General features: G+C 67.7%; 206 protein-coding genes, 4 pseudogenes and 3 riboswitches (2 of these 213 running past the window's edge). Of the genes and pseudogenes, 120 read left to right on the top strand and 90 right to left on the bottom strand.

Annotation, left to right across the window (positions count from 1 at the left end; all coding sequences use genetic code 11):
• The 14 genes from ispG to BAMB_RS08750 all read left to right on the top strand — a co-directional run.
• Positions 1–788 carry the 3' portion of a flavodoxin-dependent (E)-4-hydroxy-3-methylbut-2-enyl-diphosphate synthase gene (gene ispG, locus BAMB_RS08815; protein ID WP_012363994.1) on the top strand. It extends 517 nt beyond the left edge of the window, so only the last 788 of its 1,305 coding nucleotides appear in the window; the start codon falls outside the window, past its left edge; it ends in the stop codon at positions 786–788.
• A gap of 16 nt (positions 789–804) precedes the next feature.
• Positions 805–2,145: a histidine--tRNA ligase gene (gene hisS / locus BAMB_RS08810; protein WP_006754903.1), complete on the top strand. Its 1,341-nt coding sequence runs from the start codon at positions 805–807 to the stop codon at positions 2,143–2,145.
• 56 nt (positions 2,146–2,201) lie between these two features.
• Positions 2,202–2,831, top strand: a complete 630-nt coding sequence (locus tag BAMB_RS08805; protein WP_011657020.1) for a tetratricopeptide repeat protein — start codon at positions 2,202–2,204, stop codon at positions 2,829–2,831.
• 40 nt (positions 2,832–2,871) lie between these two features.
• A complete protein-coding gene (gene bamB, locus BAMB_RS08800) occupies positions 2,872–4,017 on the top strand; it encodes an outer membrane protein assembly factor BamB (protein WP_011657019.1) in 1,146 nt (381 codons plus the stop codon).
• A gap of 247 nt (positions 4,018–4,264) precedes the next feature.
• On the top strand, positions 4,265–5,602 hold the full coding sequence (gene der, locus BAMB_RS08795) for a ribosome biogenesis GTPase Der (RefSeq protein WP_006754898.1): 1,338 nt from the start codon (positions 4,265–4,267) through the stop codon (positions 5,600–5,602).
• A gap of 154 nt (positions 5,603–5,756) precedes the next feature.
• On the top strand, positions 5,757–5,999 hold the full coding sequence (gene hfq, locus BAMB_RS08790; RefSeq protein WP_006754897.1) for an RNA chaperone Hfq: 243 nt from the start codon (positions 5,757–5,759) through the stop codon (positions 5,997–5,999).
• Between the two features lie 72 nt (positions 6,000–6,071).
• The gene (gene hflX, locus BAMB_RS08785; protein WP_175656188.1) at positions 6,072–7,247 is read left to right on the top strand and encodes a GTPase HflX; all 1,176 of its coding nucleotides are present in this window, start codon (positions 6,072–6,074) and stop codon (positions 7,245–7,247) included.
• A 47-nt stretch (positions 7,248–7,294) separates the two neighbouring features.
• Positions 7,295–8,656 (top strand): FtsH protease activity modulator HflK, encoded by a 1,362-nt coding sequence (gene hflK / locus BAMB_RS08780; RefSeq protein ID WP_011657017.1) that lies wholly within the window; start codon positions 7,295–7,297, stop codon positions 8,654–8,656.
• 14 nt (positions 8,657–8,670) lie between these two features.
• Positions 8,671–9,570, top strand: coding sequence for a protease modulator HflC (hflC, locus tag BAMB_RS08775; protein WP_011657016.1), 900 nt, complete (start codon positions 8,671–8,673; stop codon positions 9,568–9,570).
• Positions 9,571–9,606: 36 nt separating this feature from the next.
• Positions 9,607–9,798 (top strand): DUF2065 domain-containing protein, encoded by a 192-nt coding sequence (locus tag BAMB_RS08770; protein ID WP_006755322.1) that lies wholly within the window; start codon positions 9,607–9,609, stop codon positions 9,796–9,798.
• Between the two features lie 113 nt (positions 9,799–9,911).
• The gene (locus BAMB_RS08765) at positions 9,912–11,060 is read left to right on the top strand and encodes an ATP phosphoribosyltransferase regulatory subunit (protein WP_006755321.1); all 1,149 of its coding nucleotides are present in this window, start codon (positions 9,912–9,914) and stop codon (positions 11,058–11,060) included.
• Between the two features lie 113 nt (positions 11,061–11,173).
• Positions 11,174–12,520, top strand: a complete 1,347-nt coding sequence (locus tag BAMB_RS08760; RefSeq protein WP_006760651.1) for an adenylosuccinate synthase — start codon at positions 11,174–11,176, stop codon at positions 12,518–12,520.
• Positions 12,521–12,528: 8 nt separating this feature from the next.
• A complete protein-coding gene (locus BAMB_RS08755; protein ID WP_006755319.1) occupies positions 12,529–13,125 on the top strand; it encodes a phosphoribosyltransferase in 597 nt (198 codons plus the stop codon).
• Positions 13,126–13,398: 273 nt separating this feature from the next.
• Positions 13,399–15,312 (top strand): potassium transporter Kup, encoded by a 1,914-nt coding sequence (locus BAMB_RS08750; RefSeq protein WP_011657015.1) that lies wholly within the window; start codon positions 13,399–13,401, stop codon positions 15,310–15,312.
• Positions 15,313–15,423: 111 nt separating this feature from the next.
• Here BAMB_RS08750 and BAMB_RS08745 read toward each other — a convergent pair whose 3' ends face one another.
• Positions 15,424–17,748: a Tex family protein gene (locus tag BAMB_RS08745; protein ID WP_011657014.1), complete on the bottom strand. Its 2,325-nt coding sequence runs from the start codon at positions 17,746–17,748 to the stop codon at positions 15,424–15,426.
• 158 nt (positions 17,749–17,906) lie between these two features.
• Here BAMB_RS08745 and BAMB_RS08740 point away from each other — a divergent pair, with 158 nt between their 5' ends.
• The 3 genes from BAMB_RS08740 (at position 17,907) to yoaA (ending at position 21,251) form a co-directional block, all read left to right on the top strand.
• Entirely contained in the window at positions 17,907–18,659 is a 753-nt protein-coding gene (locus tag BAMB_RS08740) for a hypothetical protein (RefSeq protein ID WP_011657013.1), read from the top strand.
• Positions 18,660–18,736: 77 nt separating this feature from the next.
• The gene (locus tag BAMB_RS08735) at positions 18,737–18,952 is read left to right on the top strand and encodes a YdcH family protein (protein ID WP_006755091.1); all 216 of its coding nucleotides are present in this window, start codon (positions 18,737–18,739) and stop codon (positions 18,950–18,952) included.
• 55 nt (positions 18,953–19,007) lie between these two features.
• Positions 19,008–21,251 (top strand): DNA repair helicase YoaA, encoded by a 2,244-nt coding sequence (gene yoaA, locus BAMB_RS08730; protein ID WP_011657012.1) that lies wholly within the window; start codon positions 19,008–19,010, stop codon positions 21,249–21,251.
• 78 nt (positions 21,252–21,329) lie between these two features.
• Here the strand turns inward: yoaA and BAMB_RS08725 are convergent, their stop codons facing one another.
• A complete protein-coding gene (locus BAMB_RS08725) occupies positions 21,330–22,154 on the bottom strand; it encodes an outer membrane protein assembly factor BamD (protein WP_006755093.1) in 825 nt (274 codons plus the stop codon).
• A 41-nt stretch (positions 22,155–22,195) separates the two neighbouring features.
• Here BAMB_RS08725 and BAMB_RS08720 point away from each other — a divergent pair, with 41 nt between their 5' ends.
• The 7 genes from BAMB_RS08720 to phaR all read left to right on the top strand — a co-directional run bounded on the left by BAMB_RS08720 (position 22,196) and on the right by phaR (position 29,325).
• The gene (locus BAMB_RS08720; RefSeq protein WP_011657011.1) at positions 22,196–23,413 is read left to right on the top strand and encodes an RluA family pseudouridine synthase; all 1,218 of its coding nucleotides are present in this window, start codon (positions 22,196–22,198) and stop codon (positions 23,411–23,413) included.
• Positions 23,414–23,419: 6 nt separating this feature from the next.
• Complete coding sequence (pgeF, locus tag BAMB_RS08715) at positions 23,420–24,259, top strand: peptidoglycan editing factor PgeF (RefSeq protein ID WP_011657010.1); 840 nt, start codon at positions 23,420–23,422, stop codon at positions 24,257–24,259.
• A gap of 95 nt (positions 24,260–24,354) precedes the next feature.
• Positions 24,355–24,492 (top strand): hypothetical protein, encoded by a 138-nt coding sequence (locus BAMB_RS35265; protein ID WP_158380532.1) that lies wholly within the window; start codon positions 24,355–24,357, stop codon positions 24,490–24,492.
• Between the two features lie 132 nt (positions 24,493–24,624).
• Entirely contained in the window at positions 24,625–26,499 is a 1,875-nt protein-coding gene (phaC, locus tag BAMB_RS08710; protein WP_011657009.1) for a class I poly(R)-hydroxyalkanoic acid synthase, read from the top strand.
• Between the two features lie 99 nt (positions 26,500–26,598).
• Positions 26,599–27,780, top strand: a complete 1,182-nt coding sequence (locus BAMB_RS08705; protein WP_011657008.1) for an acetyl-CoA C-acetyltransferase — start codon at positions 26,599–26,601, stop codon at positions 27,778–27,780.
• A 119-nt stretch (positions 27,781–27,899) separates the two neighbouring features.
• On the top strand, positions 27,900–28,640 hold the full coding sequence (locus tag BAMB_RS08700) for a 3-ketoacyl-ACP reductase (RefSeq protein WP_011657007.1): 741 nt from the start codon (positions 27,900–27,902) through the stop codon (positions 28,638–28,640).
• A gap of 118 nt (positions 28,641–28,758) precedes the next feature.
• A complete protein-coding gene (gene phaR / locus BAMB_RS08695) occupies positions 28,759–29,325 on the top strand; it encodes a polyhydroxyalkanoate synthesis repressor PhaR (protein ID WP_011657006.1) in 567 nt (188 codons plus the stop codon).
• Positions 29,326–29,577: 252 nt separating this feature from the next.
• On the opposite strand, the gene BAMB_RS08690 is transcribed toward phaR, so the two are convergent.
• Together BAMB_RS08690 and BAMB_RS08680 are read right to left on the bottom strand one after the other, a co-directional pair.
• Complete coding sequence (locus tag BAMB_RS08690; protein ID WP_011657005.1) at positions 29,578–29,853, bottom strand: hypothetical protein; 276 nt, start codon at positions 29,851–29,853, stop codon at positions 29,578–29,580.
• Positions 29,854–30,683: 830 nt separating this feature from the next.
• On the bottom strand, positions 30,684–30,938 hold the full coding sequence (locus BAMB_RS08680) for a hypothetical protein (RefSeq protein WP_011657003.1): 255 nt from the start codon (positions 30,936–30,938) through the stop codon (positions 30,684–30,686).
• A 388-nt stretch (positions 30,939–31,326) separates the two neighbouring features.
• Between BAMB_RS08680 and rimO the strand changes: the two genes are divergently transcribed.
• From rimO to BAMB_RS08660, 4 genes are all read left to right on the top strand, one after another.
• Entirely contained in the window at positions 31,327–32,688 is a 1,362-nt protein-coding gene (gene rimO, locus BAMB_RS08675) for a 30S ribosomal protein S12 methylthiotransferase RimO (protein WP_011657002.1), read from the top strand.
• A gap of 3 nt (positions 32,689–32,691) precedes the next feature.
• A complete protein-coding gene (locus BAMB_RS08670; RefSeq protein WP_011657001.1) occupies positions 32,692–33,618 on the top strand; it encodes a sugar kinase in 927 nt (308 codons plus the stop codon).
• Positions 33,619–33,807: 189 nt separating this feature from the next.
• Positions 33,808–34,350 (top strand): hypothetical protein, encoded by a 543-nt coding sequence (locus BAMB_RS08665; protein WP_011657000.1) that lies wholly within the window; start codon positions 33,808–33,810, stop codon positions 34,348–34,350.
• A 111-nt stretch (positions 34,351–34,461) separates the two neighbouring features.
• Positions 34,462–35,646, top strand: a complete 1,185-nt coding sequence (locus BAMB_RS08660; RefSeq protein WP_011656999.1) for a cystathionine beta-lyase — start codon at positions 34,462–34,464, stop codon at positions 35,644–35,646.
• A 77-nt stretch (positions 35,647–35,723) separates the two neighbouring features.
• Here the strand turns inward: BAMB_RS08660 and serB are convergent, their stop codons facing one another.
• Both serB and BAMB_RS08650 read right to left on the bottom strand, forming a co-directional pair.
• Positions 35,724–36,569, bottom strand: coding sequence for a phosphoserine phosphatase SerB (gene serB, locus BAMB_RS08655; RefSeq protein ID WP_041491189.1), 846 nt, complete (start codon positions 36,567–36,569; stop codon positions 35,724–35,726).
• A 189-nt stretch (positions 36,570–36,758) separates the two neighbouring features.
• Positions 36,759–37,700, bottom strand: a complete 942-nt coding sequence (locus BAMB_RS08650; RefSeq protein ID WP_011656997.1) for a LysR family transcriptional regulator — start codon at positions 37,698–37,700, stop codon at positions 36,759–36,761.
• 124 nt (positions 37,701–37,824) lie between these two features.
• On the opposite strand from BAMB_RS08650, the gene BAMB_RS08645 reads away from it, so the two are divergent.
• From BAMB_RS08645 to BAMB_RS08635, 3 genes are all read left to right on the top strand, one after another.
• Positions 37,825–38,841: a zinc-binding alcohol dehydrogenase family protein gene (locus tag BAMB_RS08645; protein WP_041491362.1), complete on the top strand. Its 1,017-nt coding sequence runs from the start codon at positions 37,825–37,827 to the stop codon at positions 38,839–38,841.
• Between the two features lie 160 nt (positions 38,842–39,001).
• On the top strand, positions 39,002–39,553 hold the full coding sequence (locus tag BAMB_RS08640; protein WP_041491361.1) for a DUF6013 family protein: 552 nt from the start codon (positions 39,002–39,004) through the stop codon (positions 39,551–39,553).
• Between the two features lie 204 nt (positions 39,554–39,757).
• On the top strand, positions 39,758–40,231 hold the full coding sequence (locus tag BAMB_RS08635; RefSeq protein ID WP_011656994.1) for a PliI family lysozyme inhibitor of I-type lysozyme: 474 nt from the start codon (positions 39,758–39,760) through the stop codon (positions 40,229–40,231).
• 55 nt (positions 40,232–40,286) lie between these two features.
• Here BAMB_RS08635 and BAMB_RS08630 read toward each other — a convergent pair whose 3' ends face one another.
• Together BAMB_RS08630 and BAMB_RS08625 are read right to left on the bottom strand one after the other, a co-directional pair.
• Positions 40,287–41,090 carry an ABC transporter permease gene (locus BAMB_RS08630; RefSeq protein WP_011656993.1) on the bottom strand — a complete coding sequence of 268 codons (804 nt, stop codon included), beginning with the start codon at positions 41,088–41,090 and terminating at the stop codon, positions 40,287–40,289.
• On the bottom strand, positions 41,087–41,788 hold the full coding sequence (locus BAMB_RS08625; RefSeq protein ID WP_041491188.1) for an ABC transporter ATP-binding protein: 702 nt from the start codon (positions 41,786–41,788) through the stop codon (positions 41,087–41,089). Before BAMB_RS08625 ends, BAMB_RS08630 begins: the two co-directional genes overlap by 4 nt.
• A gap of 151 nt (positions 41,789–41,939) precedes the next feature.
• On the opposite strand from BAMB_RS08625, the gene BAMB_RS08620 reads away from it, so the two are divergent.
• Entirely contained in the window at positions 41,940–44,237 is a 2,298-nt protein-coding gene (locus tag BAMB_RS08620) for an AsmA family protein (protein ID WP_011656991.1), read from the top strand.
• Positions 44,238–44,366: 129 nt separating this feature from the next.
• On the opposite strand, the gene BAMB_RS08615 is transcribed toward BAMB_RS08620, so the two are convergent.
• Complete coding sequence (locus tag BAMB_RS08615; RefSeq protein ID WP_011656990.1) at positions 44,367–44,819, bottom strand: lipocalin-like domain-containing protein; 453 nt, start codon at positions 44,817–44,819, stop codon at positions 44,367–44,369.
• A gap of 167 nt (positions 44,820–44,986) precedes the next feature.
• On the opposite strand from BAMB_RS08615, the gene BAMB_RS08610 reads away from it, so the two are divergent.
• The 12 genes and pseudogenes from BAMB_RS08610 to BAMB_RS08565 all read left to right on the top strand — a co-directional run bounded on the left by BAMB_RS08610 (position 44,987) and on the right by BAMB_RS08565 (position 54,648).
• Positions 44,987–46,579, top strand: a complete 1,593-nt coding sequence (locus BAMB_RS08610) for an ABC-F family ATPase (protein ID WP_011656989.1) — start codon at positions 44,987–44,989, stop codon at positions 46,577–46,579.
• A 259-nt stretch (positions 46,580–46,838) separates the two neighbouring features.
• Positions 46,839–47,150: a hypothetical protein gene (locus BAMB_RS35260; RefSeq protein ID WP_127456335.1), complete on the top strand. Its 312-nt coding sequence runs from the start codon at positions 46,839–46,841 to the stop codon at positions 47,148–47,150.
• Positions 47,151–47,158: 8 nt separating this feature from the next.
• The gene (locus BAMB_RS36255) at positions 47,159–47,701 is read left to right on the top strand and encodes a zinc ribbon domain-containing protein (protein WP_011656988.1); all 543 of its coding nucleotides are present in this window, start codon (positions 47,159–47,161) and stop codon (positions 47,699–47,701) included.
• 99 nt (positions 47,702–47,800) lie between these two features.
• The gene (locus BAMB_RS35250; RefSeq protein ID WP_127456337.1) at positions 47,801–48,289 is read left to right on the top strand and encodes a hypothetical protein; all 489 of its coding nucleotides are present in this window, start codon (positions 47,801–47,803) and stop codon (positions 48,287–48,289) included.
• A 188-nt stretch (positions 48,290–48,477) separates the two neighbouring features.
• Positions 48,478–48,768 (top strand): recombinase family protein, encoded by a 291-nt coding sequence (locus BAMB_RS08600; protein ID WP_050812309.1) that lies wholly within the window; start codon positions 48,478–48,480, stop codon positions 48,766–48,768.
• A complete protein-coding gene (locus BAMB_RS08595) occupies positions 48,734–49,243 on the top strand; it encodes a hypothetical protein (RefSeq protein WP_011656987.1) in 510 nt (169 codons plus the stop codon). The genes BAMB_RS08600 and BAMB_RS08595 overlap by 35 nt, the downstream gene beginning before the upstream one ends.
• A gap of 137 nt (positions 49,244–49,380) precedes the next feature.
• Positions 49,381–49,506: pseudogene (locus BAMB_RS36080) on the top strand (hypothetical protein); the annotation flags it as partial.
• 242 nt (positions 49,507–49,748) lie between these two features.
• A complete protein-coding gene (locus BAMB_RS08585) occupies positions 49,749–50,498 on the top strand; it encodes a class I SAM-dependent methyltransferase (RefSeq protein WP_011656985.1) in 750 nt (249 codons plus the stop codon).
• Positions 50,499–51,491 (top strand): phosphotransferase enzyme family protein, encoded by a 993-nt coding sequence (locus BAMB_RS08580; protein ID WP_011656984.1) that lies wholly within the window; start codon positions 50,499–50,501, stop codon positions 51,489–51,491.
• Position 51,492: 1 nt separating this feature from the next.
• A complete protein-coding gene (locus tag BAMB_RS08575) occupies positions 51,493–52,371 on the top strand; it encodes a radical SAM protein (RefSeq protein WP_011656983.1) in 879 nt (292 codons plus the stop codon).
• Positions 52,368–53,435 (top strand): asparagine synthase-related protein, encoded by a 1,068-nt coding sequence (locus tag BAMB_RS08570; RefSeq protein WP_011656982.1) that lies wholly within the window; start codon positions 52,368–52,370, stop codon positions 53,433–53,435. Before BAMB_RS08575 ends, BAMB_RS08570 begins: the two co-directional genes overlap by 4 nt.
• A gap of 7 nt (positions 53,436–53,442) precedes the next feature.
• Complete coding sequence (locus BAMB_RS08565) at positions 53,443–54,648, top strand: glycosyltransferase (RefSeq protein ID WP_041491186.1); 1,206 nt, start codon at positions 53,443–53,445, stop codon at positions 54,646–54,648.
• Here the strand turns inward: BAMB_RS08565 and BAMB_RS08560 are convergent.
• Entirely contained in the window at positions 54,605–55,294 is a 690-nt protein-coding gene (locus BAMB_RS08560) for a cephalosporin hydroxylase family protein (RefSeq protein ID WP_041491185.1), read from the bottom strand. The two genes, BAMB_RS08565 and BAMB_RS08560, sit on opposite strands and share 44 nt — an antisense overlap.
• On the opposite strand from BAMB_RS08560, the gene BAMB_RS08555 reads away from it, so the two are divergent.
• Positions 55,293–56,285, top strand: coding sequence for a phosphotransferase (locus tag BAMB_RS08555; RefSeq protein ID WP_175783445.1), 993 nt, complete (start codon positions 55,293–55,295; stop codon positions 56,283–56,285). The two genes, BAMB_RS08560 and BAMB_RS08555, sit on opposite strands and share 2 nt — an antisense overlap.
• A 12-nt stretch (positions 56,286–56,297) precedes the next feature.
• On the opposite strand, the gene BAMB_RS08550 is transcribed toward BAMB_RS08555, so the two are convergent.
• From BAMB_RS08550 to BAMB_RS08530, 5 genes are all read right to left on the bottom strand, one after another.
• Complete coding sequence (locus BAMB_RS08550; RefSeq protein ID WP_011656978.1) at positions 56,298–56,873, bottom strand: polysaccharide deacetylase family protein; 576 nt, start codon at positions 56,871–56,873, stop codon at positions 56,298–56,300.
• Between the two features lie 125 nt (positions 56,874–56,998).
• Positions 56,999–57,808, bottom strand: coding sequence for an ABC transporter ATP-binding protein (locus BAMB_RS08545; RefSeq protein WP_011656977.1), 810 nt, complete (start codon positions 57,806–57,808; stop codon positions 56,999–57,001).
• On the bottom strand, positions 57,801–58,865 hold the full coding sequence (locus tag BAMB_RS08540; RefSeq protein ID WP_011656976.1) for a FecCD family ABC transporter permease: 1,065 nt from the start codon (positions 58,863–58,865) through the stop codon (positions 57,801–57,803). Before BAMB_RS08540 ends, BAMB_RS08545 begins: the two co-directional genes overlap by 8 nt.
• Entirely contained in the window at positions 58,862–59,797 is a 936-nt protein-coding gene (locus BAMB_RS08535; RefSeq protein ID WP_227739433.1) for an alpha/beta hydrolase, read from the bottom strand. The genes BAMB_RS08540 and BAMB_RS08535 overlap by 4 nt, the downstream gene beginning before the upstream one ends.
• A gap of 7 nt (positions 59,798–59,804) precedes the next feature.
• Positions 59,805–60,926 (bottom strand): ABC transporter substrate-binding protein, encoded by a 1,122-nt coding sequence (locus tag BAMB_RS08530; RefSeq protein ID WP_041491184.1) that lies wholly within the window; start codon positions 60,924–60,926, stop codon positions 59,805–59,807.
• 162 nt (positions 60,927–61,088) lie between these two features.
• On the opposite strand from BAMB_RS08530, the gene BAMB_RS08525 reads away from it, so the two are divergent.
• The 9 genes from BAMB_RS08525 (at position 61,089) to BAMB_RS08485 (ending at position 74,508) form a co-directional block, all read left to right on the top strand.
• Positions 61,089–62,060, top strand: a complete 972-nt coding sequence (locus BAMB_RS08525; RefSeq protein ID WP_011656973.1) for a helix-turn-helix transcriptional regulator — start codon at positions 61,089–61,091, stop codon at positions 62,058–62,060.
• Positions 62,061–62,177: 117 nt separating this feature from the next.
• A complete protein-coding gene (locus BAMB_RS08520; protein WP_011656972.1) occupies positions 62,178–64,376 on the top strand; it encodes a TonB-dependent receptor domain-containing protein in 2,199 nt (732 codons plus the stop codon).
• Between the two features lie 98 nt (positions 64,377–64,474).
• Entirely contained in the window at positions 64,475–65,605 is a 1,131-nt protein-coding gene (locus BAMB_RS08515) for an isochorismate synthase (RefSeq protein WP_227739435.1), read from the top strand.
• Positions 65,602–67,218, top strand: coding sequence for a (2,3-dihydroxybenzoyl)adenylate synthase (locus BAMB_RS08510; RefSeq protein WP_011656970.1), 1,617 nt, complete (start codon positions 65,602–65,604; stop codon positions 67,216–67,218). The genes BAMB_RS08515 and BAMB_RS08510 overlap by 4 nt, the downstream gene beginning before the upstream one ends.
• Before the next feature lie 48 nt (positions 67,219–67,266).
• Positions 67,267–68,142 carry an isochorismatase gene (locus BAMB_RS08505; protein WP_011656969.1) on the top strand — a complete coding sequence of 292 codons (876 nt, stop codon included), beginning with the start codon at positions 67,267–67,269 and terminating at the stop codon, positions 68,140–68,142.
• Entirely contained in the window at positions 68,139–68,465 is a 327-nt protein-coding gene (locus BAMB_RS08500) for a DUF2218 domain-containing protein (RefSeq protein WP_011656968.1), read from the top strand. The genes BAMB_RS08505 and BAMB_RS08500 overlap by 4 nt, the downstream gene beginning before the upstream one ends.
• 44 nt (positions 68,466–68,509) lie before the next feature.
• On the top strand, positions 68,510–72,424 hold the full coding sequence (locus BAMB_RS08495) for a non-ribosomal peptide synthetase (RefSeq protein WP_011656967.1): 3,915 nt from the start codon (positions 68,510–68,512) through the stop codon (positions 72,422–72,424).
• Entirely contained in the window at positions 72,421–73,215 is a 795-nt protein-coding gene (locus BAMB_RS08490; protein WP_011656966.1) for a 2,3-dihydro-2,3-dihydroxybenzoate dehydrogenase, read from the top strand. The genes BAMB_RS08495 and BAMB_RS08490 overlap by 4 nt, the downstream gene beginning before the upstream one ends.
• A gap of 54 nt (positions 73,216–73,269) precedes the next feature.
• Complete coding sequence (locus BAMB_RS08485) at positions 73,270–74,508, top strand: MFS transporter (RefSeq protein ID WP_011656965.1); 1,239 nt, start codon at positions 73,270–73,272, stop codon at positions 74,506–74,508.
• Positions 74,509–74,657: 149 nt separating this feature from the next.
• Here the strand turns inward: BAMB_RS08485 and BAMB_RS08480 are convergent, their stop codons facing one another.
• Entirely contained in the window at positions 74,658–75,023 is a 366-nt protein-coding gene (locus BAMB_RS08480; RefSeq protein WP_011656964.1) for a hypothetical protein, read from the bottom strand.
• Between the two features lie 267 nt (positions 75,024–75,290).
• Here BAMB_RS08480 and BAMB_RS08475 point away from each other — a divergent pair, with 267 nt between their 5' ends.
• From BAMB_RS08475 to BAMB_RS08465, 3 genes are all read left to right on the top strand, one after another.
• Positions 75,291–76,727, top strand: a complete 1,437-nt coding sequence (locus BAMB_RS08475; protein WP_041491182.1) for an aldehyde dehydrogenase family protein — start codon at positions 75,291–75,293, stop codon at positions 76,725–76,727.
• A gap of 128 nt (positions 76,728–76,855) precedes the next feature.
• A complete protein-coding gene (locus BAMB_RS08470; RefSeq protein WP_011656962.1) occupies positions 76,856–78,046 on the top strand; it encodes an NAD(P)H-dependent flavin oxidoreductase in 1,191 nt (396 codons plus the stop codon).
• Positions 78,047–78,111: 65 nt separating this feature from the next.
• Positions 78,112–78,753 carry an OmpW/AlkL family protein gene (locus tag BAMB_RS08465; protein ID WP_041491181.1) on the top strand — a complete coding sequence of 214 codons (642 nt, stop codon included), beginning with the start codon at positions 78,112–78,114 and terminating at the stop codon, positions 78,751–78,753.
• Here the strand turns inward: BAMB_RS08465 and BAMB_RS08460 are convergent.
• The 4 genes from BAMB_RS08460 to BAMB_RS08445 form a co-directional block, all read right to left on the bottom strand.
• Positions 78,750–81,293: a fimbria/pilus outer membrane usher protein gene (locus tag BAMB_RS08460; RefSeq protein WP_011656960.1), complete on the bottom strand. Its 2,544-nt coding sequence runs from the start codon at positions 81,291–81,293 to the stop codon at positions 78,750–78,752. The two genes, BAMB_RS08465 and BAMB_RS08460, sit on opposite strands and share 4 nt — an antisense overlap.
• 28 nt (positions 81,294–81,321) lie before the next feature.
• Positions 81,322–82,059, bottom strand: a complete 738-nt coding sequence (locus BAMB_RS08455; RefSeq protein ID WP_011656959.1) for a fimbria/pilus chaperone family protein — start codon at positions 82,057–82,059, stop codon at positions 81,322–81,324.
• Between the two features lie 114 nt (positions 82,060–82,173).
• Positions 82,174–82,812 carry a DUF1120 domain-containing protein gene (locus tag BAMB_RS08450; RefSeq protein WP_227739437.1) on the bottom strand — a complete coding sequence of 213 codons (639 nt, stop codon included), beginning with the start codon at positions 82,810–82,812 and terminating at the stop codon, positions 82,174–82,176.
• Between the two features lie 636 nt (positions 82,813–83,448).
• On the bottom strand, positions 83,449–83,652 hold the full coding sequence (locus BAMB_RS08445; protein ID WP_006493160.1) for a DUF1289 domain-containing protein: 204 nt from the start codon (positions 83,650–83,652) through the stop codon (positions 83,449–83,451).
• A gap of 355 nt (positions 83,653–84,007) precedes the next feature.
• On the opposite strand from BAMB_RS08445, the gene BAMB_RS08440 reads away from it, so the two are divergent.
• From BAMB_RS08440 to BAMB_RS08425, 4 genes are all read left to right on the top strand, one after another.
• Positions 84,008–85,102 (top strand): polyamine ABC transporter substrate-binding protein, encoded by a 1,095-nt coding sequence (locus tag BAMB_RS08440; protein WP_011656957.1) that lies wholly within the window; start codon positions 84,008–84,010, stop codon positions 85,100–85,102.
• Between the two features lie 86 nt (positions 85,103–85,188).
• A complete protein-coding gene (locus BAMB_RS08435) occupies positions 85,189–86,349 on the top strand; it encodes an ABC transporter ATP-binding protein (protein ID WP_011656956.1) in 1,161 nt (386 codons plus the stop codon).
• The gene (locus BAMB_RS08430) at positions 86,346–87,275 is read left to right on the top strand and encodes an ABC transporter permease subunit (protein ID WP_011656955.1); all 930 of its coding nucleotides are present in this window, start codon (positions 86,346–86,348) and stop codon (positions 87,273–87,275) included. Before BAMB_RS08435 ends, BAMB_RS08430 begins: the two co-directional genes overlap by 4 nt.
• Entirely contained in the window at positions 87,272–88,093 is an 822-nt protein-coding gene (locus BAMB_RS08425; protein ID WP_011656954.1) for an ABC transporter permease subunit, read from the top strand. The genes BAMB_RS08430 and BAMB_RS08425 overlap by 4 nt, the downstream gene beginning before the upstream one ends.
• 104 nt (positions 88,094–88,197) lie before the next feature.
• Here the strand turns inward: BAMB_RS08425 and BAMB_RS08420 are convergent, their stop codons facing one another.
• From BAMB_RS08420 to BAMB_RS08410, 3 genes are read right to left on the bottom strand one after another with little or no spacing between them, the layout of a single operon-like run.
• Positions 88,198–89,004 carry a sulfite exporter TauE/SafE family protein gene (locus BAMB_RS08420; protein ID WP_011656953.1) on the bottom strand — a complete coding sequence of 269 codons (807 nt, stop codon included), beginning with the start codon at positions 89,002–89,004 and terminating at the stop codon, positions 88,198–88,200.
• 18 nt (positions 89,005–89,022) lie between these two features.
• A complete protein-coding gene (locus BAMB_RS08415; RefSeq protein WP_011656952.1) occupies positions 89,023–90,702 on the bottom strand; it encodes a bifunctional protein tyrosine phosphatase family protein/NAD(P)/FAD-dependent oxidoreductase in 1,680 nt (559 codons plus the stop codon).
• Positions 90,703–90,730: 28 nt separating this feature from the next.
• Positions 90,731–91,600, bottom strand: a complete 870-nt coding sequence (locus tag BAMB_RS08410) for an MBL fold metallo-hydrolase (protein WP_011656951.1) — start codon at positions 91,598–91,600, stop codon at positions 90,731–90,733.
• Between the two features lie 264 nt (positions 91,601–91,864).
• Between BAMB_RS08410 and BAMB_RS08405 the strand changes: the two genes are divergently transcribed.
• The 5 genes from BAMB_RS08405 (at position 91,865) to BAMB_RS08385 (ending at position 95,496) form a co-directional block, all read left to right on the top strand.
• Positions 91,865–93,262, top strand: coding sequence for a sigma-54 interaction domain-containing protein (locus tag BAMB_RS08405; RefSeq protein WP_011656950.1), 1,398 nt, complete (start codon positions 91,865–91,867; stop codon positions 93,260–93,262).
• Positions 93,263–93,334: 72 nt separating this feature from the next.
• Positions 93,335–93,862, top strand: coding sequence for a M949_RS01915 family surface polysaccharide biosynthesis protein (locus tag BAMB_RS08400; protein ID WP_041491356.1), 528 nt, complete (start codon positions 93,335–93,337; stop codon positions 93,860–93,862).
• Positions 93,863–94,020: 158 nt separating this feature from the next.
• Entirely contained in the window at positions 94,021–94,581 is a 561-nt protein-coding gene (locus BAMB_RS08395) for a DUF2975 domain-containing protein (RefSeq protein ID WP_011656948.1), read from the top strand.
• An 8-nt stretch (positions 94,582–94,589) separates the two neighbouring features.
• Positions 94,590–94,814 (top strand): helix-turn-helix domain-containing protein, encoded by a 225-nt coding sequence (locus tag BAMB_RS08390; RefSeq protein ID WP_011656947.1) that lies wholly within the window; start codon positions 94,590–94,592, stop codon positions 94,812–94,814.
• Positions 94,789–95,496, top strand: a complete 708-nt coding sequence (locus tag BAMB_RS08385; protein ID WP_011656946.1) for a hypothetical protein — start codon at positions 94,789–94,791, stop codon at positions 95,494–95,496. The genes BAMB_RS08390 and BAMB_RS08385 overlap by 26 nt, the downstream gene beginning before the upstream one ends.
• A gap of 57 nt (positions 95,497–95,553) precedes the next feature.
• Here BAMB_RS08385 and BAMB_RS08380 read toward each other — a convergent pair whose 3' ends face one another.
• The 4 genes from BAMB_RS08380 to BAMB_RS08365 all read right to left on the bottom strand — a co-directional run bounded on the left by BAMB_RS08380 (position 95,554) and on the right by BAMB_RS08365 (position 102,572).
• Positions 95,554–96,585 (bottom strand): MerR family transcriptional regulator, encoded by a 1,032-nt coding sequence (locus BAMB_RS08380; RefSeq protein ID WP_011656945.1) that lies wholly within the window; start codon positions 96,583–96,585, stop codon positions 95,554–95,556.
• Between the two features lie 124 nt (positions 96,586–96,709).
• Positions 96,710–98,320 (bottom strand): efflux transporter outer membrane subunit, encoded by a 1,611-nt coding sequence (locus tag BAMB_RS08375; protein ID WP_011656944.1) that lies wholly within the window; start codon positions 98,318–98,320, stop codon positions 96,710–96,712.
• A 2-nt stretch (positions 98,321–98,322) separates the two neighbouring features.
• Entirely contained in the window at positions 98,323–101,466 is a 3,144-nt protein-coding gene (locus BAMB_RS08370; RefSeq protein ID WP_011656943.1) for an efflux RND transporter permease subunit, read from the bottom strand.
• Positions 101,463–102,572 carry an efflux RND transporter periplasmic adaptor subunit gene (locus BAMB_RS08365; RefSeq protein WP_011656942.1) on the bottom strand — a complete coding sequence of 370 codons (1,110 nt, stop codon included), beginning with the start codon at positions 102,570–102,572 and terminating at the stop codon, positions 101,463–101,465. The genes BAMB_RS08370 and BAMB_RS08365 overlap by 4 nt, the downstream gene beginning before the upstream one ends.
• A gap of 191 nt (positions 102,573–102,763) precedes the next feature.
• Here BAMB_RS08365 and BAMB_RS08360 point away from each other — a divergent pair, with 191 nt between their 5' ends.
• Positions 102,764–103,384 carry a TetR/AcrR family transcriptional regulator gene (locus tag BAMB_RS08360; RefSeq protein WP_011656941.1) on the top strand — a complete coding sequence of 207 codons (621 nt, stop codon included), beginning with the start codon at positions 102,764–102,766 and terminating at the stop codon, positions 103,382–103,384.
• 61 nt (positions 103,385–103,445) lie between these two features.
• Here the strand turns inward: BAMB_RS08360 and BAMB_RS08355 are convergent, their stop codons facing one another.
• Together BAMB_RS08355 and BAMB_RS08350 are read right to left on the bottom strand one after the other, a co-directional pair.
• Positions 103,446–105,179 carry a ClcB-like voltage-gated chloride channel protein gene (locus tag BAMB_RS08355; RefSeq protein WP_041491179.1) on the bottom strand — a complete coding sequence of 578 codons (1,734 nt, stop codon included), beginning with the start codon at positions 105,177–105,179 and terminating at the stop codon, positions 103,446–103,448.
• Between the two features lie 115 nt (positions 105,180–105,294).
• Positions 105,295–106,371: a YeiH family protein gene (locus BAMB_RS08350; RefSeq protein ID WP_011656939.1), complete on the bottom strand. Its 1,077-nt coding sequence runs from the start codon at positions 106,369–106,371 to the stop codon at positions 105,295–105,297.
• A 113-nt stretch (positions 106,372–106,484) separates the two neighbouring features.
• On the opposite strand from BAMB_RS08350, the gene BAMB_RS08345 reads away from it, so the two are divergent.
• The 8 genes from BAMB_RS08345 to BAMB_RS08310 all read left to right on the top strand — a co-directional run bounded on the left by BAMB_RS08345 (position 106,485) and on the right by BAMB_RS08310 (position 114,324).
• Entirely contained in the window at positions 106,485–107,378 is an 894-nt protein-coding gene (locus BAMB_RS08345) for a LysR family transcriptional regulator (RefSeq protein ID WP_011656938.1), read from the top strand.
• A gap of 164 nt (positions 107,379–107,542) precedes the next feature.
• Positions 107,543–108,307 carry a sugar phosphate isomerase/epimerase family protein gene (locus tag BAMB_RS08340; RefSeq protein ID WP_011656937.1) on the top strand — a complete coding sequence of 255 codons (765 nt, stop codon included), beginning with the start codon at positions 107,543–107,545 and terminating at the stop codon, positions 108,305–108,307.
• A gap of 28 nt (positions 108,308–108,335) precedes the next feature.
• Positions 108,336–109,328 (top strand): sugar kinase, encoded by a 993-nt coding sequence (locus tag BAMB_RS08335; protein WP_011656936.1) that lies wholly within the window; start codon positions 108,336–108,338, stop codon positions 109,326–109,328.
• 160 nt (positions 109,329–109,488) lie between these two features.
• Positions 109,489–110,769, top strand: a complete 1,281-nt coding sequence (locus tag BAMB_RS08330) for an MFS transporter (RefSeq protein ID WP_011656935.1) — start codon at positions 109,489–109,491, stop codon at positions 110,767–110,769.
• Between the two features lie 5 nt (positions 110,770–110,774).
• Positions 110,775–111,740, top strand: a complete 966-nt coding sequence (locus tag BAMB_RS08325) for a bifunctional glyoxylate/hydroxypyruvate reductase B (protein WP_011656934.1) — start codon at positions 110,775–110,777, stop codon at positions 111,738–111,740.
• A 322-nt stretch (positions 111,741–112,062) separates the two neighbouring features.
• Entirely contained in the window at positions 112,063–113,106 is a 1,044-nt protein-coding gene (locus BAMB_RS08320) for a LacI family DNA-binding transcriptional regulator (protein ID WP_011656933.1), read from the top strand.
• 54 nt (positions 113,107–113,160) lie between these two features.
• Positions 113,161–113,949 carry a YhfC family intramembrane metalloprotease gene (locus tag BAMB_RS08315; protein ID WP_011656932.1) on the top strand — a complete coding sequence of 263 codons (789 nt, stop codon included), beginning with the start codon at positions 113,161–113,163 and terminating at the stop codon, positions 113,947–113,949.
• 12 nt (positions 113,950–113,961) lie between these two features.
• The gene (locus BAMB_RS08310) at positions 113,962–114,324 is read left to right on the top strand and encodes a DUF3022 domain-containing protein (protein ID WP_011656931.1); all 363 of its coding nucleotides are present in this window, start codon (positions 113,962–113,964) and stop codon (positions 114,322–114,324) included.
• A gap of 100 nt (positions 114,325–114,424) precedes the next feature.
• Here BAMB_RS08310 and BAMB_RS08305 read toward each other — a convergent pair whose 3' ends face one another.
• Both BAMB_RS08305 and BAMB_RS08300 read right to left on the bottom strand, forming a co-directional pair.
• Positions 114,425–114,856 (bottom strand): PGDYG domain-containing protein, encoded by a 432-nt coding sequence (locus BAMB_RS08305; RefSeq protein WP_011656930.1) that lies wholly within the window; start codon positions 114,854–114,856, stop codon positions 114,425–114,427.
• Positions 114,857–114,984: 128 nt separating this feature from the next.
• Complete coding sequence (locus BAMB_RS08300; protein WP_011656929.1) at positions 114,985–115,527, bottom strand: Spy/CpxP family protein refolding chaperone; 543 nt, start codon at positions 115,525–115,527, stop codon at positions 114,985–114,987.
• Positions 115,528–115,881: 354 nt separating this feature from the next.
• Here BAMB_RS08300 and BAMB_RS08295 point away from each other — a divergent pair, with 354 nt between their 5' ends.
• Together BAMB_RS08295 and BAMB_RS08290 are read left to right on the top strand one after the other, a co-directional pair.
• Positions 115,882–116,346 carry an Lrp/AsnC family transcriptional regulator gene (locus tag BAMB_RS08295; RefSeq protein WP_011656928.1) on the top strand — a complete coding sequence of 155 codons (465 nt, stop codon included), beginning with the start codon at positions 115,882–115,884 and terminating at the stop codon, positions 116,344–116,346.
• Positions 116,347–116,861: 515 nt separating this feature from the next.
• Positions 116,862–117,962, top strand: a complete 1,101-nt coding sequence (locus BAMB_RS08290) for a saccharopine dehydrogenase family protein (protein ID WP_006755042.1) — start codon at positions 116,862–116,864, stop codon at positions 117,960–117,962.
• A 107-nt stretch (positions 117,963–118,069) separates the two neighbouring features.
• Here the strand turns inward: BAMB_RS08290 and BAMB_RS08285 are convergent, their stop codons facing one another.
• Complete coding sequence (locus BAMB_RS08285; RefSeq protein WP_041491177.1) at positions 118,070–118,687, bottom strand: P-loop nucleotide/nucleoside kinase family protein; 618 nt, start codon at positions 118,685–118,687, stop codon at positions 118,070–118,072.
• Positions 118,684–118,830, bottom strand: a complete 147-nt coding sequence (gene cydX, locus BAMB_RS33135) for a cytochrome bd-I oxidase subunit CydX (protein WP_041491176.1) — start codon at positions 118,828–118,830, stop codon at positions 118,684–118,686. Before cydX ends, BAMB_RS08285 begins: the two co-directional genes overlap by 4 nt.
• Before the next feature lie 179 nt (positions 118,831–119,009).
• On the opposite strand from cydX, the gene corA reads away from it, so the two are divergent.
• The gene (gene corA / locus BAMB_RS08275) at positions 119,010–119,987 is read left to right on the top strand and encodes a magnesium/cobalt transporter CorA (RefSeq protein ID WP_011656926.1); all 978 of its coding nucleotides are present in this window, start codon (positions 119,010–119,012) and stop codon (positions 119,985–119,987) included.
• Positions 119,988–119,996: 9 nt separating this feature from the next.
• Here corA and BAMB_RS08270 read toward each other — a convergent pair whose 3' ends face one another.
• Entirely contained in the window at positions 119,997–120,284 is a 288-nt protein-coding gene (locus tag BAMB_RS08270; protein WP_011656925.1) for a YciI-like protein, read from the bottom strand.
• Positions 120,285–120,748: 464 nt separating this feature from the next.
• Here BAMB_RS08270 and BAMB_RS08260 point away from each other — a divergent pair, with 464 nt between their 5' ends.
• Positions 120,749–121,237 carry an aminoacyl-tRNA deacylase gene (locus BAMB_RS08260; RefSeq protein WP_006755037.1) on the top strand — a complete coding sequence of 163 codons (489 nt, stop codon included), beginning with the start codon at positions 120,749–120,751 and terminating at the stop codon, positions 121,235–121,237.
• A gap of 415 nt (positions 121,238–121,652) precedes the next feature.
• Here BAMB_RS08260 and BAMB_RS08255 read toward each other — a convergent pair whose 3' ends face one another.
• Together BAMB_RS08255 and BAMB_RS08250 are read right to left on the bottom strand one after the other, a co-directional pair.
• The gene (locus tag BAMB_RS08255) at positions 121,653–122,993 is read right to left on the bottom strand and encodes an APC family permease (RefSeq protein WP_011656923.1); all 1,341 of its coding nucleotides are present in this window, start codon (positions 122,991–122,993) and stop codon (positions 121,653–121,655) included.
• 129 nt (positions 122,994–123,122) lie between these two features.
• Positions 123,123–123,968 carry a carbon-nitrogen hydrolase family protein gene (locus BAMB_RS08250; RefSeq protein ID WP_011656922.1) on the bottom strand — a complete coding sequence of 282 codons (846 nt, stop codon included), beginning with the start codon at positions 123,966–123,968 and terminating at the stop codon, positions 123,123–123,125.
• Positions 123,969–124,127: 159 nt separating this feature from the next.
• Here BAMB_RS08250 and BAMB_RS08245 point away from each other — a divergent pair, with 159 nt between their 5' ends.
• Together BAMB_RS08245 and BAMB_RS35245 are read left to right on the top strand one after the other, a co-directional pair.
• Positions 124,128–124,946: a response regulator transcription factor gene (locus tag BAMB_RS08245; RefSeq protein WP_011656921.1), complete on the top strand. Its 819-nt coding sequence runs from the start codon at positions 124,128–124,130 to the stop codon at positions 124,944–124,946.
• A complete protein-coding gene (locus tag BAMB_RS35245) occupies positions 124,933–125,535 on the top strand; it encodes a hypothetical protein (RefSeq protein ID WP_045554933.1) in 603 nt (200 codons plus the stop codon). The genes BAMB_RS08245 and BAMB_RS35245 overlap by 14 nt, the downstream gene beginning before the upstream one ends.
• Here BAMB_RS35245 and BAMB_RS08240 read toward each other — a convergent pair.
• From BAMB_RS08240 to BAMB_RS08230, 3 genes are read right to left on the bottom strand one after another with little or no spacing between them, the layout of a single operon-like run.
• Complete coding sequence (locus BAMB_RS08240; RefSeq protein WP_011656920.1) at positions 125,463–127,001, bottom strand: DHA2 family efflux MFS transporter permease subunit; 1,539 nt, start codon at positions 126,999–127,001, stop codon at positions 125,463–125,465. The two genes, BAMB_RS35245 and BAMB_RS08240, sit on opposite strands and share 73 nt — an antisense overlap.
• Entirely contained in the window at positions 126,998–128,359 is a 1,362-nt protein-coding gene (locus BAMB_RS08235; protein ID WP_011656919.1) for an HlyD/EmrA/EmrK family protein, read from the bottom strand. The genes BAMB_RS08240 and BAMB_RS08235 overlap by 4 nt, the downstream gene beginning before the upstream one ends.
• A 9-nt stretch (positions 128,360–128,368) precedes the next feature.
• A complete protein-coding gene (locus BAMB_RS08230; protein ID WP_011656918.1) occupies positions 128,369–129,868 on the bottom strand; it encodes an efflux transporter outer membrane subunit in 1,500 nt (499 codons plus the stop codon).
• 103 nt (positions 129,869–129,971) lie between these two features.
• Here BAMB_RS08230 and BAMB_RS08225 point away from each other — a divergent pair, with 103 nt between their 5' ends.
• Positions 129,972–130,808 (top strand): AraC family transcriptional regulator, encoded by an 837-nt coding sequence (locus tag BAMB_RS08225; RefSeq protein ID WP_011656917.1) that lies wholly within the window; start codon positions 129,972–129,974, stop codon positions 130,806–130,808.
• Positions 130,809–131,020: 212 nt separating this feature from the next.
• A pseudogene (locus BAMB_RS08220) lies at positions 131,021–131,266 on the top strand (hypothetical protein); the annotation flags it as partial.
• A gap of 244 nt (positions 131,267–131,510) precedes the next feature.
• Here the strand turns inward: BAMB_RS08220 and BAMB_RS35005 are convergent.
• Positions 131,511–131,649, bottom strand: a pseudogene (locus BAMB_RS35005) (arsenical-resistance protein); the annotation flags it as partial.
• 318 nt (positions 131,650–131,967) lie between these two features.
• Here BAMB_RS35005 and BAMB_RS08215 point away from each other — a divergent pair.
• The 8 genes from BAMB_RS08215 (at position 131,968) to BAMB_RS08180 (ending at position 141,023) form a co-directional block, all read left to right on the top strand.
• On the top strand, positions 131,968–132,612 hold the full coding sequence (locus tag BAMB_RS08215; RefSeq protein WP_011656914.1) for a GTP cyclohydrolase II: 645 nt from the start codon (positions 131,968–131,970) through the stop codon (positions 132,610–132,612).
• Complete coding sequence (locus BAMB_RS08210) at positions 132,609–134,306, top strand: WD40 repeat domain-containing protein (protein WP_011656913.1); 1,698 nt, start codon at positions 132,609–132,611, stop codon at positions 134,304–134,306. The genes BAMB_RS08215 and BAMB_RS08210 overlap by 4 nt, the downstream gene beginning before the upstream one ends.
• Positions 134,303–134,995: a 1,6-didemethyltoxoflavin N1-methyltransferase gene (locus tag BAMB_RS08205; RefSeq protein ID WP_011656912.1), complete on the top strand. Its 693-nt coding sequence runs from the start codon at positions 134,303–134,305 to the stop codon at positions 134,993–134,995. The genes BAMB_RS08210 and BAMB_RS08205 overlap by 4 nt, the downstream gene beginning before the upstream one ends.
• A 15-nt stretch (positions 134,996–135,010) precedes the next feature.
• Positions 135,011–135,994, top strand: a complete 984-nt coding sequence (locus BAMB_RS08200; protein ID WP_041491172.1) for a formylglycine-generating enzyme family protein — start codon at positions 135,011–135,013, stop codon at positions 135,992–135,994.
• Positions 135,995–136,068: 74 nt separating this feature from the next.
• Positions 136,069–137,127 carry a methyltransferase gene (locus BAMB_RS08195; protein WP_041491171.1) on the top strand — a complete coding sequence of 353 codons (1,059 nt, stop codon included), beginning with the start codon at positions 136,069–136,071 and terminating at the stop codon, positions 137,125–137,127.
• A 2-nt stretch (positions 137,128–137,129) separates the two neighbouring features.
• A complete protein-coding gene (locus BAMB_RS08190) occupies positions 137,130–137,987 on the top strand; it encodes a VOC family protein (RefSeq protein ID WP_011656909.1) in 858 nt (285 codons plus the stop codon).
• 38 nt (positions 137,988–138,025) lie between these two features.
• Complete coding sequence (locus BAMB_RS08185) at positions 138,026–139,429, top strand: MFS transporter (RefSeq protein WP_011656908.1); 1,404 nt, start codon at positions 138,026–138,028, stop codon at positions 139,427–139,429.
• 217 nt (positions 139,430–139,646) lie between these two features.
• Positions 139,647–141,023 (top strand): DUF6687 family protein, encoded by a 1,377-nt coding sequence (locus tag BAMB_RS08180; protein WP_011656907.1) that lies wholly within the window; start codon positions 139,647–139,649, stop codon positions 141,021–141,023.
• Here BAMB_RS08180 and BAMB_RS08175 read toward each other — a convergent pair.
• The 3 genes from BAMB_RS08175 to BAMB_RS08170 form a co-directional block, all read right to left on the bottom strand.
• Positions 141,002–141,814 (bottom strand): helix-turn-helix transcriptional regulator, encoded by an 813-nt coding sequence (locus BAMB_RS08175; protein ID WP_011656906.1) that lies wholly within the window; start codon positions 141,812–141,814, stop codon positions 141,002–141,004. The two genes, BAMB_RS08180 and BAMB_RS08175, sit on opposite strands and share 22 nt — an antisense overlap.
• Positions 141,815–141,995: 181 nt before the next feature.
• Complete coding sequence (locus tag BAMB_RS35240) at positions 141,996–142,193, bottom strand: hypothetical protein (RefSeq protein WP_127456339.1); 198 nt, start codon at positions 142,191–142,193, stop codon at positions 141,996–141,998.
• Between the two features lie 26 nt (positions 142,194–142,219).
• A complete protein-coding gene (locus tag BAMB_RS08170) occupies positions 142,220–143,158 on the bottom strand; it encodes a LysR family transcriptional regulator (RefSeq protein WP_011656905.1) in 939 nt (312 codons plus the stop codon).
• A 232-nt stretch (positions 143,159–143,390) separates the two neighbouring features.
• Between BAMB_RS08170 and BAMB_RS08165 the strand changes: the two genes are divergently transcribed.
• The 3 genes and pseudogenes from BAMB_RS08165 (at position 143,391) to BAMB_RS08155 (ending at position 146,916) form a co-directional block, all read left to right on the top strand.
• Positions 143,391–144,710, top strand: a complete 1,320-nt coding sequence (locus BAMB_RS08165) for an MFS transporter (protein ID WP_011656904.1) — start codon at positions 143,391–143,393, stop codon at positions 144,708–144,710.
• A gap of 507 nt (positions 144,711–145,217) precedes the next feature.
• Positions 145,218–145,604, top strand: a pseudogene (locus BAMB_RS08160) (phophatidylserine decarboxylase associated domain-containing protein); the annotation flags it as partial.
• 604 nt (positions 145,605–146,208) lie between these two features.
• Positions 146,209–146,916 carry an SDR family NAD(P)-dependent oxidoreductase gene (locus BAMB_RS08155; RefSeq protein ID WP_011656900.1) on the top strand — a complete coding sequence of 236 codons (708 nt, stop codon included), beginning with the start codon at positions 146,209–146,211 and terminating at the stop codon, positions 146,914–146,916.
• Between the two features lie 91 nt (positions 146,917–147,007).
• On the opposite strand, the gene BAMB_RS08150 is transcribed toward BAMB_RS08155, so the two are convergent.
• Positions 147,008–147,940 carry a LysR family transcriptional regulator gene (locus tag BAMB_RS08150; RefSeq protein WP_011656899.1) on the bottom strand — a complete coding sequence of 311 codons (933 nt, stop codon included), beginning with the start codon at positions 147,938–147,940 and terminating at the stop codon, positions 147,008–147,010.
• A gap of 263 nt (positions 147,941–148,203) precedes the next feature.
• Here BAMB_RS08150 and BAMB_RS08145 point away from each other — a divergent pair, with 263 nt between their 5' ends.
• The 5 genes from BAMB_RS08145 to BAMB_RS08125 all read left to right on the top strand — a co-directional run bounded on the left by BAMB_RS08145 (position 148,204) and on the right by BAMB_RS08125 (position 151,041).
• Complete coding sequence (locus BAMB_RS08145) at positions 148,204–148,668, top strand: RidA family protein (RefSeq protein ID WP_011656898.1); 465 nt, start codon at positions 148,204–148,206, stop codon at positions 148,666–148,668.
• 273 nt (positions 148,669–148,941) lie between these two features.
• Entirely contained in the window at positions 148,942–149,361 is a 420-nt protein-coding gene (locus BAMB_RS08140) for an organic hydroperoxide resistance protein (RefSeq protein ID WP_006754192.1), read from the top strand.
• Between the two features lie 67 nt (positions 149,362–149,428).
• Complete coding sequence (locus tag BAMB_RS08135) at positions 149,429–149,755, top strand: DUF4148 domain-containing protein (RefSeq protein WP_011656897.1); 327 nt, start codon at positions 149,429–149,431, stop codon at positions 149,753–149,755.
• Positions 149,756–149,827: 72 nt separating this feature from the next.
• A complete protein-coding gene (locus BAMB_RS08130) occupies positions 149,828–150,157 on the top strand; it encodes a DUF4148 domain-containing protein (protein ID WP_011656896.1) in 330 nt (109 codons plus the stop codon).
• A gap of 140 nt (positions 150,158–150,297) precedes the next feature.
• A complete protein-coding gene (locus tag BAMB_RS08125; RefSeq protein ID WP_011656895.1) occupies positions 150,298–151,041 on the top strand; it encodes a GNAT family N-acetyltransferase in 744 nt (247 codons plus the stop codon).
• A 103-nt stretch (positions 151,042–151,144) separates the two neighbouring features.
• Here BAMB_RS08125 and BAMB_RS08120 read toward each other — a convergent pair whose 3' ends face one another.
• From BAMB_RS08120 to BAMB_RS08110, 4 genes are all read right to left on the bottom strand, one after another.
• Complete coding sequence (locus tag BAMB_RS08120; protein WP_011656894.1) at positions 151,145–151,600, bottom strand: MarR family winged helix-turn-helix transcriptional regulator; 456 nt, start codon at positions 151,598–151,600, stop codon at positions 151,145–151,147.
• Positions 151,601–151,727: 127 nt separating this feature from the next.
• On the bottom strand, positions 151,728–151,868 hold the full coding sequence (locus BAMB_RS35235) for a hypothetical protein (protein WP_164714822.1): 141 nt from the start codon (positions 151,866–151,868) through the stop codon (positions 151,728–151,730).
• The gene (locus tag BAMB_RS08115) at positions 151,865–152,236 is read right to left on the bottom strand and encodes a GFA family protein (protein WP_011656893.1); all 372 of its coding nucleotides are present in this window, start codon (positions 152,234–152,236) and stop codon (positions 151,865–151,867) included. The genes BAMB_RS35235 and BAMB_RS08115 overlap by 4 nt, the downstream gene beginning before the upstream one ends.
• A 193-nt stretch (positions 152,237–152,429) precedes the next feature.
• Positions 152,430–153,530, bottom strand: a complete 1,101-nt coding sequence (locus tag BAMB_RS08110; RefSeq protein ID WP_011656892.1) for an NAD(P)H-dependent flavin oxidoreductase — start codon at positions 153,528–153,530, stop codon at positions 152,430–152,432.
• A 213-nt stretch (positions 153,531–153,743) separates the two neighbouring features.
• Between BAMB_RS08110 and BAMB_RS08105 the strand changes: the two genes are divergently transcribed.
• The gene (locus BAMB_RS08105) at positions 153,744–154,937 is read left to right on the top strand and encodes a hypothetical protein (protein WP_227739441.1); all 1,194 of its coding nucleotides are present in this window, start codon (positions 153,744–153,746) and stop codon (positions 154,935–154,937) included.
• Positions 154,938–155,391: 454 nt separating this feature from the next.
• Entirely contained in the window at positions 155,392–156,849 is a 1,458-nt protein-coding gene (locus BAMB_RS08100) for an MFS transporter (protein ID WP_011656890.1), read from the top strand.
• A 67-nt stretch (positions 156,850–156,916) separates the two neighbouring features.
• Here BAMB_RS08100 and BAMB_RS08095 read toward each other — a convergent pair whose 3' ends face one another.
• The 5 genes from BAMB_RS08095 to BAMB_RS08075 form a co-directional block, all read right to left on the bottom strand.
• Positions 156,917–157,810 carry a LysR family transcriptional regulator gene (locus BAMB_RS08095; RefSeq protein ID WP_011656889.1) on the bottom strand — a complete coding sequence of 298 codons (894 nt, stop codon included), beginning with the start codon at positions 157,808–157,810 and terminating at the stop codon, positions 156,917–156,919.
• A gap of 159 nt (positions 157,811–157,969) precedes the next feature.
• Entirely contained in the window at positions 157,970–158,797 is an 828-nt protein-coding gene (locus BAMB_RS08090; RefSeq protein ID WP_041491169.1) for an alpha/beta hydrolase, read from the bottom strand.
• Between the two features lie 373 nt (positions 158,798–159,170).
• Positions 159,171–159,554: a VOC family protein gene (locus BAMB_RS08085; protein WP_011656887.1), complete on the bottom strand. Its 384-nt coding sequence runs from the start codon at positions 159,552–159,554 to the stop codon at positions 159,171–159,173.
• Positions 159,555–159,579: 25 nt separating this feature from the next.
• Complete coding sequence (locus BAMB_RS08080; RefSeq protein ID WP_011656886.1) at positions 159,580–160,542, bottom strand: hydroxymethylglutaryl-CoA lyase; 963 nt, start codon at positions 160,540–160,542, stop codon at positions 159,580–159,582.
• A 21-nt stretch (positions 160,543–160,563) separates the two neighbouring features.
• The gene (locus BAMB_RS08075) at positions 160,564–161,754 is read right to left on the bottom strand and encodes a CaiB/BaiF CoA transferase family protein (RefSeq protein ID WP_011656885.1); all 1,191 of its coding nucleotides are present in this window, start codon (positions 161,752–161,754) and stop codon (positions 160,564–160,566) included.
• On the opposite strand from BAMB_RS08075, the gene BAMB_RS35230 reads away from it, so the two are divergent.
• A complete protein-coding gene (locus BAMB_RS35230) occupies positions 161,753–162,187 on the top strand; it encodes a hypothetical protein (RefSeq protein ID WP_127456343.1) in 435 nt (144 codons plus the stop codon). The genes BAMB_RS08075 and BAMB_RS35230 overlap by 2 nt on opposite strands.
• A 334-nt stretch (positions 162,188–162,521) precedes the next feature.
• On the opposite strand, the gene BAMB_RS08070 is transcribed toward BAMB_RS35230, so the two are convergent.
• The 15 genes from BAMB_RS08070 to BAMB_RS08000 form a co-directional block, all read right to left on the bottom strand.
• Complete coding sequence (locus BAMB_RS08070) at positions 162,522–162,734, bottom strand: hypothetical protein (RefSeq protein ID WP_006753449.1); 213 nt, start codon at positions 162,732–162,734, stop codon at positions 162,522–162,524.
• Positions 162,735–162,856: 122 nt separating this feature from the next.
• Positions 162,857–165,439, bottom strand: coding sequence for an EAL domain-containing protein (locus BAMB_RS08065; protein ID WP_011656884.1), 2,583 nt, complete (start codon positions 165,437–165,439; stop codon positions 162,857–162,859).
• 63 nt (positions 165,440–165,502) lie between these two features.
• Positions 165,503–169,228 carry a hybrid sensor histidine kinase/response regulator gene (locus BAMB_RS08060; RefSeq protein ID WP_041491168.1) on the bottom strand — a complete coding sequence of 1,242 codons (3,726 nt, stop codon included), beginning with the start codon at positions 169,226–169,228 and terminating at the stop codon, positions 165,503–165,505.
• 57 nt (positions 169,229–169,285) lie between these two features.
• On the bottom strand, positions 169,286–170,362 hold the full coding sequence (locus BAMB_RS08055) for an ABC transporter substrate-binding protein (protein WP_227739443.1): 1,077 nt from the start codon (positions 170,360–170,362) through the stop codon (positions 169,286–169,288).
• 491 nt (positions 170,363–170,853) lie between these two features.
• The gene (locus BAMB_RS08050) at positions 170,854–171,291 is read right to left on the bottom strand and encodes a hypothetical protein (RefSeq protein ID WP_011656881.1); all 438 of its coding nucleotides are present in this window, start codon (positions 171,289–171,291) and stop codon (positions 170,854–170,856) included.
• A 190-nt stretch (positions 171,292–171,481) separates the two neighbouring features.
• On the bottom strand, positions 171,482–172,405 hold the full coding sequence (locus BAMB_RS08045) for an ABC transporter permease (RefSeq protein WP_011656880.1): 924 nt from the start codon (positions 172,403–172,405) through the stop codon (positions 171,482–171,484).
• Positions 172,405–173,277: an ABC transporter permease gene (locus tag BAMB_RS08040; protein WP_011656879.1), complete on the bottom strand. Its 873-nt coding sequence runs from the start codon at positions 173,275–173,277 to the stop codon at positions 172,405–172,407. Before BAMB_RS08040 ends, BAMB_RS08045 begins: the two co-directional genes overlap by 1 nt.
• Before the next feature lie 46 nt (positions 173,278–173,323).
• Positions 173,324–174,403, bottom strand: coding sequence for an ABC transporter ATP-binding protein (locus BAMB_RS08035; RefSeq protein WP_011656878.1), 1,080 nt, complete (start codon positions 174,401–174,403; stop codon positions 173,324–173,326).
• 49 nt (positions 174,404–174,452) lie between these two features.
• On the bottom strand, positions 174,453–175,619 hold the full coding sequence (locus tag BAMB_RS08030; protein ID WP_011656877.1) for an ABC transporter substrate-binding protein: 1,167 nt from the start codon (positions 175,617–175,619) through the stop codon (positions 174,453–174,455).
• 294 nt (positions 175,620–175,913) lie between these two features.
• Entirely contained in the window at positions 175,914–176,489 is a 576-nt protein-coding gene (locus BAMB_RS08025) for an RBBP9/YdeN family alpha/beta hydrolase (protein WP_011656876.1), read from the bottom strand.
• A 32-nt stretch (positions 176,490–176,521) separates the two neighbouring features.
• On the bottom strand, positions 176,522–177,850 hold the full coding sequence (locus BAMB_RS08020; protein WP_011656875.1) for an MFS transporter: 1,329 nt from the start codon (positions 177,848–177,850) through the stop codon (positions 176,522–176,524).
• Positions 177,851–178,012: 162 nt separating this feature from the next.
• Positions 178,013–179,068, bottom strand: coding sequence for a beta-keto acid cleavage family enzyme (locus BAMB_RS08015; protein ID WP_011656874.1), 1,056 nt, complete (start codon positions 179,066–179,068; stop codon positions 178,013–178,015).
• Positions 179,069–179,184: 116 nt separating this feature from the next.
• Positions 179,185–180,033, bottom strand: a complete 849-nt coding sequence (locus tag BAMB_RS08010) for a TauD/TfdA dioxygenase family protein (protein WP_011656873.1) — start codon at positions 180,031–180,033, stop codon at positions 179,185–179,187.
• A gap of 10 nt (positions 180,034–180,043) precedes the next feature.
• Positions 180,044–181,024 (bottom strand): quinone oxidoreductase family protein, encoded by a 981-nt coding sequence (locus BAMB_RS08005; protein ID WP_011656872.1) that lies wholly within the window; start codon positions 181,022–181,024, stop codon positions 180,044–180,046.
• A gap of 33 nt (positions 181,025–181,057) precedes the next feature.
• Positions 181,058–181,999, bottom strand: coding sequence for a universal stress protein (locus BAMB_RS08000; protein ID WP_011656871.1), 942 nt, complete (start codon positions 181,997–181,999; stop codon positions 181,058–181,060).
• A 281-nt stretch (positions 182,000–182,280) separates the two neighbouring features.
• On the opposite strand from BAMB_RS08000, the gene BAMB_RS07995 reads away from it, so the two are divergent.
• From BAMB_RS07995 to BAMB_RS07985, 3 genes are all read left to right on the top strand, one after another.
• Complete coding sequence (locus BAMB_RS07995; protein WP_041491166.1) at positions 182,281–184,974, top strand: winged helix-turn-helix domain-containing protein; 2,694 nt, start codon at positions 182,281–182,283, stop codon at positions 184,972–184,974.
• A gap of 264 nt (positions 184,975–185,238) precedes the next feature.
• Positions 185,239–186,363: a porin gene (locus tag BAMB_RS07990; protein ID WP_011656869.1), complete on the top strand. Its 1,125-nt coding sequence runs from the start codon at positions 185,239–185,241 to the stop codon at positions 186,361–186,363.
• A gap of 206 nt (positions 186,364–186,569) precedes the next feature.
• A complete protein-coding gene (locus tag BAMB_RS07985; protein WP_011656868.1) occupies positions 186,570–187,274 on the top strand; it encodes a glutathione S-transferase N-terminal domain-containing protein in 705 nt (234 codons plus the stop codon).
• 241 nt (positions 187,275–187,515) lie between these two features.
• On the opposite strand, the gene BAMB_RS07980 is transcribed toward BAMB_RS07985, so the two are convergent.
• Complete coding sequence (locus BAMB_RS07980) at positions 187,516–188,049, bottom strand: MarR family winged helix-turn-helix transcriptional regulator (protein ID WP_011656867.1); 534 nt, start codon at positions 188,047–188,049, stop codon at positions 187,516–187,518.
• Positions 188,050–188,177: 128 nt separating this feature from the next.
• On the opposite strand from BAMB_RS07980, the gene BAMB_RS07975 reads away from it, so the two are divergent.
• Complete coding sequence (locus BAMB_RS07975) at positions 188,178–189,374, top strand: MFS transporter (protein ID WP_041491354.1); 1,197 nt, start codon at positions 188,178–188,180, stop codon at positions 189,372–189,374.
• Between the two features lie 41 nt (positions 189,375–189,415).
• Here the strand turns inward: BAMB_RS07975 and cobM are convergent, their stop codons facing one another.
• From cobM to BAMB_RS07955, 4 genes are read right to left on the bottom strand one after another with little or no spacing between them, the layout of a single operon-like run.
• A complete protein-coding gene (gene cobM / locus BAMB_RS07970) occupies positions 189,416–190,144 on the bottom strand; it encodes a precorrin-4 C(11)-methyltransferase (protein ID WP_011656865.1) in 729 nt (242 codons plus the stop codon).
• A gap of 43 nt (positions 190,145–190,187) precedes the next feature.
• Positions 190,188–190,928, bottom strand: a complete 741-nt coding sequence (locus BAMB_RS07965; protein ID WP_011656864.1) for a cobalt-precorrin-6A reductase — start codon at positions 190,926–190,928, stop codon at positions 190,188–190,190.
• Positions 190,925–192,013, bottom strand: coding sequence for a cobalt-precorrin-5B (C(1))-methyltransferase (locus BAMB_RS07960; protein WP_041491165.1), 1,089 nt, complete (start codon positions 192,011–192,013; stop codon positions 190,925–190,927). Before BAMB_RS07960 ends, BAMB_RS07965 begins: the two co-directional genes overlap by 4 nt.
• A complete protein-coding gene (locus BAMB_RS07955) occupies positions 192,013–193,248 on the bottom strand; it encodes a bifunctional cobalt-precorrin-7 (C(5))-methyltransferase/cobalt-precorrin-6B (C(15))-methyltransferase (RefSeq protein ID WP_011656862.1) in 1,236 nt (411 codons plus the stop codon). Before BAMB_RS07955 ends, BAMB_RS07960 begins: the two co-directional genes overlap by 1 nt.
• A 204-nt stretch (positions 193,249–193,452) precedes the next feature.
• Positions 193,453–193,644: riboswitch (cobalamin riboswitch) on the top strand.
• A 106-nt stretch (positions 193,645–193,750) separates the two neighbouring features.
• On the opposite strand from BAMB_RS07955, the gene cobG reads away from it, so the two are divergent.
• The 5 genes from cobG to BAMB_RS07930 all read left to right on the top strand — a co-directional run bounded on the left by cobG (position 193,751) and on the right by BAMB_RS07930 (position 199,968).
• Positions 193,751–195,142 carry a precorrin-3B synthase gene (gene cobG / locus BAMB_RS07950; RefSeq protein WP_011656861.1) on the top strand — a complete coding sequence of 464 codons (1,392 nt, stop codon included), beginning with the start codon at positions 193,751–193,753 and terminating at the stop codon, positions 195,140–195,142.
• Positions 195,135–195,761, top strand: coding sequence for a precorrin-8X methylmutase (locus BAMB_RS07945; RefSeq protein WP_011656860.1), 627 nt, complete (start codon positions 195,135–195,137; stop codon positions 195,759–195,761). Before cobG ends, BAMB_RS07945 begins: the two co-directional genes overlap by 8 nt.
• Positions 195,758–196,492, top strand: coding sequence for a precorrin-2 C(20)-methyltransferase (locus tag BAMB_RS07940; protein WP_011656859.1), 735 nt, complete (start codon positions 195,758–195,760; stop codon positions 196,490–196,492). Before BAMB_RS07945 ends, BAMB_RS07940 begins: the two co-directional genes overlap by 4 nt.
• Positions 196,489–198,276, top strand: coding sequence for a precorrin-3B C(17)-methyltransferase (cobJ, locus tag BAMB_RS07935; RefSeq protein WP_011656858.1), 1,788 nt, complete (start codon positions 196,489–196,491; stop codon positions 198,274–198,276). The genes BAMB_RS07940 and cobJ overlap by 4 nt, the downstream gene beginning before the upstream one ends.
• Positions 198,277–198,612: 336 nt before the next feature.
• Positions 198,613–199,968, top strand: coding sequence for a chitinase (locus BAMB_RS07930; protein ID WP_011656856.1), 1,356 nt, complete (start codon positions 198,613–198,615; stop codon positions 199,966–199,968).
• 130 nt (positions 199,969–200,098) lie between these two features.
• Here the strand turns inward: BAMB_RS07930 and BAMB_RS07925 are convergent, their stop codons facing one another.
• From BAMB_RS07925 to BAMB_RS07910, 4 genes are all read right to left on the bottom strand, one after another.
• Complete coding sequence (locus BAMB_RS07925) at positions 200,099–200,842, bottom strand: IclR family transcriptional regulator (protein ID WP_011656855.1); 744 nt, start codon at positions 200,840–200,842, stop codon at positions 200,099–200,101.
• Between the two features lie 60 nt (positions 200,843–200,902).
• Entirely contained in the window at positions 200,903–202,069 is a 1,167-nt protein-coding gene (locus BAMB_RS07920) for an acyl-CoA dehydrogenase family protein (protein ID WP_011656854.1), read from the bottom strand.
• Between the two features lie 141 nt (positions 202,070–202,210).
• On the bottom strand, positions 202,211–203,512 hold the full coding sequence (locus BAMB_RS07915) for a CitMHS family transporter (protein ID WP_011656853.1): 1,302 nt from the start codon (positions 203,510–203,512) through the stop codon (positions 202,211–202,213).
• Between the two features lie 118 nt (positions 203,513–203,630).
• Positions 203,631–204,797, bottom strand: a complete 1,167-nt coding sequence (locus tag BAMB_RS07910; protein ID WP_011656852.1) for a CaiB/BaiF CoA transferase family protein — start codon at positions 204,795–204,797, stop codon at positions 203,631–203,633.
• 271 nt (positions 204,798–205,068) lie between these two features.
• Here BAMB_RS07910 and BAMB_RS07905 point away from each other — a divergent pair, with 271 nt between their 5' ends.
• Together BAMB_RS07905 and BAMB_RS07900 are read left to right on the top strand one after the other, a co-directional pair.
• Entirely contained in the window at positions 205,069–205,308 is a 240-nt protein-coding gene (locus BAMB_RS07905; RefSeq protein ID WP_011656851.1) for a hypothetical protein, read from the top strand.
• A 162-nt stretch (positions 205,309–205,470) separates the two neighbouring features.
• Complete coding sequence (locus BAMB_RS07900) at positions 205,471–205,899, top strand: NUDIX hydrolase (protein ID WP_011656850.1); 429 nt, start codon at positions 205,471–205,473, stop codon at positions 205,897–205,899.
• A 27-nt stretch (positions 205,900–205,926) separates the two neighbouring features.
• On the opposite strand, the gene BAMB_RS07895 is transcribed toward BAMB_RS07900, so the two are convergent.
• The 7 genes from BAMB_RS07895 to cobW all read right to left on the bottom strand — a co-directional run bounded on the left by BAMB_RS07895 (position 205,927) and on the right by cobW (position 214,256).
• Positions 205,927–206,253 carry a low molecular weight protein tyrosine phosphatase family protein gene (locus BAMB_RS07895; RefSeq protein ID WP_011656849.1) on the bottom strand — a complete coding sequence of 109 codons (327 nt, stop codon included), beginning with the start codon at positions 206,251–206,253 and terminating at the stop codon, positions 205,927–205,929.
• Positions 206,254–206,289: 36 nt separating this feature from the next.
• A complete protein-coding gene (locus BAMB_RS07890) occupies positions 206,290–206,862 on the bottom strand; it encodes a DUF1993 domain-containing protein (RefSeq protein ID WP_011656848.1) in 573 nt (190 codons plus the stop codon).
• A gap of 133 nt (positions 206,863–206,995) precedes the next feature.
• On the bottom strand, positions 206,996–207,448 hold the full coding sequence (locus tag BAMB_RS07885) for a YaiI/YqxD family protein (RefSeq protein WP_011656847.1): 453 nt from the start codon (positions 207,446–207,448) through the stop codon (positions 206,996–206,998).
• Between the two features lie 132 nt (positions 207,449–207,580).
• Positions 207,581–208,189, bottom strand: coding sequence for a vWA domain-containing protein (locus BAMB_RS07880; protein ID WP_011656846.1), 609 nt, complete (start codon positions 208,187–208,189; stop codon positions 207,581–207,583).
• A gap of 68 nt (positions 208,190–208,257) precedes the next feature.
• Positions 208,258–209,352 (bottom strand): magnesium chelatase ATPase subunit I, encoded by a 1,095-nt coding sequence (locus BAMB_RS07875; RefSeq protein ID WP_011656845.1) that lies wholly within the window; start codon positions 209,350–209,352, stop codon positions 208,258–208,260.
• Complete coding sequence (gene cobN, locus BAMB_RS07870; RefSeq protein WP_011656844.1) at positions 209,349–213,161, bottom strand: cobaltochelatase subunit CobN; 3,813 nt, start codon at positions 213,159–213,161, stop codon at positions 209,349–209,351. Before cobN ends, BAMB_RS07875 begins: the two co-directional genes overlap by 4 nt.
• A gap of 6 nt (positions 213,162–213,167) precedes the next feature.
• Positions 213,168–214,256 carry a cobalamin biosynthesis protein CobW gene (gene cobW / locus BAMB_RS07865; RefSeq protein WP_011656843.1) on the bottom strand — a complete coding sequence of 363 codons (1,089 nt, stop codon included), beginning with the start codon at positions 214,254–214,256 and terminating at the stop codon, positions 213,168–213,170.
• A gap of 333 nt (positions 214,257–214,589) precedes the next feature.
• Positions 214,590–214,852: riboswitch (cobalamin riboswitch) on the bottom strand.
• A gap of 137 nt (positions 214,853–214,989) precedes the next feature.
• Positions 214,990–215,226: riboswitch (cobalamin riboswitch) on the top strand.
• Between the two features lie 170 nt (positions 215,227–215,396).
• Here cobW and cobA point away from each other — a divergent pair.
• From cobA to BAMB_RS07845, 4 genes are read left to right on the top strand one after another with little or no spacing between them, the layout of a single operon-like run.
• Positions 215,397–216,146, top strand: a complete 750-nt coding sequence (gene cobA, locus BAMB_RS07860) for a uroporphyrinogen-III C-methyltransferase (protein WP_041491353.1) — start codon at positions 215,397–215,399, stop codon at positions 216,144–216,146.
• Positions 216,143–216,520: a cobalamin biosynthesis protein gene (locus BAMB_RS07855; protein ID WP_011656840.1), complete on the top strand. Its 378-nt coding sequence runs from the start codon at positions 216,143–216,145 to the stop codon at positions 216,518–216,520. Before cobA ends, BAMB_RS07855 begins: the two co-directional genes overlap by 4 nt.
• 34 nt (positions 216,521–216,554) lie before the next feature.
• Positions 216,555–217,157 (top strand): cob(I)yrinic acid a,c-diamide adenosyltransferase, encoded by a 603-nt coding sequence (gene cobO, locus BAMB_RS07850; RefSeq protein WP_011656839.1) that lies wholly within the window; start codon positions 216,555–216,557, stop codon positions 217,155–217,157.
• Between the two features lie 3 nt (positions 217,158–217,160).
• Positions 217,161–218,468, top strand: a complete 1,308-nt coding sequence (locus BAMB_RS07845; RefSeq protein ID WP_011656838.1) for a cobyrinic acid a,c-diamide synthase CobB — start codon at positions 217,161–217,163, stop codon at positions 218,466–218,468.
• 42 nt (positions 218,469–218,510) lie between these two features.
• Here BAMB_RS07845 and BAMB_RS07840 read toward each other — a convergent pair whose 3' ends face one another.
• Positions 218,511–219,674 carry a M20 aminoacylase family protein gene (locus BAMB_RS07840; RefSeq protein ID WP_011656837.1) on the bottom strand — a complete coding sequence of 388 codons (1,164 nt, stop codon included), beginning with the start codon at positions 219,672–219,674 and terminating at the stop codon, positions 218,511–218,513.
• A 354-nt stretch (positions 219,675–220,028) separates the two neighbouring features.
• On the opposite strand from BAMB_RS07840, the gene BAMB_RS07835 reads away from it, so the two are divergent.
• Positions 220,029–221,099, top strand: coding sequence for a type IV toxin-antitoxin system AbiEi family antitoxin (locus BAMB_RS07835; RefSeq protein WP_011656836.1), 1,071 nt, complete (start codon positions 220,029–220,031; stop codon positions 221,097–221,099).
• Complete coding sequence (locus BAMB_RS07830; protein ID WP_011656835.1) at positions 221,068–221,973, top strand: nucleotidyl transferase AbiEii/AbiGii toxin family protein; 906 nt, start codon at positions 221,068–221,070, stop codon at positions 221,971–221,973. The genes BAMB_RS07835 and BAMB_RS07830 overlap by 32 nt, the downstream gene beginning before the upstream one ends.
• Before the next feature lie 287 nt (positions 221,974–222,260).
• On the opposite strand, the gene BAMB_RS07825 is transcribed toward BAMB_RS07830, so the two are convergent.
• A complete protein-coding gene (locus BAMB_RS07825; protein ID WP_011656834.1) occupies positions 222,261–223,313 on the bottom strand; it encodes an RNA-guided endonuclease InsQ/TnpB family protein in 1,053 nt (350 codons plus the stop codon).
• Positions 223,314–223,405: 92 nt separating this feature from the next.
• On the opposite strand from BAMB_RS07825, the gene BAMB_RS07820 reads away from it, so the two are divergent.
• Positions 223,406–223,846: a MaoC family dehydratase gene (locus tag BAMB_RS07820; RefSeq protein ID WP_011656833.1), complete on the top strand. Its 441-nt coding sequence runs from the start codon at positions 223,406–223,408 to the stop codon at positions 223,844–223,846.
• Positions 223,847–223,926: 80 nt separating this feature from the next.
• Here BAMB_RS07820 and BAMB_RS07815 read toward each other — a convergent pair whose 3' ends face one another.
• From BAMB_RS07815 to BAMB_RS07800, 4 genes are all read right to left on the bottom strand, one after another.
• Positions 223,927–224,349: a type II toxin-antitoxin system VapC family toxin gene (locus tag BAMB_RS07815; protein ID WP_011656832.1), complete on the bottom strand. Its 423-nt coding sequence runs from the start codon at positions 224,347–224,349 to the stop codon at positions 223,927–223,929.
• Positions 224,346–224,612: a type II toxin-antitoxin system VapB family antitoxin gene (gene vapB / locus BAMB_RS07810; protein ID WP_011656831.1), complete on the bottom strand. Its 267-nt coding sequence runs from the start codon at positions 224,610–224,612 to the stop codon at positions 224,346–224,348. The genes BAMB_RS07815 and vapB overlap by 4 nt, the downstream gene beginning before the upstream one ends.
• 277 nt (positions 224,613–224,889) lie before the next feature.
• A complete protein-coding gene (locus tag BAMB_RS07805; protein ID WP_011656830.1) occupies positions 224,890–225,906 on the bottom strand; it encodes a GNAT family N-acetyltransferase in 1,017 nt (338 codons plus the stop codon).
• Positions 225,906–226,293 carry the 3' end of a formyltransferase family protein gene (locus BAMB_RS07800; RefSeq protein ID WP_006755049.1) on the bottom strand. Its footprint extends 452 nt past the window's final position, so only the last 388 of its 840 coding nucleotides appear in the window; its start codon lies off the right edge, out of view; it ends in the stop codon at positions 225,906–225,908. The genes BAMB_RS07805 and BAMB_RS07800 overlap by 1 nt, the downstream gene beginning before the upstream one ends.

Genomic DNA, 226,293 nt, shown 5'->3' with positions numbered 1-226,293 from the left:
GCCTCGACCAGGACCTGCTCGCGCGCATGATGGACGAGAACGGCGCGCGTGCGCAGCCGTGGGGCGCGCAAAGCGTGATGTACGAGGCGCTGATCCAGTCGGCGATCGGCTCGGCCGAGCGTGCGGTCGAACTCGGTCTCGGCCGTGATCGCATCGTGCTGTCGTGCAAGGTCAGCGGCGTGCAGGACCTGATCGCCGTGTACCGCGAACTCGGCCGCCGCTGCGGCTTCGCGCTGCACCTCGGTCTGACCGAGGCCGGCATGGGCTCGAAGGGCATCGTCGCGTCGACGGCCGCGCTCGGCGTGCTGCTGCAGGAAGGGATCGGCGACACGATCCGCATCTCGCTGACGCCGGAGCCGGGCGCGCCGCGCACGGGCGAGGTGATCGTCGGCCAGGAAATCCTGCAGACGATGGGCCTGCGCTCGTTCGCGCCGATGGTGATCGCGTGCCCGGGCTGCGGCCGCACGACGAGCACGCTGTTCCAGGAGCTCGCGATGCAGATCCAGACCTACCTGCGCGAGCAGATGCCCGTATGGCGCAAGGAGTATCCGGGCGTCGAGAAGATGAACGTCGCGGTGATGGGCTGCATCGTCAACGGCCCGGGCGAATCGAAGCACGCGAACATCGGCATCAGCCTGCCGGGTTCGGGCGAGAACCCGGCCGCGCCCGTCTTCATCGACGGCGAGAAGGTCAAGACGCTGCGCGGCGAGCGGATCGCCGAGGAATTCCAGCAGATCGTCAGCGACTACGTCGCACGCAACTACGGCCGCACCGAGGCCCTGAATTAATTCGTCCACACACACGATGACTGAACAGAAACGCAAGATCGAGAAGCTCACCGGCGTCAAAGGCATGAACGACATCCTTCCGCAGGATGCCGGCCTGTGGGAATTCTTCGAAGCCACCGTGAAATCGTTGCTGCGCGCGTACGGCTACCAGAACATCCGCACGCCGATCGTCGAACACACGCAGCTCTTCACGCGCGGCATCGGCGAAGTCACGGACATCGTCGAGAAGGAAATGTACAGCTTCACCGACGCGCTGAACGGCGAGAACCTGACGATGCGCCCGGAGAACACCGCGGCCGTCGTGCGCGCGTCGATCGAGCACAACATGCTGTACGACGGCCCGAAGCGCCTGTGGTACATCGGCCCGATGTTCCGTCACGAGCGTCCGCAGCGCGGCCGTTACCGCCAGTTCCACCAGGTCGGCGTCGAGGCGCTCGGCTTCGCGGGCCCGGATGCGGACGCCGAGATCATCATGATGTGCCAGCGCCTGTGGGACGACCTCGGGCTGACCGGCATCAAGCTCGAGATCAACTCGCTCGGCCTCGCGGAAGAGCGGGCCGCGCACCGCGTCGAACTGATCAAGTACCTCGAGCAGTTCGCCGACGTACTGGATGAGGACGCGAAGCGCCGCCTGTATACGAACCCGCTGCGCGTGCTCGACACGAAGAATCCCGCGCTGCAGGAAATCGCGCAGAACGCGCCGAAGCTGATCGACTTCCTCGGCGACGAATCGCGCGCGCACTTCGAAGGGCTGCAGCGCCTGCTGCTCGCGAACAACATTCCGTTCAAGATCAACCCGCGTCTCGTGCGCGGCCTCGACTACTACAACCTGACCGTGTTCGAGTGGGTGACCGACAAGCTCGGCGCGCAGGGCACGGTCGCGGCCGGCGGCCGCTACGATCCGCTGATCGAGCAGCTCGGCGGCAAGCCGACCGCCGCATGCGGCTGGGCGATGGGCATCGAGCGCATTCTCGAACTGCTGAAGGAAGAGGATCTCGCGCCCGAGCAGGAAGGTGTCGACGTGTACGTGGTGCACCAGGGCGAGACGGCGCGCGAACAGGCGTTCATCGCGGCCGAGCGTCTGCGCGACACGGGCCTCGACGTGATTTTCCACTGCAGCGCCGACGGCGCGCCGGCAAGCTTCAAGTCGCAGATGAAGCGGGCCGATGCAAGCGGTGCCGCGTTCGCGGTGATCTTCGGCGAAGAAGAGGTCGCGAACGGCACGGTGGGCGTGAAAGCGCTGCGCGGTGCGGGCGAGGAAGGGGAAAAGAACGTTCAGCAGACCGTACCGGTCGAAAGCTTGACCGAATTCCTAATCAATGCGATGGTTGCATCCGCCGAAGACGGCGACGACTGATCGCGCTCGCATTCGCTCGACAAGAAAAAGCCTGAACAGGAAGGAATCGCTCGCCGATGAGTTATCACGACGAACAAGAATCGATTGAAAGTGTCAAGGCGTGGTGGGCCCGCTGGGGCAACCTCACCACGTGGATCGTGCTCGCGGCGCTGGTCGTCGCGGCCGGTTTCAACGGCTGGAATTACTGGCAGCGCCGTCAGGCCGCCGAGGCTTCCGGGTTGTACGAGCAGGTCCAGAAGGCCGCCGCCGCGAACGACAAGGCGACGATGGCCCGCGCGGCCGCCGACATGGAAGACAAGTTCGCCCGCACGCCGTATGCGCAGATGACGGCCCTGTCGGCCGCGAAGACGCTCTACGCGGCAGGCGACGCCGCTGGCGCGAAAGCCCAGTTGCAGTGGGCTGTCGATCACGCCAGGGATGACGAGTACAAGCAGATCGCGAAGCTGCGTCTCGCGTCGCTGCTGCTCGACGAGAAGGCGTACGATGCGGGCCTCGCGCTGCTGTCCGGCACGCCGGTCGATGCATTCAAGGGCGTCGTGGCGGATCGCCGCGGCGATCTGCTGGCCGCGCAAGGCAAGACCGACGACGCGCGCGCTGCGTACAAGCTCGCGCTCGACGGCCTGTCGAAGGACGACCAGTCCGCGCGCCAGCTCGTGCAGTTCAAGCTCGACGCGCTCGGCGGCTGATTCCGGCCCCCTCAACCTCTTAACTCTGCTTCGCTAACCGATGAATTTGCTGAAACGTTACGCTGTGCCCGTAGCCTGCGCGGCGGCTGTCCTGGCATTGGCGGCCTGCTCGTCGTCGAAGGACGCGCGCCGCGTGCCGACGCCGCTCACCGAGTTCAAGCCCGTCATGGACGTGCAACAGGTCTGGAAGGCGAGCGTCGGCAAGGGCGGGCGCTACCTGTTCACGCCGGTGGCCGTGGGCGACGCCGTCTATGCCGCGGGTGAGAACGGTTCGGTCGAGAAGATCGACGCGAAGACGGGCCAGACGCTGTGGCGCTCGAAGGTCGGTTCGGACCTGTCGGCCGGTGTCGGCAGCGACGGCAACCTGACCGCGGTCGGCGCGCTCAAGGGCGGCGTGTTCGTCCTCGGCCCCGACGGCAAGCTGCTGTGGAAGACGAGCGTGCAGGGCGAGATCTTCTCGCCGCCGCTGGTCGGCAACGGCCTCGTGATCGTGCGCACGATCGACGGCCAGGTGATCGCGTTCAACGCGCAGACGGGCGAGCAGAAGTGGAACTACCGCAACCGCGCGGTGCCGCTGAACCTGCGCGTGTCGGCCGGCATGACGTTCGCGGGCGATGCTGCCGTGCTGGCGGGCTTCCCCGGCGGTGGTCTGGTAGCGATCAACCTGCAGACGGGCGAACCGTTCTGGCAGACGCCGGTGTCGTTCCCGAAGGGTGTGACCGAAGTGGAGCGCATCAACGACGTCAGCGGTCCGCCGACGCTCGTCGGTGCCGAAGCATGTGCGGTCACGTTCCAGGGGCAGATCGGCTGCTTCGACGCCAACTCTGGCCGTCCGCTGTGGGAAAAGGCGTTCTCGAGCCGCAGCGGCCTTGCGCAGGACGATTCGGTCGTCGCCGGCGGCGACGACTGGTCGGTCGTGACGGCTTACGACTCGGCGAGCGGCAACCAGCTCTGGCGCAACGACAAGCTGAAGAGCCGCGACGTCGGCGTGCCTTACCTGCTTGGCCATGCGGTCGTGATGGGCGACTACAAGGGCTTCGTGCACTTCCTGTCGCGCGAGGACGGCAGCTTCATCGCGCGGATGAAGACGGACGGCAGCGCGATTACCGCGGCGCCGGTCCTGGCGGGCAATACGCTCGTCGTGCAGACGAAGGACGGCGGCCTGTACGGGTTCCGTCCGCGCTGACGCGCACGCAACAGGCGCGATCGCGGCGCGGCGGGCTCGTCCCGCGCGCCGCGGTCGTGCGACACGAAGGCGGCCGGTGTTCCCGGCCGCTCGGTATTTGAAAGGCAGTTCGAAACGAAAGACCACGGCGTGCAACGCGCGCCCGGCGCGCGCATCCGGCGCGGCGCGAATTCGTGATATTTTCATTCAGCGCAGCCGCCCGCAGCAGCGGGCCTCCCGCTGCTGCGCATCACCGTAGAAAACACAGATGAAACCGGTCATTGCCCTTGTTGGGCGCCCCAATGTGGGGAAATCCACGCTGTTCAACCGGCTCACGCGCTCGCGTGATGCGCTGGTCGCCGATTTGCCCGGCCTCACGCGCGATCGCCATTACGGCGAAGGGCGGGTCGGCGAACGGCCGTACCTGGTCGTCGATACCGGCGGCTTCGAACCCGTCGCGAAGGACGGCATCCTGCACCAGATGGCGCGCCAGACGCGGCAGGCCGTCGAGGAAGCCGACGTCGTCGTGTTCATCGTCGACGGCCGTAACGGGCTCGCGCCGCAGGACAAGTCGATCGCCGACTACCTGCGCAAGACCGGCCGGCCGATCTTCCTGGTCGTCAACAAGGCCGAGGGGATGAAGTACACGGCGGTCGCGACGGACTTCTACGAGCTCGGCCTCGGCGATCCGCGCGCGATCTCGGCCGCGCACGGCGACGGCGTGACCGACATGATCAACGAGGCGCTGGAAGTCGCGTACGCGGGCCAGCCCGAGGAAGCGGACGAAGACGATCCGTCGCGCGGCATCAAGATCGCGATCGTGGGCCGCCCGAACGTCGGCAAGTCGACGCTCGTGAACGCGCTGATCGGCGAGGACCGCGTGATCGCGTTCGACATGCCGGGTACGACGCGCGATTCGATCTACGTCGACTTCGAGCGTAACGGCAAGAAATACACGTTGATCGACACCGCAGGCCTGCGGCGCCGCGGCAAGGTGTTCGAGGCGATCGAGAAATTCTCGGTCGTGAAGACGCTGCAATCGATCTCCGACGCGAATGTCGTCATTCTTCTGCTGGATGCGCAGCAGGACATTTCCGACCAGGACGCGCACATCGCCGGCTTCGTCGTCGAACAGGGCCGCGCGCTCGTGATCGGCGTCAACAAGTGGGACGGTCTCGACGACCACGCGCGCGATCGCGCGAAAGCGGATTTGACCCGCAAGCTGAAATTCCTCGACTTCGCGAAATCGCACTACATTTCGGCCGCGAAGAAGACGGGCATCGGCGCGCTGATGCGCTCGGTCGACGATGCATACGCGGCGGCCATGGCGAAACTGCCGACGCCGAAGCTCACGCGCGCGCTGATCGAGGCCGTCGAGTTCCAGCAGCCGCGCCGTCGCGGCCCGGTGCGTCCGAAGCTGCGCTACGCGCACCAGGGCGGACAGAATCCGCCGCTGATCGTGATCCACGGCAACGCGCTCGACGCGGTGACCGAAACGTACAAACGCTACCTCGAAAACCGATTCCGCGAAACTTTCTCCCTGACCGGGACTCCATTGCGCATAGAGTTCCGTTCGTCGAACAATCCGTACGCGGACAAGGGCTGAACATGCCTGCCACGCACGTCCCGCAAGGGCTAGGCCGCATGGCCTGCTGCCGGGCGGGGCAGGCAAAATCAGCTATAGTGTAGCGATTGGCGCCGGATCTCTTTTTCTTCGGCGCCAAATTCAGATCAACCTGCAAAAAAAGATGGAGTACGCCATGAGCAACAAAGGGCAATTGTTACAAGACCCGTTTTTGAACGCACTGCGCAAAGAGCACGTTCCCGTTTCGATCTATCTCGTCAACGGCATCAAGCTCCAAGGGAACATCGAATCGTTCGACCAGTACGTCGTGTTGCTCCGTAATACGGTGACCCAGATGGTCTACAAGCACGCCATCTCGACGGTCGTGCCGGCGCGCCCGGTGAATTTCCACCCGGACGCGGAAGCGACCACGTCCTAACCTATCGCAGCGGCCGGCATCCGGTCGCCGCGAGCGACCGATGCCAGCCGCCTTATCTTGACACCCGATAATTTGATCAACGCAGCGCTCGTCGGCATCGACTTCGGCAAGACCGATTTCGAAGCCAGTCTGGAAGAACTCAGTCTTCTCGCCTCCAGTGCGGGGGCCCGTCCCGCCGTCACCCTCACCGGTCGTCGCGCCAGTCCCGATGCCAAGATGTTCATCGGCAGCGGCAAAGCCGAAGAACTCCGGCTCGCCTGCGACGCACACAACGTCGAAATCGTCATCTTCAACCACGCACTGGCACCGGCCCAGCAACGCAACCTGGAGCAGGCGCTGAACAGGCGGGTGGTCGATCGCACGAGCCTCATCCTCGATATCTTCGCGCAGCGCGCCCGCAGCCACGAAGGCAAGCTGCAGGTCGAGCTTGCGCAGCTGCAATACCTGTCGACCCGGCTGATTCGCGCATGGACCCACCTGGAGCGGCAAAAGGGTGGTATCGGCCTGCGCGGCCCCGGCGAAACCCAGCTCGAAACCGACCGCCGGCTGATTGGCGAGCGCATCAAGATGCTGAAGTCGCGGCTCGACCGGCTGCGCCGGCAACACAGCACGCAGCGTCGCCAGCGCGCGCGCAGCGGCACGATGTCGGTGTCGCTCGTCGGCTATACGAACGCGGGCAAGTCGACGCTGTTCAATGCGCTGACGAAGGCGCAGGCCTATGCGGCCGACCAGCTGTTCGCCACGCTCGACACGACGTCGCGGCGCGTGTACCTGGGTGACGAGGTCGGCCAGATCGTCGTGTCCGATACGGTCGGGTTCATCCGCGAACTGCCTCACCAGCTGGTTGCCGCATTCCGCGCGACCCTCGAGGAAACGATCCATGCGGATTTGCTGCTGCACGTGGTCGATGCGTCGAGCGCGGTGCGGCTCGAACAGATCGAGCAGGTGAACGGCGTGCTGCACGAAATCGGCGCCGACACGATCCGGCAGGTGCTGGTGTTCAACAAGATCGACGCCGTGCCCGAGCTGGCGGCCCGCGGCGACGCGGTCGAGCGAGACGAGTATGGTAATATTTCGCGCGTCTTTTTGAGCGCGCGCACCGGTCAGGGTCTCGACACGTTGCGTGCCGCCATCGCCGAAATCGCCTCCGCGGAACACCTTACCGGCGCGACGTTACCCAACGGCGCGCTCGACGGCGCTCCCGCAGAACCACACGAAGACCACACGATTTCCGAACACGGGCGCTAACCGGCCCCGGCCGGTTCGCTGACGTCCCATCTGGTGAACAAACTCTGGTGAACGAATACAACGAGCGGAGTACCTGGCGGCGGATGCGCGCCTTGCTGTCGATCAACGATCCCCGCTGGGGACGCGGCGAAGGCAAGGGCAACGACGCATCCCGTCCGCGTGCGAACGAATCGAAGCGTCCGCCCGGTGGCGACGGTGACGGTCCGCCCGATCTCGACGAGATGTGGCGCAACTTCAACCGGCGTCTGAGCGGCCTGTTCGGCGGCAAGGGCGGCAAGGGCTTCCGGCCCGACAACGGCCGGGCCGCGCGCGTCGGCGTCGGCATCGTGATCGGCGTGCTGGTCGCGGTCTACGCGGGCAGCGGGCTGTTCGTCGTGCAGGACGGCCAGACGGGCGTCGTGCTGCAGTTCGGCAAATTGTCCGGCACGGTCGGTCAGGGCGTGCACTGGCGCGCGCCGTATCCGTTCGCGTCGCACGAGATCGTCGACACGTCGCAGGTCCGCTCGATCGAGATCGGCCGCAACAACGTCGTGCGTCTCGCGAACGTGAAGGAGGCGGCGATGCTGACGCGCGACGCCGACATCGTCGACGTGCGCTTCGTCGTCCAGTACCGGATCCGTTCGGCAACCGATTACCTGTTCCGCAGCGTCGACCCCGAGCGCGGCGTGTCGGAGGCCGCGCAGGCCGCGGTGCGCGCGATCGTCGGCACGCGCAGCGCGGCCGACATGCTGAATCAGGACCGCGACGCGCTGCGCGAGCAGCTGTCCGCCGCGATCCAGCGCGATCTCGATCGCTACCAGTCGGGGCTCGAGGTCACGGCCGTCACGATGCAGAGCGTCGCGGCGCCGGAGCAGACGCAAGCCGCGTACGCCGAAGTCGCGAAGGCGCGCGATGAGCGCGAGGCCGCCAAGCGTACCGCGCAGGCCTATGCGAACGACCTGCTGCCGAAGGCGCAGGGCAATGCCGCGAAACTCGTCGACGAAGCGAAGGCGTATGCCGATCGCGTGGTCACCGAGGCCGAAGGCGACGCCGACCGCTTCAAGCAGGTCTATGCGCAGTATTCGAAGGCGCCCGCGGTGATTCGCGAGCGGATGTACCTCGAGACGATGCAGGAAATCTATTCGAACGCGACGAAGGTGTTCGTCGGCAACAAGGGCAGCAACGTCGTGTACCTGCCGCTCGACAAGCTCGTCGAGCAGGGGCGACAAAACGCCGCGAGCGCCACGAATGCCGCGACGCCCGCCGGCGCATCCGCGCCCGACGCAGCGTCGGCGCCGGCCGGCGCGGTGGCGAGCGTGCCCGCGAGCGCGGCCTCGGCTTCGGCCGCGGCGGCGCCCGCACCGGGCAGCGACGTGCTGCGGTCGCGCGAAGCGTTCCGCAGCCGCTCGCGCGAAGACGATACGAAGTAACGGGAGCGCAGAACATGAACCGAATCATTGCGCTCGTCGTCGCAATCGTGATCGTCGCCTTCGCGGCGTCGTCGACCGTGCTGACCGTCGATCCGCGCCACACGGCCGTGCTGTCGGGCCGCGACGGCACGCAGCCCGAACTCGCGGGCCCCGGCATCCATTTCAAGCTGCCGCCGCCGCTGCAGACGGCGACGCTGATCGACACGCGCCTGCAATCGCTCGAATCGTCGGATCCGCTGCAACTGGCGACCGAAGACAAGCACGATCTGCTCGTCACGTATGCGGTCAAGTACCGGATCAGCGATCCGATGAAGTACTTCACGGCGACGAGCGGCGACTCGGCCACCGCCGCCGAGCGTCTGGCCGGCGCGCTGAAGGGCGCGCTCGGTGACGCGTTCGGCAAGCGTGCGCTCGACGACGCGCTCGGCGGACAGCGCGACATCGCCAATGCGGCTCGCGATGCGGTGCGCGCGCAGGCATCCGGCTTCGGCGTCGACGTGGTCGACGTCCAGTTGACGCGCGTCGACTTGCCGGCCGCGCAGGCCGACGCCGTCTATCAGCGGATGATTGCCGCGCTGCGCGCGCAGGCCGCGCAGGTGCGCGCGGATGGCGCTGCGGATGTCGAACAGATCAAGGCCGATGCGGAGCGCGAACAGCAGGCGGTGCTCGCGAATGCGTACAAGTCCGCGCAGACGATCAAGGGTGAGGGCGATGCGAAGGCCGCGTCGATCGCCGCCGACGCGTTCGGCCAGGATCCGCAGTTCTACCAGTTCTACGCGAGCCTGCAGGCTTACCGGAACACCTTCAAGCGCAACGACATCATCGTGGTCGATCCCGACAGCGAGTTTTTCCGTTTCATGCGCAGCCCGACGGGCGGTGCCGCACCGGCGGCACCTGCTCCCCGCAAACACTGACCTTGGGGCGCCGCGTCGAGCGGCGCCGTCGTTCGCATGGATCTGGCTGGTTCGTTGTTGCTCGCGGTAGCACTGATGCTGATCATCGAGGGGGCGTTTCCCTTCGTGTTTCCCGTCGCCTGGCGCGACACGTTTCGTAGAATTGCGGAGCGGCCGCCGCATCATATCCGGATCGGCGGGCTCATCGTGATGGCGCTGGGGCTCATCCTGCTGCTGCTCGCCACCTGAACGGAGACCTGAACGAGACGGCCAATCCGCCGTCCGTTCCGCACGATTCCGATTTCCGATTTCATCTCGTGGCGCGCGCGTCGCGCCCTGTTTCCCGTCGTAGGACCGTACCGATGTCGACCTGGTTACTTCCCGAGAATATCGCCGACGTACTGCCGTCGGAAGCGCGCAAGATCGAGGAGCTGCGCCGCAGGCTGCTCGACCGCTTCCGTTCGTACGGCTACGAAATGGTGATGCCGCCGCTGCTCGAATACCTCGAGTCGCTGCTGACGAGCGGCGGCGCCGACCTGCGCCTGCGCACCTTCAAGCTGGTCGACCAGCTGTCGGGCCGCACGCTCGGCCTGCGCGCGGACATCACGCCGCAGGTCGCGCGCATCGACGCGCACCTGCTGAACCGCCAGGGCGTCACGCGCCTTTGCTATGCGGGGCATGTGATGCATACGCGTCCGCGCGGCCTGCACGCGACGCGCGAACAGATCCAGATCGGCGCCGAAATCTACGGGCATGCCGGGCTGGAAGCCGATCTCGAGATCCAGCAATTGATGCTCGACGCGCTGCACCTCGCGGGGCTGTCGCGAATCCGTCTGGACCTGTGCCATGCAGGCGTGCTCGCGGCGCTGCTCGCGCGCGACGCGCAGGCTGCCGAGCGCGGCGAGTCGCTGTACGACGCGCTGTCGGGCAAGGACGTGCCGCTGCTGAACGAACTCACCGACGATCTCGGCGCCGACACGCGCGCGGCGCTGCGTGCGTTGCCGCATCTGTACGGCGACGCGAGCGTGCTCGACGAGGCGCGCGCGCGGCTGCCGGTGCTGCCCGAGATCACGCGCGCGCTCGACGATCTCGCGCAGCTCGCGGCCCAGGCGAAGGGCGTCGAGGTGGCGATCGATCTGGCTGACCTGCGCGGCTACGCGTACCACAGCGGCGCAATGTTTACGGCGTACATCGACGGCGTGCCGAACGCGATCGCGCGCGGCGGCCGTTACGACCACGTGGGGCAGGCTTACGGTCGCGCCCGCCCGGCGACGGGCTTCTCGCTCGATCTGCGCGAGCTCGCGCGGATTTCGCCGATCGAGGCGCGCGGTACCGCGATTCTTGCGCCGTGGGCGCAGGACGATGCGCTGGGCGCGGCCGTCGCGGCGCTGCGCGATGCGGGCGAGGTCGTGATCCAGGCATTGCCCGGGCACGACCACGTGCTCGACGAATTCGCGTGCGACCGATCGCTCGTCGAGCGCAACGGCGCATGGGTGGTCGAACCCCGTTAAAGAGGGGTTCGCGGGCCGTCGTTCGGCGTGCATATCGTTGAAGCGAAACGGAAAAATTCGGAATCGCCCGCGAACCTAGGTAGAATACGTTTTTAACCAGCTAACGAATCAACATGTCTGCCAGCGCAGTGAACGTGACTCCCGGGCGCAATGTCGTCGTCGTGGGAACGCAATGGGGTGATGAAGGCAAGGGCAAGATCGTCGACTGGCTGACGGACCACGCTCAGGGCGTCGTGCGTTTCCAGGGCGGTCACAACGCCGGCCACACCCTCATCATCGGCGGCAAGAAAACCATCTTGCGCCTCATTCCGTCGGGCATCATGCGTGAAGGCGTCGCCTGCTACATCGGCAACGGCGTCGTCCTGTCCCCCGAGGCACTGTTCAAGGAAATCGGCGAGCTGGAAGAAGCCGGCGTGAACGTTCGCGATCGCCTGTTCATTTCCGAAGCCACGACGCTGATCCTGCCGTACCATATCGCGATCGACCAGGCGCGCGAAGCGCGCAAGGGCGCGGGCAAGATCGGTACGACCGGCCGCGGCATCGGCCCCGCGTACGAAGACAAGGTCGGCCGCCGCGCGCTGCGCGTGCAGGACCTGTTCGACGCAAAGACCTTCGCCGACCGCCTGCGCGAAAACCTCGATTTCCACAACTTCGTGCTGACCCAGTACCTGGGCGGCGCAGCCGTCGATTTCCAGGCCACGCTCGACACGATGCTCGGCTATGCCGATCGCCTGAAGCCGATGGTGGCCGACGTGTCGCGCCGCCTGTACGACGCGAACAACGCCGGTCAGAACCTGCTGTTCGAAGGCGCGCAAGGCACGCTGCTCGACATCGACCACGGCACTTATCCGTTCGTCACGTCGAGCAACTGCGTCGCGGGTGCGGCATCGGCCGGCGCCGGCGTCGGTCCGCAGCAGCTGAACTACATCCTCGGCATCACGAAGGCGTATTGCACGCGCGTCGGCGCCGGCCCGTTCCCGAGCGAGCTGTACGATGCGGACAACCCGCAGCGTCAGGACCAGGTGGGCGTCACGCTGGCGAACGTCGGCAAGGAATTCGGCTCGGTCACCGGCCGTCCGCGCCGCACCGGCTGGCTCGACGCAGCCGCACTGCGCCGCTCGATCCAGATCAACGGCGTGTCGGGCCTCTGCATGACGAAGCTCGACGTGCTCGACGGCCTCGATGAAGTCAAGCTGTGCGTCGGCTACAAGATCGACGGCAAGGACGTGGACATCCTGCCGCGCGGTGCGGCCGATGTCGCGCGTTGCGAGCCCGTGTACGAAACCTTCGCCGGCTGGAAGGAAAGCACCGTCGGCATCAAGACGTGGGACGCGCTGCCGGCGAATGCGCAGGCCTACCTGACCCGTGTCCAGGAAGTGGCCGGCGTGCCGGTCGACATGGTTTCGACCGGCCCGGATCGCGACGAAACGATCCTGCTCCGCCATCCGTTCAAGGTGTAATTTTCAGCATGACGCAGCAAATCACGATGACGGCGGCAGACTTGATGACCGATCCGCGCAACGACGACAAGAACCTGTGGGTAGGCTGGGACGAATACCATCGTCTGATCGAGCTGCTCGCGCTCCAGGTGCATGCATCGGGCTGGAAGTTCGACCAGATCCTGTGCCTCGCGCGCGGCGGTCTGCGTGTCGGCGATCAGCTCTCGCGCATCTATGACGTCCCGCTCGCGATCCTCGCGACGAGTTCGTACCGCGAAGCGGCCGGCACCGAGCAGGGTGAGCTCGACATCGCGCAGTACATCACGATGACGCGCGGCCAGCTCGCGGGCAACGTGCTGCTGGTCGACGATCTCGTCGATTCGGGCGTCACGCTCGCGCGCGTGCAGGAGCATCTCAAGGAGCGCTATCCGGCCGTCACGGCCGTGCGTTCGGCCGTACTCTGGTACAAGGGTTGCTCGAAGGTGAAGCCCGACTATCACACGCAGTATCTGCCGACGAACCCGTGGATTCATCAGCCGTTCGAAGAGTGGGACACCGTTCGTCCGCACAACCTCGAGGCGTGGATCAAGCGTGGTCGCGCGCAGCGCGACGGTTCGGGCGCGTAAGCGCCCCGCCGATCGAACGAAAGCCTTGTACGGCGCCGCTTGCGGCGCCGTTTTTCATTGGCGCGGAAGGCCGGCGGTCGCGTCGATCGGCCGTTCGCGGTAGGCAGACGGCGCGGGCCCGGCTATGATGGCAGCCCTGCCACAGCTTGCGCGGGATTGCATGCGCGGCGTGGATCACGTGGTGTCAGGGCAACACGGCAGGGCGGTGTTTCAGGGGGGCGCGAGTAGAATAGCGCTCGTTTTGTCCGACCGGACCCGATTATTACGCTTCATATGAACGACACGATCCAGGCGACCGACGCAGCCCATGCGCATTCGACGCACCAACACTCGATGCGGGCGCTTGCGATAGCGGCCATCGGCGTGGTGTTCGGCGACATCGGGACGAGCCCGCTGTATGCGCTGAAGGAGGCGTTCAGCCCCGCACACGGCATCCCGCTGACCGAAAGCTCGATCCTGGGGGTGATCTCGCTGCTGTTCTGGGCGATCATCCTCGTGGTCGGCATCAAATATCTGCTGTTCGTGATGCGGGCCGACAACAACGGCGAGGGCGGCGTGCTCGCGCTGATGGCCCTGTCGCTGCGGCCGCTCGACCCGAAGACCCGCGTCGCGGGCGCGCTGATGGCGCTCGGGATATTCGGCGCGTGCATGTTCTACGGGGACGCGGTGATCACACCGGCGATCTCGGTGATGTCGGCGGTCGAAGGTCTCGAAATCGCGACACCGCACTTGTCCCACCTCGTGCTGCCGATCACGATCGTGATCCTGATCGCGCTGTTCTGGATCCAGCGCCACGGCACCGCGCTGGTCGGCAAGCTGTTCGGCCCGATCATGGTCGTGTGGTTCATCGTGATCGCGGCACTCGGCGTGTACCACATCGCGCGCGTGCCGGGCATCATCGCGGCGATCAATCCGTACTACGCGGCATCGTTCATGGCCGACCACCTGTTGCAGGCCTATGTCGTGCTGGGTTCGGTCGTGCTGGTGCTGACCGGTGCGGAAGCGCTCTACGCGGACATGGGCCACTTTGGCGCGAAGCCGATCCGCCTCGCCGCGTACGGGCTCGTGATGCCGTCGCTCGTGCTGAACTACTTCGGCCAGGGCGCGCTGCTGATCCAGAACCCGAAAGCGATCGAAAACCCGTTCTTCCTGCTGGCGCCCGAATGGGGGTTGCTGCCGCTCGTCGTGCTGTCGACGGTCGCGACCGTGATCGCGTCGCAGGCCGTGATCTCGGGCGCGTATTCGCTGACGTCGCAGGCGATCCAGCTCGGCTACGTGCCGCGCATGAAGGTGCTGCATACGTCCGAGCTGGCGATCGGCCAGATCTACGTGCCGGTCGTGAACTGGCTGCTGCTGTTCGTGATCCTCTGCATCGTGATCGGCTTCAAGAGCTCCGACAACCTGGCGGCCGCGTACGGTATCGCGGTGACGGCGACGATGGTCATCACCACCGTGCTGGCGTGCGTCGTGATGGTGAAGGTGTGGAACTGGAACCGGCTGCTCGTCGGCGCGATCATCGCGGTGTTCCTCGCGATCGACCTCGGCTTCTTCGGCGCAAACCTGCTGAAGGTCGCGCAGGGCGGCTGGCTGCCGCTCGGCATCGGCGCGCTGCTGTTCTTCCTGCTGATGACCTGGTACAAGGGCCGCCACATCGTCAAGGAGCGCACGGCCGCGGACGGTATCCCGCTCGAGCCGTTCCTGCAAGGGCTGCTCGCGCATCCGCCGCACCGCGTGTCGGGCACCGCGATCTACCTGACCGGCAACGACAAGCTCGTGCCCGTGAGCCTGCTGCACAACCTGAAGCACAACAAGGTCCTCCACGAGCGGACCATCTTCCTGACGTTCGTCACGCGCGACATTCCGTACGTGCGCGACGACACGCGCCTGAGTTCGCGCGATGCGGGTGGCGGCCTGTACATCGTCAAGGCCCAGTACGGCTTCAACGAGACGCCGGACGTGAAGGCCGTGCTCGAGGAATTCGGCCGCTCGCACGACATGACGTTCGAGCTGATGGACACGTCGTTTTTCCTCGCGCGCGAAACGGTCGTGCCGACGCATCTGCCCGGCATGTCGATCTGGCGCGAGCGTGTGTTCGCGTGGATGCATCAGAACGCGGCGAAGCCGACCGACTTCTTCTCGATTCCGGCGAACCGCGTCGTCGAGCTCGGCACCAAGATCGAGATCTGACCGGAGCGCGCGGGCCGCGAATGCGGCCCAATTCGGCAGTGCGCTTGCCGCGCCATGAAAAAGCCCGCCTGTCGGCGGGCTTTTTTTCGTGCGTGGACGACCTTCGCGCGTTCAGCGCTTCAGCTTCGCGAACGCCGCGGCCATCGCACCGGCCGGTTCCGGCTCGCGCGAACGCTGCGGGCGGGCCGCGCCGCGGCCGGCATTGCCGCGCTCCTGACTGCTGCGCGACGCCATGCCGGGCGCGGCCGCTTCGTCGTCGAGGCGCATCGTCAGCGCAATGCGCTGACGCTTCACGTCGACGTCGAGCACCTTGACCTTGACGACCTGGCCGGCCTTCACGACTTCGTGCGGATCCTTGATGAACTTCGTCGACATCGCCGACACGTGGACGAGGCCGTCCTGGTGCACGCCGATATCCACGAACGCGCCGAACGCCGCGACGTTCGTCACGACCCCTTCGAGGAGCATGCCGGGCATCAGATCGGACACCTTCTCGACGCCGTCGCGGAACGTGGCGGTCTTGAATTCGGGCCGCGGGTCGCGACCCGGTTTTTCGAGTTCGGACAGGATGTCGCGCACGGTCGGCAGGCCGAAACGTTCGTCAACAAATTCCGTCGGCGACAGTCCGGACAGCGCGTCGCGGCTGCCGAGCACGTCATCGATGCGCTTGTTGATCTTCGCGAGGATCCGTTCGACGACCGGGTAGGCCTCCGGGTGGACCGACGACCGGTCGAGCGGATTCTCGCCGCCGTTGATGCGCAGGAAGCCGGCGGCCTGTTCGAAGGTCTTGTCGCCGAGGCGCGGCACCTTGCGCAGATGGTCGCGCGACGGGAACGGCCCATTCGCGTCGCGATAGTCGACGATGTTGCGCGCGAGCGTCGCATTCAGGCCCGATACGCGTGCCAGCAGCGCGACCGACGCGGTATTCGCGTCAACGCCGACCGCGTTCACGCAATCCTCGACGACCGCGTCGAGCGAGCGGGCGAGTTCGCGCTGGTTCACGTCGTGCTGGTACTGGCCGACGCCGATCGCCTTCGGCTCGATCTTCACGAGCTCGGCGAGCGGATCCTGCAGACGGCGCGCGATCGACACGGCGCCGCGCAGCGACACGTCGAGTTCCGGGAATTCCTTCGCGGCCAGCTCGGACGCCGAGTAGACCGACGCGCCGGCTTCCGACACGACGATCTTCTGCAGCCGCAGTTCGGGGTGCTTCGAGATCAGCTCGCTCGCGAGCTTGTCGGTTTCACGGGACGCGGTGCCGTTGCCGATGCTGATCAGCTCGGCCTGCGTCTGCGCGGCGATGCGCGCGAGCTTCGCGAGCGAGCCGTCCCAGTCGCGGCGCGGCTCGTGCGGGTAGATCGTGTCGGTCGCGAGCAGCTTGCCGGTGCGGTCGACCACGGCGACCTTCACGCCCGTGCGCAGGCCGGGGTCGAGACCGATCACGGCCTTCGGGCCGGCCGGCGCGGCCAGCAGCAGGTCCTTCAGGTTGCGCGCGAACACGCGGATCGCCTCGGCTTCCGCCGTTTCACGCAGTTGCGTGAGCAGTTCGTTCTCGATGTGCGGCTGCACCTTCACGCGCCAGCACCAGCGGCACACGTCGGACAGCCACTTGTCGGCGGGACGGTTCTGGTTCGCGATCCCGAAATGGCGCGCGATCATCGCTTCGCCGGGATGCGGAACCTGCGCGTCGAGCTCCTCGCCGAGGCCCAGCTTGACGGTCAGCACACCGGCGTTGCGGCCGCGGAACAGCGCGAGCGCGCGGTGCGACGGCACGGTCCGGATCGTCTCAGCGTAGTCGTAGTAGTCGCGGAATTTCTCGCCTTCCTCGTTTTCCTTGCCTTCGACCACGGCCGACGACACGACGCCCTGGCTGTGCAGATAGTCGCGCAGCTTGCCGAGCAGCTCGGCCGTTTCGCCGAACTGTTCGGACAGGATGTCGCGCGCGCCGTCGAGCGCGGCCTTCACGTCGGCGACACCCTTGTCGGCATCGACGTACGCGGCGGCTTCGGCCTGCGGGTCGAGCAGCGGATTCGCGAGCAGCGCCTGCGCGAGCGGCTCGAGGCCGGCTTCGCGGGCGATCTGCGCGCGCGTGCGGCGCTTCGGCTTGTACGGCAGATAAAGGTCTTCGAGCACCTGCTTGCTGTCGGCCGCGTCGATCGCGGCGCGCAGTTCGTCGGTCAGCTTGCCCTGTTCGTCGATGCTCGACAGGATCGTCGCGCGGCGATCCTCGAGTTCGCGCAGATACAGGAGGCGCTCCTCGAGCTGGCGCAGCTGCGTGTCGTCCAGGTTGCCCGTCACTTCCTTGCGGTACCGGGCAATGAACGGAACGGTCGAGCCTTCGTCGAGGAGTTGCACGGCCGCCGCGACCTGGCGCGGCTGGACGGACAGTTCGGTGGCGATGCGCTGTACGATCTTGAGTGCTACGGTTTCCGTCATGTCGTGGATGATGTGCCTGCTGAAATCGCGGCGCGGGCCGGCAGACCGCGCGGCGGGCTGCGAGACGGGCCCGCCGGACCAGATGCCGCGGGTGGGTGAAGCGGGGCATTTTGCCATAAATGGCGGAGCGTCCAGCCGGGGGTGATAGAATTTGACACATGTCCCGCAGCTTTCCTACGACATTGCCAACTTCCCGCATTTCTCTCGTCGCGCTCGGCGCAGCGCTTGCCGCGGCTTTGTCCGCCGGGTCCACCGTCGCGTACGCACAGGCATCGGGCGCAAGCGCGCCTGACGCCGCTGCCGCCGTGCCCGTCGCAGCCTCCGCCACGCAGGATTTTGACGCCCGTCAAAAAGTGCTCAATCAACGCTCAGCGGAAAACGATTATCGTTATGCGGTGGCGGAGCACGATTGCTACAGCAAGTTCTTCGTCAATCACTGTCTCGGCAATGCGCGCGACCGGATGCGCGAGGAGCGGGCGAGCATCCGCCAGGAGCAGCTCGCGCTCGACGACGAGCAGCGTGCGGTGCGGGCGCAGCAGCGCGACCAGCAGCAGGCGCTGAAGCAGGCGCAGAATGCGGCGGAAGCGCCGCAGCGCGCGGCGAACGACGCGGCCAACGCGGCTGCGTTCCGCGACAAGCAGGAGCAGAATGCACTGAAGCGGGCGCAGCGCGGCGCGGAAGCACCGCAGCATGCCGCGAGCAAGCAGGCCTACGACCAGAAGCAGGCCGACTTCCAGCGCAAGCTCGACCAGGCGCACCAGCAGGCTGCGCAGAAGGCGCAGGAGCGGGCGGACAACGCCACGCGCTACGAGCAGAAGCAGAAGGAAGCCGCGCAGCACAAGGCCGATGTCGAGCGGCGTCAGCAGGAAGCGGCCCAAAAGGCCAAGCAGCAGCAACAGCAGGGGCAGTAACGTATCGGATTGATCCGGACTCAGTCTCATGCGTGCCGGCACGCCAGTCGGCGCGCTGCTTCGATGAGGAGGCGCATATGCAAAACCGTCCCACGGAACAGCAGCAGGAATTGCACAACCGTTTGGCAGCATTGCAGGAGCAGCACCAGCAGCTCGCTCGAGAGATCGAGCTGAAGGAAGGACACTCCGACATCGACGACATTACGCTGCACCGGCTGAAGAAGGAAAAGCTGGCAGCCAAGGACAAAATCATTTTGCTGCAATCGCAGCTGGAACCGGATAAGCGCGCCTGAGCGCGGCCTGGCAAGCGCCGGCGCCGCCTCGGCGCTGGACACAGGAACGCTTGCCTTGAATTCACCGCTTGAAGCCAACCCCGATGCCCGGCCTGACGCGTCGTCTGCCGGGCGCGTTCGTGCGCCCGAAGGCACGTTCGAGCTGAGCCGCAAGCGCGTCGACGAACTCGACACGATCTTCGGTGAAGGCGGACTGCTTGCGCGCGCGCTCGACGGCTATCATCCGCGTCAGTCGCAGATCGAGATGGCGCGCGCGGTCGCGTCCGCGATGGAGGCGTCCGCGCGCCGGTTGCCCGAACCCGAAATCTTCGAAACCCGCAAGCGGCCCGCGCGCCGCCTCGGCGAAGGCGACAAGGCGGCCGAATCCGTGGCGGACGCTGCGGCGGCCGACACCGACAGCGACGCCGGCGACAACACGCTGATCGTCGAGGCCGGCACCGGTACCGGCAAGACCTATGCATACCTGGTGCCCGCGATGCTGTGGGGCGGAAAGGTGATCGTGTCGACCGGCACGAAGCACTTGCAGGACCAGCTGTTCCAGCGCGACATCCCGACCGTGCGCAACGCGCTCGCGGTGCCGGTGACGGTCGCGATGCTCAAGGGCCGCTCGAACTACCTGTGCCATTACTATCTGCAGCGCACGGCCGACAACGGCCGCCTGCCGTCGCGACAGGACACCGCCTACCTGCAGGAAATCGTCCGGTTCGCGAAGATCACGAAAAGCGGCGACAAGGCCGAGCTCGCGAGCGTGCCGGAGACGGCGCCGGTGTGGTCGATGGTCACGTCGACGCGCGACAACTGCCTCGGCCAGGAGTGCCCGCATTACAAGGAGTGCTTCGTGATGCAGGCGCGGCGCGAGGCGCAGCAGGCCGACGTCGTCGTCGTCAACCATCACCTGTTCTTCGCGGACATCATGCTGCGCGACACCGGGATGGCCGAGCTGCTGCCGAACGCGAACACGGTGATCTTCGACGAAGCGCACCAGCTGCCGGAGACGGCGACGCTGTTCTTCGGCGAGACGCTGTCGACCACGCAGATCCTCGAACTCGCACGCGACACGGTCGCCGAAGGCCTGAGCCATGCGCGCGATGCGGTCGAGTGGGTGAAGCTCGGCGGCGATCTCGAACGCGCGGCGCGCGATCTGCGCCTCGCGTTCGCGAACGACCAGATCGTGCGCATGTCGCTCGCGCAACTGGGCGACGATCACCCGATGTTCGGCGCGCTCGACGCGCTCGAAGCGGCGCTCGATGCGCTCGCATCGGCGCTCGCGAGCCAGGCCGAGCGGGCGGAATCGCTCGGTGCGTGCCTGCGGCGCGCGCGCGAGCTGCAGGACCTGCTCGCGGGCTGGGTCGCGCCCGGCGCGGCGCAAGCGGCCGCGCAGGCCGATGCCGCGGCAGCCGGCGACAAGGCGGCTGCCGACGACCCGAACGAGAAGGTGCGCTGGGTCGAAGTATTCGCGCATACCGTCCAGCTGCACGAGACGCCGTTGTCGGTCGCGCCGATCTTCGCGAAGCAGCGCGCCGGCGTGCCGCGCGCGTGGGTCTTCACGTCGGCGACGCTGTCGGTGCGCGGCGACTTCACGCACTACGCGGCCCAGATGGGCCTCAGCTCGCGGCGCTCGATGACGCTCGCGAGCCCGTTCGACTATCAGACGCAGGGCCTGCTGTACGTGCCGCGCAACCTGCCGCAGCCGTCGTCGCCGGCGTTTACCGACGCCGTATTCGATGCGGCGCTGCCGGCGATCGAGGCGTCGGGCGGCGGCGTCTTCATGCTATGCACGACGCTGCGCGCGGTCGACCGGATCGCGTCAAAGCTGCGCGACGTGATCGAGTCGCGCGGCTGGAACACGCCGCTGCTGGTGCAGGGCGATGCCAGCCGCACCGAGCTGCTCGACCGCTTCCGTTCGTACGGCAATGCGATCCTCGTCGGCAGCCAGAGCTTCTGGGAAGGTGTCGACGTGCGCGGCGACGCGCTGTCGCTCGTCGTGATCGACAAGCTGCCGTTCGCGCCGCCCGACGATCCGGTGCTCGCCGCGCGACTCGATGCGCTAACGAAGAAGGGCTTGAGCCCGTTCGCGGTTCACCAGTTGCCGCAGGCCGTGATCACGCTGAAGCAGGGCGCGGGCCGCCTGATTCGCGCGGAGACAGATCGCGGCGTGCTGATGATCTGCGACACGCGGCTGGTCGACAAGCCGTACGGCCGCCGGATCTGGCAGAGCCTGCCGCCGTTCAAGCGCACGCGCGAGATCGCGGTCGTGCAGGACTTCTTCGACGAACATCGCGCGCAAAAGCGCGCGTGACGCACCGCCGCCCGCTACGGGCGGCGCCAATAAAAAACCCGGCTCGATGGCCGGGTTTTTTTGTGCAGCGAGCGTCGCTCAGAACTGCCACCACGACTTCTTCGTGCCGGGGCGCGAATGGCCGGTGATGTACGGGCTGTCCGGGAAGGTGCCCGCGAGCACGCGCTTCGTGTCTTCCGCGAGTTGCGGCTGGTTCAGCTTGCCGTACGACAGGATCATGATGTGCAGCGCGTCCTCGATCGCCGGCGCGCCCTTGTAGTCCTTGATCGCGAGCTGCGCGCGGTTGATTGCCGCGACGTAGGCGCCGCGCCGATAGTAGTAGTCGGCCGCGTGGACTTCGTGCGACGCGAGCGCGTTGACGATGTAGCGCATCCGCGCCGCGGCGTCGGGCGCATACTTGCTCTTCGGGTAGCGGTCGACGACGACCTTGAACGCGTCGTACGATTCGCGCAGTGCCTGCGGATCGCGCTCGCTCATGTCCTGGCCCGAGAAGCGGCCGAACAGGCCGAGATCGTCGTTGAAGTGGATCATCCCCTTCAGGTAGTACGCGTACGGGATATCCGGGTGATCCGGGTGCAGCTGGATGAAGCGGTCGACGGCCTGGTCGGCGGCTGCCGCTTCGTTGTCCTTCCAGTTGCAGTACGCGACGTTGATCTGCGCCTGTTGCGCGAAATGGCCGAACGGATCGCGGCCTTGCAGCGATTCGAAATATTTCGCGCACTTGCCCCAGTCGCCGCCGGACAGTGCATCCTGGGCCTCTGAGTATAATTTGTTGTTCGACCAGGTAGCCGTCTCGTCCTGCTTCTGCGGTAAGCCGTGGCAGCCGGCGATGAGGGCCGCGGCCGCTACCGCCGCAGCTCGGGCGGCGACGGTTTTGGCCGTACGTTTGGTCGAATTCATCATGCTCGCATGTCCTAGCTTCAAGTCTCGGTGACCCAGTCTAAATGACCCGTTCAAGTTCGCAGAATGCCCCGCGGGGCAAGTCAAATCGCGAAGATTATAGCCCAAGCGATCGGCCCGCCGACGCCGCATCGGGGGATTCTCCCGATGACGGCCTGGCCGCAGGCGCGATGCAACCGCCTGTCGTGCCGTCCGCGGCGGCCGATGAGACGCCGCGCGTCGTCGAAGTGCCGCTGTCGCTCGCGGGCGAACGCCTGGACAAGGCGCTTGCCCAGCTATTCCCCGAATTCTCCCGCAGCCGCCTGCAGAGCTGGATCGAGGCGCAGCGCGTGCTGATCGACGGCGCGCCGGCGAAGATCCGCCAGCCGGTGCCGCTCGGCGCCAGGATCGAGCTCGTGCCCGACCTGCTGCCGGAGCAGCTGGCGTTCACGCCGGAGCCGGTGCCGCTCGACGTGATCTACGAGGACGACGCGCTCCTCGTCATCAACAAGCCGGCCGGCGTCGTCGTCCATCCCGCCGCCGGCAACTGGAGCGGCACGATCCTCAACGGGCTGCTGCATCGCTATGGCGACGCCGCGGCCGGCCTGCCGCGTGCCGGGATCGTGCACCGGCTCGACAAGGAAACGTCCGGCCTGATGGTGGTCGCACGCACGCTTGCCGCGCAGACCGACCTCGTGCGCCAGCTGCAGGCGCGCACGGTGAAGCGCCGCTATTTCGCGCTCGTGTGGGGCACGATGCCCGAAGACGGCACGATCGACGCGCCGATCGGCCGCGATCCGCGCGAGCGCACGCGCATGGCCGTCGTCACCGGTGCGTCGGGCAAGCCCGCGCGCACGCATTTCCGTACGGTTGACACATGCCTGTGGCAACGTCAGCCGGTGTCCGCGATCCAGTGCGACCTCGAAACCGGCCGCACGCACCAGATCCGCGTGCACTGCGCGCATGTCGGGCATCCGCTGCTCGGCGATCCGGTGTACGGCCGCGCGCGCGGCAAGCGCTCGGTCGCGCCGCTGCCGGACGGGTTCGCGCGGCAGGCGCTGCATGCGTGGCGGCTCGGCCTCGTGCATCCGCTCACGGGCAAGACGATGCAGTGGCGCTGCCCGTTGCCGGACGACATGAACGCGCTCATCGCGGCGCTCGGTTTCGGGCAGGCCAGCGAGGAATTCGACGATGACGAAGGCGTCTACGACGATGACGATTTCGCCGGCGAATATCAGGATTACGACGACGAGTCGGATCCGGACGACGACGAGGAGGAGTGAGTGCCGATGACGAACCTGGCGCCGTTGACGTGGCAGGACTGCGTACAGCCCGACTGGCAGGTGTCACCACGCGTTCGCGCGCTGATCACGACGCGCGACGGCGGTGTGAGCGAAGGCCCGTACGGGCGCTGGCGGGACGGCGCCGCGTTGCCGGGCGGGATGAATCTCGGCTTGCATACCGGTGACGATCCGGCCCATGTCGCCGCGAATCGCGCGCGCTTGCTCGCGCTGGCCGGCCAGTCGCGCGCGGCGTGGCTCGAGCAGGTTCACGGCGCGCGGATCGTGCGCGCGGACGAGGTGATCGACGCCGCGCCGGATGCCGCGGCGCCCGTCCAGGCCGACGCGAGCGTGACGGACCGCGTGGGCGCGGTGTGTGTCGTGATGGTCGCGGATTGCCTGCCGGTGCTGCTGTGCGACGCGCAGGGCCGCGCGGTCGGCGCCGCGCACGCCGGCTGGCGCGGGCTCGCGGCCGGCATCATCGAACAGACCGCGGCTCGCGTTGCGGCGCTCGCCGGCGGCGCGACGGATGAAATCCATGCGTACCTCGGGCCCGCGATCGGCCCGCAGGCGTTCGAAGTCGGCGCCGACGTGCGCGACGCGTTTCTCGACACGGCTGCGCAGTCGGAGCATGATGGGACGCGGCAAGCGTTCGTCGCGATCGACGGCGCGCCCGGCAAGTTCCTCGCCGACCTGTACGCGCTCGCGCGCCTGCGCCTCGCGCGTGCAGGTGTTGCGCACGTGAGCGGCCGGTCCGCCTGCACGGTCACCGAACGCACGCGCTTCTATTCATATCGGCGCGACCGCGTGACCGGCCGCATGGCGGCGGCGATCTGGCTGGCCGATTGACGACGGATCGCGCGCTTGCGCGCGTGGTTTGTTGCGCTGCAAAATCGGTTTATCTCGATATTGGCGCGGCAATGCGGCGTTGCATGGACAACCGAATGAATAATCCCGAAGTCAAGTCAACCAAAATATTTGAGGGTTCGCCGGAAGCCTTGTCCCGCCTGTTGCGCGCGGATTATCTCCGGGCAGAAACGTTCAGTGGTTTGACCCAGGCCTTCACATGGGGAAAACGATAATGATAAAAATACCGCACTGCGGCAGAATCTGGAGACGCCTCTCCAGAGCATGACGGCCCGGCTCGCAGCCGGCACGCCGCGCGCGAGCAGGATTTCACGATTGACGCTCACGAATCACCGGTAAGGCAGGTAATGACAGCATCGAAAAATTCGTCGACGTCCGCTCAGGCGGGCACTTCCGCAGGCAGCGCCGGATTCGGCCAGGCGGTCCAGCCGATGCAGCAGATGTTCGAAGCATGGCTGAATGCCTGGCGTGGTTTCGCCGATCCGGCACGGGCCGCCACGGCCGCGACCACCGCGAACCCGTTCGCCGCATTCCAGTTCCCGACATCGCTTCCGTTCCAGATGCCGTCGATGCCCGATCTGAGCAGCTTCGGCGGCATGGCGTCTCCGTTTGCGGGGCTGAAGCTGCCGGCAGCCGCGATCTCGCCCGAACGGCTCCAGAAGTTGCAGGCCGACTATGCGCGCGACTGCGTGACGCTGATGCAGCAGGCGGCCGCCGCGAAGCTCGAGTCGCCCGAACTGAAGGACCGCCGCTTCAGCTCGGATGCGTGGAAGGCCTCGCCCGCGCATGCGTTCGCGGCGGCGTGGTATCTGCTCAACGCGCGCTACCTGCAGGAACTGGCCGACGCGCTCGAGACCGATCCGAAGACGCGCGAACGCATTCGTTTCTCCGTCCAGCAATGGACGGCCGCCGCCGCGCCGAGCAACTTCCTCGCGCTCAATCCCGATGCCCAGAAGTCGATCCTCGAGACGCAGGGCGAAAGCCTGCGGCAGGGGATGATGAACCTGCTCGGCGACATGCAGCGCGGCAAGATTTCGCAGACCGACGAATCGCAATTCGTGGTCGGCAAGAACCTCGGGTGCACCGAAGGCGCGGTCGTCTACGAGAACGACCTGATCCAGCTGATCCAGTACTCGCCGAAGACGGACAAGGTGTTCGAGCGGCCGCTGCTGATCGTGCCGCCGTGCATCAACAAGTTCTACATCCTCGACCTGCAGCCCGAGAATTCGCTCGTCGCGCATGCGCTGTCGAGCGGCCATCAGGTGTTCCTCGTGTCGTGGCGCAACGCCGATGCATCGGTCGCGCACAAGACGTGGGACGACTACATGAACGAAGGGCTGCTCGCCGCGATCGACGCGGTGCAGCAGGTCAGCGGCCGCGAGCAGATCAACACGCTCGGCTTCTGCGTCGGCGGCACGATGCTCGCGACCGCGCTGGCGGTGCTCGCCGCGCGCGGCGAACATCCGGCCGCGTCGATGACGCTGCTGACCGCGATGCTCGACTTCACCGACACCGGCATCCTCGACGTGTTCGTCGACGAGGCGCACGTGCAGATGCGCGAGCAGACCATCGGCGGCAAGAACGGCACGGCGCCGGGGCTGATGCGCGGCGTCGAGTTCGCGAACACGTTCTCGTTCCTGCGGCCGAACGACCTCGTGTGGAACTACGTCGTCGACAACTATCTGAAGGGCCGCACGCCCGCGCCGTTCGACCTGCTGTACTGGAACAGCGACTCGACGAGCCTGCCCGGTCCGATGTACGCGTGGTACCTGCGCAATACCTATCTCGAGAACAAGCTCCGCGTGCCGGGCGCGCTGACCGTGTGCGGCGAATCCGTCGACCTGTCGCGCATCGACGTGCCGACCTTCATCTACGGGTCGCGCGAGGATCACATCGTGCCGTGGCAGACGGCCTACGCGTCGACGTCGATCCTGACGGGCCCGCTGAAGTTCGTGCTGGGCGCGTCGGGTCACATCGCGGGCGTGATCAATCCGCCGGCGAAGAAGAAGCGCAGCTTCTGGGTCAACGAAGGCGACCTGCCCGAATCCGCGGACGACTGGCTTGCCGGCGCGACCGAGCAGCCGGGCAGTTGGTGGACGACCTGGGTCGAATGGCTCGATCAGTACGGCGGCCGCAAGGTGGCGCCGCCTGCCCAGCCCGGTTCCGCGCAGTTCCCGGTGATCGAGCCGGCGCCGGGCCGTTACGTGTTGCAGCGCGATTGACGAAAGCCGGACGGCAGCGCACGCTGTCCGGTGCACCGCAGTTTTTTTAACAGGGCCGGTAACGATGCGCCGTGTCGTGCGGGCCTGGAGGAAAGGGAAATGACGGACGTAGTGATCGTATCGGCCGCGCGGACCGCGGTCGGCAAATTCGGCGGCTCGCTCGCGAAGATCGCGGCACCGGAACTGGGCGCGACGGTGATTCGCGCGGTGCTGGAGCGCTCGGGCGTGAAGCCCGAGCAGGTGAGCGAAGTGATCATGGGGCAGGTGCTGGCGGCCGGCTCGGGGCAGAACCCGGCGCGTCAGTCGCTGATCAAGGCCGGCCTGCCGAGCGCGGTGCCGGGCATGACGATCAACAAGGTGTGCGGCTCAGGCCTGAAGGCCGTGATGCTGGCGGCGAACGCGATCGCGGCGGGCGACGCGGAGATCGTGATCGCGGGCGGCCAGGAAAACATGAGCGCGGCGCCGCACGTGCTGCCGGGCTCGCGCGACGGGTTCCGGATGGGTGACGCGAAGCTGGTCGACACGATGATCGTCGACGGCCTGTGGGACGTGTACAACCAGTACCACATGGGCATCACGGCGGAGAACGTCGCGAAGGAATACGGGATCACGCGCGAAGAGCAGGATGCGTTCGCGGCGCTGTCGCAGAACAAGGCGGAAGCCGCGCAGAAGGCCGGCCGCTTCAACGACGAGATCGTGCCGGTGTCGATTCCGCAGCGCAAGGGCGAGCCGCTGCAGTTCGCGACCGACGAGTTCGTGCGTCACGGCGTGACGGCGGAATCGCTGGCGGGCCTGAAGCCGGCGTTCGCGAAGGAAGGCACGGTGACGGCGGCGAACGCGTCGGGGCTGAACGACGGCGCGGCGGCGGTGCTGGTGATGTCGGCGCAGAAGGCGGCGGCGCTGGGTCTGACGCCGCTGGCGCGGATCAAGGCGTACGCGAATGCGGGCGTGGATCCGAGCGTGATGGGCATGGGGCCGGTGCCGGCCTCGCGCCGCGCGCTGGAGCGTGCGGGCTGGACGCCGGGCGACCTGGACCTGATGGAAATCAACGAAGCATTCGCGGCGCAGGCGCTGGCCGTGCACAAGCAGATGGGCTGGGACACGTCGAAGGTGAACGTGAACGGCGGGGCGATCGCGATCGGTCACCCGATCGGCGCGTCGGGCTGCCGGATCCTGGTGACGCTGCTGCACGAGATGGTCAAGCGCGATGCGAAGCGCGGTCTGGCGTCGCTGTGCATCGGCGGCGGGATGGGTGTCGCACTCGCGGTCGAACGTCCGTAACCGGTCGTCCGTCAACGCCAAACCAATCCGTGCGCCGGCCGATTGCGGCTTCGGCCGGCACCACGTGAAGTCAGAGGGGCCTCCGGCGGGTCTCGAAACCAAAAAATGGAGTGAGATTTATGTCTCAGCGAATTGCGTACGTAACGGGCGGGATGGGCGGCATCGGCACCAGCATCTGCCAGCGTCTGTTGAAAGACGGCTTCAAGGTGGTCGCGGGTTGCGGCCCGAACTCGCCGCGCCGTGTGAAATGGCTCGAGGACCAGAAGGCGCTCGGCTACGATTTCATCGCGTCGGAAGGCAACGTCGGCGACTGGGACTCGACCAAGGCAGCGTTCGACAAGGTCAAGGCCGAAGTCGGCGAGATCGACGTGCTGGTCAACAACGCGGGCATCACGCGCGACGTCGTGTTCCGCAAGATGACGCACGAAGACTGGACGGCCGTGATCGACACCAACCTGACGAGCCTGTTCAACGTGACGAAGCAGGTGATCGACGGCATGGTCGAGCGCGGCTGGGGCCGGATCATCAACATTTCGTCGGTGAATGGCCAGAAGGGGCAATTCGGGCAGACGAACTACTCGACCGCGAAGGCCGGCATCCATGGTTTCACGATGTCGCTCGCGCAGGAAGTCGCAACGAAGGGCGTGACGGTCAACACCGTTTCGCCCGGCTACATCGGCACCGACATGGTGAAGGCGATCCGTCCGGACGTGCTCGAGAAGATCGTCGCGACGATCCCGGTGCGTCGTCTTGGCGCGCCGGAGGAAATCGGTTCGATCGTCGCGTGGCTCGCGTCGAACGAATCCGGTTTCTCGACGGGCGCCGACTTCTCGCTGAACGGCGGCCTGCACATGGGCTGAACGTCGGGCTGCCCGGGCCCGGTTGGCCGCGCAGCCTGGCGTTTCCGAAAGCCCCCGCCTCCCGGATCCGGGCGGCGGGGATTTGTCACTTGCGCTACGCTGCACTCAAAGGCGTTACATGACTACTACAAAGAAAACGGCCGAGCGGCTCATCAAGAAGTACCCGAACCGCCGGCTCTACGATACCGAGACGAGCACGTACATCACGCTGACCGACGTCAAGCAACTCGTGCTGGAACAAGAGGACTTCAAGGTCGTCGATGCGAAATCCAACGAAGACCTGACGCGCAGCATCCTGCTGCAGATCATCCTCGAGGAGGAGAGTGGCGGCGTGCCGATGTTCTCGTCGTCGATGCTGTCGCAGATCATCCGTTTCTACGGTCATGCGATGCAGGGCATGATGGGCACGTACCTGGAAAAGAACATCCAGGCGTTCATCGACATCCAGAACAAGCTGACGGATCAGTCGAAGAACCTGTACGAAGGCAACGCGATGAATCCGGAAGTCTGGTCGCAGTTCATGAACATGCAGGCGCCGATGATGCAAGGGATGATGACGAGCTACATCGAGCAGTCGAAGAACATGTTCGTGCAGATGCAGGAGCAGATGCAGAACCAGGCGAAGTCGATGTTCAACACGTTCCCGTTCAAGCAACCGGGCGCGACGGAGCCGGAGAAGAAGTAAGCGGCGATCCGGTGTGGACGCGCAAAGTGTCGCGCCGGCATCGCGCGGGACGGCTCGTGCGGGACGGTAACGGGGCGCGTCGCGGAATGATTGTCCGCCCGGTGGCATTGCCCGCGAGTGCATGGGCGTTGTCGTACCGTAGCACATCAGTGCAGATTAAAACGCACAAGGCCGACCGGCAAAGCCCGGTCGGTCGAATATCAGATAAAGCGCTGATTGTAAAAGATGCCGATGGCCGGATTTTCGGCCGGCTTATCGAATCGCGAAGCGGCTTGCCGCCGATCCGTTCGCGCAGTTATTTCCGTAAATAAAGAGATTTCTATTTTCGGAAAATGCCGAGTAGATGATCGGAAAAACTTCCTTGGCACTGAACGAGTAAATGCCGTCGTTGATGGATACGAGGAGGTTGCCGCTCGTATCGGTTTCGATCTTGTCGATCTTACCTGCCTTGCAAAGCGATTCCGCGGAGGCGTGCGAGGATGCGGCAAGCATCATGGCGAAAACGAGGGTGGCCGCGAGTTTTCTCATGGTCTTTCCTTGGTGAATGAGTGGATTGCTTGGGTTGTGATGCAGGTAATGCACGGTTCAGTATTGGCTGGTCGAACAGGCGCCGATGTCTGATCGACGTGAAATATATCTGAGATTAATTGGGTGTTGAATGGGAGTGGCGGATTTGGCAATGGTTTTTGTGGATTGTTGAGTGTTTTAAAATATTCTGGTGAATTGTGTGTTGTGCGGTCCGGCAAAGGCTGGGGTTAATGATGGTTGGAGCAAAATAAATCTACCGATCATTGTTGTTTTATGATTTTTGGTTGTGGCGCGGTTTGTGTTTTTATTTTATTTTTATTTGCTCGGCCGATTTTTTTTGAATAATTGCCTTAGGTATTGAGGCTGGCAGCCGCCACCGACGAAGTGCGCAAGGCCATCGACGAGCGTGCCGCCGGGCGCAACCGTTTCATAGGCGTGTTTCGGTGTGGTACTCGTGCAGGATCGTGCACGTGTCGGCAGCCGGAGCGAGGATTGGGTCGCCGGTGCGGTTTGTCAGTACCGCGCGGTGAGTGCGGTCGATGGTGGGAAGCTTCGCCCGGTGGCGTTCTGCGAGGCGCTGGCGGAGGCACGCGATAACGGCGGCGCGCAGGCTGCGTGCGTTCGGGTACGGTGGATAGCGATAGTCACGCGGCTGCGCCGACAACCGGCCGGCCGCAACTCGATGCGGCGCGGTGGCTGGTCGGCGATGGCGACGAGGCGATCTGGTTCAACCGGTGCCTGACGGCCGCGACGTATCCGAAGTGAGCATCGGATCGAGTACGGGCCTGCTTCGGTGGACTTTTTGCGATTTCGTCACGGGACTGGATGCGTCACGACGCCGGATCGAATCCGTCTTCGCCATCCGACGGCGGTAGATCGAGAACGAGCTTGACCGCGCTGTAGTTGGCCTTGAGCGAAAACACGCGGCCGATCACGAAAAACGTCTGCCGGGAATTTTCGAGCTCGACGAAATCGCCGGGCTGCGGCACGTGGGCACCCTGGTCGTAGGAGAAGCTGGTGCTGGTTTGCTCACCGATGGCTTCTGCCGCGTGCTCGGTGAATTCGATCGTGATGTGGGTGGTCATGCGAGGCCCGTTGAGTGGATGGAAGAGAGCGATGGCTTCGATTTTCGCATGGCAGCGCCGCGAATCCGCGGCGATTGTTGCGCGACCGCAAGCTGGTGTCGACGACGCAGCCGCCCTCCATCAGCGAGAGGCCGGACCGGCCGGCGCCGATGCCGGCGAATGCGCGCAGGAACACGCCGAGCGCGCGTTGCCGGACGTGGCGCTGGTGGTATGCGGACAGCCCTCCCCGAAATGAAAGGGTCGTATCAAACTCACGATTCGTGACACGTCGCCCATCATGTCGCGTATTCGAGCGGGCGGTCCATGCCGTCGCCAGCCGCTCATTTTGGCTCGCCGCCCATAAATAGCTGTAAACTCACGCTTTTGCCGCCACGCCCCCACATTCCAGATGTCTCAGTCCCCCAAAGTAGGCTTCGTATCGCTCGGGTGCCCGAAAGCCCTCGTCGACTCCGAACAAATCATCACGCAGCTGCGCGCCGAAGGTTATGAAATCTCCGGCACGTACGACGGCGCCGACCTCGTCGTCGTCAACACCTGCGGTTTCATCGACGAAGCGGTGCAGGAAAGCCTCGATGCGATCGGCGAAGCACTGACCGAGAACGGCAAGGTGATCGTCACCGGCTGCCTCGGCGCGAAGTCGAGCGCGAGCGGCTCGAACCTCATCGAGGAAGTCCATCCGAAGGTGCTCGCCGTCACCGGCCCGCACGCGGTGGGCGAAGTGATGCAGGCCGTGCATTCGCACCTGCCGAAGCCGCACGACCCGTTCGTCGATCTCGTGCCGGCCGCCGGCATCAAGCTCACGCCGCGCCACTACGCATACCTGAAGATCTCCGAAGGCTGCAACCACCGCTGCACGTTTTGCATCATCCCGTCGATGCGCGGCGACCTCGTGTCGCGCCCGGTCGCCGAAGTGATGCTCGAGGCGGAGAACCTGTTCAAGTCGGGCGTGAAGGAACTGCTCGTGATTTCGCAGGACACGAGCGCGTACGGCGTCGACGTGAAGTACCGCACGGGCTTCTGGAACGGCAAGCCGATCAAGACTCGCATGACGGATCTGGTCGCCGCGCTCGGCGAACTCGCCGCGCAGTACGGCGCATGGGTGCGCCTGCACTACGTGTATCCGTATCCGAGCGTCGACGAAGTCATTCCGCTGATGGCCGACGGCCCGTTCAAGGGCCACGTGCTGCCGTATCTGGACGTGCCGTTCCAGCACGCGCATCCGGAAGTGCTGAAGCGCATGAAGCGCCCGGCCAACGCGGAGAAAGTGCTCGAGCGCGTGCAGAAGTGGCGCGAGATCTGCCCGGACCTGACGATCCGCAGCACCTTCATCGCCGGCTTCCCGGGCGAGACGGAAGAGCAGTTCGAAACGCTGCTCGACTTCATCCGCGAGGCGGAACTCGATCGCGTCGGCTGCTTTGCGTATTCGCCGGTCGAAGGCGCGAGCGCGAACGAACTGGACGGCGCGCTGCCGGACGACGTTCGCGAAGAGCGCCGCGCGCGCTTCATGGAAGTCGCCGAGGAAGTGTCGGCGCAGCGCATCCAGCGCAAGGTCGGCAAGACCCTCAAGGTGCTGATCGACGAAGTCAGCGCGGAAGGCGGCATCGGCCGCACGGCGGCGGATGCGCCGGAGATCGACGGCGTCGTCTATGTCGAGCCGGCGACGAAGGCGTCGAAGCGCTACAAGGTCGGCGATTTCGTGTCGGTGAAGATCACGGGCGCGGACGGCCACGACCTGTGGGGCGAGGTGTAAGCGATGACCGCCGCATTTCCGGAGATCCTCGCGCTCGGCGAGGCGATGATCGAATTCAACCAGTCGCAACCGGGCCGTCCTGAGTTCCTACAGGGCTTCGGCGGCGACACGTCGAACTTCTGCATCGCCGCGGCGCGCCAGGGCGCGTCGACGGGCTTCGTGTCGGCGATCGGTGACGATCCGTTCGGCCGCTTGCTGACCGGCATGTGGGCGGCGGAACACGTCGACACGACCTACGTGCGGATCGACCGCGCGGCGCCGACCGGCGTGTATTTCGTCACGCACGGCGCCGACGGCCATCAGTTCGACTATCTGCGCGCGGGCTCCGCGGCGAGCCGCTACACGGTGGCCGACCTGCCGCTCGACGCGCTGGCCGCGGCGAAGGCCGTGCACCTGTCGGGCATCAGCCTCGCGATCAGCGCGGCCGCGTGCGACGCCGCGTTCGCGGCGATCGACCATGCGCGCAGCAACGGCGCGCAGATCAGCTTCGACACGAACCTGCGCCTGAAGCTGTGGCCGCTGCCGCGCGCCCGCGCGGTGATGCGCGAGGCGCTGCGCCAGACGGACATCTGCCTGCCGAGCTGGGACGACGTCACGGCGCTCACGGGCGCGAACGATCGCGACGCGATCGTCGATGCGATGCTCGAGCACGGGCCGCAGGTTGTCGCGCTGAAGCTCGGCAAGGAAGGCGCGTATGTCGCGACCCCGAACGAACGGCGCGTGGTGCCGGGCTTCGCGGTCGAGGCCGTCGACGCGACGGGCGCGGGCGACTGCTTCGGCGGCGCGTTCGTCGCGCGGATCGTCGCCGGCGACGATCCGTTCACGGCCGCACGTTATGCGAACGCGGCGGCAGCGCTGTCGACGACGGGCTACGGTGCGGTCGCGCCGATTCCGCACCGCGATGCGGTGGAACGTCTGATGCACGGCTGACGCGGATCCCGCACGCCGGCCATGCGCTGCGCTCATTCGAACCTTCGGATGGCGCGCGCGACCTGAACGGGGGCGGGCGGCACGCATACCGCATCGGCGGCGGCTATACGCTCGTGACGATGTACATCGGCGACGAGCAACTCATCGCCGCGTTTTTCGAGCGAATCTGAAGCAAGGGAGCAACACAAGGTGGGTCGATATCTGGAATGGCAACGGGCGCTGTTGATCGCCGGCGCGCTGGCGGCGGGCCTCGCGATGCCCGGCATGGTCGCGGCTCAGCCCGTCGCGCCGGGCGCGCAGCAGGATGAAGCGGCGCCCGTACGGCCGCTGCGGCCGAACCCGGAATTCGCCCGCCTGCCGCGCTACGAGGGCACGCTCGGCGACCGGCCGATCGTCGCGCATCTCGGCCCGAAGACGGACGAGGAAGGCGTGCACGGCGAATACCAGTTCACCGATACGGGCGAGGTGATCCTGCTCGCCGGCGATCGCGACGGCGACACACTCGAAATCGAGGAATCGAACGACGGCACGAACATCACGGGCGTGTGGATCGGGCGCTTCGATTCGACGGGCGAGCTGAAGGCCGACCGGATGAACTCGGACGAATCGGATCCGCAACCGGTCGTGCTGCGCGCGGCGCCGGGCAAGCGCGCGGCGCTGCAGGTACGCGACGGCCGCGTGCAGGAAATCGAGACGGTCAGCGGCATCGTCAACCTGCGCACCGACGACTGAGCGCGCTGGCTCGGTGCGCGCGGCGCGCATTGTACCGGGCCAACCGCGCCGAATTTGGCTAATCTAGCGACACATTCCGCAACCGAACGGCCTTTCCCCGGGCCTCCTGCCATGACTGCATCCACTCCGAAGCGCGCACTCCAGACCCGCATCGTTCAACCCGACGACGTCATTCCGGACGGCTTCCGTTCGTTCGTGCCGCCGGTTGCGCGTGCATCGACGGTCGTGTTCCCCGATCTCGCGACGATGCGCGCGCTGGTCTGGCACAACGACAACCAGTGGCGCTACGGCCTGCACGCGACCCCGACGTCGCTGGCGCTCGCGCAGCGGCTGGCCGAGATCGAGGGCGGCACGCATGCGCTGCTGCAGCCGTCGGGCCTCGCGGCGATCATGAACGTCTATTTCGGGATCGTGAAGGCGGGCGACGACGTGCTGATCCCGCACAACGTCTACGGGCCGAACGCCGATTTCGGTAACTGGCTCGCGAAGGATTTCGGCATCACCGTACGCTTCTACGATCCGCTCGTCGGCGCTGGAATTGCCGAGCTGATCCAGCCGAACACGCGCTTGATCTGGATCGAGGCGCCGGGTTCGGTGACGATGGAAGTGCCCGACGTGCGCGCGATCACGACGGTCGCGCAGGCGCGCGGCATCGTCACCGCGATCGACAACACGTATTCGGCCGGGCTCGCGTTCAAGCCGTTCGAGCATGGCGTCGACATCTCGGTGCAGGCGCTGACCAAGTATCAATCGGGCGGCAGCGACGTGCTGATGGGCGCGACGATCACCGCGAACGCCGAGCTGCACGCGCAACTGAAGCTCGCGCGGATGCGCTGCGGGATCGGCGTTTCGGTCGACGATTGCTCGCTCGTGCTGCGCAGCCTGCCGAGCATGCAGGTGCGCTTCGATGCACACAGCAAGAGCGCGCTGGCGCTCGCGCAGTGGCTGAAGGCGCGGCCGGAGATCGCGGCCGTGCTCCATCCGCAGTTGGCCGATTGCCCGGGACACGCGTCGTTCGTGCGCGACTTCACCGGCGCGGGCGGGCTGTTCTCTGTGGTATTCGACGAACGCTACAGCAGCGAGCAGATCGATCGTTTCGTCGAGGCGCTCGAGCTGTTCGCGATCGGCTGGAGCTGGGGCGGCGCATGCAGCCTCGCGATGCCTTACGACGTCGCGTCGATGCGTGCAGACTGGCCGCATCGCGGCACGCTGGTGCGCTTCTACGTCGGTCTCGAGGACGAAGCCGACCTGCGCGCGGACATCGAGCGTGCGATGCAGGCTACGCTCGGCCGATAACGAAACTGCGGCAAAAAAACACGACGCCGGCGTGAGGCAACCTCGCGCCGGCGTTTTTCATGGGTGGCTTGCGCGGATCAGAACAGCCGCAGCAGCCCGTCGAGGCCGACATGGTCGAATGCGACGGTGGCCGCACCGCGCACGACGGGCTTCGCGTGGAACGCGACCGACAGCCCGGCTTCGGCCATCATCTTCATGTCGTTCGACCCGTCGCCCATTGCGATCGCGCGGGTAGGCTCGATGCCGAGCGAAGCGCAGGTCTCGCGCAGCAGGCGCGCCTTCACGTCCGCATTGACGATTTCGCCGAGCACCTTGCCGGTCAGCTTGCCGTCGACGATCTCGAGCGTGTTCGCATGCGCGAAGTCGATGCCGAGACGTGCCTTCAGGCGCTCGGTGAAGAACGTGAAGCCGCCCGATACGAGCAGCGTCTTCAGGCCCGCGGCCTTCACGCCGGCGAGCATCTTCTCGGCGCCCGGCGACAACTGCAGCCGTTCCTCGTACACGCGCTCGAGCGCGTGCGCGTCGAGCCCCGCGAGCAGCGCGACGCGGCGCGTGAGGCTTTCGTTGAAGTCGCGGATCTCGCCGCGCATCGCCGCGTCGGTGATCTCCGCGACCTGCGTCTTCAGCCCGCAGAAATCGGCGATCTCGTCGATGCATTCGATCGTGATCAGCGTCGAATCCATGTCCATCACGGCGAGCCCGAAGTCGCCGAGCGTGCGGCCGGCTTCGACGAAGCCGAAGTCGAGCGCATGCGTGCCGCAGTACGCGTCGATGTCGAGACGCTGCGCGGGGTTCGCGTTTTCGATGCGCAGCGCATGTTCGTCGGTCTGCACGATGCGGGTGCCGCGCGACAGCGCGAGCAGCGGTTTGTGATGCGCGTCCGACAGCGGCGCGAGACTCTGGATGACGAGGTTGTGGGTCATGGCGGAATGATTGAAAGCGAATGAAACGCGTGCGCGGCCGGCATGCGGCCGCCTGCGAACGCGGGCCCTGTCCGGCGTCGGGCCGCTGCGTCGCGAACGCGCCATTGTAGCCGGTTGGTATCCGCTCGCGGCCGGATCGCCGCGGATGGCCGGCCAGCGCCGCCGCCAGCGCCGCTCGCCGGACGGCGTTCAGCGTTCGTCCGCGCGATCCCAGTAGGGTGGATCGCCGAAGTGTTCGGCCAGGAACGCGATGAACGCGAGCGTCTTCAGCGGCACGTGCGCGCGGCTCGGGTAGACGGCCCAGATCGCGACGTCCTGCGCGAACGGGTAGTCGTCGAGCACGGTGACGAGCGTGCCGTCCGCGAGCAGCGGGCCGACGTCCCAGGTCGACTTGATCGCGATGCCGAAGCCGTCGACGAGCGCTTCGCGGATCGCCTCGCCGTTGCTCGCGACGAGCCGGCCGCCGACCCGCACGGTGAGCGGGCCCTGCGGCGTGACGAACGACCAGTCGCGCTGGTCGCCGAGGATCACGCATTCGTGCTGCGCGAGGTCGGCAGGATGGCGCGGCGTCCCGTGTTCGGCGAGATACGCGGGCGAGCAACACAGCACGCGCCGGTTCGCGGCGAGCTTGCGCGCGACCAGCGTCGAATCCTTCAGCGCGCCGAGGCGGATCGCGACGTCGTAGCCGTCGTCGACGAGATCGACGATCTCGTCGGAGAGCCGCAGGTCCAGCGACACGGACGGGTAGCGGCGCAGGAACGCGGGAATCACGGGCGCGACGTGCTGGCGGCCGAACGACGACGACATCGACACCTTCAGCCGTCCATACGGCTCGCTGCGGCCGTGGCCGACCGACGCCCGCGCGGCGTCGGCGGCCGACAGCAGCGCCTCGGCCCGGGCCATGAAGACCTCGCCGTCCTGCGTGAGGCTGATGCGGCGGGTGGTGCGGTGCAGCAATCGCGCGCCGAGCTGGCGCTCGAGCTGCGCGATGCGCGCGCTGGCGACCGCGGCCGACACGCCGAACTCGCGCCCGGCGGCCGTCACGTTCGCGAGCAGCGCGGCGCGCACGAACAGGCCGACGTCGAGCAGGTCGAGCGGCTTGTCGGGGGCCGGAATCGGATCGGCACTCATTGTTCTGAAATTCCTGAAAATGTTTCAGGAAATATAGCGGTTTTCTCGAAGGATCGGGCGGCCTACGATGGCATGCATGGGGGCTGCGCCGCGGCCCGCCGGATTTCCCTGAAGGAGCTTCATGATGAAAGCCGTTGGACTGACCCGTTACCTGCCGATCGACGACCCGCAGGCGCTGCTCGACGTGGAACTGCCGCAACCGGTGCCGGGCCCGCGCGACCTGCTCGTGAAGGTCGAGGCGATTTCCGTGAACCCGGTCGACACCAAGGTGCGCGCGCCGAAGGCGCAGATCGAGGAAGTACCGCGCGTGCTCGGCTGGGACGCGGCGGGCACGGTCGTCGCGGTCGGTGCCGAGGTCACGCTGTTTCGGCCCGGCGACGAGGTGTTCTACGCGGGCAGCATCACGCGCGCCGGCGCGAACAGCGAATTCCACACGGTCGACGAGCGCATCGTCGCACGCAAGCCGCGCACGCTCGATTTCGCGGCGTCGGCCGCGCTGCCGCTCACCGCGCTGACCGCGTGGGAGGCGCTGTTCGACCGGCTGCGCGTGTCGCCGCAGGGCGCGGACGCGGGCAAGTCGGTGCTGATCATCGGCGGCGCGGGCGGCGTGGGGTCGATCGCGATCCAGCTCGCGAAGACGCTCGGCAAGCTGCGCGTGATCGCGACCGCGTCGCGCCCGGCGTCGACCGAATGGGTGCGCTCGCTCGGCGCGGACGACGTGGTCGACCATTTCGGCGATCTGCCCGCGCAGTTGCATGACATCGGCCATCCGGAGGTCGACTACGTGCTGATCTTCAACGACACGGACCATCATTTCCCGGCCGCGGCGGAAGTCATCCGGCCGCAGGGCGGCATCTGCACGATCGTCGAGAACGCCAAGCCGGTGCCGGTCGAACTGCTGAAGGCGAAGAGCGCGGCGTTTCACTGGGAGTTCATGTTCACGCGCGCGATGTTCGAGACGCCGGACATGATCGAGCAGCACAAGATCCTGAGCGAGGTCGCGCGGCTCGTCGACGGCGGCACGCTGCGCACGACCGTCGGCGAGCAGCTCGGCACGATCAACGCGGCGAACGTGCGGCGCGCGCATCAATTGCTCGAGGGCGGGCGCGCGATCGGCAAGCTGGTGCTGAGCGGCTTCTGAGCCGGCGTCGCGCGTAAGGTCGGCTGCGTCGCGAACGCAAGCGGGGTAACACCCGATGCGTTTGCGGCGCATTGCATCCCGCTTGGCGGTAGACTGGCAACGCATCATGCATCGAAAACCGCGCGGCACGCGCGTGCCGCCGCATTACAAGGAGGTCAGCATGAGCCAACGCAGCTTGTCAGTCGCCGCATCGTGGTCGGCCGTGTTCGTGGCGGCGTGCGTCAGCGCGAGCGTATTCGCGGCGCCGCCGGTCAAGGGCAGCCTGAAGGGCGGCGGGACAGGGCAGCTCGAATACACCGTCAAGGTCGACTCGAAGACCTTCGGCAATACGCAGGAGACCCGCAAGATCCGCTCGGGCGAAACGGACGACTTCAACTGGAAGTCGGTGCCGCCGAGCGGCGCGGTCGCGATGCCGGACGGTTGCCCGAACGCCGACAACCTGCCGCGCGACGCGAACGGCGCGATGGTGCGCCAGACCCAGGTGCGGCTCGCGCCGTCGGTCGACGCGAAGGGGAACGCGAACGTCCAGATGAGCTTCCAGGCGGCCGCGCCGAAAGGCACGCGCAACGCGAGCGCGGGCGGCAAGTCGCTGCAATGCCCGGACGTCGTGTCGGTGAGCCAGGTCAAGTGGGTGTCGCTTTCGACCAATGGCGGTTCGAAGACGGTCACGATGAGCGACGGCACCAGGGTGACGGTGTCGATCAAGCACTGAGTGCAGTGCGCGGGCCGGCCGCGGCCGGTGCGCGCGCAACCAATCGCGGTGCGTTGCACGGCCGCGCGTGACGGTTTCGTGGCGCGCGGCTTCGGGCTTTTCATCGTTTGAAGTTCGACTTCGTCGAGCCCGGCGTGCGTGACGTCACACAGGTGTCACGCTATCCTCGCGACATCCGCCACCTCCTTCCCCGAACGACATTCCATGAAACATCGCATGCGCGCGCTGCTGTCGGCCGCTGCGTTCGTCGCCGCCCATGCGCAGGCGGCCGACGATTGCAGCTTCGTGAAAAAAGTCGAGCTGCCGTCACGGCAGCAGACGGCCGTCGTGTCGAGCGGCGCGCTCGAACCGTGCTCGACGGGCAGCTATGCGGTGCGCGTGTATTCGACCGCGCATGCGGCGCCCGGCTTCGATACGGACGACTACGTGACGGGCGTGCTGCATGCGCGCGACGGCACCGTCGCCGATGCGTTTACCGCGGATCTCGGCGCACGTGCGCCGCAGGCGCTCGTCGTCACGACGCGCTCGGCCGGCAGCGGCGGTTATGTCGGTGCGCAGGCCTATGTGACGACGCCGCGTGCGGTGCGGCTCGTCGCGTCGGTCGACGGGCTGGCGCCCGATGCCGATGTGACGGCCGCGTTGCGTCAGGCGCTCGGAAAGCGCCGCGCGGCGCGCTGACCGCACGCCGCGCGAAGGCCGCGTGCGTGTCGGCAGGCGCGCGTCACGGCGCGCGTCACGGCGTGCGCTCCTCTAGCCGCGACGCGAGAAAGCGGTGATCGGCCGAGAACAGCCGGCGATACGTCATCAGCACCGCGCCGACGGTACCGAGCGCGGATGCCGCGGCGATCAGGAACATGATCACGATCTGATAGCGCACGGCCTGCAGCGGCGACTGGCCGGCCAGCACCTGACCCGTCATCATCCCCGGCAGGCTCACGACGCCGACCACGGCCATCTGGTTGAGCGTCGGCAGCATGCCTGCGCGCACGGCCTGGCGCGCGGCGTCCTGCGCGGCTTCCCAGCGCGTTGCGCCGAGCGCGAGTGCGGTCTCGACGCGGTCGCGCCGCGCGGTCAGTTCCTCCATCATCCGCTCGACGCCGAGCGACACGCCCGTCAGCGTATTGCCGAGGATCATCCCGAGGATCGGGATCACATATTGCGGCGTGTACCACGGATGAATGCGGATCACGACGAACAGGCCGATCGCCGCGACGAACCAGCTGCTGAACCAGATCGACGCGATGCTGTCGACGCGTTGTCCGCGATACGCATGCTTGCCGCGACCGGCGCCCGCAAAGCCGGCGATCAACGTCATCAGCGCGGTGATCGGCAGCACGACGCTCCAGTGCGGATGGCCGAACACCCAGCCGAGCACGTAGCCGATCGCGAGCAGCTGCACGACGGTGCGCACGGCAGCGAGCGCGAGCTTGCGCCCGAGGCCGAGCGACAGCGCGGCCGAAATCGCGCCGTTGACCGCGACGAGGCCGGCGGCGATGCCGACGTCGACGAGACTCAGCTCCTGCAACGACGGGCTCATTGCGCCGCCTGCGTCGCGCGCGCGGCGTGCAGTACGCCGGCCTGCATCACGAGCAGCATCGTGCCGATTCGTGCGGCCTGCGCCGGATCGTGCGAGATCCACATGTACGCGCGCGCGTCGGGCGCCGCGTCGAACCACGCGCCGACGAGCGCTTCGATCGCGCGCGTCGACTCGGGGTCGAGCGCGGACGTCGGCTCGTCGAGCAGCAGCACGTCGGGATCGAGCTGCAGCACGCGCAGCAGCGCGGCGATCTGCGCTTCGCCGCCCGACAGTTCGCTCGCACGCTTGTCGAGGAAGTCGGCGCCGCGACCGGCGCGCGCCGCGAGCGCTTCGGCGCGCGCACGGTCGAACGTCGCGTCGCGATAGATCGCGAGCGAGTACGGGTAGCGCAATTGCGCTTCGACGGTCCTGTCCATTTGCGCGGGCCGCTGGCGCACGTACGCGACACGGCGCCGGTAGCCCGGAATCGCGCCGCGCCGGATGCGCTTGCCGCGCCACAGGATGTGACCGCCATCGAGCGGATCGAGCAACGCGAGCGCGCGCAGCAGCACGCTCTTGCCGGAACCCGACGCTCCCGTGATAGCAATTCGCGATCCCGCGGCGAGGCTGAAGTCGGTCGGCGTCAGCAACGTCTTGCCGCTGCTGGCGTCGCGGCGCGTGATCTGTTGCGCATCGATGAGGCCGGTAGGGACGGTCATGTCACAAATGAAAAAAAGCGTTAACGGCGCCGAAGCATTGGCGCAGCGTGCGCCATAATACCGATTGAAAGCCGCCGGTGTCGTGTTCGATTCACTCACAGGAGGGGCCCGACATGGCGCGCAAACTCTGCAGAACAACAACGGAACCGCCATGACGCTAGCTCGAGCCATTGGCAAGTCGGCTGCATGGATTGTCGGTATCGTCGCACTGGTCATTGTGGCAACCGGCATCTTCATTTTCACGTTCGACTGGAACCACGCGAAACCGTGGGTCAACGAACATGTGAGCACCGCACTTGGCCGTTCGTTTGCGATCCACGGCGATCTCAGGGTCGACTGGCACCGCCCGCAAGGCGAGACCGGCTGGCGGGCATGGGTGCCCTGGCCGCGCTTCTCGGCCACGCAGCTCGAGATCGGCAACCCCGACTGGGCGAAGGGCCCGAAGTTCGTCACGCTCGACGCCGCCCACTTCGATCTCGCGATTCTCCCGCTCTTCACGCATCAGATCGTCATTCCGTCGATCGACGCCGTCAATCCCGCAGTCGACCTCGAGCGCCTCGCCGATGGCCGCAACACGTGGACCTTCGAATTCAAGCAATCGGGCAAGCCGACGCGGTGGAACCTGCGGCTCGACAGCTTCGCGTTCGCGAAGGGGACCATCGTCTATCGCGATGCGATCACCAAGGCCGATCTCACGATCGCGGTGGATACGCTCGGCCATCCGATTCCGATCGGCGACGTGCTGAAGGAGCAGGAACAGACCTCGCTCGCGGCGTCCGCCCAGCATGTCGGCAAGCAGGGGGCCGCGCAGATGGCCGCAAAGGCGCATGCGGAGGCCGCGTCCGCCGGGTCGGGTGCATCCGCGGCACAGGGCGCAAGCGCGGCGTCGACGCCCGTGGTCGCATCGGGGGCGGCGTCTGCCTCCGCGGCCAGGCCGGTCTCGTCAGCATCGACGGCCGTGCCGGCATCCGCCGCGAGCGGCGCATCCGGGGCCGCGGTACCCGCGAAGTCGGAGCCGACGTACGCGTTCGGCCTCAAGGTCGACGGCCGCTACAAGAACGTGCCGGTGACCGGCACCGGCAAGGTGGGCGGCGTGCTGGCGGTCGAGAGCGCGACGCAGCCGTTCCCGCTGCAGGCCGACGTGAAGGCCGGCGATACGCGGCTCGCGATCGTCGGCACGCTGACCGATCCGCGGCATCTCGCGGCACTGAACCTGCGGCTGTGGCTGCAGGGCACGTCGATGTCGCACCTCTATCAGCTCACCGGCATCACGCTGCCCGACACGCCGCCGTATGCGACCGACGGACGGCTGATCGGCAACTTCAATCCGCCCACGAGCACGTTCCGCTACGAGAACTTCAAGGGCCGCGTCGGCGGCAGCGATCTGCACGGCACGCTCACCTGGGCGCAGCGCAAGCCGCGGCCGAAGCTGTCGGGCGAAGTCGTGTCGAACCTGCTGCAGTTCTCCGACCTCGCGCCGGTGATCGGCGCCGATTCTCCCGCGAGCAAGGCGAAGCGCGGCGACACGACGCGCCAGCCGCCGGACCGCGTGCTGCCGGTCGCGGCGTTCCGCACCGAGCGCTGGAGCGCGATCGACGCGGACGTGAAATTCACCGGCCGCAGGCTGATCAAGAGCCCGCAGTTGCCGATCACCAACCTGTACACGCACATCCTGCTGCAGGACGGCGTGCTGACGCTCGAGCCGCTGCAATTCGGCGTCGCTGGCGGCACGCTCGCGACGAATGCGCATCTCGACGGCAGCCGCACGCCGCTCAAGGGCCGTTTCACGCTGAGCGCGCGCCATCTGAAGCTCAAGCAGCTGTTCCCGACGCAGAAGGTGATGCAGACCGCGCTCGGCGAGATCAACGGCGACGCGTCGCTGTCGGCGACCGGCAACTCGCCGGCCGCGCTCGCCGCGACGTCGACCGGCGAGGTGAAGGCGCTCATCACCGACGGCCGCATCAGCCTGCTGCTGATGGAGGCGGCGGGCCTGAACGTCGCGAACGTCGTCTACGAGAAGCTGTTCGGCACCCGCGACGTGAAGATCAATTGCGCGGCGTTCGATTTCGTCGCGAATGACGGCATCCTCGACCCGAAGGTCTTCGCGCTCGATACGGACGACGCGCTGATCAACGTCGACGGCCCGGTCAACCTGCGCGACGAATCGGTCGACCTGAAGATCCATCCGCACACGAAGGGTTTCCGGATCTTCTCGCTGCGCTCGCCGCTGTACGCGAAGGGCACGTTCAAGAACCCGAAGGTCGGCGTCGAGGCGGGCGCGCTCGCGCTGCGCGCCGGCGCGGCGGTCGGGCTCGGGCTGATCAACCCGTTCGCGGCGCTGATTCCGCTGATCGCGCCGAGCAACAACCGCGACGTGCCGTGTTCGCAGCTGTTCGCGCAGATGAAGGCCAAGGCGGCGGAGAAAGAAGCGGCGAAAGCCGGCAAGTGACCGGCGACGGCGGTGGGGCAGGCGGGACGGCACGGTGCCGCGCTGACCGGCCGCGCTCGTTGGGGCGCCGCTCCCGGTTGCCGCCTCTAGGTCCCGCCGCCGTCGCGCGGTAGCTCCAGCGGCCGCTGCTCAGCGGCGGGCGCGCACCCAGACGAGTACCGCGTCAACCTCCCGGCCGTTGATGACGACGGGCCCGGCGGTGCCGAGTTGCATCCGGTCGCCGTCGATACTGACAACCCGCTGCTGGACGTTGCCGATCCAGTTCGGATACAGGCTCACGTCCATTTCATGGGTCAGCGTGCCGTCGTCGTCGACGTTAAAAGGGCCTGAATATGCGATGTAGCCGTGGGCGGCGGCGGCGCGTTCCTCGACGCTGCCGCCCTGCAGGTCGCCGTCCGCATAAGGCGGGCGGCCGGGCGCCATCAACTGCGCGGACATGTAGCCGTCCGGCGTGTACAGGATCCAGCCGCGCGCGTCGCGGCCGAGCGGGTAGGTGACGGTGCCGCCGTCGCGCGGGCGGATTTCGTAGGAAACGAGGCGCCATGCGCCGACGAGTTGTTCTCGAAGCTGGCTGGTTGGCATGCGGGGTTCCGGTGTGACGGCGATGGCGCGTATGCCGTCGTGTTGACGGGGCAGCGGGCACCGGGCAACGACCGTAGCGCGGGTGCCGCGGCGGCGTGGTCGGCAGTTTCTCCGACACCTGCTAAAATACACGGTTTTCCGTCGATTTCTCTCTTACGGGACCTGCCGTGCTTTCTACTGCCAACATCACGATGCAATTCGGGCCGAAGCCCTTGTTCGAGAATATCTCGGTCAAATTCGGCGAGGGCAACCGCTATGGTCTGATCGGCGCGAACGGCTGTGGCAAGTCGACCTTCATGAAGATCCTCGGCGGCGACCTCGAGCCGAGCGGCGGCAACGTCGCGCTGGAGCCGAACGTGCGTCTGGGCAAGCTGCGCCAGGACCAGTTCGCGTATGAAGACGTGCGCGTGCTCGACGTCGTGATGATGGGTCACACCGAGATGTGGGCCGCGATGACCGAGCGCGACGCGATCTACGCGAACCCGGAAGCCACCGACGACGACTACATGCACGCGGCCGAGCTCGAAGGCAAGTTCGCCGAATACGGCGGCTACGACGCCGAGGCGCGCGCGGGCGCGCTGCTGCTCGGCATCGGCATCGAGGAGAAGTTCCACACCGGCACGATGGCCGACGTCGCGCCGGGCTGGAAGCTGCGCGTGCTGCTCGCGCAGGCGCTGTTCTCGAAGCCGGACGTGCTGCTGCTCGACGAACCGACCAACAACCTCGACATCAACTCGATCCGTTGGCTCGAGCAAACGCTCAACGAGTACAACTCGACGATGATCATCATCTCGCACGATCGTCACTTCCTGAACTCGGTGTGCACGCACATGGCCGACATGGACTTCGGCACGCTGAAGGTCTGGCCGGGCAACTACGACGACTACATGCTCGCATCGGCACAGGCGCGCGAGCGCCAGGCCGCGGCGAACACGCGGGCGAAGGAACGCGTGGCCGAGCTGCAGGACTTCGTGCGCCGCTTCTCGGCGAACAAGTCGAAGGCTCGCCAGGCAACGAGCCGGGCGAAGCAGATCGACAAGATCAAGATCGAGGAATTCAAGCCGTCGTCGCGTCAGAACCCGTTCATCCGCTTCGAGTTCGAGAAGAAGCTGCACAACGTCGCGGTGGTTGCCGAAGACATCACGAAGAAGTACGAGCGCACGATCTTCCAGAACTTCAACCTGTCGGTGCAGCCGGGCGAGCGCATTGCGATCATCGGCGAGAACGGCGCGGGGAAGACGACGCTGCTGCGTTCGCTGCTCGGCGCGCTGCCGCTCGATCACGGCACGGTGAAGTGGTCCGAGAACGCGAATGTCGGCTACATGCCGCAGGATACGTACGAGGAGTTCCCGAACGACATCACGCTGATGGACTGGATCGACCAGTACCGCAAGGATGGCGATGACGAGACGATGGTGCGCGGCACGCTGGGCCGCCTGCTGTTTTCGTCGGACGACATCAAGAAGTCGGTGAAGGTGCTGTCGGGCGGCGAGAAGGGCCGCATGATCTGGGGCAAGCTGATGCTCGGCCGCCACAACGTGCTGCTGATGGACGAGCCGACCAACCACATGGACATGGAGTCGATCGAGTCGCTGCAGATCGCGCTCGAGCAGTTCGAAGGCACGCTGATCTTCGTGTCGCACGATCGTGAGTTCGTGAGCGGGCTGGCGAACCGGATCATCGAAGTGCGCACGGACGGTACGCTGTACGACTTCGGTGGCAATTACGAGGAGTTCCTGACGAGTCAGGGGCAGGAGTAAAACCGCCGGTTTGTTCCAAGACAGCCCTTCATGTGTCCCGGGTTGTCCTACGGAATTGTCCCGTTGGGACAACGGCAGGGGCTCTCTAGAGGACACTAGGCGGAGCGCGTAAGGCGTACCGCCAGAAATACGAAAGGCCCACATCGGCAGTTTGTCGGTGTGGGCCTTCTCGTTTATGCGCACTTAGCCAGTTTGCGCGCAATGGTGCTAGTATCAACTTCGATTTTTCTTACAGAACTGATAACAGCACGGGGTGCGTATGGTTACTTATCCAGTATCCGTTAGGAGAGACGGCTATCGGGGCAAGGATGCGCGGAAAAAGCGTAAGGCGGCTGACTTTAATGAGATTGCCGCAGCCGTGGAAAATTACGTCAACGGGCTTCTATACGAGCAGCAAGAGCCTGTTCGCTCGTATGGCTATAACGAGATAGCAAGCGCGCTGGGATATGACGTTAAGGCCGTGCGCGATGTGGGCTTCTCTATTGATGGAGGACATAACGGCTTTACTGCCTACAAACGCGGAATGACAGCCACGCAAGCCCTTGATGCTATTCGACCTGAAGGTCTGTAGGGGCTGGGATGGCGCTCATCAACTGTCCTGAATGCGGTCACGACGTATCTACAAGCGCGAAGGCATGTCCGAGTTGTGGGTTTCCGGTCGCGCGCAAAGAGCTGTTTAGGAAGGCTGCGACATCAATCAAGCATGTGTTTCAGCGTCGCCAACTTCCTCCCGCTCAGCCTGGAACCGTGCATCTAATCGACGCGGCGACCACTCATGAGTTGACTGGGGGAATGGTCAAGACCAGAGGGCCGTTTAATCTCTACCGCATCAATGGTTGCGGAATGGGTATGGCGGGGTTTGTTCCAATAGTTATGATAGACGGTCGGGTCATCGGATTATCGCTGTCATCGTTCTGTTTTTTGTTCATCCCGCTCATCCCGTGTGCGTGGTATATGGTCGAGCGGAACGGCAATAGATATATCTTTTACGGAAGAGTGCCGCTTCGCGTTTGCTCGTCTGTTTTCGGTTCAGGGTTTGTCTGGAAGAGTTACTTGATAGAAATAGCCAAGCCTAGCGCCATCGTCGCGCTTCTGGTGGCTGCGCTCGTGGCATTCGGCTAGGGCTAATATCGCCAGCACGAGATGCTCTCACGGGCCTCAAATGGGCCCGCTGGGGGCATTTGACCGCACCGTTCACATTGGTTAACGCGTTCGATAGCAATGGATAAAATTCTTCAGTCTTTATCATCTGGTGAGTGGTGGTTCAGCGTGGTTGCTGCCGGCCTCATCGTCGGAGTGGCGGGGACCTATCTTGTTCGAGTTCTTGACTCGTGCTCTGGTAAGCTCACGGGGATTTGGGCAAATCGCTCCGTACGCGTGCAAGAGGCGCGAACCAAGCAGGTTGACGAACTTGTGCGTTTCCGCCATCGAATTCCCTTCGTCTTGGCCGAGCGAAATAACCTGCAACTTGACGCTGTATGGAATCTACTGCTTTCGGGAGTGGCTTTAATACTAAGTGCGCTGACCTTGATTCAAGTCCAACGCCCATTATCGTGGTCGGACTACGGGGCGCAAGCTGCTACCGGGATGGCGGCAATCATTCTGGGGGTGCTGGCGTTCAAGAAGCAGCTAAAGTCGCTCGAATTAACGCTGACATTAATCGAACTCCGTTGTCGACTTGATGTCGAGCAAATCCGAAGTGGGCAATAGTTTCCAAAACCGTTCCCTTTCGAATATCGGCAGTCAGGGGCGTACGAAAGTTCGTTTGTAAGCTGTTCGGGCATGGCATAAGACTCGGACGCTTATTGCGTACAGGTGTACGTTTACTGCCGTATCTCCCCCCATGACCATCCACCGAGAACCAACGTCCAGAGATTGAACGGGTTCGCTATCGAAAAATGGCGCATGTGGACGAATTAATTAGCAGTTCCGTCACTGCCTCCGAGCGTCTCGGCTTCGCACGCTTGGTGGACCGTATGGAGTTAGGCGATGTCGTGGACGTTACCAAGCAGGACCGACTGGGCAACGCGATGGACGTGAGTGCTACGGAAGAGGCGCTGGCAGGTCTGGGGGTGAAGGATTCCCGCCTTTTCTTTTTGCCCATCTTCGGCCTATCATCGCGATTTACCGGTAATCGTCATGAGATGAGCGACTATGGAGCAGAGTTTTCCGGCGGAGGGCTTCTTTGATCTTTCTGCAAGTGATTTATTCGGCCTCGCATGTGAGCAGTACACGGCGTTCTACGCAGCGCAAACGCCCGTGAACGCGTTTCTTGTTTCCGTGACCCTGTTCCACTTACTTGATTGGCTGGTCAAGAACGGGACAAAGGAAAATGTCAGAGAAAAACTTGCCGCCAAGGATGAGGCTGGGCGCTCGGCGGAGGAAGCGCTGGTTCTCAAAATCCACGGGCTCGAGGCGTTTCGAGCAGTCATCAGCGCGGCAAACAATGCTAAGCATCATACGCTCGATGGTAAAACGAGGCCGGCATACGGGAAAAGAATCAAGCGGGGTTTCTTCACTGGGGTGTCGCGCGTTGGAGACTCCCTAGGGACGGAATACCTCATCCTCGATGTTGATGATAAGCCCGTGTGGCTCCGTGATGCTTTCTGGGCCGTGCTTGATACATACCGGGAGTACTTCCAGAAAGAGCGCAGCCCTGAATGATTTGCTCTCTCGCTGCGTATGATAGCGATTGGGATTCCTTGCGCCAGGTTCCTCATCGCGACGCGTAACGGATCCCTTGCTGGCGAAGGTTGCGGACAGGCAGGGAAGGGATTGATTAAAAACATGAACGGGATCGGGTGTCGCACGACCGCGAGTTCGTGAGCGGGCTGGCGAACCGGATCATCGAAGTGCGCACGGACGGTACGCTGTACGACTTCGGTGGCAATTACGAGGAATTCCTGACAAGTCAGGGGCAGGAGTAAGTGCCCGGAGGTTTCCTCCGCGCATGAGTTCCGGTGCGGCACCGACCAGAACGCCCGGAGCGAACCGTCACAAGCGCATCAAGCCCGCATCGACAGCAGTGTCGATGCGGGTTTTTTCATTTCCGCTCGCGGCCGGGGCCGGCCGCATCGCGAATTCCGGTTTCCTCCCGTTGACCGACTTCGGGTAAATTACCGCCGAACGCCATTCATCATTCCCCATTTCGACCCGGAGCCGTCCCTCGATGCAGGACCATCCCCTCCCGCTCGACCTGTCCGGCCTTGCGCAAAGCCTTTACGCGCAGGGCACCGAGGAGGGCATCCTGGCGCGCCTGATGGAGCGGATCGCGCCCGCCAACCGCTTCTGCGTCGACATCGGCGCGAGCGACGGCCTTCGCAACAGCAACACCGCGCGGCTGCTGCACGAACAGGATTGGGCCGGCGTGCTGGTGGAAGGCAGCGCATATCGGTTCGGCAAGCTTGCCGCCCACTACGCGGGCGCGGAGCGCGTCCGTCTGTATCAGGACCGCGTCCAACCCGATACGGTCGATCAACTGCTCGCCGATGCGAACACGCCGGCCGACTTCGACCTGCTGTCGATCGACATCGACGGCAACGATTACTGGGTGTGGTGCGGCCTGCAAGCGTTTCAGCCGCGCATCGTCGTGATCGAATACAACCCGTACTACACGCCGCCCGAACGCTGGGTCATGTGCTTCAATCCGGACCACGAATGGGATGGCTCGACCTACTACGGTGCAAGCCTCGAATCGCTCGTTCATCTCGGCAGGCGGAAGGGCTATGAACTCGTCTGCTGCGACGACATGGGCAACAACGCGTTCTTCGTACGGCAGGACCTGTACCCGCTGCTCGGCATCGCGAACAACGATCCATCGGTGCTGTTCCGGCCGGCGATGTACAAGCTCCGCTACGTCGGACACAACACGTTCCTGACCGGTCATCCGTATCGACACGGGCCGGCGGAGCACATCTGAATGGACCGGCTTGCGATCCCCTTTGACGAGATTCGCGACGCCTACGCGCTCGGCCGAAGCGACGCACCGCGCCAGGTCAGCGAACGCGTGTGGTATCTGCCGGCTGACAGCGGCGGTGTGGCAGTCAAGCTCTATGCGCTCGAACACCATGCGCGCGCGGCCAGGGAGGCCGCCGTCCTTGCGCATCTGGAAATGCACGGCGATGCCCGCGTTCGTGTCCAGACGCTGAAACGCACGACAGCCGGCGCATCGCTGTGGACGGGGCAGGACTCGCACGCGATGCTCACGCGCTGGGAAGCCGGGCAGTTCAGAACCTACGATACATTTTCGCCAGCCGAGTGGAATGCGCTCGGCGCGAGTCTGGCCGCGCTGCACCTGAGCCTCGACCGGCTGCATCTGCCGTCGCTCGACACGATCCGCGCGCGGCTGACCGCGATCGATGCGGACGCGGTGCGCCGCAGCCTGCTCGACGCACGGGATCGTGCGCACGCGAACGACGGCGGCGCGGACCTGCGTCGCTATGTCGATCTCGCGCTGCGCATGCTCGAGCGCTACTATCCGGGCAGTCTCGACGCGTTTCCCGCCGACGATCCGCAGCATCCGATTCACAACGACTACAACCAGTTCAACTATCTGTTCACGGGCACGCTGCCGCCGCTGATTCTCGACTGGGAGGCATCGATCGGCGCGCCGCGCGAATACGAACTGGTGCGATGCCTGAATCATTTGCCGCTGGAGGCGCCGCATCTGGCGGCAGCCTTCGTGCGCGCGTATGGCCGGGTCCGGCCGGTGAATCCCGCGCACCTCGCGTGGGCCGTCGATGCCGCGTGCCTGCAGCACGCGCTCAAGCTGTGGGTCGTGCAAGGCTGGCTCGACGATCCGTCGCGCTTCGCGTCGCACCTGAGCGGCGCGGTGACCATGGCGTCCGCGATGGTGGACGCGCGCGAGCGTCTGATCGATTTCTTTTCCCGTTGCGTGGAAGCAGGAAGCTGAAGTGAGTGCGAATCCGAACACCATCCCGAATCCGCCGCGCTCCGGCGAGCGACAGCATGTCTTCCCGCCGCCGCTGGATCGCGACTACCGCGTCGCCGATGGGCGCGTCCGGACGCGCTCGCTGGAAGCGCATATCGTCGACCACTGCAACCTGACCTGCGCGGAATGCTGCTCGCTGTCGCCGCTGCTGCCCGAGTGGTATGCGAGCCCCGAATCGATAGAGTCCGATCTGCGCAAGGCCGCGAAGGTGCTGAGCCCGCGCATTTTCAAGCTGGTCGGCGGCGAACCGCTGTTGCACCCGGCGCTCGTCGAACTCGTCGAACGCGTGCGCGGCACGGGCATCGCGCCCGAAATCTCCGTCACGACGAACGGCCTGAAGCTCGGCGAGATGCCGGACGCGTTCTGGCAAGCGGTGGATGCGCTCACCATCTCCCGCTATCCGAAGCCGGCGCTTTCGCCCGACCTGATCGCGCATGTCGAGCACCAGGCCGCGCGTTTCGACGTGCGCCTGAACTGGAAGGTGCAGGACGTGTTCACGACGATGAATCGTGCACAGCCCGGCACGGATCGCGACGACGCGCGGCGTCTCTATCACGATTGCTGGATCCGCGAGCGCTGCCATATGATTCGCGACGGCATGTTCTACACGTGTACGCGTCCGGCGCATTTCCATACGCTCTACAAGGGCGAGAAGGATTTCCAGGCCGACGGCCTGCCGCTGCGCGATGACGCCGGCATGCTCGATGCGATGCTCGCCTATCTGCAGCGCGAGGCACCGCTCGAAGCATGCCTGCATTGCCGCGGCGGCAGCGCGCCGGTCGCGCCGCATCGCATCCTGAAACGCATTGAAGTGGACACCTTGAAGGCTCGTTATCCATGATCGTCGGCACGCGCGACCCGTTCGGTTTCGATCGTCTGCACTACCATCCGCGCAGCGGCGTGGCGGCGTCCGGCATCCGCGCCGTCCTGCAGGCGTCGGGGCAAGCGGCCGGCGCGCCGGACCCGGCCGCCATCGCGGGCTACCTGAGCGGCCAGCGCCTGATCGGCCGCACGGTGCTGCGCGACGTGCTCGCGGTGCCGCCCGGTCATGCACTGATCCGGGCGCCGCACGGCCTGGCGGTGCGGCCGGCGCCCGAGCGGCCCCGGCATGCCGATCTGGACACCGTGCTGCGCGCATCGCTGCAACGCGCGCTCGACAGCGGCAAGCGCGTCGCGCTGGCGCTGAGCGGCGGGCTCGATTCGGCGCTGCTGCTCGCGTTGCTGCGCGAACTCGGCGCCCAGCGGCACGTGACGTCCTATATCCTCGCGACCGACATGCCCGACTACTGCGAACTCGACGCGGCGCTCGAACTCGCCGCGCAGATGCAGGCGAACGTGAAGATCGTGCGCGCGAACGAGGCCGACTTCGTCGCGGCGCTGCCGAGAACGACCCATGCGGTCGAGGAGCCGATGTTCAACCTGCACCCGGTCGCGAAGCTGCTGCTGGCCGAGGCGATCGCCGCGGACGGCGTCGAGGTGGCGATCACCGGCGACGGCGCGGATCAGGTCTTGCGCCGCGACCGGTCGGCCAACTATCTGCCGCTGTGCCATGCGTTGTTCGACGAGGCGTCGGTCGATCTGCATCCGCCGTTCGTCGATGCCGACGTCGTCGCGCATCTGACGAGCATCGCACCCGACCCGAACAAGCAGTGCCTGCGCGATCTCGGTGCGCGCCTGAACCTGCCGGACCGTCTCGTGCACGGCCCGAAGCGCGGGCGGCTCGCACCGGCGATGGATCTCGCGCCGCTGCTCGATCGCGACCGCACGCGTGCACTGGCCGACACGCTCGGTCTGGCCGCGCCCACGTTGCAGGCGGATACCGAGCGCGTGCTGTGGGTCACGCTGACGCTGATCCTCGATCATCTCGATCGCCTTCATCTCGATGCCGCGCATCGCTCAACCTGAGTCGCCCATGAAACGCATCCTGTTCTGCGTGGTGCCCGAGAAGGGCCACGTCAATCCGTGCATCGGCCCGGCCCAGCATCTGCGCGCGGCCGGCTGCGACGTCGCGTTCTACGCGCCGGCCGACATCAGCGCGCAGCTCGACGGCGCCGGCGGCTTTGCATTCGTCGGGCCGCGCGAGACGCCTGAACGCCACGACCTGTCGCGCGGCGCGAGCTTCGCCGCGAACATTCGCGACGCCGACTGGCTGAGGCACTGGATCCGCACGCTGCTGATCGACCTCGCGCCCGCTCAGGTGGACGGCATCCGCGCCGTGCTGCGCGAATGGCAGCCCGACGTGGTCGTGATCGATCCGCTGCTCTACGCCGCGGCGATCGCTGCCGAGCTGGAAGGGCTGCCGTGGGTCTCGATGTCCAATTCGCTGAATCCGGTGCTACCCGACGCGCTCGATTCGGAACTGCTCCGTACGGTGCGATGGCTCGAGCCGGAACGCACGCGCCTGTTCGCGCGCTACGGTCTCGACGCGCGTTTTCGCGGTTGCGACATCCTGTCGCCGCATCTGACGCTCGCGTTCACGACCGACGCGCTGGTCGGTACGCCGCCGCCCGGTGTCGAACTGGTCGGCCCGGCGATGCCTTCGGGCCCGCGCGGCGACGAGACGGCGTTCCCGTGGGAACGCCTCGACGCGGATCGCCCGCTCGTCTACATGTCGCTCGGCAGCCAGCTTTACTACCACCCGGAGCTGTTCGCGAAAGTCATCGACGCGACGCGCACGACGTCGGCGCAACTGGTGCTGTCGGTGGGCGAACTGGCCGATTCGGATTTGCTGCCGGTCGATGACGAGCGCGTCGTCGCGGTGCGTTACGCGCCGCAGCTGGCGCTGCTGCGGCGCACGCACGCGTTCGTCAGCCATGGCGGCGCGAATTCGGTGATGGAGTCGCTCGCGTGCGGCGTGCCGATGCTGCTGTCGCCGTTCTGCAACGACCAGTTCCATTCGGCGCACTTCGTCGAGCGGGCCGGCGCGGGGTGCGTGCTCGATCTGCAGCAGGCCGGCGTCGCGGAGATTGCCGACGCGCTCGAACGCCTGTTGCGTCCCGGATCGTTGCGCGAGCAGGCGGCGCGGATCCGCGCGAGCTACGCGCGCGACGGTTCGGCGCAGGCCGCCCGCCTGATCAGCGCACTCGCTTCAGGAAGCCGCCTGGCGACAGCGTCATGAGCACGCGGTCCTCGATGTCGTGGTCGACTTCGAACCGGTCGTCGCCGGCGAGAAACGCATGCACGGCCGTGGCCGGGTTGTTGCCTCTGCCGTACGGCTTGCCGTCGAACATCGACTCGGGCAGATACTCCATGATGGTATCCATCACGATCGCGTAGCTGCCGGGCGTCACGAGCGGCGCATAGCAGGCGAGTTCGCGCAGCACGTGCGCGTGCGTATGCGTGAGATCGAGGATCGCCATCACGCGCGCGCCGTCGCCGATCCGCGCGCGTACCGATGCGAGCGTGTCGGTTGCGCACGATTCGCCTTCGATCAGCACCATGCGATGGGCGAGCCGGTGCGATTGCAGGCGCTGCCTGACCTCGTCGCGCAGGCGCGGTTCGATCGCGACCACACGGCCGTGGCCACCCGTCAATTCCAGCATCGACGCGGAGAATACGACGCCGCCGCCCGCCGCGATGCCGGTCTGCACGATGCAGTCGGGACGCGCGCGCCAGATCAGTTCCTGCAGGGCGAGCATGTCGCCGGGCAGATGGAAGAAGCGCTCGCCGAGCCAGCGCGTCTGGAACAGATGGTCGAATTCGGCGGCGCGCGTCAGCCATTCGATGTTGATGTCCCGCATGCGGGCCGAAGGACGCTCTGACATGGTCAATGCAACGAGTAGGAATGACGTGAAAACGCTGGAACCGTGGCTTCACCGGTACTGGAACATCGCGCCGGCGCGCCTGCAGGCGCTGGCGTCGGGCCATACTAACAAAACGTACCTCGTCGAGTGCGCCGCGGGGCGCACGGTGCTGCGCGTGTCGTGGTCCGGCAAGCCGGTCGGGCAGGTGCGTCGCGAGGCGTCGATACTCGGGCGTCTCGGCGGTTTGCGCACGGCGCCGACATTGCCCGCGCTGCCGCGGCTGCGGCCGACCGTGGATGCGCAAACCGGTGTGCAGGCCGCCGATGGAAGCTGGCTGCACCTGTTCGAGCATATCGACGGACGTCCCGGCCTGCCCGACGATGCGCAGGCCGGCGCGGTCGATGCGATGCGTGCGCTCGCGCATCTGCATGCGGCACTGGCGTCGATACCCGTAAGCGAATCGGCACCGCTGGCGTGGCTGTCGGCGCGTCATGCGCGCGTCGCCGCACGGGCGATGCCGTCGTTGGCGGGCGATCTGGGCCGTGACTACGCCACGGTGATCCGGCGAATCCGCGCGCATCTCGACGCCGCCGCACGCTGGCTGACGGGGCCGGTGCACTGGCTGCACGGCGACTATCACGCGGGTAACCTGCTGTATGTGGGCAATGCGGTGAACGGCGTGCTGGATTTCGACGATGTGGGGCAGGGCGCGCAATGGCTCGAGGCGGCCTTTGCGTTGTTCGCGCTGTCGCGCGATGCGGCCAGGGACGATCGCTTCGTATTCGATGCACGGCGATGGGAAGCCGGCCTGCAAGCCTACGCAGCGACGCGGCCTGACGCTGCACCGGACTGGATGCGCGTGAGGCGGGATGCGCTGAGGGTGCTGTTCTGCGCGGACCAGACGCTGATCCATCTCGAAGCCGCGCAGCGCGGCCTGTGGATGCCGGGGCCGGGCATCGGATTTCTCGGCGGCTGGCGCCAGTTGCTGGACGAGGCGGCGCCCGAAAGCTAGCCGGTAGTCGTGTCAGCGCTGCCGATTCAGGAACAGGCGCACGGCTTCGACCGTGTTGGGCCGCGCTTCGCCGTGCCGCGATCCGTCGTGCATGCAGAACAGCACGTCGCGATGCCGCGCCGCGCTCGCGTCGACATGCGCGCACATTGCGTCGAATAGCGCCTGCGGTGACGGCGCCGGCCGCTGCCAGTCATCCAGTATCGCGGTCCAGCCGGTGTGTTCGCGTTGCAGGCGCGCGAGCACGGCTGCGCGATTGTCCCGCGGCATCAACCCGTACGGAAGGCGCAGCGGGATCGCGTCCGGCGCAGGAACGCCGGCGCGGCGGCAGGCCTCGCGAATCAGCGCGTCGGTTGCCTCGATCTCGTCGATCAGCACGTCGTCCGCCAGCGCGCCCGGTCTCGCGTGCGAACGGGTGTGATTGCCGAGCCGGTGGCCTTCGTGCGCCATTCTCGCCGCGACGTCGAGCGCGCCCGCCAGGTTCGTGCCGAGCAGGAAGAAGGTCGCCTTGCACGATGCGTCGCGCAGGACGTCGAGCAACGACGGCGTCGACGGGCCGGGGCCGTCGTCGAAACTGAGGTGAATGGACATCGCGTGGACGGCGCGTCGTGTGAGTGGAACCTGAACGATAGCGCAATCCGGAGGCCGATCGGTCGTGCGTTGTTAGCGAGCGAAAGCATGCGCGCGCAACCGCCCGTGCTCAAGCGTCGAATCGCTCAATTGTCGCAAGCAAGCGCCGGCTCGTCCGGAATTGCCCGCTCTGCCAGCGCGACATAATCGCCCGACGCCGTGCGTTCGACCCTTGCATCGACGCGGTACGCGCGCCGCAGGTTCGGCGGCGTCAGCACGTCGGCCGGCGCGCCGTCCGCGACGAGTCCGTCGGCGCTCAGCAGCACGAGCCGGTCGCAGAATCGCGAGGCGAGATTCAGGTCGTGCATCGCGACCAGCACGATTGCGCCACGCTGGCGGGCCGCCTCGCCCACCGCCTCAAGGGCGAGCAATTGCCAGCGCAGGTCGAGCGCGCTGGTCGGTTCGTCGAGCAGCAGCAGCGGCGTGTCGCGCACGAGCACCTGCGCGAGCCCGACCATCTGCCGCTGGCCACCCGACAACCGGTCGAGTGGCGACATTGCCAGCGGGTGCAGCCGCAGCCGCGTGAACACCTGTTGCAAGCGCCGGTCGCGCGTCGCGTCGGACAGGCCGCCGCAGGTGGCGCGCAACGCGCTGCGCACGGCTTCGTACACGAGTAGCGACGACGGTTGCGGCAAGGTCTGCGGCAGATAGCCGACCTGCCGCGTGTGTTCGCGGCGCGACCCGTCCAGCAGGTCGAAGCTGCCGAATGTCGCGCGACCGGTCGGGGACGCAAGCCGTGCCAGTGCGCGCAGCAGCGTCGACTTGCCGACGCCGTTCGGCCCGAGCAGCCCGACCGTCGTGCCCGGCTCGACCGGCGCGAGCGACAGCCCGTCGAGCACGACCCGGGCGCCGTAGCGGACGCACAGCGCGTCGAGATGCAGCATCGGCTCAGCCATGGAGCCTCCCGCGCCGGCTGACGAGCAGCATGAACAACGGCACGCCGACCAGCGCGGTGATGATGCCGATCGGCAGCGTCACGCCGGGGATCAGCGTCTTGCTGAGCACGGACGCGCTGGCCAGCATGATCGCGCCGGCGAGCGCCGCGCCCGGCAGGTAGTAGCGATGCTCGTCGCCGACCAGCAGCCGCGCGACGTGCGGCCCGACGAGGCCGACGAAACCGATCGTGCCGACGAACGACAGCGCCGTCGCGGACAGCAGGCTGATGCGCGCGAGCGCGACGAGCCGCAGCCGCTCGACCGAGATACCCATGCTGCGCGCTTGCTCGTCGCCGGCGCGCAGCGCCGTCAACGACGCGACGTCGACGCTCGCCCACAGCGTGCAGGTGGTGAACACGCAGGTCAACAGCGCGATCTTGCCCCACGTCGAGCGCGCCAGGCTGCCCATGCTCCAGAACACGATCTGCTGCAACGCATTTGCGTCGGCGATGAACTGCAGCAGCCACTGCAGGGCCTCGAAGCTGAACATCAGGCCGATGCCGAACAGCACGACGGTTTCGGTCGTCGCGCCGTGGCGCCACGCGAGCCAGACGATCAGCAGCGTCGCGACGCACGCGCACGCGAACGCGCCGAGCGACAGCGCGACGTTCTCGTTCCACAGCACGAGGTGCCAGCCGGAAATCACGACGAGCGACGCGCCCACGCTCGCGGCGGCCGACATGCCGAGCGTGAACGGACTCGCGAGCGGGTTGTTCAGCACGGTCTGCATTTCGGCGCCGGCGAACCCGAGCGACGCGCCGACGAGCACGGCCATCAGCGCATAGGGCAGCCGCACGTCCCACAGGATCACGCGCTGTTCGAGCGGCAGCCCGTCGGGCCGGAACAGGCCGCCGACCACATCGGCGAGCGGAAACGGCGATGGGCCGGTCGAGACGTCGACGACGAGCAGCGCGACGAGCACGCATGCGAGCGCGGCCAGCGCACCGACACGCCGCGCGGCGACTGCGCGATAGCGAAGTCGCAGCGACGAAGGCGAAACGGGGGTCGTCGTGCTCATGCGAGCGCTCCGGACGCGGGCTCGAACACCACGCGTGACGCAAGCGCGAGACTCGGCAGCACGACGCCGCCGTGATCCTCGCCGTCGATCAGCTGGAACGCGGCGTCGAGCCCGGGGCGGCCGCCCACGCGCGCGATGAAGTCGCGGGCGGAACTGACCTGCTTGCGCGCCTGCTGGCGGCGCATCCGTTCGGCGTCGGGGTTCGGTGCGCCTTCCTCGAGGCTGCCTGCGGTCACGAGGACGCGCAGCGGCCATGCGAGCGGGGCGGTTTGCGCGGCGAACCGGTCGGCATAGGGCAGCAGCGCGCGCTCGCCCCACCAGATCGACGGGCTTGCGGCCACGTAGCGCCGAAACAGGTGCGCGCGCGTGAGCATCGCGTACAGCGTCAGCAGGCCGCCGTACGAGTGACCGAACAGCGTCTGCCGCTCGGGATCGACCGGCAACTGGCGGGCGAGCCACGGCTGCAGGTCGTGCTCGATGAAGTCGAGAAAGCGGTCCGCGACGACGCCGCGGCCGTTCGGCAACGGCGCGAGCGTGTAGTCGTCGGCGCGCGCGGCCATGTCGTAGGGCCCGTCGACCGGATAGCCGATGCCGATCACGACGGCCTCGGCGTCGCGCGTGCCGTCCGGCCGTGCGCGGCGATTGCGGGTGAGCTGCGCCGCGAGCGGGAACAGCGCATTGCCGTCGAGCACGGTGAGCACGGGATGGGGCGCCGCGCCGGAACGCTCGGCCGGCAACGCGACGAACAGGCGCCGCGTGCGGCCGGCGATCGTCACGTCGAACTGGCGGCTGTCCGGCACGAAGACCGGGGACGCGGCGTCGAGGCCGGGCCACGCAGGTGCATCGGCGGCACAGGCGGGCGCGAGCCGGCCGCCGAGCGGGCCGGCCAATCCGGCAACGAGGAGGGCGCGGCGCATGGAGGAGGCGGGCATGCGCATGTCAGGATCCTTCCTGCATCCAGTATTCGCCTTGAAGCGGAACGGGCTGGAAGCGTCGCACCATCGTGTCGAACGTGGTGCGCGGATCGAGATCGGTGAACAGTGCCGGATGCAGCCACTTGGCCATCACCTGCACGGCGACGACGTTGAACGGTGAATTGTAGAAGTGATGCCAGATCGCATACGCACGCCGCTCACGGACCGCGCGCAGCCGCGTGATCTGCGGCCGCTTCAGCGACCGGTCGAGCGAGCGGACGGCGGCGTCGTGCGGCACGCCGGCGCCGAGCGCGATGCGTTGCGGCGCGCTTTGCAGCGTCTGGAGCGAGCCAATCGCGGTGCCGATGTAGAAATCGGGCTGGCGGCTCAGCAGGTATTCGGGGTTCAGCGTGCCGTGCTCGCCGGGCACGCGGCCTTTCGCGACGTTGTTGCCGCCGGCGGCGTCGAGGAGGCGGCCCATCATGCCGGTCATCGTGTCGCAGCAGTCGCTCGACAGGCCGACGCGGCTTTCGAGGAACACGCTCGGCGCGGCCGGGTGGGCGGTCGCGAGCCGCGTGCGGACGAGGTCGAGCTGCTGTTGCCAGTACGCGTTGAATTCCGCCGCGCGCTGCGGCGAGCCGAATACCTGGCCGAGCAGCGCGATGCTGCGCGGCGTGTTGACGAGCGGGTCGTGCCGGAAGTCGACGAACACGATCGCGACGCCGGCCGCCTCGAGCCGCGCGAGCGTTTCGCGATCGCGCTCGCCGGGGCCGTGGCCGCCGCCGAGCCCGAAGATCGCAACCTGAGGACGCAGCGCGAGCGCGCGCTCGTCGCTGAAGCTGCCGGTCTGCGAGCGTCCGATGCGCGGCACGTCCTTCAGGCGCGGGAAGCGCGCGAGCCATTGCGCGTAGCTCGCGGGATCGAGTTGCTCGAAGTCACCCATCATGCCAACGAGGCGGCGCGTCGGATCGTCGCCGTCGACCACCGCCAGCGCCGGCAGCAGGCGGCCCTCGCCGAGCAGCACGCGCTCGACGCGCGCGGGAATCCGGACCTGCCGCCCGGCCAGGTCGGTGACGGTCGTCGTGTCCGCCCGCGCGGTATGCACCACGAGCCACCCGCACAGCCATACGCCCAGCATGGCCCACATTCCGCTTGTCTTTTTCACGTGACTCCCGATACGATATAAATGAGAATAATTCTCATTTAATTGTAGCCGAGCCGGGGCCGTGGCATGGGCGTCGGATGTTTGATTGAACGCGAAAATAGTTTGTGCAGGCGCACGAGGCCTGCGCGCGGGGGGTATGACGACATGACAGCGCTGACGCCAGCCGCTTTCCATTCCGATCGGAACCGACACGACGCGCACGTCGCGCGGATCCGCGAGGTGCGGCCCGGGCTGCGGATCCATTCGGACGATGCAACGGACGAATTCGACGCCGTGATGTCGGGGCAGTGTTCACCGGGCCTGCATCTCGTGCTGCTGCTCGAGGGCGCACTCGACGTGTCGTACGGCAGCCGGCGCGTGGTGTTGACGACCGACGGGCGCCGCACCGGTCGCGCGGATCGTGACGCCGTGCGGCCCGCGGTGCGGATGCAGTCGTTCCTGCTCAACGCCGTCGAGCCGGACACGTTCCGCAGGCGGCTCAGCAAGGGCGGTTACGCGCGGCGGCTGAGCCTCGCGATGTCGGGCGAATGGCTCGGCCATCTGCAGGCAGCCAGCCGCGGTGTCCTGCCGGAACAGCTCGGCACGATGCTGTCCGCCCATCTCGCGATCCGCTTCTGGCAGCCGACGCCGCGCGCGACGGCGCTCGCCGAGCAGATCGTGCGGCCACCCGCCTATCAGCCGATGCTGCAGGCGATCTATCTGGAGAGCCGCGTGCTCGAACTGCTCGCCGAGGCGTTCACGCCGCTCGAGACCGACGCGGCACAGGCGGCGGACGCGTCGCTCGGCTCGCGCGACTATCGACGGATGGCCGAACTGCGCGCGTTCCTCGCGAGCGACGCGGCGCAGGCACTGTCGATCGACGACATCGCACGGCACGCCGGGATGAGCGCGAACGCGATGCAGCGCCAGTTTCGTGCGGCCTACGGCACGACCGTGTTCGACTTCGTCCGCGAACATCATCTGCAACGCGCGCGGCTCGCGCTCGAACGCGACGCGGTGAGCGTCAAGCAGGCCGCAGCGCTGGCCGGCTACACGAGCGCCGCGAACTTCGCGACGGCCTACAAGCGCCGCTTCGGCGTCACGCCGACGCTCGCGCGACGCAGCGACAAGCGCTGACGACGGCCGGCGACGGCGCTCAAACGACTTCGATGCTTACGCAAAGATTTCGGTGGATTACATGTTTCATAATGCAAATGAGAATCAATCACATTACGAAACGTCGAAAGCGCCACCATGTCGAGTCAAGCCGCAAGCTTTGTATTGAAGCCGGTCGTCGTCGCCGGTCTGTATCTGATGAGTGCGCCGTGCGCGTGGGCGCAGACGCCTGACGCAACGGCGGAACCCGCCGCCGCGTCCGCCGTCGCCACACCGGCCAAGCCGGCCAAGCCGGCCAAGCCGGACAAATCCGCGTCGCCGGAGGCCGCCGCCGATCCGGCCGCGATGAAGGAGATCGTCGTCACGGCGAGCCGCCGCGAGCAGGCGATCCGCGAGGCGCCCGCGAGCATTTCGGTGATCACCCGGGAAGAGATCGAGGCGAAGCCGTATACGTCGGTCGCCGAGATCGTCGCCAACGTCGAGGGCGTGAGCGTCGTCGGTGCATCGCCGAACGACCAGGACATCTCGATTCGCGGGATGCCGGGCGAGTACACGCTGATTCTCGTCGACGGCCGTCGCCAGAACACGCGCGAAACGATGAACCGCGGCACGGCGGGCGTGCAGTCGAACCTGATGCCGCCGCTGTCCGCGATCGAGCGGATCGAGGTCGTGCGCGGGCCGATGTCGTCGCTGTACGGCGCCGACGCGATGGGCGGCGTGATCAACGTGATCACGCGCAAGGTGCCGAAGCGCTGGGGCGGCACGATCACGGCCGGCAGTGTGTGGCAGCTCGAATCGAACCAGGGCGACACGCAGAGCGTCGACTTCTGGCTCGGCGGCCCGCTGAAATCCGACGTGCTCGGGCTGCAGGCATCGGGGCGTCTCCTGCATCGCGGCGAAGACGACATCTACTACCCGAACAGCGGAACGGGCGGGGCGAACGGGCAACGGATCGGCAGCTTCGACGTGAAGTTGTCCGCGAAACCCGTGAGCAACCAGGACGTGAGCGTGAACGTTGGGCGCGAGCAGCTCACCTATCTCAGCACGCCGGGCAAGAGCGCCGCGCCGCTCACGCCGCGCACGGCGGCCACCGCGCTCACGGAGACGCGTCATGTCCGCGATTACTGGGGCATCACGCACGACGGCCGCTGGGGCTTCGGCGACACGACGGTGTCGCTGTACGGCGAGCGCGGCGTGCAGGACCAGTGGACGCCGGCCGGGCGTTCGCCGGTCAAGCCCGCGCTGACCGACACGATCCTGGAAGCCAAGACCGCGGTGCCGTGGTGGGGCGAGCGCAACATCATGACCGTGGGCGGCCAGCACATCTGGTCGAGGCTGTCGGGCGTGAGCGTGCAGGACGCGGTGCCGAAAGGGCATGGGGCCAATGCGGATCGCGTCGCACGCAACGCGTGGGCGCTGTTCGGCGAGAACGACTACTTCTTCAACGCCCGCCTCACGCTGACGACCGGCGTGCGACTCGATCACGACGATCGCTACGGGAGCCACGTGAGCCCGCGCGTCTACGGCGTGTACCAGCTCAGCAACGCATGGACGGTGCGCGGCGGCGTATCGACCGGTTTCCGTCCGCCCTCGCTGCGCCAGAGCACGGCCGGCTACTGCATGACGTCGGGTGGCGCGGCGGGCGCGGTCCCCGGCACGCTGTGCGGCAATCCGGATCTCAAGCCGGAGACGAGCCTGACCGAGGAACTCGGCGTGCGCTACGACCTTGGCGACACGTACGCGGGCCTGACGCTGTTCAACAACCTGTTCAAGAACAAGGTGGCGAGCTACGACACGGGCAACGCCGATCCGCGCTCGCCGGGCCGCAACATCTACGTGTACGACAACATCGACCGGGTCAAGCTGTACGGGCTCGAGATCGGCGCGGGCACGCGCCTGTCGCGCACGCTGAAGATGTCGGGTGGATACACGCTGACCGAATCGCGGCGGGAGGGCAGCGGCGAGAAGGCGTTCAACGGCAGTTCGCTCGACGGCTATCCGCTCGACAAGACGCCGAAGCACAAATTCAACGTGCAGGTCGACTGGACGCCGACAGCCAAGCTCGATCTCTACGCAACGGCGAACTACAGCGGCAGCGAATACTGGGCCGCGTTCCGCAACGGCGCGCAGGGCGTGCGCGAGCGGCCGTCGACGACGACCTTCGATCTCGGCGGGCGCTACCGGATCGACAAGCGTTTCTCGGTCAATTTCGCGGTGCTGAACCTGACCAACAAGATGGTGCCGATCGACGATCGCACGCGCACGACCGGGCTGAGCGGCAACTGGCTCGTCGACCAGGGGCGCCGCATCGCAGTGAGCATGACCGCGGAAATGTGACGGCATGGCCGGCGCGCCGGCTCATTCAATCTGGAGGCAATATCATGAATGCGATTTCCCGACCTGATGAATTATTAGTACCCCATAGCGTGTGGGGTGTGTATCGCGCGGATACCCCGCTGTTTCTCGCAACGCCCGCGCATACGCTGCTGGTCTGCGATGTCGCGGAGGCGATCCCGCATGCGAACGCACCGCTCGCGGCGCGCGTGAACCACGCGTTGCAGCGCGCGCGGGCCGACGGCCACGCGGGCGCGGCGGTAGTCGGTGCGGTGCCGTTCGACGTCGACGCGCCGGCCGTGCTGCGGGTCGCGCGCACGATGCTGCGCGCGCGGCCACTCGGCGCGCAGCGGGCAGCCGTGCCGGCCGGTACGCGCTACGCGACGCGCGAGGTGCCGGCCGCGGATGCCTATGCGGACGCGGTCGCGCAGGCGGTCGCCAGGATTCGCGCGGGCGAGCTCGACAAGGTGGTGCTGGCGCGCACGCTGGAGGCGACCGGCGACGCACCGGTCGACGTTGCGGCGCTCGTCGCGCGGCTGGCGTCGTGTAATCCGCACGGCTATACGTTCTCCGTGGATCTCGGCGCGGGTCGCACGCTGCTGGGCGCGAGCCCGGAGCTGCTCGTGAACCGCTTCGGCAGCGTCGTGCGCGCGAATCCGCTCGCGGGCTCCGCGCCGCGCAGCCGTGATCCGGTCGAGGACCGGCGCCGCGCGCAGGCGCTGCTGGCGTCCGCGAAGGATCTCGACGAGCACCGGGTCGTCGTCGAAGCCGTGCGCGAGAACCTCGCGCCGCTGTGTCGGCGGCTCGACGTGCCGGCACGCCCGTCGCTCGTCCATACGGAAACGATGTGGCATCTGTCGACCGAGGTGTGCGGCGAAACCGATGCGGATGCGTTGACGCTCGCACTCGCGCTGCATCCGACGCCCGCCGTCTGCGGCGCGCCGCGCGCGGCGGCGCGCGACTGCATTCGCGATGCCGAGCCGTTCGATCGCGGCTTCTACGCGGGGATGCTCGGCTGGGTCGACGCACGGGGCGACGGCGAGTGGGTCGTCACGATCCGCTGCGCCGAAGCGTTCGACCGCACGCTGCGGCTCTATGCGGGCGCGGGCGTGGTCGGCGAATCGACGCCCGACGGCGAACGCGCGGAAACCGCCGCCAAGTTCCGGACGATGCTGGATGCGCTCGGTATCGATCGCGATGCCGCAACGGGCGCCGCGCGGGAGTTCGCATGACGTCCGCGAAATGCACGCCGTGGCCGGACGCGTTCGCCGAGGCGTATCGGCAGAAGGGGTACTGGCTCGGCCAGTCGTTCGCGCAATGGTTCGACGAACGCGTCGCGCGGCACGCCGAACGCGTCGCGCTCGTACAGGGCGACCTGCGCTGGTCGTACCGGACGTTCGCGGCGGAAGCCGAGCGCACGGCCCGTGCGTTGACCGCGTGCGGGATCGTGCCGGGCGAGCGCGTCGTCGTGCAGTTGCCGAACTGCGTCGCTTTCTTCGCGGTGACGTTCGCGCTGTTCCGGATCGGCGCACTGCCGGTGTTTGCGCTGCCCGCGCATCGCCGGCGCGAGATCGGCTACTTTTGCCGGCACGCGGGCGCGGTCGCCTATGTCGCGGCGGAACGGCACGACGGGTTCGACTACAGGGCGCTCGCGAGCGAGATCCGCGCCGACGCGCCGACGCTGCGCCACATGCTGTTCACCGCGCCCGGCAATACGCGCGTCGCACTGCCGGAGCCGACGCCCGACGTCGCGCTGCCGCCGGGGCCCGGCGCGCACGAGGTCGCGTTCCTGCAACTGTCGGGTGGCAGCACGGGTACGCCAAAGCTGATCCCGCGCACGCACGACGACTATCTGTACAGCGTGCGCGAGAGCGCGCGCATTTGCGGGCTGACCGAGCGCAGCGTCTATCTCGCGGCGCTGCCGGCCGCGCATAACTATGCGCTGAGTTCGCCGGGTTCGCTCGGCGTCTTCGATGCCGGCGGCACCGTCGTGCTGAGCGACGGCGCGAGCCCTGATGCCGCGTTCCCGCTGATCGAGCGCGAGCGCGTGACAGTGGCGGCACTGGTGCCGCCACTCGTGCCCGTGTGGTTGGCAGCGGCCGGGCAGCGGCGCGGCGCGCTCGCGAGCCTCGAACTCGTGCAGGTCGGCGGCGCGCGCTTCGATCCGGCGCTCGCGGCCCGCGCGGCCGACGGCTTCGGCGCGCAATTGCAGCAGGTGTTCGGGATGGCCGAAGGGCTCGTCAACTACACGCGGCTCGACGATCCGCGCGACGTGGTGATCGCCACGCAGGGGCGCCCGATCTCGCCGGACGACGAGGTCCGCATCGTCGACGACGACGACCGCCCGGTCGCACCCGGTGAGGTCGGCCATCTGCTGACGCGCGGCCCGTACACGATCCGCGGCTACTACGACGCAGCCGCGCACAACGCGCGCGCGTTCACGGCGGACGGCTTCTATCGCACCGGCGATCGCGTCCGCCTGACGGCGGGCGGCCAGATCGTCGTCGAGGGGCGCGCGAAAGACCAGATCAACCGCGGCGGCGAGAAGATCCCGGCCGAGGAGATCGAACACCTGCTGCTCGCGCATCCGGGTGTCGTCGACGCGGCGCTGGTCGCGATGCCCGACCCGTATCTCGGCGAACGCAGTTGTGCGTACGTGATTCGCGGCGTGCCGGCGCCGGCCGCGGCGGATCTCGTGCGCTTCGTGCGTGAGCAGGGCGTGGCGGCGTACAAGGTGCCCGACCGGATCGAATTCGTCGACGCATTCCCGAAAACGCCGGTCGGCAAGATCGACAAGCGCGCGCTTCGACAGCACATCGCGGATCGGCTCGCCGCCGCCGCTTGACGGGCGCGGCGACGTCCGGTCGATTCCTCCATTCCAATCCTGTCCATCATGGCCATTCCGAAAATCGCTTCCTATCCGATGCCGGCCGAGCTGCCGGCGAACCGCGTGAACTGGCGGTTCGACCCGCACCGCGCGGCGCTGCTCGTGCACGACATGCAGGATTACTTCCTCGACTTCTATGACCGTGCGGCCGCGCCCGTGCCGACGCTCGTCGCGCATGTACGCCGCTTGATCGATTTCGCGCGTGCGGCCGGGATGCCGGTCTACTACACCGCGCAGCCGGCGACTCAGGCGGCGGCCGACCGGGCGCTCCTGACCGACATGTGGGGGCCGGGCCTCACCGCGCAGCCGTCGCGCGCGGCGATCTGCGACGCGCTCGCACCGGCGTCCGGCGATACGGTGCTCGACAAGTGGCGCTACAGCGCGTTCCGGCGCTCGCCGCTCGAGACGTGCCTGCGCGAGCAGGCGCGCGACCAGCTTGCGATTTGCGGGATCTATGCGCACATCGGCTGTCTGATGACCGCTTGCGATGCGTTCATGCGCGACGTGCAGCCGTTCTTCGTCGCCGACGCGCTCGCGGATTTCTCCGAGCGCGAGCACCGAATGGCGCTCGACTACGTGGCGGGCCGCTGCGGGATGGCGGTGACCACGGACGCGCTCGTAGGCGTCGCGCCGGCGGATGATTCTGCACCCATGCTGGTCGCAATCGCGGCGCAGGTCGCCCGCAGCCTGCGGATACCGGCCGCCGACCTGCGCGAGCACGACAATCTGATCGATTGCGGGCTCGATTCGATCCGGATGATGACGCTCGTCGAGCAGTGGCGCGCGCAAGGCTACGACGTCACGTTCGTCCAGCTCGCCGAGCAGCCGACGCTAGGCGCATGGACGCAGGTGCTGCAGCGCGCGGCGCAGGTGAGCGCATGACGGCGCATCCGGGGATGCCCGATGCGCGTCCGGCGTCGTTCGTGAGCACGGCGCAGGTGTCGGTGCCGCAGGCCGACCGCGTGCTGTTCAAGCTGTGCAAGCACTACGCGATCAAGGTACCCGTCGTGTTCGACGAACATCGCGCGACCATCGATTTCCCGTACGGCGTCTGCCGGATGCTGCGCACCGACGACATGCTGCAGCTGCGCTGCGAAGCCGATTCTTCGGAGCGGCTCGAGCAGATCCAGTACGTGATGGACGAGCACCTGGTGCTGATGTCGCGCAACCGGGCGCTGGTGGTCGCATGGGAGCGGGGCGCGTGACGCGGCCCGCCTCCGGCTCAACGAACTTCGGAGCAAGCCTGCTGATGAAAAACGAATCCTTGCCGATCCGCGCGACTTCCGCGCAATACGGAATCTGGGTCGCGCAACAGGTCGACTCCGACGATCCGGGCTATCTGACGGCCGAGACCGTCGAGCTCGACGGCGCGCTCGACGTCGCCGCGCTGACCGACAGCGTCGAGGCCGTGCTCGATCACGCCGACGCGCTGCACATGCGGTTCGTGTGGCAGGACGATGCGCTGTGGCAGGCGCGCCGGACGCCGCGCACGCGCTTGCCGCTCGTCGACCTGTCGGCGCAAGCCGATCCCGTGCAGGCGGCGCACGCGTGGATGCAGGCGTCGCTGTCGGTCTGCTGCGACGTGACAGCCGATCCGCTGTACCGTACCGCGCTGCTGCGGCTGTCGCCGACCCGGCACTGGTGGTATCTGCAGGTGCATCACATCGCGCTCGACGGCTTCGGCTACGGGCTGCTGCAGCAGGCCGTGGGCGCCCGCTACAACGCGCGCGTCGGCGGCGGGCCGCTGCCGGCGCTGCCCGACTGGCGGCTGGATCGCGTTGTGGAGGCCGAGGCGCGTTATCGCGCCGACGGCGGCTTCGATGCCGATCGCGCGTTCTGGCGTGCGCATCTGCGCGACGTGCCCGCGCCGCTCGTACTCGCGCCGAAACAGGACATCGCCGCCGACGCGCGGCGAGCGACGCGCGTGCTCGACGCCGACCGCGTGCACGCGCTGCGCGCGGCCGCCGAGCGAGTCGACGTCGACTGGAATGCGTGGCTGCTGTGCGCGGTCGGCATCTGGCTCGCGAAGCAGGGCGGCCAGCGCGACCTGACGCTCGGGCTGCCGGTGATGAACCGGCTTGGCACGCCGGCGCTCGGCGTGCCGTGCATGGCGATGAACATCGTGCCGCTGCGCATGCACGTCGACGCCGAACGCTCGCCGCGTGCGCTCGCGCGCGAATGCGCGGCGCGCCTGCGCGCGATCCGGCCGCATCTGTATTACCGGTACGGCTGGATTCGCGGCGATCTCGGGCTGCTGGAGCGCAACGCGTTCCTGTTCAATCAGGCCGTCAACGTGATGCCGTTCGAACGCCGGGTCGTGTTCCACGGGCTCGCGAGCGATACGCGCGCGGTGAGCGGTGGCCCGGTGAAGGATCTGAACGTGACGCTCACCGTGCGTGGCGGCGCGTGGCACCTGACGCTGGAAGCGAACCCGAACGCGTACGACGAGGCCGTGCTCGCCGCGCATGCGCGCAACCTTGCCGAGTGGCTCGACGCATTTGCCGAACAGGCGCCGGATGCGCCTGTCGGCGCGTTGCTCGAGGGGATGCCCGCGCCGTCGATCGTGCGCGGCGCGCCGATCGCCGGGCCGTGCGACGACGTGCTCGCGAGGATCGAGCGCATCGCGCGCGATGCACCGTCGCATCCGGCGATCGAGGCCGGTGACCGGCGCATCGACTACCGGTCGTTGCTCGCTGACGCCGCTGCACTCGCGACGGAACTCGAACGACGGGGCGTGGGGTGCAATGCACGCGTCGCGATCGCCGCGCCGCGTGCGCCCGACGTGATCGCCGCGATGCTGGCCGTGCTGAAGGTCGGCGCGACGATCGTGCCGATCGATCCGGACGGACCGCCGCAGCGCGTCGCGGCGATGCTGGCCGATGCGGCGCCCGCACTGGTGATCACGCGCGATGCGTATCGCGAATGCGCGGGCGAGCGGTCGGTGCTCGATCTGGACGCGGCGCGCGTGCCGTTGCCGCACGACGTGGTGTGCGTGGCGCCCGATGCGGCCCGGCCCGCGTACCTGCTGTACACGTCGGGATCGACCGGCCGGCCGAACGGCGTGCTGGTCGGGCGCGGCGCGCTCGCGCATTTCGTCGCGAGCACGCGCGACCTGTATCGGATCGGTCCGGGCGACCGCACGCTGCAGTTCGCGCCGCTGCATTTCGATGCGAGCTTCGAGGAGATATTCGCGACGCTCTGCAACGGCGCGACGCTCGTATTGCGCGACGACGCGATGCTCGACTCGGTCGACGCGTTTACGGCCGAGGTCGAACGCCGCCGCATCACGGTGCTCGATCTGCCGACCGCTTACTGGCACGTGCTCGCCCACGCACTGGACGCACGCCATGCGCAGCGCCTCGCCGGCGTGCGCCTGACGATCATCGGCGGGGAGGCCGCGTTGCCGGAGCGGATCCGGCGCTGGCATGCGCACCTGCCGCATCTGGCGCTGCTGAACACCTATGGCCCGACCGAAACGACGATCATCGCGACGGCCGCCTGCGTGAGTGGCCCCGGCGCGATCTGGCGCGACGGCGAGCTGGTGCCGATCGGCACGCCGCGCGCGGGCGTCGACGCGTGTGTCGTCGACGAGCGGCTGTATCCGGTGGCCGAGGGCCGCACGGGCGAACTGGTGCTGTGCGGCGATGCGCTTGCGCTAGGCTATCCGGGCAATGCGGCGCTGACGTCCGGGCGCTTCGTCAGGCTGCCCGGGAGCGGCGTGCGCGCGTACCGGACCGGCGATCTCGCCACCGTGCGCGACGGCCGGCTGGTGTTCGACGGCCGGATCGACCACGAGGTGAAGATCAGCGGCGTGCGCATCGATCCGCGCGAGATCGAGGACTGGCTGCTGCGCACGCCGGATGTGCGCGAGGCGGCGGTCGTCGCACTGCGCGGCGACGCCGACGTGACGACACTCGCGGCGTTCGTCGCCGGGGTCGACGACACGGCCGCGCTGCGGGCGCGGCTCGCCGACGCGCTGCCGGCCGCGGCGATTCCCGACGCATGGCACGTGCTCGAACGGCTGCCGCGCAACGTCAACGGCAAGACCGATCGCAACGCATTGCGGCAACTGGCGATAGCGGGCCGCATCGGCGTGGACGACGATCCGCGCGCCGACGCGCTCGAACGGCAGGTGATGCACGCGTGGCGCAGCGTGCTCGGCGGCGTCGCGCTGACGCCAGATTCGAATTTCTTCGAGATCGGCGGCAAGTCGTTACAGGCGATCCAGATGAGCGCCCGGCTGGCGACCGCGCTCGGTCGCGATGTGCCTGTGTCGATGCTGTTCCGCCATGCGACGGTCGCGGCACTGACGGCCGCGCTGCGTACGCCGCTGCCGTACCGGCCGCGCGCGGAGCGTGATGCGTTCGCACCGCATCTCGCGATCCAGACGGCTGGCGCGCCCGCGCAGCGGCTGATCTGCATCCATCCGGCCGACGGCCTCGCGTGGAGCTACCTGCGCGTCGCCGCGTACCTGCCCGACACGACGATCGACGGGCTGCAACTGTCGGTCGGCGACACGAACGGCGCGGCCGATTTCGACGCGCTCGTCGACACCTATGTGCGGCGCGTGCGGGCGCTGCAGCCGGACGGTCCGTACCACCTGCTCGGCTGGTCGGTGGGCGGCGCGCTCGCGTACGCGGTCGCCGCGGCCCTCGAACGCGCCGGCGCGCCGGTCGGCGTGCTCGCGCTGATGGACAGTTATCCGTCGTCCGCGTGGACGGCCCAGCCACAGCCGGAGACTGGCGACGCGCTGCGGATCCTGCTGACGGTGAACGGCGATTTCGACACGGCGGCGTTGTCCGACGTGCTGCTGCGGCAGCGCCTGCTGCGCGCGAACAGCCCGTTCGCCGCGCTCGGCGGCGCGGGGCTCGACGCGCTGGTCGGCGCGACGCTGCGGCAGATGCGCCTGTTCCGCGCGGCGCCGCCCCCGCATTACGGCGGCGAACTGCTGCTGTTCAACGCGACCCGCAAGCGGCCCGGCACGCCGACGCCCGACAGCTGGGCCGCGCTCCGGCCGGTGGCGTTGACGACTTGCGTGGCGCTCGACTGCTCGCACGACGGGATGTCCGATCCCGAGCCGATGGCGGCGATCGGCGCCGCACTGACCGAACGGCTCGCCGCATGGGCCGACATGGAAACCGTTATGAGGAACGCGAATCGATGAGCAGGGAAACCGAGATGACATTTCCGGCGGGCGTGGCCGTCGTGACGGGCGCGGCGCGCGGGATCGGCGCCGCGGTGGTTCGCGCGCTCGCCGCGTGCGGGGTCGACGTCGCCGCGTTCGACATCGACGCAGACGCGCTCTCGCGTGCGCACGAGGATCGCCCGCCGGCGCCGGGCCGCGTCCATCCGTTCGCGGTCGACGTGGCCGACGCGCGCGCCGTGCGCGCGGCGATCGAGCACGTGGAGGGGACGGTCGGCCCGATCGGCATGCTCGCGAACGTCGCCGGCGTGCTGCGGCTCGCGGCCGCGACGTCCCTGACCGACGACGACTGGGCGCATTGCTTCGCAGTGAACGCGCATGGCGTGTTCCACCTGTCGCGCGCGGTCGCACAGCACATGATCGAGCGGCGCGCGGGCAGCATCGTGACTGTCGGGTCGAATGCAGCGCTCGTGCCGCGCACGCAGATGGCCGCCTACGCCGCGTCGAAGGCCGCCGCGCATCAGTTTACGCGCTGCCTCGGCCTGGAACTGGCCGGCCACGGCATTCGCTGCAACATCGTCGCGCCGGGTTCGACCGACACGCCGATGCAGCGCCAACTGTGGCGCGGCCCGGAAGGCCCGGCGGGCGTCATCGCGGGTTCGCTCGAAACCTATCGCACGGGCATCCCGCTCGGCCGCATTGCGGCCCCCGACGACATAGCCGGCACCGTGCTGTTCCTGCTGTCCGATGCCGCGCGCCACGTGACACTGCACACGCTGTGCGTCGACGGCGGCGCGACGCTCGGCGTGTGATCGCCCGTCCGCCTTCCGTTGCACGACGCTTACCTTCTTTCATCGGAACACCTTATGTCGACGACTTCCGCTGATTCGCTGCCTACGCCGGCCGATGCCGGCAGGTCTTTCCTGCCGCTGCTGCTCGCCAATTTCGCGATGGTGGCCGGCACCTATGTATTCGTCACGATCGCCGGACCGATGGCGCGGCGCATGCATCTCGAGCCACTGCACGTCGGCGCGATCATCGGCATCGTCGGGCTCGTGTGGATGATCGCCGCGCCGCGCTGGGGGCGCGTGGCGGACACCCGCGGGCGGCTGCCGGCGATGCGCGCGGCGATCGGCGGCTTCGTTGCGAGTTCGCTGCTGCTGACCGGCTACGTTGGCTGGGCGTTACGCGACGGCGGCAGCGCCGTGCCGCCGGTATGGGTGGGCTTTGCCGCGCTGCTCGTCACGCGCGCGGCGATGGGCGGTTGTTATGCGGGGCTGCCCGTCGCGGCCATGGCGTGGATCGCGGACCGGACGCCGGCCACGGGGCGCGCGGCCGTGATCGCGCGATTCGGTGCAGCGGGTGCGATCGGGATGGTGCTCGCGCCGCCGCTTGCGGGCTGGTTGGCCGGGTTCGACATGACGCTCGCGCTCGCCGTTTTCGCGCTCCTGCCGCTCGCGGGACTGGCGGGGCTGCGACGGCTGCGCGACGACGGCGCGCATGCAGTGCGGCGGGCGTCGCCGCGGCTGAAGCCGACTGATCCGCGCGTGCGCCTGCCGTGGTGCAGCGCGTTCGCGCTGTACAGCGCGGTGATGATCGCGAACAGCGTGCTCGGCTTTTACGTGATCGACCGGCTGCACGTGCGAACGGGCGACGCGTCGATGGTGGCCGGCTACGTGCTTGGCAGCGCCGGCATCGGGCTGATCGCGGCGCAGTCGGTGGTCGGCCGCCTGCGTGCGGTCGCGCCGCTCCAATGGCTGCGGTGGGGCGCGCTGGCGGGTGGCATCGGGTTCGTGTCGACGCTGGCCGCACCGGCCGGGCACCCGATGCTGCTGTGCGCGAGCTACTTCGTGGCGGCGTGCGGGATGGGCGCAGCATTTCCCGCGGTCGCGGCGCTCGCGAGCACCCGCGTTGAAGCGCACGAGCAGGCCGCGTGTGCGGGTACGATGTCGATGGCGCAAGGGCTCAGCATGGTCGTCGCACCGCTGGCCGGCACGATGCTGTACGAACTGCATCCGGCGGCGCCGTTCGTGTCGATCGGCGTGGTGCTCGCGGCCGTATGCGTCGCGACATGCGGCGTTGGGGCGCGCTCGCCGGCGGCGTGACGGTTTTCGCGCATCGCGCGCGCCGGCTCAGCGGGCGGTGCGCGTGCACCATACCGCGCCAGCGATTCCGGCTGCTGCGTCCGCATCGACGATAAAACCTATGCGCATAGCGAGTGAGCCGCCTGCACGCATGCGGCTCCAGATGCGGCTCAATCGGCCAGCCGCTTGTCCGCGAGCGCCTTGCAGCAGTCTTCGTACACCCATTGCACGAGTTTCGCCCGATAGTCGAGATCGTCGGTATCGACGATTTCCTCCACTGCGTCGCGCGCCCACGACGCGTCGACGAACCCCGCATGCCGCTTCGCGATGTCCTGCGCGAGCGCCGCGAGCCGGGCGACCGCGAGCCAGTCGGCCTGACGGTGATGGCGGTCGAGCCAGCGGTGCGCGGCCTGGACCTGGAACGTGGCGTCCGGCCACGATTCGTTGAGGTAAAACGCGCCGAGATTGCCGCAGGTGAGCCAGCAAAGCAGTTCCAGGCGGTCTTGCGAGCCGAGAGTGTGGGATGCGTCGGACATGGCAGCGCTCACGAAATGCGTCGATTCCGGGCGGCGCCGGCCGCAACGGGCCGATGCCGATAATAAAAACATAGCACGATGCGAGCCTGCCCGCGCACCCGGGCGGATCCTGACGCGGCGGCGGCTGCGCGGAGGGCGCGCCGGCCTGCGTCGCCGGCGGCACAGCAAGGGCGCGATAGCGCCGGGTCCTTTCGAATGGCTGTCAATCGTCACACCAGCGGACGGAAACGCTCGCTAGAATGTCGGCTTCCCTGGAGGCGGAAAACGATGAAAATCTACGACCAGTTCTACATCGACGGCGCATGGCGCAAACCGGCCGGCACGGGCACGATCGACGTGATCGACTCGGGTACCGAGGCCGTGATCGGCCGGATCCCCGAAGGCGTCGCGTCGGACGCGCAGGATGCAATCCGCGCGGCGCGCGCGGCATTCGACGCATGGGCCGCGACGCCGGCCGCGACGCGCGCGGGCTACCTGCGCAAGATCGTCGAGCGCCTGCAGGCGCGCAGCGAGGAACTCGCGCAGTCGATCACCGGCGAAGTCGGAATGCCGATCAAGCTGTCGCGCGCGATCCAGGTCGGCGGCCCGATCTACAACTGGAAGGCGTACGCGAAGCTCGCCGAATCGTTCGAATTCGAGGCGACGGTCGGCAACTCGCTGGTCGTGCGCGAGCCGGTCGGCGTCGTCGCGGCGATCACGCCGTGGAATTATCCGCTCAACCAGATCACGCTGAAGGTCGCACCGGCACTCGCGGCCGGCTGCACCGTCGTCCTGAAGCCGTCCGAAGTCGCGCCGCTCAACGCGTTCATGCTCGCCGAAGCGATTCACGAAGCGGGCCTGCCGCCGGGCGTGTTCAATCTCGTGTGCGGGTATGGCCCGGTCGTCGGCGAGGTGCTGGCGACCGATCCGGACGTCGACATGGTGTCGTTCACCGGTTCGACGCGTGCCGGCAAGCGCGTGGCCGAACTCGCGGCCGCGGGCGTGAAGCGTGTCGCGCTCGAACTCGGCGGCAAGTCGGCATCGGTGATCCTCGACGATGCCGATTTCGCGGCGGCGGTGAAGGGCACGGTCAACGCGTGCTACCTGAACGCGGGCCAGACCTGTTCGGCGCACACGCGGATGCTCGTGCCGGAGGCGCGCTACGAAGAGGCGCGCGAGATCGCGAAGAAGGCGGCCGAAGCGTATGTCGCGGGCGATCCGCGTGACGAAACGACGCGCCTCGGCGCGCTCGCGTCGGCCGCGCAGCAGCAGCGCGTGCAGGCGTATATCCAGCGCGGGATCGACGACGGCGCGGAACTGGTGACGGGCGGCACGGGCCTGCCGGAAGGGCTCGCGAAGGGCTTCTTCGTGAAGCCGACCGTGTTCGGCCGCGTCGATCCGAAATCGACGATCGCGCAGGAAGAGATCTTCGGGCCGGTGCTGTCAATCATCACGTATCGCGACGAAGATGAAGCGGTGCGCATCGCGAACGATTCGCCGTACGGGCTTGGCGGCGCGGTGTGGGCGGGCAGCGACGAACGCGCGATGCGCGTCGCGCGGCGCATCCGCACGGGGCAGGTCGACATCAACGGCGGCATGTGGAACGGCGCCGCGCCGTTCGGCGGCTACAAGCAGTCGGGACACGGCCGCGAGAACGGCGTGTACGGGCTCGAAGAGTATCTCGAGTACAAGTCGATGCAGCTCAAGCCGGCGAATCCTGCCTGAGCGTTTTACCCCCGCATGACCCGAAACGGCACGCTCGCGTGCCGTTTTTTATTGACGGCCGTCAAGGTGCGCACCGGTGGATCGTCGATCATCGCGTTTCCGATTTTCGATGTTTCGACGAGGTTCAGATGATCGCACGCACTTCCTTCCCGCCGCTCGAGATTCGCGGCCGCACCTTGTTGCCCGTGGTGCAGGGCGGCATGGGCGTCGGCATTTCCGCGCACCGCCTCGCCGGCAGCGTCGCGCGCGAAGGCGCGCTCGGCACGATCGCCAGCATCGACCTGCGTCACCACCATGCGGACCTGCTCGCGCGCTGCCGCGCGAATCCCGACCGCGCGACGCTCGAAGCCGCGAACCTCGACGCGCTCGCGCGCGAGATTCGCCTCGCGAAAACCTACAGCGAAGGGCGCGGGATGATCGCAGTCAACGTGATGAAGGCGGTGAGCGCGCATGCGGACTACGTGCGCGTCGCGTGCGACGAGGGCGCGGATGCGATCGTGATGGGCGCCGGCCTGCCGCTCGATCTGCCCGACCTCACGCAGGGGTACGACATCGCGCTGATCCCGATCCTGTCGGACAGCCGCGGCATCGCGCTGGTGCTGAAGAAGTGGATGAAGAAGGGGCGGCTGCCCGATGCGATCGTGATCGAGCATCCCGCGCATGCGGGCGGCCACCTCGGCGTCACGCAGATCGACGACATGCACGATGCGCGCTTCGATTTCGCGCGCGTGCTCGACGAGACCGCGCAGGTGATGGCGTCTCTCGGCCTCGCGCGCGACACGATCCCGCTGATCGTTGCGGGCGGGATCAACAGTCACGACACGGTGCGCGCGGCGCTGGCGGCCGGCGCGAACGGCGTGCAGGTGGGCACCCCGTTCGCGGTGACGGAGGAGGGCGATGCGCATCCGAACTTCAAGCGTGTGCTGGCCGATGCGCAGCCCGATGACATCGTCGAATTCGTCAGCGTGACGGGGCTGCCGGCGCGCGCGGTGAAGACGCCCTGGCTCGATCGCTACCTGCGCAACGAAACGCGGATTCGCAACAAGCTCGGCGCGTTCCGGCAGCGCTGCCCGACCGCGCTCGAATGCCTGAGCGTCTGCGGGCTGCGCGACGGCATCGAGAAGTTCGGCCATTTCTGCATCGACACGCGGCTCGCGGCCGCGCTGCGCGGCGACGTCGCGAACGGCCTGTTCTTCCGCGGCCGCGAAGCGCTGCCGTTCGGCAACGCGATCCGCAGTGTGCGCGATCTGCTCGATCTGCTGCTGACGGGCCGCGCGGCGGAGCCTGCGACAAACCGTCCGATGTTTACGCTGGCTTGACGAATATCAAGATGCTCGAAAGACCCTACAGGGAGAATGGAATGCATTCTTCAGGGGTCCGCACCATGCATAAAACGATTCGAACTTGTGTCACCGCTGCCGCGATCACGGCGAGTCTCGCCGCGCTGCCTTCGCTGTCGCACGCGGCTTCGCCGGGCGACGGCATCAACCAGGGTGACGTACTGGTCCGGCTGCGCGCGATCAGCATCCAGCCGAACGAGCGCGCGAGCGACACGCTGGGCGCGATCAATACCGGCGTGAACAACGCGATCGTGCCCGAGCTCGACTTCACGTACATGATCCGCGACTACCTCGGCGTGGAACTGATCCTCGGCACGTCGCGGCACCAGATGACGTCGAGTCTCGGCAACCTCGGCGGCGTGGGCGTGCTGCCGCCGACGCTGCTGCTGCAGTACCACTTCAACCATGCCGGCAAGGTGCGCCCGTACGTCGGCGCGGGCCTGAACTATACGTACTTCTACAACAACGGGCTCAACGTCGGCGGCGAGGGCGTGTCGATCAACAAGAGCAGCTTCGGTCCGGCGCTGCAGTTCGGCGTCGACGTGCAGCTCACGAAGAAGGTGTTCATGAACGTCGACGTGAAGAAGATCTGGATGAGCACCGACGCGACGCTCGGCGACAAGGGCATCGGCACGCTGCACATCGATCCGCTGATCGTCGGCGTGGGCGTGGGGATGAAGTTCTAGGCGCGTTCGGACAAGAACAGAGTTGGGGTTGGCGGCATGTCAGTCGGCATGCCGCTCTTTTTTTGTGCGGCTTGCGCGACGGACGCGGGCACCGACTCGCAGCGCGCGTCGGCCCGCTCGTAATAGCGCGTCGTCGCGGGCGGCGTGGCCGGCAGCGCGATCGCCAGGCGACAGTACGCGCCGTCCGGCAACGCGACCCGCAGCGGCGTCGTCAGTTGCGCGCCCGTGAGCAGCAACCTGCCTTCGCTTCCGCTGACGGTCACGAACCGGTCGTCGTCGTCGACGACGGTCGACAGCACCGGCAGCGGCGCGCCGTTCGAGAGCGTCACGGTCAGCAGCACGCGTCGCGTCTGCTCGACGGCGAATTCGACGCGGCTGACCGAGCCGCGGCCGGCTTCGACGGTCTGTATGCCGTTCTTCAGGTCGAGATTGCGCGGCAGGCTTTTCGTGTTGATCCGCACGAGCGTTTGCGTGTACGCGGGCAGCGATGCGATGACGGCGCGGCCGTGGCGATCGGTCCAGACCGGGCCCGACGGCGTGACGAGTTCGATGCCGGCGCGATCGCCGACGCGGGCGAGTGCGAGCGTGTCGCGGATCTCGTACGGCGACAGCATGCCTACACCATCGAGCAGCGCGACCGCACCGCGCAGATTGACACCGAGCGTCGCGCGATCGGCGCCGTAGAGGCCCGCGTTGACGATCGCGCGCACATGCTTCGGCGTGGCGCTGACCGTCGCGCGGATCGACGGCGACCGGATCGCGGTGTCGTAGTCGGCCGCGACGCTGTAACTGCCGGTCCGGCCGAACGTGTCGGAATAGCGGGCGCCCGAACGCACCGAGTCGCCGGTGACGTTCGCAAACGCGCTGACGCTGCGCGTGCCGATCGGCACGGTCGCGCTCAGATAAACCTGGGTGCCGATGGCGCCGCGGGTGCCGAACGTCCGGCTCACGTTCAATGCGAGCGAGCCCCGCCCGAGCGGGCGAGTCCATGCGCCGGCGATGCGCTGCATCGCGGGGCCGTCGAATACCGCGACGCGCGTGTAGTCGAACGACAGCATGCCGAGCGTGCGATCGTGCCAGCCGAGCGCCGCCGCGAACTGGGTGCGCGCCGGCGGCGTGAATGCGTCGGTCGACCGCACCGCATCGGTCAGTTCACGGTATCCGGACGTGCGCCGGACGAACGACACATTGGCGCGCAATGGCGTGTCGCCGTTGCTCGACAGCGCGATACGCGTCTGCGCGCCGTTGCGGCCGGCGGCGCGGGTGAGATCGACGCCGACGGCCGCGGCGACGCCGGCAAGCGGTGCGAATTCGACGCTCGCGGCGCCCGACTGCAACGGCGATGACACGAGGATGCCGGCGTTGAGCCGCGCGCGTTGCCGGATCTGCCAGCCGCGCGTGGCGGTCGCGAGCCACGGCGCTTGTGCGTAGCCGTCGTTCTGCAGGCGGCCCACCGCGATCGCCAGCCCTTGCGCGGCGGCGAGCCCGGCCCCGGGCAGCGAAGAACCCGGCACGATGAAATGCTGCACGTCGCCGGTGGCCTCGACGACGGTCACGTCGAGATCCGCGCTGCCGCTGACGAGCGGCAGGTCGGTCAGCGTGAACGGCCCCGGCGGCAACTGCGACGCATGGATCAGTACGCCGAGCTGGCGTACCTCGACGCGCGCCTGCGTGCGTGCGATCCCGGTCACGCGTGCGGCCGCGCCGGGCGTGACGGCGAGTGCTTCGTCCGGAAACATCTGCACACCGAACGTCCGGCCGATCGCGAACAGCGTCGAGCGCGGGACGATCTGCCCGGCCTGCAGCGTCGCGCCGCGCGAGGCGAACGTGCGCTGGGCGTAGGCTGCCTGATGATCGATGCCGGCATGGCCATCCACGACCGTGGCGATCTGGCTGCTGCGCACGATCCAGTCCGCCGCGTTGAAGCCGGCTTCGGTCGTGGCTTGCCAGTATTGCGACGTGCCGGCCGGATTGCGCGTCGTCATCGCGAGCAGGTCGTAGTTGACGAGCCCGGCGAAGCCGCCGTGCTCGAACATGTCGGGCGTGCGCCGGCCCGTGTCGAGTGCGTCGGGCGGCACGACCAGGTCGACGGCGCCGTCGGCCGGGCGCAGCGTGACGATCGTCTGCGGATAGGCGCGCCGGTAGTCGTAGCATGGCGGCGTGTCGGCGCCGGCGCTCCGTGCGGTCGCCGCAGTCGCATCCCGGAGCGCGTCGGGCACGACGAGGCCGGCCGCGCGCAGCAGGCCGGGCGTCGCGCACAGGTTGCCGTTGTCGTCGAATCGCGCATCGGCGCGGCCGGCGCGCTTGCCGTTGACCGTCAACCGCACGGAAGCCGTGCCGGGCATGAAGCGCGGCGCGTGCGCGAAATAGCGGCTCGCCGTGGCGTCGATCCCGTGCTCGCGCAGCGCGCCGGTGTCGAACTCGACCGTGTCGGGTGCGGTGTTGCCCGGGTTGGTGGCGGCGGCGCACGGCATGCAGCTCGCGACGGCGGACAGCCCGAGCGCGAAGAGGCCGCGCGGGCCACGAATGGCACCTGACATCGCAGATCCGGAATCGAAGACGCGGTGCTTACCGTTGCGTGGCCGCAGCGGCCGCAGCAGGGGCAAGCGCTGCGTCGTAGTGATCGACCGAGTAGCCGTAGACGGTGGCGGGGAAGAGGCGCACGCGCTCCGGCGTCGCGGCCTCGCGGGCCAGCGCGATCCGGCGGGTCTGTCCGGCGAGTACGTAGGGTGCCGGCAGCGACACGATCTGCCCCGACGGCAGCAACTGCACTTTCTGTTCGAGACGCACCACATAGCGGCTGTCGTTGCGCACGATCAGCTTGCCGTCCTCGATCGACCACTTCAGCAGTTCCCATGGCCGGTCGTTGCGCGCGAGGTCTTGCGGCTGGATCAGCACCGGCAGGTTCTGGCGAATGATCGTCTGGATCTCGTTTTTGTTCTGGCGTTTCGGCGGAATGCCGGAGAACGATACGCGGGCGAGGCGTTGCGTGACGAGCGGCTCGTTGCCGGCGAGAACGAACCGGACGAGCTGCACCGCACCGCCTTCGACACGCGCGATCGGGGGCGTCACGATGAGGAGCTCGGCCTTGTCCTCGGGGATGGGCTCGACCGTCGTATGCAGGAGTGTCGGGTGGGTGTCGGTGTTCCTGACCGAGATCGTTCCTTCGCCGTCGGCTTCGTCGACGATCACCACGGACGTCTCGGGCACGACGCCCATCGCGTGTACGACGCTCGAACCGATCAGGCAACCGAGGAGCGGGGCGAGCAACGACGCCCGCAGGGTATGGCGTGCAGGGAATTTCATGGCGGTGGCAGGTTAGGCGGTAATCGTGCTGCGCGCCGCCGCTTCGGCGAAGCGGCGGTGCGGTCGATGCCTGTCAGGCAATCGACGCGATCGGAGGAAAGACGCGTACCGGAATTACAGGTACACGAGCGACACGGTGGCGAGGCCGTCGAGATTGATTTCCTGGCTCAGGTCGAGATTCGACGTCTTGTCGATCGCGGCCTGCACGTCGAGCGTGCCGGTGAAGACCTTCGCCGCGACCGGGACAGTCTGGCCTTTCTTCGCCCACGACTCGTAGCCGCCGGTGTTGCTGGCGACCCCGTTGGACGTCCCCCAGGTGGCGCCGCTGGTGCTCGAATAAATCGAATCGACCGCCGCGCCATCCGCCGTGAACGAGTTCGTTCTGAAACGGAATGCAAAAGCGCCGATATTCTTGCCGCCAGCCGAACCGAGGCCGAATTGCCCGCTAACCGGGTTGGATGAGCCGAAGAAATTGATACTGCCGGTAAATGCGCGGGTGCCGGCACGATTATCCTGCGCGCTCAGTGCGACGCGGGCGGCGGCGTCACAGGTGATCGTGATCGAATCCGACAGGACCGCGAGCAGCGTGGGCGCGGTCGGACTGAGTTCGGCCGAGCCGATCAGTCCGTAATCGAACGTGCCGCCGCCGGCGAGCGTCGGCGTGCAGGCGCCGGGCTTGATCGTCCCGGTGACCTTGACGTCGAACGAGTCGGCGAACGCCGATGCGCTCCCCAGGGCGAGCAGACCTGCCATCACGACGTGCGACGCTTGGTTCGTCATCTTAACGAATTTCATCTGAGCGGTTTCCTTTAATTACCCGGAATTCCGAAGTCAATTCGGTGGTCCGGTTTTTCGATTGGTGGAAGATAAATCGCTCACCATAATTTCCGGAGAGCGGATGGAATTTATCAATTAGATTTAAGAATTGAAATCGTACTTGTACAGATTTTTACGGCTATTTCCATGGTATTTATAGAATTTAATCGAGAAAATAATCCGATTTATCGATGGGAACTGGTGTTTCGATCGTTACGAATGTCAGATGTAATATTTTTCAGCTTCGATAAGGAGCGAGTGGATTGGATTCAATCTGAGCGGACAATATCGAAAAAAGGGGAGGCGCGAGGCGCAACCGCGGCATGCCGGTTGGCGATGGATGATCGTGACGGAGGACGCGCGGCGTCATTGCGCCGATGGCGCTTGCTGGCAGCGGGAACTCGGAATGGAAACGGGAGCGGCGTCGCAGCGATCGCGAGACGGAGCGAGTGCGGTGGTGAGGCGGGGGGAGAGAAGTGCGGCTGGGTCAGGCCCGCCGGCGGCCGGCCCATGATCGGGCCAGCGGCGCCCGGGGCGGGCGCATCGCGTCGGCATGCGCCGACGCGGGACGGCTTACAGCTTGTCGTACTGGAAGCGCATCGCGGTGCCTTCGCGCGTGATGCGCTCCCACACGGCCCGCTTTTCGTCGTCGCTCAGGAACACCCAGTTCGATACTTCGGCGGCCGTGCGGCCGCAGCCCTTGCAGACTTCGTCGAAGAGGGTCGAGCAGACGCCGATGCAGGGGCTGTCAGGCAGGTCGTGGAGATTGGAGGCCATCGGAAGGTTTTGCGCCGTGAAATCGTCAGGGCGTCATTTTAATGCATGGAGGCCGGGCGGCCGGCCGGATGCCGGATCGCCGCCGGTGCGCACGCGGTTTTGCCACCGCTTTCTTTTCCTGATGGACAGGCGTCGATTAACCGATAGAATTCCCCGGGAACGCCCCGCCGTGCGGGCCGCCCGGGCGGCTTGCGACAGCAATCTGTTCCGTTTGCGCGACACGGGCATGATTTTTTTGTGACGGCGCGCGAATAATGGTAGCGTTCGGGGTTTTCGAGGGGTGGCGTGCCGCAATGCGCCGCCATGACGAGGCAGACGGCAGCCGGACACACGGTCCGGCCGGAGGGAGAACGGGATGAAAGCAAAGGTAGTGGGCCGGTTCGCAGCGCTCGCGCTGTGCGTCGGTGCGTCGGCCGCAGCGGCGAAGGATACGCAACTCAATATCTATAACTGGTCGGACTACATTGCGAAGGACACGATCCCGAACTTCGAGAAGCAGACGAGCGTCAAGGTTCGCTACGACAATTACGACAGCGACGACACGCTGCAGGCGAAGCTGCTGACGGGCAGCTCGGGCTACGACATCGTCGTGCCGACCAGCAACTACGCGGGCAAGCAGATCGCGGCCGGCATCTTCACGCCGCTCGACAAGTCGAAGCTGCCGAACCTCAAGTACCTCGATCCGCAACTGATGGCGCTCGTCGCCGGCGCCGATCCGGGCAACAAGTACACGGTGCCCTGGGCCTACGGCACGACCGGTCTCGCCTACAACCTGACAAAGGCGCAGCAGGCGCTCGGCAAGGTCCCGCTCGACAACTGGGACATCCTGTTCAAGCCGGAAAACCTCTCGAAGCTGAAGACCTGCGGTGTGTCGGTGCTCGACGCGCCGGATCAGATGTTCGCGGCGGCGCTGCACTACATCGGCAAGGATCCGATGAGCACGAATCCGGCCGACTACAAGGCCGCGATGGAAGTGCTCAAGAAGATCCGCCCGTACATCACGCAGTTCAACTCGTCGGGCTACATCAACGACCTGGTCGGCGGCGACATCTGCTTCGCGTACGGCTGGTCGGGCGACGTCGTGATCGCGAAGCATCGCGCGCTCGAAGCGAAGAAGCCGTACAAGGTCGAGTACTACATTCCGAAGGGCGGCGCCCCGGTCTGGTTCGACGTGATGGCGATTCCGAAGGACGCGAAGAACAAGGACGCCGCGCTGCAATGGATCAACTACATCGAGGATCCGAAGGTGCACGCGGCGATCACGAACGCCGTGTACTACCCGAGCGCGAACGCCGAGGCCCGCAAGTACGTGCGGCCGGACGTCGCGAACGACCCGGCCGTCTACCCGCCGGCCGACGTCGTGAAGACGCTGTTCCTGCTCAAGCCGCTGCCGCCTGAAATCCAGCGTCTGCAGACGCGTCTGTGGACCGAGCTGAAATCGGGCCGCTGACGCGAGCCGAAGTGAGCCAGCAGTCATGAAGCCCCTGGTGCCCCCGGGGGCTTTGTTCGTCAAACGCAGGAGAGAAGCAGCACATCATGAATAGCCAGTCGGGTGCGCCGGTTGCGGGCGCGCCGTCCTTCGTTCCTTCGTCCGGCGCGACTACGCGCGCCGAGACCTTTGTCCAGATCGTCGACGCCGTCAAGAAATTCGGCGAGACCGAAGTGGTGCGCAACGTGAACCTGACGGTGCGCCAGGGCGAGCTGTTCGCGCTGCTCGGCAGCTCGGGTTCCGGCAAGTCGACGCTGCTGCGCATGCTCGCGGGCCTCGAGACGGTCACCTCGGGCAAGATCCTGATCGACGGCGAGGACCTCGCGCAGATGCCGCCGTACAAGCGGCCCGTGAACATGATGTTCCAGTCGTATGCGCTGTTCCCGCACATGTCGGTCGAGGCGAACGTCGCCTACGGCCTGAAGCAGGAAGGCACGCCGAAGGCCGAGCTGAAGGAGCGCGTCGCCGCGGCGCTCGAGCTCGTGCAGATGAGCAAGTACGCGAAGCGCAAGCCGCACCAGCTGTCGGGCGGCCAGCAGCAGCGCGTCGCGCTCGCGCGTTCGCTCGTCAAGCGCCCGAAGGTGCTGCTGCTCGACGAGCCGATGTCGGCGCTCGACAAGCAGATCCGCCAGCGCACGCAGATCGAGCTCGTCAATATCCTGAAGAAGGTCGGCGTCACCTGCATCATGGTCACGCACGACCAGGAAGAGGCGATGACGATGGCGAACCGGCTCGCCGTGATGAGCGAAGGGCAGATCGTGCAGATCGGCTCGCCGAACGAAGTCTACGAATATCCGAACAGCCGCTTCTCGGCCGAGTTCATCGGCTCGACGAACCTGTTCGACGGCGTCACGGTCGAGGACGAACCCGACTACGTGTATATCGAATCCCCGGAGCTGCCGAGCCGGCTGTACGTGAGCCACGGGATCACGGGCCCGCTCGGGATGCCGGTCACGGTGTCGGTGCGCCCCGAGCGCATCGCGCTCACGCGCAAGCCGCCCGAAGGCGCGTTCAACTGGGCGCGCGGCAGGATCACCAACGTCGCGTACATGGGCGGCTATTCGCTGTATCACGTGAAGCTCGACGCGGGCAAGACGGTGATCGCGAACGTGTCGAGCCTCGCGATCACCGAGCTCGACACGCCGTCGCTCGGCGACGAGATCTACGTGCGCTGGAGCGCGACCGCCGGCGTGGTGCTGACGTCATGAACGCGTTCAAGTCCCTGCTCGCATGGCCGGTGCGGCGCTTCAACCTGACCGGCGGCTCGGCGGTCGTCGCGGGGCCGTATACATGGCTCGTGCTGTTCTTCCTCGTGCCGTTCGTGCTGGTCGTGAAGATCAGCTTCGCGGAGCTGCAGCTCGGCATCCCGCCGTACACGGAGCTCGCGTCGTACACGGACGGCGTGGTGCACATCGCGCTGAACCTGTCGCACTACGCGTTCCTGCTCACCGACAGTCTGTATTTCGCGACCTACGTGAATTCGGTGGTGGTCGCCGCGATCACGACGGTGCTGTGCCTGCTGATCGGCTATCCGATGGCGTACTACATCGCGCGTTCGAACCCGGCGACCCGCAACCTGCTGATGATGGGCGTGATGCTGCCGTTCTGGACGTCGTTCCTGATCCGCGTGTACGCATGGATCGGGATCCTCAAGAACAACGGGCTGCTGAACAACTTCCTGATGTGGATCGGCCTGACCCATACGCCGATCGAGCTGTACCGCACCAATTACGCGGTGTACATCGGGATGGTGTATTCGTACCTGCCGTTCCTCGTGATGCCGCTGTACGCGCACCTCGTGAAGATGGACCTGCGCCTGCTCGAAGCCGCGTACGACCTGGGCGCCAGGCCGTGGCGCGCGTTCGTGCAGATCACGCTGCCGCTGTCGAGGAACGGGATCATCGCGGGCTGCCTGCTGGTGTTCATTCCGGCGGTCGGCGAGTACGTGATTCCGGAGCTGCTCGGCGGCGCGAACACGCTGATGATCGGTCGCGTGATGTGGAATGAGTTCTTCAACAACGCAGACTGGCCGATGGCGTCGGCCGTGACCTGCGCGATGGTGCTGCTGCTGCTCGTGCCGATGGCGATGTTCCAGCACTTCCAGGCGAAGGAGCAGGAGGGCCGCCGTCGATGAAGCCGAATCGCTACCTGCAGTTCGCGGCGCTGTTTGCCGGCTTCGCGTTCCTGTACATCCCGATCATCAGCCTGATCGTCTATTCGTTCAACGAGTCGAAGCTCGTCACCGTCTGGTCGGGCTTCTCGTTGCGCTGGTACGCGGCGCTCGTGGACGACGACGAGCTGCTGACGGCCGCGTGGCTGTCGCTGAAGATCGGCGTGCTGACCGCGTTCGCGTCGGTGTTCATCGGCACGTGGGCCGGCTTCGTGCTTGCGCGCATGGGCCGCTTTCGCGGCTTCGCGCTGTTCAGCGGGATGATCAACGCGCCGCTCGTGATCCCCGAGGTGATCCAGGGCATCTCGCTGCTGCTGCTGTTCATCGAGCTGGCGAAGTGGATCGGCTGGCCGGCCGAGCGCGGCGTGTTCACGATCTGGCTCGGCCACGTGATGCTGTGCATCTCGTACGTCGCGATCATCGTGCAGTCACGCGTGCGCGAGCTGAACCCGTCGCTCGAGGAAGCCGCGCTCGATCTGGGCGCGACGCCGCTGAAGGTGTTCTTCACGATCACGCTGCCGCTGATCTCGCAGGCGCTGATCGCGGGCTGGCTGCTGGCGTTTACGCTGTCGATCGACGACCTCGTGCTGTCGGCGTTCCTGTCGGGCCCCGGTTCGACGACGCTGCCGCTCGTCGTGTTCTCGCGCGTGCGCCTCGGCCTGAACCCGGAGATGAACGCGCTCGCGACGCTGTTCATCATCGCGGTGACGGCCGGCGTCGTGATCGCGAACTTCGTGATGCTGCGCCAGGAACGCAAGCGGATGGCCGCGTTCGCCGTCTGACGTTCTCGCGCGCAGGTTGCGCACGCAACGAAAAACGCCCGGTGCCGACGACGAGTCGGGCCGGGCGTTTTGTTTTGGGGTATGCGCCGCGTGCGGCGCGCGGCTTAGGCGCCGAACGCCGCCTTCGCCAGCAGCCCGCACGCCACGCAGACGAGCACGGCCGCGAAGCCGGCCTGCACGTGCCGCGCGGACAGGTGCCGGGACGCGCTGCGGCCGACGGCCATCCCGAGCGCGGTCGCGACCGTGAACCATAGCATCATGTCGAGCGGCGCGCGCGTGCCCGACACGAGCGTCGCGAACACGCCGCCGGTGCCGACCAACGCGATCACCATCAGCGACGTCGCGACCACGCCGTGCATCGACACGTTCGTGAACTTGCGCAGCATCGGCACGATCACGAAGCCGCCGCCGACGCCCAGCAGCCCCGTCATCAGTCCCGTCACCGCGCCGGTCGACGCGAGCGCGACGCCGACCGGCCAGGACCACACGAGCCGGCCGGTATCGGGATTCACGCGACCGACGCACAGCGGCGATTCGGCCGTGTCGCCGGGCGCGTTGCGCAGCGCCTGCCGTAGCAGGCGGCCCGCGACGACCAGCATCGTCAGCGCGAACAGCGCCAGCAGCACGCGCTGCGGCAGCACGTGCGCGAGCCGCACGCCGAGCGTCGTGAGCGGCACGCCGGCCACGGCCATCAGCAGCGCCGCGCGATAGCGCACGAGCCCGCGGCGAAACCCTTCGAGCGCGCCGAGCGCGGCGCTGCCCGCGACCGCGACGAGCGCGACGGGCGTGGCTTGCTGCATCGGCCAGCCCATCCCGGCGACGAGCGCGGGCACCGCGAGAATGCCGCCGCCCGCGCCGGTGAGGCCGAGCACGGCGCCGACGAAGCCGCCGAGTACGAGGGAAATCAGCATGATGTCAGCGGGTTCCGGTCAACGGGCGATCGCGGGCTTCGCGAGCCATTCGCGGCCCTTGAGCATCGCCTTCCAGTAGAGCGGCGGCAGCACGCGCTCCTTGAGCAGCCACGCGAGCCGCGACGGGCGCTTGCCGTCGATCAGCCACGCGGGGAAGGTCGGCGCGACCTTGCCGCCGTACAGGAATTCGGCGAGCACGATCTTGCCGCGCTCGACGGTGAGCGGGCACGATCCGTAGCCGTCGTACGCGGCGTTGCCGTGTGCGCGGCCCAGCGACGCGAGCAGGTTGTGCGCGACGACGGGCGCCTGCTTGCGTGCGGCCGCGGCGGTTTTCGCGTTGGTCGTGTTGGTGACGTCGCCGAGCGCGAAGATGTCCGCGTGCCGCTTGTGCCGCAGCGTCGCCGGATCGACGTCGATCCAGCCGGCCGCGTCGGCGAGCGGGCTCGCGCGCACGAAATCGGGCGCCTTCTGCGGCGGCACGACGTGGATCATGTCGAACGCCCGCTCGACGGTTTCGGTGCCGCCGTCGGGCAGCGCGCGTGTGAACGTCGCGCGTCGCGCCGGCCCGTCGATCGCGACCAGGTTGTGGCCGAACGACAGCGCGATGTCATAGCGTTTCACGTATTCCATCAGCGCGGGCACGTAGTCGGCGACGCCGAACAGCGCGCCGCCCGCATTCAGGAACTCGACGTTCGCGGCGCCGAGGCGCCCCGTGCGCCGCCAGTGATCGCACGACAGGTACATCGCCTTTTGCGGCGCGCCCGCGCACTTGATCGGCATCGGCGGCTGCGTGAACAGCGCATTGCCGCCGCGGAACGCCTGCACCAGTTCCCACGTGTACGGCGCGAGATCGTAGCGATAGTTCGACGTGACGCCGTTGCGGCCGAGGGTTTGCGCGAGGCCGTCGATCGCGTGCCAGTCGAGCTTGAGCCCCGGGCACACGACCAGCCTCCGGTAGCCGATGCGCCGGCAGCCGTCGAGCACGACCGCGTGCGCGTCGGGTTCGAAGCCGGCGACCGCCGCCTGGATCCATGTCACGCCGCGCGGCAGCAGGTCGGCCATCCGGCGCGCGGTCGTGTCGGGCCGGAACACGCCCGCGCCGACCATCGTCCAGCCCGGCTGGTAGTAGTGGGTATCGGCCGGATCGATCACCGCGATATCGAGCGACGCGTCGCGCGCAAGCAGGCTCGACGCGACCGCGACGCCGGCCGCGCCCGCGCCGACGATCACGATGTCGTGCCGCGCGTCGACGGCCGGTGCGGCCTGATCGACGCCTGGCGCCACGCGTTGCGCAAGACGCGGCGCGAGCGCGCCGAGGTCGTAGCCGGCCGCGGCGGCGCTCGCGACGATGTCGCCGGCCGGGCGTCGGCCCGCCTGCGACAGCGCCCACAGCGTCGCCGAACGCGTGCCGCTGCGGCAGTACGCGAGGACCGGGCCGGCGAGCGTCGCGACGAGCGCGCCGAACTGCGCGGCCTGCTCGTCGGTGACCTTGCCGGTATCGACGGGCAGGTAATGCACGGCGATGCCGAGCGGCGCGGCGGCGGCGCGGATCTCGGCGACGGTCGGTTGGTCGGCGCCTTCGCCGTCCGGACGGTTGCAGACGATCGCGCGGATGCCCGCCGCGTGCAGCGCGGGCAGGTCGGTCGCGGCGATCTGGGGCGAGACCGACAGCAGGTCGGTCAGCGGGCGGATGGTCATGTCGGGGTTCTCCGGTCGGGGCGGCGGCTCAGATCGCGTCGAGCGGGATCTTCAGGTAGCGCACGCCGTTGTTTTCGGGCTCGGGCAGGTGGCCGGCGCGCATGTTGACCTGCACGGACGGCAGCATCAGCACGGGCATGTCGAGCGTCGCGTCGCGCGCGGTGCGCATCGCGACGAAATCGTCTTCGGTCACGCCGTCCTTCACGTGCACGTTCGCGCGGCGCTGCTCGGCGACCGTCGTCACGAACTGCACGTCGCGGCCGCCCGGCTGGTAGTCGTGGCACAGGTACAGGCGCGTGTCGGGCGGCAGGCCCAGCACCCGTGCGATCGAGCGGTACAGCGTGCGTGCGTCGCCGCCGGGGAAGTCGCAGCGGGCGGTGCCGTAGTCGGGCATGAACAGCGTGTCGCCGACGAATGCCGCGCGCTGCGTCGCATCGTCGACGCAGTAGGTCAGGCAGGCGGGTGTATGGCCCGGCGTATGCAGCGCGCGGATCGTCAGCGCGCCGAGCGCGAGCGTGTCGCCGTCGTCGAGCAGGCGATCGAACTGGCTGCCGTCCTGCGCGAAGCCGGGGCCGGCGTTGAACAGCGTGCCGAACACGTGCTGCACGCGGCGCACGTGCGAACCGATCGCGATCCGGCCGCCGACGTGCGCCTTCACGTACGGCGCGGCCGACAGGTGGTCGGCGTGCACGTGCGTTTCCAGCAGCCAGTGCACGGTCGCGCCGAGTTCGGCGACGCGGGCGATCAGCCGGTCGGCGCTGGCGGTGCGCGTGCGTCCGGACTTCGGGTCGTAGTCGAGCACGCTGTCGATCAGCGCGCACGCGCGGCTCGCGGTATCGAGCAGCAGATAGCTGACGGTGTGGGTCGCCGGGTCGAAAAAGCCTTCGACCGACAGCATGGGGGCATGGCTCACGGGATGTCCTCGATCGGGTTCTGCATAGGCAATCGGCAATCCCATGTTCAAGAAGCGTGCCAATCCGCGCCGCGAGGCGGGTCGATCCGGCAGGTACTTGATTCGGTTCGGATTTTCGGCGCGATCGCGATGCGTCGCAGGCACGGTCGGCGAATGGCAACCAGCGCGGACTGCCATGTCTGGCAGTGTCGTGGCAGAATTGGCAGTCCGCCTGGCAGTTCGTCCGGCGATCCGTTCTCTCGTCTCCCCATGAATCCGCACGACACCATTCCGATCGTTCCCGCGCCGTCGCGCACCGTCATGCCCGACGTGCGCGCGCTCGTCGCATATCTGGAACAGGATCCTCAGCCGATGATCGTCCTCGATCCCGACTACCGCATCCTCGCGGCGAACGATGCGTACCGGCGCCAGTTCGGCGTGGCGGGCGTCGAGCACGTCGGGCGGCACTGCTTCCAGGTGTCGCATCACTACGACGTGCCGTGCGACCAGGCCGGCGAGCATTGCCCGATGAAGCAGGCGCTCGAGTCGCGCAGCCTGAACCGCGTGCTGCACATTCACCATACGCCGCGCGGCCCCGAGCACGTCGACGTGGAATTGCGGCCGATCTTCGACGCGCGCGGCGACGTGATCGCGTACGTCGAGCGGCTGACGACGGTGCGCAGCGCGTCCGCGCAGCCCAGCGCGGAAGGGCTCGTCGGCGGCGCCGACGCATTCAATGCGGCGCTCGGCGCGCTGCAGCGCGTCGCACCGTCGATGCTGCCCGTGCTGCTGCTCGGTGAATCGGGTACCGGCAAGGAATTGTTCGCGCGGGCGCTGCACGAGGCGAGCGCGCGCGCGATGGGGCCGTTCGTGGTCGTCGATTGTTCGGGCATCGCCGAGACGCTGTTCGAGAGCGAACTGTTCGGCTACGAGAAGGGCGCGTTTACCGGCGCGAACCAGCGCAAGCCGGGCCTCGTCGAGACCGCGCAGGGCGGCACGCTGTTTCTCGATGAAATCGGCGACGTGCCGCTGCCGATGCAGGTGAAACTGCTACGGCTGATCGAGTCGGGGACGTTCCGGCGCGTCGGTGGCGTCGAGGCGCTGCGCGCGGATTTCCGGCTCGTCGCGGCTACGCACAAGCCGCTGCGCGAGATGATCGACGACGGCCGGTTCCGGCAGGACCTGTACTACCGGATCAACGCGTTTCCGATTCCGCTGCCGGCGCTGCGCGAACGGCAGGGCGACGTCGCGCTGCTGGCCGAATCGATCCTGCGGCGCATCGCGAACGCGCGCGGCAACGCGGGCGACGCGAGTGCGCGGCCGTTCGCGGCCCGGCCATTTGTGCTGACCGAGCGCGCCCGCGCGTGCCTCGATGCGTATGCATGGCCCGGCAACATCCGCGAGCTGCGCAACGTGCTCGAACGCGCGTGCCTGTTCGCGGACGACGGCACGATCCGGGTCGAGCACCTGCCGGCCGAACTCGTCGCGGCGGCAGCGGCGCCGCAGGAGCGTGACGCGGACGCGCGCGGCCTGTCGGACGCGGAGCTCGTGCGCATCGCGCGCACGTTCGACGGCACGCGCAAGGCGCTGGCCGAGCACGTCGGGATGAGCGAACGGACGCTGTACCGGCGGATGAAGGCGCTCGGCCTCGGCTCGCGCGAGCGCTGAACGGTGGGGCATGGCTGGTGGCGGCGCGCGGCTTTGTCGATAATGGCGCGTTCGATTCCACTGCCATCGCCGATGAAAAGACCTTTCCTTTCGCGTTGCCTGTTGCTTGCAGTCGCAGCGCTGGCCAATCCGGCCCGGGCCGCCGACTACACGTGGACCGATGCGGCCGGCGCGCATGCGGTGACGCTGGCCCGAACCGCGTCCGGCGATGACGTCGAGCTCAAGGTGTCGGCGTCGCTCGACGGCCGGCCCGACTGGACCGTGCGCGACTATGTGAAGGCGTGCACGGTCGATGTGATCCTCGACGTCGTGCCCGCATCGATCGAGATGCGCGACCTGCTCGGCAATGGCCGCAAGCAGTTCCTGTTTGCCTACAGGATCGGCTGCCGCGGCGACGTCAGCGCCGACCAGGTCAAGTACTTCCTGATCGACGCCGGCACGAAATACGTGTTGCGCGGCGAGGAAACCGTCACGGTCAAGGGCAAGTTCATGGACGGCGGCGCGGCGCCCGTGCCGAATGCGGACCTGAAGGCCCAGCCCGTGTTCCTCCGCTACATGACGAAGCACTGGCGCGGGATCAGCGTGCGCGACTACGAGTAGGCGGCCGCCGGGCCGTTGTGGGCGATACGGGCGGGCGGCCGACACCAGCCGAGCATGCTGCACAATAAGAAATCACAATTGAACGACAATTAATTATCGTTTTACGATAACTATCGACGTACAATCGACGCTCGTTCATTCGACGTCGAGGACTTCACATGCATTCCGATCGCATTGCCCGTATCAGCCAGCAGATGGCTACCGTCACGCTGGGGTTCATCGTCGGCATGCTGGTGCTCAACGCCGCGTGCTGGGCGTTTCCGTCGCTGAACGGGGCCTCCGGGCCCGGCCTCGTGTTCGGCCTCACCGATTCGGTGATCTCGAACCTGCGCGTGGACGTCGCCGCCTTCCCGTGGTGGCAGAAGGCCGTCGGCATCCTGCTGTCGAGCGTGCCGCTGATTGCGCTCGCAAACGGCCTGCGGCATCTGCGCGCGCTGTTCCGCACCTACGCGCGCCGCGACTATTTCTCCGTGCAGGCGGCCGGCCACCTCGGCCAGACGGGCCGTGCGATCGGCCTGTGGGTATTGCTGAGCCTGTTGTGCGAGCCGCTGCTGAGCATGTGGGCGACGCTGCGCGAACCGGTCGGCCATCATGTGGTCACCATCGGCTTCAGCTTGCCGTATGTGGTCGCGCTGTTCACCGCGGCGTGCATCGCGGTCATCGCGCACATTCTCCGGCAGGCGAGCGAGCTCGACGCCGAGCATCGGCAATTCGTCTGAGGCGCGCGATGACGATCGTAGTCAGGCTCGATGTGATGCTCGCGACGCGCAAGGTCCGCTCGAAGGATCTCGCGGCGGCCGTCGGCATCACCGAACAGAATCTGTCGCTGCTCAAGCAAGGGAAGGTCAAGGGCATCCGCTTCGCGACGCTCGAAGCCATCTGCCGCTATCTCGACTGCCAGCCCGGCGACCTGCTCGCGTTCAGCGATGACGGTGTCGGCGAGCCGGACTGACACATCGCCGCCGCGACGTGTCGAGACGGTGGGGTGCCGTCGGCCGCGCATCGTCGCGCTGGCCGTCGCAGTCTCCGTATCGATTCACCTGCTCGGATGGTTCGTGCTGCAACAGGCATCGACGGCTACCGGCCTGAAAGCCGGGGCGCCGCCCCGGATCACGCTGCGTGTCGAGCTGATCCCCGCGCAACCCACGCCCGCGGAGCGCGCGCGTGACGCCGGGCGAACCGGCCCGATCGTGGGTGAGGGCGGAGTCGAGCGCGCCGTGCGATCGACGAAACGATCCGCCGCGGTTGCAACGTCGCGCATGACGATGCGGTCGACTTCGGAGGTGGCGGGCGTTTCGCATCGGCAACGCGAGACACCTGCCGGCGCAATCGCAAACCGACTTGAAAATCATCCCGAGACCGCATCCAGCCCAGACCTCGACTGGCGTCGCGATCTGGATGCAATCGGCTCGCGGCATGCAGCGGCGCGCAGTCCGGCGCAGGCGGCGGTCGGTGCATTGGGCGCGTCGTCCGGCGGCTCGGCGGCGAGCCGCGACACCGTCGACGCGAGGCTGGCCGACGGCATGTCGGACGCCCGTCGCGCCGACTGCCGGCACGCCTATTCGGGCGCGGGCCTGCTCGCATTGCCGATGCTCGCACTGGATGCGGTTCGCGACACCGGCTGCAAATGGTGAAACGGGCGGCATGCGGGAAACCCGCGTGCCGCCCGCACCTTCATGCGCTCAACACGCTCAGCGCGCAGGCGCAAGCTGCGCCATCGCGTCGCGCACGAAACCGAGCAGCGTGTCGTCGGTCCACGAATCCTTCGTCAGCGCCGGCTCGTTCATCAGCGCGTGGCGAAACTTGGCGTGCGTGGCCGGATCGTGGCCCGCGTAGCTGCAGAACAGATCGAGCCAGCGCTGCGCGAGCGCGCGGCCTTGCGGCGAATCGGGCGTCGCGCCCGCGTCGATCGCGTCGCGCACGTCGGCCATCAGTTGCGGCCATTCCATCGCGCGTTCGCCGTAGTGCGCCCGCATGAAGCGGATCTCGTCCGGCGCGAGATACTTCTCGAAAATGCGCATTTTCGTCTCCGCCGTCGCGCGCAGCACATAGTCGCGCAGCGCGGTCGAAATGCCGATCTTCGACTGCATCGCCGGTTCCCGTTCGTGCATCAGGTTCAGCTTCGCGAGCAGCCGCGGGTCGTTGTTCGTGTCGCGCACGAGCAGCGCCATCCAGCGCGCGGCGAGCGCACGCACGCGCTCGTCCTCGGGCGGCACGCCCGCGTCGTGCAGCGCACGGACCTCGCCGATGAGCGAAATCCATTCCGCGTCGCCCGCCTGGCTCTTCTGGTACATCGGCATGCGCGCGAGTTCTTCCTCGGAAAAATATTTGTCGTACACGGTCATCAACTCCAGTGTGGTGAGCCAATCGGCCAGTTCCGGCTCCGTGCCCGCCGCGAGCTGCGCGTGCAGGCTCACGAGGCGCTCGCGGAGCTGCGCGGTCTGCGCGAGCTGACGGTCGAGCAGCGCGATCTGCTTCGAGATGAGATCGACGAGCGGGGTGGTGCCGGGCTGGTTCAGGTGGTCGCCGATTTCGGCGAGCGACAGTCCGAAGCGACGCAACGCCTGGATCTGGTGGAGCCGGGCGATGTCGTGGCGGTCGTACAGCCGGTAGCCGTTGTCGGCGCGCGCCGAAGGCGTCAGCAGACCGATCGCGTGATAGTGATGAAGCGTGCGGACGGTCAGCCCGCTGCGTTTCGCCAGTTCTCCCACTTTCAGTCGCATTCGTTCCTCCGTTCGGTGCGCACACTGGAGTCTCGAACGTTACGCTACGTGAGGGTCAAGCGGAAGATCGCGGATCGGCGCGCGGGATGGCCCCGCGCGCCGTGCGCCTGAAGGAAACCGCGCGTTATTGGGGGGACGGCGGCGAAGGTGGTGACGGCGGCGCATCGGGCGCGGCCGTGCGCGCCTGGGTGGCGGGGGCGTCGTGAGCCGCGTTGCCGGGATTGCCGGCTTGGTCGGTTTTCACGGCCTTGCCGACGCCGACGCCCGCGCCGTCGACCGGCGGCGTGCCCATCGCCTGGTAAAGCCGTGCGGTATCCGCGAACCGTGCGCCGGTCGCGCGAAGCTCGTCGAGCCGCGCATTGCGGTACTGCAGTTCGCTCGCGCGCGCGGCCGACGGCGGCAGCGCGCCGAGCCGCACGCGGGCGGCCGCGTCGTCGTACGCGCCGCGCGCGGAAAGCGCGGCGTGCGACGACGCGTCGAGCGCCTCAGCATCGTGCTCGAGCGCCGCGAGCGAATCGGCGACGTTCTGGAATGCGCCGAGCACGGCCTGCTTGTACTGATCGACCGCGGCCTCGTAGGTCGCCTTCGCCGCCCGACGCTGGGCGAGCAGCGCACCGCCGTGGAAGATCGGCTGGCTCAGCGACGCGCCGACGTTCCAGATCGAACCGGCGCCCGACAGCATCGTCGGCCAGCTGAAGCCGCCTTTGCCCATCGCCGCCGACAGCGACAACTGCGGAAACATCTGCGCGGTCGCGAGGCCCACTTCGGCCGCGGCCGCCTTCAGCCCGGCGTCGGCGGCCTGGATGTCCGGGCGGCTTTGCAGCAGATCCGACGGCACGACGACGGGCACCTGCTCCGGCAAGTGCAGATCGGCGAGCGCGAGATCGGCCGGCGGCCGGTCGGGCGTGCGGCCGACCAGCACCGCGAGCGCATGGCGGGCCGAGTCGCGTTGCTGGCGCAATGCGGGCAGGCTCGCCGCGAACGTGTCGGCGCTTTGCCGCGCACTCAGCGCGTCGCTGCGCGACGCCGAACCGAGCGCATGGCGGCGTTCGGCGTCGTGCGCCTGATCGTTCGCGAGCGCGACGAGCCGCTCGGTCGTCTCGATCTGCGCATTGAGCACCGCCACGGTGATCGACGTGGTGACGATGTTCGCGGCCAGCGCGCGCCGGGCGGATTCGAGCTGGAACGCACTGACGTCGACGCGTTTCGCGAGCGCGCGATTCGCGAAGCGCGACACGCCGAACAGGTCGATCGTGTAGCTCGCCTGCAATTGCCCGACGAACGTGTCGTACAGCAGCGTCGGCGCGCCGAGGGCGGGAATCGGCACGCCGAGCGCGCGCTGGCGCGTGGCCTGGGCGCCCGCGTCGATCGACGGCAGCATCGAGCTGCCGATCTGCCCGCGCAGCTGCTCGCGCGCGGCATCCAGCGAATGCGACGCCGCGCCGAGCGTCGGGCTGTTGCGCAGCCCTTCGTCGACGAGCGCGTTCAGCGCATCGGAACGGTACTGCGTCCACCAGTCTGGTACCGGCTGCGCGCCGACCTCGAACTGCTGCGCGACGCCTTGCGCGGCGACGGTCTGCTGCGATTGCGGCGTCGCGCCGTAATGCGCGGGCGACGGCATCGCGGGCGGCTCGCCGCTCGGCGCGAACCATGCGCAGCCGGCCAGCGGCCCGGCGAGGCTCGCGGCCGCGAGCGCTCGCGCGGCCTTGGTTTTCAGGTTCATCGACAGTTCCATGGTCAGGCTCCCGACGGCGCGGCAGGTGTGCCGTCGTGCGGCGGTTCGTGCGGGTCGCGTTCGTCGCGCTTCACGCGGAACCACGCGGCGTACAGCGCGGGCAGGTAGAACAGCGTCAGCACGGTCGCGCTCGTGATCCCGCCCATCAGCGCGGTCGCCATCGGCCCGAAGAAGTTCGAGCGCAACAGCGGGATCAGCGCGAGCACGGCGGCCGCGGCCGTCAGCGTGATCGGACGGAAGCGCCGCACGGTCGCGCCGACGATTGCGTCGAGGCGTCCGTGGCCGGCCGCGATGTCCTGCTCGATCTGGTCGACCAGAATCACCGAGTTGCGCATGATGATCCCGAACATCGCGATCACGCCGAGCATCGCGACGAAGCCGAACGGCTGGCCGAACAGCAGCAGCGTGCCGACCACGCCGATCAGCCCGAGCGGCGCGGTCAGCACGACCATCAGCACGCGCGAGAAGCTCTGCAGCTGGATCATCAGCAGTGTGAACACCGCGATCGCCATCAGCGGCATCTGCGCATTGATCGACTTCTGCGCTTTCGCGCTTTCCTCGACCGACCCGCCGATGTTGATCTGGTAGCCGACCGGCAGTTGCGTGCGCAACGCATTCAGCTTGCCGTCGATCGTATGCGTGACGTCGATGCCCTGGGCGCCGGCGCGTACGTCGGACTGCACGGTGATCGTCGGCTGGCGGTCGCGCTCCCACACCACGCCGTATTCGAGTGCCGGCGTGAAGCGGCCGAGCGAGCCGAGCGGCACGGGGCCGTTCGGCGTCGGCAGCGCGAGGCCCGCGAGCTTCGCCGGGTCGACACGGTCCGCACGCGGTGCGCGCAGGTCGACCGCGATCAGCTTGTCGCGTTCGCGATACTGGGTGACGGTCGTGCCCGACAGCGTCATCGCGAGGAAGCTCGACACGTCCTGCGACGTCACGTTCAGCTCGCGCGCCTTCTTCTGGTCCAGCTCGAAGCGCACCGAGCGCTCGGCCGGCTCGTCCCAGTCGAACTGCACGTTCACCGTGCGCGCGTCGCCGCGCATCGTCGCCGCGACCTTCTCGGCGATCGATCGCACCGTCGCGATGTCGTCGCCGCTCACGCGGAACTGCACGGGGTAGCCGACGGGCGGGCCGTTCTCGAGCCGCGACAGGCGCCAGCGCACGGCCGGGAACTGGTCGCGCAGCGTGGTTTCGAGCCAGGCGGCGAGCTTCTCGCGATCCTTGACCGATTTCGCGGTGACGACGAACTGCGCGAAGTTCGGCAACTGCAGCTGCTGGTCGAGCGGCAGGTAGAAGCGCGGCGCGCCGCTGCCGACGAAGTTCACCGAATGATCGATCTCGGGCCGCTTGTCGAGTATTTTCTCGAGGCGCTCGGTCTCGCGCAGCGTCGCCGCGAACGACGCGCCTTCGGGCAATCGCACGTCCACGAGCAGCTCGGGGCGATCCGAGCTCGGGAAGAACTGCTGCGGCACGAGCGAGAAGCCCATCAGCGCGACGACGAAGAGCGCGCCGGTGATCAGCAGCACGACGAAGCGCCGCTCGATGCACCAGTCGACCCAGCCGCGCAGCCGCTGGTAGAAACGCGTGTCGTAGATGTCGTGCTCGTGATCGTCCGGCAGGTGGGCTTCGTGCGCGTGCTTCTTGCGCTCGGGCAGCAGGTGATAGCCGAGCAGCGGGATCAGCACGACGGCCGCGAACCACGACGCGATCAGCGCGATCGCCGACACCTCGAAGATCGAGCGCGTGTACTCGCCGGTGCTCGACTTCGCGAGTGCGATCGGCAGGAAGCCCGACACCGTGACGAGCGTGCCCGTCAGCATCGGGAACGCGGTGCTCGTGTACGCGAACGCGGCGGCGCGCGCGCGGCTGTAGCCCTGCTCGAGCTTCACGGCCATCATCTCGACCGCGATGATCGCGTCGTCGACGAGCAGCCCGAGCGCGAGCACCAGCGTGCCGAGCGACACCTTGTGCAGCCCGATGTCGAACAGGTACATGAACAGGGCGGTCACGGCGAGCACGACCGGAATCGAGATCACGACGACCATCCCGGTGCGCAGGCCGAGCGACACGAGGCTCACGACCAGCACGATCGCGACGGCTTCGGCGACGGCTTCCAGGAAATCGTCGACCGAATGCGCGACCGCGTGCGGCATGCTCGACACCAGCGTCAGCTTGAGGCCCGCCGGCAGCTGCGCCTGCAGGTCCTTCGATTCCGCATCGAGCGCGTTGCCGAGCCGGATCACGTCGCCGCCCGGCTGCATCGTCACGCCGATGCCGAGCACGGCATGGCCGTTTGCGCGCATCTGCGTGACGACCGGATCGTCATAGCCGCGCTTCACCGTCGCGAGATCGCCGAGCCGGAACGTGCGGCCGTTGATCCGGATCAGCGTGTCGGCGATCGCCGCGACGTTGTCGAACTGGCCGCTCGGCCGCACGAACACGCGATCGTCGGCGGTCGTCAGCACGCCGGCCGACGAGATGTCGTTCTGCGCGTTGATGGCCTGTCCGAGCTGCTGCGGCGAGATGCCGAGGCGCGTGAGCTGCGTGTTGTCGGCCTCGATGAAGATCCGCTGGTCGGGGTCGCCGAAGTAGTCGACCTTGCCGACGCCCGGCACGCGCAACAGCACGGTGCGCAGCTGGTCCGCATAGTCGTGGAGCTGCGCGGGCGTGAAGCCGTCGCCTTCGAGCGTCCAGATGTTGGTGTAGACGTCGCCGAACTCGTCGTTGAAGAACGGGCCCTGCACGCCGGGCGGCAGCGTATAGCCGATGTCGCCGACCTTCTTGCGGATCTGGTACCAGGTCTCGGGCACGTCCTTCACGGGCGCCGCGTCCTTCATCGTGAAGAAGATCAGCGATTCGCCGGGCCGCGAATAGCTGCGCAGGAAGTCGATGGCCGGCGTTTCCTGCAGCTTGCGGCCGATCCGGTCGGTCACCTGTTCCTGCACCTGCCGCGCGCTCGCGCCGGGCCAGAACGTGCGGATCACCATCACGCGGAACGTGAACGGCGGATCCTCGGATTGCGCGAGCCGCGTGTACGCGAGGATGCCCGCGAGCGTCGCGAGCGCGATCAGGTAGACGACCAGCGCCTGGTGGCGCAGCGCCCATGCCGACAGGTTGAAGCGGCCTTCTTCGCGGGGGCCGCTCATGACGCGAAGTCCTGCGGGTGCAGCGGCGCGACCGGCCGCACCTTCTCGCCCGCGCTGACCGTGTGCACGCCCTGCAGCACGACGCGTTCGCCAGGCTGCAGCCCGTGCGACACGGTGACGGTGCGTTCGTTGAAGCGTGCGACGTCGACGCGGCGCAACTCGAGCGTGTCGTCCTTGGTGCGCACGACCCACACGGCCGGCTGCGGGCCGTCGTGGAACAGCGCGGTCGCGGGCAGCGTGATGCTCGGCGCGTTGCCGGCAACCGGTGCGCCGTCGAACGCGACGTTCGTGGTCATCCCGAGGCGGACGGCCGGATCGGGCGCGGCGAGCGTGAGCTTCACGCGATAGGTGCGGCTCTGCGGATCGGCGGCCGGCGCGATCTCGCGCACCTTCGCGGCGAACTGGCGGCCGGGCAGCGACGGCAGCGTGACGCTCGCCGCATGGCCGGGCGTGAGCGACGCGAGCGCGGCCTCGGGCACGTCGCTGACGACGTCGACGTCGCCCGACCACGCGAGCTGGTAGACGGCCTGGCCGGCCGAGACGTTCTGGCCGGTGTCGGCCTGTTCCGCGGTGATGGTGCCCGCGTGATCGGCGACGAGCGTCGCATAGCGGAGCTGGTTCTTCGCGAGCGCGAGCTGCTGCTGCGCCTGGTCGCGCTGCGCGAGCGCCGACGTGTAGCTGTTCTGGGTCTGTTCGAGCTGCGCGGTCGCGATCAGGTTCTCGCGCGCCTGTGCGCGGTCGCGCTCGAGCTGCTGCTTCGCGAACGCGAGGCTGTGCGTCGCGGCATCGAATTGCGCCTGCGCACTCGCGGCGTTCTTCTCGACGTCGGACGGATCGAGCAGCGCGACGACCTGGCCGGCCTTGACCGTATCGCCGAGCCGCACCTTGCGCTCGATGATCTTGCCGGCGATGCGGAACGACAGCGGCGTCGCATAACGGGGCTGGATCTCGCCGGGCAGCGTGGTCGCGACCGCGGCGCCGTCGGCGTGCACGGGCAGCGCGACGACCGGGCGCGGCGCGGGCGGCGCGGCTTCCTTCGGATGACAGGCGGCAAGGACGAGCGCGGTGCCGATCAGCAGCACGGCGCGGGAACCGGAGCGATTCACGAAACCCCCAGATCAGGTGAGAGCGGAACGAAGCCGGCAAGCGCGATGGGCGCTTGCCCCGAGTGGCGCCGGGTGGGCGCGCACGGACAGTGCCGAACGAAGTCGTTCGGAAACTGCGGCGAATTCTAATACACACCTGTATCTGAATGCAAAGATGAATCCGAAAGGGGGTTGATGCTAGACTGCGCGCCATGAAACCACAGCGCTTAACTCGCGAGCAGAGCCGGGACCAGACGCGCGAACGTCTGCTGAAAGCCGCGCACCGGATTTTTCTGAAGAAAGGCTATGTTGCCGCGAGCGTCGAGGACATCGCGGCGGCCGCCGGCTATACGCGCGGCGCGTTCTACTCGAACTTCCGCAGCAAGTCGGACCTGCTGCTCGAGCTGCTCGAGCGCGACCATGACTCGGTGCGGGCCGATTTCGAGGCGATCTTCGAGGAGGGCGGGCCGCGCGAGCAGATGGAGTCGACGGCGCTCGCGTACTACAGCACGCTGTTTCGCGACGACGAGTATTCGCTGCTGTGGGGCGAGGCGAAGCTGCAGGCGGCGCGCGACGCGAAGTTTCGCGTGCGCTTCAACCAGTTCCTGCACGGCAAGCGGCTGCAGATGGCCGAGTTCATCCAGCGCTTCGCCGAGCGCGCGGGCACGCCGCTGCTGCTGCCGGCGGACACGCTCGCCTTCGGGCTGATGTGCCTGTGCGACGGCGTGCAGTCGTATTACACAGCCGATCCGCAGCACGTGTCGGCCGACGCGGCCGAAGCGGTGCTGGCGGGGTTCTTCGCACGGGTCGTGCTGGGTCGCGAGCCGGGCTGAACGCTCAGGCGGCGGGCGGCACGGCCGACCAGGAATGCGGCGGCGCGGCTCGCCTAATGCGTCAACGCTCGCCGGTCATCCGCCGGTACGCATCGAGCAGCGACGTCTTGTAGACGACCCCCGCGAGCGTCGGCTCGGCTTCGCTTTCGATCACCGGCAGTCGTTCGCCCTGGAACGCCATGAAGCGTTCGAGCGCGGTCGCGAGCGGCATGTCGGGCGTGAGCAGCGGAAACGGCGTGTGCGCGTAGTGCGCGGCCGTCTTGTCGGTCGTGTCGCGCTTGTCGAGCAGGTCGGACGTGATGTCCTTCAATGCGACCGCGCCGCGAAAGCGCCCGGCGTCGTCGGTCACGTACAGATACTTCACCGGATATTCGAGAAATACGCGCGTCATGTCGGCGACGCTCGCGGCGAGCGGCACGACCGTCTGCGCGGGCTGGATCAGTTCGCGCATCTGCGTGGTGCGCAGCCGCAGCCGTTCCTGCGCGTCCTGGTGGTGGCGCAGCGTGATCTCGTACATCGACGTCGTGCCGGTCGCGCGCGCGACGAAATACGCGAACACGCACGACACCAGGAGCGGCAGCACGACCTGGTAGCTCAGCGTCATCTCGAAGATCATCAGGATCGCCATGAGCGGCGCCTGCGTGGCGCCGGCCATGAACGCGCCCATCCCGACCATCGCATACGCGAAGTACGCGGACGTGTGGCCGGGCCACAGCGCGTTCATCGCGAGGCCGAACAGCGAGCCGAACACGGCGCCGACGAACAGCGTCGGCGTGAACACGCCGCCGACCGCGCCCGAGCCGGCCGTCGCGGCGGTCGCGATCACCTTGAACACCAGCACCGCGACGAGCGCCTGCCAGGTCCACGGCGAATGCAGGATCTGGTTCACGACGCTGTAGCCGTTGCCCCACACGTCCGGAATCCACACCGAGATCACGCCGACCACGAGGCCGCCGAGCGCGAGCCGCACCGGCAGCGGCACGGGCAGCCGCTTGAACTGGTTCTTCGACGCATCGAGCAGATGCAGGAACTGCGGCGCGAGCACGCCGCACAGCGCGCCGAGCACGACGAACAGCAGCACCTCGGGGCCCGTCACGGCCGGGAACACCGGCATCTCGTACGGCGGCCGGTAGCCGGCGAATTCCCGCATCACGATGTTCGCGACCACGGACGCGACGACCATCGGCCCGAAGCTCTCCATCGCGATCGTGCCGAGCACGATTTCGGAGATGAAGAACGCGCCGGCGATCGGCGCGTTGTACGCGGACGTGATACCGGCCGCCGCGCCGCATGCGACGAGCAGGCGCAGGCGCGGCGGGTCGAAGTGCACGAAGCGGCCGACCAGCGACGCGGCCAGCGCCGCGAGCTGCACCATCGGGCCTTCGCGGCCGATCGAGCCGCCGCTGCCGATCGTCAGCAGCGACGACACGCTGCGCCACAGGCTCTGGCGCACCGGCACGACGCCGTCGCCGAGCGCGACGGCTTCCATGTAGTCGGTCTTGGCGGCCTTGCTGTCGCCGCGCGTCGCGAGCAGCAGCACGCAGCCGGCCAGGAAGCCGCCCGCGGCCGGCATCCAGAAGCGCACGTACCACGGCAGGCTTCTCGCCATCTGCACGAAGCTGCCGCTGTGCCCGGAGATCAGGTGCTGCATCAGGTCGATGCCTTCGCGGAACGTCATGGTGGCGAAGGCGCCGCCGACGCCGACGACGGCCGACCAGATCAGCATCGTATGGGCGTCCGACAGGCGGAACAGCGTCTGGGCGCGAGTGCGCAGCTTCAGCAGGAACGAGAGCACGGCTGAAAGAGATTGATGAAGGGGACGAAGGAAAACGACGCGAAGCATAGCACTGCGCCGCGCCCGCGGGACCTTCCCGTCGGGCGCGGCGCGTGTCGCGGCGTGGATGCGCGGCTCAGCCAAGGCAGCGCTGCACGGCCCAGGTGATCCCGTAGCCGCCGGCGATCAGCCAGACGTACAGGATCAGGCCGGTGGTCAGGGCGCGGGGGCCGGCTTCGCGGATCTGCGACACGCGGGTCTCGATGCCGAGCGCGGTCATCGCCATCGTCAGCGCGAAGGTGTCGAGCAGGTTCAGCGTATGCGTGACATCGGCGGGCAGCACGTTCAGCGAATTGACGATCACGAAGCCGAGGAAACCGAGCGCGAACCACGGCACCGCCACCTTGCGTTTGCCTTGCGCGCCGTCGGCGCTCGCGCTGGCCGAGCGGGCGGAGCGGGCGAGCCACCAGCCGAGCGTGAGCAGCACCGGCACCAGCAGCATCACGCGGGTCATCTTCACGATGGTCGCGACGTGCGTGACCTGCGGGCTGATGTCGCTCGCCGCGCCGACCACCTGCGCAACCTCGTGGATCGTGCCGCCGAAGAACAGGCCGAGGCCGGTCGGGTCGAGGCCGAGCAGGCCGGCGTGATACGCGAGCGGGTAGAGGAACATCGACAGCGTGCCGAACAGCACCACGCTGCCCACGGCCATCGCGCTCTGGTGCGGCTTCGACTGCAGCGTCGACTCGAACGCGAGCACGGCGGCCGCGCCGCAGATCGCGCTGCCGGCGGCGGTCAGCAGCGCCGCGTCGCGATCGAGCTTCATCACCTTCATGCCGACCCAGGTGCCGATCACGAGCGTGCTGACGACGACCAGCACCGATACCGTCAGGCCGGGTAGGCCGACCTGCGCGATTTCCTGCAGGCTCACGCGCAAGCCGAAGAACGCGACCGCGATGCGCAGCAGCTTGCGCGCGGAAAAGTTGACGCCGGCCGCCCAGCTCGCGGGCATGCCGTCGCGCAGTGCGTTGCCGTACAGCGCGCCGGCGACGATCCCGACGATCAGTGGCGACAGGCCGAGCCCGGCGATCGCCGGCAGTTCCGACAGGCTCGTGACGGCGGCGGCGAACAGCGCGACGAACAGCACGCCGTTCAACTGGCCGCGCATCGACGGCGCGGCGTGGCTGAGATGGGGGGCAGGAGCAGTGGACATGAAGGGCACCGTGGCGAAGCAGGTTGCGATGGCTTAATCCTAATTTGGATATATCGATATGAAAAATTGTGATTTGTGACGTAAACTATCCGGAAAGCCGATAATTCACTCCCATGACCCCGGATCAACTGATAACGTTCGCGGCCGTCGCCGAACATCTGAACATCAGCCGTGCTGCCGTGGCGTTGCATCTGTCGCAGCCGGCCGTATCGGGCCAGCTACGCCTGCTGCAGGACGAGTTCGGCGAGCTGCTGTACCAGCGCGACGGGCGCGGCATCCGCCTGACGCCGGTCGGCGAACAGCTCGCGGAGTACGCGAAGGCGCAGCGCGACACGTTCGCGCAGGCGCGCGCGTTTCGCGACGCGGTGCGCGGGCTCGACGCCGGCACGCTGCGGATCGGCGCGAGCACGACGCCGGCCAGCTACCTGCTGCCGTACCTGATCGCGGCGTTCCAGCCGCGCGTGCCGCGGGTAACGATCCAGACGATGAGCGGCAACACGGCCGACGTGGTCGCCGCGCTCGCGTCGCTCGACATCGCGATGATCGAAGGGCCGCCCGGCGAGGCGCTGCCGCCCGGCACCGCCGTGCATGCATGGCACGAGGACGAGATCGTCGCGGTCGTGCCGGCCGGCCATCCGCTCGCCGCGCCGGAGTACGAAGCCGGCGTCACGCTCGACGCACTCGCCGCGCATCCGCTCGTGCTGCGCGAGGAGGGCTCCGGCGTGCGGCAGCTCGTCGAACGCGCGTTCGCGCACGGCGGCGCGCCGATGCGCGTCGCGTTCGAGATCGCGGGCGTCGAGGCCGTGAAGGAGGCCGTGCGCGCGGGGATGGGCGTCGGGTTCGTGTCCGCGATGTCGCTGCGTCACGAGGAGGCGGCGCTCGTGCCGCGTTCGCTGGCCCCCGCGCCGCTCACGCGCCATTTCTCGATCCTGGTGCCGCACGGCGCCGCGCCGTCGCGTGTGGCCGCCCGGTTCCTCGACATGAGCCTCGCGCGCGACGTCGGATAAGCAGCCGAACCCTTGCCGGCAACGCCGGACGCCGCTGCGCGGCCCACCGGATTCGCGCGGCCGCCAGCCTTAGGGATTTCCTCTATGGTGTGCACCCGCAGCGAAGCGCACCATCCGTCTCAAGCAAATGGAACCGGTTCCATTCCGGTAAAAAAAGGGCAGAAATGGCAGACATCGTGATCGTGGCGAGCGCATTCGGGATGGACCGCGTGCGCCAGGAGGGCCACCGGGCATTTCTCGCGACCGCGGCGGCATCCGGCGCGACCGGCTTCGAGGTGCGCCGCGAGCTGTTCGCATCCGACGACGACGCGACGCCCGCCACGCTGGCCGAACTCGGCACGGCACTCTCCGCACACGGGCTGTGGTCGGTCTATTCGACGCCGGCCACGTTGTACACGGAAGCCGGCGCGCTCGACGCCGACGCGCTGCGCGACACGCTTCTGGAGGCCGATGCGCTCGGCGCGCGCTTCGTCAAGTTCCAGCTCGGCGGCTTTGCCGGCGACGCGCATGCGGCGGAAATCGTCGCGCTGTCGCGCGGTGCGCGTGCCCGCGTGGTAGTCGAGAACGGCCAGTTGCCGATCGGCGGTGCGCTCGCGCAGTTTCGCGGGCTGTTCGATGCGCTCGCCGAGGCCGGCACGCCGGATGCACTCGGCATGACGTTCGACATCGGCAACTGGCAGTGGCCGGGCGAAGCGCCGCTCGCGTGCGCGCACGCGCTCGCGCCGCATGTGGAATACATTCATTGCAAGGCCGTCGTGGGCGACGGCGCGCGCCGCTTCGCGGTGGCGCCCGCGCCGGGCGATCCGCTCGTCACGGGCGTGCTCGCGGCGCTGCCGCAAGCGGTGCCGCGCGGCATCGAGTTCCCGTTCGATGCGGCCGACCTGGCGGGCGATGCCGGGCGGCGCGTCGCGTGGCTCGCCGCCGCGTGACGCCGGAAGGATACGGAGGAATGCACTCATGAAAGCAGCACTCGATGTCGTGACCTACGGCGAAGCGATGGCGATGTTCGTCGCCGCCGAGCCGTGCCACCTCGCGCACGCCGCGCAATTCACGAAGCGGATCGCGGGCGCGGACCTGAACGTCGCGATCGGCCTGTCGCGGCTCGGCTTCCGGGTCGGCTGGATGAGCCGGGTCGGCCGTGATTCGTTCGGCACCTACGTGCTCGACACGCTCGCGCGCGAAGGCATCGACGCGTCGTGCGTGACCGTCGATCCGCGCTATCCGACCGGCTTCCAGCTGAAGTCGCGCAACGACGACGGCAGCGACCCGACCGTCGAATATTTCCGCAAGGGCTCGGCCGCGAGCCACCTGTCGTGCGACGACTACGTCGCCGATTACGTGCTCGGCGCACGGCACCTGCACCTGACGGGCGTCGCGCCGGCGATCTCCGCGACCTCGTGCGAGCTCGCGTTCCAACTGGCGCGCGAGATGCGCACGGCCGGCAAGACGATCTCGTTCGACCCGAACCTGCGCCCGAGCCTGTGGCCGTCCACCGACGTGATGGCGAAGACGCTGAACGCGCTCGCGACGCTCGCGGACTGGGTGCTGCCGGGGCTCGCCGAAGGGCGGCAGCTCACCGGGCACGACACGCCGGCCGACATCGCGGGCTTCTATCTGGCACGCGGCGCGCGCGGCGTGGTGATCAAGCTGGGCCCCGAAGGCGCGTATTTCCGCACGGCCGACGGCCGCGCGGGCACGGTGGCGGGCGAGCGTGTCGCGAAGGTGGTCGACACGGTCGGCGCCGGCGACGGCTTCGCGGTCGGCGTGGTCAGCGCGCTGCTGGAAGGGCGCTCCGTCGAGCAGGCGGTCGCGCGCGGCAACCGCATCGGGGCGCTCGCGATCCAGGTGATCGGCGATTCGGAAGGCCTGCCGACCCGTGCGGCACTCGATCAGCTCGAAAACGTCAGCAATCGCGCCGATCGCTTAGAGGAAACCGTCACCGCGCAATGAGAGGCCGGACACGGCACAATCCGCGGACCCATTTCGTGCTTCACGCACGGTTTTGCATGAGGCCGGACGAGGCGACCAGACGCCGAGGCCGGTCGATTCCCGACAGGACGGGAGCGGAGCCAGGCGACTCGCCACTCCAACCTATCTAGGAGACATTCTGATGGCAGCCAATCTCGCAGTCCGACGCTGGTGGACGATCATGCCGATCGTCTTCATCACCTACAGCCTTGCCTACCTCGATCGCGCGAACTACGGGTTCGCGGCGGCGGCCGGCATCAACCAGGACCTCGGGATCAGCAAGGGCCTGTCGTCGCTGATCGGTGCGCTGTTCTTCCTCGGCTACTTCTTCTTCCAGATTCCGGGCGCGATCTATGCGGAGCGCCGCAGCGTCAAGAAGCTCGTGTTCGTCAGCCTCGTGCTGTGGGGGGCGTGCGCGGCACTCACGGGCGTGGTCGCCGACATCCCGTCGCTGATGGTGATCCGCTTCGTGCTCGGCGTGGTCGAGGCGGCCGTGATGCCGGCGATGCTGATCTACATCAGCAACTGGTTCACGAAGAGCGAGCGCTCGCGCGCGAACACGTTCCTGATCCTCGGCAACCCCGTCACCGTGCTGTGGATGTCGATCGTGTCGGGCTATCTGGTGCACGAATTCGGCTGGCGCCACATGTTCATCGCCGAAGGCGTGCCGGCCGTGATCTGGGCCGTGTGCTGGTGGTTCCTGGTGCAGGACAAGCCGGCCGATTCGCCGTGGCTCACCGCGCAGGAAAAGCGCGACCTCGACGCCGTGCTCGCGGCCGAGCAGGCGGCGATCAAGCCGGTGCGCAATTACGGCGAGGCGTTCCGTTCGCCGGCCGTGATCAAGCTGTGCGCGCAGTACTTCTGCTGGAGCATCGGCGTGTACGGCTTCGTGCTGTGGCTGCCGTCGATCGTGAAGAACGGCTCCGAGCTCGGGATGGTCGCGACCGGCTGGCTGTCGGCGCTGCCGTACCTCGCGGCGACGATCGCGATGCTGGTGGCGTCGTGGGCGTCCGACAAGGTCGGCTCGCGCCGCGGCTTCGTGTGGCCGTTCCTGCTGATCGGGGCGGCCGCGTTCGCCGCGTCGTATGCGCTCGGCTCGTCGCATTTCTGGATCTCGTATGCGCTGCTGGTCGTCGCGGGCGCCGCGATGTATGCGCCGTACGGCCCGTTCTTCGCGATCGTCCCGGAACTGCTGCCGAAGAACGTCGCCGGCGGTGCGATGGCGCTGATCAACAGCATGGGCGCGCTCGGCTCGTTCGTCGGCTCGTATTTCGTCGGCTATCTGAACGGTGCGACCGGGTCGCCCGTCGCGTCGTATGCGTTCATGAGCGCCGCGCTCGTCGCCGCGGTGATCCTCACGCTGTCCGTCAAACCCCAGGCGCGCGATGCGCATCCGCTCGCGGCGCCGCTGCAAGGAAAATGAAAACGATGAAGCCTCGTATCGTCGCGTACAAGCCGTTGCCCGATGATGTTCTCGCGTACCTGCGCGAGCATGCGGACGTCGTGCAGGCCGACGGCCCCGCCGCGCTCGCCGATGCGTTGGGCGACGCGCACGGCGCGATCGGCGCGAGCCTGAAGGTCACGCCGCAGATGCTCGATCGCGCGCCGAAGCTGAAGGCCTGGTCGACGATTTCGGTCGGCTACGACAACTTCGACGTCGCGGATCTCACGCGGCGCGGGATCGTGCTCGCGCATACGCCCGACGTGCTGACCGAATCGACCGCCGACACCGTGTTCTCGCTGATCCTGGCCTCCGCGCGGCGCGTGGTCGAACTGGCGGAGTGGGTGAAGGCCGGCCACTGGCATCGCAGCATCGGCCCCGATCTGTACGGCACCGACGTGCAGGGCAAGACGCTCGGCATCGTCGGGCTCGGACGGATCGGCGGCGCCGTCGCGCGCCGCGCGGCGCTCGGATTCCGGATGCAGGTGCTGTACACGAACCGTTCCGCGCACGCCGAAGCCGAGACGCAGTACGGCGCGCGCCGCGTGACGCTCGACGAGTTGCTCGCGCAGTCGGATTTCGTGTGCCTGCAGGTGCCGCTGTCGCCGCAAACGCATCACCTGATCGGCGCGGCCGAATTCACGAAGATGAAGCGCGGCGCGATCCTGATCAACGCGTCGCGCGGGCCGGTGGTCGACGAGGCCGCGCTGATCGACGCGCTGCGCGCCGGCACGATCCGCGGCGCGGGGCTCGACGTGTTCGAGAAGGAGCCGTTGCCGGCGGATTCGCCGCTGCTGCGGATGAACAACGTGGTCGCGCTGCCGCATATCGGCTCGGCGACGCACGAGACGCGCCATGCGATGGCGCGCTGCGCCGCGGAAAACCTGGTCGGCGCGCTGGCCGGCACGCTGCGCAGGAATCTCGTCAATCCCGACGCGCTCGCGCACGCTTGAGCGGCGCTGGCTGGCCGGCGGGGCTGCAGGCGCGGTTAGAGTCGATGATCTTGGTGCGGGAGGGCAGGCTGCGTTATGATCGCCCGCTCGTTGCATCGATGACCCGGCCACGCGGCCGGCAGCGTTCGACGACGGGCATCCGTGCCAGGTCCGGTGCGGCCGATCGCCGTGCGTGCCAGGCGACCGGGGCGGGCGCGAGTGCGCCGGCTTCGGGCGAGCGCGCGGCACGGGATCGGCGGCGTCGGCCCGGTGGCTTTCGTATCCAACAACAAAGGTCCGTCCGCACACGAAGCGGCGCGGATCGTACGTCGCGAGGCACGACTTGAGCGATTCGCAACCTTCCACGCAGCGTCCCGCGACGATCAGCGACGTCGCACGCGAAGCCGGCACGGGCAAGACCAGCGTTTCGCGCTATCTGAACGGCGAGACGCACGTGCTGTCCGCCGATCTGCGCCAGCGGATCGAGACGGCGATCGCGCGCCTGAACTACCGGCCGAACCAGATGGCGCGCGGGCTGAAGCGCGGCCGCAACCGGCTGCTCGGCATGCTCGCGGCCGACCTGACCAATCCCTACACCATCGAAGTGCTGCAGGGCGTCGAGGCCGCGTGCCACGCGCTCGGCTACATGCCGCTCATCTGTCACGCGGCGAACGAAGTCGAGATGGAGCGGCGCTTCCTGCAGCTGCTCACGACCTATCGGGTCGAGGGGCTGATCGTCAACGCGCTCGGCGCCGAGGAAGACGTGCTGCGCCCGCTGCGCGGCGCCGGCATCCCGGCGGTGCTCGTCGACCGGACGGTCGAGGGCTTCGAAGCGGACCTGATCGGGCTCGACAACACCGATGCGATCGAAACGGCGCTCGCGCATCTGGTCGCGCGCGGCTTCGATGCGATTCATTTCGTCGTGCAGCCATTCGAGCGCGTCAGCTCGCGGCGCCTGCGCGAGGCCGCGTTCCGCGCGGCGCTCGGCGCACGCGGGCTGCCGGTGCCACCGACGGTCGTGCTCGACCTGAACGAGCCTGCGGCCGCCGCCGCGGCGCTCGCCGACCTCGACGCGCGCCTTGACGACGCGACGCGACGCGGCGTGCGGGCGGCACTGTTCGCCGCGAACGCGCCGGTCGCGCTCGCGATCGCGCGCCACTTGCGCGCGCGTTTCGGCGCGGCATGGCAGGAAAAGGCCGCGCTGCTGTCGATCGACGATCCGGAATGGGCCGAACTGATCGGCATCACGACGATCCGCCAGCCGACCTACGAGATCGGCTACAAGGCCGTCGAATTCGTGCACGAGCGCATCGACGGCGCGGCCGGCGACGTGCGCGTCGCGATGCTGCCCGGCGAGCTGATTGCGCGCGCGTCGACCGCAAGCTGAGTATCATTCGGGGCACGCAGCGCGCCAGGTGCGCTGCCCCGAACAAGGAAATTCATGACTGTCGCTCCCGTCACGCTGGCGGTGCTGATCGCCGCCACGCTGATCATCGCGCTATTGCCGTTCGTTCTCTTCCGTATCCTGCGCAAGCCGCTTGCGCTCGACCGCCGCGACACGATCGTCGGCGTCGCCGTCTTCACGCTGTTCGCGATGATCGTCGAACGCGCATTCCATGGCTTCGTGCTGAGCCAGACGCCCGCCGGCGGCTGGCTCACGCAGCCGCTCGCGTTCGTCGCGTACAGCGCGCTCGCCACCGCCGTGTTCGAGGAAGTCGGCCGCTATCTCGGGATGCGGATCCTGAACCGCCGCTACGGCGCGTCGGCCGGCGACGGGCGCGGCATCGGCTACGGGATCGGCCATGCCGGCGCCGAAGCGTGGTTCGTCGGCGTGCTCGTATGGGGTCAGTGGTCGTATCTCGCGTGGCTCGCGAGCCGCGGGCAGCTCGAGACGCAGCTCGCGGACTTGCCCGGCGACACCGTCGTGCGGCTGCACGTGATGCTGGCCACGCTGTCGGCACAGTCGATCCTGCTGTTGCTGCTCGAGCGCTGCGCGGCGTTCGTGGTGCAGCTCGCGCTGTCGGTGCTGGTGTGGCGCGGCGTGCGCGCCGGCCGCGCGGGCGTGCTGCCGCTCGCGATCGTGCTGCATGCGCTGGCGGTCGCGCCGGCGCTGCTGTATCAGGTGCGTGTGCTGCCGGCCGGATCGCTCGAGGCCGTGTATGTCGTGCTGGCCGCGGTCCTGGTCGCCGTGCTGGTGAAGGCAGGCCGGTCGCCGCGTGCGGCGGCCTGACGGGAGGACGGAATGGACGACTATCTGATCGAGTGCCAGAGCAGCGAATTCGACGCGCTCGCGCGCGTGATCTGCGATCTCTTTCCGGAGCAGACGCGCTTCGCCGAAAGCAGCGACGAGCGCGGGCGATTCCTGTCCGTGCACTGGCTGGCGATGCGTTTCGGCTCGACACCGAAACGGATGACGCTCGACATTCGCATCGTGCCGCCGGCGCTCGCGCGCTATCTGGCGCTCAAGCCGATGCAGCGCGCCCGCAGCCATGCGGTGCTGCATGCGTACACGGAAGCGATGCTGGGTTCGCTGGAAGAGCGCCACGCGGCCGGCGAGGCCGTCGAGCGTGACGCGGAACTCGAACTCGACGAAGACTTCGCGTGAACGTGAGCGCGCGCCGGCGCGATGCCGGCGGAGCGCCGCTGTGGCAACGCAGGCATGACGCGCGACGACAGCACGCGATGCCTCGCGCGCCTGCGGTGGGTCACGCGTCGCGGTAGACCTGCGCGAAACGCTGCGCCTGCACGACGCCGTAGTCGCCGGGCGCATACTGCATCACCCAGTCGCCGGCGACGCCGCGCAGCGTGTCGCCGTTTTCCGAGCGGGCGATCGTGAACGGCTCGTCCATGCGGCGTGCGAGCACGACGGCCGGCCGATTGCGGTACGCGCCCGGCGTGCCGTGCGCGAGCGCCGGGTCGGCGGGCAGGTACTTCGCGTCGAAGCGTGCGCGCGACACGACCCAGCGGTCGCCGGTCGAGCCGGTGATCAGTGCGTCGCCCGCGACATAGCGGTTCGGGCCTTCGAGGCTCATCAGTTCGCCGTCGGCAGCCGCGAACGCGACCGTGACGGTTTCGTCCTTGACGACGTGACGGGCCTGCGGGTCGGTACGCAGATCGATGTGCTTGAGTTCGAGCATGGCGGGGGGAGTGCGGGAAAAGCCGGGAGCTTATCCCGAATTCGGCGCGCCGTGTGACGCGCCGAATTCCCGTGGGATGCGCGACGCCGTTCGCCCGTCCGGGCAACGCGGCGCCGGCGAGGCGGACGTCAGGGTTGCGCGGGCGCGCTGGCGGCCGGCGCGGCGGCTGCCTTGCCTTCCTTTTTGGCCTTGCCCGAGCCGCGATGTTCGCCGCCATGGTGCAGCCAGCTGCGGAACGTCGTGTCGGCCAGCGCCTTCTGTTCGGCCGGGAAGCTCTGGTAGAGCGGCGCGAAAGCGTCGGCGAGCTTCTTCGCGCCGTCCGCGTTCGCCTGCGCGAGTTCCGCGTACTGCTTCATGTCGTCGACCGCGGACACGTTGCGGTTTTCCATCCGTGCGCGATACAGATGGCCCATCGTTTCACCGTTCTCGCGCATCGTGTCGGCGAACGTCTTCCATTGCGACTCCTGCGCCGACGTGATCTTCAGCTGATCGTGCAGGTACTTGATGCGCTGCTCGATGCGCGCTTCATGGCGTGCCGCGCGCTGTTCGGCGCTCGGCGCGGATGCTGCCGCTGCCGTCGTTGAGGCGGGCGTTTGCGGTTGCGGCGGCGTTTGTGCGAATGCGCCTGCTGCAACGGCGAGCATCGCGAGGGTGAGCGAGATTTTCTTCATGGTTGGCTCTCCGGGGTGGTGTCGTGCGAGCGGGCGCCGCGGCCTGTGCCGCGAGCACGCATCTCGCGTCGCCTGCTATTAGTAGCACGTTGCGTGTCACGCGGCGGTGAAAGCGACACTTGCTTACATCCGAAACGAATCGAAATTGAAGGGGAACGCACATAGCGGATGGGCGGCGTGCGATGGCGTTCGGTTGTGCGTGCGCCGGCACGCCGGGCGTCGTTCGCTCGCGCGCAGCGGGGTGCGAGCGCATGAGCCCGTGAAAGCGTGCGACGCCGTTTGGGCGCACCGGCGTTCGGCGCTATCATCGCGTCACGTTCCATTTCGCCGGCGCGCTGCCGCCGGCCCAGCCTCATGCGTCCACCTCGCCTCGACCAACTCGACGACCTCGACCGGCAACTCGTTGCGCTGCTGCAAGCGGATGCGCGCGCAAGCGTCGCCGATCTCGCGCGGCAGCTCGACGTCGCCCGCACGACGGTCGTCGCGCGCATCGCGCGGCTCGAGCGCACGAACGTGATCGCCGGGTACAGCGTGCGGCTCGGGCAGGACGTGCTCGATGCGAGCATTTATGCGTATGTCGGCATCATCCTCACGCCGAAGTTCGGCAAGGACGTGTTGCGCAAGCTCGACCGGATGCCCGAAGTGCAGCTGCTGTGCGCGGTGAGCGGCGAATACGACTATGTCGCGGGGCTGCGTGCCGATTCGCCGGAGCGGCTCAACGACCTGCTCGACCAGATCGGCACGCTCGAGGGCGTCGAGCGCACGACGACGTCGATCATTCTGTCGCGCAAGATCGATCGCGGCACGATCGGCGGGTGATGTGCCGCATGCGGCGTCGGGCTTGACGCCGCGGCGCGATTCGTCGCGCAGGTTGTTGCTGCTTTACCTTTCCTTGAACCCCGCCGTTGGCGTTTGCCGCAGGGCGGGGCGTTCTCGCGCATCGTCGCGCAGGCTGTTACTCCTTTACCTTTCCTTGAACCCCGGCCGTTGGCGTTCGCCGAAGGGCGGGGCGTTGCCTTGTGCATCGTCACGTGAGCGTCGTCGGGTCGAATGCCGGCCTGCATGCGCGTAACGATTTCTTCGCCGGGCGCGTGTCCTCCTTTGCTTGTTCTTCCTGTCCGTCCGGACACATCGATGGCGACCCGTTTGCGGCGCTTCATATACGCGATTTTTAGGCGTTTTGGTCGTTGTGACGAAATGCATCGTCATTTCGTCGAATTTATCGGTCGTTTCGCATCATTCTTCGTCTTGGAACTGATTTTGCGCGTCCCTAAACTGTGTTCATGGCTCGACGCCGTACACCAACACCAAACCCATCATCAGGAGATAAGCGCATGAAAATCGCCATCGTCGGCGCAGGTCTGATCGGCCACACCATTGCTCACATGCTGCGTGAAACGGGCGACTACGAAGTCGTCGCGTTCGACCGAGATGCGGATGCGCTCGCCAAGCTGTCGCGTGAAGGGATCGCGACGCAACGCGTCGATTCGGCCGACGCCAATGCGATCCGTGAGGCCGTGAAGGGCTTCGATGCGCTTGTCAACGCGCTGCCGTACTACCTCGCGGTCAACGTCGCCGCGGCGGCCAAGGCGGCCGGCGTCCATTACTTCGACCTGACCGAGGACGTCCGCGCCACCCACGCAATCCGCGAACTCGCCGACGGTTCGGACCGCGCGTTCATGCCGCAGTGCGGCCTGGCACCGGGCTTCATCGGCATCGCCGCGCACGAGCTCGTGAACGGCTTCAGCGAAGTGCGCGACGTGAAGATGCGCGTCGGCGCGCTGCCCGAGTATCCGACCAACGCGCTGAAGTACAACCTGACGTGGAGCGTCGACGGCCTCATCAACGAATACTGTCAGCCGTGCGAAGCGATCCGCGACGGCCGCAAGCAGTGGGTGCAGCCGCTCGAAGGCCTCGAGCACTTCTCGCTCGACGGCACCGAATACGAGGCGTTCAACACGTCGGGCGGCCTGGGCACGCTGTGCGAGACGCTGTCGGGCAAGGTCGAGACGCTCGATTACAAGTCGGTGCGCTATCCGGGCCACCGCGAACTCGTGCAGTTCCTGCTCGAGGACCTGCGCCTGTCGAGCGACCGCGACACGCTGAAATCGATCATGCGCCGCGCGGTGCCGTCGACGAAGCAGGACGTCGTGCTCGTGTTCGTCACGGTGACGGGCGTGAAGGACGGCCAGCTCGTGCAGGACGTGTTCACGCGCAAGATCTTCGCGAAGGACGTGTGCGGGATGCATATGAGCGCGATCCAGATCACGACGGCCGGCGCGATGTGCGCGGTGCTGGATCTGTTCCGCGAGAAGAAGCTGCCGCAGAGCGGCTTCATTCCGCAGGAGAAAGTGTCGCTGAAGGCGTTCCTGTCGAACCGCTTCGGCAAGCTGTACGAAGGCGGCACGATGGAGCGCGTGCACGAAGTCGCCTGACGGATCTCCGGCACGAGGGCCGTGCAACGCCGGGAGCGCAACAGCGCTTCCGGCGTTTTTTTTGAGGCTGGTCGAAGCAGGCAGGAGCAGGGTGGTGCGTGTGCGGCTCAGGCGGGCAGCGGCGGGACCATCGTTGCCTGCGGCGCCGGCGGCACGATGCGGTACAGCAGCGCATCGATGTCCGCGTCGGACGGCGCGGTATTGTCGAACATCACGATGCCGTCGCATTCGTGGCCGGTCGGCACGAAGCGGCGTTGCCGGTATTCGTCCCAGTGCGCGAGCTTGTATGCGTCGTTCGGGTTGCCGCGCGCGACGATCCGCTGGTGCGCGACGTCTTCCGCCGTATGCACCCAGACGACCGTCAGCGCGATCTCCGGCCCGATGCCGAGCCACGCGCGGTCGAGGATGCGCCGGTCACGCACTTCGCGCGACAGCGGGCCGACCACGAGCGCGCCGATGCCGAGCGCGAGATTCTCGCGGGCCGTGTCGAGCAGGCCCTGATATTCGGGATCGCGCAGATGCTTCAGGTAGAGCGGGCTGTCGCGATCGTTCGGATCGGAGGTGAGGGCGCCCATCGCGGCCGAGCTGTAGCGGCCGTAGAGCGTGTCCTTGTCGAGCAGGCAGAAGGCTTCGCCGGTCGCGCGCATCAGCGGCCCGATCAGCCGCTTCGCGAGCGTGGTCTTGCCGGTGCCGGCATGACCGCAGAAGAACACCAGGTGCGTCACGAATACCGGCTCCCCGAGCCCGCGCGCGACGCGTCGGTGCGCTTGTCGTCGCGCGGGAACACTTCCGCCTCGAGCCACATCACGTTGATGATGCCGAAGCCGAGCGCCACGCCGATGCCGAGGATCCACGAGAAATACCACATGGGTCTGTCTCCTTGATGGTTGGGCCGCGCGGCCGTGCCGTGCGTTTGCCGAAGCGGTGCCGCGCGCGTGCCGCGGCGCAGGCAGCCCGATCATGACCAATATCGGCGCGCCGCGCAAGCCGGGCCGCCCGCGCGTCAAACCGGTAAACTGATGCGCAAACCGCAACATTACAGACACCATGCTGATCAATTGTGCTGCATACCAGGACGGCCGCAAGCTGGCCGACATCGATATCGATGCCATCAGCGACTACGTGTCGAAGCCAGAGTGTTTCGTGTGGGTCGCCCTGAAGGATCCGACACCGGAAGAGATCGACCTGATGGGCGAGGAGTTCGCGCTGCACGAACTCGCGCTCGAGGATGCCCGCAAGGGGCATCAGCGCCCGAAAATCGAGGAGTACGGCGACTCGCTGTTCGCGGTGCTGCATACGGTCGAGCTCGAGGAAGACGGCGAATTCAATGTCGGCGAGCTGAACGTGTTCGTCGGCCCGAACTACGTGCTGTCGATCCGCAACCATACCGAGCAGGACTTCCGCGCGGTGCGCAAGCGCTGCGAGCGCGAGCCGCATCTGCTGCAGGAGGGCTCGGCGTTCGTGTTCTATGCGTTGATGGACCAGGTCGTCGACCGTTATTTCCCGATCCTCGAGACGCTCGGCAACGAGCTCGAGGAACTCGAGGATCGCATCTTCGCGAAGGCCACGCTCGCGTCGTCGCGGGCGATCATCGAGGATCTCTATTCGCTGAAACGCCGGCTCGTGATGCTGCACCAGCACACGGCGCCGCTGATGGAGCCGCTCGCGAAGCTCACCGGCGGCCGCATTCCGCAGGTCTGCAGCGGCATGCAGCATTACTTCCGCGACGTGTACGACCACCTGCAGCGGATCGTGAAGACGATCGAAGGGCGGCGCGAGATGGTCGTGACCGCGATCCAGGTCAACCTCGGGATGATCTCGCTCGCCGAGAATGAGGTGACCAAGCGGCTCGGCTCGTTCGCCGCGCTGTTCGCGATCCCGACGATGATCGCCGGCATCTACGGGATGAACTTCGCGAACATGCCCGAACTGCACCTCAAGTACGGCTTCTACGGCTGCATCGCGGTGATGGTCGCGGCCGATCTCGCGCTGTGGTGGCGCTTCAGGCGGGCGGGGTGGCTGTAGCCGCGATGGCTAGTGCGGCGCGTGCTTGCCGACCACGACGCGCCACGGCCGCACGCGCCACGACTTGACGAGGCCGTTCTGCACGTACGGATCGGCGCGCGCGAACGATTCGGCGGCCTCCGGCGAATCGCCTTCGAACACGAGCACGGCCTGATCGGACGGATCCTGCAACGCGCCGGCGAGCACGAGCTCGCCGCGTTCGGTTGCCGCCTTCGCAAGCGCGAGGTGCTCGGCGCGGTATTGCTCGCGCCGGGACAGGTAATCGTCGACGAGTTCGTAGATCAGCTGGTAATGCATGGTCGCTCCCGGAATCGGCCGCCGCGGGATGGCGGGCGCTTGGGCTCAGTATAGGGCGCGATTCGGGCTTTGTCGGGGCGGCTTGCAGCGGCTTGCCGCTCGTGGCTGGCTGGCCTTGGCGGCTGTCGGGGATGATTTCGATATCTCGTTACCTGTCCTTTTAATGCAACTAACGGTCTGACGCGACTCCACCGTCGCATGATTTTGCGTTATCGCGCCGGACGGCTCATCGCAGGTTTGGTCTTCAGGCAAGGTGGGTTTGGCAAGCGTATGGGACGCGCATTCCGGGCCGGAATTTCACATGCCGGCGAGGGCGGTCGCGTTAGCGGAAAAGGGGCCGAAGCCGGTGTGTGCCGTCCGTACGGGGTGCTGCGGGAGGGCGTTTCCATTGGTCGCAATGCGACCTATGCTGAACAAATCCGGAGCGAACTCCGTTCGCCCGATTCGCCGAGACGAGGTGTGCCATGCCTGTATCAGCCACCCTGCAGGATTGCCTGCGCCAGAAGTCATCGCGGTACGAAGTCGTGTACCACCCGTATAGCCATACCAGCATGGAGACGGCCGCCGCCGCGCATATCCCCGGCGATCGCCTCGCGAAAACCGTGCTGCTCGAGGACGACGAAGGCTACGTCGCCGCCGTGCTGCCGACGTCGCACGCGGTGCGATTGTCGGATCTCTGGGTCAAGACCGGCCGCCATCTCGTGCTCGCCCGGGAAATGGAACTGCGCGAACTGTTCAAGGATTGCGACCTGGGCGCGTTGCCGCCGGTGTGCATGGCGTACGGAATGAAGACGTTCCTCGAGGAACAACTCGCGCAGCAGCCGGAAGTGTATTTCGAGGCCGGCGACCACGAAGCGCTGATCCACATGACGCAGGACGAATTCCTGTCGCTGATGGAAACGGCCGAGCGCGCGCATTTCTCGCACAAGATGCAGGGGATGTGGGTTTCCTGATTGCGTTGGTGCGGGAGGTTTGCCGTAATGAGAACGGCGTCTGATGGGTGCCGTTGGGGCGTTGCGGGCTGTCGATCCAGGCGTCGTTGGGTTGGGTTGCGTTCGAATCAGCTATGTTTCCGGCTCAATTTCGTATTTGACATAATCATAATTATCGAAGTTGAATTGCGGTTCAGTGATGAGGCCCTAAAATTGGTTGTAAGGCCCATGTCGCACCATGTCCAACCCGGATGGAAATCCAGGATTTTTCGCGCCGTGTAAAGCGACCGGCCGCCGGGTGTCCGGCGCCGGACGCTGCGATCGCTGCAACGGATCGAACGCCGGATTGTTGATTCCGCGCCGATACCGACCGCCGAAGGTTTGTGATGTTCCCAGCCGAATTCGAATACCCGCTGCCCATCCTTCCGCGACCCGCTCAAATCGCAACTTCCGGCGGTGCCTGGCGGAACAGGCGCGTTATCCAGCACAGATACACCAGCCCGAGCACGAACCACGCGACGCCGAGCACGAGCGCAGCCTTCTCGAGGCTCACGAGCAGCCAGATATCGGAAACCGCGCCGATCGCGGGAAACACGAGTCCGCCGATCACGCCAATCCGGCGTTCGCCTGACTGCCCCCGGAGGTACAGGCGGATCACGCACAGATTGACGGCTGTAAAGGCCAGAAACGCGCCGAAGTTGATGAACGACGTGGACGTGGCGACATCCAGCTTCAGCGCGATCAACCCGACGCTGCCGGCCAGCACGATGTTGATCGCGGGCGTCTTGAAACGCGGATGGATGAAACCGAAGATGCGCTTCGGCAGGATTTCGTCGCGGCCCATCGCATAGAGCAACCGGCCGACACTCGCTTGCGCGGAGATGCCCGACGCGAACTGAGCGAGGATCAGGCCCGCGAGGAACACCGGGACGAACAGATCGCCGCCGATCATCTTCGCCACTTCGAACGCGGCCGAATCCGTATCCTTGAATTCGACTCCCGGGTGCGCGAGCTGCATCGTGTACGCCGCGATCACGAAGATCGCTCCACCGATCAGTGCGATCAGCAGGATCGCGCGCGGCATGTTCTTTTTCGGATCGATCGTCTCTTCGGTCAGCGTCGAGACCGCGTCGAAGCCGAGGTACGAATAGGCGGCAATCGCGGCGCCTGCCATCGTCGCGCCGAACGGCACGTGCGGCTTGAAGAGTGGCTGCGCCATGGCAATACCGCCCGCGCCTGCCGCAGCCGACGCATAGTGCACGCACAGCACGACGAACATCGCGACGACCGCCAGCTGCACGACCATCAGCACGATGTTGAACCGCGCGGCCAGATCGATGCCGACGATGTTCAGGCCGCTCGTCAACACGATGAACGCCACGATCCAGATCCACGTCGGCACGTGCGGAAATGCCGCGTTCAGATACGCCGCGCCGATCAGCCAGATCACCATCGGCAGAAAGAAGTAATCGAGCAGCGTTGCCCAGCCGATCATGAAACCCAGATGCGGGTTGAACGTCTTGCGCGTGTACGTATAAGCCGAGCCCGCGGCCGGATGGAGCCGCGCGAGCTTGCCGTAGCTGAGCGCGGTGAAGGCGATGGCGACAAGCGCGAGCAGATAGGCCAGCGCGGCCGTGTCGTCGCTGGCCTTGGCCAGCACGCCGTAAGTACCGTAGACGATCAGCGGTGCCATGTAGGCGAGCCCGAACAGCAGCACGGACGGCAGGCCGAGTGTCCGCTTCAGGCGTGCGGGTTCATTGGATGATGACGCTTGCATGTTGTCTCCTGGGCCTCGGCGGCCGATACGAAAGCCTGTATGCCGTCGGGCCGGCATTTCAATGGGACGGGCGAGCACGTGCAGGGCATTGCGCCCTGCCCCATGCGTTGAATGGACCGTGGATTCCGGCTATTTGGTGCGAGGACGGCGCGGTTCGATCACGACGACGCGGTTCCCGCCCGCCGGTTCGACGGGCGACAGACCGAGCGCCACACGGGCATCGTGCAGATAGTTGTAGTGCTCGCGACTCGCTTCGAGACGCGTCGGATCGACGCTCGCGGGCACGACCGCCTCGTCCCGGCCCAGCTCGATCACCGTGTCGCCAAAGGGATCGACGAGCGTGGAAAGACCGGCGAACGTCAGGTTGTCGTCGCCGGACCCGCAGCGGTTCACCATGACCGCGAACATCTGGTTTTCCATCGCGCGCGCGGCGATCGCACGGCGATGCACCGGACCGAACGGGTCCATGTTGCCGTTCGTGACGATCAGCAGATCGGCATCGAGCGCACCGACGGCGCGTGCCGTTTCGGGGAATTCGATGTCGTAGCAGATCAGCAGGCCGACCGTCAGACCGTTCCAGCTGCAGGTCTCGAAGCGATCGCCCGGCGTGAAGACGCCGACATCCGACGCCCAAAGATGCGTCTTGCGATAGCGCAGCACGATATCGCCCTGCTCGTCGACGAGCACCGTGGTGTTGTAGAACTGCCCACCGTCGCGCTCGGCGAGGCCCACGGCCACGGCAACGCCCTTTTGCCGCGCCGCGTCGCGTACCGCGGACAATGCGGGGCCATCGAGCGGCTGCGCGACGTCGGCGACCGTGTCCCGCGTCGGGAAGCCGGACAGCGTCGTTTCGGGGAACACGATCAGCCGGGTACCGCCTGCGCTGTCGACGTGTTCGATCGTATCGATCACCTTGCGCGTGTTGTGCACGACGTCGCCGTCGACGAGCGTCAGTTGCGCGAGTTCCACCTGCATGAAGTCATCTCCTTCCAATCGCCTTTCAGTTGCACGTCTGATGCCACGCGCGCCGAGCAAAGCGCCGCATGGTCTGCTGCGTGACGAAGTGAGGCTGATTATCGGGTTATTATTTTTGACCTGAAATTCCCCGCCAGGGTTACCTCACCGGAGGACACGATGGACTTCGAATGGCGAGATCTCGCTTTTCACCGGGAGATTGGTTCGGCCATCGATGCCCTCGATGGCCCGCATTTCTGGGCGCGCCTCACGCGGGTGCTCGAACGGCACGTCGCTTTCGACAACTGGGTCGCGCTGTGTTTCGCGCGCGACGCCGCCCCGCTCGTGCTCGCCGAACAGGCGATGCCCGACGGCAAGACCGACCTGATGTTTCAGGACTATCTGGCCGCGCTCTATCAGCTCGATCCGTTCTATCTCGCCGCGTTCGAAACGCAGGCGCCCGGCTTCTACACGCTTGCCGACGTCGCGCCGGACAACTTCCGGATGACCGAATACTACGAGCGGTATTTCAAGAAGAACATCGTCGGCGACGAAGTGCATTTCAACGTCGTGATCGATCGCGATCACACGCTCGGCTTCTCGCTCGGCAAGACGAGCAAGTACGACGAGCGCGAAATGGCACTGCTCACGCTGTACACGCCATGGGTGCTGTCGCTGATGCAGCAGCGCTTGCGGTTCGAAACGTTCGCGGTCAAAGGCGCGTCGCGCCCAGCGGAAATAGACGCGCCCGATCCGCATGCGCGCTTCGGCATGCTGACCGGAAAGAACGGGCGCGGCGCATTGACGACGCGCGAAATCGAAGTCGCAATGCTGTCGTTGAGCGGATTCTCGTCACGCGCGATCGGGGAGAAGCTGTCGATCTCGTTCGAGACCGTGCGTGCGCACAAAAAGCACATCTACGCGAAGCTCGGCGTCGGATCGCAATCCGAGCTGTTTGCGATGTTCTACGATCGGGGACGAACGGATGAGCGCGGGTGATGTCCGTTGCGCGCGCACGGCCCGCGCTAGACGCCCCAGTCAGGCGTCGCCGGCCTGCCTGCCTTGCATCGTCGAGCGAAGCCGCCACGTCGAACGGAACGCCGAATGCCTTTTCGATTCCAGCCCCGTTTGCGACGGCCGCGTCACGTTCCTTCGGGTCCGGTTCGACGGTGATCAGTGCACGGCAGACCGCGGCGAGCGCGGCACGGTTCTCCTTGAGCCACTTGCCGCGTTGCTTGCGATCGTCGTGCGCTTCGTCCGGGCGGGCCGGCGGAAAGATCATGACAAACGGCTCGCCGTGCCGCAGCAGCGCATCCATGTCGTCGAGCCAGCGCTGCGCATAGCCGTCGGAAGCGATCGCGTCGTTGCGTACGACGACGAGCGGAAAGTCGGTGACATCGAATACGGCGAGCGTCGCCAGTGCGGACGACATCTTTCCAGCGTGTTGGGTATGCATCAGGTCGATCTCCTTCGAGTTGAACAGCATGGGTCGAAACGGGCCGCGCGGCGCCCGTTTCATCGTTTCGCGCCGGCACCGGGGCCGAACGGCGGGCGGGCGAGCCATACCACCGCCATTACGGCGAGATAGACGCAGCCGAGCGCGAATGAAACGTCGTTGAATGAAATCTGATAGGCCTGCGCGTCGACCAGATTGCCCAGTAGCGCGGCGGCCCGTTGCGGGTCGCCGCCGCCGAGCCGCGCGACCTCGGCGCGCACGGCCGGATCGAACGCGCTCACGTGCTCGCTGAGTTGCGCGTGGTGCAGGACGGCGCGCCGATCCCACAGGAACGACGTGATCGATACCGCGAAGCTCGCGCCGAGCGTGCGCAGGAAGGTCGACAGGCCGGACCCGGCGGCGATCTCGTCGGGTTTCAGGTCGGACAGCAGGATGCTGTTGATCGGCATGATGAACAGCGCGAGGCCGAGGCCCTGCAGCAACTGGATCAGCGCGATGTGCGTGAAGTCGACGTCGGGCACGAAGCCGGCGCGCAGGAACGACGACGCGCCGAGGATCGCGAATGCGCAGCACACGAGCACACGCATGTTGAAGCGCGGCGCGTACTTGCCCATGAACGGCGTCGTCAGCACCGGAATCACGCCCATCGGCGCGACGGCAAGCCCGGCCCAGAACGCCGTGTAGCCGAGCGTGCGCTGCAACCATTGCGGGACGATCACGTTGACCGCGAAGAACGCCGAGTATGCGAGCACGAGCGTCAGCGTGCCTGCCGCGAAGTTGCGATGGGCGAAAAGCCGCAGGTTCACGATCGGATTCGGTTCGTTGAGTTCCCAGATCAGGAACAGCGCGATGCCGAATGCGGCGACCACCGACATCACGACGATGAACGTGGAGTTGAACCAGTCGGCCTCGTTGCCCTTGTCGAGCACGATCTGCAGCGCGCCGACGCCGACGACCAGCGCGGCGAGGCTGACATAGTCGACGCGCGCGGCGACGGTCGTTTCGACGCGCGCACGCATCTGCGCGAAGACGCAGAGCGCGGCGAACACGCCGATCGGCAGATTGATCAGGAACGCCCAGCGCCACGAGTAATGCTCGGTGATCCAGCCGCCGAACACGGGGCCCGCGATCGGCGCGACGACGGTGACCATCGCGATCATCGACAGCGCGAAGCCGCGTCGCTGCGGCGGGTAGATCGACAACATCAACGCTTGCGTGGTGGGGATCATCGGCCCGGCCACCAGGCCCTGCAGCGCGCGGAACGCGACGAGCTGCGGCAGGTTTTGCGCGAGGCCGCACAGCAGCGACGCGAACGTGAAGGCGAGCGTGGCCCACACGAACAGCCGGACCTGCCCGATGCGCTTGACGAGAAAGCCGGTCAGCGGCAGCGCGATTGCAATGCTGACCGAGAACGTGGTGACGACCCATGCGCTCTGCGTCGTGCTCACGCCGAAATTGCCGGCGATCGTCGGCAGCGATACGTTCGCGACGGTGCCGTCGAGCACCTGCATGAAGACAGCGAGCGCGAGACCGAACGTCGTCAGCGCGACGCTCGGTGGGCGAAAGCCGCCATCGGCGGCCGGCATCGGCCCGCTCATCGCACACGCTCCGCGCGCGCCGTCGCGGGCAGGTTTGCATGCAGGACATCGGCGATCAGCCCGTCGGCGCGCGCGAGCTCCTCACGGTACACGTCGGTGCGGAACACGGGATCTCGCTGCACGCGTTGCGACAGCATTGTGCCGCTGCGATCGTGCTGATCGACTCTTGCGTGCATCGACAGGCCGATGCGCAGCGGATGCGCGTCGAGCTGTGCCGGGTCCGTCAATTCGATACGAACCGGTAGCCGCTGCACGATCTTGATCCAGTTGCCGGTCGCATTCTGGGCGGGCAGCAGCGAGAATGCGCTGCCGGTGCCGACCCCGAGGCTCTGCACGCGGCCGCTGTAACGTACATTGCTGCCGTACAGGTCGGCCGTCAGTTCCACAGGCTGGCCGATCCGCATGTGGTCGAGCTGCTTCTCGGTGAAGTTGGCATCGACCCACAACTCGCGCAACGGCACGACCGCGAGCAGCGGCACACCCGGCGACACGCGCTGGCCGACCTGTACCGTGCGCTTCGCGACATAGCCGGTAACGGGGGCGACGATATCGGTGCGAGTGCGCGCCAGGTAGGCGGCACGCAGGCGTGACGCCGCGGCCTGAACGTCGGGATGAGAGGCGACGGCGGTGTCGTCGACCAGTGCCTTGCTCGTCTGATGCTGTTCGCTCAACGTGGCGAGCGCACTTTGCGCGGCCGCATACGCGCTTTGCGCGGACGTCAATGTATCGCGTGCATGAGCGAGCTCCTCGTGCGAAATCGCGCCGGAGCGGCCGAGATCCTCGCGGCGCCGGTAGTCGGCCTTCGCCTTGTCGAGCGCGGTGCGGCGCGCGGCGAGTTCGGCGCGCGCGCCGTCAATGCTGTTCGCGAGCCCGCGCTCGTTGCTGTACAGGCCGCGCACCTTCCGCACGGTTGCCGCGAGATCGGCCTGTGCGGCCGCGAGCGTGACCTGCGCGTCGCTCGGGTCGAGGCGCACGAGCGGCGTGCCTGCATGCACGAGGTCGCCGTCGTCCGCGTCGATCGACACGACGGTGCCCGTCACCTGCGGCGTCAGCTCGACGACGTTGCCTTGCGCGTATGCGTTGTCGGTCGTTTCGTACCATCGGCCGACGAGCGCATACCAGGCGCCCCACCCGGCAATACCGAACGCGAACACGGCGACGAGCGCACGCACCAGATGCTTGCGTCGCGCGGGCGGTGCCGCGGGTACCGTTCCGCCCGCTCCCGGTTGCGCGCGGGGAGCGGTGTCGGCCGGCGAGCGCGATCCGCCCGGGTGATCGCCGACGGGATGCTGGCGCGCGCTGGCAGGATCGGCGGCCGCGGGCCGAGGAGGAGTCTGCAGGGTGTTGTCGCTGCTCATGGTTCGATCTCAGGGACGGTGGGAAGGCGTGGCGGCGAGCGCGACGTCGTCGGGTTCGGCGCGGAAGCCGCCGCCCAGTGCCGCGACGAGCTGCAGCGATTGATCCGCGCGCTGGGCGCGCAGCGCGGCGACCTCGCGGCTCGCGACCAGTAGCTGCTGGCGCACGACGAGCGCATCGAGATAGCTGCCGACTCCGGCCCGGTAGCGCGCGTCCGCGAGCCGCCACGCGTCGGTGACGGAATCGAGCGCACGCTGCTGCGCGTCGGCCTGCATGGCGAGCGAATGAAGCCGGTGCAGATCGTCGGCCACTTCGCCGATCGCACCGATCAGCGTCTTGTTGTAGCCGGCGACCGCCAGGTCGTATTGCGCGTCGCGCTTGCGCAGCACGCCGCGCCGCTCACCGCCGTCGAAAATCGGCAGGCTCACGGCCGGACCGACGCTGTAGGTGCGCGACGCGGCCTGGAACAACGATGCGCCGCCGCGTGTCGCCAGCCCGATCAGCGCGGTCAGGCTCACGTTGGGCAGGAAGTCCGCGCGGGCGGCGGCGACGTTGCGGCTCGCCGCCTCGACCCGCCAGCGCGCGGCGACGATGTCGGCGCGCCGGCCGAGCAACGTGGCGGGCAGATCGGCCGGCACCGCAAGCGCCGCTATTGGCAGCGGTGCGGGACGCGCGAGCGCAAGGCCGCGGTCGGGGCCCGCGCCGAGCAGGATCGCGAGGGCGATGCGCGCGCTGCCGATCGCCTGAGCCGCGCGTGCCTGCTCGCGCGCCGCGGCCGCGACCTCGCTTTCCGCCTGGCGCTGTTGCGCGACGTTGTCGATGCCTTTGGCCACACGCTGGCGCGTCAGTGTCAGCGCTTCGTCGGCACGCTCGTATTCGGCACGCGCGACGTCCTGCTGATCGAACGCATACGCAAGGTTCACGTATGCGCGTGCGACGTTGACGGACAGCATGATGCGTGCGGCCCGCGCGTCGACCCGCGCGGCACGCGCTTCGCCGAGCGCGGCTTCCCATGCGGCACGGCGGCCGCCCCACAGATCGAGATCCCAGCTGAAGCCGAGATTCATCTCGCGCGTGTGGCTGAAGAAACCGCCGCCTTCGCCGGTCGAGAACTGCGTGCCGGACGGGCGCTCGCCCTTCGCGCTCGCGCGGCCGACGACGTGCGGCACGCGCGCGGCCTGCGCCTCGATCACCAGCGCCTGCGCTTCACGTGCGCGCGCATCGGCGGTGGCGAGATCGGGATTGCCGGCGAGCGCTTCGTCGATCAGCGCGCTCAGCTGCGGATCGTGCAGCGCACGCCACCAGTCGGCGGCCGGCCAGTCGGCAGTCGATGCGTGCGCGAGGCTGCGCGTCGCAGCGAGCGACTCGGCGCCGCGCAGCGTGCCGGCCGGCGTGAGCCCGTCGCGGCTCGCGCACGCACCGAGCATCGCGAGCGCTGCCGCGATCGCCATTCGCGACACGACGCGCCGCGCGGCCGCAACGTCCGTCCAGGGAGCAAGTGCTGCATGCATCGCATTCCTCTGCTTCGATTCGGTTTGAACACGACATGCATTGTTGGACGCCCAGGGACAAAGCTGATAATGTTGTTTAGACAAAAAATAATGAATTCCGGCCATGCCCATCCGTGAAGCTTCTTCGTCGCGCGCCGTGCAGCGCGCCGACGCCGATCCGAGTGAACGCGAGGACGGTCCGTCGCTGATCGCCCTGTGGGGTGAAGACGACGGCAGCAACGCGTATCAACTCGGCACGCGCGAAGTCGACTGGCACAGTCATTTGCGCGGCCAGGTGTTCTGTGTGGAGAGCGGGTTCGCGCACGTGCGCACGCCGCACGGCTCATGGCTGCTGCCACCGCATCGCGCAGGCTGGATTCCGCCGGGTGAGCAGCACAAGGTCAGCATCAGCGGTGCGTTGAGCGGCTGGAGCGTCGTGATCGCACCGGCCGCGAGCCGGCGGATGCCGGACCGCCCCTGCGTGATCGCGATCACCGAGCTGATGCGCGCGCTCGTGCGGCGTGCCGTGTCCTGGGCCGACCAGGACAGGCTCGATACCGAGCAGGCGCGCATGAGCATCGTGCTGCTCGACGAGATGCGCCGCGCGCCGCATGAACCGCTGCATTTGCCGATGCCGCGCGATCGCCGGCTGCTGCGGATCGCCAATGCGATCCTCGGCCAGCCGCACGACAGCCGCACGCTCGACGCGTGGGCCGAATGGGCCGGGTTGTCCGCCCGCACGCTGAGCCGGCTGTTCGTCGCCGAGACCGGCACGAGCTTCGCGCAATGGCGACAGCAGGCGCGGCTCACGCACGCGCTCGAACGTCTCGCGAACGGCGACAGCGTCGCCAATATCGCGGATGCGCTCGGCTATGCGACGCCGAGCAATTTCATCGCGATGTTTCGCCGTGCATTCGGCGATTCGCCCGCGCATTACTTCGCGAAGCGCAAACAGCCCTAGCAGCACTGGCGCGACGCGGCCAGGCGCGCTTCCCTACCCCCTGTCGGTCGTGCGCGAGCATCGGTGTGGCTATAGTCGCCGTGCCGCCGGCGATCGGTCGCTCGATGCGTTTGCTGGAAGGGGCCGATGTCGAATGCCGTCGGATCGTACAACCCGCCGGATCGTCTCCGAGCAGCATCTTGTCGCCCGCTCCAAGCCCGCCGGGCTATTCAGTGGTCGCGACGCGGCTCGCGTGCCGGTTGCTGGGCGAAGCGCCTGCGTTGCCGCGCGTGGAGCCGGCGCAATGGGGCGATACGGCGGTCGTGCTGCCGCGCGACGTCGGCGGGCCGTGGGCCGACGGGCTCTGTGACGGCAACGAAATCGATGCGCGGAACGGCGCGATAGGACTCGATCGCTGCCTCACCGCATTGCCGGTCGCCGTGCTTGTGGCTGCCGATACGAAGCGCCCCGCACCGTAATCGATGTCGCGCAGTACCTGCCGAGCCGTTTCACGACGGCTGTCGGTCTCTGACCACGCGCGGATTCACTCGCGTCGACGAGGCCTTTGCGCTTTCCCTTTCGCTCGCTGTACCGGTCGGCCAGATACGGGTCGATGTCCCGCGTCAGCAGCGTGAACTTCACCCGCTCTTGATACATGTCGACGACTCGATCGTAATAGGTCGACGTTCAATCGGCCGGTCACGGAAGGATTCCGTCGTTGGTTCAAATGCGCTCGTACCAGCCTTTCGACCGGTTAGCAATGAGCACCACCAGCATTACCGGCACTTCGATCAGCACACCGACGACGGTCGCCAGCGCAGCGCGCGGAGCGCAAATCAAACAGACCGATCGCGGTCGCGACTTCGCGGCTTGAAGAGCGCGCTACCAGCAGCAGCATCTGCGGTGGCAGTCGGTCGATCGTGCAACAGAGACGAAATCGATTGAAAACGAACCGTCGCGCGTGTCGAAAGACAATCGCCGATACCGTAATCGATACGGATGCGCAATCGGCGCCGATTTTGCACAATCGATCGCATCAAGCGTTCGCGTGGAACCCGCGTGGAACCCGATAGGCAGCAATCTCCTTGAAATCAATTCAAGTATTGGGCGCAAACGATTCCGACCACTTCCGTATTCCTCGCGATTTGTATCTCCATTTTAAATAGCCTTGAGGCGTAGCATGAATGATGGCCGCATCTCCCCAGTGCTGAGCGCATCCGTCCGTACCCGCGTCAGTGTCCCGATTCGTCCGCGCACCGCGCAACAGCGGTTCGATACCGAAATGGTTACGTTCTACGGACTGTGCGACAGCGGCGAGCATCTCGCGCTCGTTTTCGAGCCGCTCGTCGACGCACCGCTCGTGCGCATGCACTCCGAATGCCTGACAGGCGATGTGTTCGGCTCCTCACGTTGCGATTGCGGCGAGCAACTCGACGAGTCGATCGCAACGTTCGGTCGCAAAGGCGGCATCCTGCTCTATCTACGTCAGGAGGGGCGAGGCATCGGGCTCTACAACAAACTCGACGCGTACCGTCTCCAGATCTTGCAGGGCCTCGACACGTTCGCCGCAAACCGCGCACTGAACTTCCCCGAAGACATGCGCGACTACCGCGTCGCCGCGCAAATGCTGCGAGTGCTCGGCGTCACCGAGATTTCACTCGTCACCAACAATCCGGACAAGTCCTCGCAGCTCGAGAAGCACGGGATCCGAATCCGCCGCGTGCTGCAAACGGGCGTGTTTGCCAACGGAACGAATCACGACTATCTGCGCGCGAAGATCGACCAGCACCGTCATACCATCAACCTCGGCCAGGAACTGCAATGATCGCCCACCGCGCACCGATCAGCGGAATTGCTGCGCACCGCGACCAGTACGTTCTGACGGCCGGTTACGACAATCAGGTCATCCTGTGGGACGCGAAAACCCTGCGTCCGCTGGCTCGCGCGATGCACGACCACCTCGCAAACCAGGGGGCGTTTTCACCGGACGGCGCATACGTCGTCACGTCGTCGTCCGATTACAGCGCTCGCCTCTGGACCGTGCCCGATCTGCGGCTCGTCGCCGTGTTCGCCGACCAGGAGGACGACGTCGAAATGAGCGCGTTCCACCCGGACGAGCCGCTCGTCGCGACCGCTTCGCGCGATCACCGCGTGCGGGTGTACGACTTCGCCGGCAAGCTGCTGCACACGTTCGGCGGCCACACCGCCGACGTCATTTCGGTCGAATGGATGCGTGGCGCCAACGAAATCGTATCGTCGAGCGACGACGGCACGATCAAGCGCTGGTCGCTCGCCAAGAACGCCCTCGTCGCCGACATCAACCTCGACGGCATCGAAACCGACACGATCGCGATCGCCGCGGACGGGCGCATCTTTGCGGGCAACGACGAAGGCGCGATCATTGCGATCGGCGTCGACGGCACACGCGCGACGATCGACGCGCACGATGCCGGCGTGAAGCGTCTCGTGCTCGACATCGATCGAGGCTTGCTCGTATCGCTGTCTTACGACTGCACGATGCGGCTCTGGAAAATCGGCGCGGCCGGCGAACCGCAGGCGCTCGGCGGCGCGGCGCTACCGCCCGAGGTGTGGCCGCGCTCCTGTTCGTTCCAAGGCGACGAGCACATCGTGTTCTCGACGTTCCATTCGCGCTATCACCGTTACAACTGGAAAACCGAGCACTGGGATGGGCTCGAGTTGCAGCCGACACATGGTGCGAACGCGGTGCAGTCCCTTGAGGGCCATCTGTGGACGATCGGAGATGCGGGCATTGTGCGTGTCGACCAGCACGAGCATGCGCGCATGGGCAGCCTGTGCAATTTCCTCGCGCCTGCCGGTCAGTTGATCCTGACAGGCGGCCAGCTCGGCAAGCTGTTCGATGCACGCAGCGGCGGCGAATTACATCGGCACCGCTCTCCGCTGAACTGCGGCGCGGCATTCGAACGCGGCGGCGCAACGTGCGCGGTGATCGGCACGTATAGGGGCGAAGGTATCGTGCTGCGCATCGACGGCACTCGGGCCACGCACGTCACCGATCTGCCGCTGCACGCAAACGCGGTCAAGGGTATCGCGATCTCCGGCGATCTGATTTTCTCGGTCGCCGCCGACGCATCGGCATGCTGGTATCGCGCCTCGACACTCGAGCCGGTGTTCGAAATCAAGCGCGCGCACGACAAGATCGCCAACGGTTGCGCGGGCCTCGGCGAAGGCTACTTCGCGTCGGTGAGCCGGGATCTGAAGCTACGAATCTGGTCGCCCGACCATCGCGCGGAGGTGATCGCGACCCCGCACACGCGCTCGATCAAGTGCGTCGCGGCGAGCAATGATGGCCGCTACGTCGCGACGGGAAGTTACAACGGCCGCGTTGCCGTCTACGACCGTATCGACGGATGCTGGACGCTCGACGGGTGCGTGACAACGGCGGGTGTGTCGTCGCTCGCTTACGATCCGGCCACGCAGGCGTTCGTCGCCAGCTCGTACGACGGAAACGTGTACCGCGTCCCACTGGAGCGCGCATGAACGCAGCCGAAGCGTACTACATCGACGCGCAGCGCACGATCGCTCCCGTGGAGAGCCCGCTCGCGACGCCGCCTGAATACGCGGCGGTGCTGCACTCGGATTTCGTGTCAAGCTATCGGGACGGCCGCGACGTCTGGACCGATGAGACGGCGATGCGCGTGGCGAGCGCGATCCTGCACGCGCATCTGGGCGCGCCCGCCGACATCCTGGATGCGGGCGCGGGCCGCGGCCGCGATACCGCGTACTTCCTCGAGCACGGGCACCGGGTGACGGCAGTCGACCTCGTCGAGTCGCCCGAGTGGACGCAACTTGCGCAGCGCTGGGGCGAACGCGTGCGCTTCCACACGTGCCCCATGATCGAACTCGAAGGTTCGGCCGGCTTTGACGGTGTGCTCGACAATGGTTGCCTGCACCACCAGCATCCGGACGCGTATCGTACGTATCTCGCGCACGTCCACGCCCTGCTGCGTCCGGACGGCCTCTTCACGATATCGGTGTTCGAATCCGACGGGCCTGGCCGACTCTACGAAAATCACGCACAGCGCCTCTATCGCGAATTTTCCGAGTCCGAGCTCTCCGAATTGCTTCGCACTGCAAATTTCGTTCCCGTCGACAGCCAGCGGGTGCCACGGTCGAGGTGCGGCCTGCACTACCTGGTGATGACCGTCTGCAAAACCAGACCCGAGTGACGCGAGTGGATGCCCATGACGCTCAAGTTGACCGATAACCCCAACCGTCTCAGCGATCGCGCAGCGATGGCGCTACCGGACAATCTGTTCGTTGCACGCACGAGCGCAACAGTCTTCTCGACGCATGTCGACTTGCTATGCATGACGGCCGCGCAGTGGATCGGAATCGCCGAGGATCCGGATGCGCCGTTCGAGCAGCGCTATGCGGCGGGTACGCTGCTCGGAATCGCAGGCGATCCGCGCATCCGAGCGCTCAGTCCACTGATGTGCGACGTGCCAGCCGCGCGGGCATGGCTCGGCACCGATCCCGAGCGCGTGCCGACGGTAATCGCAGAGTGGGCGCACGTCGGCGTGATCGACGAATGGATCGCGAAGGAATGCCCGCGCTACACGGCTGAACTCGACGCATACCGCATGATGCGTTACCCGGTCACGAACATCGAATACCGCCTGTTCCTCGAAGAAACAGGCGCGCCATGGCTGCCGAGCGCCTGGACGTTCGGCGTCTATCCAGTCGAGCGCGCGAACCATCCGGTCTGGTCGGTCCCCCCCGAAGCTGCCGATGCATACGCGGGCTGGTTGAGTGAAACGACCGGGCGGCGCTTCCGGCTGCCTACCGAAGCCGAGTGGGAGTATGCGGCGTCGGGCGGCACGGGCGCAGAGTATCCGTGGGGTGACACGTTCGATCCGCGCGCCGCGAACACGGTCGAGGCCGGGCCGCTGTCGACCACCCCTGTCGGCATCTTCCCGCTCGGCCGCAGCATGTTCGGCGTCGATGACCTCGCCGGCAACGTCGAAGAATATGTAGCGGACGACTATCGCCCGTATCCAGGCGGCGATCCGATTAGCGACGACCTTTCCTCCACGCAGGGCAGCTATCGGATCGCGCGCGGCGGCAGCTTCACGCGCTTCGGAGATCTAGCGCGCTGCGCGCGACGCCACGGGCGCTATCAGCGCGACATCTATGCAATGGGTTTCCGGCTCGTGGAGTCGCGATGAACGCGAAATCGATCTCACGCCTGCGCATCGTCGCGAACTGCCTTATTTCAGAACCCCATCAACCGAGGACAGCAATGGACGTGCCCGCAGTGGAGACCATCTACGATTCGACCGAAGACCAGACGCCATCGACATTGAATTCGGCCGCCGATCTGGTAAAACTGTCCGATCAATACCGACAATCTGCGATCCTGCATTACGCCGTCGCCGACAAGCTGTTCGATCTCACGCAAGTGAGCAGCACGTCAGCCGAAGTCGCAGCGAGTCTCGGCCTCGTCGAGGGCAAGGCAGCAATCCTGCTGCACGCACTCGTTGCGCTCGGCCTGCTGACGAAGGACAACGACGCGTTTCGCAACACGGCGCTAACCACGCGCTATCTGACAACCGCGAGCGCGGACTATATCGGCCCGATCCTCGAGCACCAGCAGTTGCAATGGGACAACTGGCCGCGCCTCGGGGAAATCCTGCGCAGCGACATGCCGCTCGCGTTTCAGCAGGAGAGCCGGTTCGCGCATGACACGCGCGCACGCGAAGCGTTCAACGATGCGATGGTGCGCCTGAGCCAGCCGATGGTCGATGTCGTGAGCGAGCTCGGGGTATTCGCGCAGGCGCGCACCGTAGTCGATCTCGGGGGCGGCCACGGCACGTATCTCGCACACGTGCTGCGCCGCCACGCGCAGTTGACGGGCCAGATCTGGGATCTGCCGACGACGCGCGACGCTGCGCACAAGACCATCCACGCTTACGGCCTTGGCGACCGCATCGAGTTTTTCGAGAAAAACCTGCTTGATACGCGTAGTTTCGACGGCGCTATGGCGGATGTCGCGATGCTCAACGATTGCCTGCACTACTTCGACGACCGGGAGGCACGTGTGGTAATCGGCCATGCGGCTGGCCTGGTGAAGCCGGGTGGCGCACTGTTGATTCTCACGATGACGATGCACGACGACCGCGTCACGCCTGCGCTATCCGCCGATTTTTCACTGCATATGCTGGTGAACACCAATCACGGCGAGTTGCATCCGACACCGTGGATCTCCAGCATCGTGCGCGACAACGGGCTCGTCGTCAGCGAGCAGTCGATCGGCCGCTACACGCTACTCATCGGTGAACGTCCCGCCAGTGAGGCCTAACCATGCTCGTTTTCGAACTGATCAATCTCGACGCCTCGGCCGCGGATGCGGAGCGGCTCACATGCACGCTTTCCGCACAATGCACGGCAGCCGGCTATTCGCTGCGCCCGCCGCAGACAGATGGCTGCGTGCCCGACGGCGTGTTCATGCTGTCGCGCTCGGCATCGACCGCAGCACACAGCGAGTGCGGCCGCCCGGCCGGCCGAACGGCGGCCGCCCAGATTCGCATCGATGCGACCGGCCATGCGGCTGAGGCGCCGGCGATCTGGCCCGGAAGCAATGTGGGTGCATTCTGCTATCCGTTCGCGCTCGTGCTGAAGACAGCCGATGCGTCGCCCGAGGTCGCGCGAGACTGGCTCGCGAGCTTCGCGACGTTTACCGCATGCATCAAGATGTGGCGCCGGCTACGTGATGCGGCCGAACAATGCCGTCCGCTCGAGCTGCGCGTAAACCACGTCAACATCCTCGCGCGCGACCTGACCCGGTCGGTCGACTTCTACCGCCGAATCCTCGGAGCATCCTATTGTTACAACCTCGGTCCGAAGAAGGTCGTCATGGAACTGAACGGCTTCGATCTGTTCATCGAGCAGGCGAATACCGTTGCCTACCCGCCTGGCTATCACATCGGCGTGCGTGCCGACCCGGAAGGCGTGAAGACGATCGCCGCGCGCGTCGAGGCGGGTGGCGGTATCCGGGTCGTCAAAGGCAACGGGCCTGCGCCCGGCTATCACGTGGGCCCCGATCGCGTGCGCACCGCGTTCTATTTCCAGGATCCTGACGGGCTCGAGATCGAAGTCTATTCGCCGGAGATCGAGATGCTCGAGAGCAATCCGCAACTGATCTCGCAACATCTGCCGTGATCCTGACACACCGAACCCAGCAACCGACGAGATAGCCTATGAATTCCATTACCGCCCCCTCGTGGGGAGAGCTCCTGTCCGGGCGCAACGGCTTGCGCTCGATCGCGCTCGCAGGCGGAGTCGCGCTGCATGCGATCAACATCTACATCGCGACGACGATCCTGCCCTCGGTCGTGCGCGACATTGGTGGTCTCGAGTATTACGCATGGAACACCACGCTCTTCATGGCTGCCTCGATCATCGGTGCGCCGTTGTCCGCAACCGTGCTAAGCCGATTCGGACCGCGCACGGCCTATCTCGTCGCGCTTATCGTGTTCTGTGCGGGTACGCTCGCGTGCGCCAGCGCAAAGGACATGCCATGGATGCTGGCAGGCCGCGCCGCGCAGGGCCTCGGCGGCGGCATTCTGTTCGCGCTCAGCTACGCACTGATTCGCGTCGTGTTCGACGAGCGGCTTTGGTCGCGCGCGATGGCGATGGTGTCCGGCATGTGGGGCGTGGCAACGCTGTGCGGGCCCGCAATCGGCGGCATCTTTGCGCAATCGGGCACGTGGCGGCTCGCGTTTATCGCGCTCTTGCCGGTCGCCGCCGTGCTCGCGCTGATCGTGATCGTCCAGTTGCCCGCACACGAGGTATCGGGCGTGCCGGCCGCGCGACCTGCGATCGGCAAGATTCTGCTGCTCGCGGCGTCAGTGCTCGTCGTGTCGGTCGCGAGCCTGTCCAGGGAGATTATCGGGAACGTCGTGGGTGTCGGCGCCGGCCTCGCGATCGCGCTGCTGATCGCACGACTCGAGCGCGGCGCGACGACCCGGCTGTTGCCCACGGGCGCGTATGACATACGCGCACCACTCGGCGCGATATACGCGTGCATGAGCCTGCTCGTCGTCGGGATGACGACCGAAATCTTCGTGCCGTATTTCCTGCAAACCATCCATGGCTATCCGCCGCTCGCCGCCGGTTATCTAACCGCACTGATGGCCGCCGGCTGGACCGTCGGCTCGCTCGTCAGTTCGGGGCGCAGCCCGGCCGCCGTGCAGGCGCTCGTGCGTAGCGGGCCGCTCGTCGTCGTGATTGCGCTCGTCACGCTCGCGATCGTCATGCCACCACAGCGTCTGCTCGCCGGCGGCCCCGGCCTCGCGGCGCTGTGCGCGGCGCTCGCAGCGGTGGGCGTAGGCATCGGCATCGGCTGGCCGCACCTGCTCACGCAGGTGCTGACGAACGCGCCAGCGGGCCAGGAAGACCTCGCGTCGATCTCGATCACGACCGTCCAGCTCTACGCCACCGCGATCGGCTCCGCGCTCGCGGGCCTCGTCGCCAATCTCGCGGGCTTCTCTGAGCCGGGCGGCCTCGTCGGTGCACAGCATGCAGCCGTGTGGCTGTTCGCGGTGTTTGCAACGGCACCCGTGCTCGCGGCACTTGTCGCGCGTCGCGTGCGCACCCGATGAGCGCACCGACACCAAATGGAGCACACGTTGTCCAGCCTCGCCTGGACTGGAGGACCTGCATGATGAACAGAACAAGCCCGCTGATCGGCCTCGATTCGTTCAAAGCGTTGACGTCGGCGCGACCGGCTTCGCCGCGTGCACGCTCTTTATCTGGTCGATCGCCGCCGATCTGTCGTCCCACCTCGGCACGACAACCGCATTCGACGGAATCCGTGCGATGACGATTCTGCGTCCGCTCTACGACGGCGATCGCTCCGTGCAGCTCGACGACGACGTTGCGGCTCGGCTCGCCGGCTTCGAATTGCGACTGCTCGCGGGCCGCGTCATCGCGATTCGCGACAATCGGTTCATCGACCTGCAAAACCTGATCGCAGGCAACGGCGCGCACACGCGCGACGGTAATCCATGCGACCTGCGCCGCCGCAATCTCGGCACGCTCCATTACGACTTCGGCGGCCATGGCGAACTCGCGCTGCGCGACGCCTCGACCAACACAGCCCGCCTTGACGCACTCGCGTCCGCGGCCGGATCCGCGAGCCTGTTACGAACCACCACGCCGCCGTCGCGAATGGACGCGGTCTGCCTTTCATCCGATAGCCGGCTCGCGTTCCTGCCGTTCGAGCACGCGCGCGACTTGCCGAACATCGCGGCGGACGCCGCGCACAATGCGGCAACGCGACTTACGCTGTCGCACTGGCCGGCGAACCGCACGCCCACCTACTACAAGGCGAACCTGTCGACCGAAAGCGTGCTGCGCTTCGCGCGAGAAAAGATCGACGATCCGGACGTGCGCTACGTGACCACCGATCACTTCGATCTCGACGGCCTCGCGTCGGTATACGGCCTGATCGCGCCCGATCATGCGCTGCGACACCGGGCACTGCTCGTCGATGTGGCCCGGTTCGGCGACTTCGCGCGCGGCCGCTCGGATGAGGCGAGGCGGCTCGCGCTCGCGCTGAACGCCATCGTCGCACGCACGGCGCACGAATTCGGCGCACCATACGACGACAGCACACGCATTGCGCAGCTCTTCCGCACGCTGCTGCCCGCGTTGCGCGATTTGCTCGACGCGCCTTTTCTGCCTGACGCGCTGTGGCGTGACGCCGATCGGCACCACGTGGCGACCGACACACTGCTCGATCATCCCGATGCGACGCTTGAGCAGCATCCATCGCTCGATCTCGCGGTGTTTCGGCTGCCCGACGCCCACGCGCCGCGCGGATGCGCGTCACAGCGCTATTTCGGTCTGTCGCCAATCGCCTTTCACAATCGCACGCCGCTGTCGACGCTCGCGATCGTCGCGCACGGCGACGTCGTCGTGCACCAGCGCTACGAAGGCTGGGTAGAACGCGTGTCGGCACAGCCGCGACCTCGGCGCGATCTATCGATCCTCACACGCGCGCTGCAGGCAGCCGAGCCGCATGCTTGTCGCTGGCAATACGACGGCGTGCAGCACATCATGCCGAGGCTCGGCCACGACGACGTACAAGCGAGCGGCATACCCGCGGAGGCGATCGTGATCGAACTGAAGCAGTTGCTCTCGGTCGCCCCTGCCGCATGGGAGCCGATGCCTCATTCGAACGAAAGTTCATAGCTCGCTCTCGTGCATTGCGACGATCGCGGGTCATCCGCGGGCCCGCACGCCTCGGCACGCGTTCGCGGCTCGCCGCGCTCGATCACGATCGACAACTGGTTGCGCAGCAACGACTGCGGAATCCGATTGCAATACCCCGCGCTCGCGGCAAGTTCGATCAATTCGTTCTTGCTTGACGCAGAGAACTTGCAGCGCAGATTGTCGATGTATTGCTCGATCGTGCGCACCGATAGTTCGAGAATGTTCGCGATATCCTTCGCCATCTTGTTGCGCGCAAGGAAGAACAACACCTGCCGCTCGCGCTCGGTGAGATCGAGCGCATCCTTTGGCGAGCCGATCCGATACGAGCCCTGCTGGACGAGACTGCCGATTTTCTTGCCTGCATACGAATCGCCGATCACGCGACCGAGCGTGATCATGTCGATCTGCGACAACGCTTCCGCATGAAAGATCGTGCCGACAATTTGTTCATTTCGATCGACCAGTGGAATCTTCGTGAAGACGAATGCCATCCAGACGTCCTCCGCGTACGGATGAATGTCGAGCACCTTGATCGCGCGGCCGGTTTCGCACACCTCACGATCCTGGGCATGGAATTGGGCCGCGCAACTCGACGACCTGCACGGCAGGTCGGATGCGGACTTTCCCCCAAGCTCACGGGCATCGTCTATGCCAACTACTTTCGCGAACGCGTCGTTGACGTGAATGAATCGAGACGTGTCGTCCTTGCAACCCCAGAGGCCCGGATAATGATCGAAAATCGACTTCAGTTGGTCAACGAAGCAGGTCATGCTCACCTCCGATGGGAATTTTTGTGCCGCGCATGCGCCTTCGTTGCATGCGCAACAGGCGAGCACACGAAAACGTCTCCTCCACTGCTCGACCGATCGCCGTTCAGGAGAGCCACGCAAGAGAACGATCACGCATGCGTAACGCAACGATCGCGCCGTCTGGTTCGAAGTGTAGGGCAAATCAGTCGTCAAATTGCGCACCGGATGCGCTATTCCTGCTTGATAAAGCGGAATTCACTATTTCAATTTTCATTCGCCCGGCGTTAGCGCGATACGCGTCGGCGAGTGCGGGCGCAACGCACCCCATCACGACATCGCTCAATTCGCGCGCGGCGATATCGTGCTCGCCCCGGAGATAGCCCGTGTCATTGATCATCAACGCCGATATAGCCTGATCCCCCTCTACTACTGGCCGCCCTCCTCGACCACCGCCCGCAACACGTCGACGAACAACGTCATCGACGCGCTCGGTGGACGACCCAGGCGCGTGACGATGCCGTACGGGTCGAGCTTGCGCGGCAGCGGTACGGGCAGGATGTGCAGCAGGCCCATGCTCGCGTGAAACGTCGCGACCGCCATCGGGACAACGGCAACCAGATCGCTGCCGGTCAACAATGAGGTCGTCATCAGGATCGCCGCGGTTTCGATGGTGCTCTGCGGCGCCGTGACGCCCGCCTCCTCGAACGAACGATCGATCAATGCACGCATCGGGCTCGGACGCGGTTGAAGAATCCACGGGTAAGTGGCCAGCTCACCGAACGTGGGATCAGTCCGCTTCGCCAACGGGTGATCGCATCCCACCACGACAGCAAGCCGCTCGTCACCCAGTTGCTCGAAGGTCAAATGACTGGCATCCCAGCCTTCCGGCACGCGCCCGAGCACCAGATCGAGTTGATCGCGCTCGAGCATCGGCACGAGCATGTCGCTGGTATCGACGTGAACTGTCATGTTGAGCCCGGGATGATCGCGCTTGAGCCGGCGGATCACTTCCGCCATCAGCACCGGTGTCGGAGCCATGACCGCACCGATGCGCACCTTGCCGATCCTGCCCGTTTCAAGCGACACCAGTTCGTCATGCAGATTGGCCAGGTCCGAGAAGACGAGGTTCGCGTAGCGCGTGACCGCCATGCCGAAGCGTGTGGGTCGAAGTCCGCGAAGATGCCGCTCGAACAACGTGACGCCCAGCAGCGCTTCCATGTCCTGAAGCATCTTCGTCACCGCCGGCTGCGATAGCGAAAGCGCGTCCGCCGCCTGGCGCAACGAACCGCGCTCCTCGATCGACAGCAGCAAGCGCAGATGCTGCATCTTCAGGCGGCTTCGAAGAGTGGATGCGGGCGGGATCATGGAACGCTCGAAAGGAAAGGAACTGGCTGCCAACGATGAAGGAAGAACGTTGGGGGGCGTTCGCCGGGATATCAAAAATAGTTATCGAGGCATAGAAAAACGTCAATGGATATTATCGATGCCGGCTCCTATATTCGTCCGAAGCCGGCGCCACGCCGGTTTCGTACAAAGACATCGCTGTCGCCGCGGGGTATGACCTCCGCCTCGCGACACGCATCCGGAGACTCGTTACATGCCTTCCAGCCCGGCCACGACGCCCGCGTGCACCACCGCCATCCGCAAGTGCCTCAGGCGCCTGCTGCCGTTTCTCGTGCTGATGTACGTGATCGCGTTCATCGATCGCGCCAACGTCGGCTTCGCCAAGGAGGCGCTACAGGCGGACACGGGTTTGTCGAATGGCGCATTCGCGTTCGGCGCAGGAATCTTCTTTATCAGCTACGCCCTGTTCGAAGTGCCGAGCAATCTCGCGCTGCACCGTTTCGGCGCGCGGCTGTGGATGTCGCGCATCATGGTGACGTGGGGGCTGGTGTCGGCGTCAATGGCATTCGCGCACGACGCCACGACGTTCTATGCGCTGCGCGTGCTGCTCGGCGCCGCCGAGGCGGGCTTCTTTCCCGGGGTCATCCTCTATCTCACCTACTGGTTTCCCAGACACGTGCGTGCGCAGGCAATGGGCGTGTTCTACTTCGGCCTGCCGCTCGCGCTGGTGCTGGGCGGCCCGCTGTCGGGCTTTCTGCTCGGACTTCAAGCCCCGCTTGCGCTCGAACCCTGGCAAGGAATGTTCGTTATCGAAGGGCTGCTCGCATCGATCGTCGGCGTGATCGCATTCTTCTATCTGGACGACGGCCCCGCGCAAGCCGGCTGGCTCGTCGACGACGAACGCCGTGCGTTGCTCGACGCGTTGTCGCAGGAAGATGCCGCCAAGCTGGGCCATGGTCCAGCTACCTTGCGCGACCTGTTCGGCAGCCCGCGACTCGCGGCGTTCTGTCTCGTGTATTTCACGGTACAGATGAGCGTGTACGGCGTGGTCTTCTATCTGCCGACCCGTATTGCCGAACTCCACGGCGGCAAGGTCGATCTGAGCGTGGGGCTGATTACCGCCATACCGTGGCTGTGCTCGCTGGCCGTGACGCGGTGGACGACACGCGTGGCCGACCGTACCGGCGAGCATCGCAGGCTGGCTGCGCTGATGCTCGTTTGCGCCGGCTGCGGGATCGCGGCGTCGACATTCTTGTCGAGCCTGGTGCCGGTAATCGTCGCGTTCTGTTTCGCGGCGAGCGGCTTTGTCTCCGTGCAGCCGCTGTACTGGAGCCTGCCGACCAACTATCTCGGGGGCGTGGCGGCGGCCGGTGGCATCGCACTGATCAACTCGCTCGGCAACGTCGGCGGCTTCGTCGCGCCGAATCTCAAGACGTGGGCCGAACAGGCATTCGCGAACCCGCACGCCGGCATGCTGGGCCTCGCTTTTACCGCACTCCTCGGCGCGGTGATGCTCACCCTCATGCGGCGCGCGGCGCCCATGCATCCGCAGGCGCAGTCGGTCGTCATGTAGGCGGACCCACGCGCGTTCGTTATATCAACGAACGCGCGCAAGCGAGCGCCGTGTGTCATAACGGCAACGAGGGCGCGGCAATCCGGGCATTCGCATTGGCCATGACGCATCGATGCGGCGCCCTCTACGACCTCACGACCACTCTTCCGGCGGCATCTCGCCGCTGTCGTCCTCCCATAGCGGTTTCCCGGCCTCTTCTGCGCTGGTCGGCGTCACCGGCCCGTTCCCGTCGCTGCCGCCACGTTCGGCTCGGCGCGAGCCCACTTGCGAGACCGCCGCGGGCCCCCGTAACCGCGTGCGCGTCGGCGTCACGGTTCGCTGGCCGTCGCGGCGGCGTTCGTCCGTCGATCCCGCGTCGTTCGTCTGTCGTGCGTTCGAAGCTGTAGCCATTCTTTTCTCCTGAGTCATCGAGGGAAACCGGTCGCCCGAACGCAGCAATTTCGATGCCGCGCGCCGGGCAAGCGTCTTGCTCTCTCGCTTCGCCCGCTAACCGTTCCGGAGGAGACGATGCCGACGAATCGCAACACGCCGCCCGCCACACGCCGCCGCCTCGGCGGATGGATGGCCAGCGAGGAAGCGCACATGGCCGCGTTCCGCGAAAAAATCGCGGCCGAAGCGCGCGCGCATGCCGGCGAGCGCCTGCGCACGCCGGCCGTGCAGGAACTCGCGCGGCTGTTCGACGACAACGCCGTGCTGCGCATGAGCCGGACCCGCGCGATCGACGAAGCGCGCGAAGCGGGATACCGGCTCGGCTACGCATCGATCGGCGAGCTGATGACCGTACTCGATCATCTGATGACCTACACGCCGCCGTTCAGCGAGGAAAGCCTGATCGTGTGCCCGCTGAATGCGTTCTTCGACTGGCCGATGTGCATGCCGTCGGGCCATGCCGTAGACCAAATTAAAGTAGTCACCTTTTGCGAAGTAAAAATGTCACTTCGCCGCCTCGCGCCGGCGATGAAGGGCGAAACCGTCGTAAATTCATGAGGTTGCACGTCGCGAATTAAAGTTGTCACCGACCTTGGTGTTGCGAAGACCAGTGTCAACTCCCGCGCAGCGCCGTTGCAGCGCCGGCAGCCCCTGTCACGCGTCGTGCGACACCCGAGTTTGACCAGGCAATCGTGCCGTCGTGATAAGAAAAGTTATCCAGATAGCACCGATAAATTGGCGAAGTGCCCGCGGTGTTGCGAACAAACCAGCGCGCGGCGTTCGCCGCATTTGACCGCGCAAACCTCCGCATTCACGACGATTCGACGCGCGTCGTCACCCGCTTGCCGGCTCATCGACAATCACATCGATCCACCTGCGCCAACACCGCCGCCGCGCGAATCGCCGCTGCGACCGCCACCACCCTCCCCGCATTTGTTCCCGCGACGCAAGACTGTTGCTCCATGGTGGGTGTTCGAACTCCGGCCCGACACGCCTAGAGTCTGGTCCATCGGATTCATCGATCCGGTCGGCACTGAAGCCGAAAACCAGTCACCTGTCGAGGCATATCATGAGCACGTCCAAAGTCATCATCGTCACCGGCGCATCGCGAGGCATCGGTGCTGAAACGGTCAACGCATTCCGCGCCCAGGGCCATCGGGTGGTCGCGACGTCCCGTTCGATCGGGCCGTCGGACGATCCCGATCTCGTCACCGTCGCGGGCGACATCGGCGATCCGGCGGTCTCGCGGCGCGTGGTCGACACCGCAATCGAGCGCTTCGGTCGGGTCGACACCCTCGTCAACAACGCCGGCGTGTTCATCGCGAAGCCGTTCACGCAATACACCGCGGACGACTATGCGGCCATCACCCGCGTGAACCTGGACGGCTTCTTCCACGTCACGCAGCGCGCGATCGCGGCGATACAGCGGCATGGCGGCGGACACGTGGTCAGCATCACGACGAGCCTCATCGACCACGCGAACAGCAACGTGCCATCGGTACTCGCATCGCTGACGAAAGGCGGGCTCAATGCGGCGACGAAGTCGCTTGCGATCGAGTATGCGAAGGCCGGCATCCGCGTGAACGCCGTGTCGCCCGGCATTATCAACTCGCCGATGCATGCGCCCGACACGCATGCAACGCTCGCAGCGCTGCATCCGGTCGGCCGGATGGGCGAGATGAGCGACATCGTCGGCGCGATCCTGTATCTCGATTCGGCGCCGTTCGTCACCGGCGAGATCCTGCACGTGGACGGCGGCCAGAGCGCCGGGCACTGAGCGGGCAAAGTAGTGAGAAAGGCCGGCGCGGATGGCGCGCGCCGGCCCGCTACCGGCTCAGCCGCGCCGTCCGCGCACCGGCCGCACGCGGCTAGCGCTTGCGCTTGTCGGGCGCCTGCTCGAGATGTTCGACGAGAAAGTCGACGAAGACGCGCACGCGTGACGACAGATAGCGTGCATGTGGATACAGCAGCATGAACGGCCGCGACCGCCCGCCCTGACCGGACAGCACCTCCGCGAGCGTGCCCTCCCGCAGATCCCGTTCGACGATGAAGCGGTAGGTCTGGAACAGGCCTGCACCGCTGCGCGCGAGCGTGACGCCTGCGAGGACGTCGCCCGACGTGCCGTAGCCGCCGGTCGTCGCGATTTCAATTTCTGCCGCGCCGTCGTTGAACAGCCACGGAATCGGCCGCCCGCTGCTCGGGAGCTCGAACTGGATGCATTCGTGCGCGTGCAGATCGTCGACGGCGCGCGGCACGCCGGCGCGCTTCAGGTAGCCGGGCGTCGCGACGACGACGAGTTCAGCGTCCTCCAGCTTGCGCGCGACCAGGCTCGAATCCGCCGGCGCACGGCCGCGGATCGCAAGGTCGAAACCTTCCTCGGCGAAGTCGATGTTGCGGTTGCTCAGATGCGTTTCGACGCATACGTCCGGGTAGCGCTCGCGAAACGCGGGCAGCAGCGGCAGCACCCGATAGTGTCCGTACGGCGTCGGCATGCTGATGCGCAGCACCCCCGCCGGCGTTGCCTGCTGGCCCGTTGCCTCGCGCTCCGCGTCGACGAGCTGAGACAGCGCATCACGGCATTGCTCGAAGTAGCGCCGTCCGGAATCGGTCAGGCGGATTTGCCGCGTGGTCCGGACGAACAGGCGTACGCCGAGACGCTCCTCGAGCCGCGCGACCGACCGGCTGACGGCGGCCGGCGTGACGCTCGCGGCCGTCGCGGCGAGCGTGAAGCTGCCGAGTTCGGCTGCCAGGCAGAACAGCTCGATGCTGCCGAGCAGGAGGTCGTCGAATTTTCGTTGCATGAAGCGGCTCCAGCGGTGTCCGGTGCTTGTGTCGCGGGATGTCGAAGCAACGAGTGTGCATGAATCCCCGGCGGCAAACCAGCGAACCGGCGAATGCGGCGGGCGGCACCGGGCCGCTTTGCCGGCACGCGTTCGCGTCGTTCGATGCCGCGCGCGATTCGTTACATCGTGTGCCAAATCAATTGCGCGAACGATATTTACCGGCGCCGACCGCCTCACTAGAGTGACTGACAGACCCTCAACCATTCCCGACGGAGCATGCGATGACGATCGAACAGAAATTGGCCGCACTCGGCTTCACGCTACCCGAACCACCGCAACCGCTCGGCAGCTATACGGCCGTCAGCGAAGCCGGCAACCTGTTGTTCGTGTCCGGGCAACTACCGCTCGCCGACGGCAAGGTGGCCTATACGGGCCGCGTCGGCGAACAATTGAGCGTCGATGACGGTCGGCACGCGGCGCAGCTCGCGGCGCTGAATGTGCTCGCGCAGATCGGCAAGCACCTGGGCGGGTTCGACCGACTGCATCACATCGTGCGGGTCGAGGGCCACGTCGCGTCGGCCGACGGCTTCTACGGCCAGCCGGCCGTGATCGACGGCGCCTCCGACCTGTTCGCCGCAGTGCTGGGCGACAAGGCCGGGCACGCTCGCTCGGCCTTTTCCCAGCGCCAGTTGCCTGCGGACGCTGCCGTGATCCTGGTCGTAATCGCCGAAATCCGTCCGGCGTAACGGCGTTGCCACTGCCAAGTCGATGGCCATTGGGACGCGTGTCTGCCCTGCCCGCTGTCGAATTTCCCCCTTCGCATCGCCTTTTCAATATAAGGGGTGGATCACCGAAAAGCCTTGCCCGGCAAGGCCCGACGCGATCCAGATACATTGAAATACAAAATATCGCACGCGATTTAATCGAATCCGCTTGACGTGAATCGGCGTCTCCACGAAACTGCGTCGCATGCGATCGAATCGCATCTGAAAAAACCTTCAAACCTGACGGAGTGAATGATGAGCAAGATCGAAAAGGTGCTGTACACGGGCAAGACGCACACGACTTCCGGCGGCCGCGACGGCGCGGCGCGCAGTTCCGACGGCCGCCTGGACATCCAGCTGTCGTCGCCGGGCAGCGCCGGCACCGGCACCAACCCGGAACAACTGTTCGCGGCCGGCTGGTCGGCCTGCTTCATCGGCGCGATGCAGCTTGCGGCGCGCGCGGCGAAGGTGACGCTGCCGGCCGATCTCGCGGTGGACACCGAAGTGGACCTGGGCATGGGCGGCAACGCGTACTTCCTGCAGGCCCGCCTGAACGTGAGCGTGCCGGGGCTCGATCGCGACGTCGTGCAGCACATCGTCGATACCGCACATCAGACCTGCCCGTATTCGAAGGCGACGCGCGGCAACATCGATGTCGAAATCCGCATCGTCTGATGCATTGCATCGGGCGGTCAGGCGCCGCCTTCACGAATCACCCACCCTATTCCTGTCGAGGTAAATGATGAAAATTCAACTGATCGCTGCCCTTCTCGTTGCCGTGTCCGCCGCCGTTGCCGCCCCGGCCTTTGCCAGTGAAGCCGTCGTGACGCGTGCACAAGTGCGTGCCGAACTCGTCCAGCTTCAGCAGGCCGGCTATGCGCCGGGCCGCGCAAACGATCCGCACTATCCGGACGACCTGCAGGCCGCGCTCACGCGTATCCACGCGAACGACGCCGTCGCGGCCGATACGGCGACGTCCGGTTATGGCAGCGACGCCGCAGCCGTCACGCAGTCGGGCAGCCGTGCCGTCACGCGTGTCGCCGAGCGTTCGATCTACTTCGGCCATTGAACGAAACCGCGACCGACATTGATTGCCGGCGTACCCGGACAACCCTGAATACGCTCTTTTCCATCGAGGTGAATGATGAAGACTCAACTGATTGCAGCCCTGCTCGTCGCCGTGTCGGCTTCCGTTGCCGCACCGGTTTTCGCCGCCGAAACCACCGTGACGCGCGCGCAGGTGCGGGCGGAGCTGGCCGCGCTCCAGCAGGCCGGCTATCTGCCGAATCGCCCGAACGATCCGAACTATCCGGACAACCTGCAGGCCGCGCTGAAGCGGGTTCGCGACAATGGCGCGACGGCGGCCGACACGCAGGCAGCCAGTTATGGCAGCAACGCCGACGGCGCGACGCAATCCGGCGGTCGCAGCACGATTCGTATGGCCGAGCGCTCGATCTATTTCGGACATTGAACTCACGACGAAATCGGCGATACCGCCCGTCAAATAAAGCGCATGCGATGTAATCGCGTGCGCTTTTTGTTTGCCTGCAACCTGCGTGACCGATCGCGTCTATGCTGTGCGGCGGACAGCGTTCAATCAAGGAGCACGCGATGCGGGAAGCAACGGCGGGACACGAAGAAGGCGGATCGCATCCGCTCGACAACGTCGTGTGGCATGCGCTCGCGGGCGAGCAGCACCGTTTTGCGCTCGGCGACGCGCGTGCGCGGCGGTTTCCGCCGGCGCTCGCGCCGTTTGCCGGCATGGCCGACCGCAGCCCGGCCGCGTTCGACGCGTTGCACGGACTGATCGACGCATACGGGCCGGCGGCGCTGTTCTCGCCGGACGAGATTCCGACACCGGCCGGTCTTTCGGTGGTCCGGCGCGCGACGCTGCATCAGATGATCTGGCAGGGAACGCTCGACGACACAGAGCCTTCGGAGCATGTGCCGCTGACCGAAGCCGACGTGCCGGAGATGCTCGCGCTGATCGCGGCGACGGAACCCGGCCCGTTCGGCCCGCGCACGATCGAATTCGGCGGTTATATCGGCGTGCGCAGGCAGGGCCGGCTCGTCGCGATGACGGGTCAGCGGCTCAGAGCCAGCGGTCATGCGGAGATCAGCGCCGTGTGCGTGGATCCGGCGTTTCGGGGCCAGGGGCTCGCTGCCGGAATGATCCGGTCATTGATCGCGACCATCCGTGCGCGAGAGGAAACGCCGTTTCTGCACGTGCTCACGTCGAATCACGTCGCGCTCGAGCGCTATCGGGCACTCGGCTTCGTGACGCGCCGCGACATGCATTTGCTAGTGCTTGAGCGTGCGCAGACCCGGACGGGCCAGCCGGAGAGCCGGCCGTAACGGCCTGGTCGCGGCGGCCGCGATCGCCGGACGTTTGTGGAAATTGCGGAAATTTCGGCAATGGCCGGCGGCAGGTGCGCCGCCGGCTCGTGTCTATTCGTGTCTATTCGTCGATCGAATCGATCAGGTTGCCGCGCAGCGTGACGATCGCCTTCTGCATCTTCGCGAATTCGTCGGGCTTCAACCCGGTGGCTTCGACGAGATCCATGTCGAGCCCCTTCTCGCGCACGCGGCGGCCGCCTTTCGTCAGGCTCACGAGCACCTGGCGCTCGTCCGACGGATCGCGGTGCCGCTCCAGATAGCCCATCGCCTCGAGTTTCTTCAGGATCGGCGTCAACGTGTTCGATTCGAGGAACAGCTTTTCGCCGAGTTGCCCGACCGTCTGGTTGTCCTCCTCCCATAGCGCAATGATCGTGATGTATTGCGTGTACGTGAGGCCAAGCTCTTCCAAGATCGGCTTGTATGCCTTGCCGAACGCGAGGTTCGTCGAGTAGATCGCAAAGCACAGGAACTCGGACAGTTTCGGCGTGGCGGGCGATGGTGCGTCGGTCGGTTTCATGAGCGTCCTCCCTCGACACGGGATCGTGTCGCAGATGAACCGATTATATATCGCGTGCGATCTTATCGGAAGCATGATTATCGTTTCCGATCAACAGCGTGCGATACGCGCGGCGCCCGCCCCGCGCTCAGCCTTGGCCGTCGTTCCGACCCCGGCGGGTGCCGACCCGCTGCCGGCTGATCGACAGCAGCGAACACTGCACCGGATGGGCGATTTCGGTCGCGAGTCCGCCCGCGGCGAACAGCAGGATCATCAGCCAGCGTTTCATGCGTCCTCCACGACGGAAAGGCTCGCACCGTCGGCGACCGTCGCTTCGAGCGCGTACGGATCGACACCCTCGAGGCAGCCGAGATTGACCCGCCAGCACGCGGGATCCTTGCGCGTCTGGTGGAACGGGTAGATCCCGCACCGGCTGCAGAAAAAGTGGTGTGCCGTGTGCGTGTTGAACCGGTAGCTGGTCAACGCGCTCTCGCCTGCGACGATCTTCAGTTCGCTTGCATCGAACATCGGGCTCATCAGCGCGCCGCGACGGCGGCAGAGGCTGCAGTTGCAGCGGGTCGCCGGCGCAAGCGCCGCCCGGACTTCGAATTTCACCGCGCCGCAATGGCAGGATCCGTTGAACCATGTAGCAGACATGTCGTGCTCCTCAGGAGATCATGTCTGCTTTATAGCGGGTCGGGGCCCATGCTTTGTATCGCGTTGTATCCGTGCGGCGCTCGGATACAGAACATTGCAATTTTGTGGCCGGCGCCGTGCGTTGCGCATTGCGCATTGCGGTGGCATCGCTGCGCATTCGCCCAGCCCGCGGCGCGCGGCGCGGGCCCGGGAATCAGTCCAGCACGTGCTGCAACCGCGCGATGGCCGCTCGCGTCTCGCGCTCGAGCGTCGCGAACAGCTCAGCCGCCGGCAGCGACCGGACGAGGGGCGCCGCCTGCCCGGCCCACTGTGCACCGTAGCCAAACTCGCCTTTCGCCTTCGCGGCCGCATGCAGTGCCTTGCCGGCGTCGTACGCGATCGGATAGGCCGGCGTGGCCGGTGCGTGCGGATCGTCGCCGAGCGCGGTCAGCCGGTTCGCGAGGCCGCGCGCGAGCCGGCCGGAGATCGCGCTCGTGAACGTCGTGCGGCGCGCCGCGTCGCCGAGGATCGCGCGGCGATAGCCGTCATCGATCGATGTCTCCGGGCACGCGACGAAGGCGGTGCCGAGCTGCGCGGCCTGCGCGCCGAGCGCGAGCGCCGCGGCGATGCCGTCACCGTCCATGATGCCGCCGGCGGCGATCACCGGCAGCGCGCATTCGCGCACGATCAGACGCGTGAGCGCGAACGTACCGAGCCGAGCGTCGTGCGCCGTCGAGTCGAACACGCCACGGTGCCCGCCGGCCTCGATGCCCTGTGCGACGATCGCATCGATGCCGGCCGCGGCGATCTGCCGGGCTTCGTCGGGATTCGTCGCGGTCGCGAACAGCGTGACGCCCGCGCGCTTCAACATCGCGATTGCCTCGTCGGACGGCAAGCCGAAATGAAAGCTCACGACGGCCGGTTTTTCTTCGACCAGCATCGCGAGCATTTCATCGTCCGCGACGAAGCTCGTATAGATCTCCGACAGCGACGCCGGCGGCGTCGCGCCGTGTTCGCGGAATGCGGGCGCGAGCCAGTCGAGCCATGCGCGTTCGACGGCTGCGTCGGCACGGGCCGGCTGGTGGCAGAACAGGTTGATGTTGAACGGCCGGTCGGTGAGCGCGCGCGTGTCGCGGATCATCTTGCGCGCGCCGTCGGCGTTCGTCGCGCCGACGCCGAGCGAGCCGAGGCCGCCCGCATTCGACACGGCTGCCGCCAGCGCGGGTGTGCTGACGCCGGCCATCGGCGCCTGGATGATCGGGGTGCGGATGCCGAGGGTGCGCAACAGCGTCCGGTTGTCGGTCGAGGGAATCATGTCGTGCGTCTCCTGTGGGCGGCGCGAGCGCAAACGGGAAGCGTGCCGCGGGTGGCACGCGGGGCGGCCGGCGGACCGGCGTTTCTGAAATCCAGCGCTCAGGATAGCGGACCGGGAAACGGCCTCCAAGTCGGCCGAACGGCAGATGCCCCGTCGCGCCGCTTCGTGAAATACTGCGGCCACGCGTCCTTCCGGAACCCCGAGATGACCGACATGCCTGCCATACCCTTGTTCCTTTGCCTGGTCGCGCGTTGCGCGCGGACGTGCATCGCCGTGTTGCTGATCGCCGGGCCGGCGACGGCCGCGTTTGCCGCGGACGTGCCGGCGGTCCGCGCGCCGCGGCGCATCCTGTTCGTCGGCGACAGCCTCACACACGGCCGTTACGCGCCCGTGCGTTCGTACGGCGCAATGCGCGCCCGCAGCCAGGGCGTCGGGGGCACCGCGCAGGTCGTCGACGAAAACTTCGGGCGGACCGATGCCCGCGCGGAACGCGAGCCGGGCCCGTGGGGCGGAATTCCGGGTATCTTCGCGCGCCTTGCCGTCGAAGCCGGGCTCGACTACGACGTGCACCTCGAGGCGATGTCGGCGACGAGTCTCGCGAAACATGCCCGCGTTGCATCGGACGTGATCGATCGGCCCACGTGGGATGCGGTCGTTCTGCAGGAGCTGAGCGCCAAGCCGCTGCCGTTCGCGCTCACGCACAGCCGCGCGAGCGATCCGGCCGGTTTCTGTGCGAGCGTCGCGAAGCTGGCCCGCGGCATTCGTGCGGCGGCGCCGCAAGCGCGTGTCTATCTGTATGAAACCTGGCCGCGCGCCGATCTCGCGAAAGCGCTCGCGGGCGAGCCGGGCAGTGACGGTTTTCACGCACGCTACGTCGAGCGTCTCGCCGACATCGTCGCCGCGTATCGCAATGCATTCGATCGCGCGCGCCGCACCGATCCGTCGATCGCCGCGGTCGCGCCGGTCGGCCGCGCGTGGCAGCGCGCATGGGAGACCGGTGTTGCCGATCCCGACCCGTATGTGCGGTCCGGCGCGCCGCTGCTGTGGTACGGCATGCGCGCGCGGAACGACCCGCCGATCTCGCGGCCCGATTATCTGCATCCGGGCGTGTCGGGCGCTTACCTGAGCGCGCTCGTGTTGTTCCAGCAGATCGCCGGCGTCGACGTCCGAACCTTCGGCCCGCGCGAGCAAGCGGCCGCGCAACTCGGCATCGCGCCCGACCTGGCGGCAAGGTTGCAGGCTGTTGCGTCCGATACGGTCCGGGGTGAACGGGGCGACGCCGGAGGCGATGCTGGCGGCGGTGGCGGGGCGGATGTCAATGCCGCTGCTGATGCCGGTGCCGGTGCCGGTGCTGATGCTGATGCGACCGCGACGGCCGGGCGTTCCGATCCGTGCGCGTCGCCATGAGCGGCAACAATGTGCGCCCTATGCGCTCGATCGATCGCTGGACGCCGACGAATGCCGACGAACGCGGGAACCCAAAACCGCAGCTCGGTTGTGCGACGCCAGGCCAACCTGGCCGATACCGAACCGCGCGCGACGGCATCACGAAGCGCCAGACACGCGCCACACCACCGATGGTTTTCCCTGCCCTCGTGTTCCCGCAGCGGCCGCCGCACCGTCCGACGCCCGGCCCGCGGGCGTTCCGCAGCCTTTCTGCGCAGGAAAGGATGCTTGAGGCATCCGCAATTATCGAGCCGCGCAAATTCGCCCACCATGTTTCGGACGATCGGCGCCCCCCGCGCATCCGGCCTTTCACGGGCTTGGCGGGCACGTGCGTCGCGTCGTGCGAGCGGGCCCACAGGGCCGGCCGCGAACGGCCGGGCGTCGCGCCACGGCAAATCGATAATCAGGAGACACGATGAACAGCCAATCCCTCGACCTTGGCGGCACCGCAGGAGATCCCGCGTCCGCCGTACCGCCCGCGGCCCGGGCCGGCGCCGATGCGACGGCCCTGCCCGCCCGCGCCATCACGCTCGGCGAATTCATGGACGATCTGCCGGTCGGTGCGCTGCACCGGTTCGTCGTCTGGGTGATCGGCATCGGGCTGTTCTTCGACATGTACGAGATCTTCCTCGTCAGCACGATCGGTTCCGCGTTGCAGAACGAATACGGGCTAAGCCGGCAAAGCGCCGATTTCAAGCTGCTGCTGGCATCGGCATTCATCGGGATGTTCGTCGGCGCGATGTGTCTCGGCAGCCTCGCGGACCGCATCGGACGGCGCAAGGCGTTCCTGATGACGCTCGTCTGGTACAGCGCGTTTTCGCTGATCGGCGCGTTCTCGGTGAATGCCGACATGCTGGTGGCATGCCGATTCCTGACGGGCATCGGTGTCGGCGCGATCTACCCGGTCGCCGACAGCTTTCTGTCGGAAATCCTGCCGAAGGAAAAGCGCGGGCGGCTCGCCGCGTGGGCCTATACGACTTCATACGTCGCGGTGCCGCTGGTCGGCTTCCTCGCGCTATGGCTGAACCCGCTTCACGTCGCGGGCGTGGCCGGCTGGCGCATCATTCTCGCGATCGGCAGCCTCGGTGCCGTCTACGTGCTGCTGATCCAGCACCGGCTGCCGGAGAGCCCCCGCTGGCTGCTCGCGCAGGGCCGCACGGCGGAGGCGCATGCCGCGGCGCGGCGCTTCGCGGAGAGCGCCGGCGTGCGTGCGCCCGAGCAGTTCGCGGCGTCGGTCGAACCGCAGCGGCCGCTGAGTCTCGGCGAGCGCATCGCGCTGCTGCGCCGCCGGCCCTACGGCGCGCGCTACCTGATGCTGGCGGTGTTCCACCTGCTCCAGGGCTTCGGCTATTACGGCTTCGGCACGCTCGCGGGCACGGTCGTCAAGAGCCGCGGTTTCGACGTGACGGACAGCACGCTGTTCATTGCGCTGTCGTTCATCGGTTATCCGATCGGCTCGCTGCTGTCGATTCCGTTGCTGAACTGGATCGAGCGACGCACGCTCGTGATCGTGTCGATCCTGTCGATCGCCGCGTTCGGGCTGTGCTTCGCGTATTCGGGCAATACGACGCTGATCGTCTGCTTCGGTTTCCTGACGACCTGCGCGTCGAACGTGTTCAGCAACGCCTATCACGTGTACCAGGCGGAGATTTTCCCGGCGCGCGTACGCTCGACTGCGATCGGCAGCACGTACGCCCTGTCGCGCATCGTCAGCGGCGCGCTGCCGTTCGTGCTGCTGCCGGTGCTGGTCGCACACGGCGCGGGTGCGATGTTCGGTGTGATCTCGGTCGCGCTCGGCATCGTCGCCGTCACGTTGCGCGTGCTCGGGCCGCTGACCACGCGGCGCAGCCAGGACGACATCAACCCGGTATGACGCGGCGCGCTGCGCCGGGGCGTGCGCATGCGCGCCCCGGGCTTCGCGTGCGGCGCGTTCCGCTCGTTCAGCGTGCCGACATGAAATCGAACAGCTTCGCGATGTCGGTGGTCAGCACGGTGCCGGCCTTCACGCCGACCCACAGCGTGCGCGTCGCCCACGCATCGTCGAGCTTCACGACCCCGAGCCGCGCCGCGCGCTCGCCGGTCACCGCGTCGCGCGGCAGCACGCCGATCCCGAGGCCGGCCTCGATCATCCGGCTCACGCCGTCGAAATTCGATACCTGGATGCGCAGCTTCAGCGAGCGCTCGGCCGCAAACGCGGCGTCGGTCATTCGCGCCAGCAGCGAGCTGCCGTCGCTCAGGCCGACGTAGTCTTCATCGAGCGTATCCGCGAAGCGGATGCTGTCGTGCGCGGCGAAGCGATGCCCGCGCGGCACGAGCAGCACGAGCTCGTCGCGCCGGTACAGCCGCCGTTCGATGCCGGGCGCGGGCACGTTGTCCGCGAACACGCCGAGATCGGCCTTGCCGGAGCCGAGCGCGTCGACGATCTCGTGGCTCAGCCGCTCCTCGAGGCTGACCTTGATACCGGGGTTGTCGGTGAGGAACGCGGCGAGATCGGCCGGCAGGAACTGGACGATGGCCGACGTGTTAGTCCACACGTGAATGTGGCCGCGCACGCCGGCGACGTAGTCGCTCATCTCGTGCGCCATCCGGTTGACCTGCTCGATGACCTTCGCCGCATGCTCGAGCAGCGCGCGGCCCGCCGGCGTCAGCTCGACGCCGCGCGCATGCCGCACGAACAGCGCGCTGCCGGTCACGCTCTCGAGCTCGGCGATCCGCTTGCTGACCGCGGACAGCGTGAGCTGGCCGTGTTCGGCCGCCTTGGTCAGGCTGCCGTGCTCGGCGACGAGCGCGAACACGCGCAGCGACTGCAGATCGAAATGAAGCGGGTTCACCATGAGGAGGTCCTTGCAAAAGCCATGCGGCGCGGACGAACGGCACCGGACCGGCCCGATGCCGATCATACGCCCGGCCGCGCGCGGCGCGAACCGGTGTGACTCGGGGCGAAGCCGTGCGGATTCGTGCGGATTAGTACGAATCGGCGCAATACGTCGCGCTCAGCGCGGCGCGATCGCCTGCAACGCGGCGAGCATCGCGCTGTCGGGCGTCGCGAGATCGTCGAGCACCGTGAAATGCTGCATGCCGGGCAGCCACGCGCGCGCGATCCGCTCGCCGGCCGCCTCGCATGCGTGCGCATATTCGTGGGCGTGGCGTACGAGTTCCGGCAACTCGGCCGCGCCGACCGCGACGACGGTCGGCGCGCCGGGCCCGATATGACGCAGCGGGCTGTACGCGGCGATTTCGTGCGCGGTGAGCTGCAGTCTGTCGTTAAGCACGCACAGCGAGATCGGTTCGAGATCGACGAGCGGGCTGATCGCAAGCGCCGACACGACGGCCGGATGCGCGCGATGCACGGCCGTCAGGTGGCCGCCCGCCGAGTGACCGCTCAGGTGGATCGGCCGTCCTGCGGTGCCGATGCCGTCGGGATCGATCGACAGGTAGTCGAGCAACGCGCCGATCTCGCCGACGATGTCGGTCATCGATGCGGCCGGGGCAAGCGTGTATTCCGCGAGCACGACGTCGAAGCCGCGCGCGAGCGGCCCGGCTGCCGCGTACGCGAAATCCTCTTTCGCGCAGTGCTGCCAGTAGCCGCCGTGAATGAACACGAACAGCGGCGCGTCGGGCCGGCCGCAGCGCAGCCAGTCGAAGCGCTGCGCGGGGCGCGCGCCGTAATGGACGTCGCGCTGCCCGGGCGTCGCGTCGTAAAGCGCCCTGCTGCGTGCCTGGCACGATGCGAGCACGGCCGGGAAATCGGCAATGGCTCTCGTGTTGAGGTAGGCAGCGTCGAGCGCCGCGCGGTCCATGCCACGATAGAGGATCGTCATTCGGAAAGCGTCCGGTCGGATAGGCGAATACGCGGATAGGCGGATTACGCGGGATTCGCGGTGCCCGCGGCGAAGGCGCCGGACGGGCCGGCGCCGTTGCACCATTATCCGCAGCGTGACCGGGGCCGGCTATCCGGAATCGGCGGCTGCGGCGTGCGCCTGTCCGCTTTCGGCGGAGGACTGCCGCGCGGCGGGCACGTCGTGCCGCCGCGCGAGTCAGCGAGTCAGCGAGTCAGCGAGTCAGCGAGTCAGCGAGTCAGCGAGTCAGCGAGCAAACGAGCAAGCGGGCAAACCGGCACGACGAAGCAACGCGACAAAGCAAACGACGAAGCAACACGACAAAGCAACACGACCAAGCGCCCCGACGAGCCCCTCAAATCAATTCAGAGATCTCGATCAAGTTCAAATCCGGGTCACGCACGTACACCGACCGGATCTTCTGCGTCGCCCCGGTGCGTTCGACGGGCCCTTCGACGATCGGCCATTCGACGCGTCCCAGATGCGCGATCACGTCGTCGAGTGGCACCGACGCGATGAAGCACAGGTCGAGCGCGCCCGGCACCGGCACGTGCGCCTTCGGCTCGAACTCCGCGCCGCGCACGTGCAGGTTGATCTTCTGGTTGCCGAAGCGGAACGCGAGCCGGCCCGCGCCGAAGGTTTCGAGCTGCATCTGCAGCACTTCGGTATAGAAATGCTTCGTCCGCTCCGGATCGACGCAAGTCAGGACGAGATGGTCGAGGTGGTCGATCAGCGCCATGTGATTCGCTCCTGTTGACGACTGTTCACGAGAAAGCCCGCTGCGCCGGCATGTCGCCGGCTTCGGCGCGCGGTGCCGGATGCAGGTCCGAGCGGCGCCCGGCCTTCAGGATCTGGCTCGGCACGTCATGCCCGATCAGCGCGGGCAGCCGTGCGGCCGCGGCGAGCACGGCCGCGAGATCGATGCCGGTATCGTAGCCGTCGAGCGCGAGCATGTGCACGAGTTCCTCGGTGCATGCATTGCCGGTCGCGCCCGGCGCGTACGGACAGCCGCCGAGCCCGCCGAGCGACGCGTCGAAGCGCTCGATGCCGGCGTCGAGCGCGGCGAGCGTGTTCGCGAGCGCCATCCCGCGCGTGTTGTGAAAGTGCAGTGTGAGCTGCAGCGCGCCGAAGCGTTCGCGCGCGCGTTCGGCCAGCGCGCGCACCTGCGACGGATACGCCATGCCGGTCGTGTCGCACAGCGTGAAACCGTGCACGCCGAGATCCGCGAAGCGCTGCATCCACGCGAGCACGGTTTCGTCGCGCACGTCGCCTTCCATCGGACACCCCATCGCGGTCGACAGCGACACGTTGATCGCGACGCCGGTGCCGCGCACCGCGTCGATCACGTCGCGCAGCTGGGCGAACGACTGCTCGCGGCTCATCCGCAGGTTCGCGCGGTTGTGGCTCTCGCTCATCGACATCACGAGGTTTACCTCGTCGACGCCGCACGACAGCGCGCGCTGCGCGCCCCGCACGTTCGGCACGAGCACCGTATAGACGACGCCCGGCGCGCGCACGATGCCGTGCATCACGGCCTCGGCGTCGCGCAGCGCGGGGATCGCCTTCGGCGACGTGAATGACGTGACCTCGATCTTCGCGTAACCGCACGCGCTCAATGCGTCGACGAGCGCGATCTTGTCGTCGGTGTCGACGAACGCCGCTTCATTCTGGAAACCGTCGCGTGTCGCGACTTCGTGGATATAGAGTCGTTGGGGGTGCTGGCTCATGTCGTCGCTCTGCTGGCCAGTTCAGATCACGCCGCGCGTGCGCCACGCGTCGCGCGTCGCAGTATCGATGCCGATCGATTCGAGTACCGCCTCGGTATCGGCGCCGAGCGCGGGTGCGGGACGCTCGATGCGTCCCGGCGTCGCGCCGAGTTTCGGCACGATGCCCGGCACGAGCACGGGTGTGCCGTCGGGCAGCGCGGCGTCGACGATCATGTCGCGGGCGCGGTAATGCGGATCGGCCGCGATGTCGGCGACGTCGTAGATGCGCCCGGACGGGATGCGCGCGTCGTTCAGCGCGGCGAGCACGTCGTCGAGGTCGTGCCGCGCGCTCCATTCGCCGATCGCCGCGTCGATGCGCGCGACCTGCGCGACGCGCCCGTCGTTGTGCGCGAGCGCGGGATCGCCGCCGAGGTCGGGACGCCCGATCAATTCCATCAGGCGCCGGAAGATGCTGTCGCCGTTGCCGGCGATCAGTGCGTATTTGCCGTCGCGGCAACGGTACGCGTTGGTCGGCGCGATGCCGGGCAGGCTGCTGCCGGCCGCCTCGCGCACCGCGCCGAATGCCGAGTATTCGGGCAGCAGGCTTTCCATCATGTTGAAGACGGATTCGTACAGCGCGACGTCGACGACCTGCCCGTTGCCGCCCTGCAACTCGCGATGCCGCAGCGCGAGCAGGATGCCGATCACGCCGTGCAGCGCCGACAGCGAATCGCCGAGCGACACGCCGACGCGCACCGGCGTGCGACCCGGTTCGCCAGTGAGGTGGCGCAGCCCGCCCATCGCCTCGGCGATCACACCGAAGCCGGGCCGGTCGCGATACGGGCCGGTCTGCCCGAAGCCCGACACGCGCAACATCACGAGCCCCGGGTTGATCGCGGACAGCGTCTCCCAGCCGAGCCCCCAGCCCTCGAGCGTGCCGGGCCGGAAGTTCTCGATCAGCACGTCGGTCTCGGCGACGAGGCGGCGCACGACGTCCTGCCCCTCGGGCGTGCGCAGGTCGAGCGTGAGCGACGTTTTGTTGCGCGACTGCGCGGCCCACCAGACCGATGTGCCGTCGTGCAGCAGCCGCCATTTGCGCAGCGGGTCGCCGACGCCGGGCGGCTCGACCTTGATCACGTCCGCGCCGAATTCGGCGAGCATCCGGCCCGCGAACGGCCCGGCGATCAGTTGGCCGAGTTCCAGCACGCGGATACCGTCCAGGGGTCGCGTCATGACTGTCTCCGATGAAATCGTGTTGTCGATGACGGCGATCATGACGGCGTTCGCGCCCGGCGAAAATCGATCGATGCTCAACCAGCCTTTCCCGAACGGAAAGGCATGCAAGGCGGAGAACCCGGAGAACGCCGCGCCGCCTTTCCGCGCGGGAAAGTGCGCTCGCGCAATGCGCAAGCCCGATTACGCGCGCCGTGGGCAGAATCGTTGCCGTTGCGCGGCCGCCCGGCGCGCCTGGCGTCGGCAGCGACGCGCCGGCTCGGCGGACATCAAGACAGGAAGACAGAAAGACGCAACACCGCGTTGCGGACAACTCGCCGCAGCGGGATCGGACAACCGGGGAGACGGTATTGAGGCGACGCGCTGCCCGAACCGGTGCGCACGGGTGCGCGATGCGCGCCACCGACGCGTGTCGGCCATCGGCCGCGCGTAGACAGAAAGACGCAACGCTGCGTTGCGGACAACTCGCCGCAGCGGGATCGGACAACCGGGGAGACGGTATTGAGGCGACGCGCTGCCCGAACCGGTACGCGCGGGTGCGCGATGCGCGCCACCGACGCGTGTCGGCCATCGGCCGCGCGTAGACGCAACGCCGCGTTACGGACAACTCGCCGCAGCGGAATCGGACAACCGCGGGAGACGGTATTCAGCCGACGCGCACCCCGAACCGGTGCGCGCGGGTGCGCGATGTACGCCGCCGACGCGTGTCGGCCATCGGCCGCGCGTCGACGGGAATCAGTGTGGAGTTGTCAGCAGACGGCCAGGCGTCAGTAAGCGGACATCTCGACGCAAGGATCAACCTTGGACGGCGAGCAGATGACCGAATACTTGGCGCTTTCGCGCATCAGCGCTTCGCCTTCGTGCAGCGCGATCTTGATCTCGGGATGACGCTCGTACGCCAGGAAGGCGGAGCAGACGACCGCGGACATCACGACCAGGGAAAACACAAATTTTTCAAGGGGTTGGAAACGTTCTGGCATGGTTCGACCTTTCTTCTAGGCCGACATTATAACGAAAAATAAGGGTTTTCCCTATATCCGCGGCGGCATACCGAACATCACTCAGTCGTACCCCTTTTATCGGTCGACCCACCCGCCGCCGCTCAAGTCCGCCCAGGCGCTTGCGCCACGTCGACGGCCCTCAGCGGAGACGGATGAATGCCGAGATGGCCCGCGCCGAGCCCCACCCGGCTCTGCAGCGAGCTGTGCTCGAACCGCTGGAACGACTCCGCAATATGCTTGCGCAGCAGCGCGACATCCCACGGCTTGATCAGCAATTTCTGGACGGAGCCGTTGCCGGCCGCGTCGGCGAGCGACTCCCCTTCCCCGTAGCCCGACAGCAGGATACGCACGATGTCCGGGTACAGCGCCTTTACCCGCTGCAGCAGGTCGATGCCGGACAGGCTCGGCATCCGGAAATCCGACACGATCACGCCGACGCGATGCTGCGCGAGCAGGACGAGCGCTTCGTCGGGATCCGTGGTGTCGAGAATCTCGTAGCCGTCGCGGCCGAGCGCCTGCCTGAGCCTGCGCAGCACCTCGCGGTCGTCGTCCACCAGCAGCAGCGTCCGGTGCAGCAATTCGCGCTGCCGGCAGTGCTCGGGAAGCTGCGAGCCGGCGGACAGCATGTCGGCGATTTCATCGCCGGTGACCGGATGGCTGAAGTAGTAGCCCTGCATCGCATGGCAGCGATGCCGGTTCAGGAACGACAGCTGCGCTTCGGTCTCCACGCCCTCGGCCACCGTCTCCATGTGCAGCGATTCGGCCATCGCGATGATCGAGCGCGTCAGCGAAGCACCTTCGGCGCTGGTGGTGACGTCGTCGAGGAACGACCGGTCGATCTTGACGACGTCGATCGGCAAGTCCTTCAGGTACGACAGGCTCGAATAGCCGGTGCCGAAGTCGTCGAGCGACAGCACGACGCCGAGCGCCTTCAGTTCGCGCAGCGTGTGCGCGATCGCGTTGCAGTCCTGCATCAGCACGCTTTCGGTGAGTTCGAGTTCGAGCGAGTCCGGCGCCAGGCCGGTCTCCTCGAGCGTCGTGCGCACCATGGCGGCCACGTCCTGCTGCCGGAACTGGCGCGCCGACAGGTTGACGGCGATCCGGATCGGCGGATGGCCTTCCCGGCGCCATGCGACGGCCTGCATGCACGCGGTGCGCAACACCCACTCGCCGATCGGCAAGATCAGCCCGCAGTCTTCGGCGATCGGGATGAAGCGGTCGGGCGGAATCACGCCGATCCCCGGCCGCCGCCAGCGAATCAGCGCCTCGACGCCGCTGATCTGGCCGGTCTTGAGATCGACCTTCGGCTGGTAGTACAGCTCGAGCTCGTGGTTGGCGACGGCCTGATGCAGCGCGTTCTCGAGGATGGTCTGCTCCTCGACGCGCGCACCCAGTTCGCGCGTATAGAAGCGGTAGCAGTTGCGCCCGTGTTCCTTCGCCGCATAGAGCGCGGCGTCGGCCGTTTTCAGCAGCGTTTCGGCGTTGGTGCCGTCGGTCGGACAGAGGCTCACGCCGACGCTGGTCGTCACGTGCAGGTCGTGTTCGTCGAGCGTGAACGGCTCGATGAAGGTGTCGAGGATCTTGCGGGCGATCACGTCCGCGTCCGCTTGCGTCGCCAGGTTGACCAGCATCACGACGAACTCGTCGCCGCCGAGCCGCGCGACCGTGTCGCCGTCGCGCACGGAGCGCTTCAGCCGTGCGGCGACGACGCGCAGCAGCCCGTCTCCGACCGAGTGGCCGAAGCTGTCGTTGATGTGCTTGAAGCGGTCCAGGTCGAGCACCATCACCGCGACCAGCTGCCCGGTGCGGCGCGCCTGCGACATCGCCTGCTCCATCCGGTCGCTCAGCAGGTTGCGATTGGGCAGGCCGGTGAGCGCATCGTGGTTGGCAAGGTATTCGATGCGGCCCTGCTGCATCTTGCGCTCGGTGATGTCCTGCACGATGCCGCGCAGGATGATCGCGTGGTTCGGATCGCGTCCCGACTCCGCCTGATGCAGCACGCAGCGCTCGGTGCCGTCCGCGTGAACGAGCCGATGCTCGAGCGAGAACGGCACGCCTTCGGTGCGCAGGCTCGTGAACGACTGCACGAGCAACGGCTGTTCGTCGGCCGGCACGGCCTGCAGCAGCCGCTCGAACGTCGGCGGCGCGTGCGCCGCGTCGAGCCCGAGGATCCGGTACAGCTCCGGCGACCAGTAGCCGTCCGTGCGGCCCGCCTGGAATTCCCAGTTGCCGACATGCGCGAGCGCTTGCGCATGCGTGAGGCTGACCTCGGTGGTCGCCAGCTTTTCGACCGCCGCGGCCGCGCGCAGCAGATACCGGATCCGGTAGCCGAGCAGCTTCCATCGCATCGGTTTCGACACGAAATCGGTCGCGCCGGCGTCGAACGCGCTGGCGATCGATGCGTCGTCGTCGTTGCCGGTGAGCATCACGATCGGCACGCGGCGGCCTTCCGGCAACGCGCGCAGCGCGCGGCAACAGTCGAAGCCGTCGCCGCCGGGCATCTCGACATCGAGCAGCACGACGGCGGGACGATGACGCAGGAACGCTTCGATGCCTTCCTGCGGCCCGGTCGCTTCCTCGACGCGGAAACCGTCGGGCTCCAGCGTTTCCACGACCAGCATCCGCGTCATCGCGTCGTCATCGATGATCAGAATCGCCGGCAAATCGGCATGTTCGTGGTTCACGACCGTCCTCCTGTTCCTGTATCTGTCGCTTCGCGATCGCAGTGGCGATCGGCCGGCGGCCAGTCAACTTTCGACGCGCTCCGCGATCAGCGCGGCGTGCGCCTGTTCGAATTCCGCATCCGTGCCGGCGACGAGCTCGACGGCCGCGGTCACGTCGGCGGCGCGCGCCAGCCGCTCGATCTCGCGGCAGCGGGCCGACAGCAGATGCGCACCGACGTTCGCGCTGCTCGATTTCAGCGTATGGGCGGCAAGCTTCAGCGCGTCGGCATCGCCCGCTTCGACCGCCGCGTGCATGTCGCGAATCAACCGCGGCGCGTCCATCGTGAATTGATCGATGATCCGCGTCAGCACGTCCGGGCGACCGGGCCGCTGGAGCGCGCGCAATGCATCGAGCGCCTTGCGGTCGATCACGTTCGCGTCCTCGTCCGGATCGGCGGCCGCTGCCGCGCTCGTTGCGGGACGCGTTTCGATGCTCGCTTCGAGGTTCGTTTCGATACCGGTCCGGGCCACCGCTTCCGCGTTTTCGCTCGCGGCGGCCGACACGTGTGCGCCGCCGCGAACATGGCGTGCGAGCGTCTGCAGCAACGCGTCGCGGCGGAACGGCTTGCCGAGATAGTCGTCCATGCCGGCGGCCAGGCAGCGCTCGCGGTCACCGCTGAGCGCATTGGCCGTCAGCGCGATGACCGGCAGGCGCGGCGCGCCGGCTTCGGCTTCGCGCCGCCGCAGCCGCCGCGTCGCCTCGAAGCCGTCCAGCACCGGCATCTGACAGTCCATCAGCACCACGTCGAACGCGTCTTGCTCGAGCATCTTCAATGCCTGCTCGCCGTCGTCGGCCACGGCGACCCGATAGTCGGTGTCTTCGAGCATCGCGAGCGCGATCTGCTGATTCACCGCGTTGTCCTCCACCAGCAGCACGCGCGCGGCGATCTCGTCGAGCGGCCTGCCCGGGTCCGCCCCGGCTTCATCCGACACCGGAGCGGCCGACGCCAGCCGGGGCGGCATCACGTGCACCGCCGCCGCCGCGATCGCCGTATAGAGATCGTTGCCATGGAGCGGTTTCGTCAGCCGGGCGGCGATGTCGAGTTCGTGCGCGACCTGGATGCTGTCCATCATCTCGAACGCGGTCAGCGTGATGATCCGCAGCGCACGCAGCGCCGGATCGCGGCGGATGTGCTGCACGAGCGAGATGCCGTCCATGCCCGGCATCCGCACGTCGATGATCGCGAGGTCGAACGGCGCACCGTCGGCGACGGCGGCCCGCAACTGCGACAGCGCATCGTCGCCGCCGATCGCCGAGGCGACGCACAGGTGCCATTCGATCGCATGTTCGAGCAGCACGCTGCGATCGGTCTCGCTGTCGTCGACGATCAGCACCCGCAGGCCGGCGAGCGACGGCCTTCCGTGTGCCGCGACGCCGACCTCGCCGGATGCCGGCTCGAACGGCGTCGTCACGGTGAATACCGAGCCCTTGCCGGGCGTCGAGTCGAGCGCGAGCGTGCCGCCCATCATCTCGGCGAGCTGGCGGGAAATCACGAGCCCGAGGCCGGTGCCGCCGTATTTGCGCGCGGTCGAACTGTCGGCCTGCTGGAACGGCCGGAACAACTGCGCGGCGACATCGGGCGCGATGCCGATGCCGCTGTCGGCGATCTTGAACACGATGCGCCCGTCGTCCGAATACGCGGCGCTCAGCGCGACGTGCCCGTGCTCGGTGAACTTGATCGCGTTGCCGAGCAGGTTCGTCAGGATCTGGCGCAGGCGGACCGGGTCGCCGCGCATGCGCTGCGGAACGGAATCGGCGCGCTGGTACACGAGCTCGAGCTCCTTGCGTTGGGCATTGGGCTCCATCAGCGCGACGACGTCGTCGAGCAATTGATGCAGGTTGAAATCGATGCGCTCCAAGGTCAGCTTGCCCGCCTCGATCTTCGAAAAATCGAGAATGTCGTCGATGATGACGAGCAGCGTCTGGCCGGATCGATACACGGTGTCGACGAACTTGCGTTGCTTCGACGTCAGCCGCGTGCGCTGCAGCAGCTCGGTCATGCCGAGCACGCCATTCATCGGCGTGCGGATCTCATGGCTCATCCTCGCGAGAAAATCCGATTTCGCGGAATTCGCGGCTTCGGCCGTCGCGATCGCGGCCTGCAGATCGACGTCGCGCCGCTCGATTTCGTCGAGCATCATGTTGAAGCCGGCGATCAGCGCCGCGATTTCGTCGCGGCCCTTGTGGGACATGCGCAGCGACAGGTCGCTGCCGCTGCGGATGCGCGCCATCGTGCGCGTCAGGCTCGACAGCGGGCGCGCGATCGACGTGCCGAGCCGATGACTGATCACGAACCCGCCGATCGCGAGCAGGAACGAGACCACCACGATCATCAGGAACGCGCTCGTCACGGCCCGGTACACATCCGACACGATGCCGCGCTGTTGCAGATCGACGCGCACCGCCTGCTGTTCCGTATAGGCCGCGAGGCGATTGGCGGTGGTGTCGACGTCCGCGACGATGCGCTGCATCGCCACGTCGTTGGCAAGCATGTCCGACTTCACCGCGACGATGCGGCGCGCGGCGCCCGCGAGTTCCGTGGTGAGCGCGACCACCGCCTGCGCGCGGTTCGCGTTGCCCTGCCCGTCCGTGACGAGGTCGTCGCGCAGTGCGCTCGCGGACTGCGCGAGCGCGCCGGCAAGCTTGTGCAGCTCGGCGTCGGCGTGCTGCAGACGCTCGGCCGTCTCGCTGTGCGCGACCATGCGCAGCTGGAACGCCAGTGCGTTGATGCCGCCGTTCACGGCGGCCGACAGGGACGCAATCCGCGCGGCTCGCGCCCGGAACGCGATCGCTTCGTCGAGGCGCTGGCGCGCAGCGACGATCCGCAACGCGAATGGATCGGCGATCTCCGCGAGCTTCACATCCAGCGCGTCGAGCGCGCGCAGCACCTGGTCCTCTTTCGCGCGGTAGCGCGTCGTGACGGCCGGTTGCGCGAACATGCCGGCGCGCAGCGCGACGAGCCCGTCGTTGCCGTCGAAGATGTCGGCCGCGACGCGCCCGAGCGCGCTCGTGACGCCCTGCGCGGTCGCGGCATCGAGGTTCGGCGCCGCGATCGCGAGCGCGTTGCGCGCGCCGTCGACGGACGCCTGCATGCGCTCGCGCAGCGGCGCGAGCCGATATCGGTTCGGCGCGACGTCGACGCGGCTGGCGACGGCCGTGACGTCCTTGACATTCGTCCGGACCTGGTCGAGCGCATGAATCGTCCGGTTGTAGGCGTTATTGGCCGCGAGCGCGTCGTTCACCCGGGCATCGGCGTCGGCGCCCAGTCGTTCGGTTTCCTTGCCGATCTCGCCCAGCAGCGTGGTGCCCCGTGCCTGCACGCGTTCGATCAGTTGGCGTTCGGCGACGAGTTGCGCGTCGCCCCGCAGGCGCTTGTCGACGCCTTCGTTCATCGATCCGAGCATCGTGCGCAGGTCGGCGGACGGCGCGTCGATGCCGCCGTGCCCGTCGATCGCGCGCACGGCCGCCGTGATGCGCGCGATGCGCTGCAACTGCGTGTCGATCTCCGACGACGACTGCTCGCGCTCCGATGCGTCCCGCGCCCGCTCGAGCTCGCCGAAATTCACCGCGAGTTCCGCGTACGCGCGCTGCAGCTCGTTGCTGTGCATCTGCAGCGGCAGCGATTCCGTCGTCAGCGTGCGCACGCCGGATGCGATACCGTGCACGGCGATCAGGCTGGTCATGGCAATCGCCACCGCGCCGAGCAGCATCAGGCTGGTGCTGGTGACGAGCTTCGCCTTGATGTCCATGCAGCCCTCCAGGATGGGATGGCCAATCGGACGGCCAGCGCGCGGCCGTCCCGCCGGTTATCTGGCCGGTGCGTCGAGCGGCGTGACGCGGCCGTGTGCGATTTCGGTGAGGAACACGTCGTCGAACGCCTGATGGTCGTCGGCATTCATCTCGGCCACCAGGCCGCCCAGATCGACATGCCGGATCGATTCGAGCGCCTGCTTCAGCGTCGCGCGGGTCGGCGCCGGGCCCGCGCGCTCCAGCCCGATCAGCGCGATCTTCGCGTCGAGGCAGCCCTCGATGTGCACCACACCGGCCCGTTCGCCCGGAAAACGTTGCTCGATCAGCCGGACGCAGTCGCGGATGATTGGGCGCTCGTTCTGCGGAAGCGGCACGACCTGCGAGATCAGCGTGCCGTTTCCTTCTTCGCCGAGCAGGCGCAGCAAGTCGTCGGTGCCGACGAACGACACCGCCGCGAGCCGCGCGTTCAGCCCTTCGCGGTGCGCCGCGCGAATGAACGCGGCCACCGGCGTATACGGGCCGACCATGATGACGACGTCCGGCCGCCCTTCGAGCACGGCCGCCAGGCCGGTGTCGACGGCCGTGGTGCCGCGCCGGAACGTTCCCGTCGCGACGACGTCGAGGCCATGACGCTGCAGCGCGAGGCGCGTGCCCGCCAGCACCGCGAGCCCGAAGCCGTCGTCCTGGTAGAACACCGCGAAACGCTTGGCGTGGTCGTGCGCGAGCAACCGCTCGACCAGCGCGCGCGTTTCGTCTTCGTAGCTCGCGCGGATGTTGAATACCTCCGGCGTGACCGGCCGGCGCAGCGCCATCGCGCCGCTGAACGTGCCGACGAGCGGAATGCCGGCGTCCCGGATGATCGGCAGCACCGCGGTGGTCGTCGGCGTGCCCACATAGCCGAACAGCGCCAGCACGTTGCGCCGCTCGATCATCTCCAGCGTGTCGTCAACCGTCCGCTCGGGCTCGTAGCGATCGTCCGCGACCACGAGCTCGATCTTTCTGCCGTGCACGCCGCCGCGCGCGTTCACGTCGTCGAATACGGCTTGCGCACCCATCAGCAGACCGCGTCCGAGCCCGGCGGAATTGCCCGACTGCGCGTTGACCATGCCCAGGCGGATCGTGTCGTCGCTCACGCCGGGCTCCGCCGCGACGCACGCGCCGGGCCCGGCCATCGCGGCGCAGCATGCGATGAGCGCAAGTGTGCGTCGGTAGCCCTGACGGGCAAGCCCCTGCAACACGTTCGAAGACGAGGTACCCCAACACATCCGTGCGACAGACTCGCTCTCGTCCATGCTGGGTTCCCCTTCGGCACCCGGTTTTGTCGATTTGATGGTGCGCCGCGCCGTTGCCGTGTACGCGTCAATTAGTCATATATATAGATTGCATCTATTAGGACTGCAAGGCGAGGAGCGAACGACGCCGTTTGTGGCGGGCCTTGCACCGCAGCAACCCGACGCGTGCGGGCCACGGCGGCGCCGGAATTACGCTCGCGGAATTTCGATATGGTCGTCAATGCGGGGCGTTGTTGCCGGAACCGGTTCGAGCGCGCCGGAGCCCGTCGTGGCGGCGAATCGGAAAATTCGGGAGATGGTGCGAGAAGATGCGACCCGGCGCGATGGACGACTTACCGCGGCGCCGATGCGCCGCTGGCCGCATTGCCGGGCCATGCGTTGCCGATCTTGTCGATCAGCGATTTGGCGGCGCCGGTCGCGATGGCGGCGTCGACGCCCGAGGTCTGCCACGATCCATCGGCGGCCTGCACGAACGTCAGGTTCGCTCGCGACGGCGCGTAGTCGGTATTGCGCCACGTGACCACGACATCGCACGTGTAAGTGCGCTCGCGGATTTTCCTGCAGTCGCCGTCGGGCTTCGCGGAGATCACGTCGGCCGACACGGGCAGCGGCTGGCCGAACAGCGCGTTCAGGCCGCCGTGGTTTTCCGCTTCGAGCGCGCGGCGCACCGCGGCGTCGACGTCGCTCGAGCCGGGGCCATCGTGGAGCAGGTTGCAGGCGGCAAGCAGCGTGGCCGCACAGCCGAGCGTCAGCAGCGTGGGAAACTTCATGGAACTCCGCGAATCGGGTGAGCGTCGGGCGGCATGCGGCGATGCCAGTGAGCATATCGCCGGGCCGGTACGCTGCGTAGTCTGCAACGTCGGCGCGTCGTTCGCGGTATCCATTTGTAACGAATTGCACGCAGGCTTGCGCAAGCACGGACAGCACCGCACGGTGCGATCCCGCCGCTTTCCTCCGCGCTTACTGCCGCTCCTGCTTCACGCGGCTGACGAGCTGCGTCGGGCTCACGAACTGCAGCGCGATCACGACCCATATCAGCGTGATGGCCATGTAGATCATCGCCATCGCGTCGATCGACTGCGGTGCGCGCACGCCGGTCGAGAACACCGCGTAATACAGCGCGACGACGAGCGTCTGCGTGCTCGGGCCGGCGGTGAAGAAGGTCAGCTCGAACATCCCGATCGTGCGCACCAGCACGAGCAGCGCGGCCGCGAGCATGCCGGGCACCAGCAGCGGCAGCAGCACGTAGCGGAAATAGCGCCACGTGTTCGCGCCGAAGATGCGCGCGGCGGCCTCGAGATTCGGGTCGATCTGCTCGATGAACGGCGTCATCACGAGGATCACGAACGGCAGCGCCGGCACGAGGTTCGCGAGGATCACGCCCGACAGCGTGCCGGCGAGCCCGACCTTGTACATCACGGTCGCCATCGGGATCCCGTACGTGACGGGCGGCACCATCAGCGGCAGCAGGAACACCAGCAGCGCGAAGCGCTTGCCGCGAAACCGCACGCGCGCGAGCGCATAGGCGGCCGGCACGCCGAGCGCGACCGACAGCAGCACGACCGCGCCAACCACTTCGACCGTCACCCACAGCACGCTCGCGAGCTGGAAGTCTTCCCATGCCTTCGCGTACCAGTGCAGCGTGAAGCCCTGCGGCAGCGGCGTGCCGAACCAGCGCGTCGCGACCGAGTTCACCGCGACGGTCGCGATCAGCAGCATCACGTTCAGCAGGAAGAACGCCATCAGCCCCCACACGAGGGCCTTCCATGCCCGGCCGGCGAGGTTGCTTCTCATCTTCTGCGGTGTCCTCGCGTTGACGGGGCGCGCATCGGGCGCGCCCTGCTTCGGCGGCCAGGCCGGCGCGGCATGATTGTCGGTCGCCATCAGCCCTTGCCCCCTGTCACCGGCCCCGTATAGAAGAAGCGGCGCGCGCCGAGCATCGACGCGACCACCAGCAGTTGCACGAAGCCCATCACGATCGCGATCGCCGACGCGAGCGAATAGTCGTAGCTCTCGAACGCGGCTTCGGCGGCCGCGATCGAGATCACGCGCGTCGGCCCGGCCGGCGCGCCGAGCAGCACGGCCGACGGGAACACCGAGAACGCCTGCACGAACGACAGGCACGCGGCCATCGTGAGCCCCGGCACGAGCAGCGGCAGGTAGATCTGCCGGAACTGCTGCCACGGGTTCGCGCCGAGCGTGGCCGCGGCGCGTGCGAGCGTCGGGTCGATGCCGCTGATGTACGACAGCATCAGCAGGAACGCGAACGGAAAGCCCGACACGATCAGCGACAGCAGCACGCCCCAGTAGTTGTGCGTGAGGCGCACTTCGTCCGTGTACAGGTGCAGCCCCTGCAGCGCTTGCGGGAACCAGCCGTTCGGGCCGAAGTACGTGAGCATCCCGTCGGCGACGAGCACCGTGCCGAGCGTGATCGGAATCACGAGCAGCGTCGTGACGAACTTCTGGTACGGCGAGTTGCGGCGCAGCGCGAACGCGACCGGCACCGAGATGCCGACGTTGATGAGTGTCGCCGGCACCGCGAGCTTCAGCGTGACGAGCACGGTCGGCCACATCGCGGTGTCGGTGAAGAACTGCACGTAGTTCGCAAGCGCGCCGCCGCCGTTCATCGGCTGGAATGACAGCACGAGGCCGTAGGCGAACGGGTAGATGAACAGCGCGACGATGAACGCGAGCGCGGGCGTGACGAGCCACGCCTTCGCGTCGCGCGGCGTGGCGCCGGTCGTGAGCGTGCTCATGCGGCCTCCCGCCGGCGCATTGCCGCGCATGCGGCACGGCGACCGTTCATTGCACGTCTCCCGCATAGACGAGCGTGCGCGCCGGCGCCACCCGCAGCCGCAGCCGCTCGCCTTCCACGAATTCGCCGGCGACCCGCGCCCAGATCGGGCCGAACGGCGTGATCGCACGGATCAGCGAATCGCGGCCGCCGTACTCGACCGTTTCGACGGTCGCGTCGAACGCGTTGTCCGCGCCGGCTTCCGCACGCTCGATGTCGTCGGGACGCAGCGCGACCACGACGTCCTTGCCGTCGAAGCCGGCCATCGGCACGCCGGTGATGCGCACGCCGGCGGCGGCGACGTTCACGTAGTCGCCGGCCATCCCTTCGAGCGTAAATGGCAGCACGTTGCGATAGCCCATGAAGCGTGCAACGTGCAGGTTGTGCGGGCGCGTGTATACATCCTTCGGCGACGCGACCTGCTGCACGACGCCCTCCTTCATCACGACGATCCGGTCGGCCATCGACAGCGCCTCGTCCTGGTCGTGCGTCACGTAGATCGTCGCGCGTTCGAGCTGCGTGTGGATGCGGCGGATCTCGGCGCGCATCTCGATGCGCAGCTTCGTGTCGAGGTTCGACAGCGGCTCGTCCATCAGCACCAGCGGCGGCTCGATGACGATCGCGCGCGCAATCGCGACGCGTTGCTGCTGCCCGCCCGACAGTTGCCCGGGCAGCTTGCCCTCGTGGCCGACGAGCTGCACGAGTTCGAGCGCCTGCTGCGCGCGCCGCCGCGTTTCCTGCTTCGGCACGCCGCGCATCTTCAGGCCGAAGCCGACGTTGTCGAGCACCGACATGTGCGGAAACAGCGCGTAGTTCTGGAACACCATCCCGAAGCCGCGGCGCTCGGGCGGCAGCACGTCGATGCGCGTGTCGTCAAGCCAGATGCCGCCGCGCGTGAGCGGCTGCAGCCCGGCGATGCAGTTCAGCGCGGTCGACTTGCCGCAGCCCGACGGGCCGAGCAGCGCGATGAACTCGCCGCGCCGGATGTCGAGATCGAGCCCGTCCAGTGCGGCGACCTGCGCCCCTTCCGCATTGGTGAAGCTGCGGCACACGCCGTCAAGCCGCAACCGTTCGAAACTGTGCTTCATTACGCGAACTCCGTCGGCGCGGGCGCGGGAGCGCCCGCGGGTTCATGCGTCATTTCGACTTCTGCGAACCGATCTCGCGGTCCCACTTCTGGAACGCGGCGACCATCGCCTGCGCATTGAGCGGCTGCACGTGCGGACGTTCCGCGAGCAGCTTCGCGTACTCGGGGCGGCCGAACTTCCTGATCACCTCCTGGCTGTGCGCGGGCGCCATATCGAGCGTCACGCCCTTCACCGCCGGGCCCGGATAGAAGTAGCCGTCGTCGTAGGTCATCGCCTGCTGGGCCGGTTCGAGCAGGAAGTTCATCAGCTTGAACAGCGCGTCGAGCTTCTCCTTCGGCACGCCCTTCGGGATCACCATGTAGTGCGCGTCGTTGACCCACGTCATGCCGTCGAACGCCTGGATCCGGAAGTCGGCCGGCACGATGCCGAGCGCGCGCGGGTTGAGGTCCCAGCCGGTGACGGTCACGGTCATGTCGCGCGTGCCCTCGCCGAGCTCCTTCATCACGGCCGACGTGCCGCCCGGGTAATACGGGATGCAGTCGTTGAGCTGCTTGAGGAACGCCCAGGTCTTGTCCCAGCCGTTGATCGGATCCTGCGGGTTCTTGTCGCCCAGCACGTACGGCAGCCCCATCAGGAACGTGCGGCCAGGGCCCGAATTCGCCGGGCGCGCGTAGATCAGCTTGTTCGGATGCGCCTTGCACCACGCGAGCAGTTGGGCGGGCGTCTTCGGCGGATCGCTGACCTTCGCCGGGTTGTATTCGAGCAGCGGGCCGGCCGGCATGTAGGTGACTTCGAGGCCGAAGCCCTGCGCGACATCCTGCATCTTGCGCGGGCCGGGCGCGTACTTGTCGAGCACGCCGGGGAAGGCGCCCGCGTTGTCGGGCAGCAGCTTCATCCACAGGTTCTGCTCGATGCCGGCGGCGAGCGCGTCGGTGCCCGTCAGCACGAGGTCGATGTCGGAGCGCCCCGCCGCCTGCATCGCCTTGATCTTGCCCGGCAGTTGCGGCGCGGGCGCGTTCGTGAACGTGACGTTCGATACGAGATTCGGGTTCTTCTCCCTGAACGCCTCGATGGCCCCCCGCGTGAGTTGCAGGTTGCCCGCGACGTCGACGACATTCAGCGACACGGGGGCCGCGACGGCGGCCGCGGCCGACAGCGTGAGGCCCAGCGCCAGGGTGATCCGGCGGACACGGCGCGCGATCGTGGTGGTGTTCATGTCTCCTCGCTTCGGTCGGTGGATGGGACCTTTCTTTCGGGGAATCATGACGGCGTTATACGATGTCGGTCAACAAAAAACCGAGCGGCGCGGGGCGGGAATTTCCCTAACAAAAACCTTCCGTTCGCCAAGGATTGGCTGATTGACCGATTTCGCGGCGCGCCGGAGCAATGGATCAGAGCCGTGTTAGGACGTCGTACATCAATCGATGCTGAAATGGAATCGGTTCACGCGGACGCGCAGGCATGAAATCCTGCGCGCCGTGTTGCGATGCGTTGTGGGTACTCAGGCCGCTCAGGCCGCACGGAGCGCCGCCACCTCCCCGATCAGCCGCTCCGCGTCATGCCACTCGCCATACCCCGACGCCGGGTTCAGGTGCCCGACGTCGCCGAGATCGACTAGCTTGCTGCCCCACGCCGCCGCGAACGCCTCGGTGCGTTCGAAGCGCGCAAGCGGATCGTTGCGGCTCGCGGCCACGATGCTCGGAAACGGCAGCGGCCGGGTCGGCACCGGCGTCCAGCCGTGCGCGTCAATCGCATCGGGCGCCGGATAACCTGCGGGCATCGGCGTATCGAGATCGGCCGGCGCGGCAAGCAGCGCGCCGTCGATCGCACGCGTTGCCTGCAGCGCCCAATGCACGACGATCACCACGCCCGCGCTGTGCGCGACGAGCATCACGGGGCCGTCGATCGCGGCCAGCGCCGCATCGAGCGCCGCGACGCGCGCGGCGCGGCTCAGTTTGTCGGCTTCGAGCGGCGCGACGGCGCGCGCGTTCGGCAGGCGGCGTTGCAGATGCGTCTGCCAGTGGTCTTCGACGTGATCGCGCAAGCCGGGCACGATCAGGATGGTGGGTGCGGTCGTGAGGGTCATGCAGCCTCCGGGAGGGTTCGGTTCAGGAAGGTTCAGGAAAGACGGGATGCGCGCCGTTCGCGTTCGACGCGCGCGATATCGGCCGAGTAGCTCGCGCGTCCGATCGCGAACAGCACGGCGGCCGCGAGCGGCACGGCGGGAATCCATTGCAGTGCGCCGACGAGACCGGCGCGATCGGCGACCCACCCCGTCAGCAGCGGGCCCGGCGCCATGCCGAGCAGGTTGTTGGCGAGCGTGAGCGTCGCGAACGCCGACGCATGGATCGCGGCTGGCGTCAGGTTCGCGACCATCGCGCCCGACGCGCCGGACGCCCCCGCGCCGACCAGCATGCCCGCGCAGATCAGCGCGAGCTGCAGCGGACCGGGCGGCAGCCGGAACGCGATCGCGAGGCACACGCCCGTCAGCACGCAATACGCGATCGCGGTCAGCCATTTGTGTGCGCCGTCGGCACGCCCGACGCGGTCGGTGATGATCCCGCAGCCGACCATCCCGACGCCCGACAGCAGCACGAAGCCGGCCGCGAGCACGGCGGCACGGTCGGGCGCCATCGCGTAGTAGCGGTTCAGGTAGCTCGGCAGCCACGCGAACAGCGCGCCGGGCACGAACAGGTGCAGCCCGCTGCCGACATACGCGCAGATCACCGAACGCGACGCGAACAGCCCCGACATCAGCACGCGCACGCTGCCGCGCAGGTCGCGCGGCGCATCGGGATGGGGCCGGCACGGTTCGACGCGGCACGCCGCGAGCCGCCGTTCGGTCACCACGCAGCGATACGCGATCAGCAGCACGATGCCGAGCGCGGCCATCACCCCGAACGACCAGCGCCAGCCGAGATGCGCGCCGACCAGCCCGCCTAGCGCCATCCCGAACACCGAGCCGAATGCGCCGCCGGCCATGAACGCGCCAGTCAGCGTCGCGCGCAGGCGGGCCGGAAAGATGCTGAGGATCAGTGCAACGCCGACGCTGCCGTACGCGGCTTCACCGAGCCCGACGAGCCCGCGCGCGACGAGCATCTCGGCGTAATTGGTGGACAGCGCGCAGCCGAGCGTCGCGACGCTCCACAGCGCGGCCATCAGCACGATGCTGCGCACGCGCCCGAAGCGGTCGGCGAGCACCGACAACGGAAACGTCAGCAGCCCGACCAGCAGCGCGACGACGCCGGACAGCGAGCCGAGCTGCGTGTCCGACAGTCCCCACGCGTGCTTGAGCAGCGGAAACACGGCGTTGAGCACCTGCCGCGACATATAGTCCGACAGCAGCAGGCCGACGGTCAGCCCGAACACGAGCCAGGCATAGGCCGGCGCGCGCCGGCCGGTGGTGGCCGCCTCCTGCAGCGACGGCTCGACGTGATGAATCAGCATGCGTGTCTCCTCCGGCACCGGAGCTGTCGTGCTCCGGCGCGGCTTGCGTGGCCCCGCTCCGTTGACCGGAGTCAGCCCCCGCGCCGTGCGCAGGGGTGGGTGCCACGCCACAACGATCGGCGGGCGGCGGCCACCAAGGCCGCTACCCGGCTGCGCGGCGCGTCAGGCCGCGCGCAGCGGCACGCTCGCCTGGCCCGGCCGGCGGTTCGGCGCCATCCCGAGCTGCGCGAGCGTCTCGTCGATGCCGTCGTACTGCACGCCGATCTTGTAGATCGCCTTTGCTTCCTTGCCGGTCGCGATGTCGCGGCCGAGTTCGCGCGCGATCCGCACGCACTGCTCGACCTGCTGCACCGAGGTCATCCGGTTGCCCTTCTGATCGATGATCGTGTCCTCGATCCCGCAGCGCGGATGCAGGCCCAGCGCCATCGCGACCGTGTTGATCGGCAGCACGTTCTTCATCAGCGTTTCGAACGTAATGCACGCGCCGTCCGGGCAGCGCCGCACGAATTCCATGAAGTTGTATGGATTGGGGCCGTCGAAGCCGCCGCCGATGCCGACCCACGTGACGTTCAGCGGGCCGCGATAGACGCCGCGCCGGATGATCCGTTCGAGCGTCTCGAGCGCATGCATGCCGGTGAGCTGGAAATGCGGCTGGATGCCGGCCGCCTGCAGGCGGCGCAGGTGTTCGTCGACCCAGCCGGGGCCGGCCGGCACCGTCATCTCGCGGTACGCGTCCCACAGAGCGGGTTCGTTCAGCGACGTGCCGGCGATGTCCTGGCGGTTCATCAGCTCGGTGATGTTCATCTGCACGGTGTTGATCGCGACCGTCACCTGGTCGGGCTTCGGGGTCAGCTCGGCGAGCATGTGACGTGTGTCGTCGGACAGCCATTTCGCGTCGGCGCCGTCGCCTTCCGGCGCGAACGAGATCGAGCCGCCCACCTGCAGGATCATGTCGGGCACGGCCTCGCGCAGCCGGCCGAGCAGTTCGTTGAATTTCGACAGCCGCTTGCTGCCCTTCCCGTCGAGTTCGCGCACATGCATGTGCAGCACCGTCGCGCCCGCGTTGTAGCAGTCGACGGCCTTCTGCACGTGCTCGTCCATCGTCACCGGAATGTCTTCCGGAAAATCGGCGGGCATCCATTCGGGGCCGTACGGCGCGACCGTGATGACTACCTTGTCCTGGTTTTCCGGGTGCAGCGAATCGTCGAAAAATTGCATGTCGTCCTCCAGTGGAAATCGTTGTGTTCGGGCGTACGGGCGTGCGTATCCCGTCGCGCCGGGCGGCGAACCCGGCGCGTTGTATCGGTCGTGGATCGGTTACGGTGCGCGCGTGCTCAGAACGGCACGTCGCCAACGATGCCCGCGCGCTCCATCCGGCGCACGCACGGCGGGTAGTCCATCACCGCGTAATGCTGGGTGGCGCGGTTGTCCCAGATCGCGACGCTGTTCTTTTTCCAGCGCCAGCGCACCTGGTATTCGGGGATCGCCGCCTGGCTGATCAGGTAGTGCAGCAGCTGGCCGGCGCCAGGATTCGCGTCCTGCCCGACGCGCACGCGCGCGGGGGTGTGGAAGTTGGTGAAATGCGTGGTGAACGCATTTACGTACAGCACCTTCTCGCCCGTTTCGGGATGCGTGCGCACGACCGGATGCTCGGCGTCCGGATACTGCGCCTTCAACGCGAGGCGCTTGTCGATCGGCATCGCCGCGCCGAAGCTCGCCTCGATGCTGTGGCGGGCGCGCAGGTCCGCGATCTGCTGCTTCACGTGGTCCGGCAGGTTCTCGTACGCGAGCACCATGTTCGCCCACATCGTGTCGCCGCCAACCGGCGGACCGTCGATGCAGCGCAGCACACAGCCGAACGGCGGCGCCACGCGCCAGCTCGCATCGCTGTGCCACGCATTCTCGTAGCGGTCGTTCGGCTGGTCGGGCGACTTGTAGATCCGCACGAGCCCCGGATGCTCAGGGTCGCTGCCGGCGACCGGATGATCCTCGAGCTCGCCGAAGCGGCGCGCGAACGCGACATGCTCGGCACGCGTGATGTCCTGGTCGCGCAGGAACAGCACGCGATGGCGCAGCAACTGCGCGCGGATCTCGGCGAACAGGCCGTCGTCGTGCACGGCGTCGGCGAGGCTCACGTCCAGCAGTTCCGCGCCGATCGCACAGGTCAGGGGTTCGACTCGCATGCGCGTCTCCTCAGACGATGAATACCGACGAGCCGGTCGTCTTGCGCGACTCGAGGTCGCGGTGCGCCTGCGCCGCGTCCTGCAGCGCATAGCGCTGGTTGATTTCGATCCGGATGCGGCCGGCCGCGACGTGCGCGAACAGTTCGCCGGCGAGGTCGTTCTTCTCGGCCGGATCGGCGATGTAGTCGGCCAGCGCCGGGCGCGTCAGGTACAGCGAGCCCTTCATCGCGAGGCGCTGCGGATCGAACGGCGGGATCGGGCCCGACGCGGTGCCGACGCAGACCATCAGCCCGCGCCGCTTCAGCGAATCGAGCGAGCCTTCGAAGGTGTCCTTGCCGACGCTATCGAACACGACGTCGACGCCCGCGCCGCCGGTCAGTTCGCGCACGCGTTTCGCGACATCCTCGCGGCTGTAGTCGATCGTGTGGTCGCAGCCGTGCGCACGGGCAACCGCCGCCTTGTGTTCGCTCGACACGGTGCCGATCACCGTGAGCCCGAGCAGCTTCGCCCATTGCGACACGATCAGCCCGACGCCGCCCGCTGCCGCATGCAGCAGGATCGTGTCGCCCGGCGCGAACGCATGGATGCGGCGCAGCAGGTAGGCCGACGTGAGCCCGCGCATCGTCATCGCCGCCGCCGTTTCGCATCCGATGCCGGCCGGCAGCCTGACGAGGGGCGCGGCCGCGATCAGCCGCTCGGTGCTGTACGCGCCGAGCGTGTTCAGGAAGCCGGTGTAGGTCACGCGGTCGCCCACGGCGACGTTCGTCACGCCGGGCCCAAGAGCCTCGACCACGCCGGCCGCCTCGACGCCGATGCCGGCCGGCAGCGCGACCGGATACAGGCCGCTGCGGAAATACGTGTCGGCGAAGTTCAGGCCGACCGCCTCGTGCCGCAGGCGCACCTGGCCGGGGCCCGGATCGCCGACGTCGACTTCTTCCCAGCGCAGCACGTCGGGGCCGCCGGTTTCGTGGAATCGCACTGCATGTGCCATGTTGTTCTCCGTAGGTATTCAGTCGGATGCGCGTCACGCATCGTCGGGTTCGTCCGCGCCCGGTGGCGTCGCGGCGGCGCCGCTCGCCGGGGGCGCGTCCAGTTCGGTCCAGTCGGCGTCGGCCAGATAGCGCCGCGCGGCCGGGAAAATCACGCCTTCCATGCGTCCCATCTGCTCGAATGCGCCACGCGCATAGACGGCGAGCGCGGCATCGAACGCGCTCGACGGCAACCCGTCGGCGGCGAGCCGCGCCAGCGCGTCGAGCGCGTGCGCATCGCGGCGCCGCTGGCGATCGAGCTCGTCGAGTTCGGCCGCGGTGCTCTGCGCCCGGATGCGCAATGCCGAGCAGAGACGGGCTTCAGCGTCAGTGCCGAAGCGTGAGTGCTGCAGCGCCGCGAGCGATGCCAGTGCGGCCAGCGTGCCTCCCGTGTCGGCCGTCGGGTGCTCGGCAGCGTCGGGGCCTCCGCTTGCCATCATCAGCGCCTCCAACCGCTCGCCGAGCGCACGATGCGCGGCGAGACAGCGGGCCATCACGCGCGCCTCGGCCGGCCCATGCCGCGCCGGGCACACGAGCACCGGCACGCTGCTCGTCGCGAGCAGTTCAAGCCGTTGCGCGGCTGCCGCAGCATTTGCGTCGTGCGGCAGCGCCGCCACGCCGATCAGGTCGCAGCCGAGCTGGCCGGCGAGCGTGGCGGGCGACGTGTCGCCGGCCGCCGGTTGGCCTGCCCCCGGGTTGCCGGCCCCCGGATGGCCGCCCCCCGCGATCACATGGGACAGGCCCTGCGCCCGCGCGGCGGCTTCCACTTTCGCATCGTGTCGCGGCATCCGCGCTCCGGATAAACGCGAGTCGGGCACGGTGCCCGACAGCACGAACGTGACCCGCGCGCCGACCGCACGCGCCAGTTCGAGCGCATGGCCGATCGCGTCGATGCCGCCGGGCACGCCGTCGACCGTCACGAGCAGATGGCGATACATCGTGTCGCTCCGCTTATCCGGCGTTCGGCACGCTCGGTCGCGCGCCGGTCGATACGATGTTCATGGTCCACTCCTCGTTGCATGGGTGAGTTGCATTCGTCAGTTGCATGGGTCGGTTGCGTTCGTCATGCTTCGGAACCCATGCTATCGACCAGGCGGCGGCGCGGCCCCACTCGCCGCGGGGGGGATTGACGCGCGAGCGCGGTTCGACCGATCCTTCCCCCCACGCCCACCCCGGACGCTGGCCCGCACGGCATCGCCGGATTCCCACTGCTGCCCCGATGGCCCACCCACCCGATCGCGCCGACGCGCCCCCCACCGAACTCGTGCTGAAGACGACCGCGCCGCGCGTGCCGGCGCAGTTGCTCGCGCGTGCGCGGCTGAGCCTCGCCGCGCCGGCGTTCGACGCCCGGCCCGTGATGCTCGTGCAGGCGCCGGCCGGCTACGGCAAGACGTCGCTGCTCGCGCAATGGCGGCGCGAATCACTCGCGCTCGGCCGCGCGGTCGTGTGGCTGTCCGCCGACGAGCGCGACGACGCGCCGCGCCTGCTGCAGGGGCTCGTGCAGGCGGTGCGCACGGGTTGCGCGCGGCCCGGCTTCGGGCGTCTGATCGCGGGCGGCGCGGCGCGCGCGCTGGAGGGACTCACCGCGTGGCTGGCCGAAGTCGCGCAACTGTCGATCGACGCGCTGTTGATCGTCGACGACGCGGAGCGGCTGCCGGCCGCCGGCCTCGACGCGCTGACCTATGTGCTGCACAACGCGCCGCAGAACCTGCGGGTGATCGTCGCGGGCCGGCGCGGGCTCGATCGCGCGGCCGGCGACCTGCTCGCCGGCGGCCAATGCACGCTCGCGGGCCCCGAATGGCTGCGCTTCACGCTCGACGAGACGATCGCGCTGGTCGGTGCGCGCTTCGCACAGCGGGTCGACGCCGATGCGTGCGCGCGGCTGTTCGAGCGCGTGGACGGCTGGCCGCTCGGGCTGCAGCTCGCGATGGCCGCGATGGCGCGCTCGGCCGATCCGCGCCAGGCCGTCGACGCGCTCGCCGCGCGCATGGACGGTACTCGCGACCGGCTCGTCGAGCTGCTGCTCGCGAACCTGTCCGCCGACGACACCGCGTTCCTGACGCGCACGAGCATCGCCGATCGCCTGCATCCGTCGCTGTGTGCCGCGCTGCTCGACGATGCGGAGGCGCCCGACCGGCTCGCGCGGCTCGCGCGCGATACGCCGCTGTTCATCGCATCGGATGACTCCGACTGGTGCCGGCTGCATCCGCTCGTGCGCGATACGCTGCGCGACCGTCTGGCGGCGGGCCCGGCCGCGGAGCGCAGCGTGCTGCATGGACGCGCGGCCGCATGGCTCGATGCGCACGGGATGACGGAGGAAGCCGCGCGTCATGCGTATGCGGCCGGCCAGGTCGAGACCGCGTACGCGCTCGCGCAGCGCTGCCTCGAGGATGCGATCAAGCAGGGCCGAATCAACGACGTACTCGACTGGCTCGCGCTGCTGCCCGATGCGGAACTCGACAAGCGTCCGACGCTGCGGATCGCGGTCGCGTGGGCACTGGCGCTGGGCGAGCGCCATGTGGAGGCGCAGCGCCAGATCGCCGGCATCCTCGCCGACGCCGCCACGCCGGCCGCTATGCGCTACGAATGTGCGCTGATCCTCAGCGCGGCGGCCTATTACGCGGACGAAATCGACCGTTTCGTCGAGCTGTTCGAGCCGTGGGCCGACTTCACGCCGCCTGCGGCGACGTGGCTCGCGCAGATGCATGCGAACCGCCTGTCGGCGCGCGCGATCATCGTCGGCGAACCGGCGCAGGCGCGCCGCTACCAGCAGGCCGCGCCGCGCGGCGGGACGGCTGCCGGGTTCGGCTACGTCGCGCGCTGGGGCGAGCTGATCACGGGCCTGAGCTACCTGTGCGAAGGCCAGATCCGGCTCGCGGACGACGCGTTGTCGCCGGCACTCGCGCGCGCGGAAGCCGACCTCGGGCGCCGCCATCCGCTGACCTGCATGTTGGCGGCGATGTGCGCGGCGATCGCCTACGAGGCCGATCGCGTCGACCAGGCCGCCGCGCTGCTCGCGAACCGGCTCGACGTGCTCGAGCACGCGGGCACGCCCGACACCGTGCTGCTCGGCTATCGGACGTCCGCGCGCATCGCGCTGCTGCGCGGCGTCGAGCATCGCGCGATCGACCTGCTCGAGGCGCTCGACGCGCTGGGCGTCGCGCGCCGGCTGCCGCGGCTGTCGGTGGCGAGTCTCGCCGAGCAGGTGCGCATTCACGCGGCGCGTTATCGCGAGGCGACCTGTCATGCGCTCGTCGAGCGGATCGATGCGATCGCCGCGGCCGAGTTTCCGTCGCATGGCCCGTTGTGGCGGCGCCCCGTCGTGCTGCTGCAGGCGATCGCGCATGCGGGCGCCGCGCTTGCCGCGCGCCGCTGGGACGATGCGTGCGCGGCGCTCGACGAAGCGGCCGTGCTGGCCCGCGAGATGAGTCTCGGGGGCGCGCGCATCGAGATCATGGCGCTCGGCGCGTTCGCGCTCGAACAATCCGGGCACGACGGCCGCGCGCGGCTCGACGAGGCGATGAACCTCGCGGACATGTTCGGCCTCACGCGCACGCTCGCCGATACGCATCCGGCCGTCGCCGACTGGGCGCGCCGCATCGGCGACGAGGCGATCGAGCGCGATGCTCCGGCAAGGTCCGCGCAACCGCAGCCGCGCATCGTGCCGCCCGCGCCGCGCAGCACGGCCAGCCCGCGCGCGGTGCCGAGCGTCGTGCTGACGCCCAAGGAGCGCGCGATTCTCGAGCTGCTCGCGCGCAGCCTGTCGAACAAGGAGATCGCGGTGGCGCTCGCCGTCGGCGAGGAAACCGTGAAATGGCACCTGAAGAACCTGTTCGGCAAGCTCGACGCCAGCTCACGCAAGCACGTCGTGCGCCGCGCGCTGGTGCTCGGGTTGCTCGAAAGCGCGCCTTGATCGCTGCGTAGGCCGGCGTTGCCGGCTGTTGCGCCCGTTGCAACTGTTGCCGCCGGCATCGGCGTTGATCCCCGTTCGATTCTCCGCAACCCTGCCCCCCGCGCATGGGGGGGAGCGGCCGCGCGCCGTTGCGTAGTCTTTCCGCACGGCTTGCACCGGCGTCGCCTCGCGCGCCTTCCCGCCTGCCTCGATGCTGCCCCGCTTCACTCGCTTCACCCGCCCGGGCTCGATCCCGTGCGGTCCATTACGATCCTGGAGACTTCGATGAAGACGAAACTGGCCGCGCTCGCGGCGCTTGCCGGCTGTTCGGCGCTCGCGCAGGCGCAATCCTCCGTCACGCTGTACGGCGTGGTCGACACGGGCCTGCTGTACCAGAGCACGTCGGCCGCTTCGTTCCGCCCGAACGCGCCGAACACCGGCAAGGTGTTCCGGATGAAGGACGGCGGCATCTACTCGAGCTTCTGGGGCATCAAGGGCAGCGAGGACCTCGGCGGCGGCTACAAGGTCAACTTCAAGCTGCAGGGTTCGTTCGACAGCGGCACCGGCCGGCTCCAGCTCAGCGACACGCCGGGCGCCGTCGCGATCTTCAACCAGATTGCGTCGCTCGGCGTATCGGGGCCGTTCGGCACGGTGACGGCCGGCCGCCAGATCGTGCCGATGATCTACGCGATGGCCGACACCGACGTGCGCAACGCGCAGTTCTTCGGCAGCGTGCTGACCGCGTGGCTCGGCCTGAACACCGCGGCCGGCTGGCCGGCGACGAGCACCAACGGCGCGATCGGTGCGCTGTACGACAGCAATGCGCTCGTCTATCAGTCGCCGACGTTCGCGGGCGTGTCGCTCGCGCTCGAATACGCACCCGGCGGCGTCGCCGGACAGTTTCAGGGCGGCACGCGCGAATCCGTCGTGCTCCGGTATTCGAACTACGGGCTCAATGCATCGGCCGTCTACTACAACGGCCACGACACGAATCCGGCACCGGGTGTCGCGCCGACCGGCGTCGACAACAACCGCTTCGTCTACGTCGGCGCGAAATACACGATCCGCGATTTCTCGGTGTCGGCGTCGTATGGCAACGGCCGGAATCCCGCGCATGCGGACCGCGTGAACCTCGACATGCTGTCGGCCGGTGTCGGCTATCGCTTCACGCCCGCGTTGCAGGTCGCCTCCGCCGTGTACTACCTGAAGGACCGCAACCGCTCCGCGAACCGGTCGACGGCCGTCGTGCTCACGGCCGACTACAGCCTGTCGAAGCGGACGATGGTCTATGCGCAGGCCGGCCACGTGAACAACCGCGGCACGATGGATCAGATGCTGGTGTACGGGCAGCCGGTCGCGCCCGGGGTCGGCACGACGGCCGCGATGGTCGGGTTGCGGCACAACTTCTGACGACGAAGTGACATGCGGCGGCGCTTGCGCGCGACGCGCGGCTGCCGTCTGCAGCGATTGCGGGGATCGGCTACAGTGGGCGTTTTCGGCGCGGCCCGCCCGCTTGCCGATGCGCTCGTCCCGCCCCAGCCGCCGTGCCGGGGGCGCTTGGCGGCGCACGGCTGGCCGGCGGATCGCGGATCCTCCACGTTGACGAGCGAACCTCCATGCCCGACCTGTCCGCCTTCCCGATCACGAAAAAATGGCCGGCCCAGCATCCCGACCGTCTCCAGCTGTACTCGCTGCCGACGCCCAACGGCGTCAAGGTGTCGATCATGCTCGAGGAGACCGGCCTGCCGTACGAGCCGCACCTCGTGAGCTTCGACACGGACGACCAGATGTCGCCTGAATTCCTGTCGCTGAACCCGAACAACAAGATCCCGGCGATCATCGATCCGAACGGCCCCGACGGCCGGCCGCTGCCGCTGTTCGAATCGGGCGCGATCCTGATCTATCTCGCCGACAAGACGGGCCAGTTGATGCCGAAGGACGCCGCGGGCCGCTACGAGACGATCCAGTGGGTGATGTTCCAGATGGGCGGCATCGGCCCGATGTTCGGCCAGGTCGGCTTCTTCCACAAGTTCGCCGGCCGCGACTACGAGGACAAGCGTCCGCGCGACCGCTACGCCGCCGAGTCGAAGCGCCTGCTCGCCGTGCTCGACGCGCATCTCGCGAACCGCAAGTGGATGATGGGCGATACGTACACGATCGCCGATATCTCGATCTTCCCGTGGGTGCGCAACCTGGTCGGGTTCTACGAGGCGGGCGATCTCGTCGGCTTCAGTGAATTCCGCAACGTCAAGCGCGTGCTCGACGCGTTCGTCGCGCGTCCGGCCGTCGCGCGCGGGCTCACTATTCCGGCACGCGGCTGATTCGCGGCAGCGGGCGCGCCGGGTGCGGCCTGCTGCGTGACTGGCTCGACGCCTGTCCGGCCCGCCGCTTGCGCGGCGGGCGGTTTGCTGGTTACCTTTCTGCGTTTCTGCGTTTCTGCGTTTCTGCGTTTCTGCGTTTCTGCGTTTCTGCGTTTCTGCGTTTCTGCGTTTCTGCGTTTCTGCGTTTCTGCGTTTCTGCGTTTCTGCGTTTCTGCTATCCGCGCGTCGCGTTCAGCGTGACTCAGCGTGACGATCCGCGCCGCTGCTTTTCTACCGGCGCCGACTCCCCTCCCTCCAACCCCGCCAGCAGCTTTTCCAGCAGCGCCGACAACTGCGTCTGCTCCGCCTGCGACAGCACCGCCAGCATCGCGCGCTGATTGTCGACGTGCGCGACCACCGCCTCGTCGATCAGCGCGCGGCCCGCGTCCGTCAGCGCGACGAGCGTGCCGCGGCCGTCGGCGGGATTCGGCAGACGCTCGACCCAACCGGCCTTGTGCAACCGGTCGATCCGTGCGGTCATCCCGCCCGACGACATCATCAGCGCGTCGTACAGCGCGGTCGGCGTCAGCGCGAACGGCGCGCCGCTGCGTCGCAGCGTCGCCAGCACGTCGAATTCGCCCGGCTGCAACCCGTAGCGCGCGAAAAGCGGATTGAGGCCGTCGCGCGCGATCACGAGCGCGGCTTCCTGCAGCCGTCCCATCACGAGCATCGACGACGCATCCAGATCCGGACGCTCGACGCGCCATTGCGCGAGCGCATGCGCGGCTCGATCCATTAACCCTCCTCGGCTCACCAGTTATCTTGACGTCGAGATAAATGCCGATTTATCTTGATGTCGAGATACTTTACATGAAAACGCACGCCACGCCGACGGCGGTGTCGCGCACCGATATCGAGGACTCCATGAATCGCTGCATTTCCCCCGGCTGGCGGCTTGCCGCCATCGTGCTGGTCGGTTTGAACCTGCGGCCGGCGCTGGCCGCGATCGGTCCGCTGCTCGACATGATCCAGCGCGCGACCGGCATCGGTGACGGCGCGGCGAGCCTGCTGACCACGATCCCGATCCTGCTGATGGGCGTGGGCGCGCTGAGCGCGCGGCGGCTGCAACGCGTGACGGGGATCGCTGGCGGCGTGTGGCTCGGCGTCGCGCTGATCGGGTTCGCCTGCGCGTCGCGCATTGGTGCGCAGCATGCGTGGGTGCTGCTGGCAAGCGCATGCTGCGCGGGCATCGGGATCGCCATGGTGCAGGCATTGCTGCCGGGGTTCGTGAAGACGCATTTCGCGACGCGGATCGGCGGCGCGATGGGCGTCTATTCGACGTCGATCATGGGCGGCGCGGTGCTCGCGAGCGTCGTCGCGCCGTTCGCCGCGGCCCGCTGGGGCTGGCTCGTCGCGCTCGCGGGCTGGGCGCTGCCGGCCGCCCTTGCAGCGCTCGCGTGGCCGCTGGCCAGTCGTGACGGCGACGCGCCGGCGTCCGGAGCGCTGCCGGCGTCGGCCGCGACATCGGCGGCGCATGCGCGACCGTCGCGCTCGCCGCGCGCATGGCGGCTCGCGGTGTTCTTCGGGATCGCGACCGGTGCCTACACACTCGTGCTGGCATGGCTGCCGCCGTACTACATGCGGCTCGGCTGGTCGCCGACCGCGGCCGGCGGCCTGCTCGGCGGCGTGACGCTCGCGGAAGTCGTCGCGGGGCTGACGATCTCGGCGACGATCGACCGCCTGCCTGATCGCCGGCCCGCGCTGCACGCGGCGATCGCGTCGCTGCTGGCGGGGCTGCTGGTGATGCTGGCCGCGCCGCAGGCGCTCGCGTTGCCGGCCGCGCTGCTGCTGGGTGCGGGCATCGGCGCGCTGTTTCCGCTGTCGCTGATCGTCACGGTCGATCATGCGGCGACGCCGGCCGATGCCGCATCGTTGACGGGGTTCGTGCAGGGTGTCGGCTATCTGATCGCGGCGTTGTTTCCGTTCGCGGCGGGCATCGTGCGCCAGCATCTCGCGGATCTGTCGCCCGCGTGGGTCGCGATGGCTTGCCTGTGTGTCGTGCTGTTCGCGCTGGCGGCGGGTTTCGCGCCGCGGTTTGCGCCGCGCGTCGCGGGTGCGTAGAGCGTGTGCCTCGGCCCGCATCGCGTTTCGCTTACGCGCAATCAGCCGCCGCTCGCATACAGCGTCGAATCCGCGAACCCTTCCGCATCGAGCACGCGCCCGACCAGAATCAGCGCGGTGCGTTCGATCTGCGTGCCCTGCACCTTGCCGACGATGTCGGCCAGCGTGCCGGTCACGCGTTCCTCGTCGGGCCAGCTCGCGCGATAGATCACCGCGACCGGGCAGTCGGGTCCGTAATGCGGCAGCACTTCGTCGACGATCCGCGCGAGATGGCGCACGCCGAGATGGATCGCGAGCGTCGCGCGGTGCGCGGCGAGCGCGCCGAGCGCTTCGCCTTCCGGCATCGTCGTCTTGCCCGCGAAGCGCGTGAGGATCACCGTCTGCGCGATACCGGGCAGCGTCAGCTCGACGCCGAGCGTCGCTGCGCATGCGGCCGTGGCCGTCACGCCCGGCACGATTTCATACGGAATCCCGAGCGTTTTCAGCCGGCGGATCTGTTCGCCGATCGCGCCGTACAGCGACGGATCGCCCGAATGCACGCGCGCGACGTCCTGCCCTTTCGCATGCGCATCGGCGAGCAGCGCGACGATCGCATCGAGATCGAGCTCGGCGGTATTGACGACCTGCTCCGCGCGATGGCCGTCGAGCACGGCCGGCGGCACGAGCGAGCCCGCATACAGGATCACCGGGCACGTGCGCACGAGGCGCTGGCCCTTCACCGTGATCAGTTCGGGGTCGCCAGGGCCCGCGCCGATGAAATACACCGTCATCCAGAAATCTCCATCCATTCATTGGGCAACCGGTCGCGCGGCATCACGTGTGCGCGGCCGGATCGAGCGCGTCGAGCGCCTCGAGCAGCGCGGCGGTCGAGTCGAACGCGCGGTCGGCGTCGGGCAGCGGCGGCCGGCGCAGCATCACGACCGGCAGCCGTCGTTCGCGCGCGACGTCGAGCTTGGCCTCGGTCGCGGCGCCGCCGCTGTTCTTGCTGACGACGACGTCGATGCCCGCGAGCGCGAACAGCGCGCGTTCACCGTCGAGCGTGAACGGTCCGCGCGTCGCGACGATCTGCGCGCGCGCGTTGCCGGGATGCGCATCGAGGCAGCGCACCAGCCAGAACTGGTGCGGCGGGATCTCGTCGAGATGCGCGAGCGGTTCGCGCCCGAGCGTGAACAGCGGCCGCCGGAACGGCGCGAGCGCGGCCTCGATGCCGGCCCAGTCGTCGACCATCCGCCAGTCGTCGCCGGGGCGTGGCGTCCATGGCGCGCGACGCAGCGCCCACAGCGGCACGCCCGCGTCGCGCGCGGCGGCCGCTGCGTTCGCGCTGATTTGCGCGGCATACGGATGCGTCGCGTCGATCACGAGACCGATGCCGGCACTGCGCAAATAGGCGGCAAGCCCCGCCGCTCCGCCGAAACCGCCGACACGCACGTCGCAGCGCAGGTCGTCGGGCACCTTGCCGAGGCCTGCGAGGCTATAGACGTGCCCGGGCCCGAGCGTGCGCGCGATCGTCAGCGCATCGCCGGTGCCGCCGAGGAGCAGGATGCGTACGCTCATCGCGCAGTTCCGACGAAACGGCCCTGCCGGTCGATCGCGAACATCTCGACGGCCACCGAGGCCGGCACGATGTCGCGCGCGACCCGCAGCGCGTGCGCACAGACGAGGTCGCCGAGCGGCACGCCGTCCGCGAGCGCGAGCTTCAGCGCTTCCTGGCTGGTGTTCGCCGCGCGCATCGCGGCCTGCAGCGCGTCGCTCGCACCGGCCTCGGCCGCCCACTGCGCGAGCAGCGGCAGGTCGATGCTCGAATGGCGGCTGTGCAGGTCGAGATGGCCGGCCGCGAGCTTGCTGAGCTTGCCGAAGCCGCCGCACATCGACAGGCGGGAGACCGGCGCGCGGCGCAGATGCTTGAGCACCGCGCCCGCGAAATCGCCCATTTCGATCAGCGCCATGTCGGGCAGGCCGTAGTGCGCGCGCATCGCATCCTCGCTCGTGTTGCCGGTGCACGCGGCGATGTGCGCGATGCCGTTCGCGCGCGCGACGTCGATGCCCTGGTGGATCGACGCAATGTACGCCGAGCACGAGAACGGCCGCACGATGCCGGTCGTGCCGAGGATCGACAATCCGCCGACGATGCCCAGTCGCGGGTTCATCGTCTTCAGTGCGAGCGCCTCGCCGCCCTCCACGCCGATCGTCACGTCGAAGCCGCCTGTGTAACCGTATTCGGCCGCGAGCGCGTCGAGGTGCGTGGTCATCATCTGGCGCGGCACCGGATTGATTGCCGGTTCGCCGACCGGCAGCGTGAGCCCCGCGCGCGTGACCGTGCCGACGCCCGGCCCCGCATGAAAACGCACGCCGGGCGCGGCGGACAGCGCGACGCGCGCGAACACCAGCGCACCGTGCGTGACGTCCGGATCGTCGCCGGCGTCCTTGACGGTGCCGGCCTCGGCGCCGTCGGCGGTGGTCCGGCAGAACTCGAGTCGCATCATCACGCGCTGCCCCTTCGGCAACACGATTTCGACCGCATCGTCCGCGTGGCCCGCGAGCAGCAGTCGCGCGGCGGCGAGCGACGTCGCGGTCGCGCAGCTGCCGGTCGTATAGCCGAACCGCAGCGGCGCCGGTCGTTCGGGGGTTTCGTCGCGCATCACGCGGGGCCCGTGAATTCCGTTGCCGCGGGATCGGGCTTGCGCCCGTCGTACAGCGTGACCGGCAACGGCTGCCGCCACGTGTCGAAACGGCCGAGCGGCTCGGCATGCGCGAGCGACACGCGCGTGAGCGTGCCGCCATGCACGTCGCGCCAAGCCGCGAGCGCCAGTTCGCCCTGCAGCGTGACCGCGTTCGCGACGAGCCGGCCGCCGGGCTTCAGCGCCGACCAGCATGCATCGAGCACGCCGGGTGCGCTCGCGCCGCCGCCGATGAAGATCGCGTCCGGCGCGGCGAGCCCCGCGAGCGCGTGGGGCGCGCGCCCCGCGACGAGTTGCAGCCCCGGCACGCCGAGCGCGTCGCGGTTGTGCTCGATGAAGCGCTGACGCTCCGCATGCGACTCGATCGCGATCGTCTGGCACGACGGATGCGCGCGCATCCATTCGATGCCGATCGAGCCGCTGCCCGCGCCGACGTCCCACAACAGTTCGCCGGGTGCGGGCGCGAGGCGCCCGAGCGTCAATGCGCGCATGTCGCGCTTGGTGAGCTGGCCGTCGTGGCGGTACGCGTCGTCGGGCAGACCGGGCGTGAGCGCGCGGCGCGGCGCATCGGGGCCGGCCCGGCAGTCGAGCGCGATCAGGTTGAGCGCGGCGGTTTCGGCGACGGGCCAGTCTTGCGCGAGACCATCGAGACGCCGCTCGAGCGGGCCACCGAGATGTTCGAACACGCTGATGCGGGTCGGGCCGAAGCCGCGCGCCGTGAGTTCGGCGGCGACCGTGGCCGGCGTGCGGCCGTCGGCGCTCAGCACGAACAGGCGCCGGCCCGGCAGCAGGTGGCGCACGAGCGTCGCGAGCGGTCGGCCGACGAGCGACACCGCGCCGACGTCCTGCAGCGCCCAGCCGAGCCGTGCGGCCGCCAGCGACAGCGACGACGGGGCGGGCAGCACGCGCCATTCGTCTGGGGATAGCTCGCGCGCGAGCGTGGCGCCGACGCCGAACAGCATCGGGTCGCCGCTTGCCAGCACGCAGACGGGCGCGTCGCGTCGCGCGAGCAGGCCCGACACGTCGAACGGCGACGGCCATGGCTCGCGCGCGGCCCGCAGCCGCGCGGGCAGCATGTCGAGGTGCCGCTTCGCGCCGACGACCCGCGTCGCGTCGAGCAGCGCGCGCCGCGCGCTGCGCCCGAGCCCCGCGTAACCGTCGTCGCCGATGCCCACTACCGTCAGCCACGCCGTCATGCACCCTTCCCCATCGTCCGATTCCATCGAGTCGCCGCACGGCGGCCGTGAAGGCGCCGGTGCGGCCGTCCGCGTTGCGAAAGTCGGCATGGTACCGTGTTCCACCGCGCGTTTCATCTGCGGGACTGCCCGCGCCGGGCCGCGTTTCGCTTCAGTCATGGCGCCCGATCGACGGTCGCGAAGCGCCGGTGAAATCGGGTATCCTACGGCCGTTCGTTCGCCGGTGCCCTTCGGGGCCGAAGAGGGAACACAGGGCGCGTATCGCGCTGCTGTGGCTGCCCCCGCAACTGTAGACAGCGAGCCGATCTCCCCCCTCATGCCACTGGTTTCACCGGGAAGGCCGGGAGCCGGCGCCGACCTGTCAGCCAGGAGACCTGCCGGCCTGAAAGTGCGTGCGTGCCAGTCGGCGTCGGGCGGGGTGTACCGATGCGTTGGCCGCGGCGCCACACTGCCCGGTATCCCGTTGAGTTCCGCCCCCGTTTCGATTCCTGCGTTGCCCGTCGTGCGCCCGTCGGCTTGCCCGGGGCTCGTGCGCGTCGTCGCGGCCGCCGACGGCGGGCTGTGCCGGATCAAGCTGCCGGGCGGCCGGCTCGACGCGCGGCAGGCGCGCGCGATCGCCGCCGCGGCGCGCAGCTACGGCTCCGGCGCGATCGACGCGACCAATCGCGCGAATCTCCAGTTGCGCGGCATTCGCGACGGCGCGGCTGATGCGCTGGCCGGTGCATTGCTCGACGCGGGCCTCGGCCCACGTACGAGCGCCGCCGATGCCGCCGATGCCGCCAATGCCGCCGATGTCGCTCAGGATAAGGCCGCGCTCGCCGCGAGCGACGACGTCCGCAACCTGATGCTCAGCCCGCTCGCCGGGCTCGATCCCGCCGCGCTGCTCGACAGCCGCGCCCTCGCACGGCCGTTGCTCGACATGCTGACGCACGAGCCGCGCCGCGGCGAACTGTCGCCGAAATTCTCGATCCAGCTCGACGGCGGCGAATCGGTCGCGGCGCTCGATCACCCGCACGATATCTGGCTTGCCGCGCGACGTCGCGGCGACGGCGCGCTGCGCATCGCCGCGGGCCTGGCCGGCTGTCCGCCGGTCTCGTCCGACGATTCGCCCGCTTGGTTCGACGTGGCGCCCGACCAGGCCGTCGCACTGGTGCGCGCGTTGCTGCTCGCATTCCTCGATCTTGCACCGGCCGACGTCACGCGGATGCGCGCGTTGCTCGCGACCGGCGGCGAACGGGCGTTGCGCGAGCGCGCGCAGCACTACGCACCCTTCCCGCTCGCGGCCGATCCCGCACTGGCCGGCTGGCGGCGCATGCCCGCGGATGCCGCGCTGCGTTTCGGCGCGCGGCCGTCGCTCGACGCGGCGCGCTGCAGCGTCGGCGCGCAGTTCGTGCTCGGTCGGCTCGACGCGACGCAACTGGAACGGCTCGCGGCACTCGCTGAAGCCGAAGGCGACGCCACGCTGTCGATGACGCCGTGGCAAGGCGTATTCGTGCACGGCGTGCGGCGCGAACGCGCGCCGGTCGTGCTCGATGCGCTCGCGTCGCTCGGTCTCGTGTGCACGCCGTCCGACCCGCTGGCGGCGCTGGTTGCCTGCACCGGCAGCGCGGGCTGCGCGAAGGCGCGCGCCGATACCAAACATGACGCACTCGCGCTGGCCGCGCGCGTCGGCCATCCGGTCGACGTGCACCTGACGGGCTGCGAGCGCCACTGCGCGCTGCCGCACCCCGCGACGTACACGCTCGTCGCGGTTGCGCCTGCACGCTACGACCTTTACCGGCGCGACGCCGCCACGGGCCTCGGCGCCCCGCTCGCGCGCCATCTGACGATTGACCAGGCCGCGGCCCGATTGACGGACCTGCGGCATAGCCAGGACACCACAACCGATGCTTGACTACATTCGCGACGGGCAGGAAATCTACCGCCAGTCGTTCGCGACGATCCGCGCCGAGGCCGACCTGTCGCAGGTTCCGCCCGATCTCGAGAAACTCGCGGTGCGCGTGATCCACGCGTGCGGGATGGTCGATGTCGTCTACGACCTGCGCTTCTCGGCCGGTGCCGGCACGGCGGGCCGCTCAGCGCTCGCGGCCGGCGCGCCGATCCTGTGCGACGCGCGGATGGTCGCCGAAGGCATCACGCGCGCGCGGCTCCCAGCCGGCAATCGCGTGATCTGCACGCTCGGCGAACCGGAGGTGCCCGATCTCGCGCGGCATCTCGGCAACACGCGTTCGGCCGCGGCGCTCGAACTGTGGCGCCCGGATCTGGACGGCAGCGTCGTGGTGATCGGCAATGCGCCGACCGCGCTGTTCCACCTGCTCGACATGATCGACGCCGGCGCGCCGCGCCCCGCGCTGATCCTCGGCTTTCCGGTCGGCTTCATCGGCGCGGCCGAATCGAAGGCGCTGCTCGATGCCGAGAGCCGCGGCGTGCCCTACGTCACGCTGCTCGGCCGCCGCGGCGGCAGCGCGATGGCCGCCGCCGCCGTCAACGCACTCGCGACGGAGGCCGAATGACGGCCCCGCGCGGACGCCTGTTCGGGGTCGGCGTCGGCCCGGGCGATCCTGAACTGATGACGATCAAGGCGCTGCGCGTGCTGCAGGCCGCGCCGGTGGTCGCGTATTTCGTCGCAAAGGGCAAGAAAGGCAATGCGTACGGGATCGTCGAAGCGCACCTGCTCGACGCGCAGACGCAACTGCCGCTCGTCTATCCGGTGACGACCGAGGCGCTGCCGCCGCCGCTCTGCTACGAGACGGTGATCGCCGACTTCTACGACACGGCCGCCGAGATCGTCGCCGCGCATCTCGACGCCGGGCGCGACGTCGCGGTGATCTGCGAAGGCGATCCGTTCTTCTACGGGTCGTACATGTACCTGCACGATCGCCTCGCGACGCGCTACGACACCGAAGTGATCCCGGGCGTATGCGCGATGCTCGGCGGCACGGCCGTGCTCGGCCAGCCGCTCGTCTATCGCAACCAGAGCCTGTCGGTGCTGTCCGGCGTGCTGCCGGAGGACGAATTGCGCACGCGGCTCGCGCAGGCCGACGCGGCCGTCGTGATGAAGCTCGGCCGCAACTTCGACAAGGTGCGGCGCGTGCTCGACGAACTCGGGCTCGCGAAGCGCGCGCTGTACGTCGAGCGCGCGACGATGGCGGCCCAGCGCATCGTGCCGCTCGACGAAGTCGATCCGATGGCGTCGCCGTATTTCTCGCTGCTCGTCGTGCCGGGGGAAAAATGGCAAGGATGACGACTCCGCCCGCGATCGTGATTCTCGGCGCGGGCGCGCTCGATATCGCGCGGCGCATCCAGGCGCTTTATCCGGGTGCTCGCGTGCATGGGCTCGCGTCGCGCGTCGACGCCGACGTGCCGTTCGACGAACTCGGCACGCACCTGCGTGAGCTGTACGCGCGCGGCCTGCCGATCGTCGCGCTGTGCGCGGCCGGCATCGTGATCCGTTGCGTCGCGCCCGCGCTCGCCGACAAGGGTGTCGAGCCGCCGGTGCTCGCGGTCGCGGAAGACGGCTCGGCCGTCGTGCCGCTGCTCGGCGGTTTGACGGGCGTGAACCTGATCGCGCGCGAAATCGCAGAATGCCTCGGCGTCGTGCCGGCGATCACGACGAGCGGCGAACTGCGCTTCGGCGCGTGCGTGCTCAATCCGCCCGACGGCTATGCGCTCGCCGATCTCCAGCAGGGCAAGCGCTTCGTGTCCGACCTGCTCGCGGGCGCGGCCACGCGCATCGACGGCGCGGCGCCGTGGCTCGACGACGTCGCGCTGCCACGCGACGACGCGGCCGCGCATGCGATCCGCGTGACGCCCGATGCGTGGCGCGGCGCGCGCGACGAACTCGTGATCCATCCGCGCAGCGTGGTGGTCGGCATCGACGCGCGCGGCGTGCAGGCCGACGCATCGCCATCGCTCGCCGAACGCATCGATGCGCTGCTCGATGCACACGGCCTCGCACGGCTGGCGCTCGCCGCGCTCGTCGCGCCGGCGACATTGCTCGGCGATGCGCGGGTCGAAGCGGCGGCGCACACGTTGGGCGTGCCGCTGCGCTTCGGCGATGTCGAAGGCGTTGTCGAAGGCGAAGGCGTTGTCGAAGGCGAAGGCGTTGTCGATGGCGATGGCGATGGCGATGGCGAAGATGACCGCAACACCGATGCCGCCGCACTGCTCGCCAGCACGTTGCGCGTCGCGCACACGCTGCGCGCAACGTCCGACGGCCTCGCCTGCGCGGTCGCTGCACACCCCGTCGATCCCGCCACGCTCGGCCGCGCGCGCGGCCGCCTGACGGTGTTGGGCCTCGGCCCGGGCGATACCGCATGGCTGACGCCCGCCGCACGCGACGCGCTCGCGCAAGCGACCGATATCCTCGGCTATACGACCTACGTGACGATGGCCGGCCCGTTCCGCGCGGACCAGCGCGTACACGGCACCGACAATCGCGAGGAAATGCAGCGTGCGCGCCACGCATTCGAACTGGCGGCCGAGGGCCGGCGCGTCGCGGTCGTGTCGTCGGGCGATCCGGGTGTGTTCGCGATGGCCGCGGCCGTGCTGGAAGCCCTCGACGAAGCGCGCGACCCGCGCTGGGCGGCGGTCGAGCTGCGCGTCGAACCCGGCGTATCGGCGTCGCTCGCGACCGCCGCGGAGGCCGGCGCGCCGCTCGGCCACGATTTCTGCGCGATCTCGCTGTCGGACAACCTGAAGCCGTGGGACGTGATCGAGATGCGCCTGCGGCATGCGGCGCAAGCCGATCTCGTGATGGCGTTCTACAACCCGATCTCGCGCGCGCGGCCGTGGCAGCTCGATCGTGCGCTCGACGTCGTGCGCGCGCACCGCGCGGCCGACACGGTCGTCGTGCTCGGCCGCGATATCGGCCGGCCGGGCGCGACGCTCGCGACGACGACGCTCGGCGCGTTGCGCAGCGACCAGGTGGACATGCGCACGATGGTGATCGTTGGGTCGTCGACGACGCGGCGTTTCGCGATCGGCGACGGTCGCGAGTGGGTGTATACGCCGCGCTGGTATCGCTGAAGGCCGCTGCGCACGGCATGCCGGCCGACGTTGCCGGTGCCGGAGCGACTCACCCACGCACGCATCGGCCGCTCACCGTGGCGCACGGTATCGAGCGTCCGGCGCTTGCACTTCATCGCACGACCAAGCGGACAAATCGCCCGCATTACGTTTCAATATTCGCTCGAATCGGCAAGATTGTTACTTACACACAGCGCAATAATAAAAAAAACGCACAACCGTTCATTGTTCAGAGCTAATCCTTCAAGATGTGCATGCCGCCGGGCGGGCATGTGCAGCCGCCCGACCGGCGGCGATACGCGGGCCAGCGTATCCCTCTTCCACTTGGAGAAAACAATGAACAACACCGTGTTGTCGCGATTCAACCCGCGCGCCCTCGTCGCGGGCTGCCTGCTCGCCGCCGCGAGCGTGTCCCATGGCGCCGGCGTCTATGCGCCGTTCGTCGACGTGACGCTCTACCCGACGCCGCTCGTCGACCGGATCGGCGTCCAGCAAGGCATCCAGCAGTTCACGCTCGCGTTCGTGACGGCGGGCAACGGCTGTGCGCCGTCCTGGGGCGGCGTGCAGCCGATCGGCAACGGTGCGAGCGGCGATCTGCTCGCGTCGCTGTCGACGTCGATCGCGAGCTATCGCGCGAAAGGCGGCGAGATCGCGGTCTCGTTCGGCGGCGCGAACGGCACGCCGCTGATGCAGGCGTGCTCGACCGTCCCCGCGCTGAAGACTGCCTATCAAACCGTGATCGACACCTACGGCCTCACGCATGTCGACTTCGACATCGAGGGCGCATCGCAGCAGGACAGCGCCGCCGTCGCCCGCAACTTCCAGGCGGTTGCGCAGCTGCAGTCCGACTACGCGGCGAAAGGCCGGCCGCTGCACGTCACGCTGACGCTGCCGACGATGCCGACCGGGCTCACGCAGGATGGCGTGAACGTCGTGACCGCGGCCATCGCGAACAAGGTCGCGTTCGACGCGGTGAACCTGATGACGATGGACTACGGCCCCGCGAACATCGACATGGGCGCGGCGGCGATCAGCGCGGCGCAGGCGCTCTACGCGCAGCTCGACACGGCGTTCAAGTCGGCCGGCCAGCCGAAGACCGGCGCGCAACTCTGGCAGATGGTCGGGGTCACGCCGATGATCGGGATGAACGACGTGCAGGGCGAAACCTTCACGCTCGCCAATGCGCAGAGCGTGCTGAATACGGCGCTCAACAACGGTTACGGGTTCTTCGGCAACTGGTCGGTCGGCCGCGACCAGCCGTGCCCGAACAACGGCGCGTATGTGTCGCCGACTTGCTCGGGCATCGCGCAGCAGCCGTACGCGTTCGCGTCGATCTTCCGCAAGCTCGACGGCAAGTGGGGCGCGGGCGTCACGCAGGATCCGAACTACGGCGGCGGCTCGAACGGCGGCACGCCGCAGCCCGGCGCGCCCTGGTCGGCCGGCCAGGTCTATACGGCCGGCGCGACGGTCACCTATCAGGGCACGACGTACCAGGCGCAATGGTGGACGCAGGGCGACGTACCGGGCCAGGCGAGCGTGTGGAAAGCGATCGGCGGCGGCACGGCGACGTGGTCGGCAACGACCGCGTACCAGGGCGGCACGTGCGTGATGTATCAGGGCGCGAAATACTGCGCGAAATGGTGGACGCAAGGCGACAACCCGAGCGCCGGCGGCGTGTGGGTGAAGTCGTGACGTCGTGAAGTGGTGAAGTCTTGACCCGCCGGCGCGTGACGGGCCGGCCGCGGCCGTTCCCCGGCGCGCTGTCCGGCGCGGCAGCGAACGGCCGCCGAAGCAGGCGCTGCGCGCTGCTTCGCGGCCTTGGCTACCCGCGCCCCTGCTCGGCCAGCAACCGCGCCTTCGCGTCGACCAGCAGCGCCGCATGCGTGTCGCGATGCTGGCGGATCCGCTCGGTCGGGCCGACGACCGACAGCCCGTACCAGTCGCCGTCGAGCGTCAGCGCGACCGCGATCGCCGACAGCTCGGGCGCGCTTTCGCCGAAGTTCTCGGCCCAGCCCAGTTCGCGAAACCACGCGGTTTGCGCGACGAGCGCCGGCAGGTCCGCGACGCTCGCGTCGGTGAAGCGTTCGAATGACAGCTGCGCGCCGAGCGCCTGCTGCGCCTCGCTCGCGAGTTCCGCGAAGATCGCCTTGCCGATCGAGTTCGCATGCAGCGGGCGCAGCTCGCCCGGCTGGCGCGTATAGCGGATCGCCTGCTCGGATTCGACGACGTCGAGATACGTGACCGACGTGCCCTGGATCTTGCCGAGCACGGCCGTCTCGCGGCTCGCATCGCGCAGCGCGACGAGATGCGGATGCACGATGTCGACGACCGGATCGGTCGCGTCGATCGCCGCGGCGATCGTCTGCAGCCGCCGCGTCGGGTAGTAGCCGCCGCGCTTGCGCACCTCGTACAGATAGCCGCGGCTCACGAGCGTGCGCGCCATCGCCAGGCAGCTCGACGCCGGCACATTGAGCAGGCGCGCGAGCTCGGTGAGCGGCAGCGGCCGCCGTTCGGCGGCGAACAGCTCGAACAGGTCGAGCGTGCGGGCAACGAGTTTGACGTCCATGTCGAGCGCTTGATTCGGAACGGGAAGCCGCGCGCCGGGCGGGCCGCCGGGTCGGTACGGTCAGTACGACTTCGGCAGCCCGAGCACCTTCTCCGCGATGTAGCAGAGGATCAGTTGCGGGCTCACGGGCGCGAGCCTCGGAATCATACACTCGCGCAGGTAGCGCTCGACATGGTATTCCTTCGCATAGCCCATCCCGCCGTGCGTCGCGATCGCCGTCTGGCACGCCTCGAACGCGGCTTCCGCGCCGAGGTACTTCGCGGCGTTCGCCTCCGCCCCGCACGACTGCCCCGCGTCGTAGCGCGTCGCGGCCTTCATCACCATCAGCCACGCGGCCTCGAGCTGCATCCACGCCTGCGCGAGCGGATGCTGGATCGACTGGTTCTGCCCGATCGGCCGGCCGAACACGACGCGCTCGCACGCATACTGCGTCGCGCGCCGCAGCGCGGCCTGCCCGAGGCCGATCGCCTCGGCGGCGATCAGGATCCGCTCGGGATTCAGCCCGTGCAGCAGATAACGGAAGCCGTCGCCCTCGTTGCCGATCAGGTCGTCGCGCGGCACGCGCAGGTTGTCGATGAACAGCATGTTCGAATCGACGGCCTTGCGGCCCATCTTCTCGATCTCGCGCACCTCGACGCGCGACCGGTCGAGGTCGGTGTAGAACAGGCTGAGCCCGTCGGTCGGCTTCGCGACCGCGTCGAGCGGCGTCGTGCGCGCGATGATCAGCATCTTGTTCGCGACCTGCGCGGTCGAGATCCAGATCTTGCGCCCGCTCAGCACGTAGTGGTCGCCATCGCGGCGTGCCTGCGTGCTCAGGTGCGTCGTGTCGAGGCCCGCGTCGGGCTCGGTCACCGCGAAGCAGGCCTTGTCGCGCCCGGCGATCAGCGGCGGCAGGAAGCGCGCCTTCTGCGCGTCGTTGCCGAACACCTGCACCGGGTTCAGCCCGAAGATGTTCATGTGGACGGCCGAGGCACCCGACAGGCCGGCGCCCGACGCGCTGATCGTGCGCATCATCAGCGCGGCCTCGGTCATCCCGAGGCCGGCGCCGCCGTGGGCCGGGTCCATCGCGATGCCGAGCCAGCCGGCCTCGGCGAGCGCCGCGTGAAAGTCGGACGGAAACCCGCCCGCGCGATCGCGTTCGAGCCAGTAGTCGTCGCCGAAGCGTTCGCAGATTTTCTCGATCGCGCTTTCGATCGCGCGCTGGTCGTCGGTCAGGTCGAACTGCATGGATTGCACTCCTGGAAATAGGCGAGCGGCCGCGCCGCTCTCAGCAACACGCCGGATGGAGCCAGCGCTTGGCGTCGAAAAGCGTCCGTTTGCGGGATGGACCGCCCGGAACATCGGCGCGAAGCGGCACGTCCGGCGCGCTCACAACGGAAACACGCCCACGATCACCGCGGCGAACACCATCAGCACGGTGGCGGCGAACAGGAACGGAATCGTGAATTTCTGGTGCTCGGCCAGCTCGACGCCGGTCAGGCCGACGATCAGGAACGTCGCCGGCGTGAGCGGGCTGACCGGGAAACCGGTCGTCATCTGGCCGAGCAGCGCGGCCTGCGCCATCTGGATCGGCGGTACGCCGAGCAGCTTCCCGCTTTCCGCGAGCACCGGCAGCACGCCGAAGTAGAACGAATCGGGATCGAACAGCAGGCTGAGCGGCATCGACAGCAGGCCGAGCACGAACGGCATGTGGCGCGCATGTTCGACCGGCACGTGCGCGACGACGACCTCGGCCATCGCCTTCAGCATCCCGGTGCCGGACATGATTCCGGTGAACGCGCCGGCCGCGAGCAGCACGCTCGCCATCATCAGCGCGGCCTTCGCATGTGCGTCGATCCGCTCGCGCTGCGCCTGCACGTCCGGATAGTTGATGACGAGCGCGGCGACCGTGCCGAGCATGAACATCACCATCGGGTCGACGATGCCCGACACCAGCGTGCCGAGCACGACGAGCGTCAGCGCCAGGTTGATCCGGAAACGCCCGGGCCGGCGCAGCGCGCGTTCGGCGTCGGTCAGCTCGCGCGGCGCGATCGCGAGCGACGCCGCGCCGGCGCGATCGAGCCCGAGCCGCTTCGCCTCGCGCGCACCGAGCACGTACGCGGTGCCGAACACGAACACGAGCCCGACGATCTGCACGGGGATCATCGGCATGAAGATCGCCGAGCCGGGAATATGCAGCGCCGCGGACGCGCGCAGCATCGGCCCGACCCACGGCAGGAAGTTGACGCCGGCCGCCATCGACGCGACGCACGCGAGAATTCGCCGGTCCATCCCGAGCCGCGTATAGAGCGGCATCATCGCGGGCAGCGTGACGAGAAACGTGACGGCGCCCGAGCCGTCCAGATGGATCAGCAGCGCGAGCAGCGCCGAGCCCATCACGATGCGCGGCGGATGGCAGCCGATCACGCGCAATACGCCCGCGATGATCGGGTCGAGCATCCCCGCGTCGGTGAGGATTCCGAAAAATAGAATCGCAAAAACGAACATGCCGGCGATCGGGCCAATGTTCTGTACGCCGTGCACGATGAACTTGCCGGTCGAGAGTCCGAAGCCGGCCGCGAGCGACGCGGCCACCGGCACGACGATCAACGCGACGAGCGGCGACAGCCGCTTCGTGATGATCAGGCCGAACAGCGCGACGATCGCGATCGCGCCGATCCATGCGAGCATGATGTGTCTCCTCTGGCGCCGGCGCGCATCGGGGCGCGGCGCGGCGTGATGTTCGAAGCGGCGTGACGCGGTGCGGCGGCGGGCGACGCCATCGCATTGCCGCCGGCCGCGCTGCGTGTCAGTTGCCGTGCTCGCCGTTGTCGTCTCGTGGCGCGTCGGCAAACACCTGCGCCGCGTGTTCGTTCAGCGCGGGCGGCGGCCGCCGGTACGTGGCCGGCGTGCGGCCGAGCTTGATCGGCGACGCGATGCCGCGGTGCCGGCCCAGTTCGACCTTCATCTGCCGATGCGCGACGTGCGGATGGTCGAGCGCCGCATCGAGCCCGAGCACGGGCGCGCACGGCACGCCGCGGCGCATCAGCTGCTCGGCGAGCGCCGCGCCGTCGTGTGCGGCCAGCGCCGTTTCGAGCAGCGCGCGCAATGCGGCGCGGTTCGCGCTGCGCGCGCGGTTGTCGGTGAAGCGCGGGTCGTCGGGCCAGTCGCGCGTGCCGAGCACGTCGCACAGCGCGGCGAACTGCCCGTTGTTGCCGACCGCGAGAAAGATGTCGACGCTCGCGGTCGGAAAGCTGTCGTACGGCGTGATGTTCGGATGCGCGTTGCCGGTGCGCACCGGCGCCTTCCCGGAGTGGAAGAAATTCGGCGTATGCGGATGCAGGATCGACAGCGCGCAGTCGAACAGCGTCGATTCGACGAACTGGCCGCGCCCGCTCGCATCGCGTTCGCGCAGCGCCATCAGCACGCCGAGCGCCGCGTTCAGCCCGGTGACGAGATCGACGATCGGCACGCCCACGCGCAGCGGCGCGCCCCCCGCTTCGCCATTCACGCTCATCAGCCCGGCCAGCGCCTGCACGGCCGCGTCGTAGCCGGGCAGCCCGCCGAGCGGGCCGTCCGCGCCGAAGCCCGACACGCGGCAATAGACGAGGCGCGGAAAGCGCGCATGCAGCACGTCGAAGCCGAGGCCCCAGCGTTCCATCGTGCCGATCTTGAAGTTCTCGACCAGCGCGTCCGCATGTTCGAGCAGCCCGAGCAGCCGTTCGCGATCTTCCGGCTTCGTCAGGTCGAGCGCGATGCCGAGCTTGTTGCGGTTCACGCCGAGGAAATACGACGCGGTGTCGCCGTCGAACGGCGGGCCCCAGGTGCGCGTCTCGTCGCCCGACGGCGGTTCGACCTTGATCACCTCCGCGCCGTGGTCGGCGAGAATCTGGGTCGCGTACGGGCCGCCCAGCACCCGCGACAGATCGATGATGCGCAACCCCGCCAACGCGCCCTGCTGCTCCAGCTCCGCCATGCGTCTCGCTCCTGCTTCCGGTTGTTCGGACCGCCGGGTTCCGCCATGCCGACTGTGCGGCGCGGTTTTCCTGGCTCGAATAATAATTCTTGTGCGTGAATTTATATTCACACCGGAGAATTTTATTGTCAAGCCGGGCATACGCGGGCAACCCCGCGGAGGACGCGGCAACCTGCACGTGGGGACGACGTCGAACGCACGCCGGTTGCCGCGCCGGGCCGCGGTTCGCTAAGCTGCGGACGGTGCTCATCCGAACCAAGGCGGAAATTTCATGATACGCATGCTGCTCGCGGCCCTCGTGCTCGCGTCGACGTTGGGCGTCGCCCGCGCGCAAACCCAGACCTTCCATTTTGGCGAGGGACAATCACAGCCGCGGGCCGCCGCGCCGACGGCACGGCCCGCGCCCGCCCATCGGCACGTGACGCCGCCGCGTCACCGGCATGCGCTGCACAAACGGCGTCATGCGCGGTCCGGGAAGCCGGCACGCCCGGTGATCCAGACGCACGCGTGACGCGTTGCGCGTGCCGCGCGGCAACGCACGGAACTGTCACGAACGGCCGGTATGATCGGCGCGGCGGCTTTGCACGCCGTCGTCTCAGCCCATCGGGCGACTGGCCGGCAACGCCGGTGCACGTGCATTTCACTCCACGATTCAGTACCTGTTTTGCCGAACATGAATACCGGGCCGGATACCGTCGCCAGCATCAAGGAGCGCGCCACGATCGTGTGCCGCCAGCGCAGCAGCGTGCTGCTGGTCGCGCGCACCGCGGCGCGCTGGACGCTGCCCGGCGGCACGATCCGGCGCGGCGAGACACCGCTGGAGGCCGCGCAGCGGGAGCTGGCGGAGGAAACGCGGCTCGAAGGGCTCGCGCTCGACTATGCGGTGCAGTTCGGCGGTCTCACGAAGCTCCATCACGTGTTCGTGGCCGACGTGCCGAAACATCTGGTCCCGCGCGCGAGCAACGAGATCGCGCGCTGCAAGTGGTTCGACGTCGAACGCCTCGAGACGCTGCGCGCGAGCGTACCGACCCGCAAGATCATCGAGCTGCTGCACCTCGACCGCTTTTCCCCGCTTGCTGACGGCCCGCTTCGTCTGCGCTGAACCGGCCCCGCGCCGGTCACGCCCCGGTCATGCGCGCAGCAACGGCCCGACCTTGCGTTCGAGCAGCGCGATCAGCTCGGGCTGCATGTACGTGTAGCGGTCGGGAATGTCGAGGCAGACGATCTTCTTGTGCTTCAGTCGGGCGCCGAACCGGGCGGTGAGCTTCGCCTTGTGCGCGCGCTCCATTACGAACACGATCTCGGCCCATTCGAGCTGCTCGACGCACACTTGCGTGTCGGCGTCGGGCGCGAGCCCCGCGGAGTCGGTTTCGACACCCGGCCATGCCGCGAACACGGCTTCGGCGGTCGGGCTGTGCAGCCGGTTGCGGCTGCAGTTGAAGAGCGCCCGCGTCATGCCGGCGCGCCGCGACCGGCTCGTCCGGTCATCCGTTCAACCCTGCGGAATCGTGTCGGGGCGCACGTACGCCAGCATGTGCGGCACGTAGTCGGCCTTGCCGAGCTCGACGCCGTAATGGCGCAGGATCGCGTATGCGGCGATCGCGTGAAAGTAGAACTGCGGCAGCGCCCAGTCGCGCACGTACTGCTCGCCCGTCATGTCGAACGCGATGCCGTTCGGCAGCTCGAGGGCGATCGGCCGCGCGGCGCCGCCATCGAGCGCGTCGGGCGCGAGTTCGCCGAGGAATGCGATCGTGCCGGAGAGGATCCCTTGCGCGTCGCTCACCGTGCCCGGCTGCGCATCGGCGTGCCAGCCGGCTTCGCGTAGCGCGAGCAGCGCATCCGGCAGCCGTTCGCCGCGCAGCCGGTAGACGGGCTCCATCGCCTGGAAGCACGAGAACCGCACCTGTGCGGCGAGCGGATACATGTCGGGCGCGAGCTTCAGCGTCAGCAGCGCATCGGGCGCGTCGCCGGTGGCCTGCCGGTGCGCGACGGCCTTGTCGAGCCACGCGGATTGCGCGCGCAGCATCTGGGTCAACGTCGGAACGAGAAGTTGGGTTGGTGACATCCATGCCCTCCGGTGGTTCGTTGGCGCAGCGATACCCATGTCGCGGCGAATCCGTATTCTGCCGCAGCCGACGATTCGACGCGAAACCGGTGACGCATCGCACGGCGCACGGCCGGCGCCGGGGGCGCGGGCCTTAGGGCTTGCCGTGGCGTGCCAGGAACCGGTCGAGCTGCGACGCGAACGCCTTGCCGTCGCGTGCGCTGAACGGGGCCGGGCCGCCCGTGTCGACGCCCGAGCTGCGCAGTTGATCCATCATCGCGCGCGTCGACAGGCGCTCTTCGATGTTCTCGCGGCTGAACCAGTTGCCGCGCGGGTCGAGCGCATGCGCGCCCTTGTCGAGGACGGCCGCGGCCAGCGGGATATCGGCGGTGATCACGAGATCGCCGGCTTGCGCGAGCTCGACGATTCGCGCATCGGCGACGTCGAAGCCGGCCGGCACCTGCACCGACTTGATGAACGGCGACGGCGGCGTACGCAGAAACTGGTTCGCGACCAGCGTCACGCAGATCTCGGCACGACGCGCGGCGCGAAACAGCATGTCCTTGATGACGGCGGGACACGCGTCGGCATCGACGAGTACTTGCATGGCAGACGTTCCGGTGAGCAGAAACCGCGATCATAGCGCAGCGCCGGCGATCGTCCCGCGCGGTCGCTGTTTCGATCAACCGGTCAACCGGTCAACCGGATCAGCCAATCAGCCAATCAGCCAATCAGCCGATCAGCCGGTCACCCCGGGGCACAGCGACGCGGCCGTCGTCCATTGCGCGCCCCATGCGTCGGCGAGCCGCCTGCCCTGCCCGATCCGCACGGCCGCGTCATCGAAATCGACGAACACGACGTGATCGGCGGCCGCCGGTTTCGGTGCCGTTTCGCGCGTGCGTCCGTCGGACAGCACCCACAGCCAGCGCTGCTGGTCCGGCGTACGCCGTGCCGCGCGCGCGAGCAGTTGCGCGGCGGCCGCGATGCCGTCCGCGAGCGGCGTGCCGCCGCCGCCGTCCACCGGCTCGAGCCAGCGCGCGTTCCACCAGCGCGGCACGGCCGGGCCGAAACGCCGCGCGGCGCCGTTGCCGCCGAAGCAGATCAGCGCGGTTTCCACGCGGTCGCGTGCGGCCTGGTCGAAGTACGCGACGATCAACCCTTTTGCGAGCGCGAGCCGTTCGTGCGACAACATCGACGCCGAACAGTCGAGCACGAAGCAATGGAGCGCGCGCGGGGCGCCGGCCTGTTTGCGAAAACGCAGATGGCCGGCGTGCAGCGGGCCGCCGCGCTTCGCGGCGAGCGTCGCCGGCCACGCCACGGCCGTGCCGGCGCGTGCCGTCCCCGGCACGCGCGCGGCGGCGCCTGGCTGCCATCGAGGACCGCGAACGGCGTTCGCGGCGGCGTCCGCTCGATGGCTCAGCGTTTTTTTAGCGGCAGCGGCACCACGCTTTTCACATCGCGCAAGCCGGCCGGTTCGGGTGGCAAGTAGCCCCACTCGCCTTGCGATGCCGTCGCATCGTTGCGTGCCGCGCCCGGTTGATCGTCGGGTTGCCGGCGTGTGTCCGGTGGCGAACGCTCGTCGCGGTCGCGGTCGCGGTCGCCGTCGCCGCGCGATGGCGGCGCGCCCGACGACGGCGGCGCGCCCGCATGACGCCGATGCCGCAGCACCGCGTCGGCCACGCGTTCGACATGCGACACCGTCACCGCGTCGGCCTGCTCCAGCGCCGCGAGCGCGCGCGCGGCGCGCAGCATCACGAGGTCGGCGCGCAGGCCGTCGACGGCCGCGTCGATGCACAGCGCGCTCACGCGGGCGTGAACCGCATCGTCGAAATCGAGCGCCGACAGCCGGGCCCGCGCCGCATGAATCCCGTCGCGAAGTTCTCGCTGCGCGCTTGCGTGACGCGCACGAAACGCATCCGGATCGAGATCGAACGCGAGGCGCGCCTTCACGATCCGTTCGCGCTGCGCGGCGTCGAAGCAGTTCTCGAGCTCGACCATCAGCCCGAAGCGGTCGAGCAGTTGCGGGCGCAGCTCGCCTTCCTCGGGATTCATCGTGCCGACCAACACGAAGCGCGCATCGTGCGCGTGCGACACGCCATCGCGCTCGACCACGTTCACGCCGCTCGCGGCGACGTCGAGCAGCGTATCGACGAGCCCGTCGGCGAGCAGGTTCACCTCATCGACGTACAGCACGCCGCGATGCGCGCGGGCGAGCAGGCCCGGCCGGAAGCGCACGCCGTTGGCGGCGAGCGCATGGGCGAGATCGAGCGTGCCGGTGACCTGCTCGTCGCTCGCCGACAGCGGCAGCGTGACGAATTCGCCTTCGGGCAGCAATTCCGCCAGCGCGCGCGCGGCGGTCGATTTCGCGGTGCCGCGCGGCCCGCTGACGAGCACGCCGCCGAGCGACGGGTCGATCGCGGCGAGCAGCAGCGCCTGCTGCAACGGTTGCTGCGCGACCAGTGCCGCGAACGGGAACACCGCGCGTGCGCGGGGCGTCGTCGGATCGGTCATCGCCGTCCTCCTTCCTGGAGTTGTTCGCTGTCGAGCCAGACCGCTTCGATCCGCTCGCGATAGTCGCCCGGCTGCTGCCACAGCCCGCGCTGCATCGCTTCGACAAAGCGTTCGCAGATGCCGTGCAGCGCCTTCGGGTTGTGTCGTTCGAGGAACGCACGCGTGTCGTCGTCGAACAGGTACGCGTCGGCGACGAGCGCGTACTGATGGTCCGACAGCACGCGGGCGGTCGCGTCATAGCCGTACAGGTAGTCGACGGTCGCGGCCATTTCGGCCGCGCCCTTGTAGCCGTGACGCTTCACGCCGTCGAGCCATTTCGGGTTGACGACGCGTGAGCGGATCACGCGCGCGATCTCCTCGCGCAGCGTGCGCATCTTCGGCGCGACCGGGTTCGCATGGTCGCCGTGGTAGATGCTCGGCTGCTGGCCGGACAGGTGGCGCACGGCCGCCGTCATCCCGCCCTGGAACTGGTAGTAGTCGTTCGAGTCGAGGATGTCGTGTTCGCGGCTGTCCTGGTTCTGCACGACGACGTCGATCGCCGCGAGCCGCTCGCCGAACACGTCGGGGGCCGCGTCGCCCGCGCTGTTCTGCGCGTACGCATGGCCGCCCCACTGGCGATACGCGGCGGCGAGATCGGCGTCGGTCTGCCAGCGGCGCTGGTCGATCATGTCCTGCAGGCCCGCACCGTAGCTGCCCGGCCGCGCGCCGAACACGCGCCAGCCGGCGCGGCGTCGCGCTTCGTCGGGCGCCACGCCCCGCTCGATCCAGGTCGCGCGTTCGCGCTCGATGCGCGCGCGGATCGGGTTCAGCGCCTCGGGCTCGTCGAGCGCGGCGACGGCCTGCACGGCCGCGTCGAACAGGTGCATCAGGTTCGGAAACGCGTCGCGGAAGAAGCCCGACACGCGCAGCGTCACGTCGATGCGCGGCCGGTCGAAGATCTCGATCGGCAGGATCTCGAAGTCGGTCACGCGATGACTGCCGTGCGCCCATTTCGGCCGCACGCCGATGAGCGCGAAGGCCTGCGCGATATCGTCGCCGCCGGTGCGCATCGTGGCCGTGCCCCAGACCGACAGCCCGATCGCGCGCGGATAGTCGCCGTGATCCTGCAGATGGCGTTCGATCAGCTGCTGCGCGGATTTCAGCCCGAGCGACCACGCGGCCTGCGTCGGCACCGCGCGCGTATCGACCGAATAGAAGTTGCGGCCCGTCGGCAGCACGTCGGGACGGCCGCGCGACGGCGAGCCGCTCGGCCCCGGCGGCACGAAGCGGCCGTCGAGCCCGCGCAGCAGCTGGCGCAGTTCCTCGCCGCCGCACGCGTCGAGCGCGGGCAGCAGCGTCGCGCGCACGCGTTCGAGCACGGCGAGCGTGTGCGGCCATGCACCCGGCGGCGTCGCATCGATGCCGGCATCGCCGCCGACATTCGCACGGCACAGTCCATCGAGCCACTGCTGCGCGAGCCGCTCGAGCCGCTCGCGCGTGTCACCCGCATGGCGCCACGGCGACGCGTCGAGCGCCTGCAGAACGGCCGGCCGCGGGCCCGTCCACGGCGCAGCCCAGTCGGCCGCGAGCGGATCGAAATCGTCGCCGAGCGCGAGATCGCGCGCGAGCGCGGCGATCAGCCCCGCGCGTTCGCCCTTGCCGTCGCCGACCGGAAAGCGTGCGAGCGCGAGCAGCGTATCGCGCCGCTGGCGGTCGAGCGGCGACGCGCCGAACACGTGCAGCCCGTCGCGAATCTGTGCTTCCTTCAATTCGCACAGCCAGGCGTCGACGCGCGTGAGCAGCGCGTCCTCGTCGCCGGCGTCGCGCGGCGGCGACACGCTCAGCTCGTCATGCAGCCGGTGTTCGGCGATCGTCGCGAGGATCGTCTTGCGCAGCAGCCTCGCGCGCCGCGCATCGACCATCAGCGCTTCGTAGTATTCGTCGACCTGCCGTTCGAGATCCTGCAGCGGGCCGTAGTTTTCCGCGCGCGTGAGCGGCGGCATCAGGTGATCGATGATCACGGCCTGCGCGCGGCGCTTCGCCTGGCTGCCCTCGCCCGGATCGTTGACGATGAACGGATACAGATGCGGCAGCGGCCCGAGTGTCAGGTCCGGCCAGCACGCGTCGGACAGCGCGACGCTCTTGCCCGGCAGCCATTCGAGGTTGCCGTGCTTGCCGAGGTGGATGACCGCGTCGATGCCGAACGCATCGCGCAGCCAGAAATAGAACGCGAGGTAAGCGTGCGGCGGCACGAGGTCCGCGTCGTGGTAGCTCGCATAGTCGTTCTCGCCGCGCGAACGCGACGGCTGGATGCCGACGAACACGTTGCCCGCGCGCCAGCCGGCGATCGGGAAGCGCCCTTGGCGCAGCGTCGGGTCCGCGTCGGGCGGCCCCCAGCGCTCGTTCAGCGCATCGCGCACGGCGGCCGGCAGCCGCGCGAAATGCGCGACGTAATCGGCCAGCGCGAAACTCTGGAACGCGGGGCGCAGTGCGCGCACGGCCGGGTCGTTGGTCACGCCTTCGGTGAGCCGCGCGATCAGCGCGTCGCCGTCGGCCGGCAGGTCGGCTACCGCATAGCCCGCGTCGCGCAGCGCCGCGAGCACGCGCAGCGCGGACGCCGGCGTGTCGAGCCCGACGCCGTTGCCGATCCGCCCTTCGCTTTGCGGATAGTTCGCGAGAATCAGCGCGATGCGCTTGTCGGCATTGTCGAGCGTGCGCAGCCGGCACCAGCCGCGCGCGAGCGCCGCGACGAACGCGATCCGTTCGGCGTCCGGCTGGTAGCGCACGACGTCGACTTCGGTGTGCGGACACCGATACGCGAGCCCCTTGAAGCTCACCGCGCGCGTGACGATGCGCCCGTCGACTTCAGGCAACGCGATGTGCATCGCGATGTCGCGCGCGTGCAGCCCCTGGTTGTCGGCCACCCACGCGTCGCGGTTGCCGCCGGACAGGATCACCTGCAGCACCGGCGCGTCGCCGGCGAGTATGTCGGGCTCGGGGCTATCGATCGCGCCGGCCGCGAAGGCCGTGGTGTTCAGCACGAGCGCGACGCCGTGCGTGTCGCAGAGCTGCGTGATGACCTCGCGGCTCACCGCGTCCTTCAGCGACGTGACCGCGATCGGCAGCGGATTGAGCCCTTCGCGCACGAGCGCATCGGCCAGCGCGTCGAACACGGCCGTGTTCGCGGCCTGCCAGTGCGCGCGATAGAACAGGATCGCGACCACGGGTGCGCCGGGCGTCCAGCGCGCGCGCCAGTCGTCGACGCTCGCCGGGTCGCGCGCCGGGTGATACAGCGCGGCGGCCGGCAGCGGGCGCGGCGGCTCGGGTTCGTCGCCGAAGCCGAGCGTATGGAATGCGATGCTGCGCAGCAGCGCTTCGGCGTTGTGCATCCCGCCGTCGCGCAGGTAGCGCCACCACAGCCGGCACAGCGCCGGCGCGACCGTGCTCTTCGCGACGAGGTTCGGGTCTTCCTGCAGGTCGCCCGAGAACATCGCGAGCTGCTGCCGGCGCTTGGACGCCAGCGACACGGCCTGTTCGATCCCGTACGGCCAGTACGCTTCGCCGCCGAGATGATCGATCACGACCGTCTTCGCATGACGCAGCACGTCGTCGACATAGAAATCGACCGACGCGGGCTGCCGCAGGAACGTGACGTTCGCGAGCCGCACGCTCGGAAAGCCGGCCGGCAGCTTCGGCACGACGCTGGCCAGCAGCGACAAGGTCGTATCGGCCGAACTCAGGATCACGATGTCGGCCGGCTGCTGGTCGATCCGGACGACGCCCTGCGTATCGTCGACGAAGCCGCCCGGCGTGGTGCGCAGCAGATGCATCGCGCGTTACGCCTGCTGCGTCTGCGCCGCGCACGCGGCGTCGAACGCGCGCTGCAGTTCGGCCGGGTCGAGATCCTCGCCAATCAGCACGAAGCGGCTCGCGCGCGTTTCGCCGTCCTGCCAGCGACGGTCGAAATAGCTGTCGAAGCGGCGGCCGACACCCTGGATCACGAGCCGCATCGGCGCATCGGGCAGCGCCGCGAAGCCTTTCGCGCGGTAGATCGTGTGCGTCTCGACGACGCGCTGCAGCGCGGCGATCGTCGCTTCGCGCGAGCCTGCGTCGCCCGACACCACGACCGAATCGAAATCGTCGTGATGGTGATCGTGATCGCCGTCGTCGGCCGAGCCGTGATGGTCGTGCCGCAGGTGGATCGTTTCCTCCGACGCCGATTCGAGCCCGAGCAGCATCGCGAGATCCAGTTCGCCGCGCGTCGCGCGCACGATCTTCACCTGCGGCGGGATCTCTTCGCGGATCGCGGCCTCGACTTCGGCGAACTGCGCGTCGGCGACGAGATCGGCCTTGTTCACGATCACGAGATCGGCGGACGACAGCTGGTCGGCGAACAGTTCGTGCAGCGGCGATTCGTGGTCGAGGTTCGGATCGGCGCGGCGCTGCGCGTCGACGGCCTGCGGGTTCTCGGCGAACTGGCCGCTGGCGGCAGCCGGCCCGTCGACGACCGTCACGACCGCGTCGACCGTGAAGCTGTTGCGGATCGTCGGCCAGTTGAAGGCCTGCACGAGCGGCTTCGGCAGCGCGAGGCCCGACGTCTCGATCAGCACGTGATCGATGTCGGCGCGGCGCTCGACGAGCGCTTCCATCACCGGATAGAACTCTTCCTGCACGGTGCAGCACAGGCAGCCGTTCGCGAGTTCGTACAGCTGGCCCGACGCTTCGCCCTGCGCGCCCTCCGCATCGTCGCAGCCGATCCCGCAGCCCTTGAGGATTTCGCCGTCGATGCCGAGCTCGCCGAATTCGTTGACGATCACCGCGATGCGGCGGCCTTCCGCGTGCTGCAGGATGTGGCGCATCAGCGTGGTCTTGCCGCTGCCGAGAAAGCCCGTGACGATCGTGACGGGAAGCTTGCGTAGGGTCATGGTAGGTCCTGTGGCGAAAATGGAATCAGGCCGGGATCGTCGCGTCGAATGCGGCGCGGCATGTCGTCGGGCGGATCGCGGGGATGGCGCGGCGCAGTCCGGCCGGACGGCCGCACGACGCACGGAACGACGAATCGGACATGACGCTTCCTTGTGAACGGTCGGCATGGTCAATGCCGGCACGGCTGCCGCCGGCCCTGCCCGCGCCGCCTGCCGTTCGTCGCGCCGGCCCGGCGCGGCGCGCGTGCGGCGGACGGATCGGTGGAGGAAGCGGGAAACGCTCGGGTGTCGGGCATGCTGCGGCCGTGGACGATGCGCCGCCTCCCCGCGGCGCTGAACCCCAACGTTTCGGCCGGTATCCGGGCTGACGAACACGCCGCTTCGCCTTCCCGAATGCGCGGCATCCAGTGGCGGTCGTCCGCATGCGGCAGGCATGCGGCGAAGCGGCGCTGCGTCGCGCTGGGCGCGACGCGTTCGCTTACCGTTGCGGGGGCAGCACAGGTTGGCTCGACTGCGGCGCAGGCAGGCTCCCTGTTTCCCGTTTAACTGCGCGCGCCGGAGGAGCGCGCGCGAGCACCAAAACGCGTGCGAGTGTAGGCGGCGGTGCGGGGAGCGTCAAGGTGAAACGGGCCGCCGCGGGATGTCCTGCATGGCCGCGGCAGCGCGCCCGGGGCCACGTCCGGGGCCACCCCGGGCGACCGCGCGGCGGGTTCGCGCGGCCCGGGCGCTGTGCTATCGTATGCGCCGCGTTCGGTGCTCGCGCGCGCTCCTCCGGCGTGCGCAGTTAAACGGGAAACAGGAGGCGGACGTCCGCCCGGCCTGTGCTGTCCCCGCAACGGTACGCCGCCCGCGCGTCGCGGTTCCCCGCACGCGCCCAGGCCGCCCGCGATGCCACTGCCCTTCAGCGGGCGGGAAGGCTGCGGCCTGGCAAGCGGCCAGCCCGGATACCGGCCGACGCAAGGGGCGAGCCCGCTGCTCGCCGAACGCCCGATCCGCGGGGGACGGATGGGGTGCGCTTTCCGCCCGCGCTCGCGCGGGCTTCGCTCGATCCGTCATGCATTGCCTGTCCGCCGGCCGCCGATGTGCCGCTCGCTGTCCCCTTTCCACTGCCACGACACGGTGCGCGCCGTGCCGCGTCCGATGAGCCGCGCATGGCTCGTCGGCGCCGGCCCCGGCGACGCCGATCTGCTGACGCTGAAGGCCGTGCGCGCGATCGCCGCGGCCGACGTGCTGCTCGTCGACGATCTCGTGAACCCCGACGTGCTGCGCCACGCGCGCGCCGACGCCCTGATCGAGCACGTCGGCAAGCGCGGCGGCCATGCGTCGACGCCGCAGGAAACGATCGTCGCCACGATGCTCGCGCATCTGCGCGCGGGCCGCAGCGTCGCGCGGCTCAAGGGCGGCGATCCGTTCGTGTTCGGCCGCGGCGGCGAGGAATTGCTCGCGCTCGGCGCGGCCGGGTTTCCGGTCGAGGTCGTGAACGGCATCACGGCCGGGATCGCCGCCCCGGCCGCGCTCGGCATTCCGGTCACGCATCGCGGCGACGCGCAGGGCGTGATCTTCGTCACGGGCCACGGCGCGGGCGCGGACGAACCCGACTGGCGCGCGCTGGCCGCGACGCGGATGACGATCGTGATCTACATGGGCATTCGCCGGCTCGACACCATTGCAGCCGCGCTGCGTGACGGCGGCGTGGCCGGCGACACGCCGTGCGCGGCGATCGAGAACGCGACGCGTGACGGGCAGCGGCACGTGCTCGCGACCCTCGACACGATCGTCGAACGCGTGCGCGCGACCGGTATCGGTTCGCCCGCGATCGTCGTGATCGGCCGCGTCGCGGCGCTCGCCGACGATCCCGCGGTGCGCGCGGCGCTTGGCGGCCGCGCATGATGCGCGTCGCGCTCGGCGTCGGTTTCCGCGCGGGAGTGACGGCCGCGCAACTCGATGCCGCGATCCGCGCGGCGCTGGCCAGCCACCCGGACGCCGAGCCGGCCGTCGTCGCGACGCTCGCCGACAAGGCGCGTGCCCGGCCGCTGCGCACGCTGTGCGCGCGGCGCGGCTGGCCGCTCGTCGCGTTCGACGCGGCGCAGCTCGCGCAGTGCTCCGAACCGGCATTGAGCGGCCCGTCGGCGGCCGCGCTCGCGCGTTTCGGCGTCGCGGGCGTGGCCGAGCCGTGCGCGCAACTCGCGGCGCCGCAGGGCCGGCTGCTCGGCCCCAAATCCAGTCGGGACGGCGTGACGGTCGCGCTCGCCGGCCCGCTCTGAACCCTTTGTTTCGCTTTCGACAGGACGATTCCCGATGAAGACCGATGCCGAATCCCATCAGCGGATGGCCGAACGCCGCCGCGCCGGCCATGAAAAGAAGCAGGCTGCCGCCACCCAGGAAAAGGGCCTGCTGATCGTCAACACCGGCAACGGCAAGGGCAAGAGCACGGCCGCCTTCGGCATGGCCGTGCGCGTGCTCGGCCATGGCATGCGGCTCGGCGTCGTGCAGTTCATCAAGGGCGCGTTGCACACGTCCGAGCGGGACTTCCTCGGCGCGGTCGCGCAGTGCGACTTCGTGACGATGGGCGACGGCTATACGTGGAATACGCAGAACCGCGACGCCGACGTCGCCACCGCGCGCAAGGGCTGGGACGAGGCGCGCCGGATGATCGAAAGCGGCGAGTACCGGATGGTGATCCTCGACGAGCTGAACACCGTGCTGAAGTACGAATACCTGCCGCTCGACGAAGTGCTCGCGACGCTCGTCGCGCGGCCGGATTCGGTGCACGTCGTCGTCACCGGGCGGCATGCGCCCGATGCACTGATCGACGCGGCCGACCTCGTCACGGAAATGCGGCTCGTCAAGCATCCGTACAAGGAGCAAGGCGTGAAGGCGCAGCCCGGCGTGGAGTTCTGAGCGATGCCGGCCTGCCCCGCGCTGTTCGTCAGCGCGCCCGCGTCCGGCCAGGGCAAGACGTCGGTGACGGCCGGCCTCGCGCGGCTGCACCGCCGGCTCGGCCGGCGCGTGCGCGTGTTCAAGACCGGGCCGGATTTTCTCGATCCGATGCTGCTCGAACGCGCGAGCGGCGCACCCGTGCACGCGCTCGACCTCGGGATGGTCGGTGAAGCCGGCTGCCGCGCGCTGCTCGCCGATGCCGCGCGCGACGCGGACCTGATCCTGATCGAAGGCGTGATGGGGCTGTTCGACGGCACGCCGAGCAGCGCCGATCTCGCGGCCGCGTTCGGGGTGCCGGTCGTCGCGGTGATTTCCGCGAAGGCGATGGCGCAGACGTTCGCGGCGATCGCGTTCGGGCTCGCGCGGTTCCGGCCGGAGGTGCCGTTTCACGGCGTGCTCGCGAACCGCGTCGGGTCGCCGCGACACGCGGAACTGTTGCGGCAGGCGCTGCCGGACGACTTGCGCTGGCTCGGGCACGTGCCGGCCGATGCGGGCATCGCGCTGCCGGAACGCCATCTCGGCCTGCACCAGCCGGCCGACATCGGCGATCTCGACGCGCGGCTCGAGCGTGCGGCCGACGTGCTCGCGCAGACGGCGCTCGCCGAATTGCCGCCGGCCGTGTCGTTCGCGGAACCGGCGGCCCGCGCCCCGCTGCCGCGCGCGCTCGCCGGCAAGCGCATCGCGATCGCGCGCGACGCGGCGTTCTCGTTCATCTATCCGGCCAATCTCGCGCTGCTCGAGGCGCTCGGTGCGCAGCTGCGGTTCTTTTCGCCGCTCGCCGACGAACCCGTGCCCGACGCGTGCGACGCGCTGTTCCTGCCGGGCGGCTATCCGGAACTGCATGCGGCGACGCTCGCGGCGAATGCCGTGGCCGCGCGGACGATTCGCGCGCACGCGGCGGCCGGCCGGCCGATCGTCGCGGAATGCGGGGGAATGGTGTATCTGTGCGAGTCGCTGACCGACGTCGAAGGCGCGACGACATCGATGCTCGGGCTGCTGTCAGGCCATGCGACGATGCAGCGCCGGTTCGCGGCGCTCGGCATGCAGCAGCTGGATACGCGCAGCGGGCCGATGCGCGGTCATACGTTTCATTATTCGCGGCTCGACACGCCGCTGGCGCCGGTGGCCGCCGCCGCCCGGCCCGATGGGGAGCCCGGCAGCGGCGAAGCCGTGTATCGCACGGGTTCGATCGTCGCGACGTACATGCACATGTACTGGCCGTCGAATCCGGATGCAGTGGTGGCGTTGTTCAGCGGGGATGTTGTGTTCTAGCTCGGAACATGCCGCGATTGAACCGATTCCCCGCATTCACCGTCACACCAGAAACGTCTCGGCCAGCTTGACCCAGTACGACGCGCCGGTCGGCAGTACCGCGTCGTTGAAGTCGTAGCCGGGGTTGTGCACCATGCAGCCGCCCTCGCCGTCACCGTTGCCGATGATCAGGTAGCAGCCCGGCCGCTTCTCGAGCAGGAACGCGAAATCCTCGCTGCCGGTGAGCGGCACCATCTCGTCGATCAGATTCGCTTCGCCCACCCACTCGCGCGCGACGTCGCGTGCGAACGTGGTCATCCGCGCATCGTTGACGAGCACCGGATAGCGGCGCTGGTAGTCGATCGTCGCGGTCGCGCCGAACACGGCCGCCTGCGCATGAACGACTTCCTTGATGCGCGCCTCGAGCAGGTCGCGCACCTCGGGCTTCAGCGCGCGCACCGACAGGCGCATCTGGGCGCGATCGGGAATCACGTTCGGCGCGTCGCCCGCGTGGATCGCGCCGACCGTGACGATCGCCATGTCGAGCGGCGACACGTTGCGCGACACGATCGTCTGCAGCGCGATGACGATCTGCGCGCACACCACGACCGAATCGATCGCCTTGTGCGGCACCGCGCCGTGGCCGCCGCGCCCCTGCACGTCGACGATCACGGTATCCGACGACGCCATGAACGGCCCCGCCAGGAAGCCGAACTTGCCCGTGGGGAAGCCCGGCATGTTGTGCATCGCGAAGATCGCATCGCACGGGAACTGCTCGAACAGCCCGTCGTCGAGCATCTTTTTCGCGCCGCCGAGCCCTTCCTCGGCCGGCTGGAAAATCAGGTTCAGCGTGCCGGAAAAGCGCCGCTCGCGCGCCAGATGCTTCGCGGCCGCGAGCAGCATCGCCGTGTGGCCATCGTGACCGCACGCGTGCATCTTGCCGGGGATCGTGCTCTGGTACGGCAGGCCGGTCGACTCGTGGATCGGCAGCGCGTCCATGTCGGCGCGCAGGCCGAGGCGCTGCGTGCCGTTGCCGACCTTCAGCTGCGCGACCACGCCCGTGCCGCCCAGCCCGCGGTGCACCGTGTAGCCCCATGCCTGCAACTGCTCGGCAACGAGGTCGCTCGTCGCGAATTCCTCGAAGCCCAGTTCGGGGTGGGCATGAATGCGGTGCCGGATCTCGATCATTTCGTCGGCGAGGCCTGCGGGGATCACGCTGTGCGTCACGGTGTCGTCTCCTGGATTTGGTGGGGAATGTGCGGGCAAGGATAGTCCGTTGAGCAGCAACCGGACAGACAGAAAGTCGTCGTGGAGGCAACCTGGGGTTGCTGGTCGATCATCTCGGCACATGAGAAGTCGCCCGCCGGCGGATACCGGCCATCCGGGCGACTGCCGCGCACGAGGGGGATTCGCGACACTGCGTGTTCGGTCTCGATTTCTCAGGTGGGGGGTGCGTTGATTGCCGTTCGCCATTCCGGAATAATTCCGTCGCATCAAAGAGTTGAGCGTTCTTGTTCATTTTTTGACGGCTGTACATTTTTTGTGTACGCTGACAAAAAAGTGAACAAGCGACCCCTCCCGATGCCCGAGAACGCCACCCTGTCGATAGCGGAACAGCACGTGCTCGACGAAGCTTGCGCCGCGTTCGAACGCGCGACCGGACGCTTCAACGCACGGCCGGTGCGCGTGCCGGCCGCATTCCGCGCGCATGCCGACGCGATGATCCGCTTCGGCATTGGCGGGCAGACCTTCGAGATGCCGGCCGCCGTGAGCGTTGGCGTCGAATCGGTGCAGGACGCCCGCGCCGCGCTGCTTCGCCGCGGCGCCGCCCCGCTGCCCGGCGAGCAGCAACTAATGCTGGTCGCGCCGTATGTGTCGGCCGAGCTGGCCGCCCGCCTGACCGACCAAGGCATCCCGTTTCTCGATACCGCCGGCAACGCGAGCCTGATCCTGCCGGAGGCGACCGTGCTGATCTCCGGCCGGCCGAAACCTTCCCGCACGCCGCGCCGGCAGGCGTCGCGCGCGACCACGCCCAAGGGGCTCGCCGTAATGTTCGCGCTCGCGACGCAGCCGGGCCTCGTCGCGCAACCGTACCGGGCGATCGCCGCCGCGTCGGGCGTCGCGCTCGGCACGGTCAATCTCGCGATGGACGACCTGCTCGCGCGCGGCCTCGTCGCGCAGCGGCGCAATGGCGAGCGCCTGATGCCCGACTGGCCGCGCTTCGTGCAGGAATGGGTCGCGCTGTATCCGAGCCGCCTGCGCGCGAAACTGCCGGCCCGGCGATTTGCCGCCGTCACGCCCGACTGGTGGCGCGGCTTCGATTTCGCGGCATTCGATGCGCGGCTCGGCGGTGAACCGGCGGCCGACCTGCTGACGCACGACCTGAAGCCAGCCGCGGTCACCGTCTATACGCATGGCGCCGTGCCGAACCGCCTGCTGCTTCAGGCGCGCCTGCGCCCGGACGAGCGCGGCGACGTCGAGCTGCTCGAAGCGTTCTGGCCGCCGTCGCCGGCGCTCGACTGGCGCGAGCAGGACGTGCCGCTCGTGCCGCCGCTGCTGATCTACGCGGATCTCGTCTCGTCCGGAGACAGCCGCAATCTTGCCGCCGCCGAACACATCCATGACCGATACCTCGCCCACCCGCCCGCTTGAAGTCGACGCGCGCCGGCCGCTCGAGCCGGCGGCCGCCGCGCTGCTGCAGGCGGTCGGCACGACCTGCGTGCAACTCGACACGGCATTCGTCGTCGCCGGCGCAACTGCGCGCGACATCCTGATGTGGCATGTCCACGGCATCCGGCCGGTACGTGCGACGCGCGACGTCGACGTCGCGGTGTGCGCAGTGAGCTGGCCGTTTCACGAGCGGCTCGTCGATGCGCTCGTCGCGACCGGGCAATTCGCACGTGCGCCGAAGCATCAGCAGAAACTGCTGTTCGACAGCGGGACGCAAGGATTTCGCACGGAGCTCGATCTCGTGCCGTTCGGGCCGCTCGAAGCACCGCCCGGCGAAATCGCATGGCCGCCGCGCGGCGATTTCGTGCTGAACGTGCTGGGATTTCAGGAGGCGGTCGATACGGCGCTGGCCGTGTCGATCGGCGCCGATATCGCTGTGCCGGTGGCGAGCCTGCCGGCGCTCGCGCTGCTGAAGTTGCTCGCGTGGAAGGATCGGGGCGCGCGCCAGAACAGCGACGCGTACGACCTGCTGTTCCTGCTCACGCATTTTCACGACGCGGGCAATCGCGAGCGCATCTGGGACGTCGCGCCCGATCTGCTCGAACGGCACGGCTTCCAGCCGGAGCTGGCGGCGGCCGGGTTGCTCGCGCGCGATGCGAAGCGGATTGCTTCGCCGCAAACGCACGAGGCGATCCGCGCGCTGTTATCGGACGAAGCGGTTTACGCGACCCTCGCGCAGGACCTGCAGGGCCGCGCATTCGCGCTGTTGCCTGGTGAATTCAACGATGACGCTGACCGGTATCTCGACGCGTTCCGCAGTGCTTTCCTCTCGGAACCGCCCGTTCCTCACGCGTGACGTGCTGCCGCGCGACAGCACCGCCATCGTGCATTCGCCGCTCTAGGCCGAGGCTGATCCGATGACCCTAGATGAGATTGATCAAAAATTCATTAAATGCGTCAAGCACACTGGGGATGCGCGACTGATTCAGAACGCCTGTGAGATCCTGTCGCTGCTGCACAGACTTCCTCGCGGCAAGGACACCATAAGCGACCTCACATCGCTGCTCTGATCCGGGTCAAGCAAGTTGAGACCTCGAATCCGACGTTTCAGGGAAATTGCATGCAATTGACGTCCTCACCCGCCTAAAGGCAGGTGATTCCCACACCTGGCGATGCACGTCCGCATCGGAGAATGTTCAGCGCAGCGTTGGTATCTCGATCATGCACGACACCACAGCCATCGCAGGCCCACTCTCTCATTCGCAGTCCCGCGATACCTTTCGGCCGCGTCGTGCTGTCTTTCGATCCGCACGACGAACAGGACTGGGTAGAACCGCTTTCGTCGACTTCCTCGAACGTGGCTCCGTGCGCCATCGCCTTGTAACGGAGTTTGTCTCGGAAGGACGACCAGGATGCGTCGTAGACGCTTTTCGCCATCCTGGTTCTGGCGAGTTTGGCGGCCGACACGTTACCGACCGCCATGTAGTCAAAGCGTCGCACCAGATCGAGCGCGAGCTTGTGCTGGAAATCGGCACGGGCATTCGCGACCTTGGCATGCAGCTTCGCGATATGTCGCTTGTGCTTGCGCGCCCGTTGAGCTTTCGCCAGTTTCTCCGCCGCGCGTCGGCCGAATCGGTCATTGGGCAGCTTCTCGCCCGTCGAAAGTGTGGCGAAGTCTTTCAAGCCGAGATCGATGCCGACACCGGAACGGATCGGGCGGACTTGAACATCGGGCATCTCGATCACGATGTTGAGAAACCAGTTGCCACGCGCATCCTGCGCAAAGTTGGTCCCGTCCTTGATCTTGCCTTCGGGAAGCGGTCGGCTGTGGAATACCCGAAACGTGTTGCCGGCGAAACGGAACGCGTCGCCTTCGCGCTTCAGGTCACGCCCCTTCAGCGGCACCCAGCCCAGCGATTTCCTGCCGCGATAGCGCAGGTAGGGCCGACGGTGCTGACTGCGCGACTTCGCATATTGCTCGCACGTCGCGTTGATCGTGCCGGAGTGGATGCCGAGCGCCTTGCTGCTCCCCGTCGTCAGCACGTTCAGATCGAATCCCGTCGGCCACTTCTTGCTCCACTTGAGCGCGTGCTTCTGCGTGTCATTGCAGAAGTTCCAGACGTAGTTCACCGCACGGCTCTGCTTGTTGAGCAGTCCGTTGAGCGACTTCACGCGGTAGCGGTAGACAAGGATCATGCCGGTGATCCTAACCCGTGCAAGAAGCTGCCTGTCAACAGCACTCCTTTCCTTCCCGCCATCAATGGCGGGGTTTCTCGGAGCAAATTCTGATGAATTCAAGCTATAAGGTAGGCGAAACCACCTCGCAACTTGTTACGTTCGACGTCGATTCTGTACGGCAGTTTGCAACGCTGGCCGGAGACATGAGCCCCCTCCACCACGACGAAGAGTTTGCAAAAACAACCAGGTTCGGCGGGCTGATCGTGAGCGGCACACACTATTCCGCCATGATGATGGGAATGGTCGCGACTTTTCTGACAGAGCGCAGAGCAGGTCTCGGCCTGGAGTTCGAGTTCCAGTTCCGCAAGGCGGTCGCGGTAGGCGAAGCCGTCCGGATGGAGTGGCACATTGTGGCAGTCGAAGCCAACTCCAAGCTCAAAGGTGACGTTATTACGCTCGAAGGTTCGTTGGTCAACGAGAACGGGGACGTTTGCGTTCTCGCCAAATCGAGAAGCCTCAGCATGCCGAAGGAATCACTCACCGCGGAGTAGAATCCCGCCCGGCCCGGGCAACACCGCGGTCACTCAAACGCGCTGCCGCGCGACAACACCGCCATCGTGCATTCGCCGCCCTAGGCCGAGGCTGCCCAATCTTCGAGCGACAACCCCGCGACACGGCTGAATTCGCGACTGTTGTTCGTTACAAGCACGGCACCGGCCGCGATCGCGTGACCGGCGATCGACGCGTCGTTCGCGCCGATCGGCGTGCCACGTGCGGCAAGGTCGACGCGAATCGCGGTCGTTGCATCGACCGCCGCGGTATCCCACGACAGCACGCCATCCAGCCGCGAAACAAAGGCCGTCACGAGTTCCGCATGCTTCGGCGAAGCCTTTCTGCCGACTGCGCCGAATCGCATCTCGGCATAGGTGATCGCCGACACGACGATCCGGTGCTGCGCATTGACGCACGACTGCAACCGGGACAACACCGCGGATGGCCGCTCGCGCATGATGAACGAACAGATGTTCGTATCGAGCATGTAGAGCGTCGTCACCGGGCCGACTCCGTCTGTGCATCGTCATCGGCGCCGGGCAGCTCGAAACGACCGGCTTCGACGACCGTCGGGCGCTCGACGAGGAAGTCGGCATCGGCCCGTGGTTCAGTCGCGAACGACAGCCACGTCGGCCGCACCGGACGCAGCAGCAACGTGTCGCCCTCGCGGCGGATCTCGAGTTCCGTCACACCCTCGAACTCCATGTCCTTCGGGATGCGGATTGCCTGGTTACGGGCGTTCTTGAAAATGGAAACAGTGCGCATAAGCCACTCCACAGGAGTACGATGCGCCCATTTTAGGCATATGCCGGCATATGTCAATGTCGGGGAACGTGCTGCGGGGATCGCGCCCGATGCTATCGCGGGTGTGCTTGCCATGTCGATTGGACCTGTCTGCGATGAGGATGCAATCCATTCTTCCTCATGCCGCCCGCCCGATCCATATCCCGAACAGCCGATGTCCGCGGCCCTTCGACCGCGCGAAACGTCGTCGCTTGCGAATTGACGCATCGGCGCATCGACGCTTCGCGCCCCCGCTCCATCACGGCAACCGGAAAGTGTCAAAGAACGTTTCGCGCTCCATCACGGTGAGCGCCGCCCGCTTGTGCGGGAAGTCGAACTCCTTCAGCGTGTAGAACCCGAGCCGATGCATGTACGCGATATGCCGCACGTGATCGACGCGCGGCTCGCCGACGAGCCGCTGCGTGCGCGGTTCGTCGACGAACATGTAGTGCAGCACCCCGCTCCACCATGCATGCAGCTTGCCCGCGCTCTGGAAGCGCGAGTCGCCGATCAGCAGATGCAGCCCGCGATCGTAGTCGTGCGCGTCGTAGAACGGCGCGAGGCGGTCCTCCTTCGCCCAGTAGAACTCGAAATAGCCGAACGGCGTGTCGTCGAAATAGCCGATCATCGGATGCATGTGCGGATCGGCGAGCCGCTCCGCGAGATACGCGGCGTGCTCGTCGCGCGTGCCGCGCTGATCCCAGAAATGCGCGACGCGATCGAGGTTCATCCAGTCGCTGAACAACTGCGCATGCTCGTCGATGTCGACGGTGCGCAGGCTGAACGTCATCCCGACCTGCGGCATGTAGCGCGCATAGATCTCGCCGGCCGGCGACGGCGGCCGCACCGGATGCCGGTGGCCGTTCGTGATCGCGTAGCGCAGCGGCATCCCGCCCGATGCAGGCGCCTTCAGCCACGGCCGCGGGTTCTGCCAGAACGTCGCGCGCGATGCGCTCAGCCGCAGCCGGTCGCCCGCGACCTGTGCGCCGTCGATCACGCCCTCGCGCACCGCGCGCGCGACGTACGACGCGACGGCCGCCGGCCCGGCGCCGCCGAGCGGCACCGACACCGTCGCCGCGTCGTGCCGCGTGTCCGTGTTGAACAGCGCGACGAATTCCGCGAGCAGCGCGGCCGGCGGATCGTCAGGCCGCCACGCGTCGAGCGTGCGCTCGGCGGCGGCCGTCGCATGCGCGGGCGCCGCGCCGTCGAGCGCCGCGGCCACCTCGCCTTCGACGGCGTCCGCCGGGCCGGCCGGTTTCGTGAGGGTGTCTTCCATCACAGTGCTCCCGCGTCGTGGCGGTCGGCGAGGATGTGCAGCCCCCGCTCGAGCGCCGGAAACAGGCTGCGCTGGAAGTTGTTCCAGCGCAGTTCGAGAATCGTGTCGTCCGGCGCGATCGGCGTGTCGAGCACGTCGCAGATCACCTCGCCGGAATCGATGCCGTTGTCGACGTAGTGGAACGATGCGCCCGTCATCGTCACCGGCTCGACGCGCGACGTCGTGCCGCTCGCCCAGTCGACCCGTTCGCCGCGCGCGCCGTGCAGCGCGTCGAGCGTCGCCCACGCGCCGCGCCGCTGGTACGGCGAATCGTCGGCCGTGATGCCGGGGTGAATGTTCGCGATGCGGCGGTGAAAGCGCGCGCCGGGGCGCACGAGCTCGTCGAGG

This window comes from Burkholderia ambifaria AMMD (assembly GCF_000203915.1).
In the GTDB taxonomy this organism is placed as follows: domain Bacteria; phylum Pseudomonadota; class Gammaproteobacteria; order Burkholderiales; family Burkholderiaceae; genus Burkholderia; species Burkholderia ambifaria.
Note: the sequence above shows the minus strand (reverse complement) of the source record. Positions and strands in the feature narration are given on the sequence as shown.

Excerpts from the sequence above, each read along its gene's own strand:
- hisS (WP_006754903.1), top strand. The coding sequence starts at position 805 with ATGACTGAACAGAAACGCAAGATCGAGAAGCTCACCGGCGTCAAAGGC.
- BAMB_RS08805 (WP_011657020.1), top strand. The coding sequence starts at position 2,202 with ATGAGTTATCACGACGAACAAGAATCGATTGAAAGTGTCAAGGCGTGG.
- bamB (WP_011657019.1), top strand. The coding sequence starts at position 2,872 with ATGAATTTGCTGAAACGTTACGCTGTGCCCGTAGCCTGCGCGGCGGCT.
- der (WP_006754898.1), top strand. The coding sequence starts at position 4,265 with ATGAAACCGGTCATTGCCCTTGTTGGGCGCCCCAATGTGGGGAAATCC.
- hfq (WP_006754897.1), top strand. The coding sequence starts at position 5,757 with ATGAGCAACAAAGGGCAATTGTTACAAGACCCGTTTTTGAACGCACTG.
- hflC (WP_011657016.1), top strand. The coding sequence starts at position 8,671 with ATGAACCGAATCATTGCGCTCGTCGTCGCAATCGTGATCGTCGCCTTC.
- BAMB_RS08770 (WP_006755322.1), top strand. The coding sequence starts at position 9,607 with ATGGATCTGGCTGGTTCGTTGTTGCTCGCGGTAGCACTGATGCTGATC.
- BAMB_RS08765 (WP_006755321.1), top strand. The coding sequence starts at position 9,912 with ATGTCGACCTGGTTACTTCCCGAGAATATCGCCGACGTACTGCCGTCG.
- BAMB_RS08760 (WP_006760651.1), top strand. The coding sequence starts at position 11,174 with ATGTCTGCCAGCGCAGTGAACGTGACTCCCGGGCGCAATGTCGTCGTC.
- BAMB_RS08755 (WP_006755319.1), top strand. The coding sequence starts at position 12,529 with ATGACGCAGCAAATCACGATGACGGCGGCAGACTTGATGACCGATCCG.
- BAMB_RS08750 (WP_011657015.1), top strand. The coding sequence starts at position 13,399 with ATGAACGACACGATCCAGGCGACCGACGCAGCCCATGCGCATTCGACG.
- BAMB_RS08745 (WP_011657014.1), bottom strand. The coding sequence starts at position 17,748 with ATGACGGAAACCGTAGCACTCAAGATCGTACAGCGCATCGCCACCGAA.
- BAMB_RS08740 (WP_011657013.1), top strand. The coding sequence starts at position 17,907 with ATGTCCCGCAGCTTTCCTACGACATTGCCAACTTCCCGCATTTCTCTC.
- BAMB_RS08735 (WP_006755091.1), top strand. The coding sequence starts at position 18,737 with ATGCAAAACCGTCCCACGGAACAGCAGCAGGAATTGCACAACCGTTTG.
- BAMB_RS08725 (WP_006755093.1), bottom strand. The coding sequence starts at position 22,154 with ATGATGAATTCGACCAAACGTACGGCCAAAACCGTCGCCGCCCGAGCT.
- BAMB_RS08720 (WP_011657011.1), top strand. The coding sequence starts at position 22,196 with ATGACCCGTTCAAGTTCGCAGAATGCCCCGCGGGGCAAGTCAAATCGC.
- pgeF (WP_011657010.1), top strand. The coding sequence starts at position 23,420 with ATGACGAACCTGGCGCCGTTGACGTGGCAGGACTGCGTACAGCCCGAC.
- BAMB_RS35265 (WP_158380532.1), top strand. The coding sequence starts at position 24,355 with ATGAATAATCCCGAAGTCAAGTCAACCAAAATATTTGAGGGTTCGCCG.
- phaC (WP_011657009.1), top strand. The coding sequence starts at position 24,625 with ATGACAGCATCGAAAAATTCGTCGACGTCCGCTCAGGCGGGCACTTCC.
- BAMB_RS08705 (WP_011657008.1), top strand. The coding sequence starts at position 26,599 with ATGACGGACGTAGTGATCGTATCGGCCGCGCGGACCGCGGTCGGCAAA.
- BAMB_RS08700 (WP_011657007.1), top strand. The coding sequence starts at position 27,900 with ATGTCTCAGCGAATTGCGTACGTAACGGGCGGGATGGGCGGCATCGGC.
- phaR (WP_011657006.1), top strand. The coding sequence starts at position 28,759 with ATGACTACTACAAAGAAAACGGCCGAGCGGCTCATCAAGAAGTACCCG.
- BAMB_RS08690 (WP_011657005.1), bottom strand. The coding sequence starts at position 29,853 with ATGAGAAAACTCGCGGCCACCCTCGTTTTCGCCATGATGCTTGCCGCA.
- BAMB_RS08680 (WP_011657003.1), bottom strand. The coding sequence starts at position 30,938 with ATGACCACCCACATCACGATCGAATTCACCGAGCACGCGGCAGAAGCC.
- rimO (WP_011657002.1), top strand. The coding sequence starts at position 31,327 with ATGTCTCAGTCCCCCAAAGTAGGCTTCGTATCGCTCGGGTGCCCGAAA.
- BAMB_RS08670 (WP_011657001.1), top strand. The coding sequence starts at position 32,692 with ATGACCGCCGCATTTCCGGAGATCCTCGCGCTCGGCGAGGCGATGATC.
- BAMB_RS08660 (WP_011656999.1), top strand. The coding sequence starts at position 34,462 with ATGACTGCATCCACTCCGAAGCGCGCACTCCAGACCCGCATCGTTCAA.
- serB (WP_041491189.1), bottom strand. The coding sequence starts at position 36,569 with ATGACCCACAACCTCGTCATCCAGAGTCTCGCGCCGCTGTCGGACGCG.
- BAMB_RS08650 (WP_011656997.1), bottom strand. The coding sequence starts at position 37,700 with ATGAGTGCCGATCCGATTCCGGCCCCCGACAAGCCGCTCGACCTGCTC.
- BAMB_RS08645 (WP_041491362.1), top strand. The coding sequence starts at position 37,825 with ATGAAAGCCGTTGGACTGACCCGTTACCTGCCGATCGACGACCCGCAG.
- BAMB_RS08640 (WP_041491361.1), top strand. The coding sequence starts at position 39,002 with ATGAGCCAACGCAGCTTGTCAGTCGCCGCATCGTGGTCGGCCGTGTTC.
- BAMB_RS08635 (WP_011656994.1), top strand. The coding sequence starts at position 39,758 with ATGAAACATCGCATGCGCGCGCTGCTGTCGGCCGCTGCGTTCGTCGCC.
- BAMB_RS08630 (WP_011656993.1), bottom strand. The coding sequence starts at position 41,090 with ATGAGCCCGTCGTTGCAGGAGCTGAGTCTCGTCGACGTCGGCATCGCC.
- BAMB_RS08625 (WP_041491188.1), bottom strand. The coding sequence starts at position 41,788 with ATGACCGTCCCTACCGGCCTCATCGATGCGCAACAGATCACGCGCCGC.
- BAMB_RS08620 (WP_011656991.1), top strand. The coding sequence starts at position 41,940 with ATGACGCTAGCTCGAGCCATTGGCAAGTCGGCTGCATGGATTGTCGGT.
- BAMB_RS08615 (WP_011656990.1), bottom strand. The coding sequence starts at position 44,819 with ATGCCAACCAGCCAGCTTCGAGAACAACTCGTCGGCGCATGGCGCCTC.
- BAMB_RS35260 (WP_127456335.1), top strand. The coding sequence starts at position 46,839 with ATGGTTACTTATCCAGTATCCGTTAGGAGAGACGGCTATCGGGGCAAG.
- BAMB_RS36255 (WP_011656988.1), top strand. The coding sequence starts at position 47,159 with ATGGCGCTCATCAACTGTCCTGAATGCGGTCACGACGTATCTACAAGC.
- BAMB_RS35250 (WP_127456337.1), top strand. The coding sequence starts at position 47,801 with ATGGATAAAATTCTTCAGTCTTTATCATCTGGTGAGTGGTGGTTCAGC.
- BAMB_RS08600 (WP_050812309.1), top strand. The coding sequence starts at position 48,478 with ATGGCGCATGTGGACGAATTAATTAGCAGTTCCGTCACTGCCTCCGAG.
- BAMB_RS08595 (WP_011656987.1), top strand. The coding sequence starts at position 48,734 with ATGGAGCAGAGTTTTCCGGCGGAGGGCTTCTTTGATCTTTCTGCAAGT.
- BAMB_RS08585 (WP_011656985.1), top strand. The coding sequence starts at position 49,749 with ATGCAGGACCATCCCCTCCCGCTCGACCTGTCCGGCCTTGCGCAAAGC.
- BAMB_RS08580 (WP_011656984.1), top strand. The coding sequence starts at position 50,499 with ATGGACCGGCTTGCGATCCCCTTTGACGAGATTCGCGACGCCTACGCG.
- BAMB_RS08570 (WP_011656982.1), top strand. The coding sequence starts at position 52,368 with ATGATCGTCGGCACGCGCGACCCGTTCGGTTTCGATCGTCTGCACTAC.
- BAMB_RS08565 (WP_041491186.1), top strand. The coding sequence starts at position 53,443 with ATGAAACGCATCCTGTTCTGCGTGGTGCCCGAGAAGGGCCACGTCAAT.
- BAMB_RS08555 (WP_175783445.1), top strand. The coding sequence starts at position 55,293 with ATGGTCAATGCAACGAGTAGGAATGACGTGAAAACGCTGGAACCGTGG.
- BAMB_RS08560 (WP_041491185.1), bottom strand. The coding sequence starts at position 55,294 with ATGTCAGAGCGTCCTTCGGCCCGCATGCGGGACATCAACATCGAATGG.
- BAMB_RS08550 (WP_011656978.1), bottom strand. The coding sequence starts at position 56,873 with ATGTCCATTCACCTCAGTTTCGACGACGGCCCCGGCCCGTCGACGCCG.
- BAMB_RS08545 (WP_011656977.1), bottom strand. The coding sequence starts at position 57,808 with ATGGCTGAGCCGATGCTGCATCTCGACGCGCTGTGCGTCCGCTACGGC.
- BAMB_RS08540 (WP_011656976.1), bottom strand. The coding sequence starts at position 58,865 with ATGAGCACGACGACCCCCGTTTCGCCTTCGTCGCTGCGACTTCGCTAT.
- BAMB_RS08535 (WP_227739433.1), bottom strand. The coding sequence starts at position 59,797 with ATGCCCGCCTCCTCCATGCGCCGCGCCCTCCTCGTTGCCGGATTGGCC.
- BAMB_RS08530 (WP_041491184.1), bottom strand. The coding sequence starts at position 60,926 with ATGTGGGCCATGCTGGGCGTATGGCTGTGCGGGTGGCTCGTGGTGCAT.
- BAMB_RS08525 (WP_011656973.1), top strand. The coding sequence starts at position 61,089 with ATGACAGCGCTGACGCCAGCCGCTTTCCATTCCGATCGGAACCGACAC.
- BAMB_RS08520 (WP_011656972.1), top strand. The coding sequence starts at position 62,178 with ATGTCGAGTCAAGCCGCAAGCTTTGTATTGAAGCCGGTCGTCGTCGCC.
- BAMB_RS08510 (WP_011656970.1), top strand. The coding sequence starts at position 65,602 with ATGACGTCCGCGAAATGCACGCCGTGGCCGGACGCGTTCGCCGAGGCG.
- BAMB_RS08505 (WP_011656969.1), top strand. The coding sequence starts at position 67,267 with ATGGCCATTCCGAAAATCGCTTCCTATCCGATGCCGGCCGAGCTGCCG.
- BAMB_RS08500 (WP_011656968.1), top strand. The coding sequence starts at position 68,139 with ATGACGGCGCATCCGGGGATGCCCGATGCGCGTCCGGCGTCGTTCGTG.
- BAMB_RS08495 (WP_011656967.1), top strand. The coding sequence starts at position 68,510 with ATGAAAAACGAATCCTTGCCGATCCGCGCGACTTCCGCGCAATACGGA.
- BAMB_RS08490 (WP_011656966.1), top strand. The coding sequence starts at position 72,421 with ATGAGCAGGGAAACCGAGATGACATTTCCGGCGGGCGTGGCCGTCGTG.
- BAMB_RS08485 (WP_011656965.1), top strand. The coding sequence starts at position 73,270 with ATGTCGACGACTTCCGCTGATTCGCTGCCTACGCCGGCCGATGCCGGC.
- BAMB_RS08480 (WP_011656964.1), bottom strand. The coding sequence starts at position 75,023 with ATGTCCGACGCATCCCACACTCTCGGCTCGCAAGACCGCCTGGAACTG.
- BAMB_RS08475 (WP_041491182.1), top strand. The coding sequence starts at position 75,291 with ATGAAAATCTACGACCAGTTCTACATCGACGGCGCATGGCGCAAACCG.
- BAMB_RS08470 (WP_011656962.1), top strand. The coding sequence starts at position 76,856 with ATGATCGCACGCACTTCCTTCCCGCCGCTCGAGATTCGCGGCCGCACC.
- BAMB_RS08465 (WP_041491181.1), top strand. The coding sequence starts at position 78,112 with ATGCATAAAACGATTCGAACTTGTGTCACCGCTGCCGCGATCACGGCG.
- BAMB_RS08460 (WP_011656960.1), bottom strand. The coding sequence starts at position 81,293 with ATGTCAGGTGCCATTCGTGGCCCGCGCGGCCTCTTCGCGCTCGGGCTG.
- BAMB_RS08455 (WP_011656959.1), bottom strand. The coding sequence starts at position 82,059 with ATGAAATTCCCTGCACGCCATACCCTGCGGGCGTCGTTGCTCGCCCCG.
- BAMB_RS08450 (WP_227739437.1), bottom strand. The coding sequence starts at position 82,812 with ATGGCAGGTCTGCTCGCCCTGGGGAGCGCATCGGCGTTCGCCGACTCG.
- BAMB_RS08445 (WP_006493160.1), bottom strand. The coding sequence starts at position 83,652 with ATGGCCTCCAATCTCCACGACCTGCCTGACAGCCCCTGCATCGGCGTC.
- BAMB_RS08440 (WP_011656957.1), top strand. The coding sequence starts at position 84,008 with ATGAAAGCAAAGGTAGTGGGCCGGTTCGCAGCGCTCGCGCTGTGCGTC.
- BAMB_RS08435 (WP_011656956.1), top strand. The coding sequence starts at position 85,189 with ATGAATAGCCAGTCGGGTGCGCCGGTTGCGGGCGCGCCGTCCTTCGTT.
- BAMB_RS08430 (WP_011656955.1), top strand. The coding sequence starts at position 86,346 with ATGAACGCGTTCAAGTCCCTGCTCGCATGGCCGGTGCGGCGCTTCAAC.
- BAMB_RS08425 (WP_011656954.1), top strand. The coding sequence starts at position 87,272 with ATGAAGCCGAATCGCTACCTGCAGTTCGCGGCGCTGTTTGCCGGCTTC.
- BAMB_RS08420 (WP_011656953.1), bottom strand. The coding sequence starts at position 89,004 with ATGCTGATTTCCCTCGTACTCGGCGGCTTCGTCGGCGCCGTGCTCGGC.
- BAMB_RS08415 (WP_011656952.1), bottom strand. The coding sequence starts at position 90,702 with ATGACCATCCGCCCGCTGACCGACCTGCTGTCGGTCTCGCCCCAGATC.
- BAMB_RS08410 (WP_011656951.1), bottom strand. The coding sequence starts at position 91,600 with ATGCTGTCGGTCGAAGGCTTTTTCGACCCGGCGACCCACACCGTCAGC.
- BAMB_RS08405 (WP_011656950.1), top strand. The coding sequence starts at position 91,865 with ATGAATCCGCACGACACCATTCCGATCGTTCCCGCGCCGTCGCGCACC.
- BAMB_RS08400 (WP_041491356.1), top strand. The coding sequence starts at position 93,335 with ATGAAAAGACCTTTCCTTTCGCGTTGCCTGTTGCTTGCAGTCGCAGCG.
- BAMB_RS08395 (WP_011656948.1), top strand. The coding sequence starts at position 94,021 with ATGCATTCCGATCGCATTGCCCGTATCAGCCAGCAGATGGCTACCGTC.
- BAMB_RS08390 (WP_011656947.1), top strand. The coding sequence starts at position 94,590 with ATGACGATCGTAGTCAGGCTCGATGTGATGCTCGCGACGCGCAAGGTC.
- BAMB_RS08385 (WP_011656946.1), top strand. The coding sequence starts at position 94,789 with ATGACGGTGTCGGCGAGCCGGACTGACACATCGCCGCCGCGACGTGTC.
- BAMB_RS08380 (WP_011656945.1), bottom strand. The coding sequence starts at position 96,585 with ATGCGACTGAAAGTGGGAGAACTGGCGAAACGCAGCGGGCTGACCGTC.
- BAMB_RS08375 (WP_011656944.1), bottom strand. The coding sequence starts at position 98,320 with ATGGAACTGTCGATGAACCTGAAAACCAAGGCCGCGCGAGCGCTCGCG.
- BAMB_RS08370 (WP_011656943.1), bottom strand. The coding sequence starts at position 101,466 with ATGAGCGGCCCCCGCGAAGAAGGCCGCTTCAACCTGTCGGCATGGGCG.
- BAMB_RS08360 (WP_011656941.1), top strand. The coding sequence starts at position 102,764 with ATGAAACCACAGCGCTTAACTCGCGAGCAGAGCCGGGACCAGACGCGC.
- BAMB_RS08350 (WP_011656939.1), bottom strand. The coding sequence starts at position 106,371 with ATGTCCACTGCTCCTGCCCCCCATCTCAGCCACGCCGCGCCGTCGATG.
- BAMB_RS08345 (WP_011656938.1), top strand. The coding sequence starts at position 106,485 with ATGACCCCGGATCAACTGATAACGTTCGCGGCCGTCGCCGAACATCTG.
- BAMB_RS08340 (WP_011656937.1), top strand. The coding sequence starts at position 107,543 with ATGGCAGACATCGTGATCGTGGCGAGCGCATTCGGGATGGACCGCGTG.
- BAMB_RS08335 (WP_011656936.1), top strand. The coding sequence starts at position 108,336 with ATGAAAGCAGCACTCGATGTCGTGACCTACGGCGAAGCGATGGCGATG.
- BAMB_RS08330 (WP_011656935.1), top strand. The coding sequence starts at position 109,489 with ATGGCAGCCAATCTCGCAGTCCGACGCTGGTGGACGATCATGCCGATC.
- BAMB_RS08325 (WP_011656934.1), top strand. The coding sequence starts at position 110,775 with ATGAAGCCTCGTATCGTCGCGTACAAGCCGTTGCCCGATGATGTTCTC.
- BAMB_RS08315 (WP_011656932.1), top strand. The coding sequence starts at position 113,161 with ATGACTGTCGCTCCCGTCACGCTGGCGGTGCTGATCGCCGCCACGCTG.
- BAMB_RS08310 (WP_011656931.1), top strand. The coding sequence starts at position 113,962 with ATGGACGACTATCTGATCGAGTGCCAGAGCAGCGAATTCGACGCGCTC.
- BAMB_RS08305 (WP_011656930.1), bottom strand. The coding sequence starts at position 114,856 with ATGCTCGAACTCAAGCACATCGATCTGCGTACCGACCCGCAGGCCCGT.
- BAMB_RS08300 (WP_011656929.1), bottom strand. The coding sequence starts at position 115,527 with ATGAAGAAAATCTCGCTCACCCTCGCGATGCTCGCCGTTGCAGCAGGC.
- BAMB_RS08295 (WP_011656928.1), top strand. The coding sequence starts at position 115,882 with ATGCGTCCACCTCGCCTCGACCAACTCGACGACCTCGACCGGCAACTC.
- BAMB_RS08290 (WP_006755042.1), top strand. The coding sequence starts at position 116,862 with ATGAAAATCGCCATCGTCGGCGCAGGTCTGATCGGCCACACCATTGCT.
- cydX (WP_041491176.1), bottom strand. The coding sequence starts at position 118,830 with ATGTGGTATTTCTCGTGGATCCTCGGCATCGGCGTGGCGCTCGGCTTC.
- corA (WP_011656926.1), top strand. The coding sequence starts at position 119,010 with ATGCTGATCAATTGTGCTGCATACCAGGACGGCCGCAAGCTGGCCGAC.
- BAMB_RS08270 (WP_011656925.1), bottom strand. The coding sequence starts at position 120,284 with ATGCATTACCAGCTGATCTACGAACTCGTCGACGATTACCTGTCCCGG.
- BAMB_RS08260 (WP_006755037.1), top strand. The coding sequence starts at position 120,749 with ATGCCTGTATCAGCCACCCTGCAGGATTGCCTGCGCCAGAAGTCATCG.
- BAMB_RS08255 (WP_011656923.1), bottom strand. The coding sequence starts at position 122,993 with ATGCAAGCGTCATCATCCAATGAACCCGCACGCCTGAAGCGGACACTC.
- BAMB_RS08250 (WP_011656922.1), bottom strand. The coding sequence starts at position 123,968 with ATGCAGGTGGAACTCGCGCAACTGACGCTCGTCGACGGCGACGTCGTG.
- BAMB_RS08245 (WP_011656921.1), top strand. The coding sequence starts at position 124,128 with ATGGACTTCGAATGGCGAGATCTCGCTTTTCACCGGGAGATTGGTTCG.
- BAMB_RS35245 (WP_045554933.1), top strand. The coding sequence starts at position 124,933 with ATGAGCGCGGGTGATGTCCGTTGCGCGCGCACGGCCCGCGCTAGACGC.
- BAMB_RS08240 (WP_011656920.1), bottom strand. The coding sequence starts at position 127,001 with ATGAGCGGGCCGATGCCGGCCGCCGATGGCGGCTTTCGCCCACCGAGC.
- BAMB_RS08235 (WP_011656919.1), bottom strand. The coding sequence starts at position 128,359 with ATGAGCAGCGACAACACCCTGCAGACTCCTCCTCGGCCCGCGGCCGCC.
- BAMB_RS08230 (WP_011656918.1), bottom strand. The coding sequence starts at position 129,868 with ATGCATGCAGCACTTGCTCCCTGGACGGACGTTGCGGCCGCGCGGCGC.
- BAMB_RS08225 (WP_011656917.1), top strand. The coding sequence starts at position 129,972 with ATGCCCATCCGTGAAGCTTCTTCGTCGCGCGCCGTGCAGCGCGCCGAC.
- BAMB_RS08215 (WP_011656914.1), top strand. The coding sequence starts at position 131,968 with ATGAATGATGGCCGCATCTCCCCAGTGCTGAGCGCATCCGTCCGTACC.
- BAMB_RS08210 (WP_011656913.1), top strand. The coding sequence starts at position 132,609 with ATGATCGCCCACCGCGCACCGATCAGCGGAATTGCTGCGCACCGCGAC.
- BAMB_RS08205 (WP_011656912.1), top strand. The coding sequence starts at position 134,303 with ATGAACGCAGCCGAAGCGTACTACATCGACGCGCAGCGCACGATCGCT.
- BAMB_RS08200 (WP_041491172.1), top strand. The coding sequence starts at position 135,011 with ATGACGCTCAAGTTGACCGATAACCCCAACCGTCTCAGCGATCGCGCA.
- BAMB_RS08195 (WP_041491171.1), top strand. The coding sequence starts at position 136,069 with ATGGACGTGCCCGCAGTGGAGACCATCTACGATTCGACCGAAGACCAG.
- BAMB_RS08190 (WP_011656909.1), top strand. The coding sequence starts at position 137,130 with ATGCTCGTTTTCGAACTGATCAATCTCGACGCCTCGGCCGCGGATGCG.
- BAMB_RS08185 (WP_011656908.1), top strand. The coding sequence starts at position 138,026 with ATGAATTCCATTACCGCCCCCTCGTGGGGAGAGCTCCTGTCCGGGCGC.
- BAMB_RS08180 (WP_011656907.1), top strand. The coding sequence starts at position 139,647 with ATGACGATTCTGCGTCCGCTCTACGACGGCGATCGCTCCGTGCAGCTC.
- BAMB_RS08175 (WP_011656906.1), bottom strand. The coding sequence starts at position 141,814 with ATGACCTGCTTCGTTGACCAACTGAAGTCGATTTTCGATCATTATCCG.
- BAMB_RS08170 (WP_011656905.1), bottom strand. The coding sequence starts at position 143,158 with ATGATCCCGCCCGCATCCACTCTTCGAAGCCGCCTGAAGATGCAGCAT.
- BAMB_RS08165 (WP_011656904.1), top strand. The coding sequence starts at position 143,391 with ATGCCTTCCAGCCCGGCCACGACGCCCGCGTGCACCACCGCCATCCGC.
- BAMB_RS08155 (WP_011656900.1), top strand. The coding sequence starts at position 146,209 with ATGAGCACGTCCAAAGTCATCATCGTCACCGGCGCATCGCGAGGCATC.
- BAMB_RS08150 (WP_011656899.1), bottom strand. The coding sequence starts at position 147,940 with ATGCAACGAAAATTCGACGACCTCCTGCTCGGCAGCATCGAGCTGTTC.
- BAMB_RS08145 (WP_011656898.1), top strand. The coding sequence starts at position 148,204 with ATGACGATCGAACAGAAATTGGCCGCACTCGGCTTCACGCTACCCGAA.
- BAMB_RS08140 (WP_006754192.1), top strand. The coding sequence starts at position 148,942 with ATGAGCAAGATCGAAAAGGTGCTGTACACGGGCAAGACGCACACGACT.
- BAMB_RS08135 (WP_011656897.1), top strand. The coding sequence starts at position 149,429 with ATGAAAATTCAACTGATCGCTGCCCTTCTCGTTGCCGTGTCCGCCGCC.
- BAMB_RS08130 (WP_011656896.1), top strand. The coding sequence starts at position 149,828 with ATGATGAAGACTCAACTGATTGCAGCCCTGCTCGTCGCCGTGTCGGCT.
- BAMB_RS08125 (WP_011656895.1), top strand. The coding sequence starts at position 150,298 with ATGCGGGAAGCAACGGCGGGACACGAAGAAGGCGGATCGCATCCGCTC.
- BAMB_RS08120 (WP_011656894.1), bottom strand. The coding sequence starts at position 151,600 with ATGAAACCGACCGACGCACCATCGCCCGCCACGCCGAAACTGTCCGAG.
- BAMB_RS35235 (WP_164714822.1), bottom strand. The coding sequence starts at position 151,868 with ATGAAACGCTGGCTGATGATCCTGCTGTTCGCCGCGGGCGGACTCGCG.
- BAMB_RS08115 (WP_011656893.1), bottom strand. The coding sequence starts at position 152,236 with ATGTCTGCTACATGGTTCAACGGATCCTGCCATTGCGGCGCGGTGAAA.
- BAMB_RS08110 (WP_011656892.1), bottom strand. The coding sequence starts at position 153,530 with ATGATTCCCTCGACCGACAACCGGACGCTGTTGCGCACCCTCGGCATC.
- BAMB_RS08105 (WP_227739441.1), top strand. The coding sequence starts at position 153,744 with ATGCCTGCCATACCCTTGTTCCTTTGCCTGGTCGCGCGTTGCGCGCGG.
- BAMB_RS08100 (WP_011656890.1), top strand. The coding sequence starts at position 155,392 with ATGAACAGCCAATCCCTCGACCTTGGCGGCACCGCAGGAGATCCCGCG.
- BAMB_RS08095 (WP_011656889.1), bottom strand. The coding sequence starts at position 157,810 with ATGGTGAACCCGCTTCATTTCGATCTGCAGTCGCTGCGCGTGTTCGCG.
- BAMB_RS08090 (WP_041491169.1), bottom strand. The coding sequence starts at position 158,797 with ATGACGATCCTCTATCGTGGCATGGACCGCGCGGCGCTCGACGCTGCC.
- BAMB_RS08085 (WP_011656887.1), bottom strand. The coding sequence starts at position 159,554 with ATGGCGCTGATCGACCACCTCGACCATCTCGTCCTGACTTGCGTCGAT.
- BAMB_RS08080 (WP_011656886.1), bottom strand. The coding sequence starts at position 160,542 with ATGAGCCAGCACCCCCAACGACTCTATATCCACGAAGTCGCGACACGC.
- BAMB_RS35230 (WP_127456343.1), top strand. The coding sequence starts at position 161,753 with ATGACTGTCTCCGATGAAATCGTGTTGTCGATGACGGCGATCATGACG.
- BAMB_RS08075 (WP_011656885.1), bottom strand. The coding sequence starts at position 161,754 with ATGACGCGACCCCTGGACGGTATCCGCGTGCTGGAACTCGGCCAACTG.
- BAMB_RS08070 (WP_006753449.1), bottom strand. The coding sequence starts at position 162,734 with ATGCCAGAACGTTTCCAACCCCTTGAAAAATTTGTGTTTTCCCTGGTC.
- BAMB_RS08060 (WP_041491168.1), bottom strand. The coding sequence starts at position 169,228 with ATGGACATCAAGGCGAAGCTCGTCACCAGCACCAGCCTGATGCTGCTC.
- BAMB_RS08050 (WP_011656881.1), bottom strand. The coding sequence starts at position 171,291 with ATGAAGTTTCCCACGCTGCTGACGCTCGGCTGTGCGGCCACGCTGCTT.
- BAMB_RS08045 (WP_011656880.1), bottom strand. The coding sequence starts at position 172,405 with ATGGCGACCGACAATCATGCCGCGCCGGCCTGGCCGCCGAAGCAGGGC.
- BAMB_RS08040 (WP_011656879.1), bottom strand. The coding sequence starts at position 173,277 with ATGAGCACGCTCACGACCGGCGCCACGCCGCGCGACGCGAAGGCGTGG.
- BAMB_RS08035 (WP_011656878.1), bottom strand. The coding sequence starts at position 174,403 with ATGAAGCACAGTTTCGAACGGTTGCGGCTTGACGGCGTGTGCCGCAGC.
- BAMB_RS08030 (WP_011656877.1), bottom strand. The coding sequence starts at position 175,619 with ATGAACACCACCACGATCGCGCGCCGTGTCCGCCGGATCACCCTGGCG.
- BAMB_RS08025 (WP_011656876.1), bottom strand. The coding sequence starts at position 176,489 with ATGACCCTCACGACCGCACCCACCATCCTGATCGTGCCCGGCTTGCGC.
- BAMB_RS08020 (WP_011656875.1), bottom strand. The coding sequence starts at position 177,850 with ATGCTGATTCATCACGTCGAGCCGTCGCTGCAGGAGGCGGCCACCACC.
- BAMB_RS08015 (WP_011656874.1), bottom strand. The coding sequence starts at position 179,068 with ATGCAATTTTTCGACGATTCGCTGCACCCGGAAAACCAGGACAAGGTA.
- BAMB_RS08010 (WP_011656873.1), bottom strand. The coding sequence starts at position 180,033 with ATGCGAGTCGAACCCCTGACCTGTGCGATCGGCGCGGAACTGCTGGAC.
- BAMB_RS08005 (WP_011656872.1), bottom strand. The coding sequence starts at position 181,024 with ATGGCACATGCAGTGCGATTCCACGAAACCGGCGGCCCCGACGTGCTG.
- BAMB_RS08000 (WP_011656871.1), bottom strand. The coding sequence starts at position 181,999 with ATGTATCGCCATCTGCTCGTGACGGTCGACGGCGTGCCCGGCGGCATC.
- BAMB_RS07995 (WP_041491166.1), top strand. The coding sequence starts at position 182,281 with ATGGCCCACCCACCCGATCGCGCCGACGCGCCCCCCACCGAACTCGTG.
- BAMB_RS07990 (WP_011656869.1), top strand. The coding sequence starts at position 185,239 with ATGAAGACGAAACTGGCCGCGCTCGCGGCGCTTGCCGGCTGTTCGGCG.
- BAMB_RS07985 (WP_011656868.1), top strand. The coding sequence starts at position 186,570 with ATGCCCGACCTGTCCGCCTTCCCGATCACGAAAAAATGGCCGGCCCAG.
- BAMB_RS07980 (WP_011656867.1), bottom strand. The coding sequence starts at position 188,049 with ATGGATCGAGCCGCGCATGCGCTCGCGCAATGGCGCGTCGAGCGTCCG.
- BAMB_RS07975 (WP_041491354.1), top strand. The coding sequence starts at position 188,178 with ATGAATCGCTGCATTTCCCCCGGCTGGCGGCTTGCCGCCATCGTGCTG.
- cobM (WP_011656865.1), bottom strand. The coding sequence starts at position 190,144 with ATGACGGTGTATTTCATCGGCGCGGGCCCTGGCGACCCCGAACTGATC.
- BAMB_RS07965 (WP_011656864.1), bottom strand. The coding sequence starts at position 190,928 with ATGAGCGTACGCATCCTGCTCCTCGGCGGCACCGGCGATGCGCTGACG.
- BAMB_RS07960 (WP_041491165.1), bottom strand. The coding sequence starts at position 192,013 with ATGCGCGACGAAACCCCCGAACGACCGGCGCCGCTGCGGTTCGGCTAT.
- BAMB_RS07955 (WP_011656862.1), bottom strand. The coding sequence starts at position 193,248 with ATGACGGCGTGGCTGACGGTAGTGGGCATCGGCGACGACGGTTACGCG.
- BAMB_RS07945 (WP_011656860.1), top strand. The coding sequence starts at position 195,135 with ATGCTTGACTACATTCGCGACGGGCAGGAAATCTACCGCCAGTCGTTC.
- BAMB_RS07940 (WP_011656859.1), top strand. The coding sequence starts at position 195,758 with ATGACGGCCCCGCGCGGACGCCTGTTCGGGGTCGGCGTCGGCCCGGGC.
- cobJ (WP_011656858.1), top strand. The coding sequence starts at position 196,489 with ATGACGACTCCGCCCGCGATCGTGATTCTCGGCGCGGGCGCGCTCGAT.
- BAMB_RS07930 (WP_011656856.1), top strand. The coding sequence starts at position 198,613 with ATGAACAACACCGTGTTGTCGCGATTCAACCCGCGCGCCCTCGTCGCG.
- BAMB_RS07925 (WP_011656855.1), bottom strand. The coding sequence starts at position 200,842 with ATGGACGTCAAACTCGTTGCCCGCACGCTCGACCTGTTCGAGCTGTTC.
- BAMB_RS07920 (WP_011656854.1), bottom strand. The coding sequence starts at position 202,069 with ATGCAGTTCGACCTGACCGACGACCAGCGCGCGATCGAAAGCGCGATC.
- BAMB_RS07915 (WP_011656853.1), bottom strand. The coding sequence starts at position 203,512 with ATGCTCGCATGGATCGGCGCGATCGCGATCGTCGCGCTGTTCGGCCTG.
- BAMB_RS07910 (WP_011656852.1), bottom strand. The coding sequence starts at position 204,797 with ATGGCGGAGCTGGAGCAGCAGGGCGCGTTGGCGGGGTTGCGCATCATC.
- BAMB_RS07905 (WP_011656851.1), top strand. The coding sequence starts at position 205,069 with ATGATACGCATGCTGCTCGCGGCCCTCGTGCTCGCGTCGACGTTGGGC.
- BAMB_RS07900 (WP_011656850.1), top strand. The coding sequence starts at position 205,471 with ATGAATACCGGGCCGGATACCGTCGCCAGCATCAAGGAGCGCGCCACG.
- BAMB_RS07895 (WP_011656849.1), bottom strand. The coding sequence starts at position 206,253 with ATGACGCGGGCGCTCTTCAACTGCAGCCGCAACCGGCTGCACAGCCCG.
- BAMB_RS07890 (WP_011656848.1), bottom strand. The coding sequence starts at position 206,862 with ATGTCACCAACCCAACTTCTCGTTCCGACGTTGACCCAGATGCTGCGC.
- BAMB_RS07885 (WP_011656847.1), bottom strand. The coding sequence starts at position 207,448 with ATGCAAGTACTCGTCGATGCCGACGCGTGTCCCGCCGTCATCAAGGAC.
- BAMB_RS07875 (WP_011656845.1), bottom strand. The coding sequence starts at position 209,352 with ATGACCGATCCGACGACGCCCCGCGCACGCGCGGTGTTCCCGTTCGCG.
- cobN (WP_011656844.1), bottom strand. The coding sequence starts at position 213,161 with ATGCATCTGCTGCGCACCACGCCGGGCGGCTTCGTCGACGATACGCAG.
- cobW (WP_011656843.1), bottom strand. The coding sequence starts at position 214,256 with ATGACCCTACGCAAGCTTCCCGTCACGATCGTCACGGGCTTTCTCGGC.
- cobA (WP_041491353.1), top strand. The coding sequence starts at position 215,397 with ATGAGCCGCGCATGGCTCGTCGGCGCCGGCCCCGGCGACGCCGATCTG.
- BAMB_RS07855 (WP_011656840.1), top strand. The coding sequence starts at position 216,143 with ATGATGCGCGTCGCGCTCGGCGTCGGTTTCCGCGCGGGAGTGACGGCC.
- cobO (WP_011656839.1), top strand. The coding sequence starts at position 216,555 with ATGAAGACCGATGCCGAATCCCATCAGCGGATGGCCGAACGCCGCCGC.
- BAMB_RS07845 (WP_011656838.1), top strand. The coding sequence starts at position 217,161 with ATGCCGGCCTGCCCCGCGCTGTTCGTCAGCGCGCCCGCGTCCGGCCAG.
- BAMB_RS07835 (WP_011656836.1), top strand. The coding sequence starts at position 220,029 with ATGCCCGAGAACGCCACCCTGTCGATAGCGGAACAGCACGTGCTCGAC.
- BAMB_RS07830 (WP_011656835.1), top strand. The coding sequence starts at position 221,068 with ATGACCGATACCTCGCCCACCCGCCCGCTTGAAGTCGACGCGCGCCGG.
- BAMB_RS07825 (WP_011656834.1), bottom strand. The coding sequence starts at position 223,313 with ATGATCCTTGTCTACCGCTACCGCGTGAAGTCGCTCAACGGACTGCTC.
- BAMB_RS07820 (WP_011656833.1), top strand. The coding sequence starts at position 223,406 with ATGAATTCAAGCTATAAGGTAGGCGAAACCACCTCGCAACTTGTTACG.
- vapB (WP_011656831.1), bottom strand. The coding sequence starts at position 224,612 with ATGCGCACTGTTTCCATTTTCAAGAACGCCCGTAACCAGGCAATCCGC.
- BAMB_RS07805 (WP_011656830.1), bottom strand. The coding sequence starts at position 225,906 with ATGGAAGACACCCTCACGAAACCGGCCGGCCCGGCGGACGCCGTCGAA.